Genomic DNA, 179,550 nt, shown 5'->3' on the forward strand with positions numbered 1-179,550 from the left:
ATGAGAAAGCCCATATAAATGGGTAATGTACAAGTTGCTGTAGAAGCATGTTTAATTCGTCTGATCACAGATACTTTATAAAGTATTTTAATACTTTTTTGAATCCGTCAATGCGTAAGTCCTAAGACTTATTTTACAGATGTTTCTTTGTTAACAGCTCAAACCTTGAATACAAAAAACACACAAAAGCTACCAATCTTAACCGATGGTTAACCTTTGATCTATTGTTCTATAACTGAATTTTTTAATGAAGTTCACATAATTAGTGAACTAGAAAAACGAATAAATACACTGGACATGGAGTTCCAAATCAATGAAAACAATGCTGGCATGTATGGCAGGCCTTGTCACTTTACCTATGGTCGCCCACGCAGATTCGCCTTATTTTAGTCTACAGGATGGAGATGGCTTTAAACGCTTTTCTGTGTCTGTGGGTGCACTACATGTGATGCCACAAGGTAAGGCCCAAGCTTTTGCAGTCAATACTGCGGTCAAAAATGGTGAAGTAAGTGATGTCGGGGCAGTCAAGTCAAGTACTGTACGCGACAATATTCGTGAAGGTTATAAAATCCCGCCTTTACTCGATTTAGCTTTAAACCTACCCGAAATCTCGGCTCCCCTCAGTGGGCAAGCCACCATTCAAGGTTTAGAGCAATGGAATAATCCAGGGACTGGTCTGGAAGCCGATGATGTCACGACTTTAGGCATCATGACCAATTACTATTTTACTGATCATATTTCCTTTGAAGTGAAAGCTGGTATTCCACCCAAAGTGGATTTACAAGGCAGTGGTAAAATCTATGCCCCATTTTCGGCCATCGCAACCCCCCTGGGGGGTGCCTTAGGCAACCTTGAATTGGCCAATGATCTTCTGATTACAGACTTGGAAGCCTATGGCCCTGCTGCCTCGGCCCGTGCCTGGACACCTGCCGTTGAATTCCAGTATCACTTTGGTAAAACCGGAGTGAATAAATTTCGTCCTTATGTCGGCTTAGGTGTGATGTATGCCTATTTTAATGAACTGGAAATCAACTCGCGTACCGAGCAGGACCTGATTGCTGCTGGACATATGATTGCCAATATTAAACAAGGCAATGCTGGTGCTTCCCTTGAAGGTAAGCTAAGTGAAGCCGATCCTAAAGTAAAACTTGAAGCCTCAGATGTCTTTGCCCCTGTCGCTACGGTTGGCTTCAGTTATGACTTTAATGATACCTGGTTTGCGGTCGGCTCAGTCTCCTACGCACATCTGAAAAATGATACAACCATTACCGTCACTGATAGTACGTTGGGTGAACTGATTCGTTCCAAGGCAGATATTGAGATTAATCCGATTCTGGCCTATGCCGGTATTGGCATGCGTTTCTAAGTTCAATATCAGGTTTCAGAAAAACGGCTTCGGCCGTTTTTTTAGGCTTAAAATATTGATAAAAAAAATTTATCTTTCGATCAATTTTTATTTTATCGCCTCCTTTACCTGAATCGAATACTATAAGCGCTGACTTTATCTGCCTGCCTGCCCTATGTCCGATACTCCATTTTCCAAAGCGCTTATTTTTATGCTGATTGGCTCCGCTATCATTCTGGCATTGTCATTGGGCGTACGTCATGCATTTGGTCTTTATCTGGTGCCGATGAGTGATGAATTTGGTTGGGGACATAATGTTTTTAGCTTGGCGATTGCCATGCAAAACCTGATCTGGGGAGCAGTACAACCCATTACTGGAGCCTTCGCAGATAAATATGGCAGCAAGATTGTCGTTGCCTTAGGTGGGGCACTCTATGCCGTGGGCTTGCTACTCATGGCGGTCAGTTCTACTGGACTGCTGTTAAATCTGAGTGTGGGCCTGATTTTAGGTCTGGCCCTGTCTGCAACATCTTTTCCGGTTTTACTGTCTGCTGTAGGACGTGCTGCACCACCAGAAAAACGCAGTCTGGCGATGGGTATTGCCAGTGCGGCCGGATCTTTTGGCCAGTTTATCATGCTGCCTTCGACCCTGTTGCTGTTACAGAATGTCGGTTGGTCAGGAGCATTGGTGGTCAGTGCGATTTTGATTGCCCTGATTGTACCACTGGCCTGGATGCTGAAAGCACCAATGTATATTCATCCAAATGCAGCATCTACACCCAATAAAGTGTCCCTCAGTTTTAAACAGATTCTGCTGGTGGTGAAAAATCATAAACCCTTCTGGTTTCTGTCTATGGGCTTTTTTGTCTGCGGTTTCCAGGTGGTATTTATTGGCATTCACCTGCCGGGTTATCTGATTGATCACGGTTTTAATGCCACCACAGGGACTATTTTTCTGGCATTGGTGGGTCTATTTAATGTGGTCGGCACCTATACTGCAGGCTGGCTCGGGGGTAAATATTCCAAACCGCATTTGTTGATGGGTCTCTATGGCTTACGCGGGATCGCAATTACTGCCTTTCTCATGCTGCCACTGAGCACATGGACAGTCTATGCCTTTGGTGTCATTATGGGATTACTCTGGCTATCGACCGTTCCGCTCACCAACGGCATTGTGGCGAATATGTTCGGGGTGAAATACCTGACCATGCTCAGCGGTATCGTGTTTTTTACCCATCAGGTCGGCTCGTTTTTCGGTGGTTATCTTGGTGGAGTCAATCATGACTTGAGTGGTAATTATAATGCTGTCTGGATGCTGTCGATTGCCTTAAGCATTTTTGGCGTATTGGTACATTTCTGGGTCAATGAGGAGCAAATTGTGCATGACTGATTCTATGCTCATACTCAAAATCTCGATTGCTGTGGCGCTCTTGCTTTTATTTGCTCTGTCGGTGGCATTATGGATCCAGACACCGCAGCTGTTTGAATACTTTAATCAGGCCTTTTGTGCGCATTAAACTGCTGAAATTTACTCAGCTAAATAAACACAATTCACAGCACAATACCTTAAATGATTCATAATCAATAGAATAATAAAAATACAAGGTTATTTATAAACTTTCGATCATTACTTTTTTAATTTTGTTTCAATCGGCAATTTTCTTAGATGCTCATGAACAAGAAAATTCCGAGACTTTACATTCCAGTCGTCCTTTTCCAGCCGATCAGCACCATTTACTCAAACGGATCAGTCTTGCCGGTAGTCGCCTGTATTAATGAGAAACATCATAATAAAAAAAGGACGATCCAGCCTTCCAGAATAATTAGATCAGCGAGGTATACACTTTCACCATTGAGGAACTAACCACCTCAATGGTGTTTTATTTTTGGGATATTGCCAGTTCTGCTCGAGTGAATTTTATTTTTCAAGCTTGATGAATATAAGATTCTTTCGTATATCCTTTTACATAACCAAGTTATTCTTTACTTTTTCTCACCTAATTAACCTAGTGTGTTTTCCTTTTTCTGCTTAGCGTATTCAGTCATGAATATGTTTATCGCCTTAAGGAGAAAAAGATGAATACCAGTCATTTGTCAGATTGTGTTCAAACCTGTATGAGCTGCTCCCTCACCTGTACTGCTTGTGCAGCTGCCTGCTTAAAAGAAGAACATGTAGAAATGATGCGTGAATGCATCCAGCGTTGTCTGGATTGTGCCGATATTTGTCAGCTCTGCGCGCGTATGGAGCAGAAGCAATCGCCTTTTATGCAGGAAATCTGCGAGCTGTGTGCCAAGGCTTGTGATTATTGCGCAGAGGAATGCAGTCAGCACCAACATGAACATTGTCAGCAATGTGCAGAAGCCTGTCGCCGTTGTGCAGAAGAATGCCGAAAAATGGCTGCTTAAAAACCAAGTTAATCAACTTTATCTTCATCCGAATTGAATTGGTCAATGCTTCATCTTCTAGCTGATTTAAAGCATTTAAAACAAAAAACCCGCAAGCCTTCACTTACGGGTTTTTTAAATCCAAGGCAAACATCTCGCTTAGAATAAACGATTCATACCATTGAGTGTCGCTACACGGTAGGCTTCCGCCATGGTCGGATAGTTAAACGTGGTTTCCACAAAATACTTGATCGTATTGTTTGGACTGTTCATCACCGCCTGACCAATGTGGATAATTTCAGATGCATTATTACCGAAGCAATGTACACCCAAAACTTCCAGCGTTTCACGATGGAACAAAATCTTTAATTCGCCCATAGTGTCACCGGTAATTTGCGCACGCGCCAAATGACGGAACGAGGCCTGACCGACTTCATACGGAATTTTTTCTTCAGTCAACTGCTGCTCAGTTTTACCAATCGAAGAAATCTCGGGAATGGTATAAATTCCGGTTGGAATATCAGTAACGGGGGCAACGTCTGGCTCACCGCTCATATTGGCACCCGCGCAACGACCTTGGTCATAAGCAGCAGATGCAAGCGACGGCCAACCGATTACATCACCGGCAGCATAAATATTTTCAACTTCAGTCTGGTATTGATCATTTACCGTCAACTGACCACGGCTGTTTGGTTTCAGGCCAACATTTTCCAGCCCTAAACCATCGGTATTACCTGAACGGCCGTTACACCACAAAATTGCATCGGCTTTAATTTTTTTGCCGCTTTGCGTGTGCATCACCACATGATCATCAAATGTTTCTAAAAAGTCGATCTGTTCATTGTGACGAATCAGCACACCTTGTTCACGCAAATGATAAGACAGCGCATCGGAAATTTCATCATCCAGATAACTTAACAGTTTGTGCTGGGTATTGATCAAATCAACTTTATGCCCAAGACCAATGAAAATCGATGCATATTCACAGCCAATTACACCTGCGCCATAAATGATGATTTTCTGGATAGAAAAGTCCAGATCCAGAATTTTATCTGAATCAAATACCCGTGGATGATTAAAATCAAGAATTTCTGGGCGATACGGACGTGAACCGCTGGCAATGACCAGTTGCTTAAACATCAAGGTTTCTTTAATGCCGTCTGGACTAAATACAAAAATAGTATTTTGATCCTGAACATAGGCTCGACCATGATAGATATCGATCTTGTTACGGTCATAGAACCGTGAATGTGTATCTACTTGTTGTTGAATCACTTTATGCGCATGACGCAATACTTGCTTCATGGTGAACTGTTTCCAGTCCCCAACTTTCTGAAACAGTGGATCACGTTGATAACGGATAATACTGGATACCGTTTGACGCAATGCTTTACTTGGAATAGTACCTACATGGGTACAGTTACCACCTAGCTGTTCACGCATCTCAACGATTGCAACACGCTTACCAGATTTGGCAAGTTTCATTGCCGCGCCTTCGCCCGCAGGGCCCGAACCTAGAACTACCGCATCATATTTAACGAAAGTCCCACTAACGACCTCTTTTTTACGTGGCATTCAACGCTCCTCAAAATTAAAAAATTCACTTTAATCTACCTGCTTATTATGACGTAAATCCTGTTGATTTTGTGTATTTAACTCACATATATTGGTTGATGAGAACATTTTTTAAATGAATACCCCTTTTTGCCCTATTTATAGCTAAGTTCGTTATAATAAACGCGCTATCTTTGATCATCTCCCCCTTCAAAAACAGTGGAAAAGTTGAATATGTCTGAAAACCGTAAACCTGAACAGGGTGTCAAACTTCGTGGCGCAGAGAAAGTCGCTCGTATTCCTGTAAAAGTGATCCCTACGGTTGAAACACCACGTAAGCCGGACTGGATTCGCGTAAAGATGGCAGCGCCGGAAGAAGTACAACGGATTAAAACAACGCTTCGCGAGCAAAAACTACATACTGTCTGTGAAGAGGCAGCCTGTCCAAACCTGCCTGAATGTTTTGGTGGCGGTACCGCAACCTTTATGATTATGGGTGATATCTGTACCCGTCGCTGTCCATTTTGCGATGTAGCACATGGTCGACCAAATGCATTGGATGCAGATGAACCGCGCCACATGGCCGAAACCATTGCTAATCTTGGGTTGAAATATGCCGTGATTACCTCTGTAGACCGTGATGACTTACTCGATGGTGGTGCGCAGCATTTTGTCGATTGTATTAAAGAAGCACGTGCTTTAAGTCCAAAAACTTTACTTGAAATTCTGGTACCGGACTTCCGTGGCCGTATGGATATTGCACTGCGCATCATGACCGAATGTCCACCCGATGTGTTTAATCATAATATTGAAACAGTGCCGCGTTTATATAAGGCGATGCGTCCAGGTTCTGATTATCAGCACTCTTTAAACCTGTTAAAAATGTTTAAAGAATATTGCCCGGATATTCCAACCAAATGTGGCCTGATGGTCGGTATTGGTGAGACTGAAGAAGAAGTGCTTGCCTTACTTGACGATTTGCATGCACACGGCGTGGACTATGTGACGATTGGTCAGTATCTACAGCCTTCTAAAGAACATGCAGCGATTGATCGCTTTGTGACCCCTGAAGAATTCGAACGTTATACCGAACATGGCCAAAAACTGGGCTTCCGCAATATCTGGGCAGCACCCATGGTTCGTTCAAGCTACTTTGCCGATCGTCAATACTACGGCGAACCGGTTCCAGCAGTGCGTCGTAAAACTGACCCTGCCAAGAAAATTGCTGTTCAGGCCATTGAAGCTTAGTCCTGTTTAAACCAATGAAATAAAAGCCCTCTCAAGTAGAGTAATGCCAGTCAGTTAAGCAATTGACTGGCATTTTCTTTTTTAAATTCAGTATTATATTTGATAGATAGCAAAGTCATCCGCAACTATTTGAGGCATCAGGTGTATTGCACCGCAAGATTAAAAAAATGATGGTTTCCATGACAAATTGACGAGTCGATAGTGGCTGACGAGTTTTGCAGTGAGGGATCACAAGATGCCTTCCTTGCGAAGTTTCGCTTCTCATTTGGGCAAAACCAAAGTAACAAATGTTTTACAAATATTTGATTTAAAAAGTTAAGACTCCATCGTGAACGACTAAAAAGTTAAAGAGTCTATTTCTAAATTCTTTAACTGATCAGCATTACTCTCCAGTAGAGGGCTTTTTAATATCCATTATTAAAATTTTACTGAGCGTTAAACCCCATTTTTTATTTGAGATAAAGATTAAGTCATTACTTATCTTCACATTTCTTTGCGCGTTCTCACTTGAAGATTGATTATTTTTCCAACAACCTCAAAATAGATGCAAGACTTAAACATATCGTTGCCATACTTAAAAAGATCATTCTCACAAATCCAATGCTAAACCTGTCTGATTCTCGAACGACTAAAAATGAATGAACGGTGGTGAAATATCCGAGAAATCCAGACAAAGCCGGTGTTGTATAAATCTGGAGAAATATAACAATGTCATTTATTTTCGCTGTGCTACTGCTATTACTGAGTTTATGGGCAGTTTTCTATTTTCAGCTCTCGCGTAGTGCGGGTGCAATCGTGCTGATGGTCGTGTCAGTGGTCTGTGCCTTTCTTAGTCCGTGGTCACTGATTCTTGGTATCCCACTCATCCTGATCAGCCTCGTGGTGATAATCGACCCTCTGCGCATGTCGTTTATTTCCAGACCGGCCTATAAAGCACTGGCCAATGCCATGCCGAGCATCAGTCCGACAGAGCGTGAAGCACTGGACTCCGGAACCAGCTGGTGGGAAAAAGAACTGTTTATGGGTGCGCCGAACTGGGAAACCTTTAATAGCTATCCTTATCCAAAACTCTCGCTAGAAGAACAGGCTTTTCTGGACAATGAAGTTGAAACCTTGTGCAGCATGCTGGATGAATGGGAAATTCACGAGCAGAAAGCGCTGCCTGATCATGTCTGGCAATATATTAAGGAGCATGGTTTTTTGGGCCTGATTATTCCCAAAGAATATGGTGGTCGCGCATTTAGTTCTTTTGCTCAAAGCCGGGTGATGAGCAAGATTTCCTCTCGCTCCCTCACCACGGCCGTGAGTTGCATGGTACCGAACTCTCTCGGCCCGGGTGAACTATTGCTGCATTATGGTACTGAGGAACAGAAAAACCGTTACCTGCCGGGCCTGGCGCGAGGTGAAGAAATTCCCTGTTTCGGCCTGACCAGTCCGGAAGCGGGCTCTGATGCAGGCGCTATTCCCGATACTGGCGTGGTCTGCTACGGCCAGTTTGAAGGTCAGGAAGTCCTAGGCTTGCGAATGAATTTTTCCAAACGCTGGATTACGCTGGCACCCATTGCAACAGTGGTAGGTCTGGCCTTTAAAATGTATGACCCGGATCATCTTTTGGGCGAACAGACTGAATATGGTATTACCTGTGCCCTGCTGCCTGCCAGTCACGAAGGGGTCCAAGTAGGTCCTCGTCATAATCCCGGCCCACCATTCATGAATGGTACAGTTGAAGGTAAAGATGTATTTATTCCTCTGGACTGGATTATTGGTGGCGTAAAAAATGCCGGTAAGGGCTGGCGCATGCTGATGGAATGTCTGGCTGTGGGTCGTGGCATTTCCCTACCGGCACTGTCTACTTCTGCGGCAGAAATGACTTATTTAAATGTCGGGGCTTTTTCCCGAATCCGTCAACAATTTAAAATTTCAGTCGGCAAGTTTGAAGGTGTTCAGGAAGCCAATAGTGAAATTGCCAGTGATACCTATATGCTGGAAGCTTTCCGTTATCTGGTGACTTGTGGCCTTAATCAGGGCGGCAAGCCTGCTGTAATGACAGCGATTGCCAAATACTATGCCACAGAGGGAATGCGTAAGGTGGTGAATCACGGGATGGATGTGGTCGGTGGCCGCGCCATTCAGATGGGGCCACGTAATTTTCTGGCACCTTATTATCAGGCGATTCCAGTCTCCATTACCGTTGAAGGTGCAAATATTCTCAGTCGTTCCCTGATGATTTTCGGTCAGGGTTCAATGCGTTGCCATCCTTATCTCTATGAAGAATTACAACTCTTACAGGCTGAAGACCCGGCAGCCGCACTCAAGCCTTTTGATCATTTATTGTTTAAACATCTGGGATATACCTTTAACCGTACCGCCCGTTCCTTTGCCTACGCATTTACGGGTGGTTCAAGTACAGCACCTCAAAGTGCGGTTGAGTTTACCCGACCTTATTACAAGGTCATTAACCGGCTGAGCGCCAACTTTGCCTTAACTGCAGACATGTGTCTGGGTTTACTGGCAGGCGATATCAAACGCAAAGAAATGCTGTCCGGACGTCTCGCCGATATTCATGCTCACCTGTTTATTGCCTCCTCTATTCTGAAGTATTTTGAGCATAGCAAAAAGACTGAAGCTGAACGTTTGCATGCACAGCTTGCAATAGAAAAGTCACTCTATACAGCGCAGGAAGCATTTTATGATCTGTTTGCTAACTTCCCGGCCGGTGCAGCAGCAGGCATGATCAAACTGTTATGTTTCCCATTTGGCCGTCCCGTACACAAACCCTCAGACCAGCTTAAACAGCAGGTTGCAAATAGCATGATGGAAGATAACGCATTCCGTCAGGTATTGAAGAAGCATGTCTATTATAATACCCATAAAACTGATGTCACTGGACGCATGGAATCGACTTTCGCTTTACTACTGGATATTGAACAGCTTTGGGATCGCTTTAAAAAAGCTGAAAACAAAGGTCAGTTTAAAGGTCTAAGCTTTGCCGAGCATGTGACAGATGCACAGCAACATGGCTTTATTAATGATGAAGAAGCAGAAAAGCTGCTTCACTATAATGCACGTCGTTATGACAGCATGCTCACAGATGTCTTTGATCTGCATTTACAGGAAGTATTGGAGCTGGAGAACCCCCATATTCGTAAAGCAGATGCGACAGGAACCGATACTTCTGTTCAAACCGATCCTTCACACTCAACTTCGCCTTAAATCAAACTTTGACCAAAGGTGTCATAAATTCCAAAGTGGGATGTAGTTGAATATTTCACTTTAGAACCTTTCCAAGTGGCTTTTTAGCCACTTTTTTACGACTATGGCACGATGGTATTTCGCATAAAAAGCACTAAGCTAGAGCTATAAGAAAATTGAGGGTAAACCATGTCACAACAAGATTATGAAAATGGCCTGAAAGTGCGTACTGATGTCATGGGCGAAAGCTTTGTCAAACGTGCACAGGAAAATACCGTGCCTTTTACCCAGCCTCTACAAGACTGGATTAATGAACATGCCTGGGGTTCAACCTGGCAACGTGAAGGTGTATTGCCACGTAAATATCGTTCTTTAATTACCATTGCTTTCCTTACGGCTCAAAAAAGCCCCACTGAACTAAAAGGCCATGTTCGGGGCGCTCTTAACAACGGTGCGACGGTTGAGGAAATTCAGGAAGTGTTACTCCATAGCCTGCCATATTGCGGTGCACCAGCAACTCAGGAAGCATTTCGGGCGGCACTTGAAGTGATCCAGGAATATCAGGTGAATCAGGAATAATTTGGTTGCAGATGAAATTGAGCCGTTTTAGAAATAAGCTCACAATTTAATTTTGCAGATGATTCATAAGTTACTTAGGCTAAATAAAGCTCAGCTGATTTTAGTTGCTTACCCTGATCTCAGCCTATCCGTCAAATGAATATGTACCGAGAAGTTGTAGATTCTCGGTACATTACAATAATGATTCTAAAATAAAACTGATGGATTTTTTAGAGTTGAGCACCTACTTATAAAAACTCGCGTCTTTGATCACATACAGCCCGATCACTCATAAGATCAAATCAGACAGATCCAGTAAAATAGTGGCTCAAAATAAGCCTTAGTTCAATGAAGATTCACACTAGAGCCAGTACACATTAAAGCTATAATAAAACTCCAGCACTTCAAAACGTACGTTATAGCCCAGTTCAGTCAACTCGGCTGATAAAGCCCGAATATCTTCCAAAGGCAAATGTTTGGGAAATACAGTAATGACTGCGGTATTGCCCTGTTTCGCATTTTCTTCAATTAACTTGGCTAGACGCGGCTTATAGACCTCAATATTCAAATTGGCCACATCTGATAAAACCTTGGCCTGATCCGCCGTCATAAAAGTCATTTTTTATTTTCTCTTTTGATGTAATTTCATCAAGTTAAATGATTTAAACCAAAAGCCGTATTTCATTTTTGTATCAGGTAACTAAAAAATAACAGGCAAAAAAAATCCCTCTGCAGAGGGATTTTTTAAATAGAAACTTACTGACCGGGCAGTGGAATATATTGGGAAGAACTGTTTTGTGCTTTACGCTCAGTCACTACTACATCCAGCATCATGGTTTTTCCAGCACGCTCTACTTCAATCTGAATGGTACTATTCGGCTTTTGCAGGGCAACAAAATTAATCAAATGCGAAGCCGAACTAATCTCTTCCTCATTCACTTTCATAATTTTGTCGCCACGCTGGATGCCCGCTTTCGCTGCCGGTCCATCTGCCAGCACTTCTGCGACAGTCACCCCTTTCTCTTTAGGTTGCAGTACATCATCACGTTCTGTCGGTAATAAACTGATTCCTAACCAGCCACGAACGACACGGCCATCTTTCAGAATAGCATTCATCACCTGCTGGCAGATTTTGGCTGGAATGGCGAAACCAATCCCCAGTGAACCACCAGTTTGCGAGAAAATTGCCGTATTCACCCCAATCAGGTTACCTGCGACATCGATCAAGGCTCCGCCTGAATTTCCCGGGTTAATTGCAGCGTCGGTTTGCACAAAGTCTTCATAGGTATTAATGCCCAGATCTGAACGCCCTGTTGCTGAAATAATCCCTTGCGTTACGGTTTGACCCACACCAAATGGGTTACCAATGGCCAAAACGACGTCACCGACTTCATTGCCACTCAATTTAAAAGGCAACACGGGTAATTGATCCAGTTCAATTTTAATCACTGCCAGATCGGTATCTGGATCCATTCCCACAACTTTTGCTTCAGCACGTCGTCCATCCTGCAATGCCACCACAATCTGGTCTGCCTGTGCAATCACATGATTATTGGTCAGGATATAACCATCAGGACGTACAATCACCCCGGAACCTAAACTGTTCTCATTCGGACTTTGTCCATACTGGTCAGGCAACTGATCGCCAAAAAACTCACGAAAGACCGGATCGGTCAGCAAAGGATGAGCCTGCTGTTTGACTTTTTGAGTGGTAAAGATATTGACTACAGCCGGCGCTGCCACTCTTACCGCAGCACTATAGGAGACCACGCCTCCTGAGCGCGACGTATCAATCAACGGCTCTACTTTTTCAGCAGGCATCTTGACACCATCTGGTGCAACCGGTGCTTTTGGTTTTTGTAGTTGTTGCCACCCCAAAAAACCGATAATGACCAAAATCAGTAACACCCAGGGTAACCATGTAAAGGTGCGGCGCACGTTGTTATCCTCTAAAATATTTTAATTCGTTGATGACTAAGTAATTTGTGTTCTATTGTAATGCGAAATACATAACTAAACACAAAAAATTCCACAGAGTTTTGTGCAGCTTTAGTTACAATTAAATATAAAGATAAATATTGGCAAGTTTTTAAACGAACAGGAATTTTATGGCGAATTTAAACGATATTATTCAGTGGTGTGAACAGACTTTGGCAGCACGTGAATTTAAGGACTATGCACCGAATGGCTTGCAGATTGAAGGTAAATCTGAGGTCAATAAAATCCTGTGTGCCGTGAGTGCTTCGCAAAGTGCGATCGAAGCGGCAATTGAGCAAGGCGCAGATTTACTGCTGGTTCATCATGGCTATTTCTGGAAAGGTGAAGCCTATCCGATCACTGGTATGCGCGGTAAACGGATTAGAGCCTTAATTCAAAATGATATCTCTCTGGTTGGCTATCATCTGCCTTTAGACAGTCATCCAACTTTAGGCAATAATGCGGCGATTGCAGATTTATTAGAACTGGAAAATATCGAACAGTTGGATCTGAGTGAACGCCATCCGATTGGCAATATTGGCTATTTAAAACAACCGATGAGCCCTGAATATTTTAAAAACCATGTTTCAGAAAAACTTGGCTTTGATGCAATTCATCTTCCTGCGGACAAAACTCAAATCCATAAAGTCGGTTTCTGTACCGGTGGTGCGCAGGATTATATTCATAAAGCAGCGCTACAAGAGTGTGATGCTTACATTTCTGGTGAAGTGAGCGAACGCACCTTCTATGAAGCTCAGGAACTGAATGTACATTATTATGCCTGTGGCCATCATGCCACTGAAAAATATGGTGTACAGCGCCTGGCCAAAGCGATTTCAGAACAGTTTAATATTGAGTATGCTTATTACGAATTAGACAATCCGATTTAATTCTCGCTGACAGCATTTTCCACGAGCTTTATTTATATATTTTCAGGATTTATTGTGTATTGTTATTTATACGCAATGCCCATTTTGTCCGATTATCTATTACAATAAAGCCACTTATTGTTAAAACCCAGCTAAATGCAAGGAATTGAGAACATGACAACCATTACTTTACCAGCATTACCTTATGGCTACGAAGATCTTGCTCCACACATCAGCAAAGAAACTTTAGAATACCATCACGACAAACACCACAATACTTATGTGGTTAACCTGAACAACCTGATCGCTGGTACTGAGCTTGAAGGCAAAACTCTAGAAGAAATCATTACAGCAACTGCTGGTGATGCGTCTAAAGCAGGTGTTTTCAATAACGCTGCCCAAGTTTGGAACCACACGTTCTACTGGAACTGTATGGCTAAAAACGGTGGCGGTAAAGCAACGGGCACTTTGGCTGCAAAAATTGATGAAGCTTTCGGTTCTTACGAAAAATTTGCTGAAGAATTTGCTGCTGCTGCAACCACTCAGTTCGGTTCAGGTTGGGCTTGGTTAGTGGCTGACCAAGTAAACGGTCAACTGTCAATCATGAAAACTTCAAATGCTGATACGCCAATGGCGCATGGTAAAGTTGCAGTATTGACGATTGACGTTTGGGAACATGCTTATTACATCGACTTCCGTAATGCACGTCCTAAATACATCTCTACTTTCCTGGAAAGCCTAGTAAACTGGGATTATGCAAATGCGAAATATGCAGGTCAGCCTGCAGGTGTTGAGAAATAATTCTTTATTTCTTTGCTAAAAAATCACCCATTTCGGGTGATTTTTTTATTTTTAAGCCCCAAATGAATATTTATAAAGCAAACAATTCATTTCTTTACATTAATTGATTGACGACCTTGGGTTTCCTGCCTAAAATGCCGATCAGATTCTCCAATAGCTCAGTCGGTAGAGCGACGGACTGTTAATCCGCAGGTCCCTGGTTCGAGCCCAGGTTGGAGAGCCATCTATTCTTCCATAGCTCAGTCGGTAGAGCGACGGACTGTTAATCCGCAGGTCCCTGGTTCGAACCCAGGTGGAAGAGCCAAAATTCTAAAAAACCCACTCATTGCGAAGTGGGTTTTTTTATATCTGCTTTTTTAAATTGAGATCGGTAGTGATATCTGTATATACAATTAGCTACCTTATATTCTCTGAGCCAGATCACTTATAAAAATTAAGGCTGATAACAATCTGACTGCTCCGACTGTTTACATAAACATAACAGTTTGAACTCCAAGCCTTTTCGACTATTTTTAAAACACTTGATTCAATTTCTTCGGCTTTTTTCTAAAAGTGCCTTGACCCCTTTTTAAATCTCTCTATAATCGCTGTCAGATTCTCCAATAGCTCAGTCGGTAGAGCGACGGACTGTTAATCCGCAGGTCCCTGGTTCGAGCCCAGGTTGGAGAGCCAATCTATTCTCCCATAGCTCAGTCGGTAGAGCGACGGACTGTTAATCCGCAGGTCCCTGGTTCGAGCCCAGGTGGGAGAGCCAAGATTCTGAAAAAACCCACTCATTGCGAAGTGGGTTTTTTTATTCGTCCCTATTTGTGATCTGTGTTTAATTTGAGTCAGTTTATATTTTTTGTGATTGGCTGCCTGGCAACTTTTGCGTTAGTTTGCCTGCTCTTCCCGCATCTGTTCACCCGTCAAAAAAAATTCTATCCGAAGCGTGTGATTACTGCTTTTGAAAGCAGGATGTTTATACGCCTAAAAGAAGCCTTTCCTCATCATCATATTCTGGCTCAGGTTGCCTTTAGCGCCTTGATTACCCATGACCAGATGAACATGCGTAATCAGTTCAATCGTAAAGTTACAGATTTTGTGGTGCTTGATCGTGACTATAATGTACTGACCATTATTGAACTGGATGATCCCAGCCACATTGGCAAAGAGCAGGAAGATGCTGAACGGGATGCCATGCTGATTGCAGCAGGCTATACCGTGATTCGATACACTCAGATTCCAAGCATCAGACAACTGCAAAGAGATTTGAGATAGTTTAAGGTAAGGTTACTGCGCTTTCGGATGCAGCTTGGGTTGAATTTGCATCTTGCTCTGCTTTGAGCTTTTCCGCAGCTTCTCGCGCTTCGATGCGCGCAATCATTTCTGCCTGCTGCTGTTTATATTTTTCCTGATTTTTAGCATCACTATTTACCGCAAGAAAAGCCATACTCACCAAAAATATCGGTATACATAATAGCGCACCTAAAATTACCAGCTTTTTAACACTGCGGGGCTGCGGCTGCTCAGACATAACAAACCTACTTTAATTTCGTCATTTAATTGCACTGCTCAATATAACAAAATAAAGTCATAGCTCAAGGCCGAAAAACATTTAAATCCACGCCGACCTCAAGCCAACATGGATTTATTATTCTTGTTTTAATTAAGACACTGGGGTATTCATGACCGCTTCTACCGTATTGAGTAATGCCGGAATATTTTCAGTGACCACTGTGGCATGCGTTGCATTCAGTATTGGAATTAACTCTACATCAGTTCCATCTGCCAGCATATCTTTATATAATATCTCGGTAATAGTATAAGGTACGGTGGTATCTGCTGTGCCTTGAAAAATATAAACTGGGCGATCAAGTCTAGTTTGTGCAGGCTGATTATCGATCAGATAATCCATAATATCAGGATCACTCAGAAAGTTTCTCTGCAACGCTTGGTATTGCGAGAAATTCACACCACTTTGTAATGTCGTTTGAATATCTGCACCAAAACGTTGTGCAAGCTCAGGGGAACATAAACTTTCAGCCTGCCTGGCCAGATCAACCTTGGCATTGACAAAGGCCTGATTGTAATTAAAGCTGGTTTTTTCTGCCTTAATTCCTGAACTGACGATGGCTGCATACGTATACAAAGTCGCAGCAATTGGAACTGCTTGTGCCACATTCCCTGACTCAGCCAGATCTTGAGCAAATAAAAGTCCCTCTTCTAAGGTATCGTTAAGATAGGAAGCCGGGGCAATCGCCACTGCTCCACGATAGGTATTATTTGGTAAAGCCTTATAAAACTCTGCAGCAGCCAAGGCAGCATGACCACCCTGAGACCAACCAATCACTCCCCAATCTTTAGCCAGCAGTCCACCATACTGTTTTTGGGCTTCACTAATCGCTGACAATATTGACTTGGCAGCACTCTCCAGATGTAAATATGGATGAGGCACATTGTCATTACCCAAACCCTCATAATCCGGTGCAATCACGGCATAACCACGTTCTACTAATCCCATAACCAAGGCCTTTTCAGGCCCATCCAGAGCAAGGCGTGAAGGAGCACATTTATCTGCTGCACCTGTAGTACCATGCGCCCAGACGACGATCGGCCAACCACCTACAGGTGGAGTACCTTTCGGGGTAAATACCAATGTGGTCGCACGAATTTCTCGACCTTGTACACCTTCCATTCTATAAGTAAAAATATCATGACGTTCGACCACTGTTTTTACTTGCTCATCGACTGCATAAGTTCGAACCGGATTAAACCCTATAAAATTGTCGTCATCATCATCGTTACACGCAGATAAAAATAGTACCGAGGAACACAGCACACCTAACATCAATTTCTTATAACTGTTCTGCATATTTCTATCCTTTTATTGTTATTCCCTATCTCTTAATCGAGATCACTCAAAATTAATCATAAAAAAAGCATACTTTATAGGATGCTTTTGTTGTTATCCGACATACGGTAATTATCTTAGAGCAAACAATATTCCCACAAAAATAATGAGGCCAATCCAACGGTTATGACGGAATGCCCAAAAACATAGCTGTGGATTTTTATCGCGAGTTTTAAACCATTGGTAAATAAAATCAGCAGCAACCAGCAAAAGTGCTAACAAGCCAAATGGAATCAATAAATTTTCCAGCCAAAATGCAGCACCTATCAATAAAATACTGCTCGCCTGCAAGGTGCTAATGATTGGAATATCATAGCGACCAAACAGAATTGCGGTTGATTTCACCCCTATCTTTAAATCATATTCACGGTCTGCAATCGCATATTGAGTATCGTAGGCCACAGTCCAGGCCAGATTACCAAAATACAATAACCAGCAGGTCAGATCAGGTGTTTGCCCAACAGCGGTATAGGCCATGGGTATCGCCCAAGAAAATGCTGCACCCAAAAATACCTGAGGCAAATGGGTATAACGTTTCATAAAAGGATAAATAAACGCTAACAGCAAAGCCCCAAATGACCAGTAAAAAGTTTCGATCGGCAAGAAAAATAGCAGACAGGCGCTGGCAGCCACCAAAACCAGAAATACCATCACCGCTTCTTTGGCGCTGATGACTCCGGTCGCTAGTGGTCGGTTTTTAGTACGCTCCACATACGCATCGACTTTACGGTCAGCAAAATCATTGATGGCACAACCCGCCGCCCGCATAAAAATCACACCCAAAATCATGGGAATTAAAATTTCAATGCGTGGCATCCCCTGAGCAGCAATCCATAACGCCCACAAGGTTGGCCAAAAGACCAGTTCAGTACCAATCGGTTTATCAAAACGACAAAGATAATAATAGGCGCCAAGACGCTCACGCCAGGTTATTGCTTGTGCAGTTGCCATATAAAGTCAAGCCCTTGAATTTTGTATAAAGTGTTCAAATGCCGGTAAAAATGTTTCTTGTACGATAAATTTACAGCCGTGCCAAGTATAGCAGCTCTGACGCGTCCAACCCTCTTCTAAAAGAATGACCCGACGCTGGCAAAGTGGATTCGTCCGTTGAAACAGGAACCAGCCAATTGGCTTAGTCCCAATATGCTGAAAGATTCGGGCTTTTTTTTGCAGGCTTAAAATTGGAAAAATACTCTTTGCTTTCACCCAGGGCGACTGTTCTGAACCATAGAGATAGCTTTCCCGCACCCAGGAAGTATGCTGATGTGACATCTGCATCCATTTGGCATTGGCGAAGCTTAAACGCTGAAAATGCTCTTGAATAGGCTCAACATGAAATTGTCCCTGCGCCAAACCGGTCAATTGCTGTGTCAGAGAACCTGATGCATACAGCCATGGTTTTAGCTCAGCAGACATAGTAGGCATCAAGGCATGCTGATTTTTAGAAAAATACGTCATGTTTAATAGTTATCTGCTTTAGCAATCACTTCAAATTTGCCTTGGGGTGTTTTAATTAAAATTAAGCCTTCAGCGCTTAAATAAAACTCTTTTGGGTAGTCAAATGTAAGTGCCAATTCAGGATTTTTCAGTTCAACAAACTGTGCTTGTTTATAACCTTCAATGGTACGCCCTACTTCCAAATACGTAACTTCAGAAAAATTTAACTTAAAACCTTGCGCATGGTCTTTAGGATCATTCCAAGGAAAAAATCCGGTATGTTTTTTACGTGGTTTAGCCATAACAATCTAATTCAACATTCTTTGCTTTATATTAACCCAGTATAGAAAAAACCCGCGACATGCGCGGGTTTTTTACAGTGAAATTCTTGAAAGAATTACAGGCTGTAGTACATCTCGAATTCAACTGGGTGAGTGGTGGTGTTTAAACGACGCACTTCTTCAGTTTTAAGTTCGATATAGGCATCAAGCATGTCTTTCGTGAACACGCCACCTTTCAGCAGGTAATCATGATCTGCTTCAAGTGCTTCAAGCGCCATATCCAGGCTATGCGCCACTGTCGGGATTTTCGCTTCTTCTTCAGGAGGAAGATCGTACAGGTTTTTGTCAGCCGCTTCACCTGGGTGAATCTTGTTTTGGATACCGTCGATACCTGCCATCAACAATGCTGCGAAACCGAGGTAGGGGTTCATCATCGGATCTGGGAAGCGAGCTTCAATACGCTTGCCTTTCGGGCTTGACACGTAAGGAATACGGATAGATGCAGAACGGTTACGCGCTGAGTAAGCCAGCATAATCGGTGCTTCAAAATGCGGAACCAGACGCTTGTACGAGTTTGTAGAAGGGTTGGTTAATGCATTCAATGAACGCGCATGTTTGATAATACCGCCAATGAAGTACAATGCCATTTCTGAAAGGCCTGCATATTCATCACCAGCAAACAGGTTCTTGCCATCTTTAGAGATCGACATGTGAACGTGCATACCAGAACCGTTATCGCCAACCATTGGTTTAGGCATAAAGGTTGCTGTTTTCGCATATTGATGCGCAACGTTCCAAACCGCATATTTAAACTGTTGAACTTCGTCCGCTTTACGAACCATGGTGTTGAAGCTTACACCAATTTCCAACTGGCAAGATGCAACTTCATGATGATGTACTTCTACACGACCTGGGCCCATGATGTCTTCAATTTTGGCACACATATCTGCACGCATATCATGTGAAGAATCAACTGGAGGAACCGGGAAGTAACCGCCTTTTACGCGTGGACGGTGACCAGAGTTACCACCTTCGTAGTCATTGTTGGTTGACCAGGCAGCTTCTTCAGCGATCAATGTATGGCGCGCGCCAGACATATCGATTTCCCATTTTACTTCGTCAAATACGAAGAATTCTGGTTCTGGGCCAAAGAATGCTGTATCACCAATACCTGTTGATTTTAGGTATTCTTCAGCACGGCGAGCAATCGAACGTGGATCACGGTCATAACCCTGACCTGTAGAAGGCTCAATCACATCACAAGTCACAACAACTGTAGGCTCGGCAAAGAACGGGTCGATGAAACCGGTTTCTGCATCTGGGCGTAAAATCATGTCAGATGCTTCGATGCCCTTCCAACCAGCAATTGAAGAACCGTCGAACATTTTACCGTCTTCAAAAGTATCTTCGTCGATTGTATCTGCTGGGTAAGTCACATGTTGCTCTTTACCTTTAGTATCCGTAAAACGGAAATCGACCCATTTCGCGCCACTTTCTTGGATGAGTTGAAGGACTTTGTTCGCCATGCTCATTTTGCTCCGATGAATTTTTGTTGCACTCGTTACGTGCGTGTTAGTAGTTGGTAGTCATTAAGCAATTACCGTACCAACTATTCAAAGTATAGATAAAATCTTGAAATCTATATAAGAAATCATGAAGTGACAAAAATACTTTGCGACTATTATACTAGTTGAGAAACTAAATGCACTATATTCAGGCATTCTTCATTTATTTTATTTCGGCTTTATTTTTTAGCGCACCTAAATAGTGCAATCACCTATAGAAGTGTATTAAAAACATAGTTTTTTATATAAAATTTGCTACTTTTTCGTGTATTTGTTTAAAAAAACACCCATATGTTGCTAAAAATTGACTCTTTTCTCATGGTCTGAGGCAAACAGAAATCTGCAACATGCAGTTGCTCAGTGAATATTTTGATGCATTTTCTTTAAATATACTTTCTATACCATAGTCTATATAAATTTCTATTATTCAAGTGATGCTTTTTTCAACAGATTTTAGATCAATATTGCTGATTATTTTTAACTTATCAATTTTTCCCTAAAAAATATAAATTCTAAAGTTTCCTTAAGTAAGTCTATTACTTTAAATCATGATTAAAATTTTATTCCAGTTGATACAGATGCTTTTAAAGCAAATAAATTGAGCAAAATTGTTGCGCCGAATACGGCTATTTTTTGCTATGATGAATAGTGCTTTATTTTCACACAATGAAATCAATGATTTAGTCGTGTCACACCTGTGCTTGCAATAAGCGCAAATAAAGTACGATCTGGACAACTTTAGCACAGTTAAGTGCATTAATTTCAATAGGTTAAGCTCATGCTTTTAATGGTCGACAACTATGACTCCTTTACTTACAACATCGTTCAATATTTTGGCGAACTGAATCAAGAAGTAAAAGTAGTCCGTAATGATGCCGTGACATTGGAAGATATAGAGCGATGGCAACCCAAGTATTTAGTGATTGGCCCCGGCCCATGCTCGCCGAGTGAAGCAGGCATTTCGATTCCTGCGATTCAGCATTTTGCTGGAAAAATTCCGTTATTGGGCGTTTGTCTCGGCCATCAGAGTATTGGTCAGGCATTTGGTGGCAACATCATACGTGCCAAACGTGTCATGCACGGCCGTCTGTCGGATATGTACCACAGCGATACCGGGATTTTCAGTAATCTTCCGTCGCCATTTCCTGCAACGCGCTATCACTCCCTGGTGATTGATCAAGCCACCTTGCCTGAATGTCTGGAAGTGACCTGCTGGACCAATGAAGCCGATGGTTCTATGGAAGAAATTATGGGGGTAAAACATAAGACATTGCCGGTCGAAGGCGTGCAGTTCCATCCTGAATCGATCCTGAGCCAGCATGGCCATCAAATCTTTAAAAACTTTCTCGAAATTTATGCCTAAGAACATCTTATGAATATTCAACAAGCTTTAAACAATATTACCAAAAACATTCACCTGACTCAGGATCAAATGCAAGACGTGATGCGTGCCATCATGTCAGGTGAAACCACTGATGCCCAGATTGGTGCCCTGCTGATGGGTTTGCGCCTTAAAGGCGAAAGCATTGATGAAATTACCGCAGCCGCACGGGTCATGCGTGAACTGGCTACCAAAATTGATGTCAGCGATATTCCCTATTTAGTCGATATTGTCGGTACAGGCGGTGATGGTCAAAACCTGTTTAACGTCTCTACCGCGTCTGCATTTGTGATCGCAGCAGCAGGCGCAACCATTGCTAAACATGGCAACCGTGGCGTTTCAACCAAATCAGGCTCGTCAGATTTACTGGAACAGGCTGGGATTAATCTTGACCTGAATATGCAGCAAACCGAGCGTTGTATCCGTGATGTGGGGGTCGGATTTCTGTTCGCACCGAATCATCATACAGCCATGAAATATGCAATCGGCCCGCGTAAAGAATTGGGTATTCGCAGCATTTTCAATTTACTTGGCCCGCTGACCAATCCGGCCGGCGTCAATCGCTTAGTCATTGGCGTGTTTTCCAATGAACTGTGTCGTCCGATTGCAGAAGTGATGAAACAGCTCGGTGCTGAACATGTGATGGTGGTGCATTCTCGCGACGGGCTGGATGAGATCAGTCTTGCATCTGCAACGTATGTGGCTGAGCTAAAAAATGGCGAAGTGACTGAATGGGAAATTACCCCTGAATTGGTTAATATCGAATCTCAAACCTTGACTGGTTTAATTGTAGAAGATTCTGCACAGAGTCTGGCATTAATCAAGGATGCATTGGGCAAGAAAAAATCAGAGATCGGTGATAAAGCGGCCAATATGATTGCCCTGAATGCCGGTGCAGGTATTTATGTTTCCGGTTTGACCAGCAGCTATAAACATGGTGTTGCATTGGCACATGACATTATTTATGGCGGCCAGGCTCTGGAGAAAATGAGTGTGCTGTCTGAATTTACCAAAACCATTAAACAATACGAAGCTTAATTCGGTCAGGAATTTTGATCATGGTGGATATCGCAAATACAATTTTAGGCAAGATTGTTGACCGTAAAACGGAAGAATTTGCTCTACGTTTAAAGCAGAAAAGCTATAAAGATCTGGAAGAGCTGGCTCAAGTTGCATCAGCTGTGCGTGGTTTTGCCCAGTCTTTAATGTCAAAACGTCCGGGTGTAATTGCTGAAATCAAGAAAGCCTCACCATCTAAGGGGATTATTCGTGAGAATTTTAATCCTGCAGAAATTGCAGCACAGTATCAAGATGCGGGTGCCGCATGTTTATCTGTCCTGACCGATGTGGACTTTTTTCAGGGTGCAGATGAAAATATTCAGATTGCCCGTTCGCATTGTGACCTGCCGGCGCTGCGCAAAGATTTCCTGATCGATCCTTATGGAGTCATTGAAGCACGTGCCTTAGATGCAGATTGTATTTTACTGATTGTGGCATGTCTGTCAGATCAGCAACTGGAAGAAATGTCGAAGACTGCTTTTGAGCATAATTTAGATGTTTTAGTTGAAGTACATGATGAAGCTGAACTGGAACGTGCGCTGAAACTTTCAGATCGCTGCTTGCTGGGTGTGAATAACCGTAATTTAAAAACCTTCGATGTCGATTTAGATACCTCGATTCGTTTAAAGAACTTACTCGATCCCTCTCGCCTGTTAGTCACTGAAAGTGGTATTGCTACCCCTGCCGATGTGGCGATGATGCAACAGCATGATATTCATGCCTTTCTGGTCGGTGAAAGTTTTATGAAACAGCCTCGACCTGATCATGCATTCCGTAACCTGTTTGGTGAGCCTGAATCGGTTTAACTATTGACTAGTTTAATACTTAGACCAAGCCCAATCTCAGGATTGGGCTTTTTTATTTTCAGGATTGATAAGAAAAGAAATAGCATCATGTGAATTCATAAATACCGAGACATGCCATGCAAGCAATTCATTTCTCCTTTATCTATTTTCAGACTATAATTCTGTTAAATTCCGCATCTTCCTTGTTTTTACATTATGAGTAAACACGATTCTTCATTATCTAAAGATCAGTACAACCTGCTGAAATCTTTTAAGAAGCAAATTACACAGCCGCATAGCCCTGCGGTTGTTGCTGCACCCGTTGAAAAGACTGTCGAGCAAGAAGCTTTAGAAGAACTGGAATTATTCCGCAAACAAATGCAGGGCGTGCAAAAAATTGAATCGGGAAATACCGTTCAATTGGACAAACCGCGCAAGAAAAAACCGGATGCACAAGTCCTGGCAAAGCGTGCAGCGGCGACTGGCCCGATGGAAACAGATGCCATGGCATTATCGGACACGCAGGCCATGCTCAATCCTGTCGGGAGTCAGGCCAACTTGAGCTATCGCATTGCCACCTTGCAGCATAAAGTGTTTGAAGACTTAAAAGCCGGCAATTTACGCTGGTTTGAAGCTGTGGATCTGCATGGCTGTACCGTGGAAGAAGCGCGTCAGGCGGTGCTACAAATTATCCAGATCGCCAAAGATGAAAACCAGAACGTGATTAAGATCGTACACGGTAAAGGCCCGGAAGCGATTTTAAAAACCTATGTGAATGGTTGGCTGCGTCAGCATCGCGATGTTTTGGCCTTTGTCAGTGCCCCTGAAAAACAAGGCGGTACTGGTGCAGTTCTGGTTCTGCTAAAACGTGCAGAAAAGAATCCAAAGTTTAAACAGTAACCGGTTTTCGCCTCAAAACAAGGCATTGTAAAAGTTTTCTGCTACAATGCCGTCCTTGTTCATTCTCAGTTTAAGTGAATACGTCATATGACTATGCAGCAATCCTACGCAAACATTCTTACTGCCGTTGGCGAAGATCTCAATCGCCCTGGTCTCAAAGATACGCCTGTGCGTGCTGCCAAAGCATTTTCATATTTAACCTCGGGTTATAGTCAGACACTTGAAGAAGTCACCAACAAAGCGGTCTTTCCTTCCGACAACCGTGAAATGGTGCTGGTCAAAAACATCGAATTCTATTCCTTATGTGAACATCATTTATTACCATTTTATGGCCGTGTCCATATCGCCTATTTACCAGAAGGTCATGTCTTGGGCCTGTCCAAATTTGCCCGTATTACTGAAATGTTTGCGCGTCGTTTGCAAATCCAGGAAAACTTGACCCAGCAAATTGCAGAAGCAGTGGCGGAAATCACCAAAGCACGTGGTGTCGCCGTGATGATTGATTCTGCACATATGTGCATGATGATGCGTGGTGTGGGCAAACAGGAATCGACCACACGTACAGTCTCTTTTATTGGTGATTTTAAAACTGATAAAGAAACCCGCCGTGAGTTTTTAAGTGCAGTGCCAGAAAGCTACTAAGCCTTAAAAGCCAATTATTTAAAGCCTCGATCATTCGGGGTTTTTTTAATTTCTTATAAACTGCTCTGGTCAGAGAATATCGATATCACAGCTGCTGTTGACCAAATTTGCATTCGTTATACTTGCCGCTAAACAATTGCTGCTTATCTTTGCAACAAGCCTACATTTAGATACATGATAAAGTTTTAATCCAGTTAGTCCTCGCTTAAAGTAAATTGACGTTGATATACAGCAAATAGCTTTATATCTTTCTGCTTGATTTTTAATGACAAGGAAAATGACCATGGCGAATAGCAAAAACAATCAGGACAAAGACAGCAAGAAATCTGCAAAAACTGCTAAAAAGACGCAAGATGAAAAACTGAAGAAGTCGAACAAAAGCAGTGACAAGGACAGCGATCGCAAAGTCAGCAAAAAAGCTGAAAGTACTAAATCTAAAGCAGCATCTTCTAAAAAAGAGAATGCCAGTAAAGATGAAAAAGTAAAGGCGAAGAAAAGTGCGAGTTCTAAAGGCAGCGATAAAGCCAAAGACCTGAAAACATCTTCAGCGAAAAAACCGGCTAAAGCGAAAAGCAGCAATAAGAGCAAAGATGAAGACAGCAAGACGAAAAAATCTTCTTCAAAAAAATCAGCACCGGCCAAAAAGCAGTCAAGCACTTCGTCCAAGAGCAAGTCTGATAAAGCCAAAACCTCGAGGACCAGTTCGAAAAAGTCAAAGTAAAATCCAAGCCCCATGACTGGGGCTTTTCTTGATCCTGATCTCGGGTGAGTAGATCAGTAGAATTATTTTATATTTTTTAGTGTGTTCTTTATTGAGTGATACCGACCCTTCTAAATATAAGGCAAAGATATGAGTCCAGCAGCCAAAAATCCGCCGCCAAAACGTCAGTCACGGGTGGTGTCGAATAGTTTTGATTATTCTCTGGACTTCGAAAAGATTAATTTTCGCAAACGGCCCGAGTTGTACCGAATTGGCCGAGGAGAACAAGGCGTATTATTGGTGGAGCCTTATAAATCTGAAATTCTGCCGCACTGGCGCTTTGCGGATGAAGAAAAAGCCCAAGCCAGCAGTGACAAAATTTATCAGCTATTCCTAGCTTATTTAAAACAAGATGATTTTATCGGTGCGGACATGGCACGCAAGTTTTTACAGATGGGTTATACCCGTGCCCGCCGTTACGCCAACCATAAAGGTGGTAAAAAATATGATGGGCCAGTTCCGGAAGATAAGAAAGGCTTAAGCGGCGCACATGGCCGTTCAGAATTGCCACGCAGCCACGAAGATCCGGTCAAAGCAGCGGCCGCCAACATTTTTAAACAAAAATGGAATGATGCGAAAAACCATCCAGACTATATTCAGCAAAAGCGAAAATTTCAGGAATTTATCCAGCAACATACGGCAGAGGAATAAAACTTTTAAGCTAGCTGGATCATTGCTGCCCTACCGGATTTGAGGGCGACTGTGCCATATAGACCCGGTTACGACCGGTATTTTTCGCCATATACAGTGCGGCATCCGCAGCATCCAAAAATCGCTGATAATCCGGATGCCCGTCATAGAGCGTACATCCAATACTGATCGTGATTTTAAACTGTTGTCCTTGCGCGGTTTTAATCATGCCATTTTCAACATATTTACGAATACTTTCGGCAATACTTAAGGCACGTTGTTTATCTGTATCGACCAGCAACAATAAGAATTCTTCCCCACCGACCCGGAAGGCATAATCACTGCCCTGACTGTATTTTTGCAGCGCTTCGGCAATAAATTTAAGTGCCAGATCACCTGCGGCATGTCCAAATTTATCATTGATACTTTTAAAGAAATCGGCATCCATCGCAAGTAAAGACAAAGGTGTATGATTTTTACGGGAAAAAGTGATTTCACGGGAAATCACCGTATTTAAATAACGGCGATTTAACAACTGGGTCAATGAATCATTGCCTGATTCAATATATTCCGCAACCTGAAATAACTGATCGACCAGCAGTTGAATTTCACGGTTTAAGTCACGGATTTGTTGAATCAGTCCCAAGACATTATTTTTATCCGTACAATCCATGATGGTCTGATTAATTGCATCAATCTGATAAATCCGCTCAATGATTAAATCGACCTGGTCCGAACCGGTAAAAGCATAAGAGGCTTTATGGATAAACCATAAACCGAACTCGGATTTGGACAACATCGGATGCTTTAAATTGTCAGGGCTCGAAAAGACCTTAAACATCAGTTCATTTTCCCAGTCCAGCAATGAGCTGCGCTGTTTGTCTTTTTGTACCGCTACATCCTGCATGGCTGAAAAAACACGGTAACTGTGTTTGATTTCCTGATTCATGGCTGTTTTGGCTTCATAAGAACGGCACATGATTTCTGTGGCAAAGCCCATGATTTGCACAATATAACTGCAGGCGGTCAACATGCTGTTTTGAGAAGATGCTTGCAACAGTTCAAAAACCTTGCGTTCAATTTCGCGAACACCACGCATGATTAACCAGGAAGGTATACCGACCCGGGCATGTACATGTCCAACCATCGCCTGCTTTTGTACGGCTTGCACATAACTCTTGTTGATCGGTACGCTAAAACTTTCTGACAGCCATTGAATCAGGGTATTACGCAAACGCTGCTGAACCATCTGGTCGGTCAGGAACTGGGCCGATTCTTTTTCTAAGAGCATATTCTTATAGAATTCTTCGACCAGAATAACCGAATGTTCCTGAACAAAATGAAATGCATGCAATAGATCATCTGCTGAATAATTCTGACAGATCTGCTTCCATTGTTCGGCCAGCATTGCCATGCATTCATTATTCATACGACCCATTCCCCAAAACACTGCAATTTGCACTAACATTATGTGACAAATATAACAAAATTCGGGTACATTAACTAAAATATCGACAAGATTATTCCAATTATACTGATCGATGATTCACAGGAAAAGTTTCGTAAACTAGCCCTTAAAATATGTAAGCCGTTTAAAAATAACGGATCAGGCCCAAACTCCATTGATCCCAGTCTTTCGCCTGTTGTTGCTGATATTCCCAAGACAATCGAACTGCATTCTGTGCAGTAAAGGCATATTGCAATTGGGTATTTAGCTTCAGATGCCAGTGATGCGAATCTTCCCAATAAGGCAGTTCCACTTGCACCAGACTGTTGATCTGATCAGTCCAGATATTTTGACAGCCCAAAGTTGGCCCTGCTCCTACGCGCCAGCCCTGATCGAGTGCCTTTCCCGCCTGAAGGTGAGTTTGCATTTGTGCATAGCACAAATGTTCGCGGCTCGCATTTGCCCAACTATAGCCCGCTTGGGTCTTAAAACCGGCGATGCCATGCTGTTGCTCTTCGCTAAACTGGCCATGACGGTCTAAGGCTTCCTGTGTCCAGCCCAGATTAAAACCCCAAGATAAGGGCGTATTAAATGGATTAATCGGGTTATAGGAATTGACGGCCAGTAAATCCAGATGTTCCAGTTTGAGTTCACTATTACGATATTGTAATGCCCCATCCAGAAACAGCAGTTGTGTGCCGGTACGCAAACCACCCTGTGGATCGATTAAATCATGATAGGCCTGACGATGCCCAAGCTGAACAAAGGATTCGCCCTGAACCTGTCCGGCCTCAAAACTGATATTTCGTGCATGATGACTTTGTACTGGATCTGTTTTCGGACGCTCAGGTGCTTGACGCTGTTTCTCGATAGCCAGCTGACTTCTTAAGCCCAATAACTTGCGAAAACGTGGCTGGGCAAAGGACTCATCTACTTTCTGTCTGAGAAAATCCAGATATAGATGATCATAGGCCATTTCCAGCACTTTGGCCTGATTCTCTGCCGGATAAGTTTGCAACATTGAAGGCATGGTATCTGTTTCTGCATAAGCCAGCTGATGAGCCTTTTTTGCCAAAGCTTTGCCATGCTGTCTGGATTGAGCCAGCAACTGTGTTTCCAGGGCAGGACGATAAACTTTCTGTTTGATCAAGCCCTGCTGTTCTACCACTTTCAAGGTTTCGATCGGAATGGCAGTCGAATTAAACTGTTTTTGTAAATTTAACTCAGGACGCACCAGATCAAATAGCCCCAGCAGGCGATAAGCACAATTATCATTGATAAAATAATAAGGGAAACTCACCTTTTGCATTTCCCAAAGATGCTGCACCAGAAACCGGGTCTCTTGCGGCGTTAAATTTAATTCATATTCCCATAAATCCCGGCTTTCAAAGTCGCCATATTCTTTGACCTTGCGATAATATGGCATCAGGGAATATTCACCCGGATATTGTCCGGTCAGCCCTTTCCAGGCAAATGACCAATTGTCATTGCTATCGACGGTTGCGGCATAGTTGACGGCATAGGAAATCAGGTTGAGCTGCTGTTGATCTTTGGGATCTAGACGCAACAAGGTATGCCCGAACATCGAACTGGGATTACCCATAAAATCTGTGGCATAAATCAGCGTGGCCTGATAGGGCTTGACCTCAGCAATCCATTGATCAAAATCCGGACAACTCACTTCAGGCAATTGCTGTTCGGAAATATCCAGCTGCTGCATTAACCAGCTGCTTCGGGCCGGAAACTTACAACGGATGGACTGATTCGGTTCTGCACTGCCAAATAAGGCCTGAATATTATGCTGTATTTCTTTTTTGAGATCAGTCTTTCCCTGCTCTGCCAGAAAATAGCCTGAATAATCGACCTCGCTGTGGCCTTTAGAATTGGCATACATCAGACGCTGCCAGGTGGTGCTCTGATCCAGACGTTTGCTTTTGGCCTGATCGAGATAATGCTGGATATCTGGATTAATTTCGTTTGCAAAACTTAAGGGACTGAAGGCCAGACCCAACATGAAGAACGCATATTTCATTCAGTTAACTTATTCTCGTCAATTTCTTTGAGTCATAAGAAAAACCCTGCCAGAGCAGCAGGGTTTTCAAAGTGCGGATCAGATATAAGATTTCAATACTTCATCTTTGGCCATCACTGTTTGTAATGAGCTTAGAACTTGAAGTGTATTCTGGTTTTGCTCAGAATAAATTTCAGCAAAATTCTGTTTGGAAACACTAAAGAAACGGCCTTTGTCTTCAGATTTAATATTCAGCAGTTCAGCCAGTACATTCAGGCTTTCACCTTCGCCAACTGCCATGTCACGTGCCAATGCTTCAGCATTTTCATTGGTAAAGGTCACCACTTGAGCAGTCACTGTCCCGCCCTGGCTACAGCCTAAAGTACCAAATGTAATCCCGAGCCATTGATTCGTGAAAAGAACGTTGGTGGTACCTGCTAAAAGTTTAGGAATAATACCAGTCTGACCGGCCCACACCTGACTTCCGATACCACAGCCGACATCTCGGTCAGCCATCGCCATACTTGAACCAGTCGCTAATACTGCCGCCAGCATAATTTTTTTCAACATACTTATTCTCCAGTTATTCTCATGCAATCTTTGTTATTACTCTCATTATGTAATTTGACTTACACACTCAGCAGAGTAGCGATAAGTCAGGTTTGGCGCAATCGAAAAAATGCATGCTTTACATAAACATAACCTGAATAATTCCATTACTCTTTCAGCGTCCAGTCGCCATGTAAATTGCGCTGCCCTAAAATCTTCAGTACCAAGACCAGACTCAGCAATAACAACAAATACCAGGACCCGAGTTTGCCCCAGCCCACCATATGCCATTGTTCAATCTGACTTGGATAGAGCCAGATCTGATAAAAGGTACTGATGTTCTCGGCAATCCAGATGATAAAGGCCAGCAGCAGCAAGATCGGTAACATTGGCAACTGAAAAGCGTGCTGATTCAACTGAAAACGAATTTTAGTTTTCCAGAACATCAGCACGCTCCAGACAAATAAAAGCATGCGATAGTCAGGAATAAAAAACTTGCTCATAAAGTTGATATAAGACAACACCGCCAGCAGCAACATATGGCGAAAGCCTGGCAACTTTTCAAATGAGACCTGATATAAACGCAAGGAACGCGCAAAAAAACTGCCGACCGCAGAATACATAAAACCGGCAAATAAAGGCACGGTCATAATTTTAAAGATTGCCGGTTGTGGATAATGCCAGGAGGCAATCGCAGGATGGGTCAGAAAGATTTCCATCACCATGGCCATGAGATGAAACAGCGCAATCACTTTGGCTTCGGCCCAGGATTCCAGTTTGGTATAAAGCAGCAGCACCTGAATGAGCAAGGCAAAAAATAACAGATAGTCATAACGGTAAAAACCGTAAAACAGATCACTGCCCATGGCAGCAGTGAGTGCAAACGCCAGCAGGAGTAGAATCCCAAATAAGGCAGCCGAAGCTGCCTTATAGGTAAATTCAAACCCTGATTTGAATAGATCGATCAAGGTTTAAATCCTAAAGATATTTAGCACTATACTCATGTACGGTATCAATAAAGGCTTTTGGATTGGCTGGATCGACCCACTGGGTAATGCCGTGGCCGAGGTTTGCTACATAACCGGTTTTTTCACCATTGGCATAAGCATCATCCAGCATGGCTTTGGTCGCCTTAATAATAGTTTCCGATGAACCATATAAAGTCGCAGGATCCAGGTTACCCTGAAGCGCAGCACGACCCGCAACGGTTTGACGTGCTACATCCAGTGGTGTGGTCCAGTCCAGACCAAAGGCATCTGCGCCTGTAGCGATCATCGGTTCTAACCACTGACCGCCACCTTTGGTAAACAGAATTACTGGAATCTTGCGGCCATCTTTTTCACGGTGCAAGCCAGCAACAATCTTCTTCATATAGTTGAGCGAGAATTCGATATATTCACGATGCGCCAGTGCGCCGCCCCAACTATCAAAAATCTGTACCGCTTGTGCACCTGCATCAATCTGCGCATTCAAATAATCAATCACGGCATCGGCTAGACGCTCCAGCAAAGCATGCAGCACTTCAGGCTGTGCATACATCATATTTTTGGTGAAGCGGAAATCCTTGCTTGAACCGCCTTCTACCATATAAGTCGCCAAGGTCCACGGACTGCCAGAGAAACCGATCAGAGGAACCTGGCCACCCAAGGCCGAACGAATGGTCGACACTGCATTCATCACATAATCCAGATCCGATTTTGCATTAAAGGCCGGCAGATTTGCGACATCCTGCTCGGTACGGACAGTTTTATGAAATTTAGGCCCTTCACCCACTTCAAAATACAATCCTAAACCTAAAGCATCAGGCACTGTCAAAATGTCAGAGAACAAAATCGCGGCGTCCAGATCATAACGGCGTAAAGGCTGTAAGGTCACTTCACAGGCCAGTTCAGTATTTTTGCAAAGAGAAAGGAAATCTCCTGCCTGAGCACGCGTTGCGCGATATTCTGGTAAATAACGGCCCGCCTGACGCATCATCCATACCGGAGTGGCATCTACAGGTTCACGCAACAAGGCGCGCAGAAAACGATCATTTTTTAAGGTCGTCATTTACTTTCCTATCTATCTTTGATATTCGCCATATCATAACAAAAAGGTTGTATTTTTAATAACTTCTGCTGACTTTAAAAACCGATCAGCTTAAGCGACCAAATGTGATGTTTTACACAAAACAACTACTGCATCTCCACATTTTTTCTGTAATACTTATAGTGTTTTTTCACATTTTTAAAGAAATAATTTTAAGGTTGATTTACATGTTCGTTCGCACAATGCTCGCTGTGAGTTTAGGTTGCATTTTCGCAGGTACTGTTTTTGCTGCGTCTACTGCTGAACAACCATTGAACCCGCAAGTTGTTACCGATGTTTCAGTCCAGGATCCAATTGATCCACTCGCGACTGAAGCTTCAGCCGCCCAAGCACCGGCTGAAGCCAAAATTACGGCGCAAGAACAACAAGACTTAAATCAGGCCTCTGAAGCACTGAATGAGCTACAAGATACCGAAGACCAATCTGCTGATATTGGTGCAGCGCCAAATACCAAGGCCCCGACGAACTCTGCTGCGACCAAAGCTTCGTGGACTTTAGACGGCTTAAACAATGCCCAGTGGTATGAAAACATTGGTGCAGGTCAATTTCCGGTCTACGCACGTGCACATGTCATGCTCAACAATGCCCACGCTTCACCGGGTGCGATTGATGGTACCAGCGGCAAGAACACACTGAAAGCAATTGCCTCTTTCCAGCAAATGAATGGCATCAAGCCAAATGGCGTACTGACGCAGGAAACCTGGGACAAACTGGTGGCACGTCAGGGTTCCAAGCCGACCTTTGTAGAGTACACCATTACTGAAAAAGATCTGGCAGGACCATTTGCCAAATCGATTCCTTCAGATTATGCGCTACAGGCGAAAATGAAAGGTTTGTACTACACCAGCGCATCTGAAATGCTCAGTGAAAAGTTCCATATGGATGAAAACTTCCTGAAGAAGTTGAATCCAGGTGCTAATTTTAACAAAGTCGGCCAAAAGATTCTGGTGACCAATGTTCGTAATGAGCTACCAGAAGGTATTCACTTGATTGTTGCACATAAAGGTGCCAAACAACTGTACTTATTTAACAGTAAAAATCAAATGATCGGCTCATTCCCTGCCAGTATCGGCAATACCAGTACGCCTTCACCAACGGGTACTTATAAAATCACCGGCGTTGCACCAAATCCTTGGTATAGCTACTCGCCAAGTAACTTTGTTCAAGGTAAAAACACCAAACCACTGTCTCTACCACCAGGTCCAAACGGCCCGGTCGGTAATGTCTGGATTGGTCTCAACAAAAAATCATTTGGTATTCACGGCACACCGAATCCGTCCATGATTTCTAAATCCTATTCACATGGTTGTATCCGTCTGACCAACTGGGATGCCAATGATCTTGGCCGTAAAGTCAAATCTGGCGTAACTGTTCGTTTCTTAGAATAATGATCCGTAAAATGCTTTGAATAAAATGGCCCGCTTTTCAGTGGGCTTTTTTATGACTTGATTTTAAGCTGATATATCGTTGCAAAAATGCAATGATATGTCGCCTATTTGAGATTTTTTTGAGCTTAAAACAACAGTATGATGATCTCAAGTTGAAAATAAGATCGAGATGAAATCATGAAGGCTTTTCTACATCCTAGCGAAAATCGTGGTCATGTAAAAATGGGCTGGCTGGAGTCTAAGCACAGCTTCTCATTTGGTAACTGGTATGATCCCAAGTATATGGGGATCAGTGCCTTACGTGTTATTAATGATGATTTAATCGATGGGCATCAGGGTTTTGGAACCCATCCCCATGACAATATGGAAATCCTGACCTGCGTACTGAAAGGCACCATTACTCATCAGGACAGCATGGGCAATCATGGCGGTATTGCTGCCGGTGAATGGCAGCTCATGAGTGCCGGAACAGGTATTCGCCATAGTGAAATGAATCAGGGTGATGAACAGGTACATTTACTGCAAATCTGGATTATTCCCAATGAACAGGATGCCAAACCGAATTATCAGCAAATTCGCCTGGATCCGCATGAGCAGCCCAACCAGTGGCATTTGATTTGTGGACCGAATGGCAATGCGCCGATGCATATTCGTCAGAATGCTGAAGTCAAAACTGCGGTAATTCAGCAAGGTCAAAGTTTGCAAGTGCAGGCCACCCAGCAGATCAATTATATTCATGTAGTTTCTGGCACTGTGCAGATTGCAGAACATAGAGTTGAGGCGGGTGGTGCAATTGCTTTTCTGGATGACTCAGCGATTCAAGCCATCGATGATGCGCAAGTGATCTGGTTTGATTTACCAGAAGTGCCTCACTAAGTTTTAAGGCTCTCACCCATCATGGCTATTAATCACTTTGATGAATAGCCATTTTTTATGAATCGAGAATAAAAGCAGACAGAAGCTTTATCAGAAGATAATTTTTTAAAAACAGCTATAAAAATCACACCAATTCACATCAGTTTTTTACTTAAAATTCTGGCATTTCAGGCGAAGATGAAGCTGATTCATTTCTATTGAATGAACGCATCGCGAATGGCTGATCTGGTCATGGTCTTATATGGGATTCAACGTCAATCCAGCTTTGTATTGATTTTAAATAAACCAAAGAGCAACGCTTATGAACCAGATTTTAGAAATTCAGAATCACCAGCAACATGCTCTGCATTTTTTACTAGCGTTTTTAAAACAACAAAACTATCAGTTCACAGCCATTACCCCGTTGTCGCATCAACGGATTTTAGATCGTAAAAGAAACGAGAAAAATCAGGAAATAACCCTGCAGGATATATTTGGCTGGAATCTGGAATTTAGCAAAACCGATCTTGATCCGGTTCTTTTTTCCTTGCTGGCAAAACAGCAACTTCTACAGGTTCAGGATGAGCAATACACCAGTCTGGTCAGAGTCGCTTCACTGGAAGGTGAACTCTTTATTCACTCTTCCTTTCCGACCACACAACAGGATGCTGTTTTTTTTGGCCCCGATACTTATCGCTTTGTCTATCATCTCAAGCAATATCTAGCCACCGAACCTCGCCCTTTCAAACGGGCTGCTGAAATATGCTGTGGCACCTCTGCTGCTGCCATCAGTATCGCCAAATACTTTCCGGATCATGAGGAAATCTTTGTAGCAGATCTAAACCCCAAAGCCTTGCTCTATAGTCAGCTCAACATTGATTTTTCGGGTTTTGCTTCAATCTCTCCAGTGCAAAGCAATTTATTTTCCAATCTTGAAGGTCAGTTTGACCTAATTTTTGCCAATCCACCTTATTTAATTGATCCTGAGCAACGGCAATATCGACACGGAGGTAATGAGCTCGATGGCAATGAATTATCTTTTAAAATTATAAAACAAGGCCTGCAAAGGCTAAATTCAGGCGGCCGTTTATTTTTATATACCGGCGCTACCATCACACGAAATGGCAATCGATTTTTACAGTATCTGCAAGACCTGATGCAGCAGCATCAAAATATTCACTGGTCTTATGAGGAAATTGATCCGGATATTTTTGGTGAAGAATTAGAGCAACCTGCTTATCAGCATGTGGAAAGAATTGCTCTGGCTCTGATTAAGATTGAAGTATGCGATTGAAGAATATCTGTTTATAAATTATCGACTTTTTAAATATCGAACCTCTTTAAGATCCGTTTATTTTAAATCATTCTGTAAAATTCATCAGCAATAAAAAAACCCCAATCTTTCGATTGGGGTTTTTAAAATTTGGCGGAAGCGGTGAGATTCGAACTCACGGAGGACTCACACCCTCGTCGGTTTTCAAGACCGGTGCATTAAACCGCTCTGCCACGCTTCCATGGGCGCAATAATACGGCGCTTTTATGTAACTGACAAGTGAAAGTTACAGTGAATCTGATTAACTGCATATAGTTTCATCAAATCCCTACAATTTGGCGGCCAATTCGGCTCCTTCACGAATGGCACGCTTGGCATCCAGCTCGGCAGCCAGTTTAGCCCCACCAATAATATGATATTGTGCCAAGGTATTTTCCCCGGCAAGTGGTATCAAATCTTTTACCGACTCCTGTCCTGCACACACCACAATACTATCCACACGCAATAATTGAGCGTGGCCATCCACCTCAATCCATAAGCCTTCATCGGTAACAGATTTATATTGCACACCACGCAACATGCGCACCGCATGTTTTTTTAATTGGGCACGATGTACCCAGCCTGAAGTCTTGCCTAGGCCTGCGCCAAGCGGTGTCTTTTTACGTTGTAATAAATAAATTTCACGAATAGGTGCTTCAATTTCTGCACCTTGCATGCCGCCTTCACTGACATAATTTGGATTCGGGTCTACACCCCATTCACGTTTCCATTCATTCACAGGTTGCGGCTGTACCTGATGCGGCGGCTTTAACAAAAACTCGGACACATCAAAACCAATACCGCCTGCACCAATGACCGCAACACGATCTCCGACTGGCGCACCGCGTAGTACTTCTGCATAAGACAAGACTTGCGGTGCCTGACTGCCTTCGATCTTAAGCGCTCGCGGCACGACACCAGTCGCGACAATGACTTCATCAAAACCTTCACGTTCCAGCTGTTCACGGTTCACTTGGGTATTTAATCGCACATCAACGCCGGTTTTTTCCAATTGGACTTTAAAATAACGAATCGTTTCGTGAAACTCTTCTTTCCCCGGAATGACTTTAGCCAGATTAAACTGTCCACCCACTTCATGACTGGCCTCAAACAGCGTCACATCATGCCCGCGACTGGCTGCGACTGTGGCAGCAGACAGCCCTGCAACGCCACCACCGACCACTGCAATACTTTTGGCTTTTTTGGTTTTGACATAGACCAGTTCGGTTTCATAGCCGGCACGTGGATTGACCAGACAGGTTGCGCGCTGGTTTTTAAAGGTATGATCCAGACAGGCCTGATTACAGGCAATACAGGTATTGATTTCATCAACACGATTGGTCGCGGTTTTATTGACCCAGAAGGCATCTGCCAAGAATGGACGTGCCATCTGCACCATGTCTGCCTGGCCGGAAGCCAGAATTTCTTCAGCAGTATCTGGCATATTGATCCGGTTCGATGCAATGACCGGCACCGCCACGTGCTTTTTCACTTCAGCGGTATAATCGACAAAAGCTGCACGCGGTACAGAAGTCACAATGGTGGGAATACGTGCTTCATGCCAGCCAATACCGGTATTGAGTAAAGTAATCCCCGCCTTTTCCAAAGCTTTAGCCACGGTAATCACATCTTGCATGGTATTGCCATCATGTACCAGATCCAGAAGCGACAAGCGGAAACAGATAATAAATTTTTCGCCAATTTCCTCACGAATCGCTTTGACAATTTCTACGGCAAAACGCATCCGGTTTTCGATCGGGCCACCCCAACGGTCAGCACGCTGATTGACATGCCGGCTTAAAAACTGATTCAGCAAATAGCCTTCAGAACCCATGATTTCTACGCCATCATAGCCGGCTTTTTTGGCAATACTGGCCGTTTTCACATAATCCTGAATGGTATTCAGAATCTGTTTATCTGACATTTCACGTGGTTTAAAGGGAGAAATCGGCGACTTGATCGGGCTGGCCGAGACCACAAAAGGCTGATAGCCATAACGTCCGGCATGCAGAATCTGCAACAGAATTTTGGCACCATGCTTATGCACTGCATGCGTCACCAAACGATGCGGCGCAATGTCCCCCAAAGTATTCATGGTACCGCCCGCCGGTAACAACCAGCCTTGACGGTTGGGCGATATTCCACCCGTAATCAGCAGACCTACGCCACCCTTTGCACGCTCACCAAAATACGCAGCCAGTTTGGGATAATTATAAAAACGATCTTCTAGGCCAGTATGCATCGACCCCATCACCACCCGGTTCTTAATGGTGGTAAAACCCAAATGCAGTGGCTTTAAAATGTTGGCATAGCGCGTCGTAGTCATAACAAATCCCTGATTATATTTGGCTGAGCAAGTCATTCCCTTACTTTAACTGATTTTCAGTGGCTTTTTATGACCCGGAGTTCAGCATTTTCAGGCACAAATATCAATCTTTAGAAGAGGATCACTTTCTATTTGGCGGATTAATCCTGCCATTGTCGCGCGCTAGATTTCCATAATGCAATCACGCCCAATACTGTACCAATCGGAAAACTCAGGAGCATCAGGATGGCCATAATTCTGGATAAAGTCCGTCCTGAACCATTGCCCTGTTTGACCTTGATACTGGCCTGTATATTAAAAAATACCAGGCCGCCTAAAAGCAGCAGCACCATACCTAAACTCAGCGTAGAAATACTGGCTTGCTGATATTCCAGATATAAAAATACCAGTGTACTAAAACCAATCAGACCGGCATAAATCCCATGCAACAGTGCCAGCGTTTCATTCTTGGTTTTAGGATTTAAATTAGGTAAGGGTGGGATATGAGTCGCCATGCATTTATTCCTGTTTTATCTGAGTTTTTAACTTTATTCGGCTGAATATAGCGAATTTTTACTTTTTTAGCAGGATTCTGCTCAAAATCGTGCAATTTATGATTATTTAAGCCTATTGAATATAGATTTTAAAACGAGTTTTTCTTTTCTAAAGCAAACCTAAATAAATTAATGATACAATTGAGACAATATGTATTTTTTCAGGCCACCAATTCTGGCGTGCCTATTTCATATCATTAGGATGAACAATGTCTGATAATGCAACTATCTTGCAGAATGTCCCAGTAGGTAAAAAAGTTGGTATTGCCTTCTCTGGTGGTCTAGATACTTCTGCTGCTCTTTTGTGGATGAAACAAAAAGGCGCTGAACCTTATGCTTACACAGCGAACTTGGGTCAACCAGACGAAGACGATTACGATGCGATTCCAAAAAAAGCTGAAGCTTATGGCGCAGTAAAAGCACGCTTAATCGACTGCCGTTTACAGCTTGCATTAGAAGGCATTGCTGCAATTCAATGTGGCGCGTTCCACATTTCAACTGGCGGTGTTCCTTACTTTAATACGACTCCTCTTGGTCGTGCTGTTACAGGTACCATGCTTGTCACTGCCATGAAAGAAGATGACGTCAATATTTGGGGTGACGGTTCTACTTACAAAGGTAACGACATTGAACGTTTTTACCGTTATGGTTTGTTGACCAACCCTGCGCTTAAAATTTACAAGCCTTGGCTAGACCAAACCTTTATCGATGAGCTTGGCGGCCGTGCAGAAATGTCGCAGTTCCTGATCGACAACGGTTTTGACTATAAAATGTCAAAAGAAAAAGCCTACTCAACAGATTCAAACATGTTGGGTGCGACCCATGAAGCCAAAGATCTTGAATACCTGAATGCGGGCATCAAAATCGTGGATCCAATCATGGGCGTTGCCTTCTGGAAAGATGACGTAGAAGTTAAAGCTGAAGAAGTATCGATTACTTTTGAAGAAGGTTTCCCTGTTGCGATCAACGGTCAACGTATCGAAGATCCAGTTGAATTCATTCTTGAAGCAAACCGTATCGGTGGCCGTCATGGTCTAGGTATGTCGGATCAAATCGAAAACCGTATTATCGAAGCAAAATCTCGCGGTATTTATGAAGCTCCGGGTATGGCGCTGCTTCATATTGCTTACGAGCGTCTTGTGACCGGTATTCATAACGAAGATACCATCGAACAATACCGCATCAACGGTTTACGTTTAGGCCGTTTGTTGTACCAAGGCCGCTGGTTCGATTCTCAAGCGCTGATGTTGCGTGAAACTTCACAGCGTTGGGTGGCTAAAGCCGTGACCGGTACTGTGACTTTAGAACTGCGTCGTGGTAATGATTACACCATCATGAACACTGAATCTCCTAATCTCACTTATGAAGCTGAGCGCTTGACCATGGAGAAAGGTGATTCTATGTTCTCTCCAATGGATCGTATTGGTCAGTTGACCATGCGTAATCTGGACATTACCGATACCCGCGCAAAACTTGGCATCTATACAGAAACTGGTTTGCTTGCAGTGGGTACAGCATCTGCAGTGCCACAACTGAAAGACAAAAACTAAGTTTTGTTTTTGTTAAAAAACCGCTCTTGATGAGCGGTTTTTTTATGGATAGTTGTTCTTGATGTTTAAAGCATCGAGCCATTGGCGGTATCTGAGTTGACGGAACGAAGTGATTGATAATAAATCTGATTGCGCCCAAGCTGCTTGGCACGATACAACGCCTGATCTGCAATTCCCAATAATATATCTTTATCAGTATATGTTTCACCACGATAGACGGTAATGCCTAAACTGATGGTAATATGTTTCGCAACCAAAGATTTTTCATGGGGAATTTCCAGACGGTCAATCGCCTTGAAAATATTTGAAGCTACGGCATAAGCACCATGTGCATCTGTTTCTGGCAATAACACAACAAACTCTTCCCCGCCATAACGCGCCACAAAGTCCATATGACGGATCGCATTCTTGATGGTTCTGGCAATGGTTGAAATAACATCATCGCCTTTCTGATGCCCATAAAAATCATTATAGTTTTTAAAAAAGTCCACATCGATAAACAGAATCGCCAAGGCAGTGTCTTCACGACGGGCCCGTTCAAAATACACTTCAAGCGTTTCATCGAAGGTTCTCCGATTGGAAATCTTGGTCAGTTCATCATACTGGCTTAAATGTAATAATTCAGTGGTATGAATACGCTGGATCTGCTCACTGATTCTGGCCCGGATACTATATAAAAAAATCACACGCTCACGCGCGAAAATCATATGACTAATTACATAACCCAGTAAGCAACTCCCAATCAGAATTCGCCCAAAAACCAGCGGATTAAAGTCTATAGCCATGATTGATAATACAATAATGGTCGTTGCTGCAGCGACCAGTCCGGTGACCAGCATCTGTACAGGCTTAATACCGGTCAGGATATAACCCAGAATATAAATAATGGTGACGATTGCCATCGACTGGTGTTGTAACGCTGGGGTTTTAACCAACATCGTGATACAGGAAATCGACACCAGCATCCAGAATACCAGCAGCATTGAAGCTTGCGGAAAAAAGCGCTTGATCTTGGGTAAACAGGAAAACATATAAAAGAGAATTAATGACATACCGCCATTCAGTAGCCCGAACATAGACAGCACAAAATCATGCACGAAATATTCTTTACTGATAATCCAGTAATCTGTGGGGATCATCACCACCAGAAAAATAAAATAAGCCAATACCCCACCCCAAACATATTTTTCGACATGTTTGCGGGCACGTTCCAGATTTTTTGTCCAGAATTCCTGTTCCAGATGTTGAGGGAAGACCGGGCCTACACGCTGACTTTGGCGTGTAATTAATTCTTCTATGTTTTCCTTGTCATCTTGTAATTTCGCTAAACTGTACTTGTATTCCATTGCAAGTATTTATGTAATTTTTTTAGTAATTTTAAAATAACATACTTTTTCAAATTAATTTATAGATATCCCTTATTTTGTAGCGCTTTCTCGTTACCATTTTTGCTATAGATGGATTATCATTTGTTTTATTTGTTCGACTGAATTTGCCTTGAATACGATTACGATTCTCCAGCCAGATGATTGGCACGTTCACCTGCGTGATGGTTTAGCACTTCAACGTACTGTTCCCGATTTAGCCAGACAGTTTTCTCGCGCAATCTGTATGCCGAATCTGGTACCACCCGTTAAAACCGTTGAAGAGGCCAATGCCTATCGTGAACGCATCATGGCGCACGTACCTGAAGGGATAAATTTCGACCCGCGTATGGTGCTGTATTTCACAGACAACACCCCGGCAAGTGAAGTTAAAAAGATCAAAGAATCTGCGCATGTCAATGCCATCAAGCTCTATCCTGCGGGTGCAACCACCAATTCTGATAGTGGTGTCAGCGACATGAGCAAAGTGTATGGCGTAATTGAGCAGCTTGAAGAGCATCAGGTGCCTTTATTGCTGCACGGTGAAGTGACACATAATCATGTCGATATTTTTGACCGTGAAAAGCGCTTCCTGGACGAAGTCCTCGCACCCTTGCTCAGACAATTTCCCAAGCTGAAACTGGTGTTAGAACACATTACTACCAGCGAAGCAGCAAACTTTGTGCTTGAGCAAGACCGTAATGTCGCTGCAACCATTACGCCGCAACATTTATTGTTCAACCGCAATGACATGCTGGTGGGTGGCATCAAGCCGCATTTCTACTGCTTGCCAATATTAAAACGTCAAACCCATCAGCAAACCTTGCTGGAAGTGGCGACTAGTGGCAATCCTAAATTTTTCCTAGGCACCGACAGCGCACCACATTCAAAAAATGCAAAAGAAAATGCGTGTGGCTGTGCAGGATGTTATAGTGCGCCGACTGCCATTGAGCTGTATGCTCAGGCATTTGATCAGGTGGGTAAAATTGAACGTCTGGAAGGTTTTGCCAGCCACTTTGGTGCAGACTTCTATGGCCTGCCACGTAATACCAGCACCATTACACTGGTTAAAGAAGATCAAGTAATCCCTGAAAGTTTAGACTATTTGGATGGTGAACAGATTATTCCGCTCTATGCGGGTAAAACCATTCAATGGAGAAAAGTGTGACAAATGAAACCCTCCCAATCATTGGTCAACGTTTTCGTGGATTCTTACCTGTAGTTGTCGATGTCGAGACGGCAGGTTTTAATGCACAGACTGATGCATTGCTGGAAATTGCGGCCATTCCGATTGTTTATAATGAGGATGGCCAGTTTGTGCCGGGTCAAGCTTACCATGCACATATCAATCCTTTTGAAGGGGCCAACCTCGATCGCAGGTCACTGGAATTCATCGGCATTGATCCGTCAAATCCGATGCGAATTGCCATGGCTGAAGATGAAAAAACCGCATTAAAGCGTATTTTCAAATCGGTCAATGACGTGCGCCGTCAGCAAAACTGTACCCATGCGGTTTTGGTGGGTCACAATGCACATTTCGATTTAGGTTTTGTTCAGGCAGCAATTGCCCGTACCGGCACCAAAAACCAGAACCCGTTCCATAGTTTTTCTGTGTTTGACACGGTGACCTTGAGTGCGGTGATGTTTGGTCAGACCGTACTGGCGAAATCCTGTATTCAGGCCGGGATCGATTTTGATGGCAAAGAAGCTCACTCTGCGTTATATGACACACAGAAGACGGCTGAACTGTTTTGCTATATTTTAAACAAACTCGCGCCTCACCTGCTTGACACTCTGGTGGCGGATCAATAAGATACCGCCATCTTCTAAACGTCCCTATCGTCTAGAGGCCTAGGACATCGCCCTTTCACGGCGGTAACCGGGGTTCGAATCCCCGTAGGGACGCCATATATTTTCCTCCCTTTTCATATTTTTATTTTTCAGCGACTTAAGCTGCTTAAATCTTACACATTTAAAGCCCAATTAATGCAAATAATTCTCATTACTATTGATTATAGCAATCAAGTTAATGATAATCGCTTTCATTATCTTTCAAAGATTTAACCTTCTCATGCGTTTTGCCTACTCTTCACTTTCACTCGCTATATTGGCAGCTTTATCAACCTCTAGTTTTGCAGAAGAATCAAATTATCAAGAATCCATCCCTAATGAAGCTACGGTTAAGTTCAACACGATTATTATTGAAGCTCAGCAAGGAAATGAAGTTGGGAAAACGATTTATAGCAAAGAAGACTTAGAAAAGACGCCGAATAGCTCAAAGAATATAACTGATTTTTTAAAGGTGAATCCGAATGTGCAGTTTAGCCAATCACAGTTAGCAGCAGGCTCACAAGGTGAACTTAAACCCTCTGAAATTTCTATCAATGGTGCTCAAACCTTCCAAAATAATTTTATTGTGAATGGCGTATCCAATAACCTATTAATTAACCCTGCTGATGGTCCAAGTAACTACAATACATTTAGCACTGGCTCTCAAGCGATGGCTGTCAATACAGACTTACTGTGTGATTTGGAAGTACTCGACAGCAATGTTTCTGCTGAATATGGTCAGTTTACCGGTGGCGTGGTCAATGCAAAGACCTGTGCACCACAAACTGAAATTAGAAAAATTCATGGTACTGTCACATATGATTACACAGAAAGTGACTGGGCTCGCTTTAATGCTGTTAGCCCATTAGAAGAAGAGCTCTTTGAAGAGCCGACTGAAGCCTATCAAAAGGAATATACCAAACAAGGTTTAAGTGCCAATATTTATGGCAAGCTTTCAGAGCAATGGGGGTTTAATAGTTATGCATCAAAACGTAAATCTATTATTCCTGTAATGAGTGGTTTTGATGACCCGAAAAAAATCGATCAAGAACGCAGTAATACCAACATTGGTTCAACCTTCTTCTATAACCCAAGCGAGACAGTGAAAGCTAAATTTGGATTTGATTATGCTTTACTTGACAGCTTGAATTACGCTGAAAGCCGTCGCAACTCAGCCAGTACGCTTGACACAGAAACGACAACAATGTTTTCAGAGTTAGAACACCACATAGGATCTGTAACATTAACGCATAAACTCAACTTCCAAAGTGCTGATAATGTCCGAAACTCAGAAAACAACTATGGTTTTATTTGGCATTATGCTGAAGGCAGTAAAGATTGGACCGACTCAAAAACCGTATCTGAAGGTACGCTTTTTGGTCAGCTAGAACAAAATCAAACTGCGCTCAACTACGACTTAAAAGCAGCCTTTGATCCATTCAAAATTGGTACGACTCAGCATAAGATTACAGCGGGTACAGGATACACTCATGCAGAAGTGGATTGGAAACGTGCCTCTGATGTATATATGTCAAATGTTTCAGCTGTCAATATGAAAAATTTAGCTAACAATACCTGTTTAGCTGATGATGCTTTATGCGATGCGACACCCACGATTCAAGGTTGGACAGGACAATATGTCGCTGCAGGTTCATTGTATAAAGCTGGACAATTCTCTGCTCAACAAGACCGCTTCAATGCTTTCCTTGAAGACAACATTCAATGGAACGATCAATTATCGACCCGAGTAGGTGTCCGTGCCGACTACGACTCTTTAAGCGGTAATTTCAATATTTCTCCACGTAGTTCCGTGTCTTATAAGCCCTTTGCGAATGACAAACTGCAATTTTTAGCAGGCTGGAATCGTTACTATGGTCAGCAAACATTAGGCACCGAACTCAACGATGGTATTGGTGAGTTGATGTATAAATTCTCACGTGAGAATCCGCAGGCGGACTGGGTCACATCTGCAACGAACTCAGCAAATGCCACACGTCGCTCTGACCTAGACACACCATTTAGTGATGAAACTGTTTTGGGTATCAACACCCAATTACATTCTTGGGATTTAGGTCTTAAGTGGGTGAATCGCAAATACCAAGATGAAATTTCACGTACCCACACCGATATCCCAAAAGATGGTTTCAACTTCTCTTATGAATATAGCAATGATGGTCATGGTGAAGCCGACATCTACACACTCACATTAAAAAATCGTGAAGCTTTGAAATTCGCTAGTACACAGCATTTCATTGCTTTTGGTTTTGACTATAGCGATGTATTCCGCAGTTATACCGATTATACCGACAAATTCATAACCGCAGATCAAGATGAACTCGTGTCCTATAACGGTAAAATTATGCATTGGTCAGAGCGTCCTGCACAAAACTTCAACCAACCATGGACTGCCCGTGTAAATTGGGATATTGCTTTCGATCACGCACCAGTAAAACTTTCAAACTTCTTTAGCTATAAAGACAGTTACGACGATATGATCACAGTGACCAGTAAAGATGACAAAGTAGAATATGAAGGTAATCTTCTTGATACTTATATTGCTTCTGAAATTAAACCTAAATTTATCTGGGATATGCGTACAACTTATGATTGGAAACTTTCAAAAGATTTACATGCAATCTTTGGTTTAACTATTAACAATGTAACTAACCGCACCAACACGTATACCACCAAATCAACAATCGCAAGCAAACCAAGAGTTATGACTGAAATCGGCCGCCAGTTTATCGCCGATGTCACTTTCAAATTCTAAGTTTTATAGAGAGCACTCCGGTGCTCTTTTTAATTTGCTTAGGCTATAATTAATGCAATTTCGTACTTTGTCTATGTGCCATGTTAAAAAAGATCTTACTGGTTTTACTGATTTTAGCTCCTTCACTGCTTTATCTTTATATCGTGAACCGTGAAGAGAAAGTAGAAACACCTGTCGAGCAGACTGCTCCTGCGCATAACTCGACAGAATACCAAACACCCGATCATTAAAATCTGGCTGTTTTAAACTCCTGCCAGCCGCGGGAGTTTCATTTTCCGCCTAAATGACGAGCAAATAAGCCCAATCATTCGACTTATTTAAGCCCTCAATAAAATTAATGCATTACTCCTGTTTAATGTTTGAACTTTTAGCGCTTTTTTATATAAAAGCCTTTTGACAAAAACCAATTGAGTCCTTAATATACGCATCACCTCGCAACGTCCCTATCGTCTAGAGGCCTAGGACATCGCCCTTTCACGGCGGTAACCGGGGTTCGAATCCCCGTAGGGACGCCATCTATTGATCGCATACGATCAAGCCTTATTCAAAATCATTATTAATACATTGCAGATTTGTAGTTTTTCACTACAATAACTCGCTTCATTCTTCTGATTTTTTTCAACTCCTATGCACTCATCTCCGAATGATGCTACGCATCAGGGCAATTCTGCGCCTTTAAAACGCGCTATGAGTACTCGACATCTGGTCATGATTTCGCTTGGTGGCGCAATCGGAACAGGCCTATTTTTAGGGTCGGGTGAAGTCATTGCACAAACGGGGCCTGTAGGTGCCATTATTGCTTATCTCCTGGGCGGCATTATCGCTTACATGGTTATGCTCTGTCTGGGCGAACTTGCTGTTCATATGCCAGAATCTGGTTCATTTGGTGCTTATGCCAAACGTTATATTGGACCGGGTACAGGCTATACCATCACTTGGTTATACTGGCTGACCTGGTCTGTCACTCTGGGAACCGAATTTACTGCAGCCGCCTTGCTGATGCAGGAATGGTTCCCGGATATTTCCATGTGGTTATGGACCATTATTTTTGGTGTCTTTGTATTTAGCTTAAATATGATTTCGACCAAATGGTTTGCCGAATCCGAATTCTGGTTGGCACTGGTGAAAGTAGTCACTGTTGTTGCCTTTATTGTTTTGGGCTTACTGGCCATCTTTGGTGTTTTGGGCTATCAGGGCTACGAAGCTGCGCCTCTATTTACCAACCTGACGGCCCAGGGCTGGTTCCCTGAAGGTCTATTCCCGATTTTTGCGACCATGCTGATCGTGAACTTTGCCTTTTCGGGTACAGAGCTGATTGGTGTTGCGGCGGGTGAAACTGAAGATCCTGCGAAAAATGTCCCTAAAGCCATTAATACTGCAATTTTCCGCTTATTAATTTTCTTTGTGGGGACGATTATCGTGGTGACGGCCTTACTCCCACATCAGGAAGCTGGCTTGGCCGCTGAAGGTGTCAGTAGCAGTCCATTCGTAACGGTATTCCAGCACATCGGTATTCCTTATGCTGAAGACATCATCCGCTTTGTGATTATCACTGCGTTACTTTCTGCTGCCAACTCGGGCTTATTTGCCGCTTCTCGTATGATGTGGTCATTGTCCTACAGCAAACAGTTACCTGCCGTATTCTCAAGACTCAATGCTCGCGGTGTACCGTATATTGCAGTCATGGTGACCATGCTCGGTGCATTGCCAGGCCTGCTGTCTGAACAGTTTGCGCCAGAAACCATCTTTACCAACCTACTGGGCATTGCGGCGTTTACCATGGTGGTGGTCTGGATGAGTATTTGTTTAAGTCAGTTCAACTTCCGCCGGCAGTGGTATAAACAGGGTCGCACGGTCAAAGAACTGGGCTTTGCAGCACCATTGTTTCCGATTGTGCCGATTTTAGGCTTCGTGTTCTGTTTTATTACCTGTGTCAGTATGGTCTTTGATCCATCAATGCGCATCAGCTTCTTTGGCTGTCTGCTGTTTATTGCAGCCTGCTATGCCAGTTATTATACGTTCTACCATAACAAGTCTTAAGCATCAGCTTTAAAAGAGCGACTTCGGTCGCTCTTTTTTGTCTATACTAATTGTATATTGGGCAGCTTCAATGGTGCGTCGATGAAAATTGTATTTATTCACGGCATGAACAAGCAACAGTATACGGCGCCTTCATTACGCCAACATTGGCTGCATCTTCTCAAAAGAGGCCTCAGAAATAACCCGCAACAGCAAGCCCGTTTTAGCTATTTAAAACGGCATATCCGTATCCCTTTTTATGGTGATTTACTCTCTCGACATCATTTGCATAATCTACTCAATGCCAGCACCTTAATGCCGCAGCAATGGCCGCATTTCCCTTTTCTACATCCGGCACAGCGGCAAGCCGTACCACCAACCAATCAGTGCAAATATCAAGTTTGTGATGTGCCCCAGTTAAATCCAGATAAGACACTCAACTTTGATCAAAAGCTGAATTTTATTACAGCATTAAGCAAAGATATTGCCTTGCGGGATTTTGCGGTACTCATTAATTATTTCCCCAGTTTACACGCCAGTTTTTTGCATAAGTTCCTGCTGGAAACCTATCTTTATTTGGCCAATCCGACTTTTATGCAGGAAGTTCATCGGCGCATTCATCATCAACTGCATAGCAGCAAACCACAGATTCTGGTGGCACATTCGCTGGGCAGCGTGATCGCCTATAATTATTTGCTTCAACATCCAGAACTGAATATCCAGCGTTTTATTACCCTCGGATCACCACTGGCATTTCGTGTCATTCAGGCGCATCTTCCGCAACCAATGATAAGACCTGCTGCAATTTCAGGCGATTGGATAAATTTCTATTCACATGATGATTTTCTCACCGCATTTCCACTCTCAGCAGCTTCATTTAATTTTCAGCCTGCCATTATCAATCAGGAAATTCGTACCTTTGTACAACGTCCACATGATATTGCGGGCTATTTACAGCATCCCCAAGTGTTAGCTGCCATGCTGGAATTGCTTAAAAATTCAGCTTAATTTAAATCATTTTCCATTATTTCAACAATATTGTTTTAAATTTACGCACTCAATCCAGAAAATAAAAATTTTTATAGAAATGCGTTTGACACCCCCCTATTTTCACCCTATTATACGCCCACCTCTGAAACGTCCCTATCGTCTAGAGGCCTAGGACATCGCCCTTTCACGGCGGTAACCGGGGTTCGAATCCCCGTAGGGACGCCAATTTTCAGAAGTACATTTTATTAAGTCCCTATCGTCTAGAGGCCTAGGACATCGCCCTTTCACGGCGGTAACCGGGGTTCGAATCCCCGTAGGGACGCCATTACTTCAAGTTAAAAGTAAAGGTTTTAAAATTTATCTTCTGTACTGTCCCTATCGTCTAGAGGCCTAGGACATCGCCCTTTCACGGCGGTAACCGGGGTTCGAATCCCCGTAGGGACGCCATATTCGAGATGGCAACATCTCAACAAAAAAGCCCGGGCATTGCGACTTGGGCTTTTTTGCATTCTGAATATTTAAATATAATTTTTTACCACTCATTAAAATATGCTCTTCGTTACATAGGCTGCCATGTAATTCATATTTTACAATTTGCATTCTTTTAACATTTCTATTCATATAAATATCCGTTCATTTTCATTTAAAGCAATACACCAATAAATTAGAACAAAAATTCAACATCTAGACGTCAAGTCGCACGTTAAGGTAACTGAAGAGATATCTGCAAGGATCAGATTATGTTCGTCAGCACAGAGTTAAGTTTGCCTTTATCGCCAAATAATAATCATAATTATCAATTTAAAAGCTTTAAGGATTGGGTCGACTTTTTTCAAGATACTGAAATCTCGACGAATACCAAAACCGAACAAGCTGAATCTTATTTGAGTGATCTGATTAAAAAACTGAATATAGAAACACTTGAATGGCTGGATCAACCGGCACAAGTTGAACAGCATCTTTTAGAACAACATCATCAAATTTGTGCCAAGTTTCAGGCTTATCTGGGACGGCGTAAACAACATCAGGCCCGGGAGTATTTCCCAACGGTTTCACATGCTTTCGAATTTCTGTCCAAGGTTGCACCGGTTAAACTGGTCGATGGTTCTTGGTTATATTCCACCGTACATAACTGCAATCAACCCAAGCTGAAAGATTTGATCTATATCTATCTGGAAGAACTGGGTCTGGGACATCCACGTGCCAATCATGTCACCATGTATCAGCACCTGTTAAGTCACTATGAGCTGAACAGTTATGCCGAACAACTGGATGCCAGTTATTATGAGCAGGCCGCGGTACAGTTAGCACTGGCTTATGCGCCGGCCAAATACTTGCCTCTGGTGATTGGTTTTAATCTCGGCTATGAACAGTTGCCGCTGCATCTACTCATTACCAATTACGAATTGGCTGAACTCGGGATTGATCCCCATTATTTCAATGTGCATATTACGATTGATAATGCCCACAATGGCCATGCACAAAAATCCCTGCAAGCCTTTATCCAGCATTATGAGAATGCGGAAGATCCGGAGACTTATCTTGATTTGATCAAGCAAGGCTATCTGCTCAATGACATCGGTAAAAGTTCTTCCCAGATTGTGAAAGAGCTGGATATTGAGCGCATGGCCTTAAAAGTATTCCAGAACAAGGCACTGATTGGCCAATATATTCATAATCAGAAATGTCAGTTTAGTGGCAAGACTATCAATGACTGGTTATCAGATCCGGTACAAATTTTCAAGTTCCTGAACGTGCTGATTGAGAAAGGCTGGATTATTAAAGATGCTCCTGTTGAACAGAGCCGTTTCTGGAAAATGATTGATCATCCTGAAGGTAAAATGTTTGGTGTGTTTAATGCGACTGAAAAACAGATCATTAAAGACTGGATTCAGGGGGCAACTTTAGCGACTCGGCTGTCTTCACGCAGCGCAGCGCCGTCTCAGGCGAAAGTTGAACCTGCTTTAAGCCGTATGGATCAACAACGTTTAAATCAGTTAAAAAATCGCTTTATGCGCTGTGAAGGTGCGGAACAGAAAATTGACTTGCTGATTCCCTATACTTCACCGCATATGCATCATACTGAAGTGGGTTTATGGGCCACTCGTCAACTGGGACAGTTATTATTTCCTTTCCAGACCCAGGCGATGCATTATTCTTAACTATGTGATGAATAAAAAACCGGGCATTCTAATTGCCCGGTTTTTTATGCTTAGATGATAAATTTAAGCCGATTTACGCGAATTCAACTGCCCTTTAATTACGGCTTTAACATTGCCTTTGATGTAGTTCAAAAAGACTTTTAACGGTGACAGTTTTGGATTCGGCTGTTTGCCTTTGGCAATTTCCTTAAACTGCGCGGCATACCAGATAATTTCCATAATCGCCATTTTGTCAACCAGCGGAATACCGGTTTTAATTTTCTCAACCGCATAACGTACATCTTGCCCTGCAATCAAACGATCACCCAGATCCGGCTCTACCGCAAAAGGTCGGGCGATGCCAACAAAATCACATGCACCACTGTCGAGTGCAGCATTCATGCCGTCAACGGTTCTAAAGCCACCGGTCACCATGATATGGCAATTGACTTCCTGACGGATCTTTTCGGCAAAATCGAGGAAATAGGCTTCACGAGCAATGGTTGAAGCTTTGCGTTTGTCTTCTTTTACACCAGCCATGGCAGGCGCTTCATAGCTGCCACCGGATACTTCAATGATATCAATCCCGGCTGCATCCATCGCCTTAAAGACATAGATCACATCTTCTTCACTTATACCACCGCGCTGAAAGTCAGCAGAATTCAATTTGACTGAAATAATGAAATTTTCTGAGCTTGCAGCACGGACAGCCTGATAGGTTTCCAACAGAAAACGGGTACGGTTTTCAATACTGCCACCCCATTGATCCTGACGCTTATTGGTCAGCGGTGACAGAAACTGGCTAATCAGATAACCATGCGCACCATGCAACTGGACGCCTTCAAAACCAGCCTTTTCACAAATTTGCGCTGAAGTGGCAAAACGCTGGATAATCTCCAGAATTTCAGTTTCAGTCAGCGCACGTGGTGTGCCGAAGCTGACGGCCAATGCCGGACTAAAAGGTACGGCCGACGGCGCAACTGTTTCTTTATTTAAGCCTTTGGGACACTGACGACCCGGATGTGATAACTGCACCAACTGTACCATACCCTGCTGCTTGCCCACTTCCGCCCAGACTTTAAGCTGCTCCAGATCACGCTCGGTTTCTACCACCACCACGCCCGGCTCATTTTTGGCACGAAAGTCCACCATGACATTGCCAGTAATGGCACAGCCCAGTCCACCTTTGGCCCAGGCTTCATACAACTTGAAATGTGCCTGATTGGGCTGGCCGGCATCATTGGCCAGCGCCTCACTCATAGCGCCTTTAATAATACGGTTTTTGAAATTGGTATGACGAATTTGAATGGAATCGGCCAATTGGGTCATGATCTGTCCTGATATTACTTTTATTTTGTATTCGTTTATAACGCAAGTCAGGATAATTGACAATTCAACTTGTCAAATTTACACAATTTTCATCTGCTTATTTTTACGATGATTAAAAAGTTTCGTGATTTATTGTCTTGGATCAAAAGCATCACGCACTGCTTCGCCAATATACATCAGCAAACTCAGCACAATGGCCAGACTAAAGAAAGCTGATAAAGCCAGCCACGGCGCATTTAAATTATTTTTGGCTTGCAGCAACAGCTCTCCTAAAGAGGCTGTTTCCGGTGGTAGCCCATAGCCTAAAAAATCCAGAGCCGTCAGTGCGGTAATATTGGCAGTCAGCATAAAGGGAAGTTGTGACAGACTTGAACCGATGACATTCGGCAATATATGCCTGAACATGATTCGCCCATCTCCTGCACCCATACTTCGTGCCGCCCAGACGTATTCCAGATTGCGTGCACGCAGAAATTCAGCCCGTACCATGCCCACCAGAGTGGTCCAGCCAAACAACAGCATGATCAGAAATAGCCAGTAAATATTGGGACTAAACAGACTGACCAGCACCATGACCATAAATAGCATCGGCAAACTGCTCCAGACTTCGAGCAGTCGTTGCCCGATCAGGTCGATCCAGCCGCCATAATAGCCCTGCACAGCCCCCAGCAAAACTCCAATCGCCGCCGACAATAAAGTCAGCGCAAAACCAAATAAGAGTGAAACCCTCAAGCCATACAGAATCCGCGCCAACACATCACGACCCTGATCATCTGTTCCGAGCCAGTTTTGTGCACTTGGTGGCGAAGGCACCGGAACAGCCAGTTCCAGATTCGGGCTTTGATATGAAAATGGAATAATTGGCCAGATCGCCCAGCCTTTTTCTGCAATCAACTGTTGAACGGCAGGATCTTTATACTCGGCTTCGGTTTCAAATACCCCACCAAAAACGGTTTCCGGATAAGATTTTAAGATAGGCAAATACACTGCATGATCATATTTCACCAGCAAGGGCTTATCATTGGCAATCAGTTCTGCGCCCAAGGACATGATAAAAATAAGGCCAAACATAATAAAACAGCCAAATCCCAGCTTGTGCTGCTTAAAGCGTTGCCAGCCTAATTGCATCAAGGACGACATTAGGAGGATCCCCGACGTGAACTGAAATGAATCCGTGGGTCGATCAGTTGATACAGCAAATCGCTTAATAATCGCAATATCAGACCAAGCAAAGTAAAGATAAACAGAGTACCGAAAATCACCGGATAGTCGCGCTGGATGATCGCCTCAAAACCCAAAACACCTAAACCATCGAGATTAAATATAATCTCAATAAACAGGTTGCCGACGAAAAACACCCCAATTAATACTTCTGGCAAACCTGCGATCAACACTAACATCGCATTTCGGAACACATGCCGATACAGCACTGCGTTTTCATTTAAACCTTTGGCCCGCGCAGCCAGAACATATTGCTTACTCAACTCTTCCACAAAGGAAAATTTCACCAGATAGGTCAAACTGGCAAATCCACCCAGCACCATGGCCAACAATGGCAATGCCATATGCCAGAAATAATCCTGAATTTTCCCGAAAAATGAGAGTTCGGCAAAATTTTCAGAGCTGAGTCCCTGTAAGGGAAACCATTGCAGAAAAGAGCCACCGGCAAAAAATACAATCAGTAAAATCGCAAAAATAAAGGCTGGAATGGCATAGCTCACCGCCAGCATTAAAGAGGTGATCTGATCAAAAACACTGCCATGTTTTCTGGCTTTGCCGATGCCTAAAGGGATAGACACCAGATAGATGATTAAGGTACTCCACAGACCTAAAGACAGCGATACCGGTAGTTTTTCCCAGATCAGATCAGTCACAGCCTTGTCTTTAAAAAAACTAGTGCCCAGATCAAACTGGGCATAGCGCCTTAACATGTCCCAAAAGCGGATATGGGCAGGCTGATCAAAACCATATTGAATATTGATCTGCTCGATCATCTCAGGGGTGAGGCCTTGCTGCCCCTGATACTGTAATCCGGTATGTGTCAAGCCATTGACCTGTTGTGCCTGATAAATCGCTTGTTCCACCGGCCCACCCGGTGCCAGCTGGATCACCATAAAGTTAATCAGCAAAATGATCAGCAAGGTTGGAATCATTAGCAACAGACGCTTGAGTATATAAGTGCTCATGGCACTCCCTGATAGGCTTGGAGCTTAATGCTGTTTGAAATAATTGGCCACACGTTGAGCCTTTGCCGCATCGACCCACCAGTAGTCAATGCCCGCGGAGAGCTTAGGTTTAAGCTTGGGCTGCTGATACATGTTCCAGTAAGCATACCAGTATTCACCCGTACCATAAGTCGGAATATGATAATAACCTGCCCGCAGCAAACGGTCTAAAGCTCGGGTACTGTCAATCACCTGCTCCCGGTTCTGCGCCTGAATTACTTGCTTAATCACCGCATCAATAGCAGGATTCTGAATACCGGCATAATTATAGTTACCGACCTGCTTGGCAGCCTGACTGCTCCAGAACTGTTTTTGTTCCTGCCCCGGTGTCAGGGACTGTGGCATGCTGTCGACAATCATATCAAACTGGTAATTTCGTAGCCGTTCATAATACTGCGCGGTTTCGACCATACGAATATTCGCCTGAATCCCCAAACGTTTTAAATGACGTAAATAAGGCATCAGATGACGCTGCTGTTCCACCTGATGCAGCAAAAATTCAATCTTGACCGCTTGACCGGAAGCATTGACCAACTGCCCCTGTTGATAACGATAACCGGCTTTTAACAGCAATTGACGGGCTTTTAATAAATTCTGCCGGTTAAACCCTGAGGCATCGGATTGAGGATATTGCCAGTCCTGAAGTACAGCCTGACGCTGAACCGGATGAAGCTTCTGCAAATGAGGCTTTAAAATTTGCAGCTCTTGGGCACTCGGCCGTCCACGAGAAGCCAGCTCGCTATTGGAAAAAAAGCTGTTCAGGCGTTGATATTCACCATAGAACATGGCTTTATTCAGCCATTCAAAATCGTAAGCAAAACTTAAGGCCTGACGGAAGCGAATATCGGCAAAGGGCTGACGCCGGGTATTAAAGACCAGACTCTGGGTCGGGACCGGATTTTGATGCCGAAAACGATAACGTTTGACTTGTCCTTGCCGAACCGCAGGAAATTGATAATCCCTGATCCAGCGATTGACCTGTTTTTCCTCATGCAAAGTAAACTGGCCCGATTTAAAGGCTTCGAACTTGATTTCCGGACTACGATAATAACGATACTGGATCCGGTCAAAATTATAACGACCGCGATTCACCAATAAATTTTTGCCCCAGTATTGAGGATTGCGCTGATACGAAATACTGCGGCCGGGATCTATGCGTTCAATCACATAGGGCCCTGAACCCAGAATCGGTTTCAGCGTCAGGTCTTTAAAATCACGCCCTTGCCATTGCCGTTTAGAATAAATGGGCATCTGCGCGACAATCATGGCCATTTCCGGATTATGCCCGGATTTAAAATGCATTTTGACTTGTAAAGCTGATAATACTTCCAGCTTGTTTAAATCTGCCAGATACATTTGCAGACCGAAATTAGACTGGGTCTGATAAAGCTCAAAGCTATATTTGACATCTTCCGCAGTTACGGGCTGACCATTGCTAAAGCGCGCTTTCGGATTTAAATGGAAAATGATAAAGGTGGTTTTCTTGGGGTCAAAACTGACTTTTTCCGCCAGCAAGGGATAATACACCCCGGGCTCATCCAGTGATTTCGACAGCAAACTGTCAAAAATATAGTTGATCCCTTCAGTGACATTGCCTTTGCCATTCATGCTATTTAAATTATCAAAGCTGCCATCGGCCGCCAAAATCAGTGCACCACCTTTGGGGGCTTGCGAATTGGCATAAGGTAAGGATTGCAGATGGCTATATTTCGGTGGGCTATGTAGCGCAATATAAGGTGTGGTGATCAGGGCTGCCCAACTGGTATTCATTACCAGCGGGACAACCATGCTTAAAACAAATAAACTAAAAAATCTCACGATGAATGAATTAGTTTGGCACTTTAATCACATCCCCAATACGTAATTGTGTATTCGGTTTGAGATCATTCATTTCCGCCAGTTGATTGCTGTTCATGCCGTAACGTGAGGCCAGACCGATCAAGGTATCGCCGCGTTTGACTTTATAATCAGTCACCAGTTTTGGAATCTGGATGGTTTGACTGACACGCAATCCGGCACGTGGACTGAGATTATTTAACTCGGCCAGTTCGGTGACCGTAATTCCTAAACGGCTGGCAATCGCATTCAGGGATTCGCCTGACTTGACGGTATAAGATTCAGTTGCTCTAGAAGACACAGGCTTAGCTGCCACTTTCACGTCTTCTGCTTTTTTATCCGTCGGAATATCACCCACAATTTTTAAACGCTGACCAATACGGACGTTGCCATTGGCATTCAGGCCATTTAAATCGGCCAGATACTTGACCTGAAGATGATACTGACGCGCAATAGAACTTAAAGTTTCCCCGGATTTCACCACATGCGAATCGGATTTCACATGTTTCGATACCGTTTCCGCCACAGACTCACGCACGGGTTCAGCTGCCTCACCCGTCAGCTTTAAACGCTGACCGACGCGCAGGCCGGCATGACGAGAAATAGCATTTAGACTCGCCACCTGATCCATCGACAGATTGTATTTTGCGGCAATGCCGGTCAAGGTATCGCCCGATTGAACTGTATAAGTTTCAGGCACCTGACTGCCGGCCGGAATCTTGATGGTCTGGCCTATACGTAAACCACTATTGGCAGCAAAACCATTTAAAGCTGCCAGCTCAGACACACTGAGCTTGCTTTGACTGGCAATGCTATACAGGGTTTCACCACGTTTGACCTGATAATTTTCAGTGGCTGTCTGATCAACTTTAACATTTTCAAATGTCTGTTCAGTCTTTTGGGTCGATGCGGTCAGTGCTTCAACTTCCTGAAGTGGCACATTGATTTTCTGTCCCACCATCAAACTGCTACCCGCAGTTAAACCTGAGGTGAATGACGCCAGTTCAGCATTTGACAGTCCATAACGATCGGCAATCAGTTTCAGATATTCACCGCGCTTGACGGTATAGGATTTGGTTTGAACTTTGGCAGCTTCAGCTTTTTTAGCATCTTCTACTTTGGCTTTAGCTGCAGCCGTTTCTTTCAGCGACAGCTTCTGACCGACAAATAAACCACTGTTGGTACTTAAACCATTAAAATCAGCCAGCTGTTTGAGACTTAAACCAAACTGGCTTGCCACACTGGTTAGAGAATCATTGGCCTGAACCACATAAGATTCCGGCTTTTCTTTGGCTTTGGTTTGTTCCTGCACCGGCTTGGCATCATACAAATAAATCGTGGTGCCTACATATAGCGTAGAATTTGGATCGATCTGGTTCCATTTCGCCACATCACGCCAGTTCACCCCATTTTTTGCTGCAATCAGTGCCAGATTATCCCCCGGTAAAACCTTATAGGTACTACGCTTGCCCTTAGGCGCGACCACCACCACTTCAGAATCAGTCTTGACGTAATTTTTACCCTGGTTCAACTGGGCTTCGACCGAAGTCGCTGTGGTATTGTCAGCAACTTCTTTCGGATAAGAGAAGCCTTTGGTAAGTTCCTTGCCTTGCTGCTCAGCCACAGACAGGCTGGTTTGAATAGCCGTCAGCTTGATTTTACCATCATAAGGATCGACAATTTCTGTGCCTGCCGGCGCCAATGCTTTCAGCTCTTCAACTACCTGAGCCTGCTCTGCCGGTGTTGCAACAGGCTGCAGAACGTCATCCACAGTTTTGTTAGTTTCCTGCGCGGTGACGACCTGCTGAACTTGCTGACGCTCGGCTGCAGAAATCGGTGGTTCGACCTGAATCTGTTTCGCTGGCGCTGCCGGTGTCACTGCGACCGGAATACGTGGCGCACTTGGAATCGGCAAATCACTTTGGGCAGCAAAACTGGCCAAGGCAGATGAGCCTCTAGGCGTTGAAATCTTTTTCGTGGTCTGTGCCACTGTATTTGCCGTTGTCACCACAGGTGCAGTCGTTGCAGGCCGAGTACTGGCAAGAACGGGTGGAGTCTGTTTTGCCGGTGTAATCGTTTTCGCATTTAATACGGGAGGCGCAGCTTTGGTCGGCACCACTGGGGTGGTGTTTTTCGGCAGATTGCTGGCACTACTCGCAGATAATCCGCCGGAACCAGATAGTTTTTTCAGCTTTTCATCAACTGAAGGACTGAGGTCAGCAGGAATCAAAATACGACGCGGACTGGTAGGGTCAATATGATCACCACGATGCCCCGGGTTCAATTGATACAGCTCCGCACGGCTCAAACCGGTGATGGCTGCAATTTCATTTAAATTGGCCACGCCTACAGGCACTTCACGGAAATGCGGACGGTTGGCAATTGGTGGCAGGCTCACCCCATACTGACCTGGAGTTTTAATAATTTGTGCAACTGCCAGGAAACGTGGCACATAGCTCATGGTTTCTTGTGGCAATTTGAGTGACCAATAGTCGGTCGGCAGACCTGCTGCTTTATTGCGGTTAATCGCCTGCTGAATACGTCCCGGGCCGGCATTATAAGACGCCAGCGCCAGCTCCCAAGAACCAAACTGGTTATATAAACTGCCTAAAAACTCATAGGCTGCACGAGTCGATTCCACCACATCACGACGACCGTCGTATAAAGGGGTCTGTTTTAAACCATAAATACGGCCTGTGCTTGGAATAAACTGCCATAAACCTGCCGCTGCCGCACTACTGGTCGCTGCCGGGTCATAGGAACTTTCAATAATCGGTAATAGCGCCAGCTCGGTCGGCATACCACGGCGTTCTGCTTCTTTTACCGTGTAATATAAATAACGTGAGGCACGCGCACTTAAACGGTCCAGATAAGGCTGACGTGAAATAAACCAGCCGCGCTGCGCATCAATCCGCGGATTCCACACACTTAAATCCATCTTGAAGCCCACAGTCATGCGCTTCCAGACATCACCATGTTTCAGAACCAGTAAACGGTCGCCTTCGACTGCACGCATATCGGTTGCAGAAAGCAGATCTTCCAGTCCATCCAGACCGCTTGCATCCAGATATTGCGATCCAACTTGCTTGCTTGCTGCTGTTTGGGATGTACTTTGCGTAGATGAACAGCCCGTCAATCCCAGAGAAGCAAGTGCAGTTCCCAGTACAGAAAATTTTAAAAATGTTGGTAATGTCGGCTGCCACAAGATTGCGGTTGGTTTATACATAAAGAAATCCAAACAACTCGTATATAAATTTATTTTTTAGATCTGCCATTGTAGTGAAGCATGTTGCAGACACAAGGCAATAATTTACCGTGATTTCACGTTAAATGTTACAAGAAATTAAAAAATCCGGGACATAGAGATTGATCGACTGCATTTGCGCTATACAATAAGCCTTCCAGCGTGTTCTCTTTTGATCGGATTTTAATTTATGTCACACACTATCACACTTTATGTTGATGGCGCTTGTCGCGGCAACCCGGGTTTAGGCGGTTGGGGTGCGTACATTATTAACGGCCAGCAAGAACACAAAATCTGTGGCGGTGAAGACCATACCACCAATAACCGCATGGAATTGACAGCTGCCATCGAAGGCATTCTATTCTGTGACAAACAGGATAAGCTGGTGATCTATACCGATTCCAATTATGTCAAACAAGGCATTACCGAATGGATTCACGGCTGGAAAAAGAAAAACTGGAAAGACGTCAAAAACCCTGACCTGTGGCAAAAACTGGATGCAGTCTGTCAGGGACGAGAGATTGAATGGCACTGGATCAAGGGTCACGCCGGGCATGCCGGCAATGAAATGGCCGATCAGCTGGCCAATCAGGGCGCCGATGAAACCCTGAAAAAATCCAAGCAAAGCCCTTCAATATCTGAAGATAAAAAAAAATCTGAACCCGACTGGCTGCTAGATGATCCTTTTGGTCTGGATCTGGCCGAGAGCGAAGAAGAGCTGGACGATATGCAGGAAGAAGAAATCATTGAATTGAATGAAGTTGCCGACACCGAGCAAAGTGATCCAGCGCTTCAAGAGGTGGATGCAACCGTTGCCAATAGTTCGCAACTACATCCCCAGATTGTGATTACCCCCGCAACCTTACAATTGCATGGCCCGCGACAATTGATTCTGGATACCGAAACCACCGGTTTTTATTATCAGGATGGTGACCGGATTATTGAAGTTGGCGCGCTGGAAATGATCAACCGCAAACTGACCGGCAGCTCGATTCATATCTATATCAATCCGAAAACACCGGTCGGCGACTCGGTCAATGTCCACGGCATTACCGATGAGTTCCTGCAAGACAAACCGTTATTTGAGGAAATCTCTCAAGTATTGTTTGACTATTTGCACGGTGCCGAAATTATCGCGCATAACGCCAGCTTCGATATGAACTTCCTGGATATGGAATTCAAACGGGCAAGTTTTAAAGCCCTGTCCGAAGTTTGTGAAGTAACCGATACTCTGGCAATGGCCAAGTCCAAGCATCCGGGGCAGAAAAACTCGCTGGATGCCTTAGTGCGCCGCTACGAGATTCCAAAGCGTGACCGTACGTTCCACGGTGCCTTGCTCGATGCGGAAATCCTGTCTGATGTTTATCTGGCGATGACCGGTGGACAGGTATCTTTTGATATCGATGCTTTGTCTCATTCTGACGATCAGAACAACCGTTCAGGCATGGCCAGAGTTGAAATTGAACTGCCGGTGATTCTCCCCTCAGAACAAGAATTGCAGGAACATGAGAAATGGATCAAACAATTCGAAGAAAAACATGGAACTGCTTGCCTTTTCTCGAAATAAAATCTACATTTCCGAGCATGCTTTAGGTTAAAAACTACAGTTCTTCAGTTATAGTAAATACAAAGAGGTTCCGCAGCTTTAAGCGGGGCTCATATATAGATAATACTTCAGGAAAGGTGCAGATCCATGTCTTACCAAACCTCTATACATTTTGATCCAACAGCCTTACTGATAATAAAAAATGAGGTTGATAACTCGATCAAGTTAGTCGAATCAGCAGTAAGCACCTTGGTAGAAGATCAGACTTTACCTTTTGGCATTGATGATGCATTAAATCAGTTCGAACAATGTGCCCAAGTTCTGGCACTCATCGACATGTCCAGCCTGGCAAAAGTCGCTCATTATTCAGCAGAACTGATGCGCAAGATTATGGGGAACCCGGCACAGGTCAATACGCAGGACGTCATTGCCTTGAGTGAAGGCACCACCATGCTGAAACGCTATATCGAATTTATCTGCCTGCGTGAAGTAAAAATTCCACAGTTCCTGCTCGACACCCTGAACCGTCTGGAAATTGCGCTGGGTAAACCGCTCACCAGTGAAGGTCAGCATATTGAATCCCTGCTCGATCTGATCACGCCTGACTTTCAGTTACCACAAGCACCCGGTCTGGAAAAATCCAAATATGTTCAGCGCCTGTACAAGCTGTCCCTGAACAAGCTGCTTAAGCAGGAAGAAAGTGAACTGGATCTGCAGGCGATTAAACTGGTGGGGGCTTATCTGGCTGGGCTCGCTCAATCGCACACCAGCAAACAGTACTGGAATCTGGTTTTCGTTGCATTCAGCAATATTGATCACTTGCTGATTAATGAGCCACGTCTGCGCACTCTGGTGAGTATCGAGCGCAACATGGCACAATATTTTGGCTCGCCGGACAGCTTCAAGGCTTCACTTGCAGACCTGGCCAATGTCCTGAGTCTGTGTATTAGCCAGGAAGATGATACTGCACAACATATCCGCAGTCAGCTCAATATTGGTGAAGACCTGCTGACCGATATGCAGTTACAGGTCTTTAGTCGCCACCTGTATGGTCCAGACTTTGAAACCATGCATACCATTAGCGAACTGGTAACCACAGAAATGGCGCAGATTCGTAATGACATCGAGTTTAACTATCAGAACATGAGTCCTGAAAAAACTCAGGAATTGCAGGCACAGCTCAATAATCTGGCCAACATCTTCAAGGTATTGAACCTGAATGAAGCCTATCATGACCTGAACCGTCAAGCTACTTCACTGAGCCAGACTGAAATCCTGAAAGATCCGGGTTTTGCCCAGCAGTTGATGAATGTGATCCTGTCTGCCATGAACTCGATTGGGGTACTGGAACGTCATCACACCTCGAGCCGTTTGCAGCTGCGCGTCAACAACATGAATATTTCTCTGGACCGCCTGGATGAAGCACATGCGGCTTTACTCACTGAAACCAAGGCCCTGATCGAGCTTTCCAGCCAGATTCTGAGCAACTATCTGCAAGATCAGGACTTGGCTGCACTCGAACCTGTGCCAGTACAATTCTGTGAAATTGGCGGGGCGATGCTGTTCCTGAATGCAGAACATGTTCGTACTGCATTCACCACCACTGCAGCATTCATCAAGAACCGTATTGATCTATCAATGGCATTAACGCCGGAAGAGATTCATCGTGCTCTGGATACGCTGGCGAGTGCTGACATGATGATTGATAACTTAAAGAACAAACAGCCTGTTTTACAGGCTATGTTTAAGGTAGCATTGGACAGTAGTGAAAAACTCAAAATAGTTGCCTAATGTCCAAATTATCACTTGCTTATATTTTTCAGCAGCAGCAACTGCTGGTCGATCAACATTTTCAGCTTCCACAGGTTGAAGCCCTCGCAAGTGATTTGTTACTCCACACGGGTGATCAAGTGATTGCCCGTGACCTGCTTCCCGATGAGCCGATTCCTACAGGCTTGCAACTGGTACCCATCCGCCAGTTATTACAGTTCTGGAATACCCAGCAATTCGAACAGGCCAGCCGTGCGGTACAGCTTTTAGAATGGCGCCGGAATCACAAATTTTGTAGTCATTGCGGTACGGCCACCGAAGCACATCCGCTTGAACATGCGATGCTCTGTCCATCCTGCAATTATCGTCAGTATCCACGGGTTCAGCCTTGTGTCATTACCGTCATTACCAAAAACGAAGACGAAATTTTGCTGGCCAAAAACGCGCGCAACACCAAAAGCCAGATGTATGGCCTGATTGCCGGTTTTGTTGAGGTAGGCGAAACGCTGGAAGAGGCAGTACGTCGTGAAACGCTGGAAGAAGTCGGTTTAGAACTCAAGAATATCCAGTATCTGGCCAGCCAGCCCTGGCCGTTTCCAAGCAATCTGATGATTGCCTTCAAGGCTGAATATGCCGCGGGTGAAATCGAATTACAGCAAGAAGAAATTAGCGATGCGCGATTCTTTAAATTCGATCAGCTGCCTGAAATTCCGTTCAAGGGCAGTATTGCCCATGCCATGATTATGCATGTGACTCAAGGTACGGCTGTCGCAGACGATACCAAGACCTGGCTCTAGCTCTTATTGAGCTCAAGTTTGGCTGAACCAATAAAAAAAGAATCCAAGGGAGATAATCTCCTGGATTCTTTTTTATGCCTTACTACTGGGTTAAATCCCGCTATCAGTCTCGAGATCTAAATGCATCCTCGAGTGCCCAAAGCACCTGCGCTTTGGTCTGGAAATAGCGACTGAACAAACTAGATAATGAACCTACGATTGTAATATGGCCAAGTTTCGGAATATGAATCAAATGGCTATGATTGCCCTTTTCTCGCAATACCCGATCTAGATCCTGACTATTAAAATGGCCAACGATGTTGTCCTTTTCGGCAATAAACAGATAATGTCGGGTTGGGCTATTTTTAACAAAATAATAAGGCATGACCTGCTGATATGGCACCGTCTGATCAAAAGCATCAGCACAAATCGGATCATTTTTATAATCAAAATGATAAGGCCCCGCCAGACCAATAATCGCACGGATTAGACTGTGGTCAATGCTGGCAGATTGCGGATGATACAGTGCAGACATGACATTGAATGCCCCAGCCGAATGTCCCATCAAAACCAGGTTTTCAGCACAGATATCTAACCGGCCGGCAGACTGCTGCAAGTGGTTCAATAATAAATGCAGATCATGAATATAGGCTGGGAAAATATGTTGTGGTGCCAGATGATAATTCATCACCACCACATCATAGCCTTCTTTGGCAAAGGCCTCACCAATGAACTGATAATCCTTTTTATCCCCATGCAACCACGCGCCGCCATGTACAAAAACAATCAGGGGGCGATGGGGCAAAGGCTGCTGGCTACGGAACAGATCAAAGCGTTGCCGTGATTTTAGACCATAAGCCAGCTGAGTTTCGATCGTGTAACCCTGTTTAGGCGTTAAACGATTCAACGCATAACTGCCAAAATCATAGAGTCTAAATGCTTTATAGCGTTGCTGGACTTCCAGAATCTGATTCGACAATTGGTTTTTAAAATGACCGACCTTATGGAGCATCGGTTGGTTCAACCGTATCAGGATCTATCGCAACCGGCGTCTGTTCGATACCGGGCTGTGCATAAGCAGGTGCTGCAAAGTTCTGACTGCTCAGATTTGAAGACTGTTCAACATTATCAATCAGGGTCACAATTTTGGTGACATTGCCCACTTGCTGCAATACCTGATTCAGGTCAGCAATTTCTGCGCTGTTCAAACGTCCCATCACATACAGCACGCCATCTTCAGTATGCACATGTACTTTACTGTCCGTAACCACAGTGGCTTTCATGATCAGGCCACGGGTATTCGCTGTGACCGCAGTATCCTGCATGATGGTGCTATAGCTGATCTGGTTGCCTACAGTAATAAAATTATGTACCGCTTTGACATCGCTCATGGATTTGACATTGTCTTCTGCCAGCTGCTTGAGATGTGCATCGGGCACCTGACCGGTCAGCAAGACATTGCCATGAAAACTTTCAATATTGACCCGGGCCTGTTTGAAGCGCGAATCTAGTTTATAAAGATTAATTTTTGCAGTACGGACAATCGAGGAATCAATAAACACCTGCCCCAAGGTACGCGCCCCACTCTCAGTTCCTACAGGAGCCGTACCTGTGCCGCTAGAAATAAAACTGGCACAACCTGATAAACTTGCGACACACAGCATTGTTATTGCAATACGCTTAACCACTCAGCAAGACTCCTTCATTTTATTACGTCTTTTTCAATCTAATAATCTGTCTTTAAGCTCAGATCATGGCAACTCTGCTTGAACTTTACAATGATCTTGAGGCAAATATAAGCATCTTTAGACCTTATTTTATTCACAGATTAATAAACTCTTGATCAAAAGTAAAAGCATTTTCAATCCATTCCAGATCATAAGGGTATTGCGAAAAGTCATGCTGTAGGGTTTTTGCAAATTGCTGTTTAAAATCAAAACAAATCACGTCAAAACGATAGTAATAGTGTGCAAATTGTGGATTTTTCTGAATAAAGCACATTGCCGTCTTAAGCATCTTGCCCTGTTTTGCTTTCGACACCGACTCGATCGCTTGCGCATATCCGGTGTGTGCACGAGCTTTGACTTCAACAAAGATCAGCTCCTGTTCACGTACCAGAATCAGATCCAGTTCACCATAACGGCTGTGATAATTGGCTGTAAGCAATTGAAATCCCTGCTGCTGCATCAGTTGGGCGGCTTGCTGTTCTGCCCATGTACCTAATTGCTGTCGCATTATTCTCTTTCCCTGTTAGAGCAGCTTTACACCTGTGCCACTGTACTGAAAACATTGCGGAGTACGCTGGACACCGTGTTCAGTGATCTGAATCCGGCCGGTTCTGCCCTGAAATTCAATCGTTTGCAGCCGCGGCTGAGATAAATACTGCTGGGTGATGTGCCAGGCATCGCCGCCAAAAGCAATCAGGCGCTGATAAGACAGATTAACCGGTTCCTTGGCATAAGCTTGCAGCACATCCGGCCAATCCGCTAAGTAAAGCACTGGAACATCACAAAACTTGATCCCTTGTGGCAGCTTGTGCTGTTCGCTCATGGCATTGGCTACGGTATACATCCGTGAACGATTTAATTCAGGCATGACAGCCATCCATTCTGCATTGCCCAGAAACAATAATCCCTGCTTGGGCATTAAAAATCGTGGTGGTTTATCTACGATTTTAAATTTCAGATCACTCTGGCTCAGCAAGGACATCAACAACAGTTCATGCTCCGCTTCACTGCCCGGCTGGCGTAAAATCAGCAGTTGCCGAATCCCGTCTTTGAATAAAAGTGCTTTTAAGGCAGCGGCATCATCTTTCTTGGATAGACTGAACTGCCAGACATTGGGAGAGACATCAGCCACTTCATTCAGGCTGAGGGTACGTACTTTGGGTTTGCTGTTCAGCAGTTGTTCCACGTCGCTACGTGCCAATGGCCCCACCACCATTCTGGTCTTTTTATTGACATGCTGTTTAAGTAGCTGGGAGATATTTTTCTGATTGGCATTGACCCATTTCAGCGGAATCTTGTGTCCTGAAGCGGTATAGGCACTGAGAAAACCCTGTTTGATACTCGATGCAGCTCGCGCCAAAGGCCCGGATTCGGGTAGAATGATCAACACTTCTGCTTGAACGCTGCTGATGCAGCTGACTAAACACAAGCCTAATATTTTATTTTTCATCTTCCATTTTTTATTATTCAATTTATTCCACATGGAGAAACCTATGAGTGCTCAGTTATTTGTTGTTGCGACTCCAATCGGGCACTTAGATGATATTAGTTATCGTGCAATTCAGGTGTTGAAGTCGGTGAGTCTGATTGCTGCTGAGGATACACGAACTTCGGCACAGTTGCTTAAACACTTTAATATTCAAACACCTTTGACTGCATGTCATGAACATAATGAAAGCAACAAAATTGAGCAGCTGATCCAGCGTCTGCTCAATGGCGAAGATATGGCCCTGATCAGTGATGCTGGCACGCCCCTGATTAGCGATCCTGGTTTTAAATTTGTTCGGGCTGCTCAAGCGCATAATATCCGTGTTATTCCTGTGCCCGGTGCTTGTGCTGCGATTGCGGCCTTAAGTGCGGTCGGCTTGCCGAGTGACCGTTTCAGTTTTGAAGGCTTTCTGCCATCCAGACAAAGTCAGCGCCTGCTGAATCTGGAAAAACTCAAAGATGAAACCCAGACCTTAATTTTCTATGAAGCACCGCACCGGATTCTGGAATGCGTTAAAGATATGGCGAGCATATTTGGAGCAGACCGTCCTGTTGGCTTCGCGCGTGAAATTACCAAGACTTTTGAAACCATCAAGAAAATGACTTTAGGTGAACTGGTCGAATTCATTGCTAATGATCATAATCAGCAAAAAGGTGAAATTGTTCTGGTGATTGGCGGAGCAACCGAAGAAAAAGATCTGGATCAGGAAAAGCTGGATAAATTATTGAATCGCTTATTACAGGATCTGTCAGTCAAAGCAGCTTCACAACTGGCAGCAGATTTAACCGGTATCAAAAAGAAAGTGGCTTATCAACGTGCTTTAGAACTGACATCAGCCAACGATTAATATTCTAGCTATCTATCACTTTTATTTTTGCAAAAAAACACCACAACTGATGTGGTGTTTTTTTATAAATCCAAGTCAAGGAATGACTTATTCTTTAGCTACTGACTCATCTGCCGGTACTTCAACGATACGGCCGCCACTTGCGAGAAAAGCCGCAATTTCGTCTTCAAGTGCCTGACGCTTCTTTAACTTTGCAGTCACGGTCAAAGTTTCAGCTTCTGCAAGATCGTTATCATTGACGACCTCTGTACTCTCTGTTGCGCCTTTTTCAGCTGCTTTTGCTTCATCATCGTCAACGATTGAATCTTCAACGTCGTCATCATAATCATTCATGTCTGTCATTTGCATCTCCCCCAAAATGAGCGCTCGCTTTGTATTTAAAGCCAGGTGTCGAATTAAGTGAAATTTAGCAATCTATGTGGCATTCGCCTAGTACCAAATATTAAAAAATCGTATTTTTTTTAAACAAAATCGTTACTCTTTATGGATGTTTGTTTAAAAAATTTACATTTCAACGCTAAGCTGCATAGCGTGTGTCTTTAAGTAAACTCAGACCATTGGCCTGTGCCATAAATGCATCTTTTAACATTGGCTGATTTTCCACCTGTTTCAGACCGAAATTACGTGCCCAAACCATCGGGAAAAATAAAGTCGTTTCCATCCAGCCAATCGCAGACATGCTGTGCATCATGGCATCGTTTTGTCCTTTACGATGATGCTCATAACGCTTCAGGCTTTGCTCGTGTGCCCAAACACCACGTGACTGATCATGCAGCAATACATCACAGAGCACGGCAGCATCCAGACAGCCAATATTCACCCCTTGACCTGCCAGCGGATGAATCACATGGGCAGCATCACCAATCAAAGCCAGACCATCTTGAACATAGTGTTGGGCTGCGCGGGCTTTTAATGGAAAAGTCGCACGTAGTGTAGCTTGTACGACCTCACCGAGCATATGATGACTTTCACGGGTCAATAGCTGTGTAAAGTCAGCATCTGACAATCCTGCATATTCTTCAGCATAATCATCCGGCAAAGTCCAGACGATGGATTGCCAATGTCCCTGCTCTTCTTTTTTTAAGCTGGCCATCGGTAAAAAAGCCAGAGGGCCGGTTTCCAGAAAAATCTGGCGCGCCATATGCTGATGGGGCTGTGCAGTTTGAATCGCACAGCTGATCCCGGCCTGTTGGTAATCCAGCACATCAATATCAATGAAAGCTTGCTCACGGACAAAGGAGTTGGCACCATCTGCACCAATCACCAGTTTGGTTTTAAGCTGTGTGCCATCGGCCAGATGAATGATCCAGACACCGACTCCGCGTTCTACCCGGCTGACTTTAACTTCGGTACGGTAATCCTGTACATCGTCAAGCATCTTTTGCTGAATAGCCAGATTCAGGATACTCGGTTCCACCATCGAACCTAAGGCCTGTTCTACTGAGGGTATTTTTTCTGAAGGCTGGCCGAAATTAATATCACCATAGCCATTTTTATTCCAGACCTGCATACCGGTATAAGGCTGCTGACGTGCCAGTTTTTCCCATACACCGACTATTTTTAATAGGTGAATGGTTGCCTGACTCAGCGCCAAAACACGTGGATTCGCTACACCTAATGCCTTATCTGCATCTAAAATTGGGGCAGCGTCTAAAACTGTAGGCTGCACACCACCTTGCGCCAGCAGAAGTGCAGTCAGTCCACCGACCAGTCCACCGCCAATAATGACCACATCCAAGATTTCGTTATTTTGATTTAAGCTCATGCTTTTAATCCCATGGCATAATTCGCAACCAAAGGTTTAATGCCTGGAATATTTTCAAAGCAGATTAAGCCTGTGTTACGCATCAGTTTGAGGAATGGATTCTGGTTACTAAAACCGCGTACCACTGAATCACAGAATTTAATGACCCGCTGCTGATCTTTCAGGCGTGATTTTTCGTAGTCCTGTAGCATGGCTGCATTGCCTAAATCAGCACCCTGCTCAAGCTGCTCTGCCAAATAGCGATTAAGCACATAAGCATCGCGCATACACAGGTTAAAGCCCTGTCCGGCGACAGGATGGATGGTATGGGCAGCATTGCCCATCAATACCACACGGCCAACGGCCTGTTTTTCTGCCAGGACTTGAGAGAGTGGGAAGCTAAAACGGCGACCGGTTTTCTGGAATTTTCCGGCACGATCACCATAAGTGTCCTGCAAGGCATCAAGAAAATGCTGATCATTTTCATCGCCCAACCATTCACCTTCTGTGCCTTTTTTTACCGGCCAGACAACGGAACGGCGATATTCACCCGGCAATGGCAATAACGCCAAAGGGCCTAAATGACTGAAACGCTCAAAACCGACATGACCATGGGGCTTCGAGGTTTGTACTGTAGTCACGATCGCGACCTGATTATAATCGTGTTCTGAAGTACCAATGCCCAATGCTTTACGGCAGAAAGAATCACGACCGTCTGCGGCAATGACCAGTTTAGATTGTAAAGTCAGCTCAGATTCACCACGCTGCGCCTGAATATAAGCACAATCGGCATCTTGGGTCAGCGATGTGACTTGTACACCATCAATCAGTTCAATCAGCGGCTGTTGTTTCACTTGGGTCAGCAGCACACGGCCGAGCCAGGCATTTTCAATCACCTGACCGAAACTTTCGACTTTTTCCTGTTCTGCTTTTAGGCATGCCTTACCAAAGCTGCCTTGTTCGGTAATATTGACTTCCAGAATTGGTGTGGCATGTTGCTGTAGTGCATCCCAAAGGCCGAGTTCCTGATAGATCTGTACACTACGGCGCGACAAGGCACTGTTACGCGCATCAAAACTGGAATGATACGGGGCAAGATGTTCATCATCATAATCTGGATATTTGATGGCTTCCAAAAGTTTGACTGCAATATTGGTTTTCGCCAACATCAGTGCGAGGCTTAAGCCCACCATACCACCACCGACAATGATGACTTCTTGTTGCATGCTGTAATCCTTTCAATGTCGTATCTAAGTCAATAGATACTTATAATCATGATGGATTTTATATTAGCTCAAAAAAATTCTTTTTTATAATGAAATAGCGTGTCTCGCCTCTGATGTTTATTGTTTCCGGGTGGCCAACCAGCACAGAATTGCTCCAGCCGTAACCATTGCCACACCCTGCCAAAAACCAAAAGACAAAGACGTACTCAGCAATAATGCTGCAAATAAAGCAGATAACACCGGAGTAAAATAGGAAGCACCCGCCATTAATGTCATGTTTCCAGAAATAATTCCAATATTCCAGGCACCATATCCCAAACCTAAAGCTCCGGCTGCCATAATCAAAGTGACGGTATTATCATAAGTAAAATTAAGCGCTGCTCCATTCATCAGGAAATATTTGATCCAGAGCACAACCGCAGCAAGGGCAAAGAATATCGTGACCAAGTTTTTACCTTGAGAAGTTTTTACGGTCACGGAACAATATGCAGCCCACAAAACCGCTGCAGCAAAAGCTAAACCATAACTAAGAGGATTAGCTTTCAAATTGCTCCATATTTGTAAGAGATCAAAGCCGGTATCTCCGCCTAAAACCCAACAAATTCCAACCAAGGCCAATAGGCAACCAGGAAGAATTAAGAGATTGGCTTTAACGTTGTTAAAAATGATTGCAAATAATAAGGTAAAAGTCGGCCATAGATAATTAATCATCCCTACTTCAATGGCTTGCCGACTATTTTGAGCATAACCAATAGAAAGGGCAAAACATAATTCATAAGCAACAAATAAAAGACTCCCCACCATAAATAAGGCTTTGGAATAGTAGAAAGCTTGGGTAGACCGATGGTAAAAAATAAAATAATGGATGCCACACTGTAAATCAGGGCAGCACCTGCGACCGCTCCAAAACTCTCACTGACACTACGAATTAAGCCAACATTCGTACTCCAGAAGATGACCGCAGAAAGACCAATTAAAGTCGCGACATTTCGATTAAATACCGGTAGAGCGTTTAAGAGCATGGGCTATTTACTCAGAATCAAAGATATTCAGATATATGCTTTTGTAGTTTTAAAGATTAATTTTTCGACTCATTCAGATCATGCAATGAATCAGAATGATAGTAAATAATGCAGACTTAAATTTTAGATAAGAACTGTAACTTTCAGCTAAATTTATAGTTTTGTATGACTAAAATTGGCACAACATTTATTTTTTTAAATCGTCGCTTAGCTTTTAAGGAGAACTAAGATCTACAGCTTGGAGGTAAAAAAATCATTTGTTTATGGACGTTTTTTCCTCATAACTCCGCTATTTTATGGCTATCCAAACACCCAAAATGCCGTCTCTGTCAGCCAGTCATCTAGCTCAAATCACCATAATAAAAACGGAGCCTCAGCTCCGTTTTATTGATAACTATTCCATCCACTCAAGCCGAATTTTAATTATTTAAAATCAACCTTGTAGGGATGTAAGTCATATAGATTAATCGTTGGCATATTAACGCACCACTCGGCTATGCGGCTCAGTGTGATGCACTGTTTTTCCTAATTTCGTACCGGTATAGATCAGGTACAATGCCGACAAACCAACCAGTACATAAACAATTCGAGAAAGCGCAGTCATATCACCAAAGATTGCAGCAACCAAATTAAAGTCGAATGCACCAATTAAACCCCAATTGATGCCACCAATAATTGTTAAAGCGTAAGCAATCCAGTCAATCGTATTTAGTCTCGTAAGTCTTCTCCTGCTGTTCTTTAAGTTTATTTAAGGATCAGAGAAAGTATGAGAAGCAAAGCGCATTTAATATGTAGCTTTGATGCTAAAAACCGATTTTCTGTGTTGAATTCCTGTCAATTTTTAAGCTGCAAATTTTAACTGGGTGAGTTTTATTTGACTTGTTCGTGATAAATGTAATTGAAATCTTTTTTACTATCGTTGCGCAATCTCTCAAAAGATCTGGCTTCAAATCTATTAGAGCAGTCATAAAAAAAGCCGATCTAAGGATCGGCTTTTCATGTCTCTAAAATTAAGCAGCCTGTGCTTTCGCCATTAATGCTTCAATGTCTTCTACCGTTTTCACGACTTTCGCGGTTAACACCAACGGGCCATTTGCAGTGGCCACGACATCATCTTCAATCCGGATGCCAATGCCACGCCATTTTGCATCCACAGTTTCATCATCAGGTGCAATATATACACCCGGCTCAACGGTGACCACCATGCCTTCTTCATACGGACGCCATTCACCATCGACCTTATACGCGCCAACATCATGCACATCCATACCAAGCCAGTGACCCGTGCCATGCATGTAGAACTGGCGGAAAGCTTCTTTTTCTATAATGTCGTCGATATCACCTTGCATCAAGCCAAGATCAAGCAGACCTTGCACCAGGATGCGCACAGCAACATTGTGCGGTTCTTTATAGGAGTTGCCAATTTGCACGGCATTGATCGCAGCGATTTGGGCATCCAGTACCACGTTATACAAGGCTTTCTGTTCCGGACTGAATTTACCATTCACTGGAAAGGTACGGGTAATATCTGAAGCATAAAGCTGATATTCAGCCGCGGCATCAATCAACACCAAATCACCATCTTTCAGCGCTTTATCATTTTCTACGTAGTGCAGGATGCAGGCATTTTCACCGCCACCGACAATACTGTTATAGGCCGGAACACCGCCATTCTTGCCGAAAATATAATTCAGCTCGGCTTCGAGTGCATATTCCATCATGCCCGGACGTACTGCTCGCATCGCTTGAGTATGTGCATCTGCCGAAATATCTGAAGCAATTTGCATCAGTTCAATTTCATTGTCATCTTTATGCAGACGCATTTCGTCAATAATACGATCCAGCTGAATCACTTGAGCAGGTGCAGACGTACCACGCCGGCTTTCACCACTTGCAGTCGCAATCCATTTCGCTACACGTGCATCAAAATCCGCGTTGTGGCCAATGCGATAAAATAACTGGTCTTTATTTTGTAATTTTTCCAGAATTCCTTCATCTAGCAGATCAATCGGATAGGCTTCATCTGCATCATAATCCTGCATCGCCCCATCAATCCCTGCACGATAGCCATTCCAGATTTCCATTTCCCGGTTACGTTCCCGGCAGAATAAACTATAGCTATAGCCTTCTTCTTCAGTGTCAAAGGTTTCAATCACAGCCACAGCTTCAGGTTCTGAAAATCCGGTTAAATAGAAGAAACTACTGTCTGCACGGTATTTATAATCTGCATCACGGTTACGCATCGCCACCGGACTGGTCGCGATAATCGCAATACTGCGTAAACCAATTTCCCCTGCGAGAATACTGCGACGTTCCTGAAAATCAGCTTGTGTTAATTTCTTCATTACACCTTACTTCTTGTCAATTCATGCTTTTATTGAAATATTCTCTTGAAAACAGAACATATATTCTAATGAAACAGCAAAATATATGCCTGATTTCAAGCAGTGTGATGACATAGCTAACTATTTAGTTAGCTTGGACGTTTAGGCGAGAAAATTTCGACCACGCTTTGCGCCTCTGTAGCAGAAACCTGAGGCTGCACTTTTTGTGTCAATTGCTGCAAGAGTGGCGTTTCCTCAACCTCCACTTTCTTACGTCCCAAAGACAGGCTCACTGGAATCAGGCGCACAAATTCATACAATTCCTGATAGCTTTCTTCACCTTCGGCATCATCGTCTGATTCTTCAAACTCAACCGCGGCTACATCTTGTAAATGTTCAATCAGTTCTACTTCGTCCTGACGAATATGACCAGAAGCCAGACCAAAACCTAACACCACGCCTGCGCACCAGTCCGCCAATGCCTGCACACGTTCTGAGAGCACATGCTCATCATCTGGAAGCAAAGGTAAATAATCCAGTTCATCTTCAGACAATGCATGGAAAACATCTTCAGCTTCGCCAGTCAACAGTTCTAATGCTTCGGCATCCAGTTCAGGCACATCCAGTGTTTCTAAAATCTGTAACCATTCTTCACTGCTCGGTGCCTGGGTGACACAAACAATCCCGGTCAGCAAACCATGCAGTTCACTCGGGCTAGAAATTTCCTCAATTGAAGAAAAATTGCGGTGCCATTCGGTCCAACCTGAAATATCGTCTTGCATTCGTTTATCCAATCTCTATACTGCTTATATATTACCTCTGTTTGCAACACTGTGCGACCTCGATATGTTAGAAGAATTACAGCGTCTACAAGTGCAGATTGGCGTGTTAAAAACGCGACTCGCACGGCTTGAAAGTGAGAATTCCAGTTTGCGCGAAGAGCAAGACTCTTCCATGGTGCAACATCAACAGCAAATTGAACAAAAGAACAGCGTGATTGCGCAAAAACAACAAGAAAATGAACACCTGACCGAACAGCTGACAGATTCTCGTGCCCAGTTTCAACTGCTCAATAATGATGCAACTGCACTGGCAGACCGTTATGGCCGTCTGGAAAAAAGCTGTACCGATCTGAAAAACCGTTTTCAGGAAATTCTGGCTGAACGAAATGAACTGCGGGTTTTGAAGGAAAAGATGCTGATCGAACAGCGTCAAGCCCAACAGGAAATTCAGCGCCTCAATCAGGAATCTGAGCGTTTAACCCAGAAAAATGAAAATGCCAAAGCCAAAGTTGAGGCGATTATTCAACGTCTGGCAATTCTCGGCACTGCGCAGGATCATCATGCACAAGAAATCCAACAACTGGCCCATCCGACTGAAGTAACTGAGGAAGCCTCATCATGAGTGAACAAATTGCAATTGATCTCAGAGTATTGGGGCATAGTTTCCGTTTGGCCTCTACTCCTGACAAGCAGGAAGAATTAGAGCGCGCGGCACAGTTATTGAATGATAAATACGATGAATTTCGTCGTAAAGCACCACGCATGGAACCCAGCAAGCTGATTATCATGGTGGCACTTGAGCTGATGCAGGAAGTCTTGAACATGAACAGATCACTGCAACAATATGCGCATTGCGAGCGTTTGTTACAAACCATTTTAGAAGAAGTTGAGGAACTAACAGAATAATCTCATATTCTGTTTAAACTTCGGCCATTTGGCTGAACTGTTTACAGTTCATGAACAGCATAGAGTTGCCACACCGACATTATCGTTTATAATTAACTTATCTCTGAGGTGTTCGCCAGCGGGTCTATATCCCTGCCGATACTTATATCTCCGGATGCGTTCTGCATATTTAGAGTGTATGCCTGCCTTCGTGCAGGAAACCCAGCAAGTATGCGTCGCGTCCACCTTGAACTCATCGGGTTCAGGGTAACGACATGCAGCGGCATCTTCGGAGTACTTTAATTTTTTGCTTAAAATATACTTATAATTCTCTTAAAATCCTTTCTAAACTTTCTCTCAGTTTTATATTTCAGTATTTATCTCGGTCATTTCTCAAAGTTCATTTTATTCATACCATTATCTGGTAGGCCTATAAAATGCTTAACAAGAAAATCGCTTTAACTTTCTTTTAAATACACATTGAATTTTCAAGTTATTTGATCTCGATCTAAAATAAACATGGCCCAGATTGCGGCAGGAATCCAGCCTAAAATTGAAATCTGCAGCATGAGACATATTGTTGCTTCAACCGGTTTGTGAATGGTCATAAATAAGGACCAGGGGAAAATAAAGGCAATCATCAACTTCATTTTAAATACCCTCTTGTGTTCGTGTTTGCAATTTTAATATCCAGTTTTTACTGGACTCTGTGTTCGCTCTTTTTAGTATTATCAAAAAAAATATGCATGCTGTATCATTCTAAAAAACATCTCAAAAGCCTAATTCAGTTAGCTTAAATGCAGCTTAAAAATTATTTTAAATCAGCTTGGCGAACTTATATTTTCAGTTATCGTCTTGACGTTTTTATGAAAAAGACCTTGCTTTCACTCGCGCTGCCCAGCAGCTTTTCACTCGACTGAAACCCCTCATCTTTGGGCTGTTTAGGTGAAAACTGATTGCTACTTGGCAGCCGTATTCAAGGGTGATACCCGCCAAATCACGTCACCGACATCATCAGCCACTAAAATAGCGCCTGCAGAATCTACGGTTACACCAACAGGGCGCCCAAATGCTTTGCCCTGCTCGCTTAAAAATCCGGTTAAGACATCTTGAGGCTGACCGAAAGGCTGGCCATTTTGAAAGGGAACAAAAATCACTTTATAGCCACTATGCGGTTTGCGGTTCCATGAGCCATGCTGGCCAATCAGTGCACCATTTCGATAATGAGGCATTAGATCTGCTGTATAAAAACTTAAGCCCAATGATGCTGTATGATTACCCAAAGCATAGTCTGGTGGAATTGCCCGTGCCACCCGTGCAGGGTTTTGCGGCTTGACCCGTGTATCTACATGTTGGCCATAATAACTATAGGGCCAGCCATAAAAAGCACCGTCTTTAACCGAGGTGAGATAATCTGGAACCAGATCATTGCCGAGCTCATCACGCTCATTGACTACCGTCCAGAGTTTGCCACTCTGTGGTTGCCAGTCCATACCATTCGGATTACGAAGTCCGGTTGCAAAAGGTCGTGCTTGAGTATTGGCCAGGTCAAATTCCATGATCAGTGCCCGACCTTCTTCTTGATCCAAGCCATTTTCAGCTACGTTACTGTTGGAACCTACCGTAATATAGAGTTTGCTGCCCGTAGGATTGGCAATGACATTTTTGGTCCAGTGATGGTTTAAACGACCCGCCGGTAAATCCAGTACTTTGGTGCCGGTTGCAGTAATTTGAGTAGCACCTGCTTGATAAGGAAAGCGCATCAGGGCATCAGTATTGGCCACATACAACATATTGCCGACCAGTACCATGCCAAATGGAGAGTTGAGATTCTGTAAAAATACAGTTTTTTGTTCAGCGACTCCATCACCATTACTGTCACGAAGCAGACTAATGCGGTTAGCACTCGGATGCGATGAGCCGGCTCGCTGCATTACCCATTTCATGATTTTGCCTTTAATTCCTTTGCTATCATCAGGCTTGGGTGGTGCATCGGTTTCGGCCACCAGCACATCACCATTTGGCAATACATAGATCCAGCGCGGATGCTGCAACCCTTTGGCAAATGCCTGAACTTTTAAACCTGTAGCGGGAGTGGGCATTTTACCCTCAGGCCAACCTTTGGCAGGTGCAATATTGACTGTAGGCAGCAAGCTGGATTTTGGTTTGGATAACTGTGGCTGGGAACCATAACTGTCAGCAATTGGCGACTTGGATGGCATAGTACAAGCCGTCATCGCCAGCAGAAGTGCCAAGCCTGCACTAGGCAAAAAAAAGTGAACCGGCTGAATAGGCATTTTTATCTCTTGTTATTTTTTATCGTCATCGAATTACTTTAAAAAACAATTGGAGATGCCACTAGTGGCTTGATGTTTTTTCTGGTTATGAATTGGTTATCAATTTTGAAGTAGATTTGTTTTTTTGTCGTAGCAGCATGATGCACAAGAGCTAAAAGAATTCTGATCAGCCATTCGATTCAGGGATTGTTGTAGTTCATCCAAGCAAAGCTCTGTTTTAAGGTTTCAGATACTGTTCAAAAGAAAAGCCCATCTTTTGATGAGCTTCTACGTGCAGATTAGACCTGAATGATCCTAAACCTAGAGAATCTATGAATAAGAGAGTCGGATATTCGTCTGAAATACTTCAAAAAACAATTAAGGGAAGTCCTCCAAACAGCTGGGTAAGATTGTGCTACACAGCCAGATCCACTGGAATGAAAGATAAGATCCGTGGCTCTCAACCACGAAATGCCGCTTCAATCGCGGAGATATCAATTTTCTTCATGGTCATCATTGCATCAAAGGCGCGTTTGGCGGCGGCACGGTCAGAACTGGTCACTGCCTGAATAAGCACAATTGGTGTAATCTGCCAGGAAATGCCCCACTTGTCTTTACACCAGCCACACTCGCCTTCCTGACCGCCATTGCCAACAATTGCATTCCAGTATCGGTCGGTTTCTTCCTGATCTTCAGTTGCCACCTGAAATGAGAATGCTTCGTTATGCTGGAATGCCGGGCCACCATTTAGTCCAATGCAGCTAATACCCAGCACCCTAAAGTCAACGGTGATGACATCGCCTTCTTTTCCAGAAGGATAGTCTCCGGGTGCAAGGTTGATCGCGCCAATTGAGGAGTCAGGAAATGTCTCGGCATAAAATCGTGCAGCAGCTTCAGCCTCGTTATCATACCAGAGGCAGATGGTGTTCTTCGCAATATTCATCATGTTTAATCTCCATTGATTTAGGTCTTACGCGCTCTGCCTAGGCACAATGTGTTACATCTATCGGGTTAATCAGAGATCTGATCCCTTCTTTATAATTCACTCAAAAACACAAAAAATCGATTTTAGATTTGTACCTTTATTAATCAAAATCTGTTTCATGATCATCAAAATGATGACTTAAAAACGCATGCTTCACAGAAAATAAAAAAATTATGACATTTTAAGCAGCCAATAATTCAATGCCTTTAATTGACCAATTTTAATCAAGTTTTTAGAGATGAGATTCATTATGAAATTTGCTGAACTTAACCAAGTTGCTACCTCGTCATATGAGAATCAAGATCACAATTATTTTTTACTTTTCCCGAATTCCCACTTAGACTAGAGCACACTTTTTTCAGATCTGCTTTTGCCCTATGACCATTCAAGAATTAAGAAGATACCTGCGTAAAACACGTCGTCATCTTTCTAAATTTGAGCAAAGGCAAGCTGCACAAAAAGTTTTAAATCGCCTTATACGTAGCCCGCAATTTATTCATGCCAAGCACATCGGCATTTATCTGCATGCTTTTGGTGAGATTCATACCCACACCATTATTGAACGCTGCTTTAAACTGGGCAAACAGGTCTATCTGCCTGCGATTTGCGACATGAATCAACAGCTAGTCTGGATCCGAATCAGCCAGCATCAATATCGCAACAAGCGCTTTGCCTATCATCGGCTGGGAATGCGGGAGCCCATGACGACACGTGGTACTCATGTTTCTAAGCTGGATTTATTGATCATGCCGCTGCTGGCCTGTGATCATTCAGGGACACGCATTGGGATGGGTGGCGGTTTTTATGATCGAACCCTGGCTTCTGCGCCCGGGCTTCCATTCCGTCTGGGACTGGCGCATGACTTTCAACTGCTTAGCCAGTCCTTAAAACGGGAAAAATGGGACCAACCCTTGGATGCTCTTATTACCCCGACAGTTTTTTTAGCTTTCAAACGCTAATTTCTCAATTTCCCTGTTGTGAACTACTTTAAAATCACATAATTAGTCATTTTTCATACAATTTAATCTTAACGCCCCTTGTATTTTTTAAATTACCCATCACTATTAAAACATGGCAACACCGTTGTCACTCATTAGGAGTGCTCATGTCTGAAATTATTATGAATCAAGAAACCTTAGAGCCTCAGGTTCCAAGTGTACTACCCCTTTTGGCGCTGCGTGATGTGGTGGTTTATCCGCATATGCAAATTGCGCTGTTTGTCGGTCGTGAAAAATCGATCAATGCAGTTGATGTGGCTCGTAACAGTGACAATCTAGTATTTGTAGTTGCGCAAAAAGATTCGCTTACAGAAGAAATTGATCACGACAATTTATATCAATACGGTACTGTCGCGAAGATTGTGCAAGTTGTGAATCACGAAAATGATGAAAACTGTATCAAAGTCCTGATTGAAGGCCTGCACCGTGCCAAACTGAAAACCATCATTGACGAAAATGAGTATCTGACAGCAGAACATGAACTCAGCCCAATGACCGTTACGGTGGATGAAGACACTCAAGCCGTGCGCTTGCAAGAATTACGTGCGCTTTTTGCTCAATATGCAGAAGCGAAGCTACGTAATGCGCGTGAACTGATCACCGCAGCCAACAAAATTGAAGACCTGTTACAGTTATTGTTCTTCGTGGCGACCCGTGTTCCATTGAATATTGATGTCAAACAAAAATTCCTGGAACATGATGAATTCGAAGCGCATTTAACTGAGCTGATGACTTATCTATTGCAACAATCTGAAGAACAGCAGATTGAGCAAACCCTGCATGACTCTGTTAAACGTCAGATGGAAAAGAACCAGCGCGAATACTTCCTGAATGAAAAAATGAAAGTCATTCAGCGCGAGCTTTCTGATATGAACGGCGGCGCGGAAGATGATGTCGCTGAAATTGAAAAACGTCTTGCTGAAGCTGATTTGCCTGAGCATGTACGTAAAAAAGCAGAAGCTGAATTCCGTAAATTAAAAGCGATGCAGCCTGCTTCAAGTGAAGCTGCTGTGGTACGCAACTATCTGGAAGTGATTCTGGATACACCGTGGAATAAAGCCAGCAAAGTCAGCATTAACCTGAACAAAGCACAGGAAATTCTGGATGCAGACCACTATGGTCTGGACGATGTCAAAGATCGTATTGTGGAATATCTTGCGGTTCAGTCACGTGTGAAAAAATTGCGTGGCCCGATTCTGTGTTTAGTCGGCCCTCCGGGTGTTGGTAAAACCTCACTGGGTGAGTCGATTGCCAAAGCAACTGGTCGTGAATTTGTACGTATGGCGCTGGGTGGTGTACGTGACGAAGCCGAGATTCGTGGTCATCGTCGTACCTATATCGGTGCGATGCCAGGTAAAATCGTGCAGTCATTGACTAAAGTTGGGGTGAAAAACCCGTTGTTCTTGCTCGATGAAATCGACAAGATGGCGCAAGATTACCGTGGTGATCCGGCGTCTGCGATGCTCGAAGTCCTCGATCCATCACAGAACAACAAGTTCAGTGATCACTACCTGGATCTAGATCTGGATCTGTCTGAAGTAATGTTTATCTGTACCGCAAACAGCATGAACATTCCTGAAGCCTTGCTGGATCGTATGGAAGTGATTCGTCTTCCGGGTTATACCGAAGAAGAAAAAGTCAATATTGCAGATCGTTATCTGGTACCAAAAGCCATTAAAAATAATGGCCTGCGTGCTAAAGAGTTAACTGTGCATGAAGAAGCGATTCGTGACATCGTGCGCCGTTATACCCGTGAAGCCGGTGTACGTAGCCTTGAGCGTGAAGTATCCAAAATTGCACGTAAAGTGGTCAAAGAAGCGGTGAGCAAAAAAGCCAAAAACCTTCAAATTGAAGTGACAGCAGGCAATCTTCCAGATTACTTGGGCGCACATAAATTTGACTATGGTATGGCGGAAGAAGAAGCACAAATCGGCCGTGTCAATGGTCTGGCCTGGACTTCGGTGGGTGGCGAATTGCTGACCATTGAGGTTGCAGCCGTTCCAGGTAAAGGCAAGTTCATTACCACCGGTTCTCTTGGCGATGTCATGAAAGAATCGATTACCGCTGCCATGACTGTGGTGCGTACCCGTGCAGATGAGCTTGGCATCGAAGCGTCCCGCTTTGAAGAAACCGATGTGCACGTGCATTTACCGGAAGGTGCGACACCGAAAGATGGTCCATCCGCAGGTTTGGCATTGACCACTGCATTGGTATCTGCATTTACCGGGATTCCGATTCGTCCGGATATCGCGATGACAGGTGAAACCAGTCTGGGTGGTCGTGCATTACGTATTGGCGGTTTGAAAGAGAAACTTCTTGCAGCCCATCGTGGTGGCATCAAGCTGGTCTTCATTCCACAGGAAAACGTACGTGATTTGGCGGAAATTCCTGAAAATGTAAAAGATGGTTTAGAGATTAAAGCCGTGAAATCGATTGATGAGATTTTACCGCTGGCCCTCATCTCTTTGCCAAAAGCCTTGGTGAAAGCCCCGATTGTAAAAACCAAAGAAGAAGCGAAAGCAGCCCGTCATTAAGATGAGCTGATTTGCCAAAACCCTGCTCCGGCAGGGTTTTTTATTGTGTAAAGAAATTGATTAAGGTTGCAAGGCCATCGCTACCAGCCCATCAATCACATAGGTCATCTTTTTCAGATCCAGTTTATCCAAGGTGTCCAGCTCAGTATTATAATAAGGGTTACGATAATGCGCCGTATCGGTAATTAACATGGTCGAATAATTGAATTTGGCATAATTCAGATAACCAGAAAAATTCATATCCTGAGCAAAAGTTGGACTAATAAAACGTTGACATTCCAGACGGTTAAGACTTTGCATGGCAGTACAATAATCTCCGGTCATTCCGGTCGAGGCCAAATGACCAATCGCGGCAATAAAGTTCCCATGATCTGGATAAATCCATTTCAACCCCACCGGATAAGTCTGCACCAGATTTTCATCAAAATAGCCAATTGAATCCAGAATCACCACACCTTTCAGCTTCTGCTTTTTTTTCTTGAGCGACTTGGCATGAATATAGCTGCCCATATGTTCTGTCTTGAAAAAAGGCGGCTCTTCCAAGGTATAAAAAGCAAATTCGATCTCATGTTTGAGCTTGGATTTTTGCAAGGCCAATAATCTTGCGGTTTCCAGTAAACCTGCCACTCCCGAGGCATTATTGTCAGCACCATATCGATCACTAAAGACATCATAATGCGTGCCCATGACCATTTTGGTTTTGGCCTGAGCATTTAAATGGCAAATGACATTTCGATAGCTTAGGCTATTAACTACATAGACCTGAAACTGACAGGGAATGCCAAAACGCTGCATCTGTCCTTTAATCCATGCAGACACTCGGTTCAGTTCTTTAACATTCTTGTAATTTCGAAATTCATCGACACTCATGATCTGGCTGAAAAACAATTCCAGATGAGAAATTTGAGCGCGTGTGTTGGTATTGGCGGTACTGAGACTTGAGCCGATTAGACCGGTGACCAACAGCAGCAAAGTACAACATCCTTTTATGATGACCTTAGTCCGCATTTATTATTATCCATTCCTTTATCAAGCGGAGACTTGAACTCAGGACATTAAAGCAGCACTAAATCCTTCATTTCAATTTCAATTTGTTTCCTGACTCAACTTCGTGTTGTTTGATCGTTATAATGAAGTATCCAATTATTGATCTGTCTGTATGAAAATCCGTATCCTGACCATTGGTCAAAAAATGCCAGCATGGGTGCTGACTGGTTTTGAAGATTATTTCAAACGTATTCAGCCCTTTGTACAGACCCAGATTATTGAACTGCCCATGGCCAAGCGCGGCAAAAACGATTCTGAAGCGGATATCCTGAAATATCGAAATATTGAGGGTGACAGCATTTTAAATGCACTCAAGCAGAACGAAATCCTGATTGCGCTAGAAGTGGGTGGACGTGAGTTCAGTACCGAAAAACTGGCTGAAACCATGAAAGGCTGGATGCTGGAAGGCAATGATGTGGTACTGGCGATTGGCGGGCCAGATGGTCATTCGGAAGCAGTACGTAAAGCTGCTGCATGGCATTGGTCCCTGTCTAAGCTCACACTTCCCCATCCCATGGTTCGGGTGATGCTGATTGAACAACTGTACCGTGCAATGACCATTAACCATAACCATCCCTACCATCGTGCAGGTTAATGACGTTGCTGAAGCGTTCTGTTTATGCAACGTTTTGTTGAATAATTCCTCCTGCTTTTTTCGCTATTTTTAATGCATTATTGAGACATCTTCTAGATGTGGTTTGACTTATGAACTTACAAACGTTGCCCGGCTTATTTATTTCTCATGGCTCTCCTATGCTGGCGCTGAATCCTGAGCAAGTGGGTCCTGCCTTGCATCGTTTAAGCGAAAACCTGCCACGCCCGGAAGCGATTATTATCATGTCAGCGCACTGGGAAAGTGAGGCACTGGAAGTCAGTAGCGGTATTCGACCAGAGACCTGGCATGATTTCCGTGGTTTTCCGCCAGAGCTGTATCAATTACGCTATCCTGCACCAGGAAATCCTGAACTGGCCGAGCAGATCTTGGGTTTGCTGGCCAATGCCGGTTTTGCTGCACATGCCAATAGTACTCGTCCACGTGATCATGGCGTATGGATGCCGCTGCTGCATATGTATCCGGATGCGGATATTCCAGTGGTTGAAATTTCCTTGCCCATGTCGATGAGTGCCGATGAAATCTATAAAATTGGTCAAAGTCTGGCACCGCTACGTGAGCAGCAAATCCTGCTGATTGGTTCAGGCAGTATCACGCATAACCTACGTGAACTGTCTTGGGATGGAACGGCGGCTGATGTACCGGTATGGGCATCAGATTTCCGCAATTTTGTCGTCCATAAACTGGCCCATAGCGATTATGATGCGATACTGGACTGGTCCAATATTCCACACATGGCGCGTAATCATCCAACACTGGAGCATTTTGCCCCGATCTTCTTTGCGATGGGGACCGGAAGCCGCTTTAGTCTGGTGCATAGCAGTTTTAGCATGGGTTCTCTCGGCATGGATGTCTACCGCTTCGATTAATCTTGATTGAAAACTCAAAATTTTAACTTTTAAATTTGGATACATTTTGCAACCAAAATCTGCGATATGTATCCATATCTTTTAGAAATGCATCCGTTATCATTTCAATTCTTTGTTCTTTATTATAAATCCATGAAATTAAAATTTATTGTACTGGCATTATTACCTTTAACTTTTGCAGCCTGTCAGTCGGGTGATATCCAGCAGGCTGGAGATCGTACAGTGGCTACCCTACAACAAAAAAGTGCAAATCAGCTTCTTTCTGCCTACCACTGGCAACTAGATCGCGGGCTGGAACGGCCAATCGTGCTCAGTTTCGATGCTCAAGGCCGCCTGAGTGCCGTGACGGGCTGTAATGGACTCAGTACAAACTGGTCAGTGAAAGATAATATTATCAGCACCAGCGAAGTCATAGGAACCGAAATGGCCTGCGATACCGCACTGATGCAACAGGAACACTTTGTCAGCCAGCTTTTACAAAAACGTGCAATTCCTTTTGCGCTCAATACCACGAACCTTGACCAGCCGACCCTAACGCTTTCCGCTGCCGATGGTCAAAAATATGAATTTACCGGGAAAATGACTCCGGAAACCAGATATCAGGGGCAAGCTGAAACAATTTTTCTGGAAATTTCCCCAGATACAAAATCATGTACCGGTGTGGCTCAGCAAAGCTGCTTGCAAGTTAAACAGGTTAAATATGATCAAAACGGTCTGAAGACCCAGGTCGATAAGGACTGGACATTATTCTATGACCAGATTGAAGGTTTTCAGCATTCACCGAATGAACGCCAGATTATTCGGCTAAAACGTTTTGAAATTAAGAACCCTGCGGCAGATCAATCTAAATATGCTTATATTTATGACATGGCAGTCGAGCGCGAAGCCGTGAAAGGTTCATTATAAAATATCTATCCATAAAAAAACCGAGGCTATGGCCTCGGTTTTTTTAAAGCGACACTCAATCAGACTTAGAATACGCCTTGAGCAAGCATTGCATCAGCCACTTTTACGAAGCCTGCAATGTTGGCACCGTCTACATAGTTCACAGTACCGTCTTCTTTGGTACCGAATTTTACGCAGTTACGGTGAATTTCTTTCATGATCGCATGTAAACGCTCATCAACTTCCTCAAAGGTCCAGCCTAAACGCAATGCATTTTGCGACATTTCCAGACCAGAAGTGGCAACACCACCTGCATTTGATGCTTTACCTGGCGCATAAAGCGTTTTCGCTTCAATGAATTTCTCTACAGCAGCCAAGGTTGAAGGCATGTTTGCACCTTCAGCGACACAGATCACGCCATTTGCGAGAAGCTTTTCAGCATCCTCCGCATCCAGTTCGTTTTGAGTCGCGCATGGCAGTGCGATATCACATGGAATACCCCAAGGACGTTGTCCTTCCAGATATTCAAAACCATGTTTAGAGGCAAATTCTGAAATACGACCCCGTTTTACGTTTTTAAGTTCCATCACTTCAGCAAGCAATGCTTCAGTGAAACCGTCTTTGACGTGAACCGTACCCGCAGAGTCAGAAAGTGAAACCACTTTCGCGCCCAGATACAACGCTTTGTCAGCAGCATATTGCGCAACGTTACCAGAACCTGAAATTGCGACAACTTTGTCTTTGAAGCTTTCGCCACGAGACTTGAGCATTTCCTCAGCGAAATACACAGTACCGTAACCCGTTGCTTCCGGACGCGCCAATGAACCACCGAAGGTTAAACCTTTACCGGTGAATACACATGCAGTGTCGTTACTTAATTTTTTCATCATGCCGGCCATATAGCCCACTTCACGACCGCCCACACCAATATCACCTGCAGGGATATCTGTGTTCGCACCTAGGTGACGATATAGCTCGATCATTAAAGCTTGGCAGAAACGCATGATTTCGCCTTCTGATTTGCCTTTAGGGTCAAAATCAGAACCGCCTTTACCACCACCCATAGGAAGTGTGGTTAAAGCATTTTTAAATGTTTGCTCAAAGCCTAAGAATTTTAGGATTGAAAGATTCACGGAAGGGTGGAAACGCATACCACCTTTAAATGGACCGATCGCTGAGTTGTATTGTACGCGGAACGCACGGTTTACCTGAGTTTGACCTTGGTCATCTACCCAAGAAACTCGGAACTGGATCGCACGTTCTGGCTCAACTAGACGTTCTAGCAAACCATGTGCTGCGTATTGTGGATTCTTTTGAATGAATGGCCACAAACTGGTCATCACTTCTTCGACAGCTTGAAGAAATTCTGGTTGGTGTGCATCACGTGATTTTACGTAATCTAGGAACTCATTAAGTGTGTTGTATTTCAACGCTTAATCCTCAGCAGAAAATGGATCAAAATTGGTCAAATTTACAATCAATGTTAAATTTTGGCGCAAAATATTAAATATCTTTTGTAACTAATCTACAATACTTTTTTTGAAAATACTTTAAAATTAATTTGATAACAAATATTTATATTGATTATGAATATTTTTTCTATGTCAGGAAATGCCAATTGAATCAAGGCTTAGATTCAGATTTATGCTTAATAATAAGGCATAACTTGACCCTTAATTGCGCACGACTTAGGAGTTTAAAAATATGTTAAAATGCATAACTCGACATATTTTGTTTCACTTACTGCAAAGCTCAGCATGAGCAGCTCTGGTTATTCATGAATTCGCCAATTTCTCTGGTCCAATCGATTGATGCTTTACTCCCTCAAACCCAATGTGGACTCTGTGGTCATCGTGACGGATGTTTACCTTATGCCCAGTCGATTGCTGAGGGTGAAAATGCCAATAAATGTGTGCCAGGCGGACAGCCTGTTGCCGATGCTTTGGCTGCATTATTAAATCGTCCTGAACTTGTGGCAGAAGAAAGTGTCTGGCCCATTCAAGCCGACGGTCGCCCGCAGCGCATCAAAGCCGTAATTCGTGAAGATGAATGTATAGGCTGTACCAAATGTATTAGCGCCTGCCCGGTCGATGCGATTATTGGCGCCGGCAAACTGATGCATACAATTCTGACCGATCTGTGTACTGGCTGCGAACTGTGCATTCCACCGTGTCCGGTTGACTGTATCGATCTGGTCGAAGACCCACAGCCTTTGCCGACTGAAGCACAGCGTCTTGCGGAACAGGATGATCTGCGTCAGCGTTACTATGCGCACATCCAGCGTGAAGAAAAACGGCGTACCGATCGTAAGGGACCTGTGGTCCGTGCAGAAATTGATACTGCCCTGTTTGCCCGTTTCTCTGCTTTAAATGAGCAACTTCCTGTGATTGAAGTCGCGAGCAAGCCAGAGAATGCACCTGTAGCTTTCGATTCCAAGACCACGATTGAACTGGCAAAACTACGTACCCAAATTAAAAAACTGGAAAAACAGCTTTCGGTTCGTGAAGATGCCCGAAAACGCACCCAACTGGAAGAACTGACACAGCAATTACAGGCTTTACAGGGATAGAACATGACCACAGCAAAGGCCAAGCCCGTTAAAAACATGACCAAAAAGCAGATTCAGACCTTTTTTGAACGCCTGCGTGAACAGCGGCCTAACCCAAAAACTGAGCTGAATTATTCCAATCCCTTTGAATTACTGGTCGCGGTCACGCTCTCTGCTCAAGCCACCGATGTCAGCGTCAACAAAGCCACAGACAAACTCTTTCCAGTCGCCAATACACCGGAAGCCATTTATGCGCTGGGTGTGGACGGCTTGAAGGAATATATCAAGACCATTGGTTTATATAACTCGAAAGCGGTCAACGTGATTAAAGCCTGCGAAATGCTGATTCAGAAGCACAACAGTGTGGTACCGGACAATCGTGCAGACTTAGAAGCCCTGCCGGGTGTAGGTCGTAAAACGGCGAATGTGGTACTGAATACGGCCTTTGGTCAGCCGACCATGGCGGTTGATACACATATTTTCCGGGTAGGTAACCGTACCGGACTAGCGGTTGGTAAAAATGTGCTTGAGGTCGAGCATCGTTTAGTGAAGGTCATTCCAAAAGAATTTATTATTGATTCACATCACTGGCTGATTTTACATGGTCGCTATTGCTGCATTGCGCGCAAACCGAAGTGTCATGAATGTGTAGTATCCGATGTGTGTAACTGGCCGGACCGATTCGAATTTGGTGCAGCCCGCTCGATTGCAGTGAAAAATATTGAGCTTGCTGAATAGAACGGCGCAATCAAGATGGGATAAAAAATAGGTGACCAATGTGTCACCTTTTTATCGACTTTAAGAAAACTGCTTTTCGTTTAAACCAAATTTTTAGTTGAGCTGAACTATTATGGATTATTTACCCTGATCTTGTTCAGCCTGTTCCTGTTTCTTGCGCTGTTCAAGTTCAGCTTGTAATTTTGGATGGAGCTGGCGCTCAGGTCGCTTTGCTGCATTTTCCGCACGTTCTTCCTGACGTACTTTGTTCAGTATTTTAAAACTGAAATAGAACAGACCTACCAATACTGCCAGAAAGACTACCATCAACACCAATACGCCAAATTTCATAGCAACAAGTACCCTGTTCAAATACGCAATAAAAAAGAGCCCTAATATGACTTAGGGCTCTCCGATTGTCAAAATCATCGTCAGCCGATTATTTTGCTTGATCCAGAATCGCGAAAAGCTCAGTCTGAACCTGATCGATTGGACGCAGACCGTTTAACTTGTTGTAAGTCGGTGCATTTTCACCTGATGCTGCACGGCCTTGGTAGAAGCCCACCAGTTGCTCCGTTTCAGTATGGTAAGAACCTAAACGTTTACGAATTGTCGCTTCCAGATCATCTGGACGCTGAACCAGATCTTCACCCGTTTCGTCATCTTTACCTTCCACTTTTGGCGGGTTGTAAACGATGTGATACACACGGCCAGATGCCGGGTGCTGACGACGGCCAGAAAGACGTTGTACGATCTCTTCATCTGGAACATCGATTTCAATCACGTGATCGATGTTGATACCTTCGTTTTCTAAAGCTTCTGCTTGAGGAATGGTACGCGGGAAACCATCAAAAATACAGCCATTTACACAATCAGGTTGCGCAATACGCTCTTTGACCAGACCAATGATCAACTCATCAGAAACCAAACCGCCATTGTCCATGACACTTTTAGCTTGTAGACCTAATTCAGTTCCTTCACGAATTGCAGCACGGAGCATATCACCGGTTGAAATTTGTGGGATATTGTAGCGCTTACAGATCAACTGAGCTTGTGTACCTTTACCTGCTCCAGGTGGTCCGAGTAAGATAATGCGCATATATAAACATCCTCATTTAAACAATATGTATGACGCCACGACCACAATCGCCCGATTGTGTCCCCCGGCATCTCATTATAAGAAAGCCACAAACAAATGGATTAAACCCGCGACAAAACCGGTTACCCCACCCAATAAAATCAGAATCCATTCATCTTCCTGAAATGCAGGACGTAAAAGATTCTGAAACTCCTTCGGAGTCAACTCGCGTATGCGGTCTCTAAACATTTGATAGATTTTCTGTGCACGGCTCGCATTAAATGCTGGGTCGCATACAGGCACCATCGTAATTTCAATCGAGCGATCGATCAAGTCCGTCTTGAGTTTTGCATACTCTTTTGGCCCTAAAGACAGCTGTAAAGAGGTCCGAACCAGGGGTGTTTCCATAATTTCATTAATATGACGTTTGACAATGCGGCGGGTTTTGTCTTTTTTCCCGCCATACATCATCTCGGTCATGATCGATTTTAACGTAATCAGATCTTCTGTGACTACACTTGCGAAAACATCAGAGACTTCATCCTGACGTTTCATAAATGCGCCTTGTATGTTATAGGTGCCAATACGCGGAATGACAGGTTTAATCCATGGAAACTTGCGACTTGTGGTACGGCTAAAGAATTGCGGGTACTTTACCGGATGCGGATAGAGCGGGTTGAATACCATCCAGATCGCAATCCAGTTAGTCAAAAAGCCCCAGATGGCAGCCCAGAACGGGACAGTCCAGTGCCACGGCACCACGAACCAGACAATCATCTGGAAAATACCAAAGAACATGCCGATGAGTGCACTGATATGCCAAATAAAATTGATTTCTTTTTGGCCCACTTTCAGGAACATGCGCACCATTAACCGACGGTCACCTTCCATCTGGCTGACCACCATTTCACGCATATCGACAAGTGACTCGACGTTCATGGTCAGCTCGGTCACCAATTCACGCAAAATTGCCGGCATTTGTTTTTGTGCCTGTGCATAAATTCTGCGTTTGATGGCAAAAGGCAGGTTTTCCCAAAGGACTGCATTACGATCCATCATCACTTCATCAATCAGATGTTCAAGTTCAAAACCAACCTGTTCACCAATGATCCGTGCCATATCATCTGGATCCATGGCCTGTAAAAATTCGCGGATGGAACCTAGTTTAGACAAAGTGTTATCGGTAATAATGCCTGAAATACGGCCAGCTTTGCGTGGCACGATCCCCTGCCAGCCGACAGGTACAGGACCGAGATGGACACCCCAAAAATTGATCGGATAAAAGACCATTTTCAGTGCCATCCAGACGTGAGCCCACGTTACAAATGCGGTCACCGGAATAATGCTGAGCACGGCCCAAAAATCCGGGCGATTCACAAAGGTTTGCCACAATTCGTTGACGTACTCAAGCATGCATAAGTTCCATATTTAATTTTTTGTTCACAGAATACACATATTTATAAGGTCAAATATTTTGTCTATAAACCGATACTTAAAGTATAGGAAAATTGTAGTCGCGGTTCAGTTTCGGCCACCACACGACCATTTCGATCTTCAAATTTCTCTCCGGCACCAATGCCGACACTAAAACTGCTGATTCGCTCTGAACTCAACAAAACATAGGCCAAATCAATTCCAGCACCTAAGCGAGCCTTGTATTCATTGTCGACGCGTTTGCTTTCAATATGACCCGCATAGCCTCCGACATAATACCCATTTTTATCCTTGCCGGTCAGATGCGCAGGATAACGAAAGCCTACTTGTCCCCCTATCGTTCGATCATCATCCAGAAAAACCCCACCTTTCACATAAGCAATCCCATAAGGATTAACCCATTCAGTATTTAAATGTACCAGCTTCCGGGTAAAACCAGCCCCAACATTAAAGGCTTTTGCCTGAGTCGCTTCTACTTTATCTGCAGTATTATTGATTTGATCATGTGCATAGGCCCCGTTCGCCCACAATGCAAACGCCAACAAAGGGTAAACCTTGTTCATTCCTTCACCATCTTCCTTAATTATAGTTTTTGGTATAGTCCTATTTTTATTCGATTTTACTGTATCAGAATTATCACAACTCTTATATACAGCACTTTACAATTTTCATGTCTGCAAAGTCAAAGCTTAAAGGAACTGATCGTAATGGCAGTTTTTCATTATCAAATCAAGTCCAGTTGCGTTAGAATATTCCACTTTGATTCTTTCCTCCTTTCCTCAGGTCTCAAGTCGATCGCGTATGAAGCAGCACTTTCCTTTAAAAAATGCACAACAAGAAAAGCGCATCTATCGTAGTCGAGTATGGATTTCTGTTGGAATCGTCATCTTTTTTATGCTGCTGCTGGTCAGCCGCTATGCTTATTTACAACTCTTTAATTTCGAGACCTTCAGTACCGCTTCTGACCAAAACCGGATTCGTCTGCAACCTCTGCCTCCAGCGCGCGGTTATATTTATGACCGTAACGGCGTATTGCTGGCCGATAACTACCCGGTTTTTACCGCAACTTTAAGCCGCGCCGATGTGCAGGATATTGACCAGACTTTGGAACGTCTGAAGCCTATTCTGGAGCTGACCGAAGAAGATATTGAACGCTTCCAAAGCCGGATCAAAACAGCACGTAGAACCGAACGGGTTTCGATCAAGCTCAACCTGAATGAAAATGATATTGCCCGTTTTAGCGAGGTCAAATATCAGTTTCCGGGCGTGAATATTGAAACCCAGATGACCCGCTATTATCCGCATGGCGACCTGTTTGCCCATGTGATTGGTTATGTGGGCCGGATTAATGACAAAGAACTCAAAGCCATTGACAAGGATCTGTATGCCGGGACCAACCTGATCGGGAAAATTGGGGTAGAAAAATCCTATGAAGAACTTCTGCATGGGGTGCCAGGAAATGAATCGGTAGAAGCGGATGCTTTTGGTAATGTGCTACGGCATTTGGGCCGTAAGGATCCGGTGCGCGGTAATGATCTGTTCTTGTCACTGGATTATGGTTTGCAGGTGGTGGCTTCAGAGCAACTGGCTGGACGCCGTGGCGCGATTGTGGCGATGAATCCGAAAACTGGGGAAATTCTGGCGCTGGTTTCCAGCCCAAGTTTCAATCCAAATCTGTTTGTGACCGGTATCAGTCATAAAGATTATAGTGATCTGCGTGATAATCTGGATCAACCTTTATACAACCGCGCCGTGCAAGGGGTTTATCCTCCTGGTTCAACCATTAAACCGATGTTTGCATTGGGCGGCCTGCATTATGGTCTGGTGGACTGGGATACTACTATTTCTGATCCGGGCTATTTCAGTCTGCCGGGTGATAGTCACCGCTTCCGTGACCATAAAAAATCCGGGCATGGCGCAGTCAACATGCACAAAGCTCAGGTCGTTTCTTGTGATACTTATTTCTATGTCATGTCCTACCGCATGGGCATTGAGAAAATGAACACCTGGATGCGTCAGTTTGGCTTTGGTGAAAAAACCGGCGTGGATTTACCAAGTGAAAGCTCAGGATTGTACCCGAACCCGGAATGGAAGATGCGTACCCGTAACGCCAAATGGTTACGAGGTGAAACTATTTCGGTGAGTATCGGTCAGGGGGCTTTCACTTCAACGCCGTTACAACTGGCCATGGCAACAGCCATTACCGCCAACCATGGCAATAAAGTCATTCCGCATGTGTTACGTGAAAGTCGCGGTGCCAAAACGTTCAAGGTACATAATGGTACCCACGGCAAGATCGATTTTAATGGTCAGGAAGAAGACTGGATCAAGATGCGTGATGCCATGGTCGACGTGATTCAATCTGGTACAGGCCGAGGCATCAAAAGTGGCTTACAATATTCCATTGCAGGTAAAACCGGTACAGCTCAGGTGAAGAGCATTGCTCAAGGCAAGCGTTATAATGAATCCTTATTGACCGACCGTCAGCTGGATCATGGCCTGTTTGTCGGTTTTGCACCTGCTGAAAATCCTGAAATTGCGATTGCGGTCATTCTGGAAAATGGTCGTGGCGGTAGTGCAGCCACTGTGCTGGCTCGTCCGATTTTTGATTATTGGTTGCTGCATAAAGATAAGAAGCCGGTACGCCCGCAAGGTCATCAGCTCAGTGGTGGTCTGATGACAGCCGGAATCAAGCCTGCTGAATTGCCAAGTGGTGCAGGCATGTTGAGTCAAGATGCAGCAACTGTAGCTCCAGCCAATATTCAGCCACCAGATCCTGCCACCAATCCATCTGCAAATGCAGCTGCTCTAGCTGTAGCGCCTCCTGCTCCCACACCGGTAGAACGAGACTAAAATGAAAAACCAACTTCGAATTATTGGGGGTGACTGGAAACGTCGTCAACTACCTTTTGCCAGCATTGAGGGTTTACGCCCGACGCCTGATCGAGTACGCGAAACCCTGTTTAACTGGCTTATGTGGGACGTACAAAATGCACAGGTTTTGGACATTTGTGCAGGATCTGGTGCCTTGGCTTTTGAAGCCTTATCGCGTGGTGCGGCCTCAGTCGTCATGATTGAACCAGATCGTACTCAGGCACAATTCCTGACCCAGAATCTTGAACTTTTACAAGTCACCAAAGCACGCGCCCAATTGAAAATAGCAACGGCGCAGCAAGCTTTAACCAGCCTGCAAACACAATTTGATCTGGTTTTTCTCGATCCACCGTATAGCCTGAACTTATGGGAAGAGCTGGCATTACAGGCAGATCATCTGGTGAAAAATAATGCTTATATTTATGTGGAAGCAGACCGTGATCTACAGTTGCTTAAATTACCAGCATCATGGCGACTCATTAAAAATACCAAAGCCGGTACAGTGCGTGCAGGGCTTTATCAAAAAAGTGTTTCTTAAATAAAGTCACAATTAAGACCCATTAAAAAAGGATTCCGCGGTGGAATCCTTTTTTGTCAATAATAGTCAAACTGAAAGATGCGAGAAGTATTTTAGTCACGATCACGGCGCCAATCACGGTTGTCACCTCTGTCACGCTTCCAATCCCGATGATCTCTATGCTCCCGATTTTTCCAGTCACGATCCTTGTGGTCTCGATCATAATGTCCGTTGCGATCCCGGTGATCACGAGAACCATCATCCCATGGATCAACCACACAACCAGTTAATGACACTGCCAATACAGAAAGTAAAATCGCTTTTTTAATCATGTCCCTAATCTCTTTACTTCACCCTATCAGTATCAGGCGAGTTCATGGAGACTAAACGAACTCATTGTTGCTCTGTTGTAGTGATTTATGCATTTTTTATGCAGGAATAAAAAACTCATTCCTTATTTTCGTTTTAATATTTTACGCACATTTGAACTTTAATTTGCATAAATACAGCTAACTAAAAGCTTGGCTTTTGCCCTGATCTTTAGAATACTGCTGCCTTTCCTTCTGACCTTACCTTTATGACCTGGCTGTTATTTATTCTTGGTGCAATGGTCGCTGGTTTCGTACAGGGGCTGACCGGTTTTGCCTTTGCCCTGATTGCCATGTCATTCTGGGTCTGGGTATTGGCTCCGCAACTGGCAGCGCCCTTGCTGGTATTTGCTTCCATCTGGAGTCATTTAATTTCACTGACTCAGGAACAGAAGCCACCCATATTATCTAAACAGTGGCTACTGCCTTATTTAGTGGCGGGTCTGATTGGCGTACCGCTCGGCACTTACCTGCTGCACATCATTCAAGCTGATACATTTAAATTAGTTTTGGGCATTTTTCTGGTGCTCTGGTCTCCGCTGATGCTGCTCAATCCACACATCAAAACCATTCAGCGCTCGGGAAAAATAGCCGACAGTAGTATCGGATTGATGGGTGGAATATTAGGCGGACTTGGTGGTTTTTGTGGAGCCGTCCCTTCAGCATGGGTGATGTTGAAACAACTCCCGAAAGCCCAGCAACGCTATATCTTGAGGCATTTTAATTTTGCAGTTCAGGTCTTCGCACTCGGTACCTATCTATGGCAAGGTATGATCGATCAAAGTCATTTACCCTATATGGCAGTGTTAATAGTTTTTGTCAGTATTCCGGCCATTTTAGGGGCAAAACTCTTCTATAAAATTTCTGAACTGCTGTTTAAACGTATTATCCTAAGTTTGCTGTTCAGCGCCGGCTGTTTTCTTATAGCGTCCCAATTCATTTAAGCCCAATCTCATGCAGAGTTGGTTTACTTTGCCTCAGGCTTGAATCCGCTGACATAACTGCTATGTTAGGGCCAATATTTCGTAATATAGATCATCATTATGCAGATTCGTGATCAGATTGTTCTCGTTACCGGCGGAGCACGTGGCTTGGGTTTGGCGATTACTCAAGCCCTATTGGCAGAAGGTGCTCGCGTCGTCGTCAATTATCATAGCAGTCAGCAAACCGCCGAACAGCTTGCGCAGCAGTATCCCGAGCAGGTCTTTATTTATCAGGCCGATGTCACTCAGGCTGATCAGGTACGGACTTTATTTGCTGCGGCAAAAAAGCATTTCGGGGAAGCGATTCATGCGGTCGTCAATAATGCGCTGATTCAGTTTGAATTTAATGGGGATGATCGCCCTAAGGTTGAAGATTTAACTTGGGAGACCATGTCACGTCAATTCAGTGGTGCAGTACAGGCTGCCCTCAATACCACACAAGCCGCACTGGACGATATGAAGCACACGGGTTTTGGCAGGATCATCAATATCGGCACAAACTTGGTGCAAAATCCGGTGGTTCCTTATCATGACTATACCGCAGCAAAAGCGGCTTTATTGGCCTTTACTCGCACTACGGCGCAGGATTTGGGACAATATGGTATTAATGTCAATATGCTCTCTGGCGGTCTGTTACAAACCACAGATGCCAGTAAGGCCACCCCAGATTTTGTCTTTGACCTGATTGCTCAATCCACGCCTTTACGCCGGGTGATTACCCCGGAAGAATTTGCAGCTGCAATCCTGATGTTTTTGTCGCCGTATTCACGTGCTGTCACAGGACAAAACCTGATTGTGGATGGTGGTTTGGTCAAAGGCTAACTCTTTAGAAAATGAACATAGTTTTTAAACTCTATTGTTCCATTTTTTAACCATTTGGTAGATTAAAAAGGTTTTGTGACCGGGTTTTACTTCTACAATACGGTGTTCCCATAAAACCTTTTGTCTATTTTCTATGAAATTTATCACGACATTGCTCAGTACCTTATTGCTGGCAGGTTGTATGTCTAGCGATCTGAAAAAATCGGAACAGCTGCTGCAAAATTTCCAGTGCTCCCAGATCGAGATGTCACAGATGTCGCATACCAGTATGACCGATTATTATCAGCATTCGCTCTATAGCACAAAATCCAAGGCCGAAGCGTATATCGAGCATTATCACCAAGGTGAAAAGTTATTTGATATTCCCTTATCGGAAGTTGTGCAACAGCAATATGAGCTGTATAAAAGTGCCTGTCAAAGCCTCGGTGGAATTTTACCCGCTTCTGAAAACTAAGTAGTATTTGTCTGATATTCTTAATTCTTAGGCAATAAAAAAGCAGGGAAAATACCCTGCTCTTTTTACAACGCAATTTTAATTCTGATAATAACGCTGATCGACACTGAAACATTCAGGGAATTTTGGCTGAATATCTGCATAAAATGCCATGATTTCCGCCATATCTTTTTCATAATCCCCTGTCGGATAAACAATTTTACCTACGCCAGTTTTTTTCTTGGCATAGTCCATATAAGCCAAAGCAATCGGCACACCCGCATTGATCGCAACATGATAAAAACCGGTTTTCCACTGTTCCTGTTTGGCACGTGTTGCTTCTGGTGTGACCAGCATGACCAGTTTGGGATGGGTCTTAAATAAATCCGTCATCACCTGCACCATGCTCGGACGCGGCTCACCCGGCTGCTTAGGTCGACGGTCAATCCCGATTCCGCCCATCGCCCGTACAAAAGGCCCCAATGGAAATTTCATATAACTGTCTTTAATGGTTAAGCGAACATTCACACCTAACGCTTTCAAAGCCAGACGCGCATAGAGTGCATCCCAGTTACTGGTATGAGGAGCAGCAATCATGACACATTGCTCTAAATCTAGTGGCCAGTGATTATCAATTTCCCAACCCATCATGTTCAGACTTTGTTCTGCTAACTTCTCAAACACCTTATGCACCAGTTCTATTCAAATCTGCGCAGATTCTAGCAATCTAAGCAAATATAGATAGTGCAAATTGCACAACAAATAACCAATTAATCTATATTTGTATAATTAGATTTTTCAAATAAAAAATGAATTAAACACTTATACATTTCAACTTAATTTACCCATCAAGCAGCACTCAGGTTTGACTACCTCGCTCCATCAACGATGATTGTGAAATAAATTCAAGAGTTTATTCACTGAAATGCTCCTAACCTCCTCATTTTGGGATATGGCAAAACATCACGTCTTTTTATACTTCCCTGACATTATAATTTCAGGAAGATTCTAATGAAAAAAACTTTACTTTGCCTTGCTTTAGCGGGGTTAATCACGGCATGTGGCGGTTCGGACAATGATTAAGCCATATGAAAATATTCTTCGACAGCACTCAATTAAAAATTTCGGAAGCCCAAAATCCAGATGAAAGTGCAATTTTTACGAAAATTACCCCTCATAATTCGGGAATTATAGGTGCTTGGAGCTCAGGTTCGGGTAAACAATTATTCGTTTTCAAGGCAAATCATACATATAACCTAGTTGATGCTATCGGGCATGATCAAGTCGAAAGTGGAGACACATCTTAGTGGAGCGGGAATCGAATATGGTAACTACCAGATCCGAGATAGTAAATTATTTGTAGATTGTTCAGATCATTGATACCAATGGTTGTGCAGGTCTTTCCGAGACTCATGCACATTTAGGTTTGTCAGGTACAATTGATGCTATTATCCTCACATTGACGGGAAGTGGCGAAGGTAGTTTTACACTCTCTCGACTCAACTAAAATAAAATCAACTCAGACAATCCCATCAGAAGATGGCGTTATTTTAATCAATATGTTCAAACTGAATGGTACAACCCATCAATAAATGCATCAGTTCGATTTGCGAACAACATTGGGTTTTTTCATAAATATTTTTAAAATACGTCCGTACCGAACTCAACGTAATGCCACACTGTTCTGCAATATCTTCTATTTTATAACCATTAATTAACAATTCACATAAATCAAACTCTCGCTTTGACAGATGATAACATTGCTGTAGATAAGCTCTAGACAGTGAGTAATGCTGGTTCTTGTCGGTCATAAATAATGCAATCTGGTGCTGATCTGCTTGTAAAGGTTGAATATTTCTTAATTTTTTAAACGGCACGATTGTGAGCATTAATTGAGACCCCGTACTATCACTCAGTGCCAAGACTCCACCGACCTCAGCCTGAACCGTTGTAGCATCCAGTAAAGCACTTTCTAACAACTGATCAAGACGTGCCTGCTGAGAAGGATGGATTTTTAGATGATTATGTCTATCCAGATCCAGACATGAACTTTGATGAATCATCTGCTGTGCCACAGGATTGGAATAGCTTAAACACAAGTTTTGATCAAGCAGCATAATCCCTGTTTTTAAACCCTCCAATAGCGTATACAAGTTTAAATTATCTTGTTGAATCAAGCTGATTTGCCGGTGAATTTGTAAAGCCCGGCGTAAATGAATACTGATGCGTCTTAAAAAATCCAGCTCAGGCTGTTCAAAAGGCTGTACTTCAGGTGCACGATGAATACCCAGTACCGCCCAACGATAATTTCCCCGATCCAGCAATACGCCAGCCAGATAAGATACACCGCTAGGCTTTAAACACTTCTCATAGAACACATAGTGATCCGTACCCGGCTGTTCTGCATAGTGCTGACAGTTATGACTCAATGCATCCCCCATCTCAATATCATTCCATAAGGGCATATGCAGTTTCATATCAATCACTCTGATACGTTCATCCTGATAGGCAGCCAAACTTTCATTCGGGATATTATACGTGTGAACAAAATCATAGCCTGGATTAAGCTGATCCAGACCGGTAAAAATTGCACTCTTACTTTTAGTGTAGCTCACGATATCTTCGATCACCTCTAGCCACAAAGCTGGCAATAATGCAGCATCATAAATTTTTGCAATAAGATTATTTTCTTGTTCTAATTTCATTGCTGCCTCATTTTTTATAGTTCTTTCTTAATCATAGCGCCAAGCAGCCCTTGGTGAAACGACATAAAATACCTTTAATATTTTATGAAAATCCCTGAAGTCTATTGATTGATGAATAACTTTGATCTGATTCACCTAATGAATCAAACTTTAACAAGATTGCTCTATTTATCTATACAGACTGCTTTTAATGTAATTAGCTAACAAATAAATCCATAGGATCAAAACAATGAAGAAATTTATATTCACCGCTGCGATGGCAGTCGCTATTTCATCAACGTTGACAGCATGTTCAAAACAGAATGACAATGAGCCAATGAATCATAATGCACCATCCAGCCCAGCGATGACGGAGCAAAATAACTCCGGTACCAATCTGACTCGGGCTGATAGCGCAGAGACCTCATTAGATTGGGCAGGTGAATATGAAGGTGTATTTCCTTGTGCCGACTGTGAAGGCATTAAAGTCGAGTTACAGCTTAATTCAGATAAGACTTATGAACTGAGTGAAGAATATTTAGGGAAAGCTAATAATAATGAATTTGAGCTCAAAGGCAGTTTTAGTTTTGATCCTCAGGATCCGTCACTCATCACATTAGATAACAAAGCTGAAAACCGTAAATTCTTTGTTGGCGAAAATTTTATCGAAGCACGTGATGTTGAATCAGGTAAAAAAATTGAGAGTAATTTAAATTATAAATTAGTTAAAAAGTCTTCATCATAATTTTGTAAAGAATAAAAAAATCCCCGCAATAGCGGGGATTTTATTTCAACTATGTTGAAGGTAAATTATTTACCGCCAAACACATATGAAACACCTACACGGCCACCAACTTCATTACCGCCAGCGAAACCAAGAGCAGCACTTACAGAAGTACGACCATCAGCAAATACGCTTGCAACACCTAGAGCACCAGCAGACTCACCTTCATAGTGACCTACACCGCCAAATACAGCGAATTGGCCAGCACCGATATTAGGAATTTGTTGTTGAGCAGCTAATGCAATTGCTACACCACGATAAGCAGTTTTTTCTACGTCATCAATACGAGAGTTCAACTGATTTACACGGCTATTTAATTGACCAGCTGTTGTCTTGAATTCAGTTAAACGTTCATCAACTTCAGCAACTTTAGCATCGATAGCTTCAGTAGCGCCAGCTACAGCACCATCAACAGACTCTTTAATGTTATCAACGATACTTACACCATTGATACGGAAGTCACCAGAATCTACATAATCAGCAGTGATTGTAGTCTTTTTAGTAGATACTTGACCTTCTGCATTCGTTGTTGTTTTCTTAACTTCTAAACCATAAACATTTGAATTATCAGTAGCATCTTTAGCAATAATACCTAAATCTACTGATTGTTCTTTTTGGTTACGAGCACCTTGTTGATTACTATTAGTAGATAATTGACTTACAATCGAACCAGCAGCATCAGTTGTTTGACCAGTCAAACGCGAAGCATCATATTCAAATGATTTTTCACTATACGTAACTTTTTGGTCAGAAATTACATTACGTACACTTGAGTCACGGTAAACACCAGTAACAGTTGTCGCTGCACCACCAGCAACTAATTTGTCTGCTGTTAGCACATCTTTAGAGTCAAGGTATTCAACAAGAGCATTTTCTTGACCTGTAAAATACTGCTTCTCTTGAGTAGTAACATCTGTTACAACCCATACATTCTTGCCAGCAACAACATACTGACTCACAAGTTGATTTGCACTATTTGTTGTTGCCACTAATGATGTAATACCGTGACGACCATCCACAGTTTCAATATCACCATTTGCTAATACGATATTGTTTGTTTGCAAACCTTTACCAGTAAGTGTAGCAACACTGTTACCATCTTTAGCACTTACACCATAAACATTTGATGTAACATCACCTAAAACTTTTTGTGTTAGAATACCAAGTTCAACTGATTTTTCGTTGTATTGGTTTTCTGTGGCAACGTCACGAACGAACTCATTTGTCGGACCATTTGGTGCAGTTGTAGCACCCTCAAAAACCGAGGTTGAATTAGTAGAAGAAATTTGGCCATACTTAACCGTTTCATTATTAATACGTTTAATTTCTTCAATTTCACCGTTGCGATTAAATGTTGAAGTAACAACACCACCCTCTAAGAAATTCTCTTTTACTAATTTAGTCGAATCAAAATCTGTAACTGCAATCTGAGTTAAGCGATTTGCATTTTCAACGTAATAAGTTTTTGTAGCCTCAGCATTCTCTGCTTGGCGTGCAATAACCTCAACGATAGTCTGACCATTGATACCATATTTAGCAACAAGAGCGTTTGGATCTGTATAACCAATATTGCCTAATGAAGTTGGCAACTTGCTACCATAATCAGCAGCATGGGTCTCACCTGTCTGATATAAATACGATGTATCTTGACTTAAAGCTTCTGCATAATAGTTGTTCAAGACTTCAACAGGACTAACCTGTTGTTGTACATTACCATATACATCTGTCCAAGTATGTGCTGCATTAGCTGATACTGCTGCTACTGCAAGGCTAGCTGCTAAAAGTGTCTTTTGAAATTTCATGTAAATTTCCTTCAATTTTTATAAAAAGACTGGTTTACCCTAGGATTGATGTAAACCAGCAAAACTGAGTTGAATGTCTGGTTGTTCTGGAGACCGCCATCCACTCCCTACCGCTGCTATAGCGGTCTTGAGGCAATAATATACAAAACAAAACAAAAAGATCAATCAATATTTGATTTATTTTTAAATTTAAAGTTTATAACAGGTCAGTAAAACGCAGGAGTAATTTTTAAGTAATTGTTTTTATTAAATATTAAAAAATAAAACCTATAAATCAATAACAACTAATTAATGGATTGATGAACTAATATTGGTTATAAGCTGAATTAAACATAAAATCAGATAAACAAATAAAAATTACAAATAATTACAACAAGATAGGCTAAAAAACTTTGTTACAATTGAAATATGAGTCGAGTTTTCTTAAAATTATGCTCTTAAAATCATTGTAGTATTTTAAATACATTTTTAAGATAAAACTTATAAAGTGTATGATGAGATAGAAAGAGAGAACTTAATTTATGAGCAATCAGCAAGAAAAAAAATTATTTGCTGAACGATTGAAACAAGCTTTACTGGATGCTGCACACCCTATTAGCCCTACTTTTTTATCTAGGGAGTTCAATCACCGTTATGACGGCAGCCCAATTTCAGTACAATCTGCGAATAACTGGTTATTAGGTAAGGCCATCCCTAGCCAAGATAAGCTTTCTATTTTAGCAATCTGGCTAAATGTATCTAATCAATGGCTAAGATTTGGAGACCAGGATATTAGTCCGAGTGCTCAGATTTCAGAACATGATATTGGAGATCTAGACTATTATCTGAAGTTTCGCGCTTTAAAAAATCATCATAAAGATATCATTAAAAAGTTGATTGATGAGTTAAATCAATTGTAATTTTTATGCGTGAAATAAGCTAAAATTTTTTTATGCTCATGTTCATATATCCGTAAACGATCTTCATATTCCTTTAATTTTCGGTATAAAGACTTTAATTCACATTTACTAATCAATACCAGTTCAGAATGATCCTCTGAACTTTTCCCCTCATTATTTATAACTGTACTGTTCATATAGCCGCACATCAATTATATTTTAATTAAATCATAAATCAAAAATTTATATATTCCAAGATCAAATGTTACAAAAATAAACATTAATCAATTTTTCAATAGAAAGTGCTGCCTTGTTGGCATTCTCTAATCTAGATCAAACTTATGTCTCAAATTTTACTCTATTTTTTATTGAAATCGTACTTTTTTATCAAGAAATAAAAAAAATCCCTACCTGAGGTAGGGATTTTTCAAGATCAAATGATCAACATGAATTACATCATGCCGCCCATACCACCCATGCCGCCCATATCAGGCATTGCAGGCTTGTCTTCTGGAATATCCGTGATCATACATTCAGTTGTCAACATTAATGCAGCAACAGAAGCAGCATGCTCAAGTGCAGAACGCGTTACTTTTGCTGGGTCAAGAATACCCATTTCGAGCATATCGCCATAAACACCTGTTGCCGCGTTATAACCGAAGTTGCCTTCGCCATTTTTCACAGCATTGATCACCACTGAAGGCTCATCACCCGCATTCGATACGATTTGACGAAGCGGCGCTTCAATCGCACGACGTAGAATGTTGATACCTACATTTTGGTCATCATTCGCGCCAGTTACGTTATCCAATACTTTCGCTGCACGTACCAGTGCAACACCACCACCTGCAACCACACCTTCTTCAACCGCAGCACGCGTTGCATGAAGGGCATCATCTACACGGTCTTTCTTCTCTTTCATTTCAACTTCAGTCGCAGCACCGATTTTGATCACTGCAACACCGCCTGCCAATTTAGCAACACGTTCTTGAAGTTTTTCTTTGTCATATTCAGACGTCGATTCTTCAATTTGCGCACGGATTTGCTGAACACGTTCAGAGATTTGACCTGCATTACCCGCACCATCCACAATCACTGTGTTTTCTTTAGATACAGTCACTTTATGTGCAGTACCTAAATGTTCAAGTGCAGTTTGATCTAGCTGCATGCCAATTTCTTCAGAAATCACCGTACCGCCAGTCAAGATCGCAATGTCTTGCAGCATCGCTTTACGACGATCACCAAAACCAGGTGCTTTAACTGCACATACTTTGATGATGCCGCGCATGTTGTTGACAACCAAAGTTGCCAACGCTTCGCCTTCAACATCTTCAGCGATGATCAAAAGCGGTTTACCTGTTTTCGCAACAGCTTCAAGCACTGTGATCAACTCACGAATGTTGCTGATTTTTTTGTCAACCAGAAGAATGAACGGATTTTCAAGCTCCGCAGTTAGCGTGTCTTGCTTGTTTGCGAAGTATGGCGAGATGTAACCGCGGTCAAACTGCATACCCTCTACCACATCTAGAGAATCTTCAAAGCCTGAACCTTCTTCTACAGTAATGACACCTTCTTTGCCCACTTTTTCCATTGCTTGCGCAATCAGTTTACCTACAGTGGTGTCAGAGTTTGCAGAGATCGAACCGACTTGTTCAATCGCTTTAGAATCAGACGCAGGTTGAGCAGTTGCTTTAATTTCAGCAACCAAAGATCTAACAGCGATATCGATACCGCGTTTCAAGTCCATTGGGTTCATACCCGCTGTAACTGACTTGATGCCTTCGTTCAAAATTGCTTGAGCCAATACAGTTGCAGTGGTGGTACCGTCACCTGCGATGTCATTAGTTTTAGAAGACACTTCACGAACCAGCTGAGCACCCATATTTTCGAATTTATCTTTCAGGGTGATTTCTTTGGCAACCGTTACACCATCTTTGGTGATGTGCGGCGCACCGAAAGAACGGTCGATCACAACGTTACGGCCTTTAGGACCTAGTGTTACTTTCACTGCATCTGCAAGGATATTCACACCAGCAATCATTTTGCTGCGCGCTGAATCACCAAATTTTACGTCTTTAGCTGACATTTTTGACTCCAAATACTTTTAATATCTTTTAAATTCTGATGAATATAAGACGACTTTAAACGGAAATTAAGCAAATACCGCTAAAATGTCAGATTCTTTCATAATAAGAAGTTCTTCGCCGTCAACTTTCACAGTTGTACCCGCATACGTACCGAACAATACTTTATCGCCAACTTTTACATCTAGTGCACGTACACCATTGTCAGTGATTTGACCATTACCTACAGCAATGATTTCACCTTGAGCTGGTTTTTCTGCAGCAGAACCAGGAAGTAAAATACCGCCAGCTGTTTTAGTTTCTTCTTCAACACGACGAATAACAACGCGGTCATGTAATGGACGAATGTTGCTCATATTTAACTCCATCAGACTAAGTCTTTTTAGGTCACTGATGACGACTTAATTATTCCATGGGTCATCATCAAAAATTTTTGATGTCACTTTTATGGAGATGGAATAAAACGCTTCAAGGGCAAAAATGAAAAAAAATTGCTTTTTTTTAACGAATACTGATTTTTCGTCTATTTATTCAACATATCAGGCTTTAACAGAAAGGACTGGGTCACGTCATCGAATAAATACTGGGAAATTTTTCCTGATGCATCAATCAGATTAAAACTATTTGGCTCTTTTTTATGTAGCCGATGCGAGGCTGAAGTACCTGCATGTACATCATAAACAGGATGATCTGCCCCCAAATCAAAGATCAGGTTCAAATCATAAACCGCAGGTTGATGCAGATGTCCATGCAAGACTGCAAACAGGCCATGTGCTGCCCAAGCTTCTAAAGCAATTTTGGCCATCAATGGACTATCCTTAAAACCGCGCTTATTTTGAAAAGGCACATAGAACGGTTGATGGCTGACAATAATTTTTAATTTGGAAGAAGGCGCTTGGCCTAATTTCCGATCAATACGCTGAATCTGCTCAAGCGATAAATGCCCTTTGGTGTGATAGCGGCGCCGGATTGAGTTCACCCCCACCAGATAAAAGTTGTCTGTTTCAAGTGTGGGTTCAAGTTCACCAAAAAAAAGCTGATAACGGGTAAATGGATTGAACAGCCGATTCCATAAATGATAGAGCGGAATATCATGATTACCCGGAATTACCAGATAAGGTGTCTCAAGCTGATCTAAAAACCGTTTACAGGCCAAAAACTGGCTTAAACGTGCGCGTTGGGTCAGATCACCACTGACGACGACCGCTTCCAGAGGATGAGTCTGACAGAACTGTCGAATTGCCTCTAAACACTCGGGTTTTTCTGTCCCAAAATGCAGATCAGACAGATGCAGGATCATGCGGCACCCTTACACTCAGGCTGTTTTTTAAAACAGAAATATTGAGGGGCGGCGCCATTTCTACGATTTCGCCATCAATCGCCACCATCAATTTCTTGGATCTAGATTCGATACGGACTTGATCGGCTGCAAAACTGTAAACATCCGAAGCCTGATCAATCTTGCCACGAACCAACTGATACACAAGCTTAAATAAAGTTAGCTTATCACTTTTAGAAACCACTACTCCTGCGACTTTACCCTGCTCTGCTGCTTTGGCAATCTGCATTTTCATATCTGCCAGTTGCAAGGGATTGTTGCCAAAAAAGATCAGCGGTGTTTTTACCGGATATTTCTTGTGATCTACCCAGATTTCCAGTTTCAGTTCCTTACGGTCGCGAATCAGCACATCCAGTGCGGAAGTATAGGCATGTAACGGCAATCGACCAAACCGCCGGTTATAATCTTCACGTTTTTTGATAAATAAGGGATACAGACCCAAACTGGCATTATTCAGATAAATATCCTGATTAATTTGGGCTACATTGATACGTTTAGATTGTCCCGTGGCAATCACTTTAGCGGCTTCAATTAAATCCAGGGGAATATCTAATAATCTGGCTACATAATTAAAAGTACCCAAGGGTAAAATTCCAACAGAAATTTGCGTATTCAATAAATGTTTGGCGACTGTATTTAAAGTACCATCCCCACCTGCTGCCACCACGATACCTGCTTCATCCGACGCTAAATGTCGTGTCAACACCTCCGCCATAACGTGATCAAATTGCTGTGAATCATTGATTTCATAAGCTTTAGTCTGATAACCTTGCGCTGAAAATATTTCAGTCAATTGTTCATAGATCCCTTCTGGCCCTTGTATGCGAAAACCAGCATTATGATTATAAATAAGCGATAAGGGTTTAGATTGATTAGACATTTTTCGCACAACTTTATGAAGCCTATTGGCATTTTGTCCAATTCATAGACAATTAACAGTAGCTTTATGTAAAATTCAAATGGCAACCATTTATTTAATCAATAACGAATATGAGACGTGCTATAAAATTAATAAACTGATTTTATTAATAATTTTTAAAATAAATACTATTCATAATTAAAATAAATAACCAAGACAATTCAAATATTTAGTTTTATCTTATTGTTTTTATTATATTTACAAATAAAATAGCATTATATGCCAAAAGAAATCTAGTGCTTCTTTGGTCTTATTTTTTTTATCATTTTATGCTTTAATACAGCCACTTTTTTTCATATATCATCCGGGCAACATTTTTATTGCTCGGATTGTACTTTGTACATCCTTTTTGTACACATTTGAGATAGGCCTCACCATGACCCAAGTGAACGCACCAGAATTCGTTCGTCACCCTAAGCTTATTGCTTGGGTGGAAGAGATTGCTAAATTAACAAAACCAGCAAAAATTGAATGGTGTGACGGTAGCGCAGAAGAATATCAACGTTATATCGACTTGATGATCGCTAACGGCACAATGCAAGCACTGAATCAAGAAACTCATCCTGGTTCTTATCTTGCGAATTCTGATCCTTCTGACGTTGCTCGTGTTGAAGGTCGTACTTACATTTGCTCTGAAAACAAAGAAGACGCTGGCGCAACCAACAACTGGGAAGCGCCTGCTGAAATGCGTGCTCGCCTCAACGGTTTGTTTGACGGTTCTATGAAAGGTCGTACTTTGTACGTTGTGCCTTTCTCTATGGGTCCTTTAGGTTCTCATATTGCACACATCGGTATCGAATTAACAGATTCTCCTTACGTTGCTGTAAGCATGTCTAAAATGGCTCGCATGGGTAAAGCTGTTTATGACGTTCTAGGTACTGATGGCGAATACGTTCCATGTGTACATACTGTGGGCGCTCCGCTAGAACAAGGCGAAAAAGACGTTGCATGGCCTTGCAACCCTGAAAAATACATCGTGCATTATCCAGAAACTCGTGAGATCTGGTCTTACGGTTCTGGTTATGGCGGTAACGCATTGCTTGGTAAAAAATGCCTGGCTTTACGTATTGCATCATTTATGGGTCGTCAACAAGGCTGGTTAGCTGAACACATGCTGATCCTTGGCGTGACCAATCCACAAGGCGAAAAACACTATATCGCAGCGGCATTCCCATCTGCATGTGGTAAAACCAACTTCGCGATGTTGATTCCACCAGCGGGCTACGAAGGCTGGAAAATTGAAACTGTAGGTGACGATATTGCTTGGATCAAACCAGGTGAAGACGGTCGTCTATATGCAATCAACCCTGAAGCTGGTTTCTTCGGTGTAGCACCGGGTACAAATACCAAGACCAACCCGAACTGTATGGCAACATTAACTAAAGATGTGATCTATACCAACGTTGCTGTAACTGACAACGGTGAAGTTTGGTGGGAAGGTCTTTCTAAAGAAGTACCTGCTAACCTGACCAACTGGAAAGGTCAACCTCACACTGGCGAAGAAAAAGCTGCGCATCCAAATGCTCGCTTCACTGTTGCTGCTGGTCAATGCCCTTCGATTGACGCTGACTGGGAAAATCCAGCAGGTGTTCCAATTTCTGCGTTCATCTTCGGTGGTCGCCGCGCGGACACAGTGCCTCTAATTTCAGAAGCATTTGACTGGGTTGATGGTGTTTACAAAGCTGCAACCATGGGCTCTGAAACCACTGCTGCTGCTGTTGGTCAACAAGGTATTGTTCGTCGTGACCCGTTCGCGATGCTTCCTTTCGCTGGCTACAACATGGCGGATTACTTCACGCACTGGTTAGAAATGGGCGAGCAAGTTGCTGAGAAAGCTGAAGCTGCTGGCAACAAACTTCCTGGGATCTATAACGTGAACTGGTTCCGTCGTGACGCTGAAGGCAACTTCGTATGGCCTGGTTTCGGTCAAAACATGCGCGTTCTTGAGTGGATCATTGACCGCTGTGAAGGTCGTGCAACTGCTGTTGACACACCAATTGGCCGCGTTCCAACTTATGAACAATTGAACTGGACTGGTTCTGACTTCACGAAAGAACAATTTGACCTTGTGACTGCTCAAGATAAAGATCAATGGATCAAAGAACTTGAAAGCCACACTGAATTGTTCGACAAACTTGGTGGTCGTTTGCCAGAGGCGTTAAAACAACGTCAAGCAGAATTAATTGCTGCGGTTAAATCTGCTTAATTGCTGATTGATCTAAAAGTTTGATTAAAAAAGGTCGCGTAAGCGGCCTTTTTTATTAAATGGATAAACAATTGATCACAATTGACCAGAGCAGCAGTTGAAGCAAACTATGGCATAATTAGCGCAAGACTTTAGGAAATATAAATATGAAAAGAACAACGGTCATTTTAGCTCTGGCTGCAAGCAGCTTCATGTTAAGTGCGTGTCAGACTGCACCACATCAATTCAACGGAAAAAGTGGCTATGAAATTCTGGAACGTTCAGGCAATACAGCAACCTTGAGCTATACGCTTTCAGGACGGCCTAATCAGGATGAAAGAAAATTGCAGGCAGCCTGTCAACAGACTTTGGGCGGTTCAAAAACCTATAATATCCAGATTTTAAGCACCAATGAAATTTCTAATCCACTTGCGGAGCAGGAACAATATGGCCGCCAATTAGGTAATAGCCGCACGCAAATCAGCTTAAGCAATACCCCAGATCTATATAATAGCGAGAATCTCGGTGCACGCGAAGCCTTAGACGCCCGCCCAACCACGATGCGTGTCATTCGTTATACTTGTTCTTAATATCCGATATATTCAAAGCAACACAATAAAAAGGGCTTATTGCCCTTTTTATTTTTCAAATTCAACGTGTTTTATAAAAACTGACATTACGAAATTCCGGCGATTCATCCAGGTCTGGCCAGGTCGTCGCGCTACGTTCATCCAGCTTTATATACTTTGGATGACTAAAATTTTTGACTCGACTGTCTGCTACCCATACTTCAGGTGCGAATTTTAAAAATTCATCCAGGAAGAAACGGTTGCATTGATCATAGAGCACATCTGCGGCTAACAGAATATCTAGCTGCTCTGCCTTATACAGATCATCCAAATATTCAAGCTCGACACTATTCAGCTCTGCATTGGCACGACATGCATCCAGACTGATCTGGTCGATATCACAGCAAATCACCCGTTTTGCGCCTGCCATTTTCGCTGCGATCGCCACTACACCCGAACCCGCACCAAAATCCAGTACCACCTTGTCTTTGACATGCTGTGGTTCAGCCAATAGCCATTGAGCCATAGACAAGCCAGACGCCCAACAAAAGATCCAATACGGCGTATCATTCCAGATACGACGAATCACTTCATCATCGAGTTTATCTGTTGGAAATACCGGTGGAATGAGCCATAAAGAAATAGGCGTATCGGGAAGCTGCTGCGCCTGTAATTCACAATGTGGAATCACATCATGTAAGGCTTTTAGCAGATGCTGAGGGGCTTTAGGCAATTGAAAGGTACAGCTCATTGGGTTTCTTTTAATTGGTATTTATATCTTTGAAAAATCTCCCTTAGCCCCTCTTTAAAAAAGAGGGGAAACTCTATCCAAAAATAGTGATCAGAGTTCCCTCCTGAGCTAAATTTAAAGCACTGCTTTTAAATTTAGCGCAAGTGGAGGGTTAGGGAGGATTTAATTAACCAAGCGCTTTTTCAGCAGCTTCTACCGTTTGACGAATCAAAGTGGTGATGGTCATCGGGCCCACACCACCCGGAACCGGGGTATAAGCAGACGCAATTTCTTCAATGCCTTGCAACTGGATATCACCTACCCCACCGCCATCCCGTGGATGGAAACCTGCATCAACTACCACTGCACCTGGTTTGATCCAGTCTTTTTGAATCAATTCCGCTTTACCGACCGCACCAACAATAATATCGGCTTGTTTTACAAATTCAGGTAGGTTTTGAGTGCGTGAATGGCAAATGGTCACAGTTGCGTTGGCTTCAAGCAGCATTGCCGCCATTGGTTTGCCCAAAATTGCAGAACGACCTACAACCACCGCATGTTTACCCGCGATTTCAATGTTGTTTTCTTTCAGAATCGTCATGATCCCGGCAGGCGTCGCTGACCCATAGGCAGCTTCGCCCATCGCCATACGCCCGTAACCCAGGCAAGTGACGCCATCGACATCTTTTTCAAGCGAGATCGCATCGAAACATGCACGCTCATCAATTTGAGCCGGAACCGGATGCTGAAGCAGAATACCGTGTACATCTGGATTGGCATTTAACTTTTCAATTTCTGCAAGAAGTTGTTTAGTTGTGGTTTCTGTTGGAAGCTCAACTTTCAATGAATCCATACCAACACGGCGACAAGCATTGCCTTTCATACGCACATAAGTTGCAGATGCACCATCGTCACCTACCAAAATCGTCGCAAGAATTGGAGTACGACCTGATTTTGCTTTCAGCGCTTCTACGCGAGTAAACAAGTCAGCTTCAATTTGCTTCGCCAATGCACGACCGTCTAGAACTAATGCCACGGCATTTCTCCCAAGTGTTGATATGAATCAATTTTGCACATTCTACATGAATAATTTAAATATTTTCCGCCAGATGCTGTTTTTATGCGCATACAAATGAATATGCTATTGTTTTTTTTTCAGGGCTTGATAATATACGCATCAACAAGACGTGGCGGGGTGGCAGAGTGGTCATGCAGCGGACTGCAACTCCGTGGACGCCGGTTCGATTCCGACCTCCGCCTCCATCTTGTTAAAGCCCGAGTGGTGAAATCGGTAGACACAGGGGATTTAAAATCCCCCGCCCACAAAGCGTGCCAGTTCGAGTCTGGCCTCGGGCACCATTTTAATCCTTGTTAAAATGGTGCAATAAAATCTCCAGCATTAAGCTGGTTTTTTTATGTCTGAAATTTAGAAAATAAGTCAAACTATCAATCAAGCCATCTTATACAGACGTGCGATTTTATCCCGCAGAACGTAAATAACGTTCTAAATCTTGCTCCAGTTTCTGCTGAAAATGTACAGGCTCAGTAATCTTGATGTGGGGCATCCAGTAACGCACCAAAGGTAAAAGCTGCATTTCATGGCGAATCTGACAACTGATTAACAACTCTCCCGATGCTGACTCTTGCTCAATCTGTTGTTCCGGAAATAAACGACGCTCTTTAAAAAACATGGCGACTTCTGGCTGAATTTTTACCCAGACTTGTTGTTTCTGCTGCCCAAACCAGATCCCTTCTTCATCCTCCAGAATTTTTAATATTTCAGCCTCATGTTCAAAGGGCTTCAGATCAAGCAACAATTCAACTTGCTGAATCTGACTGAGACGGTAGGTGCCTAGTTTTCCCTGATCTATACCCGCCAGATACCAAATGCCATGATGATGGATTAAACGATAAGGCTGGATATTTCTGGATTCTTCACGATAACGTAAATGAATATAATAACGCTTATGAATAGCAGCGGCTAAAGTTTTAAAATGCTCAGCAAACTGTTTGGTGTCTTCAAAATGATAGCCTTTTGCAGAAAACACCAGATTGGCACGATCATCTAACAATTCACGTAAAAACGACATATCCAACGCCGGATAAAGCTCACTGATCCCGGAAAGTTGAGCAAAGTTTTGAATATCTTGTAGCTTAAACCGTCCCAAATAAGAGGTATCCAGATAATATCTTTTTTGTTCATCCTGAAGTAAAGGCAAGTAAGAGCTTAGCCGATCGAAATCACGCTCTATGGTGCGGGTGCTGACCTGGAATTCTGCAGCCAATTCGGTAGCCCGAAGTTGATATCCGACATTTAATTTGGTCAAAATTCTGGCTAAACGCTCTGCAAGACGTTCATGTGTTGAAGCTTGCCGCTTCATAAATCCCCACTTAATACACTGTTATGTACTTACTTATAGCTAAATATTTGATTAATTATACTCAATCTCAATAAGTGAGTAATATTAGGACAAAGTCTAAGGCATTTATCTATATAAAGTCCTCGTTATCTATTGACTATAAAAATATCACTGCTTATTTAGATTTTCTGGATCGCTTTTGACCTGCATGACTATTCTGGGTGGTTAATCTTTCCACATAGCGCTCTAGATGCAGCATCGCACCATATAATTCATGTAGTTTTGTCCAAGTGATTGTCCCGCGTATAATCATTTTATGAATACGCCCTAACGCTTTTGAACCATGTTTAGGACTATAAGGTGCTGAAATAATTTTCATATATTTTTCCATCTCATATTCATGTGAATGTTGAATCTTTTAGTCGGAATTATCTATGAGTGCAATTTACCTATCATTCTTGACAGGTTGTGTCGCATAGTTGTTATTTTTTAACTTTTATTCAAAATAATATACATTTTTTTGTTGTTAAATTTTTATTTAAAACCAAAAAATACCAGTGAAATCACTGGTATTTTTTGACTCGATCACATTCGATCAAATTACTTCAACCACCACTTTACCGACATGCTCCCCGGTATCCATGGCTGCATGTGCATCTTGGATTTGATCAAACTTGAAAGTTTTATAAATCATAGGCAGACATTCACCTTTCGCCCATAACGGTGCCACTTGTTCTTTGAGACCTTGTGCAATTTCAGCTTTTTCAGCCCTAGTACGTGCACGCATGGTCGAACCCGTAATGGTCAGACGTTTCATCATGATAGGACCTAAATTAACCTCTTTGGCTTTACGACCGCCCAAAAAGGCGATATACACCAGACGTCCATCACGACGCAGCAAATTCAGGTTCCGCTCTAAATATGGCCCACCCACCATATCCAGAATGACATCGACCCCGCCATTGTCAGTTGCTTCATTAATCACTTGCTCAAAGTCTTGCGTCTTATAGTTAATCGCATAAGTTAACTCTGAAATAGCTGCAACCTTGTCATCCGTACCGACAGTCGCAAAGCTTTTAATTCCAAGTGCTTTACATAACATTAAAGCAGTAGTGCCAATGCCGCTGCTCCCGCCATGAATCAGCACGGTTTCGCCTGCTTTGGCCTGCCCCATCTGGAACACATTGGCCCACACGGTAAAAAAGGTTTCAGGAATGGCTGCCGCCTGTGTAAAGCTTACACCTTCCGGAATATTCAAGGTCTGGCTTTCTGGTACGACACAATATTCTGCATAACCACCACCATTGGTCAAGCCACAGACTTTATCACCAACTTTAAACTGGCTTACCTCAGCACCGACTGCAATCACTTCACCCGCGACTTCAAGGCCCGGGACTGGTGTTACGCCTTTTGGCATTGGATACAAACCTTGACGTTGCAAAATGTCTGGACGATTAATTCCGAAAGCATGGACTTTCACCAGAACTTCATCTGCTTTGGCTTCGGGGATCGCAACCGTTTCATAAGCCAATTTATCGATATCACCCGGTTCTATAATAATAATCTGTTGCATGCTTGCTTGTGACATATATTTCCCTGCTTATTGAATATTCAAGATACTTGGCGTTATTTGAACATAGTTAAGCTGAGGAATGAAGCCAAGTCGGACTTATGTATAATCAAGTCACTATTCAAAAAATTGATAGGAGATGGATATGAGCGAGATCATTGAGTATAACGAGAATAATTACAGTAATTTTGAATGGTTCGAAGGTTTTGCAGTCATTCGCTTTTATGCCGAATGGTGTAAACCTTGTATTCAGAATTTTCCGGTCTTTAATGAACTGGCAGCGCAATATGCTGAAAGCAAGCCCGAAATCAAATTTGGCAAAGTAAATATCGACCAATCTCCAGTATTAACCTTGCGCTATCATGTTTATGGCCTGCCTTCTACGCTGATTTTTAAAAATGGCACAATCATTAAAAGGATTGCTGGCGCAAAAAGTCTAACGGAGATAAAGACGATTCTATCTCAATCCCTAACTGATTTTTCTGAATAATTAAAGCATACATATCTGAAGATAAACTGTAGAGAAAATTTCGTTTTTACCCCTCGGTAAAATCCGGACTTGGTAATTAACCACGGCTTTTATACTCTTTGACCATCCGATCACTGACATCTTCCGGATAACACAAAGGTGCATGCCCACCCGCCCGATTATATGCACTACGTTTACCATAGCGACTGCCATTACTGGCCGTATTGTAAGGACATGGACAATTCCCCGGATAACGATCAATCGACTGCTGGATAATTTTTTGCTTAATTGCATCTGTACTGGTCGCCTGTTTAGCGTCCACCCCAAAAGCCAAACACAACCCGATTAAAATAAATATTTTTTTCATAAACACCCCTCAATATTTGTATTATATCGAGAAGAAATTTAAGTGAAAGTTCAACATTCACACGGCTGCACATTATTTACATACTTAAAAAGTATCCAAATAAAAAAAACCGCTTTACAGCGGTTTTTTTAAATCGACTCAGTCTTATAATCGAACCAATTCTACAATTTTCTCAGCAAGCTCTTCGACTGCTTCCACAATTAAAGTGGTGTCCGTACCTTCAGCAGTATCGGTAATCACCACCACACCTGTTTCACGAAGCAATGCAACTTGTGCAGCATCAAGACCCGCTCTGGCAATTGCCACGATGCCTTGCTGAATCAGTAAACTTTCAAGTGCCTGAGCATTTTCCAAAGCTTTTGCCGAGACAGTCAGCGCAGCAGGTTTTTGCCCCAAACGCGCAGCACGCACTTCAGCAGTCACAGGCTCATCATGTGCAGACCATTCAACTGATTCTTCCACCATACCTGCACCAATCGTCACGTTATTTAAACGATCAATGAAGATAAATGAACCGGTATAACGGCTGTCTTGATAACGGTCAAAGACCACGGGCGCATCAAATTCAACAGTCACATTGGCAATCGCATTCAGCTCAAGATTTTCGACCTGAACTTTCTCCAGTGTGTTGACGTTGGTACGGTAATGAATCGCTGTCACTTTTGCAGGAACAGTCTGTGTACCAATCTTAATGTTGTACAGCTTGCCAATCACCAGCGCTTGATCCGCCATCCACACCACAGTCGCTTGAACTGAACGAGAAATATTTGGAACCGCTTGATCGGCACGAATTAACACGTTACCACGTGAAATATCAATTTCATCGTTGAGCGTTAAAGTCACAGCTTGACCTGCAACAGCACGTTCAAGGTTGCCATCAAAAGTAACGATTTCTTTTACTGTTGATGATTTACCTGATGGTAAAGCCGTTACGGTATCGCCAACGTTGAGATCACCAAGTGCGATCGTGCCGCAGAAACCACGGAAATCGAGGTTTGGACGGTTGACATATTGCACTGGGAAACGAAAATCTGCTTTTGCCGAAGTACGGTTAATTTCTACCGACTCAAGCGTACCCATTAACGTTTCACCGGTGTACCACGGCGTATTGGCGGACTTGTTCACCACGTTATCGCCATTCAATGCAGAAATTGGCGTAAAGATGATGTTCGATGGTTTGCGATCGCCCAACTGCGCAACGAATGCTGCATATTCTGCCCGAATTTCATTGAAGCGGGCTTCAGAGAAGTCCACCAGGTCCATCTTGTTGATCGCAACGACAATATTTTTAATACCAAGTAAGCTTGCAATAAAGGTATGACGACGGGTTTGAGTTTGCACACCATAACGCGCATCAATCAAGATAATCGCAAGGTCGCAGGTCGATGCACCTGTTGCCATGTTACGGGTGTACTGCTCATGTCCCGGAGTATCGGCAATGATGAACTTACGCTTTTCAGTCGAGAAATAACGATAGGCGACATCAATGGTAATGCCCTGCTCACGTTCTGCCTGCAGACCATCTACCAGAAGTGCCAAGTCAGGTGCATCGCCTGTGGTACCGACTTTTTTCGAGTCACGGGTGACGGCTTGCAATTGATCTTCATAAATCAATTTTGAATCGTAAAGCAGTCGACCAATTAGAGTCGATTTACCATCATCTACGTTACCGCAAGTCAGGAAACGCAACAGGTCTTTATTTTCATGTTGTTTCAAATAGCCCAAAATATCTTGGCTAATCAGTTCTGATTGATGAGACATTGCCCAAAGCTCCACATATTCTTTAGAAATCGGTTTTGAATCCCTCTAAATCTCCCTTTATAAAAGGGAGACTTCCTCCACTTTTAAGCCCCTCTTTCTCAAAGAGGGGTTTGGGGAGATTTTTAGGGGGAGATTAAATTAGAAGTAGCCTTCCTGCTTCTTCTTCTCCATCGAGCCTGCTTCATCATGGTCAATCATACGACCCTGACGCTCAGAGCTGGTTGCCAAGAGCATTTCTTGGATAATTTCCGGCAAGGTATCTGCAGTTGATTCAACTGCACCTGTTAATGGATAACAACCTAAAGTACGGAAACGTACCGATTTCATTTGTGGAACTTCACCTTCTTTTAAAGGCATACGTTCGTCATCAACCATAATAAGTGTACCGCTACGCTCAACCACAGGACGTTCTGCAGCCAGGTAAAGTGGCACAAGTGGAATACTTTCCAAATAGATGTATTGCCAGATATCCAACTCGGTCCAGTTTGATAACGGGAATACACGAATACTTTCACCTTGATTCACTTTACCGTTGTAAAGGTTCCAAAGTTCAGGGCGTTGGTTTTTGGGATCCCAACGATGTTTATCATCACGGAATGAATAGACACGCTCTTTGGCACGAGATTTTTCTTCATCACGGCGCGCACCACCAAAAGCAGCATCAAACTTGTATTTATTTAAGGCTTGTTTTAAACCTTGGGTCTTCATGATGTCAGTATATTTTGAACTACCATGATCGAAAGGATTGATGCCTGCCTCGACTCCTTCTTTGTTTTGATGCACGATCAAATCAAAACCATGTTTTTTTGCCATGTTGTCACGGAAAGCAATCATGTCTTTAAATTTCCAACCCGTGTCTACATGCAGTAGCGGGAATGGAAGTTTGGCTGGATAAAACGCTTTCAGTGCAAGATGCAGCATGACTGCTGAATCTTTACCAATGGAATAAAGCATGACTGGATTTTCAAATTCAGCTGCTACTTCACGGATAATATGAATACTCTCAGCTTCAAGCTGTTTGAGATGAGTAAGTCTTTCCTCATTTAACGACATGGACAACACCAGCTTAGAAAAACGTGTACTTATGACACTTTTGAAAATTTATATTCATTATAGTGATTTACTTATCTTAGCCATTGCTTGTTTTATGATATTGATATATCAAAAGCTCATATAAAAATTCACTAATAACAAATATCAGTTTTTATGAATCAATAATGAACGTCACCACATCTGACTATTTTTGCTGTACTAATTTTTAAATTCATCCATAAAAGCATAGATAAATAATCTAAAGTAGTGGTTTCCAAGATGCTGAAAAATTAATAGAGTAGGCTAAATTCTCCCTTTGATATATTTTGCTTATGGCTTATAGCGCTTTTGATCTCTCCACTCTAAAAACTCGCCTGGAACAAGCAGAGCTTGCAGGTTACATTTATCAGCATCAACAACACATTTTAGTCTTACAAGAACCTTTCAGTGAAGATGGCAAGCCTTTAAATATCTATTTGCAACATGAACTGACTGCCGACCAGATCGGATTACAGTTTGGTCTGCGTTTGAAAGAAGGTCATTGGGAATTCTTATTGGGTGTGACGTATAGCAACCAGAATGCAGCTTATGAAATCGGTGCGGGTAATCTTAAAGGTGATCAAAAAGCCTTTAACTTACTCTATGCATTTTACAATTACCCTAAAGCATTCTATCTGGTGGCATTGCCTTTAACCAGCAATAGCCAGATGCTGGAGCAGACTTTGGGACAGCAACTTTTCAGTCAGCCGGATCTGCATTTTCTGGATACTGCGATCAAGGTGAACCCGATGGGTGAACAGATCACATGGATAAAAAACTATATTCTGCAACAGACTCTGGATATGAAAGTCCGGATTCAGACTGCCTTACTCTAAGTCTTTAAGAAAGAAATATAGAGATACTAAGGCACAGTATTTCTATATTTCTCAGAAAAACCAATCCACACAACCTTAAAATTTACACAACATATTGAAAATAATTAATTTTTTAGCAGATTCTAAATAAACTTATAGTTTACTATTAACTTTAATAGTTCAATAATTATTAAATACATAATATATTCAATCCTTGTTTATAAGGTTTTTTGTTATTTTTTTGCATACAAAATTAATAATTACTGCTATCGTTATAGCATCAGAGGCTTCCTTACACTTTTCCTAAAACATAATTATAGAGATAAAAAATGTGGGAACTGTTTACTCATCCGTCAAATATCGTATTTAGTATCAGCCTGAGTCTGATGCTGATGTTTGCTGCACTGGAATGCATATTACTGCTGCTCGGTGGCGGCTCGCAGAATATGTTAGAACAGTTTTTGCCTGAAGACCCCCTGCAACCAGAAATTAATCCAGATCAACATCCCGGCTTTTTCACCAAAGTATTTGACTGGTTATATCTGGGACGTCTGCCTTTATTTATCTGGCTCATCATTTTTCTGACCAGTTATGGCCTGAGTGGCTTATTGATTCAGGGAATATTTGAACGCCTGACCAGCCAGCTCTTCAATGTATGGCTAATTTCCCCAGCCTGTCTGTTTCTGTGTATGCCGATAGTGCGCTGGCTTGCCATGGCTGCCAGCAAGCTTATGCCTCAAGATGAAACTTCTGCCATTTATAGTGACGAGCTTATTGGGCGTACCGCAATCATTATTCTGGGTGATGCCAAAGTCAACTCTCCTGCACAAGCCAAAGTCCGGGATCAGCATGGCCAGACCCATTATGTTTTAGTCGAACCAGAAACCAATCAAATTTTAAATCAAGGTCAGAATGTCGTACTGACCCATAAAACCAAAAATGGCTTTCAAGCCACTGCACTCTAATTTTATTCAGCCAGAACCAAACTGAGACTTTATAACAATGTTAACTTTTGATTTATATAATATTTTAATTATTTCTGGAATTATTTTTGCAGCACTGGTGACCTTCGGTCTCATCATTGCGCGCCTATACCGCCGGTCCAGTAAAGAAATCTCCTTTGTGCGTACCGGTTGGGGTGGTGAAAAAGTGATTTTGGGCGGAGGCGCAATCGTGCTCCCAGTCTTGCATGAAATTATTCAAGTCAATATGAACACTCTGCGTCTTGAAGTGCGCCGTGCAGATGATCAGGCACTGATTACCCGTGACCGTATGCGCGTGGACGTCATGGCCGAATTCTATGTGCGGGTCAAACCTACTGCTGATTCAATTGCAACAGCCGCACAAACGCTCGGGCAAAAGACCATGTCACCGAATGAATTAAAAAATCTGGTCGAAGGCAAATTTGTCGATTCACTGCGTGCAGTAGCAGCAGAAATGGCCATGGAAGAACTGCATGAAAAACGGGTCGACTTTGTACAAAAAGTACAGCAAGTGGTTTCAGAAGATTTGCATAAAAATGGTCTGGAACTGGAAACCGTTTCCCTGACTGGCCTGGATCAAACTGGATTTAAATATTTCAATCCACAAAATGCCTTTGATGCTGAAGGCCTGACCAAGCTCACTGAAACCATTGAAGATCGTCGTCGCAAGCGAAATCATATCGAGCAGGATACCGACCTGGCGATCAAAACTAAAAATCTGGAAGCAGAACAGGCGCGCCTGCAAATCATTCGTGAAGAAGAATATGCCAAGCTGCAACAGGAACGCGAAATTGCCATTCGCCGTGCCGAGCAACTGGCTGAAATTTCTGCTCAGGAAGCCGGTAAAAAACGTGAAGCAGAAGAAGCACAAATTGCTGCTGAACGAGAAGTCGACCTCAAGCGTATTTTAGCGGCCCGTGATGTAGAAAATGAGAATATCCAAAAAGCGCAGCTGATTCAAAAAGCCCAAGTCGAACAAAAGAAAACTATTGAGCTGGCCGAACAGGATCGTGCCATTGCCATTGCAGAAAAATCTCGCGCCGAATCTGAAGCCAAAGCGCAAGCCGATCAGGCACGTGCTCAAGCGGTAAAAGCGGAAGAAGAAGTCATCACTGTACGCCAAATCCAGCAGGCAGAGCGTCAAAAAGCGGTTGAGCTGGTCGCAGCCAAAGAACACGCAGAAAAAGATGCAATTGCGATTACGGTTGCCGCTGAAGCCGGAAAACAAGCCGCAGCAGATGATGCCGAAGCAGTACGTATTGCTGCTGAAGCTGAAGCCGAAAAGGTTCGTCTTAAGGCCAAAGGTGAAGCGGACGCAAAAATTCTACTGGCTCAGGCGATGGAAAAACAGTATCAGGTCGATGCAGAAGGTACCCGTGCAGTCAACGAAGCCAATAATGTGCTGTCACCTGAACAGGTCGAAATGCAGATTCGCCTAGCCATGTTGAAATACTTGCCTGAAATTATCCGGGAAAGTGTTAAACCGATGGAAAATATTGATGACATCAAGATTCTTCAGGTCAATGGCCTGCATGGCAGTCATGCCGGTTCCTGTCAGACAGATGCACATCATAAAAATGGCAATGTTGCCCTGTCAGATCAGGTGGTAAATAGCGCCCTGCGTTATCGCAGCCAAGCACCCTTAATTGACAGCCTAATGAATGAACTTGGTATTCAGGGTGGTGATATTAATGGTATGACCCAGAGTCTGAAGGCTAAAACTTAAAAATAGAATGAGATATAAAAAAGCTCCCAACTGGGAGCTTTTTAGTGCATGTTTAATCTATAAATCAAACCAAACCTTTATCTTTCAATACTTGCAACATGGTTGAACCAAGTTCCGCAGGACTGCGGGTATATGCCATACCCGCACGCTCAAAGGCAGCAAATTTTTCTTCAGCAGTTCCTTTACCACCTGAAATAATTGCACCCGCATGCCCCATACGCTTGCCTTTAGGTGCGGTAACACCTGCAATATAACCGACCACAGGCTTGGTGACATGAGCCTGAATATATTCCGCTGCCTCTTCTTCTGCGGTACCACCAATTTCACCAATCATAATAATGGCTTCAGTCTGAGGATCGTCCTGGAACAGTTTCAAGCAGTCAATCTGGTTCATGCCCGGAATCGGATCTCCCCCGATCCCGATACAAGTCGACTGACCCAGTCCAAGCTTGGTGGTCTGCGCTACGGCTTCATAGGTCAAAGTCCCTGAGCGCGAGATAATTCCAATTTTACCCGGCTGATGAATATGACCCGGCATGATCCCGATCTTACATTCACCCGGCGTAATAATGCCCGGACAGTTTGGCCCGATTAAACGCGTGCCATTACCATTGGTTTCCAGATAACGCTTGGCTTTAAGCATGTCGATGGTCGGTACACCTTCAGTGATCACCACAATTAACTCAATGCCCGAATCAACCGCTTCAACAATAGAATCCAGCACAAATGGTGCAGGAACATAAATCACCGAAGCATCTGCGCCAGTTTCTTTCACCGCTTCGCGCATGGTATTGAATACTGGTAATTCCAGATGGGTTTGACCACCCTTACCCGGTGTTACACCACCGACAACTTTGGTGCCGTAAGCCAAAGCCTGCTCAGAATGAAATGTACCGTTTTTTCCTGTAAAGCCCTGTACCAATACTTTGGTGTCTTTATTCACTAATACGCTCATGATTGATACTCCTTAAGCTTTTACAGCAGCAACGATTTTTTCTGCAGCGTCAGCAAGACCATTTGCAGAAATCAATTTCAAACCTGATTCATCCAGTAATTTTGCACCCAGTTCCGCATTGTTGCCTTCGAGGCGAACAACCACAGGAACGGTCACATTTACTTCCTGAACCGCCGCAATAATTGCTTCTGCAATCATGTCACAACGTACAATTCCACCAAAAATATTAATCAACACACCCTGCACAGAGTGATCTGCCAGAATAATTTTAAAAGCTTCAATCACGCGCTCTTTGGTCGCACCACCACCGACATCGAGGAAGTTGGCAGGTTGACCACCATAAAGCTTGATAATATCCATGGTTGCCATCGCAAGACCGGCACCATTCACCATACAGCCAATGTTCCCTTCCAATGCCACATAGTTCAGATCGAATTCAGATGCTTTGAGTTCACGTTCATTTTCCTGAGACTTATCACGTAGCGCAGCCACTTCAGGCAAACGGTACAGTGCATTCGAATCAATCCCGATTTTGGCATCCACACACAGAATATCGCCATTTTCACGTACCGACAGCGGATTGATTTCAAAAAGTGCAAAATCATTGTCTACAAATGCCTGATAAGCAGCAGTCATGACTTTAACAAATTGATTAATTTGGCCATCTTTGAGTTTTAGGGCAAAAGCCACTTCGCGAGCCTGAAATGGCATGAGCCCCACTAAAGGATCAACTTCAACTTTAATAATTTTTTCAGGGGTTTCTTCGGCCACTTTCTCAATTTCAACACCGCCTTCAGTCGATGCCATAAAAGTAATGCGGCGGGTTGAACGATCGACCACCGCACCCAAATAAAGTTCGCGCTCAACAGGATAAACATCCTCAGATACTAAAATGCTATTTACCGGCTGACCATTGGCATCGGTCTGATAAGTTACCAGGTTTGAACCGATGATCTGGTTGGCATATTCAGCAGCCTCGGTAGCCGATTTAACGACTTTTACACCACCGGCCTTCCCACGACCACCTGCATGCACCTGAGCTTTCAGTACTGCGAACTTTCCACCTAACTGCTCAAAAGCATGTACCGTTTCATCGGCATTGGTGGCAAGTATCCCTTCCTGTACCGGCATACCATATTTTTTTAATAGCGCTTTTGCTTGATACTCATGTAAATTCATTCAATAACCTTTTATTACTTCTTTGCCTTGTTATAAACCCACCAGTACCCAGACGTCCGTCAAAGCAGTACCAGCATTTCTTAAAATCGTTATCTTTATTTTTAGATGATTGTTCCCATAAAAACAACCATGAAATGTAAAAAGAGCGACCTAAGCCGCTCTTTTTTTAATTTTATTTACGTTTGCGTTGAATCGCATGAATCGCACGACCATCGACCGCAAGTGCAGCTTCGTGTACCACTTCAGAGAAAGTTGGATGACCAAAAGTCATCAACTGTAGATCTTCAACTGAAGATACAAACTCAAGTGCAATCATACCTTGGTGTACGATGTCAGACGCAGCAGGTCCAATCACGTGCATACCCAATAGACGATCTGTTTTCGCATCAGCAACAAACTTCACAAAACCAGCATTTTCGCCAGCAGCCATTGCACGGCCGTTTGCCGCAAAACCGAATTGACCGGTTTTCACTTCGTGACCTTTGTCTTTGGCTTGCTGTTCTGTTAAACCAACCCACGCCGCTTCCGGATGGGTATAGATGACAGAAATAATCGTGTCGTAGTTGACTTGAGCGGCATGACCGTGAATACGTTCAACGGCCATTACGCCTTCTTCCATGGCTTTATGCGCAAGCATAGGACCACGAACCAAGTCACCAATTGCGTATACGCCGTCCACAGACGTTGCACACCAATCGTTCACTTCAACCAGACCACGCTCAGTCAGTTTAATGCCGCAATCATCCGCCAATAAACCTTCAGCATAAGCACGACGGCCTACACATACGATTAACTTGTCGAAAGTTTGAGTCTTGTCTTCACCGCCCTGAGTGTACTTCACAGTCACTTCAGAACCGTTCACTTCAGTACCAGAAACTTTCGCACCAACGCGAATATCAAGACCTTGCTTAGTCAACAGTTTTTGGTAGTCTTTTGCCAAGGCTTTATCAGCCATTGGTAAGAATGCATCCATTGCTTCAAATACAACAACTTCAGCACCCAGACGACGCCAAACTGAACCTAATTCAAGACCGATAACGCCCGCACCAATTACGCCTAATCGTTTAGGTACTTCTTGGAATTCAAGTGCGCCAGTTGAGTCAACAATAATGTTTTGATCAACAGGTGCAGATGGGATATTGATTGGCACAGAACCAGTCGCAAGAATCACGTATTTTGGTTCTAAAATTTGAGTTTCGCCTTCATGAGAAACGAACTCAACTTTTTTACCGGCAAGTAATTTACCTGTACCTTTTAACCATTCGATGCCGTTGCCTTTCAGCAAGCCATCAATACCCATGGTCAATTGGTCAACGATTTTGTCTTTACGCGCTAAAAGTTTAGCAAGATCAAATTTCACTTCACCCGTGGTAATACCGTGATCATCTAGATGCTGCACTGTATCTTCGTAACGGTGAGAAGAATCAAGCAAAGCTTTAGACGGGATACAACCCACGTTTAAGCAGGTGCCACCTAAAGATGGCTTGCCTTTATGAATACGTTTTTCGATACACGCAACTTTGAAACCAAGTTGAGCTGCACGAATTGCTGCTTCGTAGCCGCCCGGGCCACCACCAATTACGACTAAATCGAATTGAGACATGTTTATCTCCAAATAATCCCCTTTAATCTCCCTTCAAAAGGGAGACCTAAGCCCTCTTTTTAAAAAGGGATTAGGGAAGATTCTTAATAAATAAATTACAGATCAAGGATAAGACGCGCTGGCTCTTCTAACAATTCTTTGATTGTTACAAGGAAACCGACTGCTTCTTTACCATCGATTAGACGGTGGTCATAAGACAATGCAAGGTACATCATAGGCAAGATTTCTACTTGACCATTCACTGCCATCGGACGTTCCTGGATTTTATGCATACCCAGAATCGCAGTTTGTGGCGTGTTCAAGATCGGAGTAGATAACAATGAACCGAAAGTACCACCATTGGTAATCGTGAATGTACCGCCAGTCATGTCTTCGATGCCTAATTTGCCATCACGCGCTTTCGCAGCGTATGCACGAATACCGTTTTCAACTTCGGCATAGTTCATGCGGTCTGTATCACGAAGTACAGGAACCACCAGACCACGCTCAGATGAAACTGCAACACCAATGTCATAGTAACCGTGATAAACAATGTCATCGCCATCGATTGATGCGTTCACTGCCGGATAGCGTTTTAGCGCTTCAGTTGCTGCTTTAACAAAGAATGACATGAAGCCAAGACGTGCACCATGACGTTTTTCAAACGCATCTTTGTATTGAGCACGCATTTCCATGATTGGTTTCATGTTCACTTCGTTGAACGTGGTCAACATTGCAGTTTCTTGAGTCGCTGCAAGTAAACGTTCAGCAACACGCTTACGAAGACGTGTCATTGGAACACGTTTTTCGATACGTTCGCCCACAGCAACGCTTAATGGCGCAGCAGCAGGAGCAGCTGGTTTCGCTTGGTGGTTTGCCACATCTTCTTTGGTGATGCGACCGCCACGACCTGTACCCGCAACATCAGCTGCTGCAACACCAGATTCAGTCAATGCTTTACGCACTGCTGGCGCTTGGTCTTGTACTTGCTGACGTTCAACGATTGGTGAATTACCTGCTTCAGTATTCGCCGCAGCTTGTTCAACTTTCTCTTCAGACTGAACTGCTTGAGTTTGAGCAGCGCCAGAAACAGCACCTTCTTCAAACTGTGCAATGACTTCAGCTGAAAGTACAGTGTCGCCTTCATTTTTAATGATAGAGGCAATTGTACCGTCTGCAGGAGCAACAACTTCTAAAACAACTTTATCAGTCTCAATATCACAGATCACTTCATCACGTGATACTGCTTCACCTGGTTGTTTGTGCCAAGTTGCGATCGTACCGTCCGCAACTGACTCTGGGAATACCGGTGCTTTAATTTCGGTTGCCATTACTTAGAATCTCCTGGATTATTCAGCGTCGATCGCAAGCGCGTCGTTGATGAGCTGAGCTTGTTGTTTTGCATGCAAATATGGTGAACCACAAGCCGGTGCAGCAGATGCTTCACGGCCAGCGTAGCTAATACGGACTTGTTTATCCGCTTTCATCACATCGTCATATAGACGCGGAGCGATGAACAACCAAGCACCTTGGTTTTTAGGCTCTTCTTGTGCCCAAACCAGTTCTTTCACATTTGGATATTGTGCAAGGACTTCTGTCAGGCGTTTTTCTGGGTATGGATATAATTGTTCAATACGCACAATCGCAGTATTGTTCAATTCTTTTTCACGACGTTTTTCAATCAGGTCGTAATACACCTTACCACCACACAGAACCAGACGGGTTACATCTGACTTGTTGATGTTGTCCACTTCATCAATCACGGTCTGGAAGCTACCGTTTGCAAGTTCTTCTAGCGTAGACGTTGCAAGTTTGTGACGAAGAAGAGACTTCGGTGAAGTCACGATCAATGGCTTACGGATTGGACGAATCGCTTGACGACGTAAAGCATGATAAATCTGTGCAGGTGTGGTCGGTGTGATCACTTGCATGTTGTCTTCAGCACATAGCTGTAAGAAACGCTCTAAACGTGCAGATGAATGTTCCGGACCCTGACCTTCAAAACCGTGTGGAAGAAGCATGGTCAAACCACAGACACGTTCCCATTTGGTTTCACCAGACGAGATGAACTGGTCAATCACAACCTGTGCACAGTTCGCGAAGTCACCGAATTGCGCTTCCCAAATGATCAAGCTCTTAGGAAGAGTCGTCGCATAACCATATTCAAATGCCAATACCGCCATTTCTGACAACAATGAGTCATAGATTGCAGTACGCGGCTGGTTTTCTTTCAGGTTACACAGCGGAAGATAAGTTGAACCATCGACCTGGTTATGCAGTTTTGCATGACGGTGCGAGAAGGTACCACGACCTACGTCTTCACCGGTTAAACGAAGCAAGTAACCATCATCTAGTACAGTTGCATACGCCAGAGTTTCAGCAGCACCCCAGTTCAGTGGCATTTCACCCGTTTGCATTTTCAGACGGTCATCGATCACTTTCGCAACCTGACGCTGCATCACGAAGCCTTCAGGAAGTTCGCGCATTTTCGCGCCAAGTTCTTTTAGACGCTCGATCGGGAAAGTCGTATCCCATTCGTCTGTGTAGTCATGACCCAAGTAAGGCGTCCAGTCCACAAACATTTTCTTGTTCGGTTCAAGTACCAGCGCATTGGCAACGTGATTACCCGCTTCCAGATCTGCACGGTAATTTTCAACCATTTGATCTGCATTTGCACGATCAAGAACACCCTGTTGTACCAGTTGATCCGCATAAAGCGTACGCGTGGTCGCTTTCTTGCTAATCACTTGATACATCATTGGTTGAGTTGCAGCCGGCTCATCCGCTTCGTTATGACCACGACGACGGTAGCAGAACATGTCAATCACAACGTCTTTACGGAAAGTATGACGGAAGTCATGAGCCAATTGTGAAATGAATACCACAGCCTCAGGATCATCACCATTGACATGGAAGATCGGCGCCTGGATCATTTTCGCGATATCAGTACAGTATTCTGTAGAACGCGCATCACGTGGATCAGAAGTGGTGAAACCCACCTGGTTATTAATCACAATGTGCACTGTACCACCCACGGTATAACCGCGAGTTTGTGACATCTGGAAAGTTTCCTGGTTGACGCCCTGACCTGCAAATGCAGCATCACCATGTACGATTAATGGCAATACGTCATCGCCGCCAATGTCTTTACGACGTACTTGACGTGCACGTACCGAACCCTCAACCACAGGGCCAACGATTTCCAAATGTGACGGGTTAAACGCCAATGCCAAGTGAACTTCGCCACCTTGGGTCATCACGTTTGAAGAGAAGCCTTGATGGTACTTAACGTCACCAGAACCTTTCTTGTGAATCGATTTACCTTCAAATTCACCAAACAGGTCAGCCGGGTTTTTCCCCATGATGTTAACCAGAAGGTTCAAACGGCCACGGTGAGGCATACCGATTACAACTTCTTTACAGCCAACAGAACCTGCACGCTGAATAATTTCGTTAACCATCGGGATGAATGATTCACCCCCTTCAACGCCAAAACGTTTTGCACCAACAAACTTATTACCTAGATATTTTTCCAGGCCTTCAGCTGCGGTTAAACGTTCAAGGACATGTTTCTTTTGTTCAGCATTAAAACCATATTGACCACGTGCACTTTCCAGACGTTGTTGAATCCAACGTTTCTCTTTGGTGTCCACGATGTGCATGTATTCAGCACCGATTGAACCACAGTAAGTGGCTTCCATTGCCTGAACCATCTCAGCCAAAGTCGCTTCTTCTTTACCGATCGCCAGGTTGCCAGTATTGAATACCGTATCTAGGTCCGACTGAGTTAAACCATGCGCAGCAAGATCTAGATCAGGCACAACTTCACGTTTCGCCAAACCCAATGGATCCAGTTTTGCTTTCTGGTGACCACGATTACGGTATGCAGCAATCAGCTGCAACACGCCAATTTGGCGACGTTCATGCTCTGAGCTGACAGTTGATTGAACAACAGGCTGAATACGGCTTGAATTACGACCTAAAAGTAGGAATTGCTCACGTACATTACTGTGTGGTTGATCACCTTTTGGGAATTTACCGAAGTATTCTTGCCAGTCAGCACCTACTGAATCCGGAGCCGTCAAATACTGCTCATAAAGTTCTTCAATATACGCTGCACTATCAGCGCTAAGTTCAGTGTCAAGACGCAGAGCGTCAGCAACTTCTTGCATTTGTGGACCCATTTCCTATTGCAAAAACATTTTCAGGATGCTTTTTAAGCAAAACCCAGGATTATTAGTGTCAGATTGGTAATATGACACTAGTCCCCCATAAGGCATAAGCCATGAGGCGTTATCACCACACCAAGAAAATCTTGATATGTTTAATGAACAATAACACCCCTCAGCGGTATCATTACTCATTGAATACCCGATCGAAACCGGGCAATTTTTTGCAAATCGACTTAGAAAAAACAAGTAGGAACAAAGATTTTTTCTAAAGCGACTCAAGCCTACCTTTATATACCAGTCCCTGGTTATGCAATGTTTAAAAAATGTACCTAAAATGGCATTTTCTAAAGATAGTCATAGGCTAAATGCTAACATGTTCTCAAGTTTTCAATTGATTTTTTTGACACATACCTTTCATAAATTGGCTAAATACAGTTCAGATATTTTACTCTAACCTATGGTGCTTTATCTCAAAAATAGATTCAATGTAGACTTAAGTCCTAAGCATTTCCGATAAATAAAAAGAGAGCAAACCTTTCAATCCACTCCCTCCTTAAATTTCCGTTATATAATAACATCGTTCTTGTTATTTTTCAGGTCAGTTTTACAGCTAAAAATCATAAATACCCCAAATAATTACATGTTCTTGTTCTATGGCACTTAACATCACCCGTCATTTCCCGACTACCTGACTCAACTTTATACATTTTAAGTATAGTATCTTTATTTTTATCTGATGATTTTTTATTTTGCTTCAATGGTTTGCACAAAAAAAGCACACCTTGTGGTGTGCTTTTTTCCAAACTGCTATCAGCAGCCTATTAACCTGCCATATCTAAAAGCATATTACGGATATGACCGATTGCTTTAGTTGGGTTCAAGCCTTTAGGACACACAGATACACAGTTCATGATGCCTTTACAACGGAACAATGAGAATGGATCGTCAAGACGAGCCAAACGCTCTTGTGTTCCAGTATCACGCGAGTCAATGATGAAGCGGTAAGCGTTCAACAATGCTGAAGGACCCAGGAACTTGTCCGGGTTCCACCAGAATGACGGGCATGAGGTTGAACAACATGCACATAGAATACATTCATACAGACCATCAAGATGCTCACGCTCTTCAGGAGACTGTAAACGTTCCTTTGGAGGCGCAGGCTGGTTGTTGATCAAGAATGGATGGATCTTGTTGTACTGATCGTAGAACTGGTTCATGTCAACCACCAGATCTTTCACTACAGGAAGGCCAGGCAATGGACGAACAGTAATTTCATTTGGTAAATCGTTCAGGTTCCAAAGACACGCCAAACCATTTTTACCATTGATGTTTACACCATCAGAACCACAAATACCTTCACGACATGAACGACGGAACGTTAAAGATTCGTCTTGTACTTTTAATGCTAGAAGTGCATCAAGCAACATACGGTGCTTGTCAGTCAATTCCAGTTTAAAAGTCTGCATGTACGGTGCTTTATCCTTGTCAGGATCATAGCGGTAGATATGAAATGTACGAGTACCTCTACTCATCTGAATTCTCCTGATTAGAATGTACGTGGTTTAGGTGGAATCGCGTCAACCGACAATGGACGGTAACGAACTGGCTTGTACTCAAGACGGTTGTCCACAGAGAACCATAATGTGTGCTTCATCCACTCATCATCACGACGACCATATGGATAATCCGCATGATCCGGTGACAATTCGAAATCTACCACAGTATGCGCACCACGACATTCTTTACGCGCAGCAGCTGAAATTAAGGTCGCTTTTGCAACTTCATACAAGTTTTCAACTTCTAATGCTTCAACACGTGCAGTGTTAAATACTTTAGATTTGTCTTTCAAATGAATATTACGAACACGTGGCTCAATTGCAAGAATCTGCTTTACACCTTCCTCAAGTAGTGCCGATGTACGGAATACACCCGCATGATCTTGAACGATGTCACGAATCGCATCTGCAACTTCCTGAGCATTCTCACCTGTTGTGGATTCGTCAAGTTTACGAATACGCGCAACCGTTTGCTCAAGTACAGTTGTTGGTAGTGGCTCGTACTCATCACCGTGATGCTTAGTCACATAATCGATGATGTGTTTACCCGCAGCCTTACCAAATACCACCAAGTCAAGCAGTGAGTTGGTACCTAAACGGTTTGCACCATGTACAGATACACATGAACATTCACCAATTGCATAGAAACCTTTCACTGGCTTAGTGAAATCACGTTCGGCTGCATTGGTCGAATAAACATCGGTATCCTTGTTGTAATGTGCCGCCAGCGCTTCAGTTTCGCGTGACTCAGGCACAACAACCTGACCATGAATATTGGTTGGAATACCACCCATTTGGTAATGGATTGTTGGTACTACTGGAATTGGTTCTTTGGTGATATCCACGTTCGCGAATTTCTTGCCAATCTCGAATACCGATGGCAGACGCTTCATGATCGTATCCGCACCTAAATGCGTCATATCAAGCAGGATATAGTCACCTTTAGGACCACAACCACGACCTTCTTTGATTTCTTGGTCCATAGAACGTGATACGAAGTCACGTGGCGCCAAGTCTTTCAAAGTTGGAGCATAACGCTCCATGAACGGTTCGCCATCTTTGTTACGAAGGATTGCACCTTCACCACGACAGCCTTCAGTCAACAATACACCTGCACCCGCAACACCCGTAGGGTGGAACTGCCAGAATTCCATATCTTGCAATGGAATACCTGCACGCGCCGCCATGCCAAGACCGTCACCAGTATTGATATAGGCATTGGTAGATGCACGGTAAACACGACCCGCACCACCGGTAGCAAACAATGTGGCTTTACCTTGGAATACAGCAATTTTACCAGTTTCCTGGTCAATTGCAGTGACACCAAGTACGTCGCCTGCTTCGTTACGGATCAAATCAAGTGCGATCCATTCTACGAAGAATTGTGTACCCATTTTCACGTTGCTTTGATAAAGCGTGTGAAGAAGTGCGTGACCTGTACGGTCGGCAGCAGCACATGCACGTGGCACCGCTTTTTCACCGTAGTTCGCAGAGTGGCCACCGAATGGACGCTGGTAAATTGTACCATCAGCGTTACGGTCAAATGGCATACCCAAGTGTTCTAATTCGTATACCACTTGAGGTGCTTCACGCGTCATAAATTCGATTGCGTCTTGGTCACCTAACCAGTCCGAACCTTTTACTGTGTCGTAGAAATGGTAGTGCCAGTTATCTTCTTGCATATTACCAAGAGATGCACCAATACCACCCTGCGCTGCCACAGTGTGAGAACGGGTTGGGAAAACTTTGGTCAGTACCGCAACTTTCAAACCAGCTTGAGCAAGTTGGTAAGACGCACGCATACCTGAACCACCACCACCCACGATGACTGCATCGAAGGTTTCGTGTGGAATATTTGTGTAATCTTCTTTAGGGTTTATAGCGCCCATGATTGTTTCCTATCAATTCGCCCAAAAAATCTGGATCGCCCAGATTGCATATGCCAACACAGCAATAATCACTGCTGAAGTCAGTACAATACGCAAACCATTCGCCGAAGGACCCATTTGACGAGTCGTCACATAGTCTGTGAAAACTTGCCACATACCAATCCAAGCGTGTGCAACAAGAGATAAGACTGACAATAAAGATAGAATCTTCATTGGAGTTGTCATCATGAAGCCATACCATTGTTCATAGCTGAATCCACTGTTACACAGGATCCAACCCAAAATAACAACGGTATAAACAGCCAAAATAACAGCACTAACACGTTGGAGAAACCAATCGCGAGAACCTGAACCTGTTAAACCAGTAGCGCTTTTCATTAGAGTACGATCCATACAAATGCTGCAACGATACCGATTGCAGACAAGATTAATGCGATAGTAGATGCGACACGGCCACTTTCTAATTCTTCAGCAACGCCAATGTCAGCAAGTAAATGCTTAACACCCGCAATAAAGTGAAAAATCAAGCCGGCGACAAATACCCATACAATGAAACGAACAATGAAACCATTCATGATTTCTTGAACTTGCGCAAAACCTTCAGGTGAAGACAGTGATTTGTCTAAAATCCAGAGAAGGACCGGTACGAGTAAGAATACGATAACACCTGAAAGACGGTGTAGAATTGATGCAATAGCCACGGGCGATTTTAAGTTTACTTCTAAAACTTGACCCATGGACAAATTGACAGGTCTGTTGCTTTTCACAGCGGGCATCCTGTAAGTAAAAACTCCATCCGGAGTTTGTTGGAATTAATTCGAAGGAAAGCTGGCATTCTTAGGCAAATACATGCCTAAAATCAAAACGACACTGAATTATAAAACGTCAACTATTAAAACACAAACAGATGGATTTGGCTTTTTCAAGAAAAACCCTTTAAATAAGAATCATTAACAACAACATATGAGGTTCTTTAGCGACTAAGAATCCACTAACTTTCATCTATATAATTGTTTTTAAATAATTAACTTGATCAATTTACTCTGTTATTCTTTTTAAAGCCAATTCCCGCTATTTAGACTAAAGATGCACAGTTGCAGCACAAATCTTATTTAAAATCTCGATTTAATTTAAATGGAAATCAAGCTCATACAGGTAGTGCAGCAGTTATTAAGATGGGTCTGCTTTCAGGTATAATTATAACCTGAGCTTAAAGAGTCACTTAGACTGCACTCGATGATGGATTTTTTGATCGCTTTAGAGGATTTGGATTCGAAAAATCACTCATTTATTTTTAGACTGGGGACCTTTGCTGCAAAGTTGGCCATTTATTAAGCTATTTTTTAATCAATTGAATCAAGTCAAAAATTTAATTAATTGCTTTTATTTATAATTCTGCATGTGCAAAGGAAATGAGTAAAAACCATGTAAGTTATGAGATTTATATAGTTTTAACAACTCCCAATAAGATCAGCGATACTTTTTCGCAGCATTTCTTAGTCTGAAAAAACGCTTACAAATAATTCAGGCCCTCTATTTTTTTCTGCACCTCTGTTTAAATTTGACTTATTATAGAGGTTTGATGCTGTGATTTTACTGAACTTTTTATACCAAGATGGTGTGACTAAGCCGCTGTGCAAGCGTCATTTTTTCATCCATAAGTATAATTGACAAAATTTCAGTACTCACTAATCTTATAGCAAATTTTTGATCCATCCGTTTTGTGCATTAAAAGATTGATAGACAACTCGGATATACATTCACCAGGACAGGAGATCTATTGAATGTCTGAAGCAACTGGCAAGAAAGCCGTTTTACAGCTTGATGGCAAAGAAATTGAACTACCAATTTACAGCGGCACATTGGGCCCAGATGTAATCGACGTTAAAGATGTGTTGGCTGCAGGTCACTTTACTTTTGATCCTGGTTTTATGGCAACAGCGGCGTGCGAGTCTAAAATCACCTTCATCGACGGTAACAAAGGTGTACTTTTACACCGTGGCTACCCAATTGATCAATTGGCGACTAAAGCTGATTACCTAGAAACTTGCTATTTACTTCTTAATGGCGAACTTCCGACTGCTGAGCAAAAAGAAGAATTCGACGCTAAAGTACGTAACCACACAATGGTTCACGACCAAGTTAGCCGCTTCTATAACGGTTTCCGTCGTGATGCGCATCCTATGGCGATTATGGTGGGTGTTGTTGGTGCGTTATCTGCGTTCTACCACAACAATCTGGACATCGAAAATGTTGATCACCGTGAAATCACAGCGATCCGTTTAATTGCGAAGATCCCTACTTTAGCGGCTTGGAGCTACAAGTACACAATCGGTCAACCGTTTGTTTACCCACGTAACGACTTGAACTACGCTGAAAACTTCCTTCACATGATGTTCGCGACTCCTGCTGATCGTGATTACAAAGTTGATCCTATCCTTGCTAAAGCAATGGATCGTATCTTCACGCTTCATGCTGACCATGAACAAAATGCCTCTACGTCTACAGTACGTTTAGCTGGTTCTACTGGTGCTAACCCGTATGCATGTATTGCTGCTGGTATCTCGGCACTTTGGGGCCCTGCTCATGGCGGCGCGAACGAAGCTGTTCTTAAGATGCTTGATGAAATCGGCTCTGTAGAAAACGTTGCTGGCTTCATGGAAAAAGTGAAGACTAAAGAAGTTAAACTGATGGGCTTCGGTCACCGAGTTTACAAAAACTTCGATCCACGCGCGAAAGTCATGAAAGAAACTTGTGACGAAGTTCTTGGTGCGCTTGGCATCAACGATCCACAACTTGCTTTGGCTATGGAACTTGAACGTATTGCACTTTCTGACGAATACTTCATCAAACGTAACCTATACCCGAACGTAGACTTCTACTCAGGTATCATCCTTAAAGCGATTGGTATCCCGACAGAAATGTTTACTGTGATCTTCGCGCTTGCACGTACTGTTGGCTGGATCAGCCACTGGTTAGAAATGCACAGCGGTCCTTACAAGATCGGTCGTCCTCGTCAGCTTTATACTGGTGAAGTTCAACGCGATATCGCTCGTTAATTCGAACGGCGTTGCAAGACAGAAAACCACCCTTTGGGGTGGTTTTTTTAGTGCTGACAAAATCCTACATATAGCCTCTTTAATTCCTTTTAAAATGCATGAACCTCGACCATATTCATAGATTGAAAACTTGAACAGGATCTGTACTTGATGTTGTTGTATGCCCTACCGTTTATTTTAAGATTCATCCGTTTTGAACAGTTCAAGTGCCGCAGCCTAACGCCCGGTGAAATCAGAATCTGTCAGCAGGTATTTGGCAATCTGATTGACTATTCGGCAGTCAGGATCATGAATCACCCATATTTACCCTGGCAATCCAGACATGTGATTATGGCACCCAGTGGTTATATCCATGCACGAAATTTAAATTATCGGGAAGACTATTCATGTGAAAGCTTGGCCTATCAGGCACTGTTTATTCATGAGATGACCCATATTTATCAATACCAACAGCAGATTAATGTGGTTTTAAAGGGCGCATTTCTACAAAGTGCTTATTTTTTAAGCTTAGGGAAATATAATCCTTACAAATATCAATTTAATCCCAACAAATCATTTTCACAGTATAATATTGAACAACAAGGTGATATTGCCCGAGATATTTTTCTTAAAAAAATACCCAATATTATTTTAGATAGCCAAACAATTGTTTGATATATAATCATTTTTATTCAAAATATCATCTTGATTTGGCATTTTTAAAATTAAGGCCATGAATAAATGATTTAAATCCTGAGATTTATTCATGTGCAGAAAACCTACATATTCTTTATTTTTGGATAATAACTTTTCATTTCAACATTCATTCTCGCAAAACAGCTCTAGCTTCTGGATTAAATTTCGATAAAATAACCCAAGTATGATATTTTAGCTCGCAGATCAAGATTTAACGATCATGTGATAAAGACGTTTTTTCTTTTGCCATTTGGCATTTTTTTAAGTATCAAAATGCACTCAGCTGGATAATTAGAATTATAAAAATCAGTGATTTAGTGTATTAACCTATAGGAATAGGATTTAATTGGAATGAAAAGTTTTAAAATTGCGATTGCTCAGCTCTCTCCACATGTGGGCAATTTGGATGCAAATACTCAAAAAATGATTGATCAGGCCAATCAGGCTAAAAAAGATAAGGCTGATCTGATTATCTTCCCTGAGCTTGCAATCTTGGGCTACCCTGCAGAAGATCTATTAATTCGTCCAAGTCTGGCCAAACGCACCAAAGCTGCTTTTGAAAAACTGACTGAAGTCAAAGATATTGTGATGGTCTTCGGTTTTGTAAATCAAACTGAAGATGGCCAGCGTTATAACTCAGCAGCCGTCATGAAAGATGGTGAGGTGCTGGGTATTTATAACAAACAGGTGTTGCCAAACTATGGCGTATTTGATGAAAAGCGTTATTTCGGTGAAGGTCATCAACATCTGGTATTTGAATATCTCGGACACAAATTTGGTGTGCTGATTTGTGAAGACGCATGGTCTTTAGCTACTGTACAGCAGCTGGCAAAACTCAATATCGAAACTGCTCTGGTACTGAATGCCTCTCCATATGAAGTGGGTAAACCACAACACCGTATTGAGACCATGGCAGCTCTGGTAAAACAATTGAATATCAATCTGGTCTATTGTAACCAGGTCGGTGGTCAGGATGATCTGATCTTTGACGGTACCAGCTTTGTGTTAAATAAATCTGGCGAAGTCGCGCTACAGGCCCCAAGTTTCCAGGAAAGCCTTTCTATCGCAGAATATGATGCTGAACAGCTTCAATTTAGCAAAGGTACAATTACACCTGCGCTGGACACCATGGCTGAGATCTATCAGAGCCTGGTGATGGCAACCCGTGATTATGTACAGCGTTCTGGCTTCCCCGGCGTGATTCTGGGCCTATCGGGTGGGATCGATTCTGCCCTGACCCTTGCGATTGCTGCAGATGCCATTGGTGCAGACAAAGTTCAGGCGGTCATGATGCCTTATACCTATACCGCACAAATCAGCGTAGAAGATGCGGCTGAACAAGCAAAAAATATGGGGGTAACCTTTGGTATTGCCGAAATCAATCCGGTAGTAAACGGCTTTATGCAGGTACTCTTCCCGTTCTTTGGAAGCGCCCCGGCAGATGCGACTGAGGAAAACCTGCAAGCACGTTCGCGTGGTACCTTATTAATGGCGCTTTCCAACAAGTTCGGCAATCTGGTGCTTGCGACCGGAAATAAATCTGAACTGGCTGTGGGTTATTGCACACTGTATGGTGACATGGTCGGTGGCTATGCCGTCTTGAAAGATGTGTACAAAACCATTGTGTTTGAACTGGCGAAATATCGTAACAGTATTTCAGAAACACCCGTGATTCCAGAACGTGTCATTACTCGCCCACCATCAGCAGAATTGCGTCCAGATCAGGTCGATCAAGACTCTTTACCTTCGTATGACATTCTGGATGCCATCCTGTATTCATACATCGAAGAAGACATGAGTCAAAACGATATTATTGACAAAGGTTTTGATGCCGAGGTGGTGAAAAAAGTCATCCGTCTGGTCGACATGAATGAATACAAGCGCCGCCAAGGTGCAATTGGACCACGAATCAGTTCACGTTCTTATGGGCGCGAACGTCGTTATCCAATCGTCAATGGCTGGAAAGCAGGTAACTAAGCCCTTTTCTTAGTTATTTAAATCGAATCGCCTGAGTGAATACTGGGGCGATTTTTTTATATCGACGCTAAAAGTAGAAAATTAATCAACAATCACAGAAAAATAATTTTGGAAATATCTGAAAATTTAATGGATGCTTCAAATAATTTTTATCATGCGCCATACTTTTTAAAAGACAAAAAAAGAGACCAAGCTGAGAGCTTGGTCTTTTAAAATGGTGGCTATGACGAGACTTGAACTTGTGACCCCCGCATTATGAGTGCGGTGCTCTAACCAACTGAGCTACATAGCCGTAAACTGTGTGCGCATTATCGTAATTTCAGGTGCTATCGTCAAGCATTTTAAAACACAAATGTTCAGTCTTTATGCAAATGAAGAATAAACTCTTAAACTTTAAACAATATTAGATTTTTTATTTGGTATTTCACATATTCTTATGAAGAACTTTAATGCTTGGAGCTTTCACCGATGTACAAAATCAACATACTGATTCTTTTACTTAGCACTTTAGCAATCACCGCCTGCCAGGTGATTTCTCCTATTTTTGTCAACTACAATGGAGTACGTCGCGATGTGGCACAGTGGATTAATCATCAACAATTCATGAGCATGCAACAGAAACGCACCTTGGCGCAATTAAGTCGGGCTCAACAGCAAATCAAGCGTTATCCGGAATATGATCAGACTCAACGACTGGCCATTGCCAAAGAAAATCAGATTGCATTCTATTGTGCACGTTTGCATGTGAACGAACATAAAATCCAGCAACTGCAACAACAAATTTTCGCACCTGAGACGCAGGCGATTTTAAATCAATATGAACAACTGGCACCACAAATCAAATTGGACCCGGCATCCATTCAATGTGATTGACAATCAGCTTGAATATTTCTGTAAATCCATATAATTCAATTATTTAAAATCAATAAACCATGAAACTTAAAACTCAGAAACCTGCGTTTAACTGTTTAATCTATTAGACATTATACCTATGTATTTACTTGGTTTTATTTTTATACAATACAGGCTATGATCAAAGTATAAACAACTATTCGTACTCGGTTTAACGTGTCATCATTTTTATAACACTTAATTCCCAACAGGAGAATTCTAATGCCTTTTGAACATATTTTAGTCCCTATTGACGGTTCGGAAACATCTTATGCTGCCGTTGATAAAGCAGTCGAAGTTGCCAAAGCATTTAACAGTAAAGTGACAGTGGTACAGGTACTGACACTCGACCCTTATATTGCTGCGGAATATATCTCTGCAGCGCAAACCAACGACCTGATTGAACGTGCTCGCACCTCGATCTTAAAAACTCTGGATGAAGCCAAAGCAAAATTCTCTGGTGCAGGTGTTGAAGTAGATACCCAGCTACTTGAAGGCCAGGTGATTTATAGCGAGATTGTCAAAGCAGCGAAAGATTTAAATTCTGACCTGATCATAATTGGTTCACATGGCCGTACTGGCTTCAAGAAACTGTTCCTGGGCAGCGTAGCTCAAAGCATTCTAGGTCAGGCCGATATTCCAGTGATGGTTATTCGCAAGTAATCCGTGCATCAAACTCAAAATCCCCACTTTCTAAAAGCGGGGATTTTTTATATCTAGACCCAACCATCCCACTGATAGCGTTTTAAATCCACACGATCACCATTCAGCACAATCCCTTCCTGTATCAGCTTTTGTTGCTGAATATTCTGGCCAGATGAATCAAGCTTGTTCAGACTGATTTTAGCTTGTGCATTGATCACCCGATACCAGGGAATGTCGGTATTTTCTTCCAGATGGCTTAAAACCCGACCCACTAAACGTGCATGTTGAGGTAAACCGGCCAGTCTGGCAATCTGCCCATAGGTTGCAACTTTTGCATAAGGGATCTGACTGACCACAGTCAAAATCATCTCTGCCATTTCCTGACTGGCTGAACTTGTCTTGCTGCATTTTATCTGTTCAATAGTACCTTTAAATAAAAGATCACGCCCTGATCCCCCTATTAACAGCTATAGGAAAATAATCACGCCTGATTAAATGCTGATTCAAGCGATCTCATTTCACTATTAAACATAATCCAGTAGCGCTTTATCTTCTGGATTTTATCTTTAGAAATTATCTGGATTTTCCAGCCGTTTTACCTCTTGAACTTTGTCTGGATGATGTACGGTAGCAACACCATCGATATCTTTCTGATCAATCAGAATCTCTGGCTGAAAAATAGTGATGGTTTCATTTCCTTTGACATCTTCTCCGACAATATATTGGAAACCCTTACGGTTCAGCTTGTGGCACATACGCTGGTACCAGCCTTTAAAGCCCTGTGTGTCTTCCTCGGGATTATAGTAAAAAGCATTCATCACCGCAGGTAAGCCCAGACCACACACCAGACCCGACAAGAGCACCACAATAAAGGTATAGCCCACCAAGATACTGCTATAAGCCTCTAGCTGAGGAATATTGGCCACCGCCAGAATAAGCGCCAGGGAAATCCCGCCACGCACACCGCCCCAGGACAAAATCGTTAAACTGCCGTTATAGCTTTTTCGGCGTATTTTGGGGAACATGGCAAATGCCAAGTGATTGGCAGCAAAGCGGGCTAAATGTAAAATAATAAATGCCACAATCCCGCCCAAGACCAGACTGGTACTCAGGTCAAGAATAAACAACTCCAAACCAATCAGAGTAAACAGGAAGGAGTTAATAATCCCTTCAACCGTATGCCAGAAATGGTTCACGTCACCAATATCGGCATCGGCCAGAATTTCTTTCCATTTATTACCGACAATTAAGCCACCAATGACACAGGCAATCGGTGCTGAAGCATGGGCCAATAAAGCAATAAGATAAGAGCCACATGCCAATAAAGCAGTGGTCAGAATCAGTGACTCCATTTCATGCTTGCCACGCAAGATTCTTAATATTGCAAAGCCAAATCCCAGACCAATCAGTACGGCCACCACAATCTCATACAATAAAGTTTGCATGACAGCCAGTACCGTAAAGTTTTCGCCTTGCAGAACATTGAGCAGGGTCATAAATAAGGCGATACACATGGCATCATTAAATAACGATTCGCCTTCCAGCTTGACAATCAGATGATGCGGTGCGCGAACTGAACTCAATACGCCTTTAATGCCGATCGGATCAGTCGCACCTAAAGCCGCACCAAGTAATAACAACACCAGTAAATCCACATGATTACCAATCAGGAACTGATAGCCATATAAAACTGCACCAAAGAACACCGCGCAAAAGACCAGCGCTAAACTTGCCAAAATACCAATCGGTCGCCAATGATTACGTAAATCTGAAACCTTAAACTTCAGTGCAGATGAGGTCAGAATAAAGCAGATCACCCCATTGATCAGAAAGTCATAAAAATCGATGTTACGAACAGCCTGCTCGATATTGTCAATATTAATACTAAAGAATGGATTACCTTGTAATAAACTGGCGCCCCATTGCAAAATAAAAACAAAGATGGCCGAAACAATCGGAACACCGATCGCTTGCGGAAAACCTAAAACACGCTTATTAAACATAGTGGTGGCAATGGAAAGTGCAAAGACCACCGTGAGTAGCTGAAGAAAAAAGAAATTTCCCATTCGGTTTCCTAAAGTCGGGCGAGATGGAGCAATATGCGCCGAGCGGCATGGTCAAAATAGAGATTTGAATAGCAGAGCATTAGTAAAAAGGCATTCTAGCAAAACAAGTTTAATCCTCTTTTTATCGAATTGAGTTAAGTTTCTTTTCAGTATTTCCGAATGATGATTTAACATACAGATCAGCACTCGGCTTTTGCTTTCCCATCTTTCTATTTTGAATTTTTCTCCCATGCACCAAACTGTCAAAACCATTTTTCGTCTTTGTTTTGCGAGCGTGATTTTTCTGATCACCTTATCCTTATGTTTTACCTGCTTCGCTAAAATTCAGGAGATTCTGCAGGCAGAACAGCATTATCAGCAGGCAACCCGTATTCCCTTGAAAAGTACAACTGGCGAACAGTATGTTTTGGTATCTAATAACCAGCGACCGGACAATGCCATTTTTATTCTGATTGCAGGAAATGGTTATGTGGCCAAAATCAATTGTGAGCATTACAGTGCTTTATGTAGTGATGAGGATAATCAATCACATACCCGTCAAATCCAGAGCGTCCACCTAATTAAAGCAGGAAATCTGTTTTATATTGAAAAAATTCAATTTAGAGATAGCCAGACTGGCAAAGTCACGGCTCTCGAATATACCAACCATGATATGCAGCAGTTCTATCAAAATGACATCAACAATCTCAAATATACGGTCTTTGCCATTGCCTTGTTTGCTTTGGCCGCCTTATTTGTCAGTATCAAGATATTAAGAAATTTCCGGCGTTTTCTGCATAAATAAAAAAGGATTGCCTGCTCCACAGCTGCCCCACAATTGAATTAAGTAGATTTTGGAGATGCGAGTGTGACAAGGAGGTCACACCTTAGCCATCACGACAAGCATGTTGTGTATGGCGAACAAAAGACTTTTGCCTGCTTTTGACCTGTCAAAAGCAGGATTTCATGACTTCACAGATTCAAACTATAACCAAAGTTCAAATGATGAGACAGCAGTGGCACCTGCTCCTTTTTTTATCTGGAAACAAGCTAAATATTTTGGTTAAAGGTATCGCAATTCGAAACCTGACCCGATTTCAAGCCGGTATTAAACCACTGTACACGCTGCGCACTGCTGCCATGGGTAAAGCTGTCCGGTACCACCTGCCCGCGAGCACGTTTCTGTAAATAGTCATCACCAATTTTATGTGCGGCATCCATAGCTTCCTGCACATCTCCCTGTTCCAGAAACTGGGTGCGCTGATGATTATGGTAGGCCCAGACTCCGGCCAGACAGTCTGCCTGCAATTCTTGGCGCACTGAAAGCTGGTTACTCTGTACTTCGCTTGCCTGCTGACGTGCCTGCTGTACTTGAGAGGAAATCCCCAAAATGGTCTGGATATGATGACCTACTTCATGGGCCACCACATAAGCCTGCGCAAAATCTCCGGCCTGATCATTACGGGAGAGTTCGGTGGCATTCTGTTCTCCACCAATCCCCATCTGAGTACGCATATCTTTAAAGAATGCGGTATCGATATAAACTTTCTGGTCTGCCGGACAGTAGAAAGGCCCCATCGCCGCCTGAGCCGTACCACAACCCGAATTCACAATGCCATTGAACAAAACCAGTTTTGGGGGAACATACTGCTGATTTAACTGCTGCTGAAACACCTGAGTCCAGGTATCTTCAGTATCTGCTAGTACGGTGCCGACAAAATCAATCGACTCCTGCTGTTCCGGCGTAGGATTTTCCAGACCCCGTGTTTCCGCCGCACCCGATACGCCTTGGGTGACCTGTTTGGTGGTTTGATAAGCTTGCTGTGGATCGACGCCGAAGAATTTCCAGGCCACAAAAGCCACAATCAACCCGACAATACTGATACCACCAGCTTTGGCACCACCACCGCGACGGTCTTCTACATTACTACTGACACGACGACCTTTCCAACGCATAGTTTTTTTCCTTTTCTTCATCTGCTCAATTTGCAGATATTTTTGCATCTTAAGCTTTTGATGATTTGGGCCAGATTTTTTTAATCAGGCTGATGACCAGCATCACCAGCAGACCCGCTAAAATTCCCACGGCGAAATTAATCAAGGTCGGTGTTACAGCACCTACAATATTTCCGATACTGGGAATATCCTGTACATAGCTAACACTATCTTCAGTAAAGTGGTGAATAACAGGAATAGCATGATTAATAATTCCCCCACCGACCAGGAACATCGCTGCAGTTCCAACAACTGATAAAATTTTCATCAGAATCGGGGCAAATGCCAACAAGCCGCGTCCTATTTGTTGCTTAAAATCGGACTGCTGCTCGGTCAGATGCAGACCGATATCATCCAGTTTGACAATCAGGGCAACAAAACCATAGACCCCGATGGTCATCACGATCGCGATCAGGCTTAAAACGGTAACTTTGGTCAGCATAGAGGCTGCTGCTACCGTCCCCAAGGTAATCACGATAATTTCAGCCGAAAGGATAAAGTCGGTGCGAATCGCGCCTTTGACTTTTTCATTTTCAAACTGGTGCAAATCTGTTTCAGTCTGGATCAGTTGCTCACGGGCCTGTTCAGCATCCTTGGCCTTCGGTGTATGCAAGGTGTGTACGATTTTTTCCACGCCTTCATAACACAGAAACAAACCACCCAGCACCAATAAGGGGTTAATCAGCCAGCCGGCAATAAAGCTGATTAACAAGGCCAGCGGCACTAAAATCAGCTTATTGACAAAAGAACCTTTGGCCACTTTCCAGACTACCGGTAATTCACGATCTGCCCGTACGCCTGACACTTGCTGTGCATTTAAAGCCAGATCATCACCGAGGACGCCTGCTGTTTTTTTGGCTGCCATTTTACTCATCACAGCCACATCATCCAAGACCGTCGCAATATCATCTAATAATAGTAATAAACTGCTCGCCATATTTATTATCCTTATCATATTTCAGTTTATTTTAATCAAAATTCTTAAAAATATTGTATTCACTTGTTTAATTAATAAGATTTTTTTAATACAGCTTTTTTTCTGGCTGACAATCAAAAACAGAATACCGTACAATGTTGCCATTCGTTAAAATACAGCTGTAGTACTGACTACCCTTTGGAATAAATAATGAGTAATCAAGATAATCGTCCAGTGATCTTGACGGGCGACCGTCCTACCGGACAACTTCACCTCGGCCACTTTGTCGGTTCATTACGCTCTCGTGTAGGCCTGCAAGATTCTCACCATCAACACTTGTTACTTGCTGATGCTCAAGCACTCACCGATAATGCCGATAATTTTGAAAAAGTACGTCGTAACATTATTGAAGTGGCAACGGATTATCTGGCTGTCGGTATTGATCCAACTAAAACTACAATTTGTGTTCAGTCATGTTTACCTGCCTTAAACGAACTGACGATGCTTTACCTCAATTTCGTGACGGTGTCACGTTTAGAGCGTAACCCGACCATTAAATCTGAAATCCAGATGCGTGGTTTTGAGCGCGATATTCCAGCGGGTTTCTTATGCTACCCGGTGGCTCAGGCAGCAGACATTACGGCATTCAAGGCCACTGTTGTTCCTGTGGGTGAAGATCAGATTCCAATGATCGAACAGACCAATGAAATCGTGCGTCGTCTGAACCGTCAAATCGGTCATGACCTGTTACCAGAATGTAAAGCGCTACTGTCTAATGTCGGCCGCCTTCCTGGTTTTGATGGCAAGGCGAAAATGTCAAAATCTTTGGGCAATACCATTGTGCTGGATGCGACAGATAAAGATATTAAAAAAGCCGTCAATGCCATGTATACCGATCCGAATCATCTTCGTGTGGAAGACCCAGGTCAGGTTGAAGGCAATGTAGTATTCACTTATCTGGACGCCTTTGATCCAAACAAAGAAGAACTGGAAGAGCTTAAGGCATACTACCGTCGTGGTGGTTTAGGCGATGGTACAGTGAAAAAACGTCTGGAAGGCATTCTCAAAGAATTGATTGGTCCAATCCGTGAGCGCCGTATTGAACTGGCTAAAGACCCTGACTATATTATGGATATTTTAAAGACCGGAACAGATAAATGTCGTGATATTACCCAGGCGACTTTAGATGAAGTGAAAACCGGTTTAGGTGTATTCCGTTTCTAACATAAAATGATCACCTAAAGCTCTTCATATGAAGGGCTTTTTTATTGCGAGGTGTTTATGCACGATAAAGCAGCAAACTCGCCCATAGAATCTCCATAGTTTTAACCTTAATTAACATCTATTAACATGAATACTGCTGAGTCAAGCCTTACCGGGTCGTATTATAGCTACATACAGTAAGGAATCAAATTTAACTCTCTCCACAGTTAAGCTTGATGTAGTTTGAAAAAACATTCCTTTTTCTACGCAATGATCACCCCAATCATTGCGTTTTTTTTGTCTTTAATTTTTTAGTATAGCGATTTAAAGCATAAAAAAACCCGCCTAAGCGGGTTTTCTAAAATTCAGCACTTATGCATTTTTATGACGCATATGCGGGAACAAGATCACATCACGGATACTTGCTGCATTAGCAAAGATCATCACCAGACGGTCAATACCAATACCTTCACCGGCTGTTGGCGGTAGGCCATATTCCAGTGCTTCCACAAAGTCTGCATCATAATGCATCGCTTCATCATCACCCGCATCTTTTTCCGCAACCTGTGCCTGGAAACGTTCCGCCTGGTCGATTGGATCATTTAATTCCGAGAAGCCATTTGCCAGTTCACGACCACCAATAAAGAATTCAAAACGGTCGGTGATGTGCGGATTATCATCATTACGACGTGCCAATGGAGAAGTTTCCGCTGGATATTCCGTAATGAATGTTGGTTGACGCAGTTTGGTTTCAACTGTTTCTTCAAACACAATCGTTTGCAGTTTACCCAGACCAAAACCTGGCTTCACTTGCTCTTTCAATTCTTCTTGAAGGAATTTTGCCAGGAACTCACGGTCATTGACATTTTCCGGAGTAAATTGCGGGTTATTTTCCAGAATTGCATCAAACATTGAAATTTTCTTGAATGGCCCTTTGAAGCTATACACTTCATCACCATAAGGCACATCGGTCGAACCCAAGATATCCAGCGCCAGTTTTTCCAGCATCTGCTCGGTCAATTCCATCAGATCCTTATAATCTGCATAGGCTTGATAGAATTCAATCATGGTGAATTCTGGGTTGTGACGCGTAGATACCCCTTCGTTGCGGAAGTTACGGTTAATTTCGAACACACGTTCAAAACCACCCACCACCAAACGTTTTAAATAAAGCTCTGGCGCAATACGCAAAAACAATGGCATGTCTAGTGCATTATGATGCGTTTCAAACGGTCGTGCAGAAGCACCGCCTGGGATCACATGCATCATTGGCGTTTCAACTTCCATATAACGTTTTTCAGTCAGGAAGGCGCGAATACCAGCAACCACTTTGGCACGAATTTCAAACGTTTTACGGGTTTCTTCGTTCACGATGAGATCAAGATAACGTTTACGATACTTCACTTCAGTATCATTCAGACCGTGGAACTTGTCTGGCAGTGGACGCAATGATTTGGTTAATAATTCAAAATGTTCGATGTGTACATACAGATCGCCTTTGCCTGAACGACCGATATAACCTTCGATTGCAATAATGTCGCCAAGGTCTAAACCTTTGATGGTCGCAAGTACATCTGCAGCAAGTTCTTTACGGGCGACATAAAGCTGGATACGACCTGTCATGTCCTGGATCACAATAAATGAACCACGGTTTAACATCACACGACCGGCAACTTTGACGTAGACCTTTTCGCCTGCTTCAATTTCTTCTTTAGATTTATCAGCGAACTGGTCTTGTAAATCTTGGGCATAATGCTCACGCTTAAAGGTATTTGGCCATGGGCTTTTACCAGTTTCTTGTGCCTGAGCTTCGATTTGCTTTAACTTGGCATGACGCTGTGCAATTAAATCGTTTTCGGAAATGATTTGTTCAGAAGTCGATTGAGCGTTAGTTTGCGTCATCTCTGCCTCGAATAAGATTAGTTAAAAAATAGAAGTTGCATAGAATAGCAGAAATCCTACCCGAATCGTAGCTTAAACACTCTCAGGAAGCGGCTTTTCTTTGGAAAAATCCACTATCTTGGCATTTTCCCAACCTTATCCCCTCCATCTAATCCACTCTACCAATACAATTCAGCTCGATTTGGGACCGATTATGCGATTACTTAGATGAAAGTCCTAGTGTGTGACGAGGTAGAGCCAATCACTGTACAAAAAAATGCTGGCTTAGACCAATAGCTAACTGCCTTGAATGTCCACACGTTCTACAATGATGCTCAGATTGAAGATGATGTGCCAATCAATAAATACCAATATGGCATGCCCCATAAAAATGAGTAAGATTATGTCTAAGATTTTGTTTTTACATGGCTTAGATTCCTCCAGAGAATCCACCAAGTTTCATGCAATTGATGTCGTGCATAAATATTGTATTGATGTCGATTATCGTAATCTGAGCTATAATTCGGTCGCCAGTTTTTATCATGAGATGATTGAAACCATCAAACCGGATATTCTGGTGGGTCATAATCTTGGCGGCTATTGGGCACTGAAAATGTCGCAGGCTTATCACCTTCCCTGTGTGGTGGCGAATCCCATTTTGCAACCCAATTTCAGAGATGATTATCCGGCAATTTGTCATGGCGATTTACAGCATGATATTCCGCAGTTTGCCTATCTAGAACTGGGCGATGAAATTCTGGATATGCATGCGGTTCAGGCACAGCTTGAAGACTATATGCAAATTCAGGCAGTTGATGGCGGCCATCATCGACTAGAACATCCTGAACAGATTAATACGCTGATTCAGGAAATTGAACATCATTTTATCAGACAATAAAAAAGCCCCGATATTGAGGTAATGCTGATCAGTTAAGGAGTTTAGAAATAGACTCTTTAACTTTTTAGTCATTCACGGCGGAGTCTTAACTTTATAAATCAAATACTTGAAAATAATTTGTTACTTTGGTTTCGCCCAAAGTAACCAAAGGCATTTGTCGTCCGCAAAACTCGTCAGCCACCATCGACTAGTAAATTTGTCGCAGAAACAATCATTTTTAAATCTAGTCCTGCCTCAAACAGTTGCGGATGACTTTTCTACTTGTCAAATATGATCATGAATTTAAAAAAGAAAATGCCAGTCAATTTCTTAACTGACCGGCATTACCGATATTGAGGAGCTTTTTTTTAAATCTACAATTTAGGCAACCGCAGCTTCAGGCTGAGATTTATCATCCAGTACTGACCAGATATCCAGACCTAATTCAGCATGCAAATCAGGAAGATCAAGAAAGATACTTGCACCTAGTACTTCATGCTGACATTTGAGTGCCAATTCATTTACCGCTTTTAAAGTTCCGCCTGTTGCCAGAACATCATCAACAATGATGACTTTCTGAGACTGAACTTCCGCAGACATTTCTAAACGATCCAGACCATATTCCAGGCTATAACCGACACCCACGACTGGAGGCGGCAATTTTCCTGCTTTACGCACCAATAACAAACCTTTTCCGGTACGTTGTGCCAACAGGCTCGCCAACACAAAACCACGTGCTTCCACTGCGATAAAGCTTTCTACTTCTGCCAGTTTGTCAGCAGGAATGCTGGCAATCAGGGCATCAGTCAATGGACCAATATTGCTCATGAAAAGTGGGGTCAAATCATAAAAGCAAATTCCTGGTTTTGGAAAATCTTGGACCGTACGAATGTGAGACCACAAAGAAGTAGACAAATTGCTCATGGGAGATCTTAAAAAAAGAAAAGGAATATGCGAATTTTAAACCTATTTCCAGCCAATGAACAAGCCGAGCTGTATAATAAAAACTCAATATTTAAGCACAAGTTATTGATTTTATTAAATTCATTTATTATAAAAATATTTAATCCAGACTTTACTGATTCTAAATTATATAAAAACCTCAGTTTTTACTGCACGACTTTGGTCTATAACGCCTCATTTAAGCTAAATTTTGCCACAGCAGCCGCTTCATCACTCCACAGCATTTGCCAGCAAAGCCGATTTGACTCATTTTCAGAGAAATACTGAATCCCAAAGTCATTCTGCTGCTAATTTCGCTGATTAAGCTTTTATTCACTTTACTTTCTGAATAGAACTGCGTAAAAATTTAGCCAAATATGTTCACTGTTAAAAAGTCATATTCTTTTAGAGTCTTGCCATTTTATGGATTTTAAGCTGACGGTTACACTTGCTCAGTTTTGGAGAGTTACATGAAAAAGTATCAATGCATCGTTTGTGGATGGATTTATGACGAGGCGGAAGGTTGGCCTCAAGACGGCATCGTGGCGGGAACCAAATGGGAAGATATCCCGGATGACTGGACCTGTCCAGATTGTGGCGTGTCTAAAGTCGATTTCGAAATGATCGAAGTCTGAGCACGCCCAGTTAAAGACCATGTCGATATGGTCTTTTTTTATGTCCTTTTTATCCTCATATAAAACAGCATGGAGAGCCCTACAGCATGGAAACGACTATGCATCCTATCGTTATTATTGGTTCAGGTATGGCAGGTTATGCTGTAGCACGTGAATTTCGCAAACTTAATCCAGAGCATGAACTGCTGATGATTTGCGCGGATGATGCGATAAATTATGCCAAACCGACCCTTTCCAATGCTTTGGTTGGCAAAAAAGCGCCTGAACAGATTGCATTGGGCGATGCTGCAAAAATGTCGGCACAACTGAATATGCGGATTGAACAGCAGACTTGGGTCAAAGCCATTCATCCGGAAGATCATCAGCTGGTACTTGAGAAAGATGGTCAGGAAAGCACACAGAATTATTCCAAACTGGTCTTGGCGGTCGGTGCCAACCCGGTACGTTTAGCCATTTCCGGTGATGCCAGTGATGACATTCATGTGGTGAATAATTTAAGTGACTATAAGACGTTCCGCAGCAATCTGGCGGCACGTGAAGATAAACGCGTGGTGATTTTAGGCGCAGGCCTGATTGGCTGCGAATTTGCCAATGACCTGCAAAATACCGAGCATCAGGTCACAGTCATTGATTTAGCCCCTCAGCCACTTGGCCGCTTATTGCCAGAACATGTTGCTACTGCATTCCAGAAGAATCTTGAAGAAACCGGCATTCACTTTGTCTTGGGCACAACAGTCGAAAAAGTCTCTCGTGCGGACAATGGTGATTATCTGGTCACGCTGGCCAACGGTCAGTCTTTGATCGCAGATGTAGTGTTATCTGCGGTAGGCTTACAGCCGAATATTTCTTTGGCAAAACAGGCAGATGTACATACCAGTCGCGGAGTTTTAACCACTGCACAACTGGAAACCAACCAGGCTGATATCTATGCCGTGGGTGACTGTGCCGAGGTCAATGGAACTTTATTACCTTATGTTATGCCGATCATGCAACAAGCCCGCGCTTTGGCAAAAACCTTAAACGGTGAACATACCGCTGTACATTATCCGGCTATGCCAGTGGCAGTCAAAACGCCTGCTGCACCTTTAACGGTATTGCCTGCACCGGTTGATGTGGATGTCACCTGGGAAACTGAAGAATTTGACGATGGCATGCTGGCTAAAGCGTTCGATGCTAACGGCACTTTACGCGGTTTTGTGCTTTTGGGCGCCACTGCAGCCAAACAGCGTCTGACCTTGACTAAACAGGTTCCTGACTTGATTCCTGCTGCGGTTTAGAGGTTTAATAGCAAGGATATTTTTTAAACGAAATATCCTTTAATTAGGACAGCGACCATGTACAGCGCAGCACAGTTTAATCTTTCCCCATATACCTCGTTCATGCATGAAACCAAGGTCGATCTAGGCAATGGGATCGAGCTACATGTCGAGGTGGGCGGAAATCCGGAACATCCCACCATTTTGCTGATTATGGGTCTGGGTGGGCAAATGCTGTACTGGCCTGACTTCTTCTGTAAGTCACTGATTGACAATGGTTATCACATCATCCGTTTTGATAACCGTGATATTGGTCTGTCTTCAAAAGTCCATCTCAAAGGCCCACGCCTGAATACCCTGAAAATGATGAGCCGTTTTGTGCTAGGTCTGGGTAATCAGGGTGCACCTTATGATCTGTATGATATGGCTGAAGATGTCAGTCTGCTAATTGAAAAAATGCAGCTGGAACAAGTCTATGTGCTGGGTGCCTCAATGGGCGGTATGATTGCCCAGATTCTGGCCGCGCGTTATCCGGACAAAGTCAAAAAACTGGGCTTACTGTTTACCAGCAACAATCAGCCGCTACTGCCACCGCCCTTTCCTAAGCAACTCTTTAGTTTGATTGACAAACCGGCTTCAACAGATGAAGATGGCATTGTTGATCATAGTTTAAAACTGTTTAAGATCATCGGCTCGCCAGGTTATGTTAATCATCTGGAAGCGGTGCAGACCGCCCGTAAATTATATAAGCGAAGTTACTATCCTGCTGGTGTACTTCAACAGTTTTTAGCAATATTATGTACAGGCTCATTGCTGCAACTGGACAAGCAAATCAAACAAGAAACCCTGGTGGTCCATGGTTCTCGAGATCGATTGCTGCCTCCTAGCCATGGCAAGGCCGTTGCGAAAGCAATCTCAGGGGCTAAATTTGAATTAATTGATGGAATGGGGCATGATATCCCACCGCATTTTATTCCATATCTTAGCGAATTATTTGCTGATCATTTTAAATCATAAACATTAGGACACTATGGCTGCATTACCATCTTTAAGACAGCTGTCATACCTCGTAACACTGTCAGAGACGCTACATTTTACAGAAGCTGCTCGCCGTTCGTTTGTCACCCAGTCAACCTTGTCTGGCGGCATCATGGAACTGGAGCGTTTACTCGGTGGCGTACTTGTTGAACGCGACCGCCAGAATGTTCGTTTAACGCCTCTTGGTGAACAAGTGGTTGCACGCGCACGTGTTCTACTGGCTGATGCTCAGGACTTGATGCGCTTAAGTCGTGAGATGAGTGAACCCTTAACCGGTGATTTACATCTTGGCGTGATTCCTACGATTGCTCCCTTCCTGCTGTCACAGCTGCTAGAAGAAGTGCATAAACAATTACCAAAAATCCAGTTGCATCTGCATGAAGCACAAAGCGAGAAAATTGTAGAAAAACTGGAACATGGCAACCTGGATATGGTGGCCTTGGCGCTACCTTTCGATACACGTGGCCTGAAAGTGGCCGAGATTGCCAAAGAGAATCTGTATCTAGTTTATCAAAAATCAGACCAACACGCTGCACAAGCGAATTCTCTGGAAGATCTTGATCTGTCTCGCCTGATGTTACTTGAGGAAGGTCATTGCTTACGTGATCATGCCCTGAGTGCCTGCCCGATTGGTGAGCGTAAAAATGATCATCGTTTAAAAGCCAGCTCTTTGCCGACTTTAATCGAAATGGTCTCTGCAAATCTTGGTTTTACTTTATTGCCAGAAATTGCGATTTATACCAATATGATCAAAGCCAATCCTGAGATTCTGGTCAAGCCAATCAACTCTGCACCAAGCCGCACCCTGGCATTGGTGACGCGTAAAAGTACGCCGCTACAAAGCGAGTTTGATGTGTTATTACAGATTTTCCAAAAAATCACTCAGCACAATGCTGCTTGAGCTAAAATTTTAGATGATTAAAAGGAGCACACTCGTTGCTCCTTTTTTTATATCTCAAAGTGGATATAGCCAACCATCATAGACCTGCTAAAGTCTCAAACTGACTGTTGCTGTCATCGGTTTTAATCTGTAATAAATGCTATTTAAGACGAAGATGAGGTGATTATCGTTAAATCCCTATTTTTTGGGATATTCATTTTATTTTGCTTCATCCACAGTATAGCCTTCTCTCAGAATCAACAGGATTGAGCTTATTGGCTGCCCTCTTGCCTGCACCGGTTTTAGTCATCGCTTCATCTACTGACCTGGACCTGTCCAAAACTCAGACTGTGCTGCAACAACTGGGCTATCAACCAGATATGCTGCTATATGCAGACAATTTCCAATCTGCACAAGAGATGATTGCCGAACATCTGCCTAATTTGATTCTTTATCACCTGACAGAAGCCTCACAGATTCATTTCATCGGCCAGATGAAACGGCATACCCCAAGTACACCTGTAGTTGCCGTACTCAAGAGTGAATCCACAGCACTCATTTATTCAGCAATCTTATCTGGTGCAAATAGCTATATCCAACCTCAGGCTTCATTCATCCAGTTTGCTGAAAGCCTGAAAATTGTCTTGCGCGGCGGTGCCTATATCCATGCTGAACTGGCAGAACATATCCTGTACCAGCTCACTGACAAAACCTGTCTCAAGGTAACCGAATTGCAGCTCTTACGCTTACTCAGCCAGCAAAAAAACCCAGTAGACATACAGCACCAGCTCCAGCTGACTGACTATCAGATGTATGCCCAGGTCAAACAGATCTATCGCAAACTGCTGATATCCTCTGCTTAAAACCCTTGAATGCTATTTTCTGGATAAAAAAGAGGCTGAATTTTCAGCCTCTTGAGAGCATTTATTTAAACAAGTCCAATAAAATGCGTTGAGCATTATGTGGCTTTTCACCTTCTTGCAGCTGTGCCCGCAGCCAGGTTCCATCCCCTTGTAATAACCAGGATTGCTGATTATCTTTCAGATAGTTAAGCAGCCCCTGTTGATAGATGCGTTTTTTCAACGCTTCATCTTCTACCGGGAAGCAGGCTTCGACCCGGTTAAACAGGTTGCGATCCATCCAGTCTGCACTTGAACAGTAAACCCGTGCATTACCGTTATTGCTGAAATAATACACGCGGGTATGTTCTAGGAAACGCCCGACAATCGAACGTACCCGAATATTTTCAGACAAACCTGGCAATCCCGGACGCAAACTACAAATCGAGCGGATAATCAGGTCAATCTGTACCCCGGCCTGAGAAGCTTCATAGAGTTTATTGATCAGTTGCATCTCGGTCAGCGCATTAACTTTGACAATAATCTGCGCCGGCTTGCCTGCTTTGGCATTCACGATTTCATTATCAATATAATTAATGAGTTGGGTATGTAAGGTAAATGGCGCATGTAACAGCTTTTTCAGCTTGGCCATTTTCCCCATACCGGTCAGCTCCTGAAAGATACGGTGCACATCTTCACACAGGTCTTTATCCGTGGTGAGCAAACCATAATCAGTATAGATTCGCGCATTACCGGCATGATAGTTGCCGGTTCCCAGATGTACATAGCGCACCAGTTTATTATTTTCCCGGCGTACCACCAGAATCATTTTGGCATGGGTTTTATAGCCAACGATGCCATAGACCACCACCGCACCGGCTTCTTGCAGGACATTGGCCACTTCGATATTGGATTCTTCATCGAAACGTGCACGCAATTCAATCACGGCCGTGACTTCCTTGCCATTGCGGGCAGCTTCCGCCAGCACCTGCACGATTTCAGAATCCGGGCCACTGCGGTACAGGGTCTGTTTGATCGCCAGCACTTGTGGATCACGTGCAGCTTCACGCAACAATGAAATGACCGGTGCAAAAGACTCAAACGGATGATGCAGCAAGATATCCTGTTTTTGCATGGCACTAAAAATATTTTCAGATTTTTTCAGTACTTTGGGAATGATCGGGGTATGTGAATCATAGCGTAAATGCGGGCGCTTGAAATTAGACAGTAAGCGCGCCAGATTGACTGGGCCTGCGACTTTATAAAGCTGCTCTTCTTCCAGATCAAATTCATTCAGCAGATATTCATAAATATGCTGCGGACAGTTTTCTGTCACTTCCAGACGTACAGCACGGCCAAAACGGCGTGAACTGAGTTCGCCTTTAAGCGCCTTAGCCAAATCTTCAACATCTTCATTCAGGGCCAGATCGGCATTACGCGTGACACGGAACTGATAGCAACCGGTCGCTGTCATGCCCGGGAACAGATCCGAAACATGTTCATGAATAATCGCGGACAGCATCACATGATGCTCTTTGCCATCGGTTAATTCATCTGGCAGACGTACCACGCGTGGTAACGAACGCGGCGCTGGCACCACAGCCAGATCAATCTGACGGCCAAAGGCATCTTTACCTTCGAGAGTCACAATAAAGTTCAGTGATTTATTCACCAGACGTGGAAACGGATGTGCAGGGTCTAGGCTAATTGGCGTCAGGACGGGCGCAACCTGTTCCTGAAAATATTTTTTCACCCAGGCCGATTGTGCCGGAGTCAGTTCACCACGGCGCAAGAAACAGATATCTTCCTCACGCAGTTTTGGCAAAATTTCTTCATTTAAAATACGGTACTGGCGTTCAATCGCAGCATGTGCAGTTTTGGAAATCTGTTCCAGCACCTGCTTTGGGGTCAGGCCATCCGGACTACGACTTTCATTGTCTAAATCTAACTGTTCCATCATTCCTGCGACCCGAATCTCAAAAAATTCGTCCAGATTACGCGAGAAAATTAACAGGAAATTCATGCGTTCAAGCAAGGGATGTAAAGGATCGACAGCCTGTTCCAGGACGCGTAAATGGAAGTCTAAAATAGACAGTTCACGATTTATATAACGATCATTATATGTATATTCGGACTGTGCTGAAGTAGTGCTGGCTGCCGTATTCATATCAAACCTATGCGGATTTAAAATTGTGCTTATCAGTTCAAGTATGCTTCAAATTGATGACAATTTCATAAAAAAAAGCCCAAAAACTGGGCTTTTTCTTTAAATAATTATTTAAGGCAATTCTGCATAACGCATATAACGCTGAATCATGCGCTTGCGTGCATTTAAGGCAGAGGAGTTGCGATGATCCTGAAAATATTTTGGATTGGTCAGAATGGCCGCCAGAAAGATCGCTTGATCCTGAGTCAGGCTTTGCGCAGTTTTGCCAAAATAATGTTTGGCTGCGGCTTCTACGCCATAGATATTGTCACCAAATTCAATCGAGTTTAAATAGACTTCCAGAATCCGCTGTTTCGACCACATGCGTTCCATCATCCAGGTGGCCACCGCTTCCTGGCCTTTACGTACAAATGAACGCTTATTAACCAGAAATAGGTTTTTCGCCAATTGCTGGGAAATGGTAGACCCCCCAGCCACCACCCGGCCCTGATCCCGGTTTTTATTCAGCGCAGTTTGAATGCCGTCCCAGTCAAAACCATGGTGATGAACAAATTTTCCATCTTCGGCAGTGACAATGGCACGTTTCAGATTCAGGCTGATCTCGTCATAGGGACGCCATTGATGTTGAATGGCTTTGGAAGGTTCCGTCCAGTAATCAATCCGCATCATCATGGTGGTATTGACCGGATTGGTTCGCCACCAGGCCAGACTGGCAAAGATCCACAATTGAATCAGTAAAATCACACTGACGATGACTAATATCGTGCGGATCAGAAAGGCTTTCATGTCAGTGCGTTACTCCTGAAAATTTGATTTTTCGTGTTAAGCTTATTCGAAATATACAATCACAGCAAAAAAAATAGCATGTCTAAATACGCTCCCCCTGTCGTACACCGCAAACTTGAAATGCAGCTCTGGTGGATCACGGCCATTTTAATCGCGATTAATGTCGGATTATTTGGCTGGCAGGCCATCAATGGCATGGATATCAGCCAGCCGAGTACCCGAGATGCGATTCTCTGGGGTGCCGATTATGCACCTTTAACCTATTTAGCGGAACCCATGCGTTTGTTTAGCAGTATGTTTTTCCATTTTGGCCTGATTCACCTGATGTTGAATATGTGGGCCTTGTATATTTTTGGTAGTGTTGCCGAACAACTGTTTGGCCGGATGTATTTTATTGGCTTATACCTGTGTGCCGGCTTAATGGGCAGTTTGCTCAGTGGCTATATGAACATTCAGGACAGCTATGATCTGATTGCAGGGGGTGTGGCCAACCCAAGTTTATTGCCGGCGGTCAGTGCCGGTGCATCCGGTGCGGTGATGGGACTCGGCGCTTCACTGACGGTATTGGCCCTGTTGCCGATGCTGCCCCAGCAACGTTTTATTCTAGATAAAAAGACCTTGGTGATGGTGATGGGTCTGAACCTGGCCATGGGCTTTATGATCAGCGGAATCAACAATGCCGCACATATTGGTGGCATGTTGATGGGCGCTTTTTTAACCTTGCTGTGGTATGCCGGACAAAAAATGCAGCGTAGCCGCCTGATCAACCTGATCGCTTTAGTGATTGGTTTTGGCCTCTGTGTGCTGCTTTATCAACATAACTTGGCCTTGATCGAAGCAATTCGCCCACTGTGGCAAGAGATTCTCGACCTGATGCGACAACAATTGCAGCTTTAAATCATTGCCGCTTTAAATACCAGCGAATTTAAAAAGCCATGGAGATGAATCTTACTGATTCATCTCGCGCAAGCTTTGTAAGGGCGGAATGTCCGACAGATAGCTCAGACGATAACGGCCAATCAGCGCACATAACACAGTCATGAAAATCGGCAGGATAATCCAGATTTCCCAGTGTGGCTGAATCATTAAATCCATACGATAACTGGCGATTGCGCTAATCACTTCGGCAAACAGACAGGAAACCACTCCGGCAAACAGTCCGATAAAACCAATTTCCAGACTCATCATGGTTTTCAGTTTTTGTTTGGAGCTGCCAAATGACCGTAGCAAGGCCACTTCACGTTTGCGTTCATCCATGAGCAGGTTCAGACAAGCCATCAGTACCAGAAAACCGGAGATACTAACCAGCACGGCCAGAATCGTCACGATCTGCACCAGTACATTCACAATACGCTTGATCTCTTCCAGAATCAGGCTGACATCAATAAATACCGTATTGGAAAATTGCTGGATCACAGACACCAGTTTGTCCTTATCTTGTTCCGGCACATAGAAACTGCCCAGATAACTTCCGGCATTGGCATCCATGCTATTCGGGGCAAAAATAAAGAAGAAATTCGGACTAAAACTTTCCCACTCGACCGTTCTTAAATTGATGACCTTCGCTTCCAGCACACCTTCGGGCAGACTGAAACTGAGCTTGTCGCCAATCTTGATACCTAATTCTTCAGCAGTATTGGCTTCGACCGATACCGTGCCGACCTGTTGCAAAACTGCGTCACCACGAATAATCACATTATCCTGTGGATAGCTGTCGGACTGGGTCAGGTTCAGCTCGCGTTTTAAAGTATTATTGCTTTTGACTAATTCTGGAGCAAAAGGCTGATCATTTTTAGCCACCAGACGCCCACGAACGTTCGGATAAAGTGGTGTACTTTTCCAGCCATTCTGCTCAATTTGAGCTTTTAGGTCTGGCATGTCAAACGGCGGCAAACCATACACAAACTGATTTGGTGTACCTTGCGGCAACTGTTGCTGCCAACGCTCTAATAGGTCTGTGCGCAATACGGCTAATACTGTAATCAGACTGAGACCCAAGGCCAAAGCGGTAATCTGTAAGGCTGTTTGAGATGGTGTTCGTACATAGGCTGACAGATTCAATTTCTGATTGCGCAGCAGTTTTAAGATCAACCATACCGTCAGATACAACACTGCACATAACACAATAATCGCGCCAATTACCCAGGCAGTCAGGAGCAGATTTTCGGTTAGAATCACGCTAAAAATAATCAGGCTCAGCGTTCCGGTCAGCAGCATCCACAGCATGGATTGCACTGATTTTTCCTGCTGGCGGATTACTCGAATTGGTGGCGTGTTCAACAGTTGCAATAGGCTCGGCATGACAAAGCCCAACAGCACCACCGCACTGGTCAGCATCGCGACTGGTAATGGCCCGAGCAGCATCGCCATAGCAGAGAATTCAATTTCTAAGTTGGGAATCAGTTGCAGCATTAACTGTAATAACCCATAACCCAGACCAATGCCGACCACCGTACCAATCGACATGGCAATCAGCAGTACTGTACCGAGCAAGGCCAGATAAGCCGATAAAATCTGCTGTTTGGTCGCACCGATACAACGCATCAAGGCAATATGATCTTGATTCTGCTGGACATAACGCTGTGCAGTGAGAGCAATCGCGATACCACATAATAAAATGGTCAGAATATTGGCCAGTTGCAGGAAGGTATCCAGGTTGGCAATCGGCTTCATTAAGCGGGTATTGCCCTCACTGGCATTGCGTAACCGGAGACTGCTTTGCTGCTCAAATTCCTGTCCCTGCACTTCTGCTGGCGTTTCAGCCGAGCCGTTTTCGGATTTGAGCTGCTGCTTGAATAAAGCTTCATATTCTTGCGTATTGTCTGGAGAACCCGCCATGAGCAAGCGATATTCTATCCGGCTACCCACCTGAATCGCATTGGTGCGTGCCACATCCGCCTGAGATATAATCACCGTTGGCGAAAAGCCAGAAAATCCGAGCTCCTGATTAGAATCCTGTTCAATCTTGGCTGTGACTTTAAACGCCGCATCGGCAATATTCAGCTGATCGCCCAGTTTGACTTTGAGCAGGTCCATAGCCCGTGGACTGAGCCAGATTTCACCCGATTGAATCTTCGTTTTTGCAGGTTGCAGCTGCAGCTCGCCACGCAAGGGAAAAGCCTGATCAATGGCTTTGACATTGACCATGACAAACTGTTCATCGGTATAGGCCATGGTGCTAAAGAAAGTGACTTCTGACTGCTGTAAATCCAGCTGTTTGGCCTGATCACGCCATTCTTTTGGTAGAGGCTCATTGTCCGAAAGTACCAGATCACCGGCCAGCATTTCTGCGGCCTGCAAGGCCACTGCATTCTGAATCTGTTCATTGCTAAACTTGAGCGCTGTTGTTGCACTAATCGCCAAAGTTAAGGCAATAATTAACAGATAAATTCCGGTACTTTTAAAACTTTGTGTGAGTAGAGGACGAAATAGAGGGTTCATCTCATCCTCCACTCGGATGTTCAATCAGCTGGCCATTCAGCAGTTCAAAATGTCGCTGGCATTGCTGTGCCAGTTTACGGTCATGCGTCACCAGAACTAAAGTCGTACCCAGTTCCCGATTCAACTGAAACAAAAGCTGTTCAATTTCCTTGGCAGTTTCACCGTCGAGATTGCCTGTGGGTTCATCGGCAAAAATAATTTTCGGTTCACTGACCAGTGCCCGGGCAATCGCGACACGCTGCTGCTCCCCGCCAGACAGGACTTTCGGGGTTTGTTGTGCCTGCCGATCCAGACCAACTTTATGCAGTAGCGCCAAGGCTTTTTGTTCAGCTTCTGCATATTTGAAACTGGGCTGTAAACGCAGTGGCAGCATGACATTTTCAAGGGCAGTCAGATGTGGCAAGAGCTGAAAAGACTGAAACACAAACCCGATATTTTTCAGGCGCACCAACGCACGTTGTTCTTCATTCAAGGTAGAAACCGACTCGCCACTGACGATGAGCTGGCCTGAACTGGCCTGATCCAGCGTTGCCAGAATGCCTAGCAATGTGGATTTCCCCGAGCCGGAACGACCGGTAATTGCCACCTGCTCGCCTGCCATAATCTCCAGATCAAGATCCTCAAAAATAGTCAGCTGTTTTTGTGAAAGTTGTATCTTTTGTGTCAATTTCTGGGCAGAAATAATCGCCTGTGGCATGATGTTCGAATCGTTGCTACTTTGAATCATACGTGTCCTATATGAAAGATCTTAATCAGAAAACTCGGGTATTGTCTTACTTGTTTTTGCTCAGTCTGTGCCTGTTACCGCTCGGGGTATCAGCAAAGACGATTATGATTTTAGGTGATAGTTTAAGTGCTGGTTACGGTATTCAGCCACAACAAGGCTGGGTACATTTATTACAAAAACGTTTAGAGCAACAGTATCCGAAACAGCATAAAGTGGTCAATGCAAGTGTCAGTGGAGAAACCACCAGTGGAGCGCTGGCCAGACTGCCGAAACTGTTGCAGACGCATCGTCCAGACCTTGTGGTGATTGAGTTGGGGGGTAATGACGGCTTACGCGGACAGCCGCCGCAAATGATTCAAAAAAATTTAGCCAGCCTGATTCAGCAAAGCCAGAAAGCCAAGGCCAAAGTCGTGGTATTTGGTATGAAGATGCCGCCTAATTATGGACAGGCCTATAGCAAGGCCTTTGAAAATAATTATAAGGTAGTGAGCCAGCAATATAAGGTGAAATTGTTACCGTTCTTTATGCAGGGTGTGGCCGGCAATAAAACCCTGATGCAAAAGGATCTGATTCATCCAAATGCCAAAGCACAAACCATCCTGCTAAATAATGCCTATCCATACATTAAAGGCGCTTTATAAAGCGCCTTTAAATTATTTTAGATTGTATTTAAATAAATTTTGCCTAAAAATCAAAGAACAATACTTCACCTGTTTCCAGTGAATATTCAGCACCGACCACTTTGAGTTGTCCTTGCCCAATCAGGTTTTCTAATACTGCTGAACCATGACGTAGTTGGTTAACCGATGCAAATACGTTAGAACGCACGGCATGCTTGGACAATTTTGCCAAGTCATTTTTCAGTTCAGTTTGCATTAAGGTTTCAACAGAAGGACGTACTCGATTTACAATCGACATCAGGTTTGCCGACGGCGGGCAATCTGGGCACATTAAGGTATCAATGGTGGCCTGGATCGCGCCACAATGACTATGACCTAAGACTACAACAATAGCGCAGTCATAGCGTTCCGCCGCAAATTCAACACTCCCGACCTGTGATGGTGCGACAATATTGCCTGCAACACGAATCACAAAAAGATCACCGAGACCCTGATCAAAAACCATTTCAGCCGGGACACGCGAATCTGAACAGCCCAGTACAATTGCAAATGGGTTCTGATCCTCTGCCATTTCTGCGCGCTGTTGGTGGCTCAGTTGTTTTGGATGCGAGGTATCACCGCTGACAAAACGTTGGTTCCCTTGTTTAAGACGTTCTAAAGCTTCTTGAGCTGTGAGCATTCTTTTCTATCACCGATGTTTTAGTTGCAATATTTTACTGCCAGTTTTTTTGAATGTCACTTGCAAAAAATCTTAGCTGCTTAAATTTTTAACATTTATCTAATTTCATTTCAGCAGGGGTTTTGTGTGCAGCACATCACATTTCTAGATCATTCAATGCTGTTCAGCAAAAAACTAATGAGTGACAAGCGCCAGGATTGATTTAAAATAGAATGAAGAATAATGTTTTTATTTGACTGAAATAGCAAATTTACAACATGGAAGTATTTGAGCAATTTGCTCGCTGTGTATTTTTTGGGGAATGTGCCAATGAAGAAAATAATAAAGTTGCGCTCGAAAATAATCTGCTCGACCTTAGTCGCGTTTACGATGGCATTGCCGAGCTTTGCACATAGTCAATATATGTTTAGCCAGCCGAATGAAAAGCCTGCCAAAATATTACAACAACATCTGCTGCAGGAACGAACACAGGCTGGACTTCAATCCAAGACACTTAAAATCGGTGATGTGACCTGGAGTTACAGTGAAGGTGGTGCCAAGAACAAGCCTTCAATTCTGCTGATTCATGGTCTGGCAGGAACACGAGATAACTGGAATCGGGTCGCACAGTTTCTGACTCCACATTATCATGTGATTATTCCTGACTTGCCGAGCAACGGCGATACCAAGATTCCAGAGAGTTTCGATGTTTCTGTGCCCAATGTGACTTCTCAGATGCGTTTATTCATTGAAACCTTAAATGTAGACGAGAATTTACATATTGCCGGACATTCCCTGGGGGGATCGATTGCCACGGTCTATGCCTCACAATATCCATTCGATACGCAAAGCCTGTTTTTAATCAATAGTGCCGGCCTGTATAAAATGGGCAATACGCCCTATACCAAAGACCCGCAAGCCCTAAAAGACCTGATCGTCAGCAAGCCCGGTGATCTGCAAGATGTCTCCAGACAGCTGATGCAGAACCCGCCGGTGATTCCTTATCAGCTCCAGTATGCACAGGAAAAACTGCTAATTTCACGTTCTGAGCAGACCAGTAAATCGATTGATCAGGTCGTGATGCTGAACCGGATTTATACACCGGAAACCTTTGCCCGCCTGACCCGCACAGTTGAAGCACCGACCTTGATTTTATGGGGCAGACAGGACCGGATCATCAATGTCGAAGTGGTTAAAGAACTGCATGCCCTGTTGAAACGTGCCGAAACGCCGGTGATTCTGAACAATGTCGGGCATATGCCGATTCTGGAAGCAGAAAAACAGGTGGCACAACATTATTTGCCTTTTCTGGCCAAGACCCAGACCCTAAAAAACCCGCTTGCTGATAAACTCATTCCTTTAAATTAAGTTTCAGAGCCGTTATGCAGAAACACCCGATGATTGAGCAGTTGATCGATGCTCAACTTGATTTTCTCGATCAGGCATTTTCTCAATCTGAAACGATTCAAACTGAATTTCATGCGTTTTATCTGTGGTTGCGTAAACAAAACCTGAAAGATCTATGGAGCTGTGATCTGATTCATCAGCTTTTGCAAAAACAGATTCTGGATACTGCTGCCAGCAGCTTTCTGATTGAGCAGATTGCTGAGCATATCCGTTTTGCACTGGTGCATCCGGCCAACGATACGACCAAAATTGCCGATGTGATTCCAGTCCTGACCGTGGATAAAATCGCACAATATGTTGCCAGTAAAAGTGGCCATCGTCAGCGTCTGATTAAGACCGTCGTGAATAATCCGGCATTTTCGGCCATGATCACGCAACTGATCCAGCATTCCATTCAGGATTATCTGGATAATTCTGTCATCGCTAAAAGCGTGCCCGGGGTTTCCCGTTTTATGAAAATGGGCAAGTCGGTACTGGAAAATGTCACCGATACGGATCTGGACAGTACTATTGCGCGTTATCTGCAAAAGAATATTTTAAAACTGAGCCAGATGAGTGAACATGTGCTGAACCAGCACTTTGATGATGAAAAACTCTATCATTTTCAGGCCAATCTCTGGCATAAAATCAAAGATATGCCGGTATCGGTATTGAAAAATTATATTGAGCTTCAGGATTTAAATCAGACAGTCGGTTTAGGACATGAGATCTGGGATCATTTGCGTCAGACGGATTATCTAAAACAGCAAGTTCATGATGGAGTTCATACCTGGTATGTACGCAATCAGGAACATACTTTTGACAGCTTGCTGCGTGATCTGAATATTGATGAAGCCTTAATCCAGCATGAGTTACAGCAATTGTTGAACCCGATCATTCAACAGATGGTTTCACAAGGTCATTTACGTGAACGTACACGCAGATATCTGGAACAGTTTTATTATTCAGAAGATACTTTGAAGATTCTTAAAGTATAAAGCTTAAAAAGCCGCTCGAGAGCGGCTTTTAAATTGTTTAGAAGTTATAGGTCAGTCCGACAAAGACTTCCTGACGATCCAGATAATAATCATTTGAAGCATTTACTAATTTTTTATCAAATAAATTATTGAGACCACCTCTAACAGTCACTTGATCGTTCACTTCATAATTCGCAGATAAGTTAAATACCGTATGTGGTTTTTGCATTACCACCGTATCTTCAATACTTGCCGTATATTGTTCACCGGTATATTGCGCTGCAAGTTCCAATGAAAGTGGATCAGTAGGCATCCAGTTGAGTGCACTATAAACGGATAACTCGGGAATCGTTGAAAGATTTCTGCCAGTCACTAAGTTTTTTGATTCAAAATAATAGGTTGCATTGGTCTTCCAGCTTAAATTCTCTAAGAGTGGTAATGCCACACTTGCTTCCAAGCCCCGTACACGCGCTTTTTCAGCATTTTGATATTGTGTCCACCACACCCCATTAATTTCTCCTAAAGCACGATATTCAATTTTATTTTTAAAATCTGTGTGGAAATAAGTTAAACCGAGATCAAAATCATTTTGAGCAAAATTAAATCCAAGTTCATAGTTGGTACTTTCTTCAGGCTGCAGGTCTGCATTACCCGCCATATAACATCCGCCCGATACATAGCCTAAAGGTTTCAAGGATGTACATCCATTCCCCCCTGAACGCGTCGCTGCACCTGCAGTATTCTCTTTGAGTGAAGGAGCTCTAAAGCCCTGAGCAACACCACCTTTAATGGTCAATGCATCATTTGGTTGCACCACCAAATAAGCACGTGGACTATTATGTGTGCCAAATTTATCGTGATGATCAAAACGATTACCAAGGGTCAAATTGACTTGATCATTAAAAACAATTTTATCTTCAACGAACAATGCCCAAGTATCTCCTTCTAGCTCTGAACCATATTCTTTGCCGTCATAACTTGGAATAGCCAGCCCAATATTACGGGTATTAACCAGTTCTTCTGATTTCCATTGACCTCCCACTGTCGCAACATGCTCCACACCTAATTTAAACGGAATATTGAGATTAGCTTCTACAATGCTTTCCTTGGATTTTTGTGTGGTCGGCCCAGTCTCTGTCACCTGACTTTGATCATAATCATTGTAGTAAGCCGTAATTTTTGAATCACCGAAACCCCATTGAGCATCATGTGATAGAGACACTGAACGATGTTCTAACTCAGATGGACCCCATGCTAATAAAGCCTGTTCTTTACCATCCACCACCTGAGGCGTGGTCGAGGCATTATTCTCTTGCAAGCTATAACCCAGCTCTAAAGATAAGCTATGAATATCGTTCGGCGTATAATCAAACTTTAAGTTCGCATTCTGATCACGACTACCCGATTGTCCGGTTGCTTTACTTCCTGCCATTCCGGGAAGATTACGGTCAGAGGTTTGATAGCCTTGATCCGCTTCCTGTTCAGTGATCCCGACTGTGGCACGCATACCTAGTGTATCGGTTAAAGGGCCATATCCCACGAGTCCTGATTGAATGGTTCGCCCTAAATCCGAAGATGTCGTTGGCATGGTATGGTTTAAGGTCAATGAGCCACCCCATTCTGAAGGGATTTTTTTGGTAATGATGTTGATCACTCCACCCATCGCATCAGAGCCATATAAAGAAGACATGGGTCCACGTACAACCTCAATACGTTCAATCATTTCTGGTCTCACCCAGTTTAGATCTTGATGTCCTAGGTTTGCACGATAATTGGTATCTCGAGAAGAGCCCACACGTTTACCATCAATTAAGATCAGCGTGTAATTGTCAGGCATCCCGCGTAATTGTATTTTTGAACCTGCCCCATTTGAACTTAGGCCCCCTGTTACGCCGGGCACGCGTTTCAAGATATCGGCCAGACTTGAAACAGGCTGTTTCTGTATGTCTTCTGCCGTAATGACACTAATTGAAGCTGGCGCAGATTTAACATCAACTGCCTGTCCACTCGCAGTCACCACAATCGTTTGTAATTTGGTCGCATCAGCCTGTACGATTCCCTCTTTTTCTTCAGTAACTTGGTCTTGCGCTTGGACTGAAACAGCCATTGCTGAAACTACAGCAAATGCCAAAGTTGTTTTTAAGAATGGCTTATTCATACCTTGCGCGCCCTAATATTTATGAAGAGATCATGTTTATTCGGTTGCAAAGTGTAACAGCTTTTCTATTGAATGCAATTACTATTGATAATTATTATCATTAACATTCACTAAATTTTAAGCCGGATATAAAAAAACCTCGAAAGTTCGAGGTTTTTTAAAATGCGCTAAATAAACTGTTATAGGACAGCTTATTTCATGTACGCACCTTCAGATTGGCTATGATCCGTTTCATCAACGACATGCATCAATTCAGGAATATGCTGCTTTAGCGTGGTTTCTACCCCTTGTTTCAAGGTGATATCAATCGCTGAACAACCCTGGCAACCACCGCCAAATTTAAGCACCGCTGTTAAGCCATGCTCTGGGTCTTCTTTGACTTCAACCAGTGCACAGTTACCGCCATGCCCTGCCAGACCCGGGTTAATTTCAGACTGCAATACATAGGTAATACGCTCTTCTACCGATGCATCTGGACCCACACGTGGCACTTTAGAGTTCGGTGCACGGAAGGTCAGCTGACCACCAAAACGGTCTTTGTTGTAGTCAATCACGGCATCAAGTAAATACGGAATAGATGGCGAGTCGATAAAAGCAGGGAACTCAGGATATTCCTGCTTATAATCTGTCGGCACAACTTCATCAGGTGCACTATAGGCCATGCAACATTCAGCGCGAGGAGTACCCGGATGTTCTACAAAAACACGCACACCAATACCCGGGGTGTTCTGTTTATCCAGTAAATCCTTTAAATACTCTTGTGCTGTTGGTGTAATCAATAAGTTGGGAATTTCACCAACAACTGGAGTGCTGCTGTTCTCAGTCGACATAACAATAATTTCCTCAAGCTCAGACGGCTATTTTAACTGAAGATCGGGGGGAATTTTTAAAAATCAACTAAAATTGTCGGATTTATTATAAAAGTACAACTTTAGTGCAATTTTAATGGCATGATAATTGGCAAATAGGCACCCTTAGAATCATTTATATGCTTGATTTACCTTTTAATCATACCGTGACCATTATTCTGATCACCTGTATTGTGTCATTTATTGCTTTCTCCAAAGAGACGGTGATGAATCGCCTGATTTTCTGGCCACCGGCACTGCAACGTGGACAATATGACCGCTTTATTAGCCATGGTTTTATTCACGCCGATGGAACTCACCTGCTATTCAATATGATTACCCTGTTCTTTTTTGGCAGTGTGATCGAGAGCTTTTATCGTCAGTATTTATATGATCTGGGTTTTATTCTGTTCTATCTGGGCGGTCTGATTGCAGCTATTATTCCAAGTTATCTGACCCATAAAAATAATCCGCGTTGGGCCAGCCTTGGTGCATCAGGTGCAGTCTCTGCGGTGCTGTTTGCCTATATTCTGTTTGAACCGTGGAAGCTGATTTTTGTGTTCTTTATACCAGTTCCTGCGATTATTTTTGCCGTGCTCTATGTGGCTTATAGCATCTGGTCAGGCAAAAAAGGCAATAGCAACATTAATCATAGCGCGCATTTGTGGGGAGCAGCCTACGGCGTGATCATGACCATTATTCTGGAGCCACGCCTGATTCCGCATTTCCTGAACAAACTGATGCAGGTTCCGTTTTAATCAGGGCTATTGAAGGCTAGAGAAATAAGGCTACATATAAGATAAGTCTGATATTTCCGCTAAAAACAAATAAGAGAGCCATGGCTCTCTTATTTATTTGAAACATCTCGTAATATATTAAAAAGTCATGATGTCACTTATTGCCAATCTTGGAGTGAATTTTGCAGCGATAATGTATACATCTGTATATTAATTACTGTCATTTACGAGATATTTTGCATGTCCACTACACCAGACGGTCTTCAATTTCCGCTTCAGTCCAATCAACAAAAACCAAGTAGCTCAAAAACAGGACGCGCGATCATCGCAGCAGCTTTGGCCAATGTGAATCAGCACAGTGCTGCACAGGCACAATCAGAAAAAAACTGGCGCAAACAATATACCGTGCATTTTAAGCAACTGGTCGAGCAAGGGCTAAGCTCGCCTGAAGCCAGCCTGAAAATTGCTGAAGATGGTCTGGCACAGGCGCATCAGACCTTTGAATTTTACCGTGATGGCCAGAAGCATTTACTGAAAGATGCCCTTACCTTGCCCGCCGATCAACTACATAGCTTTAAATTGACGGGAAGCAGTCAGGCTGCACCAGAATGGTATGTGCCCTACCACGGCCAGAAGCTGCAAGGCTATGCCTTATTGGAGCAGATTGAACGTTGGGAAAACCAAGGTATTATGGAAAGCAGCCATGCCAATGCCCTGCGTGAATGTGTGGCGCGCCCAGAATGGTTTGATTTGTCAGATCGAACCATGGTGCTGTTTGGTGCTGCATCTGAAGCTGGCCCTTTGACCTGGCTGGCAAAATGGAAAGCCAATATTGTGGCGATTGACCTGCCCAGTACTCGGGTCTGGGGCAAGATTGTCGATACCATCAGCCAAGGCAATGCCACGCTGTATGCACCCTGTACTGAAGCACTTGCAGAAGATACGCCTGACGATGTTCTAAAAGAAAAACTCGGTGCCAATCTTTTGACTCAGATTCCCGAGATTGCTAAATGGCTATTACAGTTTGAGCCGGATCTGGATCTGGCCGCAATTGCCTATCTGGATGGCGAGAAGCATGTCCGTGTTTCGATGGCGATGGATGCCATCATGAAATATGTCAGCGAACAAAAAGCCAATACCAGCCTGATGTATATGTGCACCCCGACCGATGTCTATGCCGTTCCAAGTAAAGTGGTTGAAGCATCAAAAGTGAAATATGCGGAGCGCTCCAAAGCACAGACACTCTTTTCCAAAGGTGTATCGACTGTAAGCCGCAAACACTTTTTTCAGAAAAATGCGCATGAGCTGATTCAATCTGGTGACCAGTCTTATGGGATTTGTGACTGTCTGGTGGTAGAACAAGGTCCAAACTATGCACTGGCCAAACGCATTCAACAATGGCGTGCTACTTTAGCTCGCGCTCAGGGTCAACGTGTCAGCATCAATATCGCTCCATCTACAACCACGTATTCAGTTACCAAGAATCCGCTATTAAAAGCCGCGTTCAACGGTGCCAGTCTGTTTGATGTCGAAGCTTTTGCACCTGAAACCACAAATGCACTGATGGCAGCCCTGTGGATTCATGATCTGCGTAATGCTACCTCTGTGGCCAATCCTGAAGTGAAGCTGAATCATCCACTGGAATTGATGATGCAGGGTGCGAATCATGGTGGTTTGTGGCGAGTGGCTTATCTGGCGCGAACTGCATTACCTTTTGCTGCCCTGTATGGTTTTGCGACAGAGAAGTTACCCAAGGGATTATTGAGTAAGCTTAAGAAGTAATTGATTTCCTTGACTCTACCCTTCTCCTAGAGTCAATATTATTTTTATTCAAAATTCTCCCCCTCTCCCCAACCCTCTCCAACCCTCTCCAAGGGAGAGGATTTTAAAAAACTTCATAAAAAAACGCTGCCGAAGCAGCGTTTTTTACTTATCTAATAATATTAGAAAACTTTAAGTAACAACCAGTACAAAGTACCTGATAAACAAATTGTGGCGGGTAAAGTGAAAACCCAGGCAGACAGAATGGTTTTCACCATCTGGAAGTTCAGACCTGACTTATTCGCCACCATGGTACCTGCAACCGCAGAGTTCAATACATGAGTGGTCGATACCGGCATCCCGAAACCATCCGCAGCCGCAATGGTCGACATCGCCACCAGTTCAGCAGACATACCCTGACCATAGGTCATATGCTGCTTACCAATACGCTCACCGACTGTCACCACAATACGCTTCCAGCCAACCATAGTACCCAGACCCAGCGCCAGAGCAACGGCCACTTTCACCCAGGTCGGGATGTATTGCAAGAATGAATCCAGACTGTCACGGTATTGATCTACCGTTTTGTCCTGTTCAGCCGTCATTGCAGGTAAAGCTTCTGCTTTGTCCAAACGCTTGAAAGCTGTGGTACTTAAGTACATGTCATTCCGGAATTCTGAAACCTGTGCTTCAGGCACTTCCCTAATGCTGCTATAGCTACCGACTTTTTCACCTAAATGATCTGTGAGGCTCGCCAATGCAGGCACCACTTCAGGGGTGATTTCTTTGGTTTGGATATAAGTCGTGATGATCTGACGCGCTTTTTCATCTTCAATATCCGCATGGTCTGGATAAATCGCATTGGCCGTTTGCGCAGACAATTGCCCAAAAGTCTGGATATGCTGTTGATCTAGGTTTTTGTTGAGTGAGTACGCCATTGGTACACAGCCAATCAAAATCAACATGATCAGCCCCATGCCTTTTTGACCATCATTTGAACCGTGCGCAAAGCTGACACCGGTACAGGTAAAGATCAAAATGGCACGAATTAAAGGGGGTGGCGGTTTATTACCTTCAGGTGGCTGGAACAGCTCCACCTGTTTCTTGAAGATTTTTTTCACCAGCAAGAACAGCACAGCGGCAAATGCAAAACCGATTAAAGGCGAAAATAACAGCGCCTTACCGACTTTCATCACCTGCTCCATGTCTATACCCGATGCACCGCTACTCGCGTGCAGAATGTAGTTCATGATACCCACACCCAGAATCGAACCGATCAGGGTATGTGAGCTGGATGCAGGAATACCAAGAAACCATGTTCCCAGGTTCCAGACAATCGCAGCGATCAGCATGGCAAACACCATGGCAAAACCTGCTCCGGAGCCGACATTCATGATCAGCTCAACAGGTAACAGTGCAATAATACCGTAAGCCACCGCACCACTGGCCACCATAACCCCAAGGAAGTTACAGAAACCGGCCCACATTACAGCGACAGGCGCAGAAAGTGCATTGGTATAAATGACCGTGGCAACCGCATTGGCAGTATCGTGGAAGCCATTGACGAATTCAAAGCCCAGCGCAATAAACAATGCCGTCGCCAGGAGAATAATTGAATACAAACCCAGTGCAGGAACATGCGCTAAATCGGCAGACAATTGAAAACCGATATAAATAAGAGTAGAGATAATGACAGTTAGAAAAACTGGCATAAAGAATTTTGGTGTCGGCACGTGAACATTGGTCGACTTGTGCGAAGCCGACTCGTGTGCTGAATCTATGGGAGTTTGATTAGGATTCATGCAAGCAGGAATAGAGGATTCAAGAATTCCCCTATTGTTCAGTTAAATTGTGACAATTATATGACAAACTGCTGTCATATGAAGCAATAATTTAGATTTTCTTACTGCTGTTCGTCCTGTTTAATCCCGAGTAAAACACTGCTGTTTGATTCAATAAATCATCAACTTAAGATAAAATTCCAGCTTTTCAGAACTCAGAAACGTGTCCTGTTTTTGCGCTTAAAGCTTTGAAACTCCCTCTACGCTTAAGATGACCATAATTTCTATGTACAGAGCATAGTCAATAAATATGACAATTTCATGAATAAAAGCATCAGCTTAATTTTTCAAATATATTTTTGCCAGTTTTAGCCAGATCCCATTTTAAAGCTGAATACTGCATAGACCGGATAACAAAAACCTGTCTTGTTCTAACTGACTTATCAAATTTTCATATCATGCATATCCATCATTCTGAGAAAGGAGGCGCAGAATTCAAGCATTAATTCTGCTAATATGGACGATGTTTTTTGATTTCTACTGAGAAAGTTTGAATGTCGACACTTGCCACCTTAAAAGAACTTCTTGCCAAGAAAATTTTAATTATCGATGGTGCGATGGGTACCATGATCCAGCGCCATAAACTGGAAGAAGCCGATTACCGTGGCGAGCGTTTTGCTGATTGGGCTTATGATCTGAAAGGCAATAACGACCTGCTCGTTTTGACACAACCACAAATCATTCAAGGTATTCATGAAGCTTACTTGGAAGCTGGCGCCGACATTATTGAAACCAATACCTTTAACGGTACGCGGGTTTCGATGTCTGACTATCATATGCAAGATCTGGTTCCCGAGATTAACCGTGAAGCCGCGCGTCTGGCCAAAGAAGCCTGTGCCAAATATTCAACCCCAGAAAAACCACGTTTTGTGGCAGGTGTGATTGGTCCGACATCACGTACCACGTCTATTTCTCCAAACGTCAACGATCCAGCCTTCCGCAACATCACTTTTGATGCCTTAAAAGTGGATTATATTGAATCAACCAAAGCGCTGATTGAAGGTGGTGTCGACATCATCCTGATTGAAACCGTATTCGATACTTTAAATGCCAAAGCTGCGATCTTTGCGGTGAAAGAAGTCTTTAAAGAACTGGGCTATGAACTGCCAATCATGATTTCAGGCACCATTACCGATGCATCTGGCCGTACCTTAACCGGTCAAACCGCAGAAGCGTTCTGGAACTCGATGCGTCATGCAGAACCGATCTCGATTGGTTTTAACTGTGCGCTTGGTGCAGATGCGATGCGTCCACACGTCAAAACCGTGTCGGATGTAGCGGATACTTTTGTTTCAGCACATCCTAACGCTGGCTTGCCAAATGCCTTCGGTGGATATGATGAAACACCGGAAGAAACTGCAGCTTTCATTAAAGAATTTGCGGAAAGCGGTCTGATCAATATTACCGGTGGTTGCTGTGGTACCACACCGGATCACATCCGCGCAATTGCACAAGCAGTGGAAGGCATTAGCCCGCGTCAAATTCCTGAGATTGCGCCAGCTTGTCGTTTAAGCGGTTTAGAACCATTTAACATCACCCCAGATTCACTGTTCGTGAACGTCGGCGAGCGTACCAACGTCACCGGTTCGAAAAAATTCCTGCGTCTGATTCGTGAAGAAAACTTCGCCGAAGCACTCGATGTTGCCCGTCAGCAGGTTGAAGCCGGTGCGCAAATTATCGATATCAACATGGATGAAGGCATGCTGGATTCACAAGGCGCCATGGTGCACTTCCTGAATCTGATTGCGTCTGAGCCGGATATTTCACGTGTGCCGATCATGCTCGATTCTTCTAAATGGGAGATTATCGAAGCAGGTTTGAAATGCGTGCAAGGTAAAGCCGTGGTGAACTCGATTTCCTTAAAAGAAGGTTATGACGAGTTTGTCGAACGTGCCCGCCTGTGCCGTCAGTACGGTGCCGCAGTGATTGTGATGGCATTTGATGAAGATGGTCAGGCCGATACAGCCGCTCGCAAAAAAGAGATCTGTAAGCGCTCTTATGATGTGCTGGTCAATGAAGTGGGCTTCCCTGCTGAAGATATTATCTTTGACCCGAACGTATTTGCGATTGCGACAGGGATTGTAGAACATAATAACTATGCGGTTGATTTCATTGAAGCGACTGGCTGGATTAAAGAAAATCTACCCCATGCCATGATTTCAGGTGGTGTCTCTAACGTCTCGTTCTCATTCCGTGGTAATGAGCCAGTACGTGAAGCGATTCACTCAGTGTTCTTGTACCATGCCATTCAAAAAGGCATGACCATGGGGATTGTGAATGCCGGTCAAATGGCGATTTATGATGACATTGATAAAGAATTAAAAGCTGCCGTTGAAGATGTGGTTCAAAACCAGAATCAAGGCGAAAGTGGTCAGGATGCAACAGAACGGCTGCTGGCTGTCGCTGAAAAATATCGTGGTCAAAGTGGTACGCAAAAAGCCGAAGAAAACCTGGAATGGCGTAATGAATCTGTTGAAAAACGTCTTGAATATGCACTGGTCAAAGGCATCACGACGTATATTGACCAAGACACTGAAGAAGCCCGTTTAAAATCAACCCGTCCACTGGATGTGATTGAAGGCCCATTGATGGCAGGTATGAACGTGGTTGGCGACCTGTTTGGTGCCGGTAAAATGTTCTTGCCGCAGGTGGTAAAATCTGCGCGTGTGATGAAGCAGGCAGTGGCTTGGCTGAATCCGTTTATTGAAGCTGAGAAAACCCAAGCTGAAGCCAAAGGTAAAATCCTGCTCGCGACGGTAAAAGGTGACGTACACGACATCGGTAAGAACATTGTCGGCGTGGTGTTGGGCTGTAACGGTTATGACATCGTGGATCTGGGCGTGATGGTGCCGTGCGAGAAAATCCTGCAAACCGCAATTGATGAAAAAGTCGATATTATCGGTTTGTCTGGTTTGATTACACCGTCTCTGGACGAAATGGTCTTTGTTGCCAAAGAAATGCAGCGTAAAGGCTTTAATATTCCATTGATGATTGGTGGTGCAACCACCTCTAAAGCCCACACCGCTGTAAAGATTTCACCGCAATATCAAAATGATGGTGTGTACTACACAGCTGATGCTTCACGTGCCGTGGGTGTGGCAACACAATTGCTTTCTGCCGAGATGAAACCAAAACTGGCAACGGACTATGCGGCGGATTATGAAAAAATCCGTACACGTTTAGCCAATAAACAGCCGAAAGCCGCCAAATTGTCTTATGCAAAATCAATTGAAAATGGCTTTAAAATTGATTTTGGTGCACACACTCCAGTAAAACCAAACTTCATTGGTTCGGAAACTTTCACCAATTATCCACTTGAAACCTTGGTGGAATATTTTGACTGGACACCGTTCTTTATTTCTTGGAGTCTGGCGGGTAAATTCCCGAAAATCCTGGAAGATGACGTAGTGGGCGAAGCAGCACGTGACTTGTTTGAACAAGCACAAATTATGCTGAAAGATATCATCGAGAATAAACGTTTCGATGCGCGTGCCACCTTCAGCATTTATCCTGCCAACCGTGTGGCAAGCGACACTGTTGCTGTGGCAGATGAAAATGGCAATGTGACCCATACTTTTGAACATCTACGTCAGCAGTCGGATAAAGTGACAGGCAAAGCCAACTATTCTTTGGCGGACTTTATTGCACAGAAAGATGTGGCTCAGGATTATTTGGGTGGTTTTACAGTTTCAATCTTTGGTGCGGAAGAGCTGTCGCAAGAATACAAAGCCAAAGGCGATGATTATTCTGCAATTATGGCGCAGGCTTTAGGTGACCGTTTTGCGGAAGCATTTGCTGAACATTTGCACCAGCGTATCCGTAAAGAATTCTGGGGCTACCAAGCAGATGAACAATTGTCGAATGAAGATTTGATTAAAGAGAAGTATGTCGGTATTCGTCCTGCACCGGGCTACCCTGCGTGTCCTGAACATTCTGAAAAAGCGCCACTCTTTGACTGGTTAGGTACAACTGACAAGATTGGAACTTACTTAACCTCTAGTTTTGCAATGTGGCCACCTTCATCAGTCAGCGGTTTCTATTATGCAAATCCTGAAACTGAATACTTTAACGTGGGTAAAATCTCTGGCGACCAGTTGGAAGATTATGCGAAGCGTAAAGGTTGGACGCTGGATGAAGCGAAACGTTGGTTAGCGCCGAATTTGGATGATTCAGTGGTTTAATCCCCCTCGATCCCCCTTTGATAAAGGGGGAAGATTCCATTCGTATCGAATATAAAAAACCCCTCAAGTGAGGGGATTTTTTTGTTATTAATCTCCCTAAATCCCTCTTTAAAAAAGAGGGACTTTCACGTATCAAATTCATTACGTGACAGCTCCTCCCATTTTTAAAGGGATGTTGGGAGGGATTAAAAAATCACGTAAATTAAACTATACTAAACCATTAAAACTAAAACAATTTTCTAAATCATGGATCAATTTAGTACCAGAGAATTAGCCTCAATTACATGGGGAACCATACTTATAATGGCTTTAATATTCTACTCTGTAAAAAATGTTCAGCTCAGATATTCTCTTATCACTGTTATCAAAGCATTTTTTCAAATTAAAATTATTACTGCTATTTTATTAATTACTACCTATGTCTTGCTAAGTGTATTTATCTTATACCAAATACAAATCTGGGATATTAGTCAACTTAAAAATACATTTTTTTGGTATATAATATTTGCAATAGGCACTATGTTTAGTTTAAATACTATCAAAGAAAATTCACATAACTTCTTTATTCAAACTATACGATCCTCAATAAATTTAAGCATCCTCCTTCAATTTATCATTAACTTCCATACATTTAATTTCTTCTTAGAATTAATATTGATTATTCCATTTGTCACTCTTGTAACTATTTTGAGTGCTGTTGCTAATGAAAGTATAGAACAGCAGAAAGTTAAAAAACTTTGTGAGTTCTTACTAGCTTTGATATTTCTTAGGACTTACGCATTGACGGATTCAAAAAAGTATTAAAATACTTTATAAAGTATCTGTGATCAGACGAATTAAACATGCTTCTACAGCAACTTGTACATTACCCATTTATATGGGCTTTCTCAT

General features: G+C 43.3%; 156 protein-coding genes, 13 tRNA genes, 1 other RNA gene and 2 pseudogenes. 89 read left to right on the forward strand and 83 right to left on the reverse strand.

Annotated elements, in window-relative coordinates:
* The first annotated feature begins 313 nt into the window (after window positions 1-313).
* From FTU42_RS07270 to FTU42_RS07280, 5 genes and pseudogenes are all read left to right on the forward strand, one after another.
* Window positions 314-1,366, forward strand: coding sequence for an OmpW family protein (locus FTU42_RS07270; RefSeq protein ID WP_159138013.1), 1,053 nt, complete (start codon window positions 314-316; stop codon window positions 1,364-1,366).
* A 154-nt stretch (window positions 1,367-1,520) separates the two neighbouring features.
* Window positions 1,521-2,735, forward strand: coding sequence for an MFS transporter (locus tag FTU42_RS07275; RefSeq protein ID WP_100357208.1), 1,215 nt, complete (start codon window positions 1,521-1,523; stop codon window positions 2,733-2,735).
* Window positions 2,728-2,862 (forward strand): hypothetical protein, encoded by a 135-nt coding sequence (locus tag FTU42_RS14875; RefSeq protein WP_005096435.1) that lies wholly within the window; start codon window positions 2,728-2,730, stop codon window positions 2,860-2,862. Before FTU42_RS07275 ends, FTU42_RS14875 begins: the two co-directional genes overlap by 8 nt.
* A 163-nt stretch (window positions 2,863-3,025) precedes the next feature.
* Window positions 3,026-3,121 (forward strand): annotated as a pseudogene (locus FTU42_RS14880) (TauD/TfdA family dioxygenase); the annotation flags it as partial.
* A 300-nt stretch (window positions 3,122-3,421) separates the two neighbouring features.
* The gene (locus FTU42_RS07280; protein WP_100534368.1) at window positions 3,422-3,751 is read left to right on the forward strand and encodes a four-helix bundle copper-binding protein; all 330 of its coding nucleotides are present in this window, start codon (window positions 3,422-3,424) and stop codon (window positions 3,749-3,751) included.
* A gap of 138 nt (window positions 3,752-3,889) precedes the next feature.
* Here FTU42_RS07280 and sthA read toward each other — a convergent pair whose 3' ends face one another.
* The gene (gene sthA, locus FTU42_RS07285; RefSeq protein WP_005096431.1) at window positions 3,890-5,305 is read right to left on the reverse strand and encodes a Si-specific NAD(P)(+) transhydrogenase; all 1,416 of its coding nucleotides are present in this window, start codon (window positions 5,303-5,305) and stop codon (window positions 3,890-3,892) included.
* A gap of 213 nt (window positions 5,306-5,518) precedes the next feature.
* Here sthA and lipA point away from each other — a divergent pair, with 213 nt between their 5' ends.
* The 3 genes from lipA (at window position 5,519) to FTU42_RS07300 (ending at window position 10,303) form a co-directional block, all read left to right on the forward strand.
* Window positions 5,519-6,532: a lipoyl synthase gene (gene lipA / locus FTU42_RS07290; RefSeq protein ID WP_005096430.1), complete on the forward strand. Its 1,014-nt coding sequence runs from the start codon at window positions 5,519-5,521 to the stop codon at window positions 6,530-6,532.
* A gap of 708 nt (window positions 6,533-7,240) precedes the next feature.
* Entirely contained in the window at window positions 7,241-9,745 is a 2,505-nt protein-coding gene (locus FTU42_RS07295; RefSeq protein ID WP_159138014.1) for an acyl-CoA dehydrogenase, read from the forward strand.
* 168 nt (window positions 9,746-9,913) lie between these two features.
* Entirely contained in the window at window positions 9,914-10,303 is a 390-nt protein-coding gene (locus FTU42_RS07300; RefSeq protein WP_100357211.1) for a carboxymuconolactone decarboxylase family protein, read from the forward strand.
* Between the two features lie 340 nt (window positions 10,304-10,643).
* Here the strand turns inward: FTU42_RS07300 and FTU42_RS07305 are convergent, their stop codons facing one another.
* Window positions 10,644-10,901: a hypothetical protein gene (locus FTU42_RS07305; protein WP_005096427.1), complete on the reverse strand. Its 258-nt coding sequence runs from the start codon at window positions 10,899-10,901 to the stop codon at window positions 10,644-10,646.
* A gap of 137 nt (window positions 10,902-11,038) precedes the next feature.
* On the reverse strand, window positions 11,039-12,220 hold the full coding sequence (locus FTU42_RS07310; protein WP_005096426.1) for a trypsin-like peptidase domain-containing protein: 1,182 nt from the start codon (window positions 12,218-12,220) through the stop codon (window positions 11,039-11,041).
* 170 nt (window positions 12,221-12,390) lie between these two features.
* Here FTU42_RS07310 and FTU42_RS07315 point away from each other — a divergent pair, with 170 nt between their 5' ends.
* The 7 genes from FTU42_RS07315 (at window position 12,391) to FTU42_RS07345 (ending at window position 15,189) form a co-directional block, all read left to right on the forward strand.
* Window positions 12,391-13,149: a Nif3-like dinuclear metal center hexameric protein gene (locus FTU42_RS07315; RefSeq protein ID WP_159138015.1), complete on the forward strand. Its 759-nt coding sequence runs from the start codon at window positions 12,391-12,393 to the stop codon at window positions 13,147-13,149.
* A 153-nt stretch (window positions 13,150-13,302) separates the two neighbouring features.
* On the forward strand, window positions 13,303-13,929 hold the full coding sequence (locus tag FTU42_RS07320) for a superoxide dismutase (RefSeq protein ID WP_159138016.1): 627 nt from the start codon (window positions 13,303-13,305) through the stop codon (window positions 13,927-13,929).
* Window positions 13,930-14,076: 147 nt separating this feature from the next.
* Window positions 14,077-14,152, forward strand: a tRNA-Asn gene (locus FTU42_RS07325).
* A gap of 5 nt (window positions 14,153-14,157) precedes the next feature.
* Window positions 14,158-14,233 (forward strand) — tRNA-Asn (locus tag FTU42_RS07330).
* Between the two features lie 292 nt (window positions 14,234-14,525).
* A tRNA-Asn gene (locus tag FTU42_RS07335) sits at window positions 14,526-14,601 on the forward strand.
* A 6-nt stretch (window positions 14,602-14,607) separates the two neighbouring features.
* Window positions 14,608-14,683: transfer RNA gene (locus tag FTU42_RS07340), tRNA-Asn, on the forward strand.
* 62 nt (window positions 14,684-14,745) lie between these two features.
* On the forward strand, window positions 14,746-15,189 hold the full coding sequence (locus FTU42_RS07345) for a DUF2726 domain-containing protein (protein ID WP_034608591.1): 444 nt from the start codon (window positions 14,746-14,748) through the stop codon (window positions 15,187-15,189).
* A gap of 1 nt (window position 15,190) precedes the next feature.
* Here FTU42_RS07345 and FTU42_RS07350 read toward each other — a convergent pair whose 3' ends face one another.
* The 6 genes from FTU42_RS07350 to glnA all read right to left on the reverse strand — a co-directional run bounded on the left by FTU42_RS07350 (window position 15,191) and on the right by glnA (window position 20,072).
* Complete coding sequence (locus FTU42_RS07350) at window positions 15,191-15,445, reverse strand: hypothetical protein (RefSeq protein ID WP_180083218.1); 255 nt, start codon at window positions 15,443-15,445, stop codon at window positions 15,191-15,193.
* Window positions 15,446-15,577: 132 nt separating this feature from the next.
* Window positions 15,578-16,783 carry a S9 family peptidase gene (locus FTU42_RS07355; RefSeq protein WP_005171797.1) on the reverse strand — a complete coding sequence of 402 codons (1,206 nt, stop codon included), beginning with the start codon at window positions 16,781-16,783 and terminating at the stop codon, window positions 15,578-15,580.
* Between the two features lie 111 nt (window positions 16,784-16,894).
* Window positions 16,895-17,773 (reverse strand): 4-hydroxybenzoate octaprenyltransferase, encoded by an 879-nt coding sequence (ubiA, locus tag FTU42_RS07360; RefSeq protein WP_159138017.1) that lies wholly within the window; start codon window positions 17,771-17,773, stop codon window positions 16,895-16,897.
* 6 nt (window positions 17,774-17,779) lie between these two features.
* Entirely contained in the window at window positions 17,780-18,247 is a 468-nt protein-coding gene (locus FTU42_RS07365; RefSeq protein WP_034609065.1) for a chorismate lyase, read from the reverse strand.
* 35 nt (window positions 18,248-18,282) lie between these two features.
* The gene (locus tag FTU42_RS07370) at window positions 18,283-18,561 is read right to left on the reverse strand and encodes a hypothetical protein (protein ID WP_100328765.1); all 279 of its coding nucleotides are present in this window, start codon (window positions 18,559-18,561) and stop codon (window positions 18,283-18,285) included.
* Window positions 18,562-18,656: 95 nt separating this feature from the next.
* Window positions 18,657-20,072 (reverse strand): type I glutamate--ammonia ligase, encoded by a 1,416-nt coding sequence (glnA, locus tag FTU42_RS07375; RefSeq protein WP_171063330.1) that lies wholly within the window; start codon window positions 20,070-20,072, stop codon window positions 18,657-18,659.
* A gap of 811 nt (window positions 20,073-20,883) precedes the next feature.
* On the opposite strand from glnA, the gene FTU42_RS07380 reads away from it, so the two are divergent.
* The 7 genes from FTU42_RS07380 to FTU42_RS07410 all read left to right on the forward strand — a co-directional run bounded on the left by FTU42_RS07380 (window position 20,884) and on the right by FTU42_RS07410 (window position 26,283).
* Window positions 20,884-21,468 (forward strand): aminodeoxychorismate/anthranilate synthase component II, encoded by a 585-nt coding sequence (locus FTU42_RS07380; RefSeq protein ID WP_100355236.1) that lies wholly within the window; start codon window positions 20,884-20,886, stop codon window positions 21,466-21,468.
* Between the two features lie 9 nt (window positions 21,469-21,477).
* Window positions 21,478-22,524 carry an anthranilate phosphoribosyltransferase gene (gene trpD / locus FTU42_RS07385; RefSeq protein ID WP_005096410.1) on the forward strand — a complete coding sequence of 349 codons (1,047 nt, stop codon included), beginning with the start codon at window positions 21,478-21,480 and terminating at the stop codon, window positions 22,522-22,524.
* Between the two features lie 20 nt (window positions 22,525-22,544).
* On the forward strand, window positions 22,545-23,351 hold the full coding sequence (trpC, locus tag FTU42_RS07390) for an indole-3-glycerol phosphate synthase TrpC (protein ID WP_159138018.1): 807 nt from the start codon (window positions 22,545-22,547) through the stop codon (window positions 23,349-23,351).
* A 195-nt stretch (window positions 23,352-23,546) separates the two neighbouring features.
* The gene (locus tag FTU42_RS07395) at window positions 23,547-24,230 is read left to right on the forward strand and encodes a Smr/MutS family protein (RefSeq protein WP_005096408.1); all 684 of its coding nucleotides are present in this window, start codon (window positions 23,547-23,549) and stop codon (window positions 24,228-24,230) included.
* A gap of 93 nt (window positions 24,231-24,323) precedes the next feature.
* Entirely contained in the window at window positions 24,324-24,872 is a 549-nt protein-coding gene (folE, locus tag FTU42_RS07400; protein ID WP_005096407.1) for a GTP cyclohydrolase I FolE, read from the forward strand.
* A 283-nt stretch (window positions 24,873-25,155) separates the two neighbouring features.
* Entirely contained in the window at window positions 25,156-25,593 is a 438-nt protein-coding gene (locus FTU42_RS07405) for a hypothetical protein (protein ID WP_159138019.1), read from the forward strand.
* 129 nt (window positions 25,594-25,722) lie between these two features.
* The gene (locus FTU42_RS07410; protein WP_100357216.1) at window positions 25,723-26,283 is read left to right on the forward strand and encodes a DUF4385 domain-containing protein; all 561 of its coding nucleotides are present in this window, start codon (window positions 25,723-25,725) and stop codon (window positions 26,281-26,283) included.
* 19 nt (window positions 26,284-26,302) lie between these two features.
* On the opposite strand, the gene FTU42_RS07415 is transcribed toward FTU42_RS07410, so the two are convergent.
* The 5 genes from FTU42_RS07415 to hemE all read right to left on the reverse strand — a co-directional run bounded on the left by FTU42_RS07415 (window position 26,303) and on the right by hemE (window position 32,318).
* Window positions 26,303-27,691, reverse strand: a complete 1,389-nt coding sequence (locus FTU42_RS07415) for a diguanylate cyclase (RefSeq protein WP_034609070.1) — start codon at window positions 27,689-27,691, stop codon at window positions 26,303-26,305.
* Between the two features lie 163 nt (window positions 27,692-27,854).
* Entirely contained in the window at window positions 27,855-29,741 is a 1,887-nt protein-coding gene (locus tag FTU42_RS07420; protein WP_159138020.1) for a DUF4105 domain-containing protein, read from the reverse strand.
* A gap of 78 nt (window positions 29,742-29,819) precedes the next feature.
* On the reverse strand, window positions 29,820-30,290 hold the full coding sequence (locus FTU42_RS07425; RefSeq protein WP_159138021.1) for a DUF3015 family protein: 471 nt from the start codon (window positions 30,288-30,290) through the stop codon (window positions 29,820-29,822).
* Between the two features lie 146 nt (window positions 30,291-30,436).
* A complete protein-coding gene (locus FTU42_RS07430) occupies window positions 30,437-31,237 on the reverse strand; it encodes a DUF817 family protein (RefSeq protein ID WP_159138022.1) in 801 nt (266 codons plus the stop codon).
* 10 nt (window positions 31,238-31,247) lie between these two features.
* Window positions 31,248-32,318, reverse strand: a complete 1,071-nt coding sequence (hemE, locus tag FTU42_RS07435) for a uroporphyrinogen decarboxylase (protein ID WP_074383035.1) — start codon at window positions 32,316-32,318, stop codon at window positions 31,248-31,250.
* A gap of 206 nt (window positions 32,319-32,524) precedes the next feature.
* Here hemE and FTU42_RS07440 point away from each other — a divergent pair, with 206 nt between their 5' ends.
* From FTU42_RS07440 to FTU42_RS07450, 3 genes are all read left to right on the forward strand, one after another.
* Window positions 32,525-33,745, forward strand: coding sequence for a L,D-transpeptidase family protein (locus FTU42_RS07440; RefSeq protein ID WP_005171817.1), 1,221 nt, complete (start codon window positions 32,525-32,527; stop codon window positions 33,743-33,745).
* Window positions 33,746-33,922: 177 nt separating this feature from the next.
* Window positions 33,923-34,621: a pirin-like bicupin family protein gene (locus tag FTU42_RS07445; protein ID WP_159138023.1), complete on the forward strand. Its 699-nt coding sequence runs from the start codon at window positions 33,923-33,925 to the stop codon at window positions 34,619-34,621.
* A 301-nt stretch (window positions 34,622-34,922) separates the two neighbouring features.
* Complete coding sequence (locus FTU42_RS07450; protein WP_005096395.1) at window positions 34,923-35,894, forward strand: class I SAM-dependent methyltransferase; 972 nt, start codon at window positions 34,923-34,925, stop codon at window positions 35,892-35,894.
* Window positions 35,895-36,024: 130 nt separating this feature from the next.
* Here the strand turns inward: FTU42_RS07450 and FTU42_RS07455 are convergent.
* The 3 genes from FTU42_RS07455 to FTU42_RS07465 form a co-directional block, all read right to left on the reverse strand.
* Window positions 36,025-36,114, reverse strand: a tRNA-Ser gene (locus tag FTU42_RS07455).
* 87 nt (window positions 36,115-36,201) lie between these two features.
* Window positions 36,202-38,238, reverse strand: a complete 2,037-nt coding sequence (locus tag FTU42_RS07460) for an NADPH-dependent 2,4-dienoyl-CoA reductase (RefSeq protein ID WP_180075206.1) — start codon at window positions 38,236-38,238, stop codon at window positions 36,202-36,204.
* Between the two features lie 140 nt (window positions 38,239-38,378).
* Window positions 38,379-38,732 carry a hypothetical protein gene (locus FTU42_RS07465; RefSeq protein WP_100534377.1) on the reverse strand — a complete coding sequence of 118 codons (354 nt, stop codon included), beginning with the start codon at window positions 38,730-38,732 and terminating at the stop codon, window positions 38,379-38,381.
* A gap of 248 nt (window positions 38,733-38,980) precedes the next feature.
* Here FTU42_RS07465 and argG point away from each other — a divergent pair, with 248 nt between their 5' ends.
* Window positions 38,981-40,321 carry an argininosuccinate synthase gene (gene argG, locus FTU42_RS07470; RefSeq protein ID WP_100328771.1) on the forward strand — a complete coding sequence of 447 codons (1,341 nt, stop codon included), beginning with the start codon at window positions 38,981-38,983 and terminating at the stop codon, window positions 40,319-40,321.
* Window positions 40,322-40,386: 65 nt separating this feature from the next.
* On the opposite strand, the gene FTU42_RS07475 is transcribed toward argG, so the two are convergent.
* Window positions 40,387-41,667: a diguanylate cyclase gene (locus FTU42_RS07475; protein WP_100328772.1), complete on the reverse strand. Its 1,281-nt coding sequence runs from the start codon at window positions 41,665-41,667 to the stop codon at window positions 40,387-40,389.
* Between the two features lie 151 nt (window positions 41,668-41,818).
* Here FTU42_RS07475 and pyrC point away from each other — a divergent pair, with 151 nt between their 5' ends.
* The 12 genes from pyrC to FTU42_RS07535 all read left to right on the forward strand — a co-directional run bounded on the left by pyrC (window position 41,819) and on the right by FTU42_RS07535 (window position 51,456).
* On the forward strand, window positions 41,819-42,853 hold the full coding sequence (gene pyrC, locus FTU42_RS07480) for a dihydroorotase (protein ID WP_034608601.1): 1,035 nt from the start codon (window positions 41,819-41,821) through the stop codon (window positions 42,851-42,853).
* A complete protein-coding gene (gene rnt / locus FTU42_RS07485; RefSeq protein WP_034608604.1) occupies window positions 42,838-43,497 on the forward strand; it encodes a ribonuclease T in 660 nt (219 codons plus the stop codon). Before pyrC ends, rnt begins: the two co-directional genes overlap by 16 nt.
* A gap of 20 nt (window positions 43,498-43,517) precedes the next feature.
* Window positions 43,518-43,593: transfer RNA gene (locus tag FTU42_RS07490), tRNA-Glu, on the forward strand.
* Between the two features lie 163 nt (window positions 43,594-43,756).
* Entirely contained in the window at window positions 43,757-46,285 is a 2,529-nt protein-coding gene (locus FTU42_RS07495; protein ID WP_159138025.1) for a TonB-dependent siderophore receptor, read from the forward strand.
* An 80-nt stretch (window positions 46,286-46,365) separates the two neighbouring features.
* Window positions 46,366-46,515: a hypothetical protein gene (locus FTU42_RS07500; protein WP_167381251.1), complete on the forward strand. Its 150-nt coding sequence runs from the start codon at window positions 46,366-46,368 to the stop codon at window positions 46,513-46,515.
* A gap of 209 nt (window positions 46,516-46,724) precedes the next feature.
* A tRNA-Glu gene (locus FTU42_RS07505) sits at window positions 46,725-46,800 on the forward strand.
* Window positions 46,801-46,912: 112 nt separating this feature from the next.
* Window positions 46,913-48,325 carry an amino acid permease gene (locus FTU42_RS07510; protein WP_005096383.1) on the forward strand — a complete coding sequence of 471 codons (1,413 nt, stop codon included), beginning with the start codon at window positions 46,913-46,915 and terminating at the stop codon, window positions 48,323-48,325.
* Between the two features lie 81 nt (window positions 48,326-48,406).
* The gene (locus FTU42_RS07515; RefSeq protein ID WP_005096382.1) at window positions 48,407-49,312 is read left to right on the forward strand and encodes an alpha/beta hydrolase; all 906 of its coding nucleotides are present in this window, start codon (window positions 48,407-48,409) and stop codon (window positions 49,310-49,312) included.
* 131 nt (window positions 49,313-49,443) lie between these two features.
* Window positions 49,444-49,519: transfer RNA gene (locus tag FTU42_RS07520), tRNA-Glu, on the forward strand.
* A 24-nt stretch (window positions 49,520-49,543) separates the two neighbouring features.
* Window positions 49,544-49,619 (forward strand) — tRNA-Glu (locus FTU42_RS07525).
* A 46-nt stretch (window positions 49,620-49,665) separates the two neighbouring features.
* A tRNA-Glu gene (locus FTU42_RS07530) sits at window positions 49,666-49,741 on the forward strand.
* 293 nt (window positions 49,742-50,034) lie between these two features.
* A complete protein-coding gene (locus FTU42_RS07535) occupies window positions 50,035-51,456 on the forward strand; it encodes an iron-containing redox enzyme family protein (RefSeq protein WP_180083219.1) in 1,422 nt (473 codons plus the stop codon).
* Window positions 51,457-51,519: 63 nt separating this feature from the next.
* Here FTU42_RS07535 and FTU42_RS07540 read toward each other — a convergent pair whose 3' ends face one another.
* From FTU42_RS07540 to FTU42_RS07560, 5 genes are all read right to left on the reverse strand, one after another.
* Window positions 51,520-52,764, reverse strand: coding sequence for an NADH:flavin oxidoreductase/NADH oxidase family protein (locus FTU42_RS07540; protein ID WP_159138027.1), 1,245 nt, complete (start codon window positions 52,762-52,764; stop codon window positions 51,520-51,522).
* A 129-nt stretch (window positions 52,765-52,893) separates the two neighbouring features.
* The gene (locus FTU42_RS07545) at window positions 52,894-53,904 is read right to left on the reverse strand and encodes an ABC transporter permease (RefSeq protein ID WP_074383046.1); all 1,011 of its coding nucleotides are present in this window, start codon (window positions 53,902-53,904) and stop codon (window positions 52,894-52,896) included.
* Window positions 53,904-54,950 carry an ABC transporter permease subunit gene (locus tag FTU42_RS07550; protein WP_100328779.1) on the reverse strand — a complete coding sequence of 349 codons (1,047 nt, stop codon included), beginning with the start codon at window positions 54,948-54,950 and terminating at the stop codon, window positions 53,904-53,906. The genes FTU42_RS07545 and FTU42_RS07550 overlap by 1 nt, the downstream gene beginning before the upstream one ends.
* A gap of 24 nt (window positions 54,951-54,974) precedes the next feature.
* Entirely contained in the window at window positions 54,975-56,777 is a 1,803-nt protein-coding gene (locus FTU42_RS07555) for an extracellular solute-binding protein (protein ID WP_159138028.1), read from the reverse strand.
* 40 nt (window positions 56,778-56,817) lie between these two features.
* Window positions 56,818-60,051: a LysM peptidoglycan-binding domain-containing protein gene (locus FTU42_RS07560; protein ID WP_159138029.1), complete on the reverse strand. Its 3,234-nt coding sequence runs from the start codon at window positions 60,049-60,051 to the stop codon at window positions 56,818-56,820.
* A 208-nt stretch (window positions 60,052-60,259) separates the two neighbouring features.
* Here FTU42_RS07560 and dnaQ point away from each other — a divergent pair, with 208 nt between their 5' ends.
* The 3 genes from dnaQ (at window position 60,260) to nudC (ending at window position 64,182) form a co-directional block, all read left to right on the forward strand.
* Window positions 60,260-61,636 carry a DNA polymerase III subunit epsilon gene (gene dnaQ, locus FTU42_RS07565; protein ID WP_159138030.1) on the forward strand — a complete coding sequence of 459 codons (1,377 nt, stop codon included), beginning with the start codon at window positions 60,260-60,262 and terminating at the stop codon, window positions 61,634-61,636.
* A 126-nt stretch (window positions 61,637-61,762) separates the two neighbouring features.
* Entirely contained in the window at window positions 61,763-63,406 is a 1,644-nt protein-coding gene (locus FTU42_RS07570; protein WP_005096371.1) for a hypothetical protein, read from the forward strand.
* Window positions 63,406-64,182: an NAD(+) diphosphatase gene (gene nudC, locus FTU42_RS07575; RefSeq protein ID WP_159138031.1), complete on the forward strand. Its 777-nt coding sequence runs from the start codon at window positions 63,406-63,408 to the stop codon at window positions 64,180-64,182. Before FTU42_RS07570 ends, nudC begins: the two co-directional genes overlap by 1 nt.
* A gap of 103 nt (window positions 64,183-64,285) precedes the next feature.
* Here nudC and FTU42_RS07580 read toward each other — a convergent pair whose 3' ends face one another.
* The 4 genes from FTU42_RS07580 to FTU42_RS07595 all read right to left on the reverse strand — a co-directional run bounded on the left by FTU42_RS07580 (window position 64,286) and on the right by FTU42_RS07595 (window position 67,371).
* Window positions 64,286-65,173 (reverse strand): alpha/beta hydrolase, encoded by an 888-nt coding sequence (locus FTU42_RS07580; protein ID WP_100328783.1) that lies wholly within the window; start codon window positions 65,171-65,173, stop codon window positions 64,286-64,288.
* Window positions 65,163-65,849, reverse strand: coding sequence for a BON domain-containing protein (locus FTU42_RS07585; protein WP_159138032.1), 687 nt, complete (start codon window positions 65,847-65,849; stop codon window positions 65,163-65,165). The genes FTU42_RS07580 and FTU42_RS07585 overlap by 11 nt, the downstream gene beginning before the upstream one ends.
* 133 nt (window positions 65,850-65,982) lie before the next feature.
* On the reverse strand, window positions 65,983-66,396 hold the full coding sequence (locus FTU42_RS07590) for a YraN family protein (protein ID WP_005096365.1): 414 nt from the start codon (window positions 66,394-66,396) through the stop codon (window positions 65,983-65,985).
* A gap of 15 nt (window positions 66,397-66,411) precedes the next feature.
* On the reverse strand, window positions 66,412-67,371 hold the full coding sequence (locus tag FTU42_RS07595) for a penicillin-binding protein activator (RefSeq protein WP_005096363.1): 960 nt from the start codon (window positions 67,369-67,371) through the stop codon (window positions 66,412-66,414).
* A 10-nt stretch (window positions 67,372-67,381) separates the two neighbouring features.
* Between FTU42_RS07595 and rsmI the strand changes: the two genes are divergently transcribed.
* A complete protein-coding gene (gene rsmI / locus FTU42_RS07600) occupies window positions 67,382-68,224 on the forward strand; it encodes a 16S rRNA (cytidine(1402)-2'-O)-methyltransferase (protein ID WP_005096362.1) in 843 nt (280 codons plus the stop codon).
* 87 nt (window positions 68,225-68,311) lie between these two features.
* Here the strand turns inward: rsmI and FTU42_RS07605 are convergent, their stop codons facing one another.
* From FTU42_RS07605 to FTU42_RS07635, 7 genes and pseudogenes are all read right to left on the reverse strand, one after another.
* Window positions 68,312-68,566: a hypothetical protein gene (locus FTU42_RS07605; protein ID WP_005171865.1), complete on the reverse strand. Its 255-nt coding sequence runs from the start codon at window positions 68,564-68,566 to the stop codon at window positions 68,312-68,314.
* 175 nt (window positions 68,567-68,741) lie between these two features.
* On the reverse strand, window positions 68,742-69,989 hold the full coding sequence (locus FTU42_RS07610; RefSeq protein ID WP_159138034.1) for an FAD-dependent monooxygenase: 1,248 nt from the start codon (window positions 69,987-69,989) through the stop codon (window positions 68,742-68,744).
* Entirely contained in the window at window positions 69,986-71,194 is a 1,209-nt protein-coding gene (ubiH, locus tag FTU42_RS07615; RefSeq protein ID WP_005096358.1) for a 2-octaprenyl-6-methoxyphenyl hydroxylase, read from the reverse strand. Before ubiH ends, FTU42_RS07610 begins: the two co-directional genes overlap by 4 nt.
* Before the next feature lie 117 nt (window positions 71,195-71,311).
* A pseudogene (yddG, locus tag FTU42_RS07620) lies at window positions 71,312-72,216 on the reverse strand (aromatic amino acid DMT transporter YddG).
* A gap of 478 nt (window positions 72,217-72,694) precedes the next feature.
* The gene (locus FTU42_RS07625; protein ID WP_159138069.1) at window positions 72,695-72,964 is read right to left on the reverse strand and encodes a DUF378 domain-containing protein; all 270 of its coding nucleotides are present in this window, start codon (window positions 72,962-72,964) and stop codon (window positions 72,695-72,697) included.
* 262 nt (window positions 72,965-73,226) lie between these two features.
* The gene (gene pepP / locus FTU42_RS07630; RefSeq protein WP_005096353.1) at window positions 73,227-74,561 is read right to left on the reverse strand and encodes a Xaa-Pro aminopeptidase; all 1,335 of its coding nucleotides are present in this window, start codon (window positions 74,559-74,561) and stop codon (window positions 73,227-73,229) included.
* Between the two features lie 128 nt (window positions 74,562-74,689).
* Window positions 74,690-75,322, reverse strand: coding sequence for a UPF0149 family protein (locus tag FTU42_RS07635; protein ID WP_159138035.1), 633 nt, complete (start codon window positions 75,320-75,322; stop codon window positions 74,690-74,692).
* A gap of 64 nt (window positions 75,323-75,386) precedes the next feature.
* Between FTU42_RS07635 and FTU42_RS07640 the strand changes: the two genes are divergently transcribed.
* From FTU42_RS07640 to ssrS, 3 genes are all read left to right on the forward strand, one after another.
* The gene (locus tag FTU42_RS07640) at window positions 75,387-75,944 is read left to right on the forward strand and encodes a hypothetical protein (protein WP_005096351.1); all 558 of its coding nucleotides are present in this window, start codon (window positions 75,387-75,389) and stop codon (window positions 75,942-75,944) included.
* The gene (locus tag FTU42_RS07645; protein WP_004279505.1) at window positions 75,941-76,228 is read left to right on the forward strand and encodes a cell division protein ZapA; all 288 of its coding nucleotides are present in this window, start codon (window positions 75,941-75,943) and stop codon (window positions 76,226-76,228) included. Before FTU42_RS07640 ends, FTU42_RS07645 begins: the two co-directional genes overlap by 4 nt.
* 97 nt (window positions 76,229-76,325) lie before the next feature.
* A non-coding RNA gene (gene ssrS, locus FTU42_RS07650) (6S RNA) lies at window positions 76,326-76,506 on the forward strand.
* A gap of 189 nt (window positions 76,507-76,695) precedes the next feature.
* On the opposite strand, the gene FTU42_RS07655 is transcribed toward ssrS, so the two are convergent.
* From FTU42_RS07655 to FTU42_RS07665, 3 genes are all read right to left on the reverse strand, one after another.
* Complete coding sequence (locus FTU42_RS07655; RefSeq protein ID WP_005096350.1) at window positions 76,696-76,857, reverse strand: YqaE/Pmp3 family membrane protein; 162 nt, start codon at window positions 76,855-76,857, stop codon at window positions 76,696-76,698.
* 309 nt (window positions 76,858-77,166) lie between these two features.
* Window positions 77,167-78,444: a sorbosone dehydrogenase family protein gene (locus tag FTU42_RS07660; protein ID WP_252766743.1), complete on the reverse strand. Its 1,278-nt coding sequence runs from the start codon at window positions 78,442-78,444 to the stop codon at window positions 77,167-77,169.
* Window positions 78,445-78,943: 499 nt separating this feature from the next.
* Window positions 78,944-79,426 carry a VOC family protein gene (locus FTU42_RS07665; RefSeq protein ID WP_171509110.1) on the reverse strand — a complete coding sequence of 161 codons (483 nt, stop codon included), beginning with the start codon at window positions 79,424-79,426 and terminating at the stop codon, window positions 78,944-78,946.
* Between the two features lie 419 nt (window positions 79,427-79,845).
* Here FTU42_RS07665 and FTU42_RS07670 point away from each other — a divergent pair, with 419 nt between their 5' ends.
* The gene (locus FTU42_RS07670; RefSeq protein WP_005171883.1) at window positions 79,846-80,427 is read left to right on the forward strand and encodes a 5-formyltetrahydrofolate cyclo-ligase; all 582 of its coding nucleotides are present in this window, start codon (window positions 79,846-79,848) and stop codon (window positions 80,425-80,427) included.
* A 146-nt stretch (window positions 80,428-80,573) separates the two neighbouring features.
* Window positions 80,574-83,000, forward strand: coding sequence for an endopeptidase La (lon, locus tag FTU42_RS07675; protein WP_005171885.1), 2,427 nt, complete (start codon window positions 80,574-80,576; stop codon window positions 82,998-83,000).
* A gap of 60 nt (window positions 83,001-83,060) precedes the next feature.
* Here the strand turns inward: lon and FTU42_RS07680 are convergent, their stop codons facing one another.
* Window positions 83,061-84,008, reverse strand: a complete 948-nt coding sequence (locus tag FTU42_RS07680) for a M28 family peptidase (protein WP_159138038.1) — start codon at window positions 84,006-84,008, stop codon at window positions 83,061-83,063.
* 151 nt (window positions 84,009-84,159) lie between these two features.
* On the opposite strand from FTU42_RS07680, the gene rlmH reads away from it, so the two are divergent.
* From rlmH to FTU42_RS07695, 3 genes are all read left to right on the forward strand, one after another.
* Window positions 84,160-84,642 (forward strand): 23S rRNA (pseudouridine(1915)-N(3))-methyltransferase RlmH, encoded by a 483-nt coding sequence (rlmH, locus tag FTU42_RS07685; RefSeq protein ID WP_005096341.1) that lies wholly within the window; start codon window positions 84,160-84,162, stop codon window positions 84,640-84,642.
* 110 nt (window positions 84,643-84,752) lie between these two features.
* A complete protein-coding gene (locus tag FTU42_RS07690) occupies window positions 84,753-85,529 on the forward strand; it encodes a class III extradiol ring-cleavage dioxygenase (RefSeq protein ID WP_005096339.1) in 777 nt (258 codons plus the stop codon).
* Between the two features lie 132 nt (window positions 85,530-85,661).
* On the forward strand, window positions 85,662-86,435 hold the full coding sequence (locus FTU42_RS07695; RefSeq protein ID WP_216070815.1) for an META and DUF4377 domain-containing protein: 774 nt from the start codon (window positions 85,662-85,664) through the stop codon (window positions 86,433-86,435).
* A 65-nt stretch (window positions 86,436-86,500) separates the two neighbouring features.
* Here FTU42_RS07695 and gdhA read toward each other — a convergent pair whose 3' ends face one another.
* Window positions 86,501-87,844 (reverse strand): NADP-specific glutamate dehydrogenase, encoded by a 1,344-nt coding sequence (gene gdhA / locus FTU42_RS07700; protein WP_074383062.1) that lies wholly within the window; start codon window positions 87,842-87,844, stop codon window positions 86,501-86,503.
* A gap of 347 nt (window positions 87,845-88,191) precedes the next feature.
* On the opposite strand from gdhA, the gene FTU42_RS07705 reads away from it, so the two are divergent.
* On the forward strand, window positions 88,192-88,983 hold the full coding sequence (locus tag FTU42_RS07705) for an RnfABCDGE type electron transport complex subunit B (protein WP_159138040.1): 792 nt from the start codon (window positions 88,192-88,194) through the stop codon (window positions 88,981-88,983).
* Between the two features lie 3 nt (window positions 88,984-88,986).
* Complete coding sequence (gene nth / locus FTU42_RS07710; protein WP_159138041.1) at window positions 88,987-89,700, forward strand: endonuclease III; 714 nt, start codon at window positions 88,987-88,989, stop codon at window positions 89,698-89,700.
* Window positions 89,701-89,817: 117 nt separating this feature from the next.
* Here nth and FTU42_RS07715 read toward each other — a convergent pair whose 3' ends face one another.
* The 4 genes from FTU42_RS07715 to FTU42_RS07730 all read right to left on the reverse strand — a co-directional run bounded on the left by FTU42_RS07715 (window position 89,818) and on the right by FTU42_RS07730 (window position 92,754).
* Window positions 89,818-90,030: a hypothetical protein gene (locus FTU42_RS07715; RefSeq protein WP_159138042.1), complete on the reverse strand. Its 213-nt coding sequence runs from the start codon at window positions 90,028-90,030 to the stop codon at window positions 89,818-89,820.
* 88 nt (window positions 90,031-90,118) lie between these two features.
* Complete coding sequence (gene adk / locus FTU42_RS07720; RefSeq protein ID WP_005096329.1) at window positions 90,119-90,778, reverse strand: adenylate kinase; 660 nt, start codon at window positions 90,776-90,778, stop codon at window positions 90,119-90,121.
* Between the two features lie 75 nt (window positions 90,779-90,853).
* Window positions 90,854-92,170, reverse strand: coding sequence for a hypothetical protein (locus tag FTU42_RS07725; protein WP_159138043.1), 1,317 nt, complete (start codon window positions 92,168-92,170; stop codon window positions 90,854-90,856).
* Window positions 92,171-92,235: 65 nt separating this feature from the next.
* Window positions 92,236-92,754, reverse strand: coding sequence for a hypothetical protein (locus FTU42_RS07730; protein ID WP_005096326.1), 519 nt, complete (start codon window positions 92,752-92,754; stop codon window positions 92,236-92,238).
* 238 nt (window positions 92,755-92,992) lie between these two features.
* On the opposite strand from FTU42_RS07730, the gene mrdA reads away from it, so the two are divergent.
* Both mrdA and rsmD read left to right on the forward strand, forming a co-directional pair.
* A complete protein-coding gene (gene mrdA / locus FTU42_RS07735) occupies window positions 92,993-95,044 on the forward strand; it encodes a penicillin-binding protein 2 (RefSeq protein WP_159138044.1) in 2,052 nt (683 codons plus the stop codon).
* Between the two features lies 1 nt (window position 95,045).
* A complete protein-coding gene (gene rsmD / locus FTU42_RS07740; RefSeq protein ID WP_005096323.1) occupies window positions 95,046-95,603 on the forward strand; it encodes a 16S rRNA (guanine(966)-N(2))-methyltransferase RsmD in 558 nt (185 codons plus the stop codon).
* Between the two features lie 92 nt (window positions 95,604-95,695).
* On the opposite strand, the gene FTU42_RS07745 is transcribed toward rsmD, so the two are convergent.
* Window positions 95,696-95,914, reverse strand: a complete 219-nt coding sequence (locus FTU42_RS07745) for a hypothetical protein (RefSeq protein ID WP_005171910.1) — start codon at window positions 95,912-95,914, stop codon at window positions 95,696-95,698.
* Between the two features lie 245 nt (window positions 95,915-96,159).
* On the opposite strand from FTU42_RS07745, the gene FTU42_RS07750 reads away from it, so the two are divergent.
* From FTU42_RS07750 to FTU42_RS07760, 3 genes are all read left to right on the forward strand, one after another.
* Window positions 96,160-96,894 carry a sulfite exporter TauE/SafE family protein gene (locus FTU42_RS07750; protein ID WP_100328797.1) on the forward strand — a complete coding sequence of 245 codons (735 nt, stop codon included), beginning with the start codon at window positions 96,160-96,162 and terminating at the stop codon, window positions 96,892-96,894.
* A 99-nt stretch (window positions 96,895-96,993) separates the two neighbouring features.
* Complete coding sequence (locus FTU42_RS07755) at window positions 96,994-97,755, forward strand: 3-oxoacyl-ACP reductase (RefSeq protein WP_159138045.1); 762 nt, start codon at window positions 96,994-96,996, stop codon at window positions 97,753-97,755.
* Window positions 97,756-97,888: 133 nt separating this feature from the next.
* Window positions 97,889-98,209, forward strand: a complete 321-nt coding sequence (locus FTU42_RS07760; RefSeq protein ID WP_005096317.1) for a hypothetical protein — start codon at window positions 97,889-97,891, stop codon at window positions 98,207-98,209.
* A 78-nt stretch (window positions 98,210-98,287) separates the two neighbouring features.
* On the opposite strand, the gene FTU42_RS07765 is transcribed toward FTU42_RS07760, so the two are convergent.
* Window positions 98,288-98,836: a 1-acyl-sn-glycerol-3-phosphate acyltransferase gene (locus FTU42_RS07765; RefSeq protein ID WP_171294118.1), complete on the reverse strand. Its 549-nt coding sequence runs from the start codon at window positions 98,834-98,836 to the stop codon at window positions 98,288-98,290.
* A gap of 440 nt (window positions 98,837-99,276) precedes the next feature.
* Here FTU42_RS07765 and FTU42_RS07770 point away from each other — a divergent pair, with 440 nt between their 5' ends.
* Complete coding sequence (locus tag FTU42_RS07770; RefSeq protein WP_180083220.1) at window positions 99,277-99,495, forward strand: hypothetical protein; 219 nt, start codon at window positions 99,277-99,279, stop codon at window positions 99,493-99,495.
* Between the two features lie 243 nt (window positions 99,496-99,738).
* On the opposite strand, the gene FTU42_RS07775 is transcribed toward FTU42_RS07770, so the two are convergent.
* Window positions 99,739-100,893, reverse strand: coding sequence for a LuxR C-terminal-related transcriptional regulator (locus FTU42_RS07775; RefSeq protein WP_180083221.1), 1,155 nt, complete (start codon window positions 100,891-100,893; stop codon window positions 99,739-99,741).
* Between the two features lie 229 nt (window positions 100,894-101,122).
* Here FTU42_RS07775 and FTU42_RS07780 point away from each other — a divergent pair, with 229 nt between their 5' ends.
* Complete coding sequence (locus FTU42_RS07780) at window positions 101,123-101,617, forward strand: copper resistance protein NlpE (protein WP_180083222.1); 495 nt, start codon at window positions 101,123-101,125, stop codon at window positions 101,615-101,617.
* Between the two features lie 65 nt (window positions 101,618-101,682).
* Here the strand turns inward: FTU42_RS07780 and FTU42_RS07785 are convergent, their stop codons facing one another.
* The gene (locus FTU42_RS07785; RefSeq protein WP_180083223.1) at window positions 101,683-103,458 is read right to left on the reverse strand and encodes a YadA C-terminal domain-containing protein; all 1,776 of its coding nucleotides are present in this window, start codon (window positions 103,456-103,458) and stop codon (window positions 101,683-101,685) included.
* Window positions 103,459-103,979: 521 nt separating this feature from the next.
* Here FTU42_RS07785 and FTU42_RS07790 point away from each other — a divergent pair.
* The gene (locus FTU42_RS07790) at window positions 103,980-104,357 is read left to right on the forward strand and encodes a hypothetical protein (protein WP_180077226.1); all 378 of its coding nucleotides are present in this window, start codon (window positions 103,980-103,982) and stop codon (window positions 104,355-104,357) included.
* Window positions 104,358-104,787: 430 nt separating this feature from the next.
* Here the strand turns inward: FTU42_RS07790 and groL are convergent, their stop codons facing one another.
* The 4 genes from groL to FTU42_RS07810 all read right to left on the reverse strand — a co-directional run bounded on the left by groL (window position 104,788) and on the right by FTU42_RS07810 (window position 108,639).
* Entirely contained in the window at window positions 104,788-106,422 is a 1,635-nt protein-coding gene (gene groL / locus FTU42_RS07795) for a chaperonin GroEL (protein ID WP_180075194.1), read from the reverse strand.
* 66 nt (window positions 106,423-106,488) lie between these two features.
* Entirely contained in the window at window positions 106,489-106,776 is a 288-nt protein-coding gene (gene groES / locus FTU42_RS07800; RefSeq protein WP_005096311.1) for a co-chaperone GroES, read from the reverse strand.
* Between the two features lie 167 nt (window positions 106,777-106,943).
* Window positions 106,944-107,720 (reverse strand): metallophosphoesterase, encoded by a 777-nt coding sequence (locus FTU42_RS07805; RefSeq protein ID WP_005171918.1) that lies wholly within the window; start codon window positions 107,718-107,720, stop codon window positions 106,944-106,946.
* Window positions 107,701-108,639 carry a diacylglycerol kinase family protein gene (locus tag FTU42_RS07810; protein ID WP_159138047.1) on the reverse strand — a complete coding sequence of 313 codons (939 nt, stop codon included), beginning with the start codon at window positions 108,637-108,639 and terminating at the stop codon, window positions 107,701-107,703. The genes FTU42_RS07805 and FTU42_RS07810 overlap by 20 nt, the downstream gene beginning before the upstream one ends.
* Before the next feature lie 415 nt (window positions 108,640-109,054).
* On the opposite strand from FTU42_RS07810, the gene FTU42_RS07815 reads away from it, so the two are divergent.
* Window positions 109,055-110,884, forward strand: coding sequence for a phosphoenolpyruvate carboxykinase (GTP) (locus tag FTU42_RS07815; protein ID WP_005096308.1), 1,830 nt, complete (start codon window positions 109,055-109,057; stop codon window positions 110,882-110,884).
* A 146-nt stretch (window positions 110,885-111,030) separates the two neighbouring features.
* On the forward strand, window positions 111,031-111,453 hold the full coding sequence (locus FTU42_RS07820) for a hypothetical protein (protein ID WP_159138049.1): 423 nt from the start codon (window positions 111,031-111,033) through the stop codon (window positions 111,451-111,453).
* A gap of 61 nt (window positions 111,454-111,514) precedes the next feature.
* Here the strand turns inward: FTU42_RS07820 and FTU42_RS07825 are convergent, their stop codons facing one another.
* Both FTU42_RS07825 and folD read right to left on the reverse strand, forming a co-directional pair.
* A complete protein-coding gene (locus FTU42_RS07825; protein ID WP_180075192.1) occupies window positions 111,515-112,183 on the reverse strand; it encodes a methyltransferase in 669 nt (222 codons plus the stop codon).
* Window positions 112,184-112,349: 166 nt separating this feature from the next.
* Complete coding sequence (gene folD, locus FTU42_RS07830; RefSeq protein WP_100328806.1) at window positions 112,350-113,198, reverse strand: bifunctional methylenetetrahydrofolate dehydrogenase/methenyltetrahydrofolate cyclohydrolase FolD; 849 nt, start codon at window positions 113,196-113,198, stop codon at window positions 112,350-112,352.
* Between the two features lie 153 nt (window positions 113,199-113,351).
* Between folD and FTU42_RS07835 the strand changes: the two genes are divergently transcribed.
* A tRNA-Cys gene (locus tag FTU42_RS07835) sits at window positions 113,352-113,425 on the forward strand.
* A gap of 10 nt (window positions 113,426-113,435) precedes the next feature.
* Window positions 113,436-113,521 (forward strand) — tRNA-Leu (locus FTU42_RS07840).
* A 119-nt stretch (window positions 113,522-113,640) separates the two neighbouring features.
* Here the strand turns inward: FTU42_RS07840 and FTU42_RS07845 are convergent.
* The 3 genes from FTU42_RS07845 to FTU42_RS07855 all read right to left on the reverse strand — a co-directional run bounded on the left by FTU42_RS07845 (window position 113,641) and on the right by FTU42_RS07855 (window position 116,110).
* Window positions 113,641-114,543 carry a YafY family protein gene (locus FTU42_RS07845; protein ID WP_005096301.1) on the reverse strand — a complete coding sequence of 301 codons (903 nt, stop codon included), beginning with the start codon at window positions 114,541-114,543 and terminating at the stop codon, window positions 113,641-113,643.
* A gap of 154 nt (window positions 114,544-114,697) precedes the next feature.
* Window positions 114,698-114,901: a hypothetical protein gene (locus tag FTU42_RS07850; RefSeq protein ID WP_180075191.1), complete on the reverse strand. Its 204-nt coding sequence runs from the start codon at window positions 114,899-114,901 to the stop codon at window positions 114,698-114,700.
* Between the two features lie 216 nt (window positions 114,902-115,117).
* Window positions 115,118-116,110, reverse strand: coding sequence for an NAD(P)H-quinone oxidoreductase (locus tag FTU42_RS07855; protein WP_005171939.1), 993 nt, complete (start codon window positions 116,108-116,110; stop codon window positions 115,118-115,120).
* A 127-nt stretch (window positions 116,111-116,237) separates the two neighbouring features.
* On the opposite strand from FTU42_RS07855, the gene FTU42_RS07860 reads away from it, so the two are divergent.
* Entirely contained in the window at window positions 116,238-116,582 is a 345-nt protein-coding gene (locus FTU42_RS07860; protein WP_005171940.1) for a co-chaperone YbbN, read from the forward strand.
* A gap of 76 nt (window positions 116,583-116,658) precedes the next feature.
* Here FTU42_RS07860 and FTU42_RS07865 read toward each other — a convergent pair whose 3' ends face one another.
* From FTU42_RS07865 to cysD, 3 genes are all read right to left on the reverse strand, one after another.
* Window positions 116,659-116,928 carry a hypothetical protein gene (locus tag FTU42_RS07865; RefSeq protein ID WP_180075190.1) on the reverse strand — a complete coding sequence of 90 codons (270 nt, stop codon included), beginning with the start codon at window positions 116,926-116,928 and terminating at the stop codon, window positions 116,659-116,661.
* A gap of 144 nt (window positions 116,929-117,072) precedes the next feature.
* Window positions 117,073-118,689, reverse strand: coding sequence for a sulfate adenylyltransferase subunit CysN (gene cysN / locus FTU42_RS07870; protein WP_180075189.1), 1,617 nt, complete (start codon window positions 118,687-118,689; stop codon window positions 117,073-117,075).
* Window positions 118,690-118,827: 138 nt separating this feature from the next.
* Window positions 118,828-119,742 carry a sulfate adenylyltransferase subunit CysD gene (gene cysD, locus FTU42_RS07875; protein ID WP_005096294.1) on the reverse strand — a complete coding sequence of 305 codons (915 nt, stop codon included), beginning with the start codon at window positions 119,740-119,742 and terminating at the stop codon, window positions 118,828-118,830.
* 311 nt (window positions 119,743-120,053) lie between these two features.
* On the opposite strand from cysD, the gene FTU42_RS07880 reads away from it, so the two are divergent.
* The 3 genes from FTU42_RS07880 to FTU42_RS07890 all read left to right on the forward strand — a co-directional run bounded on the left by FTU42_RS07880 (window position 120,054) and on the right by FTU42_RS07890 (window position 123,284).
* The gene (locus tag FTU42_RS07880; protein WP_180075188.1) at window positions 120,054-120,596 is read left to right on the forward strand and encodes a hypothetical protein; all 543 of its coding nucleotides are present in this window, start codon (window positions 120,054-120,056) and stop codon (window positions 120,594-120,596) included.
* 308 nt (window positions 120,597-120,904) lie between these two features.
* Window positions 120,905-121,540, forward strand: coding sequence for a YqiJ family protein (locus FTU42_RS07885; protein WP_005096292.1), 636 nt, complete (start codon window positions 120,905-120,907; stop codon window positions 121,538-121,540).
* A gap of 37 nt (window positions 121,541-121,577) precedes the next feature.
* Window positions 121,578-123,284, forward strand: a complete 1,707-nt coding sequence (locus FTU42_RS07890) for a flotillin family protein (RefSeq protein WP_180083224.1) — start codon at window positions 121,578-121,580, stop codon at window positions 123,282-123,284.
* A 64-nt stretch (window positions 123,285-123,348) separates the two neighbouring features.
* On the opposite strand, the gene sucD is transcribed toward FTU42_RS07890, so the two are convergent.
* The 9 genes from sucD to sdhC form a co-directional block, all read right to left on the reverse strand.
* Window positions 123,349-124,239, reverse strand: coding sequence for a succinate--CoA ligase subunit alpha (gene sucD, locus FTU42_RS07895; protein ID WP_005096290.1), 891 nt, complete (start codon window positions 124,237-124,239; stop codon window positions 123,349-123,351).
* Between the two features lie 12 nt (window positions 124,240-124,251).
* A complete protein-coding gene (sucC, locus tag FTU42_RS07900) occupies window positions 124,252-125,418 on the reverse strand; it encodes an ADP-forming succinate--CoA ligase subunit beta (RefSeq protein ID WP_005096289.1) in 1,167 nt (388 codons plus the stop codon).
* A gap of 172 nt (window positions 125,419-125,590) precedes the next feature.
* Window positions 125,591-127,021, reverse strand: coding sequence for a dihydrolipoyl dehydrogenase (gene lpdA, locus FTU42_RS07905; RefSeq protein ID WP_005096288.1), 1,431 nt, complete (start codon window positions 127,019-127,021; stop codon window positions 125,591-125,593).
* 95 nt (window positions 127,022-127,116) lie between these two features.
* On the reverse strand, window positions 127,117-128,331 hold the full coding sequence (gene odhB, locus FTU42_RS07910) for a 2-oxoglutarate dehydrogenase complex dihydrolipoyllysine-residue succinyltransferase (protein WP_005171964.1): 1,215 nt from the start codon (window positions 128,329-128,331) through the stop codon (window positions 127,117-127,119).
* Window positions 128,332-128,349: 18 nt separating this feature from the next.
* The gene (locus tag FTU42_RS07915; RefSeq protein WP_074383181.1) at window positions 128,350-131,172 is read right to left on the reverse strand and encodes a 2-oxoglutarate dehydrogenase E1 component; all 2,823 of its coding nucleotides are present in this window, start codon (window positions 131,170-131,172) and stop codon (window positions 128,350-128,352) included.
* An 821-nt stretch (window positions 131,173-131,993) separates the two neighbouring features.
* Window positions 131,994-132,704, reverse strand: coding sequence for a succinate dehydrogenase iron-sulfur subunit (locus FTU42_RS07920; protein WP_005171970.1), 711 nt, complete (start codon window positions 132,702-132,704; stop codon window positions 131,994-131,996).
* A gap of 14 nt (window positions 132,705-132,718) precedes the next feature.
* On the reverse strand, window positions 132,719-134,617 hold the full coding sequence (gene sdhA / locus FTU42_RS07925) for a succinate dehydrogenase flavoprotein subunit (protein ID WP_005171973.1): 1,899 nt from the start codon (window positions 134,615-134,617) through the stop codon (window positions 132,719-132,721).
* Between the two features lie 12 nt (window positions 134,618-134,629).
* Complete coding sequence (sdhD, locus tag FTU42_RS07930) at window positions 134,630-134,995, reverse strand: succinate dehydrogenase, hydrophobic membrane anchor protein (RefSeq protein ID WP_005096282.1); 366 nt, start codon at window positions 134,993-134,995, stop codon at window positions 134,630-134,632.
* A complete protein-coding gene (gene sdhC, locus FTU42_RS07935; protein ID WP_074383085.1) occupies window positions 134,995-135,393 on the reverse strand; it encodes a succinate dehydrogenase, cytochrome b556 subunit in 399 nt (132 codons plus the stop codon). The genes sdhD and sdhC overlap by 1 nt, the downstream gene beginning before the upstream one ends.
* A gap of 1,008 nt (window positions 135,394-136,401) precedes the next feature.
* On the opposite strand from sdhC, the gene gltA reads away from it, so the two are divergent.
* The 3 genes from gltA to FTU42_RS07950 all read left to right on the forward strand — a co-directional run bounded on the left by gltA (window position 136,402) and on the right by FTU42_RS07950 (window position 140,328).
* A complete protein-coding gene (gene gltA, locus FTU42_RS07940; RefSeq protein ID WP_005096279.1) occupies window positions 136,402-137,676 on the forward strand; it encodes a citrate synthase in 1,275 nt (424 codons plus the stop codon).
* Between the two features lie 150 nt (window positions 137,677-137,826).
* Entirely contained in the window at window positions 137,827-138,330 is a 504-nt protein-coding gene (locus FTU42_RS07945; protein ID WP_180075186.1) for a hypothetical protein, read from the forward strand.
* 372 nt (window positions 138,331-138,702) lie between these two features.
* Window positions 138,703-140,328 (forward strand): NAD+ synthase, encoded by a 1,626-nt coding sequence (locus FTU42_RS07950; RefSeq protein ID WP_180075185.1) that lies wholly within the window; start codon window positions 138,703-138,705, stop codon window positions 140,326-140,328.
* Window positions 140,329-140,543: 215 nt separating this feature from the next.
* Here the strand turns inward: FTU42_RS07950 and FTU42_RS07955 are convergent.
* Window positions 140,544-140,620 (reverse strand) — tRNA-Met (locus FTU42_RS07955).
* A 176-nt stretch (window positions 140,621-140,796) separates the two neighbouring features.
* Here FTU42_RS07955 and FTU42_RS07960 point away from each other — a divergent pair.
* Both FTU42_RS07960 and FTU42_RS07965 read left to right on the forward strand, forming a co-directional pair.
* A complete protein-coding gene (locus FTU42_RS07960) occupies window positions 140,797-141,201 on the forward strand; it encodes a hypothetical protein (protein ID WP_005171986.1) in 405 nt (134 codons plus the stop codon).
* Between the two features lie 240 nt (window positions 141,202-141,441).
* Window positions 141,442-141,882 (forward strand): universal stress protein, encoded by a 441-nt coding sequence (locus tag FTU42_RS07965; RefSeq protein WP_005096273.1) that lies wholly within the window; start codon window positions 141,442-141,444, stop codon window positions 141,880-141,882.
* Window positions 141,883-141,935: 53 nt separating this feature from the next.
* Here the strand turns inward: FTU42_RS07965 and FTU42_RS07970 are convergent, their stop codons facing one another.
* The gene (locus FTU42_RS07970; protein ID WP_074383182.1) at window positions 141,936-142,232 is read right to left on the reverse strand and encodes an MGMT family protein; all 297 of its coding nucleotides are present in this window, start codon (window positions 142,230-142,232) and stop codon (window positions 141,936-141,938) included.
* 198 nt (window positions 142,233-142,430) lie between these two features.
* Window positions 142,431-143,930 (reverse strand): sodium:proton antiporter, encoded by a 1,500-nt coding sequence (locus FTU42_RS07975; RefSeq protein ID WP_005171990.1) that lies wholly within the window; start codon window positions 143,928-143,930, stop codon window positions 142,431-142,433.
* Between the two features lie 229 nt (window positions 143,931-144,159).
* Here FTU42_RS07975 and FTU42_RS07980 point away from each other — a divergent pair, with 229 nt between their 5' ends.
* Together FTU42_RS07980 and FTU42_RS07985 are read left to right on the forward strand one after the other, a co-directional pair.
* Window positions 144,160-144,714, forward strand: coding sequence for a hypothetical protein (locus FTU42_RS07980; RefSeq protein WP_005096270.1), 555 nt, complete (start codon window positions 144,160-144,162; stop codon window positions 144,712-144,714).
* A 109-nt stretch (window positions 144,715-144,823) separates the two neighbouring features.
* Window positions 144,824-144,976, forward strand: coding sequence for a hypothetical protein (locus FTU42_RS07985; RefSeq protein ID WP_180075184.1), 153 nt, complete (start codon window positions 144,824-144,826; stop codon window positions 144,974-144,976).
* Here the strand turns inward: FTU42_RS07985 and FTU42_RS07990 are convergent.
* Window positions 144,960-145,865, reverse strand: coding sequence for a neutral zinc metallopeptidase (locus FTU42_RS07990; protein WP_100328816.1), 906 nt, complete (start codon window positions 145,863-145,865; stop codon window positions 144,960-144,962). The genes FTU42_RS07985 and FTU42_RS07990 overlap by 17 nt on opposite strands.
* A gap of 49 nt (window positions 145,866-145,914) precedes the next feature.
* Window positions 145,915-146,841 (reverse strand): DUF808 domain-containing protein, encoded by a 927-nt coding sequence (locus tag FTU42_RS07995; protein ID WP_074383090.1) that lies wholly within the window; start codon window positions 146,839-146,841, stop codon window positions 145,915-145,917.
* Between the two features lie 189 nt (window positions 146,842-147,030).
* Between FTU42_RS07995 and trpS the strand changes: the two genes are divergently transcribed.
* Window positions 147,031-148,044, forward strand: a complete 1,014-nt coding sequence (trpS, locus tag FTU42_RS08000) for a tryptophan--tRNA ligase (protein WP_005096266.1) — start codon at window positions 147,031-147,033, stop codon at window positions 148,042-148,044.
* A 351-nt stretch (window positions 148,045-148,395) separates the two neighbouring features.
* Here trpS and lysS read toward each other — a convergent pair whose 3' ends face one another.
* Window positions 148,396-149,925: a lysine--tRNA ligase gene (gene lysS, locus FTU42_RS08005; protein WP_005172002.1), complete on the reverse strand. Its 1,530-nt coding sequence runs from the start codon at window positions 149,923-149,925 to the stop codon at window positions 148,396-148,398.
* Window positions 149,926-150,307: 382 nt separating this feature from the next.
* Between lysS and FTU42_RS08010 the strand changes: the two genes are divergently transcribed.
* Window positions 150,308-150,802 carry a YqiA/YcfP family alpha/beta fold hydrolase gene (locus tag FTU42_RS08010; RefSeq protein ID WP_100357258.1) on the forward strand — a complete coding sequence of 165 codons (495 nt, stop codon included), beginning with the start codon at window positions 150,308-150,310 and terminating at the stop codon, window positions 150,800-150,802.
* Window positions 150,803-151,162: 360 nt separating this feature from the next.
* Here FTU42_RS08010 and FTU42_RS08015 read toward each other — a convergent pair whose 3' ends face one another.
* Complete coding sequence (locus FTU42_RS08015) at window positions 151,163-151,705, reverse strand: adenine phosphoribosyltransferase (RefSeq protein WP_005096259.1); 543 nt, start codon at window positions 151,703-151,705, stop codon at window positions 151,163-151,165.
* Between the two features lie 488 nt (window positions 151,706-152,193).
* Between FTU42_RS08015 and rubA the strand changes: the two genes are divergently transcribed.
* The 5 genes from rubA to FTU42_RS08040 all read left to right on the forward strand — a co-directional run bounded on the left by rubA (window position 152,194) and on the right by FTU42_RS08040 (window position 156,395).
* Window positions 152,194-152,358, forward strand: a complete 165-nt coding sequence (gene rubA, locus FTU42_RS08020; RefSeq protein WP_005096258.1) for a rubredoxin RubA — start codon at window positions 152,194-152,196, stop codon at window positions 152,356-152,358.
* A 98-nt stretch (window positions 152,359-152,456) separates the two neighbouring features.
* A complete protein-coding gene (rubB, locus tag FTU42_RS08025) occupies window positions 152,457-153,635 on the forward strand; it encodes a rubredoxin reductase RubB (protein ID WP_180075183.1) in 1,179 nt (392 codons plus the stop codon).
* Window positions 153,636-153,692: 57 nt separating this feature from the next.
* Complete coding sequence (gene estB / locus FTU42_RS08030) at window positions 153,693-154,631, forward strand: esterase EstB (protein WP_218946047.1); 939 nt, start codon at window positions 153,693-153,695, stop codon at window positions 154,629-154,631.
* A gap of 13 nt (window positions 154,632-154,644) precedes the next feature.
* Window positions 154,645-155,553 (forward strand): LysR family transcriptional regulator OxyR, encoded by a 909-nt coding sequence (gene oxyR, locus FTU42_RS08035; protein WP_005172010.1) that lies wholly within the window; start codon window positions 154,645-154,647, stop codon window positions 155,551-155,553.
* A gap of 254 nt (window positions 155,554-155,807) precedes the next feature.
* Complete coding sequence (locus FTU42_RS08040; RefSeq protein ID WP_180075182.1) at window positions 155,808-156,395, forward strand: response regulator transcription factor; 588 nt, start codon at window positions 155,808-155,810, stop codon at window positions 156,393-156,395.
* Between the two features lie 61 nt (window positions 156,396-156,456).
* Here FTU42_RS08040 and ppk1 read toward each other — a convergent pair whose 3' ends face one another.
* Window positions 156,457-158,538, reverse strand: a complete 2,082-nt coding sequence (gene ppk1 / locus FTU42_RS08045) for a polyphosphate kinase 1 (protein ID WP_180075181.1) — start codon at window positions 158,536-158,538, stop codon at window positions 156,457-156,459.
* Window positions 158,539-158,649: 111 nt separating this feature from the next.
* Window positions 158,650-159,324: a monofunctional biosynthetic peptidoglycan transglycosylase gene (mtgA, locus tag FTU42_RS08050; RefSeq protein ID WP_180075180.1), complete on the reverse strand. Its 675-nt coding sequence runs from the start codon at window positions 159,322-159,324 to the stop codon at window positions 158,650-158,652.
* 78 nt (window positions 159,325-159,402) lie between these two features.
* Between mtgA and FTU42_RS08055 the strand changes: the two genes are divergently transcribed.
* Window positions 159,403-160,221 carry a rhomboid family intramembrane serine protease gene (locus FTU42_RS08055; protein WP_005096251.1) on the forward strand — a complete coding sequence of 273 codons (819 nt, stop codon included), beginning with the start codon at window positions 159,403-159,405 and terminating at the stop codon, window positions 160,219-160,221.
* Between the two features lie 51 nt (window positions 160,222-160,272).
* On the opposite strand, the gene FTU42_RS08060 is transcribed toward FTU42_RS08055, so the two are convergent.
* Complete coding sequence (locus FTU42_RS08060; protein WP_159138417.1) at window positions 160,273-162,765, reverse strand: ABC transporter permease; 2,493 nt, start codon at window positions 162,763-162,765, stop codon at window positions 160,273-160,275.
* 1 nt (window position 162,766) lies between these two features.
* The gene (locus tag FTU42_RS08065) at window positions 162,767-163,492 is read right to left on the reverse strand and encodes an ABC transporter ATP-binding protein (RefSeq protein ID WP_005096248.1); all 726 of its coding nucleotides are present in this window, start codon (window positions 163,490-163,492) and stop codon (window positions 162,767-162,769) included.
* 11 nt (window positions 163,493-163,503) lie between these two features.
* Between FTU42_RS08065 and FTU42_RS08070 the strand changes: the two genes are divergently transcribed.
* Complete coding sequence (locus tag FTU42_RS08070) at window positions 163,504-164,133, forward strand: arylesterase (RefSeq protein ID WP_005096245.1); 630 nt, start codon at window positions 163,504-163,506, stop codon at window positions 164,131-164,133.
* 43 nt (window positions 164,134-164,176) lie between these two features.
* On the opposite strand, the gene FTU42_RS08075 is transcribed toward FTU42_RS08070, so the two are convergent.
* Window positions 164,177-164,791: a carbonic anhydrase gene (locus FTU42_RS08075; protein WP_005096244.1), complete on the reverse strand. Its 615-nt coding sequence runs from the start codon at window positions 164,789-164,791 to the stop codon at window positions 164,177-164,179.
* Between the two features lie 309 nt (window positions 164,792-165,100).
* Between FTU42_RS08075 and FTU42_RS08080 the strand changes: the two genes are divergently transcribed.
* Both FTU42_RS08080 and FTU42_RS08085 read left to right on the forward strand, forming a co-directional pair.
* The gene (locus tag FTU42_RS08080; protein WP_005096243.1) at window positions 165,101-166,138 is read left to right on the forward strand and encodes an alpha/beta fold hydrolase; all 1,038 of its coding nucleotides are present in this window, start codon (window positions 165,101-165,103) and stop codon (window positions 166,136-166,138) included.
* Window positions 166,139-166,152: 14 nt separating this feature from the next.
* Complete coding sequence (locus FTU42_RS08085) at window positions 166,153-167,154, forward strand: hypothetical protein (protein ID WP_100328825.1); 1,002 nt, start codon at window positions 166,153-166,155, stop codon at window positions 167,152-167,154.
* 37 nt (window positions 167,155-167,191) lie between these two features.
* On the opposite strand, the gene FTU42_RS08090 is transcribed toward FTU42_RS08085, so the two are convergent.
* Together FTU42_RS08090 and nfuA are read right to left on the reverse strand one after the other, a co-directional pair.
* Window positions 167,192-169,291 (reverse strand): TonB-dependent receptor domain-containing protein, encoded by a 2,100-nt coding sequence (locus FTU42_RS08090; protein WP_180083225.1) that lies wholly within the window; start codon window positions 169,289-169,291, stop codon window positions 167,192-167,194.
* 191 nt (window positions 169,292-169,482) lie between these two features.
* The gene (gene nfuA, locus FTU42_RS08095) at window positions 169,483-170,121 is read right to left on the reverse strand and encodes a Fe-S biogenesis protein NfuA (RefSeq protein ID WP_005096238.1); all 639 of its coding nucleotides are present in this window, start codon (window positions 170,119-170,121) and stop codon (window positions 169,483-169,485) included.
* A 158-nt stretch (window positions 170,122-170,279) separates the two neighbouring features.
* Here nfuA and FTU42_RS08100 point away from each other — a divergent pair, with 158 nt between their 5' ends.
* Window positions 170,280-170,897, forward strand: a complete 618-nt coding sequence (locus FTU42_RS08100; protein WP_005096237.1) for a rhomboid family intramembrane serine protease — start codon at window positions 170,280-170,282, stop codon at window positions 170,895-170,897.
* A 219-nt stretch (window positions 170,898-171,116) separates the two neighbouring features.
* A complete protein-coding gene (locus FTU42_RS08105; protein ID WP_180072008.1) occupies window positions 171,117-172,658 on the forward strand; it encodes a hypothetical protein in 1,542 nt (513 codons plus the stop codon).
* Window positions 172,659-172,819: 161 nt separating this feature from the next.
* On the opposite strand, the gene FTU42_RS08110 is transcribed toward FTU42_RS08105, so the two are convergent.
* Window positions 172,820-174,439, reverse strand: coding sequence for an inorganic phosphate transporter (locus FTU42_RS08110; protein ID WP_005096235.1), 1,620 nt, complete (start codon window positions 174,437-174,439; stop codon window positions 172,820-172,822).
* A gap of 533 nt (window positions 174,440-174,972) precedes the next feature.
* On the opposite strand from FTU42_RS08110, the gene metH reads away from it, so the two are divergent.
* Entirely contained in the window at window positions 174,973-178,659 is a 3,687-nt protein-coding gene (metH, locus tag FTU42_RS08115) for a methionine synthase (RefSeq protein ID WP_180072007.1), read from the forward strand.
* Window positions 178,660-179,550: the final 891 nt, after the last annotated feature.

The organism is Acinetobacter sp. YH12102 (genome assembly GCF_013419125.1).
GTDB classification, from domain to species: domain Bacteria; phylum Pseudomonadota; class Gammaproteobacteria; order Pseudomonadales; family Moraxellaceae; genus Acinetobacter; species Acinetobacter pseudolwoffii.

What these genes read in the sequence shown, in the direction of transcription:
- FTU42_RS07270 (WP_159138013.1), top strand. Translation starts at nt 314, where the DNA reads ATGAAAACAATGCTGGCATGTATGGCAGGCCTTGTCACTTTACCTATG.
- FTU42_RS07275 (WP_100357208.1), top strand. Translation starts at nt 1,521, where the DNA reads ATGTCCGATACTCCATTTTCCAAAGCGCTTATTTTTATGCTGATTGGC.
- FTU42_RS14875 (WP_005096435.1), top strand. Translation starts at nt 2,728, where the DNA reads ATGACTGATTCTATGCTCATACTCAAAATCTCGATTGCTGTGGCGCTC.
- FTU42_RS07280 (WP_100534368.1), top strand. Translation starts at nt 3,422, where the DNA reads ATGAATACCAGTCATTTGTCAGATTGTGTTCAAACCTGTATGAGCTGC.
- sthA (WP_005096431.1), bottom strand. Translation starts at nt 5,305, where the DNA reads ATGCCACGTAAAAAAGAGGTCGTTAGTGGGACTTTCGTTAAATATGAT.
- lipA (WP_005096430.1), top strand. Translation starts at nt 5,519, where the DNA reads ATGTCTGAAAACCGTAAACCTGAACAGGGTGTCAAACTTCGTGGCGCA.
- FTU42_RS07295 (WP_159138014.1), top strand. Translation starts at nt 7,241, where the DNA reads ATGTCATTTATTTTCGCTGTGCTACTGCTATTACTGAGTTTATGGGCA.
- FTU42_RS07300 (WP_100357211.1), top strand. Translation starts at nt 9,914, where the DNA reads ATGTCACAACAAGATTATGAAAATGGCCTGAAAGTGCGTACTGATGTC.
- FTU42_RS07305 (WP_005096427.1), bottom strand. Translation starts at nt 10,901, where the DNA reads ATGACTTTTATGACGGCGGATCAGGCCAAGGTTTTATCAGATGTGGCC.
- FTU42_RS07315 (WP_159138015.1), top strand. Translation starts at nt 12,391, where the DNA reads ATGGCGAATTTAAACGATATTATTCAGTGGTGTGAACAGACTTTGGCA.
- FTU42_RS07320 (WP_159138016.1), top strand. Translation starts at nt 13,303, where the DNA reads ATGACAACCATTACTTTACCAGCATTACCTTATGGCTACGAAGATCTT.
- FTU42_RS07350 (WP_180083218.1), bottom strand. Translation starts at nt 15,445, where the DNA reads ATGTCTGAGCAGCCGCAGCCCCGCAGTGTTAAAAAGCTGGTAATTTTA.
- FTU42_RS07355 (WP_005171797.1), bottom strand. Translation starts at nt 16,783, where the DNA reads ATGCAGAACAGTTATAAGAAATTGATGTTAGGTGTGCTGTGTTCCTCG.
- ubiA (WP_159138017.1), bottom strand. Translation starts at nt 17,773, where the DNA reads ATGGCAACTGCACAAGCAATAACCTGGCGTGAGCGTCTTGGCGCCTAT.
- FTU42_RS07365 (WP_034609065.1), bottom strand. Translation starts at nt 18,247, where the DNA reads ATGCCTACTATGTCTGCTGAGCTAAAACCATGGCTGTATGCATCAGGT.
- FTU42_RS07370 (WP_100328765.1), bottom strand. Translation starts at nt 18,561, where the DNA reads ATGGCTAAACCACGTAAAAAACATACCGGATTTTTTCCTTGGAATGAT.
- glnA (WP_171063330.1), bottom strand. Translation starts at nt 20,072, where the DNA reads ATGAGCATGGCGAACAAAGTCCTTCAACTCATCCAAGAAAGTGGCGCG.
- FTU42_RS07380 (WP_100355236.1), top strand. Translation starts at nt 20,884, where the DNA reads ATGCTTTTAATGGTCGACAACTATGACTCCTTTACTTACAACATCGTT.
- trpD (WP_005096410.1), top strand. Translation starts at nt 21,478, where the DNA reads ATGAATATTCAACAAGCTTTAAACAATATTACCAAAAACATTCACCTG.
- trpC (WP_159138018.1), top strand. Translation starts at nt 22,545, where the DNA reads ATGGTGGATATCGCAAATACAATTTTAGGCAAGATTGTTGACCGTAAA.
- FTU42_RS07395 (WP_005096408.1), top strand. Translation starts at nt 23,547, where the DNA reads ATGAGTAAACACGATTCTTCATTATCTAAAGATCAGTACAACCTGCTG.
- folE (WP_005096407.1), top strand. Translation starts at nt 24,324, where the DNA reads ATGCAGCAATCCTACGCAAACATTCTTACTGCCGTTGGCGAAGATCTC.
- FTU42_RS07405 (WP_159138019.1), top strand. Translation starts at nt 25,156, where the DNA reads ATGGCGAATAGCAAAAACAATCAGGACAAAGACAGCAAGAAATCTGCA.
- FTU42_RS07410 (WP_100357216.1), top strand. Translation starts at nt 25,723, where the DNA reads ATGAGTCCAGCAGCCAAAAATCCGCCGCCAAAACGTCAGTCACGGGTG.
- FTU42_RS07415 (WP_034609070.1), bottom strand. Translation starts at nt 27,691, where the DNA reads ATGAATAATGAATGCATGGCAATGCTGGCCGAACAATGGAAGCAGATC.
- FTU42_RS07420 (WP_159138020.1), bottom strand. Translation starts at nt 29,741, where the DNA reads ATGAAATATGCGTTCTTCATGTTGGGTCTGGCCTTCAGTCCCTTAAGT.
- FTU42_RS07425 (WP_159138021.1), bottom strand. Translation starts at nt 30,290, where the DNA reads ATGTTGAAAAAAATTATGCTGGCGGCAGTATTAGCGACTGGTTCAAGT.
- hemE (WP_074383035.1), bottom strand. Translation starts at nt 32,318, where the DNA reads ATGACGACCTTAAAAAATGATCGTTTTCTGCGCGCCTTGTTGCGTGAA.
- FTU42_RS07440 (WP_005171817.1), top strand. Translation starts at nt 32,525, where the DNA reads ATGTTCGTTCGCACAATGCTCGCTGTGAGTTTAGGTTGCATTTTCGCA.
- FTU42_RS07445 (WP_159138023.1), top strand. Translation starts at nt 33,923, where the DNA reads ATGAAGGCTTTTCTACATCCTAGCGAAAATCGTGGTCATGTAAAAATG.
- FTU42_RS07450 (WP_005096395.1), top strand. Translation starts at nt 34,923, where the DNA reads ATGAACCAGATTTTAGAAATTCAGAATCACCAGCAACATGCTCTGCAT.
- FTU42_RS07460 (WP_180075206.1), bottom strand. Translation starts at nt 38,238, where the DNA reads ATGACTACGACGCGCTATGCCAACATTTTAAAGCCACTGCATTTGGGT.
- FTU42_RS07465 (WP_100534377.1), bottom strand. Translation starts at nt 38,732, where the DNA reads ATGGCGACTCATATCCCACCCTTACCTAATTTAAATCCTAAAACCAAG.
- argG (WP_100328771.1), top strand. Translation starts at nt 38,981, where the DNA reads ATGTCTGATAATGCAACTATCTTGCAGAATGTCCCAGTAGGTAAAAAA.
- FTU42_RS07475 (WP_100328772.1), bottom strand. Translation starts at nt 41,667, where the DNA reads ATGGAATACAAGTACAGTTTAGCGAAATTACAAGATGACAAGGAAAAC.
- rnt (WP_034608604.1), top strand. Translation starts at nt 42,838, where the DNA reads ATGGAGAAAAGTGTGACAAATGAAACCCTCCCAATCATTGGTCAACGT.
- FTU42_RS07495 (WP_159138025.1), top strand. Translation starts at nt 43,757, where the DNA reads ATGCGTTTTGCCTACTCTTCACTTTCACTCGCTATATTGGCAGCTTTA.
- FTU42_RS07500 (WP_167381251.1), top strand. Translation starts at nt 46,366, where the DNA reads ATGTTAAAAAAGATCTTACTGGTTTTACTGATTTTAGCTCCTTCACTG.
- FTU42_RS07510 (WP_005096383.1), top strand. Translation starts at nt 46,913, where the DNA reads ATGCACTCATCTCCGAATGATGCTACGCATCAGGGCAATTCTGCGCCT.
- FTU42_RS07515 (WP_005096382.1), top strand. Translation starts at nt 48,407, where the DNA reads ATGAAAATTGTATTTATTCACGGCATGAACAAGCAACAGTATACGGCG.
- FTU42_RS07535 (WP_180083219.1), top strand. Translation starts at nt 50,035, where the DNA reads ATGTTCGTCAGCACAGAGTTAAGTTTGCCTTTATCGCCAAATAATAAT.
- FTU42_RS07540 (WP_159138027.1), bottom strand. Translation starts at nt 52,764, where the DNA reads ATGACCCAATTGGCCGATTCCATTCAAATTCGTCATACCAATTTCAAA.
- FTU42_RS07545 (WP_074383046.1), bottom strand. Translation starts at nt 53,904, where the DNA reads ATGTCGTCCTTGATGCAATTAGGCTGGCAACGCTTTAAGCAGCACAAG.
- FTU42_RS07550 (WP_100328779.1), bottom strand. Translation starts at nt 54,950, where the DNA reads ATGAGCACTTATATACTCAAGCGTCTGTTGCTAATGATTCCAACCTTG.
- FTU42_RS07555 (WP_159138028.1), bottom strand. Translation starts at nt 56,777, where the DNA reads ATGGTTGTCCCGCTGGTAATGAATACCAGTTGGGCAGCCCTGATCACC.
- FTU42_RS07560 (WP_159138029.1), bottom strand. Translation starts at nt 60,051, where the DNA reads ATGTATAAACCAACCGCAATCTTGTGGCAGCCGACATTACCAACATTT.
- dnaQ (WP_159138030.1), top strand. Translation starts at nt 60,260, where the DNA reads ATGTCACACACTATCACACTTTATGTTGATGGCGCTTGTCGCGGCAAC.
- FTU42_RS07570 (WP_005096371.1), top strand. Translation starts at nt 61,763, where the DNA reads ATGTCTTACCAAACCTCTATACATTTTGATCCAACAGCCTTACTGATA.
- nudC (WP_159138031.1), top strand. Translation starts at nt 63,406, where the DNA reads ATGTCCAAATTATCACTTGCTTATATTTTTCAGCAGCAGCAACTGCTG.
- FTU42_RS07580 (WP_100328783.1), bottom strand. Translation starts at nt 65,173, where the DNA reads ATGCTCCATAAGGTCGGTCATTTTAAAAACCAATTGTCGAATCAGATT.
- FTU42_RS07590 (WP_005096365.1), bottom strand. Translation starts at nt 66,396, where the DNA reads ATGCGACAGCAATTAGGTACATGGGCAGAACAGCAAGCCGCCCAACTG.
- FTU42_RS07595 (WP_005096363.1), bottom strand. Translation starts at nt 67,371, where the DNA reads ATGTGGAATAAATTGAATAATAAAAAATGGAAGATGAAAAATAAAATA.
- rsmI (WP_005096362.1), top strand. Translation starts at nt 67,382, where the DNA reads ATGAGTGCTCAGTTATTTGTTGTTGCGACTCCAATCGGGCACTTAGAT.
- FTU42_RS07605 (WP_005171865.1), bottom strand. Translation starts at nt 68,566, where the DNA reads ATGACAGACATGAATGATTATGATGACGACGTTGAAGATTCAATCGTT.
- FTU42_RS07610 (WP_159138034.1), bottom strand. Translation starts at nt 69,989, where the DNA reads ATGAGCTTAAATCAAAATAACGAAATCTTGGATGTGGTCATTATTGGC.
- ubiH (WP_005096358.1), bottom strand. Translation starts at nt 71,194, where the DNA reads ATGCAACAAGAAGTCATCATTGTCGGTGGTGGTATGGTGGGCTTAAGC.
- pepP (WP_005096353.1), bottom strand. Translation starts at nt 74,561, where the DNA reads ATGAAGAAATTAACACAAGCTGATTTTCAGGAACGTCGCAGTATTCTC.
- FTU42_RS07635 (WP_159138035.1), bottom strand. Translation starts at nt 75,322, where the DNA reads ATGCAAGACGATATTTCAGGTTGGACCGAATGGCACCGCAATTTTTCT.
- FTU42_RS07640 (WP_005096351.1), top strand. Translation starts at nt 75,387, where the DNA reads ATGTTAGAAGAATTACAGCGTCTACAAGTGCAGATTGGCGTGTTAAAA.
- FTU42_RS07645 (WP_004279505.1), top strand. Translation starts at nt 75,941, where the DNA reads ATGAGTGAACAAATTGCAATTGATCTCAGAGTATTGGGGCATAGTTTC.
- FTU42_RS07655 (WP_005096350.1), bottom strand. Translation starts at nt 76,857, where the DNA reads ATGAAGTTGATGATTGCCTTTATTTTCCCCTGGTCCTTATTTATGACC.
- FTU42_RS07660 (WP_252766743.1), bottom strand. Translation starts at nt 78,444, where the DNA reads ATGACGGCTTGTACTATGCCATCCAAGTCGCCAATTGCTGACAGTTAT.
- FTU42_RS07665 (WP_171509110.1), bottom strand. Translation starts at nt 79,426, where the DNA reads ATGAATATTGCGAAGAACACCATCTGCCTCTGGTATGATAACGAGGCT.
- FTU42_RS07670 (WP_005171883.1), top strand. Translation starts at nt 79,846, where the DNA reads ATGACCATTCAAGAATTAAGAAGATACCTGCGTAAAACACGTCGTCAT.
- lon (WP_005171885.1), top strand. Translation starts at nt 80,574, where the DNA reads ATGTCTGAAATTATTATGAATCAAGAAACCTTAGAGCCTCAGGTTCCA.
- FTU42_RS07680 (WP_159138038.1), bottom strand. Translation starts at nt 84,008, where the DNA reads ATGCGGACTAAGGTCATCATAAAAGGATGTTGTACTTTGCTGCTGTTG.
- rlmH (WP_005096341.1), top strand. Translation starts at nt 84,160, where the DNA reads ATGAAAATCCGTATCCTGACCATTGGTCAAAAAATGCCAGCATGGGTG.
- FTU42_RS07690 (WP_005096339.1), top strand. Translation starts at nt 84,753, where the DNA reads ATGAACTTACAAACGTTGCCCGGCTTATTTATTTCTCATGGCTCTCCT.
- FTU42_RS07695 (WP_216070815.1), top strand. Translation starts at nt 85,662, where the DNA reads ATGAAATTAAAATTTATTGTACTGGCATTATTACCTTTAACTTTTGCA.
- FTU42_RS07705 (WP_159138040.1), top strand. Translation starts at nt 88,192, where the DNA reads ATGAATTCGCCAATTTCTCTGGTCCAATCGATTGATGCTTTACTCCCT.
- nth (WP_159138041.1), top strand. Translation starts at nt 88,987, where the DNA reads ATGACCACAGCAAAGGCCAAGCCCGTTAAAAACATGACCAAAAAGCAG.
- FTU42_RS07715 (WP_159138042.1), bottom strand. Translation starts at nt 90,030, where the DNA reads ATGAAATTTGGCGTATTGGTGTTGATGGTAGTCTTTCTGGCAGTATTG.
- adk (WP_005096329.1), bottom strand. Translation starts at nt 90,778, where the DNA reads ATGCGCATTATCTTACTCGGACCACCTGGAGCAGGTAAAGGTACACAA.
- FTU42_RS07725 (WP_159138043.1), bottom strand. Translation starts at nt 92,170, where the DNA reads ATGCTTGAGTACGTCAACGAATTGTGGCAAACCTTTGTGAATCGCCCG.
- FTU42_RS07730 (WP_005096326.1), bottom strand. Translation starts at nt 92,754, where the DNA reads ATGAACAAGGTTTACCCTTTGTTGGCGTTTGCATTGTGGGCGAACGGG.
- mrdA (WP_159138044.1), top strand. Translation starts at nt 92,993, where the DNA reads ATGAAGCAGCACTTTCCTTTAAAAAATGCACAACAAGAAAAGCGCATC.
- rsmD (WP_005096323.1), top strand. Translation starts at nt 95,046, where the DNA reads ATGAAAAACCAACTTCGAATTATTGGGGGTGACTGGAAACGTCGTCAA.
- FTU42_RS07745 (WP_005171910.1), bottom strand. Translation starts at nt 95,914, where the DNA reads ATGATTAAAAAAGCGATTTTACTTTCTGTATTGGCAGTGTCATTAACT.
- FTU42_RS07750 (WP_100328797.1), top strand. Translation starts at nt 96,160, where the DNA reads ATGACCTGGCTGTTATTTATTCTTGGTGCAATGGTCGCTGGTTTCGTA.
- FTU42_RS07755 (WP_159138045.1), top strand. Translation starts at nt 96,994, where the DNA reads ATGCAGATTCGTGATCAGATTGTTCTCGTTACCGGCGGAGCACGTGGC.
- FTU42_RS07760 (WP_005096317.1), top strand. Translation starts at nt 97,889, where the DNA reads ATGAAATTTATCACGACATTGCTCAGTACCTTATTGCTGGCAGGTTGT.
- FTU42_RS07765 (WP_171294118.1), bottom strand. Translation starts at nt 98,836, where the DNA reads ATGGGTTGGGAAATTGATAATCACTGGCCACTAGATTTAGAGCAATGT.
- FTU42_RS07770 (WP_180083220.1), top strand. Translation starts at nt 99,277, where the DNA reads ATGAAAATATTCTTCGACAGCACTCAATTAAAAATTTCGGAAGCCCAA.
- FTU42_RS07775 (WP_180083221.1), bottom strand. Translation starts at nt 100,893, where the DNA reads ATGAAATTAGAACAAGAAAATAATCTTATTGCAAAAATTTATGATGCT.
- FTU42_RS07780 (WP_180083222.1), top strand. Translation starts at nt 101,123, where the DNA reads ATGAAGAAATTTATATTCACCGCTGCGATGGCAGTCGCTATTTCATCA.
- FTU42_RS07785 (WP_180083223.1), bottom strand. Translation starts at nt 103,458, where the DNA reads ATGAAATTTCAAAAGACACTTTTAGCAGCTAGCCTTGCAGTAGCAGCA.
- FTU42_RS07790 (WP_180077226.1), top strand. Translation starts at nt 103,980, where the DNA reads ATGAGCAATCAGCAAGAAAAAAAATTATTTGCTGAACGATTGAAACAA.
- groL (WP_180075194.1), bottom strand. Translation starts at nt 106,422, where the DNA reads ATGTCAGCTAAAGACGTAAAATTTGGTGATTCAGCGCGCAGCAAAATG.
- groES (WP_005096311.1), bottom strand. Translation starts at nt 106,776, where the DNA reads ATGAGCAACATTCGTCCATTACATGACCGCGTTGTTATTCGTCGTGTT.
- FTU42_RS07805 (WP_005171918.1), bottom strand. Translation starts at nt 107,720, where the DNA reads ATGATCCTGCATCTGTCTGATCTGCATTTTGGGACAGAAAAACCCGAG.
- FTU42_RS07810 (WP_159138047.1), bottom strand. Translation starts at nt 108,639, where the DNA reads ATGTCTAATCAATCTAAACCCTTATCGCTTATTTATAATCATAATGCT.
- FTU42_RS07815 (WP_005096308.1), top strand. Translation starts at nt 109,055, where the DNA reads ATGACCCAAGTGAACGCACCAGAATTCGTTCGTCACCCTAAGCTTATT.
- FTU42_RS07820 (WP_159138049.1), top strand. Translation starts at nt 111,031, where the DNA reads ATGAAAAGAACAACGGTCATTTTAGCTCTGGCTGCAAGCAGCTTCATG.
- FTU42_RS07825 (WP_180075192.1), bottom strand. Translation starts at nt 112,183, where the DNA reads ATGAGCTGTACCTTTCAATTGCCTAAAGCCCCTCAGCATCTGCTAAAA.
- FTU42_RS07845 (WP_005096301.1), bottom strand. Translation starts at nt 114,543, where the DNA reads ATGAAGCGGCAAGCTTCAACACATGAACGTCTTGCAGAGCGTTTAGCC.
- FTU42_RS07850 (WP_180075191.1), bottom strand. Translation starts at nt 114,901, where the DNA reads ATGAAAATTATTTCAGCACCTTATAGTCCTAAACATGGTTCAAAAGCG.
- FTU42_RS07855 (WP_005171939.1), bottom strand. Translation starts at nt 116,110, where the DNA reads ATGTCACAAGCAAGCATGCAACAGATTATTATTATAGAACCGGGTGAT.
- FTU42_RS07860 (WP_005171940.1), top strand. Translation starts at nt 116,238, where the DNA reads ATGAGCGAGATCATTGAGTATAACGAGAATAATTACAGTAATTTTGAA.
- FTU42_RS07865 (WP_180075190.1), bottom strand. Translation starts at nt 116,928, where the DNA reads ATGAAAAAAATATTTATTTTAATCGGGTTGTGTTTGGCTTTTGGGGTG.
- cysN (WP_180075189.1), bottom strand. Translation starts at nt 118,689, where the DNA reads ATGTCTCATCAATCAGAACTGATTAGCCAAGATATTTTGGGCTATTTG.
- cysD (WP_005096294.1), bottom strand. Translation starts at nt 119,742, where the DNA reads ATGTCGTTAAATGAGGAAAGACTTACTCATCTCAAACAGCTTGAAGCT.
- FTU42_RS07880 (WP_180075188.1), top strand. Translation starts at nt 120,054, where the DNA reads ATGGCTTATAGCGCTTTTGATCTCTCCACTCTAAAAACTCGCCTGGAA.
- FTU42_RS07885 (WP_005096292.1), top strand. Translation starts at nt 120,905, where the DNA reads ATGTGGGAACTGTTTACTCATCCGTCAAATATCGTATTTAGTATCAGC.
- FTU42_RS07890 (WP_180083224.1), top strand. Translation starts at nt 121,578, where the DNA reads ATGTTAACTTTTGATTTATATAATATTTTAATTATTTCTGGAATTATT.
- sucD (WP_005096290.1), bottom strand. Translation starts at nt 124,239, where the DNA reads ATGAGCGTATTAGTGAATAAAGACACCAAAGTATTGGTACAGGGCTTT.
- sucC (WP_005096289.1), bottom strand. Translation starts at nt 125,418, where the DNA reads ATGAATTTACATGAGTATCAAGCAAAAGCGCTATTAAAAAAATATGGT.
- lpdA (WP_005096288.1), bottom strand. Translation starts at nt 127,021, where the DNA reads ATGTCTCAATTCGATTTAGTCGTAATTGGTGGTGGCCCGGGCGGCTAC.
- odhB (WP_005171964.1), bottom strand. Translation starts at nt 128,331, where the DNA reads ATGGCAACCGAAATTAAAGCACCGGTATTCCCAGAGTCAGTTGCGGAC.
- FTU42_RS07915 (WP_074383181.1), bottom strand. Translation starts at nt 131,172, where the DNA reads ATGCAAGAAGTTGCTGACGCTCTGCGTCTTGACACTGAACTTAGCGCT.
- FTU42_RS07920 (WP_005171970.1), bottom strand. Translation starts at nt 132,704, where the DNA reads ATGAGTAGAGGTACTCGTACATTTCATATCTACCGCTATGATCCTGAC.
- sdhA (WP_005171973.1), bottom strand. Translation starts at nt 134,617, where the DNA reads ATGGGCGCTATAAACCCTAAAGAAGATTACACAAATATTCCACACGAA.
- sdhD (WP_005096282.1), bottom strand. Translation starts at nt 134,995, where the DNA reads ATGAAAAGCGCTACTGGTTTAACAGGTTCAGGTTCTCGCGATTGGTTT.
- sdhC (WP_074383085.1), bottom strand. Translation starts at nt 135,393, where the DNA reads ATGCCCGCTGTGAAAAGCAACAGACCTGTCAATTTGTCCATGGGTCAA.
- gltA (WP_005096279.1), top strand. Translation starts at nt 136,402, where the DNA reads ATGTCTGAAGCAACTGGCAAGAAAGCCGTTTTACAGCTTGATGGCAAA.
- FTU42_RS07945 (WP_180075186.1), top strand. Translation starts at nt 137,827, where the DNA reads ATGTTGTTGTATGCCCTACCGTTTATTTTAAGATTCATCCGTTTTGAA.
- FTU42_RS07950 (WP_180075185.1), top strand. Translation starts at nt 138,703, where the DNA reads ATGAAAAGTTTTAAAATTGCGATTGCTCAGCTCTCTCCACATGTGGGC.
- FTU42_RS07960 (WP_005171986.1), top strand. Translation starts at nt 140,797, where the DNA reads ATGTACAAAATCAACATACTGATTCTTTTACTTAGCACTTTAGCAATC.
- FTU42_RS07965 (WP_005096273.1), top strand. Translation starts at nt 141,442, where the DNA reads ATGCCTTTTGAACATATTTTAGTCCCTATTGACGGTTCGGAAACATCT.
- FTU42_RS07970 (WP_074383182.1), bottom strand. Translation starts at nt 142,232, where the DNA reads ATGATTTTGACTGTGGTCAGTCAGATCCCTTATGCAAAAGTTGCAACC.
- FTU42_RS07975 (WP_005171990.1), bottom strand. Translation starts at nt 143,930, where the DNA reads ATGGGAAATTTCTTTTTTCTTCAGCTACTCACGGTGGTCTTTGCACTT.
- FTU42_RS07980 (WP_005096270.1), top strand. Translation starts at nt 144,160, where the DNA reads ATGCACCAAACTGTCAAAACCATTTTTCGTCTTTGTTTTGCGAGCGTG.
- FTU42_RS07985 (WP_180075184.1), top strand. Translation starts at nt 144,824, where the DNA reads ATGGCGAACAAAAGACTTTTGCCTGCTTTTGACCTGTCAAAAGCAGGA.
- FTU42_RS07990 (WP_100328816.1), bottom strand. Translation starts at nt 145,865, where the DNA reads ATGCGTTGGAAAGGTCGTCGTGTCAGTAGTAATGTAGAAGACCGTCGC.
- FTU42_RS07995 (WP_074383090.1), bottom strand. Translation starts at nt 146,841, where the DNA reads ATGGCGAGCAGTTTATTACTATTATTAGATGATATTGCGACGGTCTTG.
- trpS (WP_005096266.1), top strand. Translation starts at nt 147,031, where the DNA reads ATGAGTAATCAAGATAATCGTCCAGTGATCTTGACGGGCGACCGTCCT.
- lysS (WP_005172002.1), bottom strand. Translation starts at nt 149,925, where the DNA reads ATGACGCAAACTAACGCTCAATCGACTTCTGAACAAATCATTTCCGAA.
- FTU42_RS08010 (WP_100357258.1), top strand. Translation starts at nt 150,308, where the DNA reads ATGTCTAAGATTTTGTTTTTACATGGCTTAGATTCCTCCAGAGAATCC.
- FTU42_RS08015 (WP_005096259.1), bottom strand. Translation starts at nt 151,705, where the DNA reads ATGAGCAATTTGTCTACTTCTTTGTGGTCTCACATTCGTACGGTCCAA.
- rubA (WP_005096258.1), top strand. Translation starts at nt 152,194, where the DNA reads ATGAAAAAGTATCAATGCATCGTTTGTGGATGGATTTATGACGAGGCG.
- rubB (WP_180075183.1), top strand. Translation starts at nt 152,457, where the DNA reads ATGCATCCTATCGTTATTATTGGTTCAGGTATGGCAGGTTATGCTGTA.
- estB (WP_218946047.1), top strand. Translation starts at nt 153,693, where the DNA reads ATGTACAGCGCAGCACAGTTTAATCTTTCCCCATATACCTCGTTCATG.
- oxyR (WP_005172010.1), top strand. Translation starts at nt 154,645, where the DNA reads ATGGCTGCATTACCATCTTTAAGACAGCTGTCATACCTCGTAACACTG.
- ppk1 (WP_180075181.1), bottom strand. Translation starts at nt 158,538, where the DNA reads ATGAATACGGCAGCCAGCACTACTTCAGCACAGTCCGAATATACATAT.
- mtgA (WP_180075180.1), bottom strand. Translation starts at nt 159,324, where the DNA reads ATGAAAGCCTTTCTGATCCGCACGATATTAGTCATCGTCAGTGTGATT.
- FTU42_RS08055 (WP_005096251.1), top strand. Translation starts at nt 159,403, where the DNA reads ATGTCTAAATACGCTCCCCCTGTCGTACACCGCAAACTTGAAATGCAG.
- FTU42_RS08060 (WP_159138417.1), bottom strand. Translation starts at nt 162,765, where the DNA reads ATGAACCCTCTATTTCGTCCTCTACTCACACAAAGTTTTAAAAGTACC.
- FTU42_RS08065 (WP_005096248.1), bottom strand. Translation starts at nt 163,492, where the DNA reads ATGATTCAAAGTAGCAACGATTCGAACATCATGCCACAGGCGATTATT.
- FTU42_RS08070 (WP_005096245.1), top strand. Translation starts at nt 163,504, where the DNA reads ATGAAAGATCTTAATCAGAAAACTCGGGTATTGTCTTACTTGTTTTTG.
- FTU42_RS08075 (WP_005096244.1), bottom strand. Translation starts at nt 164,791, where the DNA reads ATGCTCACAGCTCAAGAAGCTTTAGAACGTCTTAAACAAGGGAACCAA.
- FTU42_RS08080 (WP_005096243.1), top strand. Translation starts at nt 165,101, where the DNA reads ATGAAGAAAATAATAAAGTTGCGCTCGAAAATAATCTGCTCGACCTTA.
- FTU42_RS08085 (WP_100328825.1), top strand. Translation starts at nt 166,153, where the DNA reads ATGCAGAAACACCCGATGATTGAGCAGTTGATCGATGCTCAACTTGAT.
- FTU42_RS08090 (WP_180083225.1), bottom strand. Translation starts at nt 169,291, where the DNA reads ATGAATAAGCCATTCTTAAAAACAACTTTGGCATTTGCTGTAGTTTCA.
- nfuA (WP_005096238.1), bottom strand. Translation starts at nt 170,121, where the DNA reads ATGTCGACTGAGAACAGCAGCACTCCAGTTGTTGGTGAAATTCCCAAC.
- FTU42_RS08100 (WP_005096237.1), top strand. Translation starts at nt 170,280, where the DNA reads ATGCTTGATTTACCTTTTAATCATACCGTGACCATTATTCTGATCACC.
- FTU42_RS08105 (WP_180072008.1), top strand. Translation starts at nt 171,117, where the DNA reads ATGTCCACTACACCAGACGGTCTTCAATTTCCGCTTCAGTCCAATCAA.
- FTU42_RS08110 (WP_005096235.1), bottom strand. Translation starts at nt 174,439, where the DNA reads ATGAATCCTAATCAAACTCCCATAGATTCAGCACACGAGTCGGCTTCG.
- metH (WP_180072007.1), top strand. Translation starts at nt 174,973, where the DNA reads ATGTCGACACTTGCCACCTTAAAAGAACTTCTTGCCAAGAAAATTTTA.